This window comes from Lysinibacillus sp. G4S2 (genome assembly GCF_030348505.1).
Lineage (GTDB): Bacteria > Bacillota > Bacilli > Bacillales_A > Planococcaceae > Lysinibacillus.
The window spans coordinates 5,017,179-5,247,864 of sequence record NZ_JAUCFJ010000002.1; the positions used below are offsets into that span (position 1 = coordinate 5,017,179).

The 230,686-nt window shown below is 36.5% G+C and carries 240 protein-coding genes, 1 pseudogene, 2 riboswitches and 3 other annotated features (2 of these 246 only partly in view); of the genes and pseudogenes, 70 read left to right on the forward strand and 171 right to left on the reverse strand.

Features of this window, described 5'->3' with window-relative positions; all coding sequences use genetic code 11:
• Positions 1-176, reverse strand: partial view of a membrane protein insertase YidC gene (gene yidC / locus QUF91_RS25555; RefSeq protein ID WP_285400001.1) — the 5' portion only. 586 nt of this gene lie to the left of the window's left edge; only the first 176 of its 762 coding nucleotides appear in the window; it begins with the start codon at positions 174-176; its stop codon lies off the left edge, out of view.
• Positions 177-521: 345 nt separating this feature from the next.
• The gene (locus QUF91_RS25560; protein WP_285400003.1) at positions 522-1,316 is read right to left on the reverse strand and encodes a helix-turn-helix transcriptional regulator; all 795 of its coding nucleotides are present in this window, start codon (positions 1,314-1,316) and stop codon (positions 522-524) included.
• A 504-nt stretch (positions 1,317-1,820) separates the two neighbouring features.
• Here QUF91_RS25560 and QUF91_RS25565 point away from each other — a divergent pair.
• The 4 genes from QUF91_RS25565 to QUF91_RS25580 all read left to right on the forward strand — a co-directional run bounded on the left by QUF91_RS25565 (position 1,821) and on the right by QUF91_RS25580 (position 6,140).
• Positions 1,821-2,471, forward strand: coding sequence for a LytTR family DNA-binding domain-containing protein (locus QUF91_RS25565; protein ID WP_053593997.1), 651 nt, complete (start codon positions 1,821-1,823; stop codon positions 2,469-2,471).
• A gap of 106 nt (positions 2,472-2,577) precedes the next feature.
• Entirely contained in the window at positions 2,578-3,078 is a 501-nt protein-coding gene (locus QUF91_RS25570) for a hypothetical protein (RefSeq protein ID WP_289419777.1), read from the forward strand.
• A 260-nt stretch (positions 3,079-3,338) separates the two neighbouring features.
• Positions 3,339-4,859: a succinyl-CoA:acetate CoA-transferase ScpC gene (locus tag QUF91_RS25575; protein WP_285400006.1), complete on the forward strand. Its 1,521-nt coding sequence runs from the start codon at positions 3,339-3,341 to the stop codon at positions 4,857-4,859.
• A 147-nt stretch (positions 4,860-5,006) separates the two neighbouring features.
• On the forward strand, positions 5,007-6,140 hold the full coding sequence (locus tag QUF91_RS25580) for an MFS transporter (RefSeq protein ID WP_289419778.1): 1,134 nt from the start codon (positions 5,007-5,009) through the stop codon (positions 6,138-6,140).
• Positions 6,141-6,323: 183 nt separating this feature from the next.
• On the opposite strand, the gene QUF91_RS25585 is transcribed toward QUF91_RS25580, so the two are convergent.
• The 9 genes from QUF91_RS25585 to QUF91_RS25625 form a co-directional block, all read right to left on the reverse strand.
• Positions 6,324-6,638, reverse strand: a complete 315-nt coding sequence (locus QUF91_RS25585; RefSeq protein WP_289419779.1) for a hypothetical protein — start codon at positions 6,636-6,638, stop codon at positions 6,324-6,326.
• Positions 6,639-7,627: 989 nt separating this feature from the next.
• Positions 7,628-7,909: a GNAT family N-acetyltransferase gene (locus QUF91_RS25590; RefSeq protein WP_285398800.1), complete on the reverse strand. Its 282-nt coding sequence runs from the start codon at positions 7,907-7,909 to the stop codon at positions 7,628-7,630.
• 348 nt (positions 7,910-8,257) lie between these two features.
• Positions 8,258-9,172, reverse strand: a complete 915-nt coding sequence (locus QUF91_RS25595) for a DUF1002 domain-containing protein (RefSeq protein ID WP_289419780.1) — start codon at positions 9,170-9,172, stop codon at positions 8,258-8,260.
• 169 nt (positions 9,173-9,341) lie between these two features.
• Positions 9,342-10,199 (reverse strand): CvfB family protein, encoded by an 858-nt coding sequence (locus QUF91_RS25600; protein ID WP_289419781.1) that lies wholly within the window; start codon positions 10,197-10,199, stop codon positions 9,342-9,344.
• A 169-nt stretch (positions 10,200-10,368) separates the two neighbouring features.
• Positions 10,369-10,788, reverse strand: a complete 420-nt coding sequence (gene mntR / locus QUF91_RS25605) for a transcriptional regulator MntR (protein WP_285398806.1) — start codon at positions 10,786-10,788, stop codon at positions 10,369-10,371.
• A 171-nt stretch (positions 10,789-10,959) separates the two neighbouring features.
• Positions 10,960-11,136 carry a hypothetical protein gene (locus tag QUF91_RS25610; protein WP_289419782.1) on the reverse strand — a complete coding sequence of 59 codons (177 nt, stop codon included), beginning with the start codon at positions 11,134-11,136 and terminating at the stop codon, positions 10,960-10,962.
• Positions 11,137-11,607: 471 nt separating this feature from the next.
• On the reverse strand, positions 11,608-11,913 hold the full coding sequence (locus QUF91_RS25615) for a late competence development ComFB family protein (RefSeq protein WP_285398809.1): 306 nt from the start codon (positions 11,911-11,913) through the stop codon (positions 11,608-11,610).
• Positions 11,914-12,086: 173 nt separating this feature from the next.
• A complete protein-coding gene (locus QUF91_RS25620) occupies positions 12,087-14,213 on the reverse strand; it encodes a heavy metal translocating P-type ATPase (protein WP_289419783.1) in 2,127 nt (708 codons plus the stop codon).
• The gene (locus tag QUF91_RS25625) at positions 14,194-14,565 is read right to left on the reverse strand and encodes an ArsR/SmtB family transcription factor (RefSeq protein ID WP_285398810.1); all 372 of its coding nucleotides are present in this window, start codon (positions 14,563-14,565) and stop codon (positions 14,194-14,196) included. The genes QUF91_RS25620 and QUF91_RS25625 overlap by 20 nt, the downstream gene beginning before the upstream one ends.
• 715 nt (positions 14,566-15,280) lie before the next feature.
• On the opposite strand from QUF91_RS25625, the gene QUF91_RS25630 reads away from it, so the two are divergent.
• Positions 15,281-15,499, forward strand: a complete 219-nt coding sequence (locus QUF91_RS25630; RefSeq protein ID WP_289419784.1) for a hypothetical protein — start codon at positions 15,281-15,283, stop codon at positions 15,497-15,499.
• Here the strand turns inward: QUF91_RS25630 and QUF91_RS25635 are convergent.
• From QUF91_RS25635 to QUF91_RS25660, 6 genes are all read right to left on the reverse strand, one after another.
• Entirely contained in the window at positions 15,465-17,828 is a 2,364-nt protein-coding gene (locus QUF91_RS25635; protein WP_289419785.1) for a penicillin acylase family protein, read from the reverse strand. The two genes, QUF91_RS25630 and QUF91_RS25635, sit on opposite strands and share 35 nt — an antisense overlap.
• 157 nt (positions 17,829-17,985) lie before the next feature.
• Positions 17,986-18,168, reverse strand: coding sequence for a hypothetical protein (locus QUF91_RS25640; protein ID WP_289419786.1), 183 nt, complete (start codon positions 18,166-18,168; stop codon positions 17,986-17,988).
• A gap of 94 nt (positions 18,169-18,262) precedes the next feature.
• A complete protein-coding gene (locus QUF91_RS25645; protein ID WP_285398117.1) occupies positions 18,263-19,729 on the reverse strand; it encodes an IS1182 family transposase in 1,467 nt (488 codons plus the stop codon).
• 551 nt (positions 19,730-20,280) lie between these two features.
• Positions 20,281-21,036 (reverse strand): exodeoxyribonuclease III, encoded by a 756-nt coding sequence (locus tag QUF91_RS25650; protein WP_285398815.1) that lies wholly within the window; start codon positions 21,034-21,036, stop codon positions 20,281-20,283.
• A gap of 56 nt (positions 21,037-21,092) precedes the next feature.
• Entirely contained in the window at positions 21,093-22,007 is a 915-nt protein-coding gene (murB, locus tag QUF91_RS25655; protein ID WP_285398816.1) for a UDP-N-acetylmuramate dehydrogenase, read from the reverse strand.
• Between the two features lie 222 nt (positions 22,008-22,229).
• The gene (locus QUF91_RS25660; RefSeq protein WP_285398817.1) at positions 22,230-22,535 is read right to left on the reverse strand and encodes a winged helix-turn-helix transcriptional regulator; all 306 of its coding nucleotides are present in this window, start codon (positions 22,533-22,535) and stop codon (positions 22,230-22,232) included.
• 780 nt (positions 22,536-23,315) lie between these two features.
• Here QUF91_RS25660 and QUF91_RS28230 point away from each other — a divergent pair.
• Entirely contained in the window at positions 23,316-23,465 is a 150-nt protein-coding gene (locus tag QUF91_RS28230) for a YceI family protein (RefSeq protein WP_350224367.1), read from the forward strand.
• Between the two features lie 65 nt (positions 23,466-23,530).
• On the forward strand, positions 23,531-23,899 hold the full coding sequence (locus tag QUF91_RS25665; RefSeq protein WP_285398818.1) for a DUF2500 domain-containing protein: 369 nt from the start codon (positions 23,531-23,533) through the stop codon (positions 23,897-23,899).
• A 30-nt stretch (positions 23,900-23,929) separates the two neighbouring features.
• On the opposite strand, the gene QUF91_RS25670 is transcribed toward QUF91_RS25665, so the two are convergent.
• From QUF91_RS25670 to QUF91_RS25680, 3 genes are all read right to left on the reverse strand, one after another.
• The gene (locus QUF91_RS25670; RefSeq protein WP_285398820.1) at positions 23,930-26,290 is read right to left on the reverse strand and encodes a bifunctional 2',3'-cyclic-nucleotide 2'-phosphodiesterase/3'-nucleotidase; all 2,361 of its coding nucleotides are present in this window, start codon (positions 26,288-26,290) and stop codon (positions 23,930-23,932) included.
• 306 nt (positions 26,291-26,596) lie between these two features.
• Positions 26,597-27,223, reverse strand: coding sequence for an FMN-dependent NADH-azoreductase (locus QUF91_RS25675; protein WP_285398821.1), 627 nt, complete (start codon positions 27,221-27,223; stop codon positions 26,597-26,599).
• Between the two features lie 238 nt (positions 27,224-27,461).
• Positions 27,462-28,169, reverse strand: a complete 708-nt coding sequence (locus QUF91_RS25680; protein WP_289419787.1) for a DsbA family oxidoreductase — start codon at positions 28,167-28,169, stop codon at positions 27,462-27,464.
• A 126-nt stretch (positions 28,170-28,295) separates the two neighbouring features.
• Between QUF91_RS25680 and QUF91_RS25685 the strand changes: the two genes are divergently transcribed.
• Positions 28,296-29,675 (forward strand): FAD-dependent oxidoreductase, encoded by a 1,380-nt coding sequence (locus QUF91_RS25685; RefSeq protein ID WP_285398822.1) that lies wholly within the window; start codon positions 28,296-28,298, stop codon positions 29,673-29,675.
• A gap of 38 nt (positions 29,676-29,713) precedes the next feature.
• On the opposite strand, the gene QUF91_RS25690 is transcribed toward QUF91_RS25685, so the two are convergent.
• The gene (locus tag QUF91_RS25690; RefSeq protein ID WP_289419788.1) at positions 29,714-30,640 is read right to left on the reverse strand and encodes a manganese-dependent inorganic pyrophosphatase; all 927 of its coding nucleotides are present in this window, start codon (positions 30,638-30,640) and stop codon (positions 29,714-29,716) included.
• 683 nt (positions 30,641-31,323) lie between these two features.
• Here QUF91_RS25690 and QUF91_RS25695 point away from each other — a divergent pair.
• Positions 31,324-32,136: a GNAT family N-acetyltransferase gene (locus QUF91_RS25695; RefSeq protein WP_289419789.1), complete on the forward strand. Its 813-nt coding sequence runs from the start codon at positions 31,324-31,326 to the stop codon at positions 32,134-32,136.
• A 107-nt stretch (positions 32,137-32,243) separates the two neighbouring features.
• On the opposite strand, the gene QUF91_RS25700 is transcribed toward QUF91_RS25695, so the two are convergent.
• Positions 32,244-33,110: a MurR/RpiR family transcriptional regulator gene (locus tag QUF91_RS25700; RefSeq protein WP_289419790.1), complete on the reverse strand. Its 867-nt coding sequence runs from the start codon at positions 33,108-33,110 to the stop codon at positions 32,244-32,246.
• 472 nt (positions 33,111-33,582) lie between these two features.
• On the reverse strand, positions 33,583-34,812 hold the full coding sequence (locus QUF91_RS25705) for an MFS transporter (protein ID WP_289419791.1): 1,230 nt from the start codon (positions 34,810-34,812) through the stop codon (positions 33,583-33,585).
• A gap of 205 nt (positions 34,813-35,017) precedes the next feature.
• Between QUF91_RS25705 and thrC the strand changes: the two genes are divergently transcribed.
• From thrC to QUF91_RS25720, 3 genes are read left to right on the forward strand one after another with little or no spacing between them, the layout of a single operon-like run.
• Entirely contained in the window at positions 35,018-36,070 is a 1,053-nt protein-coding gene (gene thrC / locus QUF91_RS25710; RefSeq protein ID WP_285398828.1) for a threonine synthase, read from the forward strand.
• Positions 36,067-36,975, forward strand: a complete 909-nt coding sequence (gene thrB / locus QUF91_RS25715) for a homoserine kinase (protein ID WP_285398830.1) — start codon at positions 36,067-36,069, stop codon at positions 36,973-36,975. Before thrC ends, thrB begins: the two co-directional genes overlap by 4 nt.
• 33 nt (positions 36,976-37,008) lie before the next feature.
• On the forward strand, positions 37,009-37,692 hold the full coding sequence (locus QUF91_RS25720; protein ID WP_285398832.1) for a 2-hydroxy-3-keto-5-methylthiopentenyl-1-phosphate phosphatase: 684 nt from the start codon (positions 37,009-37,011) through the stop codon (positions 37,690-37,692).
• Between the two features lie 49 nt (positions 37,693-37,741).
• Here QUF91_RS25720 and QUF91_RS25725 read toward each other — a convergent pair whose 3' ends face one another.
• The 7 genes from QUF91_RS25725 to QUF91_RS25755 all read right to left on the reverse strand — a co-directional run bounded on the left by QUF91_RS25725 (position 37,742) and on the right by QUF91_RS25755 (position 44,302).
• The gene (locus tag QUF91_RS25725; RefSeq protein ID WP_285398833.1) at positions 37,742-38,353 is read right to left on the reverse strand and encodes a phosphatase PAP2 family protein; all 612 of its coding nucleotides are present in this window, start codon (positions 38,351-38,353) and stop codon (positions 37,742-37,744) included.
• Positions 38,354-38,561: 208 nt separating this feature from the next.
• Entirely contained in the window at positions 38,562-38,690 is a 129-nt protein-coding gene (locus tag QUF91_RS25730; protein WP_285398837.1) for a hypothetical protein, read from the reverse strand.
• Positions 38,691-38,737: 47 nt separating this feature from the next.
• A complete protein-coding gene (locus QUF91_RS25735; protein ID WP_285398834.1) occupies positions 38,738-39,637 on the reverse strand; it encodes a hypothetical protein in 900 nt (299 codons plus the stop codon).
• Between the two features lie 699 nt (positions 39,638-40,336).
• On the reverse strand, positions 40,337-40,951 hold the full coding sequence (locus tag QUF91_RS25740) for a response regulator (protein WP_285397315.1): 615 nt from the start codon (positions 40,949-40,951) through the stop codon (positions 40,337-40,339).
• Entirely contained in the window at positions 40,935-43,193 is a 2,259-nt protein-coding gene (locus tag QUF91_RS25745; RefSeq protein ID WP_289420127.1) for a sensor histidine kinase, read from the reverse strand. Before QUF91_RS25745 ends, QUF91_RS25740 begins: the two co-directional genes overlap by 17 nt.
• A gap of 35 nt (positions 43,194-43,228) precedes the next feature.
• The gene (comX, locus tag QUF91_RS25750) at positions 43,229-43,387 is read right to left on the reverse strand and encodes a competence pheromone ComX (protein ID WP_289419792.1); all 159 of its coding nucleotides are present in this window, start codon (positions 43,385-43,387) and stop codon (positions 43,229-43,231) included.
• Between the two features lie 12 nt (positions 43,388-43,399).
• Complete coding sequence (locus QUF91_RS25755; RefSeq protein WP_289419793.1) at positions 43,400-44,302, reverse strand: polyprenyl synthetase family protein; 903 nt, start codon at positions 44,300-44,302, stop codon at positions 43,400-43,402.
• A gap of 411 nt (positions 44,303-44,713) precedes the next feature.
• Between QUF91_RS25755 and QUF91_RS25760 the strand changes: the two genes are divergently transcribed.
• Positions 44,714-45,355 (forward strand): hypothetical protein, encoded by a 642-nt coding sequence (locus QUF91_RS25760; RefSeq protein WP_285397311.1) that lies wholly within the window; start codon positions 44,714-44,716, stop codon positions 45,353-45,355.
• Positions 45,356-45,469: 114 nt separating this feature from the next.
• On the opposite strand, the gene QUF91_RS25765 is transcribed toward QUF91_RS25760, so the two are convergent.
• From QUF91_RS25765 to QUF91_RS25805, 9 genes are all read right to left on the reverse strand, one after another.
• On the reverse strand, positions 45,470-45,784 hold the full coding sequence (locus QUF91_RS25765; RefSeq protein WP_289419794.1) for an antibiotic biosynthesis monooxygenase family protein: 315 nt from the start codon (positions 45,782-45,784) through the stop codon (positions 45,470-45,472).
• A 1-nt stretch (position 45,785) separates the two neighbouring features.
• Complete coding sequence (locus QUF91_RS25770) at positions 45,786-46,796, reverse strand: siderophore ABC transporter substrate-binding protein (protein WP_289419795.1); 1,011 nt, start codon at positions 46,794-46,796, stop codon at positions 45,786-45,788.
• A 65-nt stretch (positions 46,797-46,861) separates the two neighbouring features.
• Positions 46,862-47,623: an iron ABC transporter ATP-binding protein gene (locus QUF91_RS25775; RefSeq protein WP_285395039.1), complete on the reverse strand. Its 762-nt coding sequence runs from the start codon at positions 47,621-47,623 to the stop codon at positions 46,862-46,864.
• Positions 47,620-48,573: an iron chelate uptake ABC transporter family permease subunit gene (locus QUF91_RS25780; protein WP_289419796.1), complete on the reverse strand. Its 954-nt coding sequence runs from the start codon at positions 48,571-48,573 to the stop codon at positions 47,620-47,622. The genes QUF91_RS25775 and QUF91_RS25780 overlap by 4 nt, the downstream gene beginning before the upstream one ends.
• On the reverse strand, positions 48,566-49,516 hold the full coding sequence (locus tag QUF91_RS25785) for an ABC transporter permease (protein WP_285395049.1): 951 nt from the start codon (positions 49,514-49,516) through the stop codon (positions 48,566-48,568). Before QUF91_RS25785 ends, QUF91_RS25780 begins: the two co-directional genes overlap by 8 nt.
• Before the next feature lie 273 nt (positions 49,517-49,789).
• Complete coding sequence (locus QUF91_RS25790) at positions 49,790-50,842, reverse strand: YkvI family membrane protein (RefSeq protein ID WP_285395042.1); 1,053 nt, start codon at positions 50,840-50,842, stop codon at positions 49,790-49,792.
• Between the two features lie 80 nt (positions 50,843-50,922).
• Positions 50,923-52,029, reverse strand: coding sequence for an o-succinylbenzoate synthase (menC, locus tag QUF91_RS25795; RefSeq protein WP_285395044.1), 1,107 nt, complete (start codon positions 52,027-52,029; stop codon positions 50,923-50,925).
• Between the two features lie 22 nt (positions 52,030-52,051).
• Positions 52,052-52,876 (reverse strand): GNAT family N-acetyltransferase, encoded by an 825-nt coding sequence (locus QUF91_RS25800; protein WP_285395046.1) that lies wholly within the window; start codon positions 52,874-52,876, stop codon positions 52,052-52,054.
• Positions 52,876-54,021: a M20 peptidase aminoacylase family protein gene (locus QUF91_RS25805; RefSeq protein WP_289419797.1), complete on the reverse strand. Its 1,146-nt coding sequence runs from the start codon at positions 54,019-54,021 to the stop codon at positions 52,876-52,878. Before QUF91_RS25805 ends, QUF91_RS25800 begins: the two co-directional genes overlap by 1 nt.
• 231 nt (positions 54,022-54,252) lie before the next feature.
• Here QUF91_RS25805 and QUF91_RS25810 point away from each other — a divergent pair, with 231 nt between their 5' ends.
• Entirely contained in the window at positions 54,253-54,783 is a 531-nt protein-coding gene (locus QUF91_RS25810) for a cell envelope integrity protein TolA (RefSeq protein WP_289419798.1), read from the forward strand.
• The gene (locus QUF91_RS25815) at positions 54,780-55,001 is read left to right on the forward strand and encodes a hypothetical protein (protein ID WP_289419799.1); all 222 of its coding nucleotides are present in this window, start codon (positions 54,780-54,782) and stop codon (positions 54,999-55,001) included. Before QUF91_RS25810 ends, QUF91_RS25815 begins: the two co-directional genes overlap by 4 nt.
• A 26-nt stretch (positions 55,002-55,027) precedes the next feature.
• Here QUF91_RS25815 and QUF91_RS25820 read toward each other — a convergent pair whose 3' ends face one another.
• From QUF91_RS25820 to putP, 4 genes are all read right to left on the reverse strand, one after another.
• Positions 55,028-55,177 (reverse strand): hypothetical protein, encoded by a 150-nt coding sequence (locus QUF91_RS25820; protein WP_289419800.1) that lies wholly within the window; start codon positions 55,175-55,177, stop codon positions 55,028-55,030.
• 87 nt (positions 55,178-55,264) lie between these two features.
• Positions 55,265-56,752, reverse strand: coding sequence for a peptide MFS transporter (locus QUF91_RS25825; protein WP_285399028.1), 1,488 nt, complete (start codon positions 56,750-56,752; stop codon positions 55,265-55,267).
• Between the two features lie 410 nt (positions 56,753-57,162).
• On the reverse strand, positions 57,163-58,449 hold the full coding sequence (gene hflX / locus QUF91_RS25830; protein ID WP_289419801.1) for a GTPase HflX: 1,287 nt from the start codon (positions 58,447-58,449) through the stop codon (positions 57,163-57,165).
• A 135-nt stretch (positions 58,450-58,584) separates the two neighbouring features.
• Positions 58,585-60,072 carry a sodium/proline symporter PutP gene (gene putP / locus QUF91_RS25835; protein WP_285399031.1) on the reverse strand — a complete coding sequence of 496 codons (1,488 nt, stop codon included), beginning with the start codon at positions 60,070-60,072 and terminating at the stop codon, positions 58,585-58,587.
• 178 nt (positions 60,073-60,250) lie between these two features.
• Between putP and QUF91_RS25840 the strand changes: the two genes are divergently transcribed.
• Entirely contained in the window at positions 60,251-61,411 is a 1,161-nt protein-coding gene (locus QUF91_RS25840; protein ID WP_289419802.1) for a class I SAM-dependent methyltransferase, read from the forward strand.
• Between the two features lie 257 nt (positions 61,412-61,668).
• Here QUF91_RS25840 and QUF91_RS25845 read toward each other — a convergent pair whose 3' ends face one another.
• Genes QUF91_RS25845 through QUF91_RS25855 form a run of 3 tightly spaced genes read right to left on the reverse strand, consistent with a single transcriptional unit; the run spans position 61,669 to position 63,894 of the window.
• The gene (locus QUF91_RS25845) at positions 61,669-62,985 is read right to left on the reverse strand and encodes an ABC transporter permease (RefSeq protein ID WP_285399034.1); all 1,317 of its coding nucleotides are present in this window, start codon (positions 62,983-62,985) and stop codon (positions 61,669-61,671) included.
• Between the two features lies 1 nt (position 62,986).
• Positions 62,987-63,673: an ABC transporter ATP-binding protein gene (locus QUF91_RS25850; protein ID WP_289420128.1), complete on the reverse strand. Its 687-nt coding sequence runs from the start codon at positions 63,671-63,673 to the stop codon at positions 62,987-62,989.
• A 2-nt stretch (positions 63,674-63,675) separates the two neighbouring features.
• Positions 63,676-63,894, reverse strand: a complete 219-nt coding sequence (locus QUF91_RS25855) for a hypothetical protein (RefSeq protein ID WP_289419803.1) — start codon at positions 63,892-63,894, stop codon at positions 63,676-63,678.
• A gap of 483 nt (positions 63,895-64,377) precedes the next feature.
• Between QUF91_RS25855 and QUF91_RS25860 the strand changes: the two genes are divergently transcribed.
• The 3 genes from QUF91_RS25860 (at position 64,378) to QUF91_RS25870 (ending at position 68,259) form a co-directional block, all read left to right on the forward strand.
• Positions 64,378-64,998 (forward strand): DUF47 domain-containing protein, encoded by a 621-nt coding sequence (locus QUF91_RS25860; protein WP_285397396.1) that lies wholly within the window; start codon positions 64,378-64,380, stop codon positions 64,996-64,998.
• Positions 64,999-65,018: 20 nt separating this feature from the next.
• Positions 65,019-66,035 carry an inorganic phosphate transporter gene (locus tag QUF91_RS25865; RefSeq protein WP_289419804.1) on the forward strand — a complete coding sequence of 339 codons (1,017 nt, stop codon included), beginning with the start codon at positions 65,019-65,021 and terminating at the stop codon, positions 66,033-66,035.
• Positions 66,036-66,147: 112 nt separating this feature from the next.
• On the forward strand, positions 66,148-68,259 hold the full coding sequence (locus tag QUF91_RS25870) for an MMPL family transporter (RefSeq protein WP_289419805.1): 2,112 nt from the start codon (positions 66,148-66,150) through the stop codon (positions 68,257-68,259).
• A gap of 49 nt (positions 68,260-68,308) precedes the next feature.
• Here the strand turns inward: QUF91_RS25870 and QUF91_RS25875 are convergent, their stop codons facing one another.
• From QUF91_RS25875 to QUF91_RS25905, 7 genes are all read right to left on the reverse strand, one after another.
• Entirely contained in the window at positions 68,309-68,920 is a 612-nt protein-coding gene (locus tag QUF91_RS25875; protein ID WP_285397399.1) for an alpha/beta hydrolase, read from the reverse strand.
• A 231-nt stretch (positions 68,921-69,151) separates the two neighbouring features.
• Positions 69,152-69,616, reverse strand: coding sequence for a hypothetical protein (locus tag QUF91_RS25880; RefSeq protein WP_289419806.1), 465 nt, complete (start codon positions 69,614-69,616; stop codon positions 69,152-69,154).
• Positions 69,617-69,732: 116 nt separating this feature from the next.
• On the reverse strand, positions 69,733-70,356 hold the full coding sequence (locus QUF91_RS25885; protein WP_285397401.1) for an NUDIX hydrolase: 624 nt from the start codon (positions 70,354-70,356) through the stop codon (positions 69,733-69,735).
• A gap of 11 nt (positions 70,357-70,367) precedes the next feature.
• A complete protein-coding gene (locus QUF91_RS25890; protein WP_289419807.1) occupies positions 70,368-71,453 on the reverse strand; it encodes an AI-2E family transporter in 1,086 nt (361 codons plus the stop codon).
• Between the two features lie 216 nt (positions 71,454-71,669).
• Positions 71,670-73,367, reverse strand: coding sequence for a M3 family oligoendopeptidase (locus QUF91_RS25895; RefSeq protein ID WP_289419808.1), 1,698 nt, complete (start codon positions 73,365-73,367; stop codon positions 71,670-71,672).
• A gap of 74 nt (positions 73,368-73,441) precedes the next feature.
• Complete coding sequence (locus QUF91_RS25900; RefSeq protein WP_289419809.1) at positions 73,442-74,017, reverse strand: YdcF family protein; 576 nt, start codon at positions 74,015-74,017, stop codon at positions 73,442-73,444.
• 85 nt (positions 74,018-74,102) lie between these two features.
• Complete coding sequence (locus QUF91_RS25905; RefSeq protein ID WP_289419810.1) at positions 74,103-75,845, reverse strand: methyl-accepting chemotaxis protein; 1,743 nt, start codon at positions 75,843-75,845, stop codon at positions 74,103-74,105.
• A 281-nt stretch (positions 75,846-76,126) separates the two neighbouring features.
• Between QUF91_RS25905 and QUF91_RS25910 the strand changes: the two genes are divergently transcribed.
• On the forward strand, positions 76,127-76,333 hold the full coding sequence (locus QUF91_RS25910) for a hypothetical protein (protein ID WP_289419811.1): 207 nt from the start codon (positions 76,127-76,129) through the stop codon (positions 76,331-76,333).
• A gap of 93 nt (positions 76,334-76,426) precedes the next feature.
• Here the strand turns inward: QUF91_RS25910 and QUF91_RS25915 are convergent, their stop codons facing one another.
• From QUF91_RS25915 to QUF91_RS25965, 11 genes are all read right to left on the reverse strand, one after another.
• Entirely contained in the window at positions 76,427-77,146 is a 720-nt protein-coding gene (locus QUF91_RS25915) for a YebC/PmpR family DNA-binding transcriptional regulator (protein WP_285397406.1), read from the reverse strand.
• 214 nt (positions 77,147-77,360) lie between these two features.
• Complete coding sequence (locus QUF91_RS25920; RefSeq protein WP_285397414.1) at positions 77,361-77,825, reverse strand: low molecular weight protein-tyrosine-phosphatase; 465 nt, start codon at positions 77,823-77,825, stop codon at positions 77,361-77,363.
• A gap of 23 nt (positions 77,826-77,848) precedes the next feature.
• The gene (locus QUF91_RS25925; RefSeq protein ID WP_285397407.1) at positions 77,849-78,229 is read right to left on the reverse strand and encodes a hypothetical protein; all 381 of its coding nucleotides are present in this window, start codon (positions 78,227-78,229) and stop codon (positions 77,849-77,851) included.
• Between the two features lie 70 nt (positions 78,230-78,299).
• A complete protein-coding gene (locus QUF91_RS25930; protein WP_285397408.1) occupies positions 78,300-78,908 on the reverse strand; it encodes a lysophospholipid acyltransferase family protein in 609 nt (202 codons plus the stop codon).
• 152 nt (positions 78,909-79,060) lie between these two features.
• Positions 79,061-79,891 carry a putative RNA methyltransferase gene (locus QUF91_RS25935; RefSeq protein WP_285397409.1) on the reverse strand — a complete coding sequence of 277 codons (831 nt, stop codon included), beginning with the start codon at positions 79,889-79,891 and terminating at the stop codon, positions 79,061-79,063.
• Positions 79,891-81,276, reverse strand: a complete 1,386-nt coding sequence (locus tag QUF91_RS25940) for an MATE family efflux transporter (protein WP_285397410.1) — start codon at positions 81,274-81,276, stop codon at positions 79,891-79,893. Before QUF91_RS25940 ends, QUF91_RS25935 begins: the two co-directional genes overlap by 1 nt.
• A 614-nt stretch (positions 81,277-81,890) precedes the next feature.
• Positions 81,891-82,658 (reverse strand): tyrosine-protein phosphatase, encoded by a 768-nt coding sequence (locus tag QUF91_RS25945; RefSeq protein WP_289419812.1) that lies wholly within the window; start codon positions 82,656-82,658, stop codon positions 81,891-81,893.
• A 195-nt stretch (positions 82,659-82,853) separates the two neighbouring features.
• Positions 82,854-83,810, reverse strand: a complete 957-nt coding sequence (locus tag QUF91_RS25950) for a helical backbone metal receptor (protein WP_289419813.1) — start codon at positions 83,808-83,810, stop codon at positions 82,854-82,856.
• Between the two features lies 1 nt (position 83,811).
• The gene (locus QUF91_RS25955; RefSeq protein WP_289420129.1) at positions 83,812-84,354 is read right to left on the reverse strand and encodes a hypothetical protein; all 543 of its coding nucleotides are present in this window, start codon (positions 84,352-84,354) and stop codon (positions 83,812-83,814) included.
• A gap of 208 nt (positions 84,355-84,562) precedes the next feature.
• Positions 84,563-84,764: riboswitch (cobalamin riboswitch) on the reverse strand.
• A gap of 728 nt (positions 84,765-85,492) precedes the next feature.
• On the reverse strand, positions 85,493-86,038 hold the full coding sequence (locus tag QUF91_RS25960; protein ID WP_289419814.1) for a glutathione peroxidase: 546 nt from the start codon (positions 86,036-86,038) through the stop codon (positions 85,493-85,495).
• 233 nt (positions 86,039-86,271) lie between these two features.
• Positions 86,272-86,820: a hypothetical protein gene (locus QUF91_RS25965; protein ID WP_285398110.1), complete on the reverse strand. Its 549-nt coding sequence runs from the start codon at positions 86,818-86,820 to the stop codon at positions 86,272-86,274.
• Positions 86,821-86,913: 93 nt separating this feature from the next.
• Here QUF91_RS25965 and ytvI point away from each other — a divergent pair, with 93 nt between their 5' ends.
• Positions 86,914-87,972, forward strand: coding sequence for a sporulation integral membrane protein YtvI (ytvI, locus tag QUF91_RS25970; protein ID WP_289419815.1), 1,059 nt, complete (start codon positions 86,914-86,916; stop codon positions 87,970-87,972).
• A 379-nt stretch (positions 87,973-88,351) separates the two neighbouring features.
• Here ytvI and QUF91_RS25975 read toward each other — a convergent pair whose 3' ends face one another.
• The 13 genes from QUF91_RS25975 to hmpA form a co-directional block, all read right to left on the reverse strand.
• Positions 88,352-89,533, reverse strand: a complete 1,182-nt coding sequence (locus QUF91_RS25975) for a C40 family peptidase (protein ID WP_289419816.1) — start codon at positions 89,531-89,533, stop codon at positions 88,352-88,354.
• Positions 89,534-89,879: 346 nt separating this feature from the next.
• Complete coding sequence (locus QUF91_RS25980; RefSeq protein ID WP_289419817.1) at positions 89,880-91,868, reverse strand: ABC1 kinase family protein; 1,989 nt, start codon at positions 91,866-91,868, stop codon at positions 89,880-89,882.
• A gap of 143 nt (positions 91,869-92,011) precedes the next feature.
• The gene (locus tag QUF91_RS25985; protein WP_289419818.1) at positions 92,012-92,176 is read right to left on the reverse strand and encodes a hypothetical protein; all 165 of its coding nucleotides are present in this window, start codon (positions 92,174-92,176) and stop codon (positions 92,012-92,014) included.
• A gap of 297 nt (positions 92,177-92,473) precedes the next feature.
• On the reverse strand, positions 92,474-93,424 hold the full coding sequence (locus tag QUF91_RS25990; RefSeq protein ID WP_285399114.1) for a c-type cytochrome: 951 nt from the start codon (positions 93,422-93,424) through the stop codon (positions 92,474-92,476).
• Positions 93,425-93,753: 329 nt separating this feature from the next.
• Positions 93,754-94,458 (reverse strand): DsbA family oxidoreductase, encoded by a 705-nt coding sequence (locus QUF91_RS25995; RefSeq protein ID WP_285399116.1) that lies wholly within the window; start codon positions 94,456-94,458, stop codon positions 93,754-93,756.
• A gap of 12 nt (positions 94,459-94,470) precedes the next feature.
• A complete protein-coding gene (locus tag QUF91_RS26000; RefSeq protein WP_289419819.1) occupies positions 94,471-95,247 on the reverse strand; it encodes a sulfite exporter TauE/SafE family protein in 777 nt (258 codons plus the stop codon).
• Between the two features lie 55 nt (positions 95,248-95,302).
• Positions 95,303-95,530 (reverse strand): sulfurtransferase TusA family protein, encoded by a 228-nt coding sequence (locus QUF91_RS26005; protein ID WP_285399120.1) that lies wholly within the window; start codon positions 95,528-95,530, stop codon positions 95,303-95,305.
• Positions 95,531-95,618: 88 nt separating this feature from the next.
• Positions 95,619-96,746 carry an MBL fold metallo-hydrolase gene (locus tag QUF91_RS26010; RefSeq protein ID WP_285399121.1) on the reverse strand — a complete coding sequence of 376 codons (1,128 nt, stop codon included), beginning with the start codon at positions 96,744-96,746 and terminating at the stop codon, positions 95,619-95,621.
• A 78-nt stretch (positions 96,747-96,824) separates the two neighbouring features.
• Entirely contained in the window at positions 96,825-97,220 is a 396-nt protein-coding gene (locus QUF91_RS26015) for a DsrE/DsrF/DrsH-like family protein (RefSeq protein ID WP_285399123.1), read from the reverse strand.
• A 97-nt stretch (positions 97,221-97,317) separates the two neighbouring features.
• Positions 97,318-97,614, reverse strand: a complete 297-nt coding sequence (locus tag QUF91_RS26020; protein ID WP_285399125.1) for a rhodanese-like domain-containing protein — start codon at positions 97,612-97,614, stop codon at positions 97,318-97,320.
• A 12-nt stretch (positions 97,615-97,626) separates the two neighbouring features.
• A complete protein-coding gene (locus QUF91_RS26025; protein ID WP_481817480.1) occupies positions 97,627-97,917 on the reverse strand; it encodes a rhodanese-like domain-containing protein in 291 nt (96 codons plus the stop codon).
• A gap of 93 nt (positions 97,918-98,010) precedes the next feature.
• Positions 98,011-98,271, reverse strand: a complete 261-nt coding sequence (locus tag QUF91_RS26030) for a metal-sensitive transcriptional regulator (RefSeq protein ID WP_285399128.1) — start codon at positions 98,269-98,271, stop codon at positions 98,011-98,013.
• 195 nt (positions 98,272-98,466) lie between these two features.
• Complete coding sequence (gene hmpA / locus QUF91_RS26035; RefSeq protein ID WP_289419820.1) at positions 98,467-99,633, reverse strand: NO-inducible flavohemoprotein; 1,167 nt, start codon at positions 99,631-99,633, stop codon at positions 98,467-98,469.
• A 190-nt stretch (positions 99,634-99,823) separates the two neighbouring features.
• Between hmpA and QUF91_RS26040 the strand changes: the two genes are divergently transcribed.
• Positions 99,824-100,261: an Rrf2 family transcriptional regulator gene (locus QUF91_RS26040; protein WP_285399131.1), complete on the forward strand. Its 438-nt coding sequence runs from the start codon at positions 99,824-99,826 to the stop codon at positions 100,259-100,261.
• A 37-nt stretch (positions 100,262-100,298) separates the two neighbouring features.
• Here QUF91_RS26040 and QUF91_RS26045 read toward each other — a convergent pair whose 3' ends face one another.
• From QUF91_RS26045 to QUF91_RS26065, 5 genes are all read right to left on the reverse strand, one after another.
• Positions 100,299-101,282: a GNAT family N-acetyltransferase gene (locus QUF91_RS26045; RefSeq protein WP_285399132.1), complete on the reverse strand. Its 984-nt coding sequence runs from the start codon at positions 101,280-101,282 to the stop codon at positions 100,299-100,301.
• 60 nt (positions 101,283-101,342) lie between these two features.
• Positions 101,343-101,720, reverse strand: coding sequence for a VOC family protein (locus tag QUF91_RS26050; RefSeq protein ID WP_289419821.1), 378 nt, complete (start codon positions 101,718-101,720; stop codon positions 101,343-101,345).
• Positions 101,717-102,154, reverse strand: a complete 438-nt coding sequence (locus QUF91_RS26055; RefSeq protein WP_285399134.1) for a DUF1801 domain-containing protein — start codon at positions 102,152-102,154, stop codon at positions 101,717-101,719. Before QUF91_RS26055 ends, QUF91_RS26050 begins: the two co-directional genes overlap by 4 nt.
• Positions 102,155-102,302: 148 nt before the next feature.
• Positions 102,303-102,959: a YdeI/OmpD-associated family protein gene (locus QUF91_RS26060; RefSeq protein WP_289419822.1), complete on the reverse strand. Its 657-nt coding sequence runs from the start codon at positions 102,957-102,959 to the stop codon at positions 102,303-102,305.
• Positions 102,960-103,066: 107 nt separating this feature from the next.
• Positions 103,067-103,561, reverse strand: a complete 495-nt coding sequence (locus tag QUF91_RS26065) for a DUF1648 domain-containing protein (RefSeq protein ID WP_289419823.1) — start codon at positions 103,559-103,561, stop codon at positions 103,067-103,069.
• A gap of 312 nt (positions 103,562-103,873) precedes the next feature.
• Between QUF91_RS26065 and QUF91_RS26070 the strand changes: the two genes are divergently transcribed.
• Entirely contained in the window at positions 103,874-105,568 is a 1,695-nt protein-coding gene (locus tag QUF91_RS26070; protein WP_289419824.1) for a methyl-accepting chemotaxis protein, read from the forward strand.
• Between the two features lie 347 nt (positions 105,569-105,915).
• Here the strand turns inward: QUF91_RS26070 and QUF91_RS26075 are convergent, their stop codons facing one another.
• The 3 genes from QUF91_RS26075 to QUF91_RS26085 form a co-directional block, all read right to left on the reverse strand.
• On the reverse strand, positions 105,916-109,455 hold the full coding sequence (locus tag QUF91_RS26075; RefSeq protein WP_289419825.1) for an InlB B-repeat-containing protein: 3,540 nt from the start codon (positions 109,453-109,455) through the stop codon (positions 105,916-105,918).
• Between the two features lie 450 nt (positions 109,456-109,905).
• Positions 109,906-110,145, reverse strand: coding sequence for a hypothetical protein (locus tag QUF91_RS26080; RefSeq protein ID WP_289419826.1), 240 nt, complete (start codon positions 110,143-110,145; stop codon positions 109,906-109,908).
• Positions 110,146-110,276: 131 nt separating this feature from the next.
• The gene (locus QUF91_RS26085) at positions 110,277-111,044 is read right to left on the reverse strand and encodes an HAD-IIB family hydrolase (protein WP_289419827.1); all 768 of its coding nucleotides are present in this window, start codon (positions 111,042-111,044) and stop codon (positions 110,277-110,279) included.
• Positions 111,045-111,384: 340 nt separating this feature from the next.
• Positions 111,385-111,622, forward strand: a binding site (T-box leader).
• A gap of 124 nt (positions 111,623-111,746) precedes the next feature.
• On the opposite strand from QUF91_RS26085, the gene QUF91_RS26090 reads away from it, so the two are divergent.
• Positions 111,747-113,318 (forward strand): 2-isopropylmalate synthase, encoded by a 1,572-nt coding sequence (locus QUF91_RS26090; RefSeq protein WP_289419828.1) that lies wholly within the window; start codon positions 111,747-111,749, stop codon positions 113,316-113,318.
• Positions 113,319-113,364: 46 nt separating this feature from the next.
• Here the strand turns inward: QUF91_RS26090 and metG are convergent, their stop codons facing one another.
• The 7 genes from metG to rsgA form a co-directional block, all read right to left on the reverse strand.
• Complete coding sequence (gene metG / locus QUF91_RS26095) at positions 113,365-114,999, reverse strand: methionine--tRNA ligase (protein WP_289419829.1); 1,635 nt, start codon at positions 114,997-114,999, stop codon at positions 113,365-113,367.
• A gap of 168 nt (positions 115,000-115,167) precedes the next feature.
• Positions 115,168-115,561, reverse strand: a binding site (T-box leader).
• A 123-nt stretch (positions 115,562-115,684) separates the two neighbouring features.
• On the reverse strand, positions 115,685-116,332 hold the full coding sequence (locus QUF91_RS26100; RefSeq protein WP_289419830.1) for an HAD hydrolase-like protein: 648 nt from the start codon (positions 116,330-116,332) through the stop codon (positions 115,685-115,687).
• Between the two features lie 116 nt (positions 116,333-116,448).
• Positions 116,449-117,462: a DUF4179 domain-containing protein gene (locus tag QUF91_RS26105; RefSeq protein WP_289419831.1), complete on the reverse strand. Its 1,014-nt coding sequence runs from the start codon at positions 117,460-117,462 to the stop codon at positions 116,449-116,451.
• On the reverse strand, positions 117,455-117,988 hold the full coding sequence (locus QUF91_RS26110; RefSeq protein ID WP_289419832.1) for a sigma-70 family RNA polymerase sigma factor: 534 nt from the start codon (positions 117,986-117,988) through the stop codon (positions 117,455-117,457). The genes QUF91_RS26105 and QUF91_RS26110 overlap by 8 nt, the downstream gene beginning before the upstream one ends.
• A 108-nt stretch (positions 117,989-118,096) precedes the next feature.
• Complete coding sequence (gene fosM / locus QUF91_RS26115; protein ID WP_289419833.1) at positions 118,097-118,519, reverse strand: FosM family fosfomycin resistance protein; 423 nt, start codon at positions 118,517-118,519, stop codon at positions 118,097-118,099.
• Entirely contained in the window at positions 118,500-118,646 is a 147-nt protein-coding gene (locus tag QUF91_RS26120) for a hypothetical protein (protein ID WP_289419834.1), read from the reverse strand. The genes fosM and QUF91_RS26120 overlap by 20 nt, the downstream gene beginning before the upstream one ends.
• Positions 118,647-118,687: 41 nt before the next feature.
• Positions 118,688-119,764, reverse strand: a complete 1,077-nt coding sequence (rsgA, locus tag QUF91_RS26125; RefSeq protein WP_289419835.1) for a ribosome small subunit-dependent GTPase A — start codon at positions 119,762-119,764, stop codon at positions 118,688-118,690.
• Positions 119,765-120,140: 376 nt separating this feature from the next.
• Between rsgA and QUF91_RS26130 the strand changes: the two genes are divergently transcribed.
• Entirely contained in the window at positions 120,141-121,223 is a 1,083-nt protein-coding gene (locus QUF91_RS26130) for a type III polyketide synthase (RefSeq protein ID WP_289419836.1), read from the forward strand.
• Between the two features lies 1 nt (position 121,224).
• On the forward strand, positions 121,225-121,767 hold the full coding sequence (locus QUF91_RS26135; RefSeq protein ID WP_289419837.1) for an isoprenylcysteine carboxyl methyltransferase family protein: 543 nt from the start codon (positions 121,225-121,227) through the stop codon (positions 121,765-121,767).
• A gap of 285 nt (positions 121,768-122,052) precedes the next feature.
• On the opposite strand, the gene QUF91_RS26140 is transcribed toward QUF91_RS26135, so the two are convergent.
• Entirely contained in the window at positions 122,053-123,243 is a 1,191-nt protein-coding gene (locus QUF91_RS26140) for a GTP-binding protein (RefSeq protein WP_289420130.1), read from the reverse strand.
• Between the two features lie 185 nt (positions 123,244-123,428).
• Between QUF91_RS26140 and rpmG the strand changes: the two genes are divergently transcribed.
• Entirely contained in the window at positions 123,429-123,578 is a 150-nt protein-coding gene (rpmG, locus tag QUF91_RS26145; protein WP_285400017.1) for a 50S ribosomal protein L33, read from the forward strand.
• Positions 123,579-123,766: 188 nt separating this feature from the next.
• Here the strand turns inward: rpmG and QUF91_RS26150 are convergent, their stop codons facing one another.
• The 4 genes from QUF91_RS26150 to QUF91_RS26165 form a co-directional block, all read right to left on the reverse strand.
• A complete protein-coding gene (locus tag QUF91_RS26150) occupies positions 123,767-124,585 on the reverse strand; it encodes a hypothetical protein (RefSeq protein WP_289419838.1) in 819 nt (272 codons plus the stop codon).
• 14 nt (positions 124,586-124,599) lie between these two features.
• Positions 124,600-124,896, reverse strand: a complete 297-nt coding sequence (locus tag QUF91_RS26155) for a hypothetical protein (protein WP_289419839.1) — start codon at positions 124,894-124,896, stop codon at positions 124,600-124,602.
• Positions 124,889-125,464 (reverse strand): hypothetical protein, encoded by a 576-nt coding sequence (locus QUF91_RS26160; protein ID WP_289419840.1) that lies wholly within the window; start codon positions 125,462-125,464, stop codon positions 124,889-124,891. The genes QUF91_RS26155 and QUF91_RS26160 overlap by 8 nt, the downstream gene beginning before the upstream one ends.
• 140 nt (positions 125,465-125,604) lie before the next feature.
• Complete coding sequence (locus QUF91_RS26165) at positions 125,605-126,243, reverse strand: BMQ_0737 family morphogenetic spore coat protein (protein ID WP_289419841.1); 639 nt, start codon at positions 126,241-126,243, stop codon at positions 125,605-125,607.
• Between the two features lie 244 nt (positions 126,244-126,487).
• On the opposite strand from QUF91_RS26165, the gene QUF91_RS26170 reads away from it, so the two are divergent.
• Positions 126,488-127,681 (forward strand): hypothetical protein, encoded by a 1,194-nt coding sequence (locus QUF91_RS26170; RefSeq protein WP_289419842.1) that lies wholly within the window; start codon positions 126,488-126,490, stop codon positions 127,679-127,681.
• 252 nt (positions 127,682-127,933) lie between these two features.
• Positions 127,934-128,572 (forward strand): exosporium glycoprotein BclB-related protein, encoded by a 639-nt coding sequence (locus QUF91_RS26175; protein WP_289419843.1) that lies wholly within the window; start codon positions 127,934-127,936, stop codon positions 128,570-128,572.
• A 264-nt stretch (positions 128,573-128,836) separates the two neighbouring features.
• Here the strand turns inward: QUF91_RS26175 and QUF91_RS26180 are convergent, their stop codons facing one another.
• From QUF91_RS26180 to QUF91_RS26240, 13 genes and pseudogenes are all read right to left on the reverse strand, one after another.
• Positions 128,837-129,352, reverse strand: a complete 516-nt coding sequence (locus tag QUF91_RS26180; RefSeq protein ID WP_289419844.1) for a YfiT family bacillithiol transferase — start codon at positions 129,350-129,352, stop codon at positions 128,837-128,839.
• Between the two features lie 137 nt (positions 129,353-129,489).
• Positions 129,490-129,960 (reverse strand): hypothetical protein, encoded by a 471-nt coding sequence (locus QUF91_RS26185; RefSeq protein WP_289419845.1) that lies wholly within the window; start codon positions 129,958-129,960, stop codon positions 129,490-129,492.
• Positions 129,961-130,052: 92 nt separating this feature from the next.
• Positions 130,053-130,675, reverse strand: a pseudogene (locus tag QUF91_RS26190) (hypothetical protein).
• 11 nt (positions 130,676-130,686) lie between these two features.
• On the reverse strand, positions 130,687-130,809 hold the full coding sequence (locus tag QUF91_RS26195; protein ID WP_289419846.1) for a hypothetical protein: 123 nt from the start codon (positions 130,807-130,809) through the stop codon (positions 130,687-130,689).
• Positions 130,810-131,188: 379 nt separating this feature from the next.
• Positions 131,189-131,968: an alpha/beta hydrolase gene (locus tag QUF91_RS26200; RefSeq protein ID WP_483308097.1), complete on the reverse strand. Its 780-nt coding sequence runs from the start codon at positions 131,966-131,968 to the stop codon at positions 131,189-131,191.
• Positions 131,965-132,747 carry an ABC transporter ATP-binding protein gene (locus QUF91_RS26205; protein WP_289419847.1) on the reverse strand — a complete coding sequence of 261 codons (783 nt, stop codon included), beginning with the start codon at positions 132,745-132,747 and terminating at the stop codon, positions 131,965-131,967. The genes QUF91_RS26200 and QUF91_RS26205 overlap by 4 nt, the downstream gene beginning before the upstream one ends.
• A 29-nt stretch (positions 132,748-132,776) precedes the next feature.
• On the reverse strand, positions 132,777-133,808 hold the full coding sequence (locus QUF91_RS26210; protein ID WP_289419848.1) for a FecCD family ABC transporter permease: 1,032 nt from the start codon (positions 133,806-133,808) through the stop codon (positions 132,777-132,779).
• The gene (locus tag QUF91_RS26215) at positions 133,801-134,808 is read right to left on the reverse strand and encodes a FecCD family ABC transporter permease (RefSeq protein WP_483308098.1); all 1,008 of its coding nucleotides are present in this window, start codon (positions 134,806-134,808) and stop codon (positions 133,801-133,803) included. Before QUF91_RS26215 ends, QUF91_RS26210 begins: the two co-directional genes overlap by 8 nt.
• Before the next feature lie 152 nt (positions 134,809-134,960).
• Complete coding sequence (locus QUF91_RS26220) at positions 134,961-135,944, reverse strand: ABC transporter substrate-binding protein (protein WP_289419849.1); 984 nt, start codon at positions 135,942-135,944, stop codon at positions 134,961-134,963.
• Positions 135,945-136,165: 221 nt separating this feature from the next.
• Positions 136,166-136,996 carry a helix-turn-helix domain-containing protein gene (locus QUF91_RS26225; protein ID WP_289419850.1) on the reverse strand — a complete coding sequence of 277 codons (831 nt, stop codon included), beginning with the start codon at positions 136,994-136,996 and terminating at the stop codon, positions 136,166-136,168.
• Complete coding sequence (locus QUF91_RS26230; protein ID WP_289419851.1) at positions 136,978-137,472, reverse strand: DinB family protein; 495 nt, start codon at positions 137,470-137,472, stop codon at positions 136,978-136,980. Before QUF91_RS26230 ends, QUF91_RS26225 begins: the two co-directional genes overlap by 19 nt.
• A gap of 24 nt (positions 137,473-137,496) precedes the next feature.
• Positions 137,497-138,063 (reverse strand): nucleotidyltransferase family protein, encoded by a 567-nt coding sequence (locus tag QUF91_RS26235; RefSeq protein ID WP_289419852.1) that lies wholly within the window; start codon positions 138,061-138,063, stop codon positions 137,497-137,499.
• Between the two features lie 27 nt (positions 138,064-138,090).
• On the reverse strand, positions 138,091-138,903 hold the full coding sequence (locus QUF91_RS26240) for an alpha/beta fold hydrolase (protein WP_289419853.1): 813 nt from the start codon (positions 138,901-138,903) through the stop codon (positions 138,091-138,093).
• Between the two features lie 278 nt (positions 138,904-139,181).
• Here QUF91_RS26240 and QUF91_RS26245 point away from each other — a divergent pair, with 278 nt between their 5' ends.
• Positions 139,182-139,979 carry a sulfite exporter TauE/SafE family protein gene (locus tag QUF91_RS26245; protein WP_483308099.1) on the forward strand — a complete coding sequence of 266 codons (798 nt, stop codon included), beginning with the start codon at positions 139,182-139,184 and terminating at the stop codon, positions 139,977-139,979.
• Here QUF91_RS26245 and QUF91_RS26250 read toward each other — a convergent pair.
• The gene (locus QUF91_RS26250; protein ID WP_289419854.1) at positions 139,976-140,335 is read right to left on the reverse strand and encodes a YybH family protein; all 360 of its coding nucleotides are present in this window, start codon (positions 140,333-140,335) and stop codon (positions 139,976-139,978) included. The genes QUF91_RS26245 and QUF91_RS26250 overlap by 4 nt on opposite strands.
• A gap of 97 nt (positions 140,336-140,432) precedes the next feature.
• On the reverse strand, positions 140,433-141,392 hold the full coding sequence (locus tag QUF91_RS26255) for a proline dehydrogenase family protein (protein ID WP_289419855.1): 960 nt from the start codon (positions 141,390-141,392) through the stop codon (positions 140,433-140,435).
• Between the two features lie 113 nt (positions 141,393-141,505).
• On the opposite strand from QUF91_RS26255, the gene pdxR (QUF91_RS26260) reads away from it, so the two are divergent.
• From pdxR (QUF91_RS26260) to QUF91_RS26275, 4 genes are all read left to right on the forward strand, one after another.
• Positions 141,506-142,906: a MocR-like pyridoxine biosynthesis transcription factor PdxR gene (pdxR, locus tag QUF91_RS26260; protein ID WP_289419856.1), complete on the forward strand. Its 1,401-nt coding sequence runs from the start codon at positions 141,506-141,508 to the stop codon at positions 142,904-142,906.
• A gap of 12 nt (positions 142,907-142,918) precedes the next feature.
• Complete coding sequence (locus tag QUF91_RS26265; RefSeq protein ID WP_289419857.1) at positions 142,919-143,410, forward strand: SRPBCC family protein; 492 nt, start codon at positions 142,919-142,921, stop codon at positions 143,408-143,410.
• 168 nt (positions 143,411-143,578) lie between these two features.
• On the forward strand, positions 143,579-143,860 hold the full coding sequence (locus QUF91_RS26270; RefSeq protein ID WP_289419858.1) for a hypothetical protein: 282 nt from the start codon (positions 143,579-143,581) through the stop codon (positions 143,858-143,860).
• 203 nt (positions 143,861-144,063) lie between these two features.
• Positions 144,064-144,240, forward strand: a complete 177-nt coding sequence (locus QUF91_RS26275) for a hypothetical protein (RefSeq protein WP_289419859.1) — start codon at positions 144,064-144,066, stop codon at positions 144,238-144,240.
• Here QUF91_RS26275 and QUF91_RS26280 read toward each other — a convergent pair.
• The 3 genes from QUF91_RS26280 to QUF91_RS26290 form a co-directional block, all read right to left on the reverse strand.
• Positions 144,237-145,034 (reverse strand): hypothetical protein, encoded by a 798-nt coding sequence (locus tag QUF91_RS26280; RefSeq protein ID WP_289419860.1) that lies wholly within the window; start codon positions 145,032-145,034, stop codon positions 144,237-144,239. The genes QUF91_RS26275 and QUF91_RS26280 overlap by 4 nt on opposite strands.
• Positions 145,035-145,095: 61 nt before the next feature.
• Positions 145,096-146,727, reverse strand: a complete 1,632-nt coding sequence (gene abc-f / locus QUF91_RS26285) for a ribosomal protection-like ABC-F family protein (RefSeq protein ID WP_289419861.1) — start codon at positions 146,725-146,727, stop codon at positions 145,096-145,098.
• A 459-nt stretch (positions 146,728-147,186) separates the two neighbouring features.
• Entirely contained in the window at positions 147,187-147,630 is a 444-nt protein-coding gene (locus QUF91_RS26290) for a hypothetical protein (protein WP_285397187.1), read from the reverse strand.
• A gap of 358 nt (positions 147,631-147,988) precedes the next feature.
• Here QUF91_RS26290 and QUF91_RS26295 point away from each other — a divergent pair, with 358 nt between their 5' ends.
• Positions 147,989-148,849: an endo alpha-1,4 polygalactosaminidase gene (locus QUF91_RS26295; RefSeq protein WP_289419862.1), complete on the forward strand. Its 861-nt coding sequence runs from the start codon at positions 147,989-147,991 to the stop codon at positions 148,847-148,849.
• Between the two features lie 41 nt (positions 148,850-148,890).
• Here QUF91_RS26295 and QUF91_RS26300 read toward each other — a convergent pair whose 3' ends face one another.
• Positions 148,891-149,403 carry a DNA-deoxyinosine glycosylase gene (locus QUF91_RS26300; protein WP_289419863.1) on the reverse strand — a complete coding sequence of 171 codons (513 nt, stop codon included), beginning with the start codon at positions 149,401-149,403 and terminating at the stop codon, positions 148,891-148,893.
• Positions 149,404-149,421: 18 nt separating this feature from the next.
• A complete protein-coding gene (locus tag QUF91_RS26305; RefSeq protein ID WP_289419864.1) occupies positions 149,422-150,216 on the reverse strand; it encodes a DUF2268 domain-containing putative Zn-dependent protease in 795 nt (264 codons plus the stop codon).
• 108 nt (positions 150,217-150,324) lie between these two features.
• On the opposite strand from QUF91_RS26305, the gene QUF91_RS26310 reads away from it, so the two are divergent.
• Positions 150,325-150,612, forward strand: coding sequence for a hypothetical protein (locus tag QUF91_RS26310; RefSeq protein ID WP_289419865.1), 288 nt, complete (start codon positions 150,325-150,327; stop codon positions 150,610-150,612).
• A gap of 106 nt (positions 150,613-150,718) precedes the next feature.
• Here QUF91_RS26310 and QUF91_RS26315 read toward each other — a convergent pair whose 3' ends face one another.
• On the reverse strand, positions 150,719-151,456 hold the full coding sequence (locus tag QUF91_RS26315) for a polysaccharide deacetylase family protein (RefSeq protein WP_285397178.1): 738 nt from the start codon (positions 151,454-151,456) through the stop codon (positions 150,719-150,721).
• Between the two features lie 258 nt (positions 151,457-151,714).
• Between QUF91_RS26315 and QUF91_RS26320 the strand changes: the two genes are divergently transcribed.
• From QUF91_RS26320 to QUF91_RS26340, 5 genes are all read left to right on the forward strand, one after another.
• Positions 151,715-151,837: a hypothetical protein gene (locus tag QUF91_RS26320; RefSeq protein WP_285397177.1), complete on the forward strand. Its 123-nt coding sequence runs from the start codon at positions 151,715-151,717 to the stop codon at positions 151,835-151,837.
• 600 nt (positions 151,838-152,437) lie between these two features.
• Positions 152,438-152,740: a YunC family protein gene (locus QUF91_RS26325; protein WP_285397175.1), complete on the forward strand. Its 303-nt coding sequence runs from the start codon at positions 152,438-152,440 to the stop codon at positions 152,738-152,740.
• A gap of 123 nt (positions 152,741-152,863) precedes the next feature.
• The gene (locus QUF91_RS26330; protein WP_289419866.1) at positions 152,864-153,487 is read left to right on the forward strand and encodes a DUF2238 domain-containing protein; all 624 of its coding nucleotides are present in this window, start codon (positions 152,864-152,866) and stop codon (positions 153,485-153,487) included.
• A gap of 72 nt (positions 153,488-153,559) precedes the next feature.
• On the forward strand, positions 153,560-154,210 hold the full coding sequence (locus QUF91_RS26335) for an SIMPL domain-containing protein (protein WP_289419867.1): 651 nt from the start codon (positions 153,560-153,562) through the stop codon (positions 154,208-154,210).
• A 305-nt stretch (positions 154,211-154,515) separates the two neighbouring features.
• Positions 154,516-154,914 carry a helix-turn-helix domain-containing protein gene (locus QUF91_RS26340; protein ID WP_289419868.1) on the forward strand — a complete coding sequence of 133 codons (399 nt, stop codon included), beginning with the start codon at positions 154,516-154,518 and terminating at the stop codon, positions 154,912-154,914.
• 257 nt (positions 154,915-155,171) lie between these two features.
• On the opposite strand, the gene QUF91_RS26345 is transcribed toward QUF91_RS26340, so the two are convergent.
• The 5 genes from QUF91_RS26345 to QUF91_RS26365 all read right to left on the reverse strand — a co-directional run bounded on the left by QUF91_RS26345 (position 155,172) and on the right by QUF91_RS26365 (position 158,965).
• On the reverse strand, positions 155,172-155,714 hold the full coding sequence (locus QUF91_RS26345) for a histidine phosphatase family protein (protein ID WP_289419869.1): 543 nt from the start codon (positions 155,712-155,714) through the stop codon (positions 155,172-155,174).
• Between the two features lie 9 nt (positions 155,715-155,723).
• Positions 155,724-156,380, reverse strand: coding sequence for a nucleoside/nucleotide kinase family protein (locus QUF91_RS26350; RefSeq protein WP_289419870.1), 657 nt, complete (start codon positions 156,378-156,380; stop codon positions 155,724-155,726).
• A 21-nt stretch (positions 156,381-156,401) separates the two neighbouring features.
• A complete protein-coding gene (locus QUF91_RS26355; RefSeq protein WP_285397169.1) occupies positions 156,402-157,274 on the reverse strand; it encodes a DUF4097 family beta strand repeat-containing protein in 873 nt (290 codons plus the stop codon).
• Between the two features lie 76 nt (positions 157,275-157,350).
• Positions 157,351-158,049 (reverse strand): ABC transporter permease, encoded by a 699-nt coding sequence (locus QUF91_RS26360; protein ID WP_289419871.1) that lies wholly within the window; start codon positions 158,047-158,049, stop codon positions 157,351-157,353.
• The gene (locus QUF91_RS26365; RefSeq protein WP_289419872.1) at positions 158,042-158,965 is read right to left on the reverse strand and encodes an ABC transporter ATP-binding protein; all 924 of its coding nucleotides are present in this window, start codon (positions 158,963-158,965) and stop codon (positions 158,042-158,044) included. The genes QUF91_RS26360 and QUF91_RS26365 overlap by 8 nt, the downstream gene beginning before the upstream one ends.
• Positions 158,966-159,117: 152 nt before the next feature.
• Between QUF91_RS26365 and QUF91_RS26370 the strand changes: the two genes are divergently transcribed.
• The 3 genes from QUF91_RS26370 (at position 159,118) to QUF91_RS26380 (ending at position 161,336) form a co-directional block, all read left to right on the forward strand.
• Positions 159,118-159,840, forward strand: a complete 723-nt coding sequence (locus QUF91_RS26370; RefSeq protein WP_285397166.1) for a response regulator transcription factor — start codon at positions 159,118-159,120, stop codon at positions 159,838-159,840.
• Positions 159,831-160,925: a sensor histidine kinase gene (locus QUF91_RS26375; protein WP_289419873.1), complete on the forward strand. Its 1,095-nt coding sequence runs from the start codon at positions 159,831-159,833 to the stop codon at positions 160,923-160,925. The genes QUF91_RS26370 and QUF91_RS26375 overlap by 10 nt, the downstream gene beginning before the upstream one ends.
• A gap of 165 nt (positions 160,926-161,090) precedes the next feature.
• Positions 161,091-161,336, forward strand: coding sequence for a group-specific protein (locus QUF91_RS26380; protein ID WP_289419874.1), 246 nt, complete (start codon positions 161,091-161,093; stop codon positions 161,334-161,336).
• A 325-nt stretch (positions 161,337-161,661) separates the two neighbouring features.
• Here the strand turns inward: QUF91_RS26380 and QUF91_RS26385 are convergent, their stop codons facing one another.
• The 6 genes from QUF91_RS26385 to QUF91_RS26410 form a co-directional block, all read right to left on the reverse strand.
• Entirely contained in the window at positions 161,662-161,820 is a 159-nt protein-coding gene (locus tag QUF91_RS26385) for a DUF1540 domain-containing protein (RefSeq protein WP_075807207.1), read from the reverse strand.
• A 680-nt stretch (positions 161,821-162,500) separates the two neighbouring features.
• On the reverse strand, positions 162,501-163,238 hold the full coding sequence (locus tag QUF91_RS26390) for an ABC transporter permease (protein WP_285397162.1): 738 nt from the start codon (positions 163,236-163,238) through the stop codon (positions 162,501-162,503).
• Positions 163,238-163,948, reverse strand: coding sequence for an ABC transporter permease (locus QUF91_RS26395; protein ID WP_289419875.1), 711 nt, complete (start codon positions 163,946-163,948; stop codon positions 163,238-163,240). Before QUF91_RS26395 ends, QUF91_RS26390 begins: the two co-directional genes overlap by 1 nt.
• Complete coding sequence (locus tag QUF91_RS26400) at positions 163,945-164,856, reverse strand: ABC transporter ATP-binding protein (RefSeq protein ID WP_285397160.1); 912 nt, start codon at positions 164,854-164,856, stop codon at positions 163,945-163,947. Before QUF91_RS26400 ends, QUF91_RS26395 begins: the two co-directional genes overlap by 4 nt.
• Before the next feature lie 519 nt (positions 164,857-165,375).
• Complete coding sequence (locus QUF91_RS26405; RefSeq protein WP_289419876.1) at positions 165,376-166,728, reverse strand: sensor histidine kinase; 1,353 nt, start codon at positions 166,726-166,728, stop codon at positions 165,376-165,378.
• Positions 166,725-167,393: a response regulator transcription factor gene (locus QUF91_RS26410; RefSeq protein ID WP_285397158.1), complete on the reverse strand. Its 669-nt coding sequence runs from the start codon at positions 167,391-167,393 to the stop codon at positions 166,725-166,727. Before QUF91_RS26410 ends, QUF91_RS26405 begins: the two co-directional genes overlap by 4 nt.
• Before the next feature lie 215 nt (positions 167,394-167,608).
• On the opposite strand from QUF91_RS26410, the gene QUF91_RS26415 reads away from it, so the two are divergent.
• The 4 genes from QUF91_RS26415 (at position 167,609) to QUF91_RS26430 (ending at position 172,589) form a co-directional block, all read left to right on the forward strand.
• Complete coding sequence (locus QUF91_RS26415) at positions 167,609-168,343, forward strand: ABC transporter ATP-binding protein (RefSeq protein ID WP_289419877.1); 735 nt, start codon at positions 167,609-167,611, stop codon at positions 168,341-168,343.
• Positions 168,344-168,373: 30 nt separating this feature from the next.
• Positions 168,374-170,341, forward strand: a complete 1,968-nt coding sequence (locus QUF91_RS26420) for an FtsX-like permease family protein (RefSeq protein ID WP_289419878.1) — start codon at positions 168,374-168,376, stop codon at positions 170,339-170,341.
• 75 nt (positions 170,342-170,416) lie between these two features.
• On the forward strand, positions 170,417-172,006 hold the full coding sequence (locus QUF91_RS26425; protein WP_285397155.1) for an ATP-binding protein: 1,590 nt from the start codon (positions 170,417-170,419) through the stop codon (positions 172,004-172,006).
• Positions 171,975-172,589 carry a response regulator transcription factor gene (locus tag QUF91_RS26430; RefSeq protein ID WP_289419879.1) on the forward strand — a complete coding sequence of 205 codons (615 nt, stop codon included), beginning with the start codon at positions 171,975-171,977 and terminating at the stop codon, positions 172,587-172,589. Before QUF91_RS26425 ends, QUF91_RS26430 begins: the two co-directional genes overlap by 32 nt.
• A gap of 67 nt (positions 172,590-172,656) precedes the next feature.
• Here QUF91_RS26430 and QUF91_RS26435 read toward each other — a convergent pair whose 3' ends face one another.
• Positions 172,657-173,097, reverse strand: coding sequence for a VOC family protein (locus QUF91_RS26435; protein WP_285397153.1), 441 nt, complete (start codon positions 173,095-173,097; stop codon positions 172,657-172,659).
• Between the two features lie 624 nt (positions 173,098-173,721).
• Positions 173,722-174,273: an SMI1/KNR4 family protein gene (locus QUF91_RS26440; RefSeq protein ID WP_285399070.1), complete on the reverse strand. Its 552-nt coding sequence runs from the start codon at positions 174,271-174,273 to the stop codon at positions 173,722-173,724.
• A gap of 158 nt (positions 174,274-174,431) precedes the next feature.
• Between QUF91_RS26440 and QUF91_RS26445 the strand changes: the two genes are divergently transcribed.
• Together QUF91_RS26445 and QUF91_RS26450 are read left to right on the forward strand one after the other, a co-directional pair.
• Positions 174,432-174,848 carry a YuzC family spore coat inner layer protein gene (locus tag QUF91_RS26445; RefSeq protein WP_285399072.1) on the forward strand — a complete coding sequence of 139 codons (417 nt, stop codon included), beginning with the start codon at positions 174,432-174,434 and terminating at the stop codon, positions 174,846-174,848.
• Positions 174,849-175,144: 296 nt separating this feature from the next.
• Positions 175,145-175,248: riboswitch (SAM riboswitch) on the forward strand.
• Positions 175,249-175,365: 117 nt separating this feature from the next.
• On the forward strand, positions 175,366-176,103 hold the full coding sequence (locus tag QUF91_RS26450; RefSeq protein ID WP_289419880.1) for a cyclase family protein: 738 nt from the start codon (positions 175,366-175,368) through the stop codon (positions 176,101-176,103).
• Between the two features lie 52 nt (positions 176,104-176,155).
• On the opposite strand, the gene QUF91_RS26455 is transcribed toward QUF91_RS26450, so the two are convergent.
• Positions 176,156-176,752: a DedA family protein gene (locus QUF91_RS26455; protein ID WP_285399075.1), complete on the reverse strand. Its 597-nt coding sequence runs from the start codon at positions 176,750-176,752 to the stop codon at positions 176,156-176,158.
• A gap of 144 nt (positions 176,753-176,896) precedes the next feature.
• A complete protein-coding gene (locus QUF91_RS26460) occupies positions 176,897-177,673 on the reverse strand; it encodes a Cof-type HAD-IIB family hydrolase (protein ID WP_289419881.1) in 777 nt (258 codons plus the stop codon).
• 782 nt (positions 177,674-178,455) lie between these two features.
• Between QUF91_RS26460 and QUF91_RS26465 the strand changes: the two genes are divergently transcribed.
• The 4 genes from QUF91_RS26465 to QUF91_RS26480 all read left to right on the forward strand — a co-directional run bounded on the left by QUF91_RS26465 (position 178,456) and on the right by QUF91_RS26480 (position 181,595).
• Positions 178,456-179,151, forward strand: a complete 696-nt coding sequence (locus QUF91_RS26465; RefSeq protein WP_285399077.1) for a DUF2225 domain-containing protein — start codon at positions 178,456-178,458, stop codon at positions 179,149-179,151.
• Between the two features lie 23 nt (positions 179,152-179,174).
• Positions 179,175-179,528, forward strand: coding sequence for a hypothetical protein (locus QUF91_RS26470; protein WP_285399079.1), 354 nt, complete (start codon positions 179,175-179,177; stop codon positions 179,526-179,528).
• A gap of 263 nt (positions 179,529-179,791) precedes the next feature.
• Positions 179,792-180,049: a hypothetical protein gene (locus tag QUF91_RS26475; RefSeq protein ID WP_289419882.1), complete on the forward strand. Its 258-nt coding sequence runs from the start codon at positions 179,792-179,794 to the stop codon at positions 180,047-180,049.
• 121 nt (positions 180,050-180,170) lie between these two features.
• Entirely contained in the window at positions 180,171-181,595 is a 1,425-nt protein-coding gene (locus QUF91_RS26480; RefSeq protein ID WP_285399493.1) for an erythromycin esterase family protein, read from the forward strand.
• 53 nt (positions 181,596-181,648) lie between these two features.
• On the opposite strand, the gene QUF91_RS26485 is transcribed toward QUF91_RS26480, so the two are convergent.
• Together QUF91_RS26485 and QUF91_RS26490 are read right to left on the reverse strand one after the other, a co-directional pair.
• Positions 181,649-182,824: a DUF4272 domain-containing protein gene (locus tag QUF91_RS26485; RefSeq protein WP_289419883.1), complete on the reverse strand. Its 1,176-nt coding sequence runs from the start codon at positions 182,822-182,824 to the stop codon at positions 181,649-181,651.
• A 13-nt stretch (positions 182,825-182,837) separates the two neighbouring features.
• Positions 182,838-184,112, reverse strand: coding sequence for an SMI1/KNR4 family protein (locus tag QUF91_RS26490; protein WP_289419884.1), 1,275 nt, complete (start codon positions 184,110-184,112; stop codon positions 182,838-182,840).
• A 246-nt stretch (positions 184,113-184,358) separates the two neighbouring features.
• On the opposite strand from QUF91_RS26490, the gene QUF91_RS26495 reads away from it, so the two are divergent.
• A complete protein-coding gene (locus tag QUF91_RS26495) occupies positions 184,359-184,559 on the forward strand; it encodes a hypothetical protein (RefSeq protein WP_289419885.1) in 201 nt (66 codons plus the stop codon).
• 138 nt (positions 184,560-184,697) lie between these two features.
• Here QUF91_RS26495 and QUF91_RS26500 read toward each other — a convergent pair whose 3' ends face one another.
• Positions 184,698-185,525, reverse strand: a complete 828-nt coding sequence (locus QUF91_RS26500) for a MerR family transcriptional regulator (RefSeq protein ID WP_289419886.1) — start codon at positions 185,523-185,525, stop codon at positions 184,698-184,700.
• Positions 185,526-185,732: 207 nt separating this feature from the next.
• Between QUF91_RS26500 and QUF91_RS26505 the strand changes: the two genes are divergently transcribed.
• Both QUF91_RS26505 and QUF91_RS26510 read left to right on the forward strand, forming a co-directional pair.
• Complete coding sequence (locus QUF91_RS26505) at positions 185,733-186,200, forward strand: GNAT family N-acetyltransferase (protein ID WP_285399500.1); 468 nt, start codon at positions 185,733-185,735, stop codon at positions 186,198-186,200.
• Complete coding sequence (locus tag QUF91_RS26510) at positions 186,187-187,536, forward strand: MATE family efflux transporter (RefSeq protein ID WP_289419887.1); 1,350 nt, start codon at positions 186,187-186,189, stop codon at positions 187,534-187,536. Before QUF91_RS26505 ends, QUF91_RS26510 begins: the two co-directional genes overlap by 14 nt.
• A 66-nt stretch (positions 187,537-187,602) precedes the next feature.
• Here QUF91_RS26510 and QUF91_RS28360 read toward each other — a convergent pair whose 3' ends face one another.
• The 6 genes from QUF91_RS28360 to QUF91_RS26540 all read right to left on the reverse strand — a co-directional run bounded on the left by QUF91_RS28360 (position 187,603) and on the right by QUF91_RS26540 (position 191,080).
• Positions 187,603-187,803 carry an excalibur calcium-binding domain-containing protein gene (locus QUF91_RS28360; protein WP_481817482.1) on the reverse strand — a complete coding sequence of 67 codons (201 nt, stop codon included), beginning with the start codon at positions 187,801-187,803 and terminating at the stop codon, positions 187,603-187,605.
• 117 nt (positions 187,804-187,920) lie between these two features.
• Complete coding sequence (locus QUF91_RS26520; protein WP_289419888.1) at positions 187,921-188,370, reverse strand: GNAT family N-acetyltransferase; 450 nt, start codon at positions 188,368-188,370, stop codon at positions 187,921-187,923.
• A 154-nt stretch (positions 188,371-188,524) separates the two neighbouring features.
• On the reverse strand, positions 188,525-188,650 hold the full coding sequence (locus QUF91_RS26525; RefSeq protein WP_285399503.1) for a hypothetical protein: 126 nt from the start codon (positions 188,648-188,650) through the stop codon (positions 188,525-188,527).
• 157 nt (positions 188,651-188,807) lie between these two features.
• On the reverse strand, positions 188,808-189,347 hold the full coding sequence (locus QUF91_RS26530; RefSeq protein ID WP_289419889.1) for a GNAT family N-acetyltransferase: 540 nt from the start codon (positions 189,345-189,347) through the stop codon (positions 188,808-188,810).
• Between the two features lie 127 nt (positions 189,348-189,474).
• Positions 189,475-189,738, reverse strand: a complete 264-nt coding sequence (locus QUF91_RS26535; protein ID WP_285399505.1) for a CD3324 family protein — start codon at positions 189,736-189,738, stop codon at positions 189,475-189,477.
• A gap of 298 nt (positions 189,739-190,036) precedes the next feature.
• Complete coding sequence (locus tag QUF91_RS26540; protein WP_285399507.1) at positions 190,037-191,080, reverse strand: AI-2E family transporter; 1,044 nt, start codon at positions 191,078-191,080, stop codon at positions 190,037-190,039.
• 428 nt (positions 191,081-191,508) lie between these two features.
• Here QUF91_RS26540 and QUF91_RS26545 point away from each other — a divergent pair, with 428 nt between their 5' ends.
• On the forward strand, positions 191,509-191,898 hold the full coding sequence (locus tag QUF91_RS26545) for a RidA family protein (RefSeq protein ID WP_285399508.1): 390 nt from the start codon (positions 191,509-191,511) through the stop codon (positions 191,896-191,898).
• A gap of 99 nt (positions 191,899-191,997) precedes the next feature.
• Here QUF91_RS26545 and QUF91_RS26550 read toward each other — a convergent pair whose 3' ends face one another.
• The gene (locus QUF91_RS26550) at positions 191,998-193,398 is read right to left on the reverse strand and encodes an amino acid permease (RefSeq protein WP_285399510.1); all 1,401 of its coding nucleotides are present in this window, start codon (positions 193,396-193,398) and stop codon (positions 191,998-192,000) included.
• A gap of 687 nt (positions 193,399-194,085) precedes the next feature.
• Here QUF91_RS26550 and QUF91_RS26555 point away from each other — a divergent pair.
• On the forward strand, positions 194,086-194,838 hold the full coding sequence (locus tag QUF91_RS26555; RefSeq protein ID WP_289419890.1) for an IclR family transcriptional regulator: 753 nt from the start codon (positions 194,086-194,088) through the stop codon (positions 194,836-194,838).
• Between the two features lie 144 nt (positions 194,839-194,982).
• The gene (locus tag QUF91_RS26560; RefSeq protein ID WP_289419891.1) at positions 194,983-195,918 is read left to right on the forward strand and encodes an aldo/keto reductase; all 936 of its coding nucleotides are present in this window, start codon (positions 194,983-194,985) and stop codon (positions 195,916-195,918) included.
• Between the two features lie 37 nt (positions 195,919-195,955).
• On the opposite strand, the gene QUF91_RS26565 is transcribed toward QUF91_RS26560, so the two are convergent.
• The 4 genes from QUF91_RS26565 to QUF91_RS26580 all read right to left on the reverse strand — a co-directional run bounded on the left by QUF91_RS26565 (position 195,956) and on the right by QUF91_RS26580 (position 197,560).
• A complete protein-coding gene (locus tag QUF91_RS26565) occupies positions 195,956-196,321 on the reverse strand; it encodes a YunG family protein (protein WP_289419892.1) in 366 nt (121 codons plus the stop codon).
• A 30-nt stretch (positions 196,322-196,351) separates the two neighbouring features.
• Complete coding sequence (locus QUF91_RS26570) at positions 196,352-196,876, reverse strand: GNAT family N-acetyltransferase (RefSeq protein ID WP_289419893.1); 525 nt, start codon at positions 196,874-196,876, stop codon at positions 196,352-196,354.
• A 37-nt stretch (positions 196,877-196,913) separates the two neighbouring features.
• A complete protein-coding gene (locus QUF91_RS26575) occupies positions 196,914-197,072 on the reverse strand; it encodes a hypothetical protein (protein ID WP_289419894.1) in 159 nt (52 codons plus the stop codon).
• A gap of 119 nt (positions 197,073-197,191) precedes the next feature.
• Positions 197,192-197,560 carry a nuclear transport factor 2 family protein gene (locus tag QUF91_RS26580; RefSeq protein ID WP_285395847.1) on the reverse strand — a complete coding sequence of 123 codons (369 nt, stop codon included), beginning with the start codon at positions 197,558-197,560 and terminating at the stop codon, positions 197,192-197,194.
• Positions 197,561-197,960: 400 nt separating this feature from the next.
• Here QUF91_RS26580 and QUF91_RS26585 point away from each other — a divergent pair, with 400 nt between their 5' ends.
• On the forward strand, positions 197,961-199,430 hold the full coding sequence (locus QUF91_RS26585; RefSeq protein WP_289419895.1) for a serine hydrolase domain-containing protein: 1,470 nt from the start codon (positions 197,961-197,963) through the stop codon (positions 199,428-199,430).
• 25 nt (positions 199,431-199,455) lie between these two features.
• Here QUF91_RS26585 and QUF91_RS26590 read toward each other — a convergent pair whose 3' ends face one another.
• Positions 199,456-200,001, reverse strand: coding sequence for a cupin domain-containing protein (locus tag QUF91_RS26590; RefSeq protein WP_289419896.1), 546 nt, complete (start codon positions 199,999-200,001; stop codon positions 199,456-199,458).
• 466 nt (positions 200,002-200,467) lie between these two features.
• Here QUF91_RS26590 and QUF91_RS26595 point away from each other — a divergent pair, with 466 nt between their 5' ends.
• Both QUF91_RS26595 and QUF91_RS26600 read left to right on the forward strand, forming a co-directional pair.
• Positions 200,468-200,614 (forward strand): hypothetical protein, encoded by a 147-nt coding sequence (locus QUF91_RS26595; RefSeq protein ID WP_289419897.1) that lies wholly within the window; start codon positions 200,468-200,470, stop codon positions 200,612-200,614.
• Positions 200,615-200,780: 166 nt separating this feature from the next.
• Positions 200,781-201,620, forward strand: a complete 840-nt coding sequence (locus tag QUF91_RS26600) for a YitT family protein (protein ID WP_289419898.1) — start codon at positions 200,781-200,783, stop codon at positions 201,618-201,620.
• 143 nt (positions 201,621-201,763) lie between these two features.
• Here the strand turns inward: QUF91_RS26600 and QUF91_RS26605 are convergent, their stop codons facing one another.
• From QUF91_RS26605 to QUF91_RS26615, 3 genes are all read right to left on the reverse strand, one after another.
• On the reverse strand, positions 201,764-202,705 hold the full coding sequence (locus tag QUF91_RS26605) for a D-alanine--D-alanine ligase (protein ID WP_289419899.1): 942 nt from the start codon (positions 202,703-202,705) through the stop codon (positions 201,764-201,766).
• Positions 202,689-204,137, reverse strand: a complete 1,449-nt coding sequence (gene pdxR, locus QUF91_RS26610) for a MocR-like pyridoxine biosynthesis transcription factor PdxR (RefSeq protein ID WP_289419900.1) — start codon at positions 204,135-204,137, stop codon at positions 202,689-202,691. Before pdxR (QUF91_RS26610) ends, QUF91_RS26605 begins: the two co-directional genes overlap by 17 nt.
• A gap of 222 nt (positions 204,138-204,359) precedes the next feature.
• Positions 204,360-205,061, reverse strand: a complete 702-nt coding sequence (locus QUF91_RS26615) for a class I SAM-dependent methyltransferase (RefSeq protein ID WP_289419901.1) — start codon at positions 205,059-205,061, stop codon at positions 204,360-204,362.
• A gap of 137 nt (positions 205,062-205,198) precedes the next feature.
• On the opposite strand from QUF91_RS26615, the gene QUF91_RS26620 reads away from it, so the two are divergent.
• Together QUF91_RS26620 and QUF91_RS26625 are read left to right on the forward strand one after the other, a co-directional pair.
• On the forward strand, positions 205,199-205,975 hold the full coding sequence (locus QUF91_RS26620) for an ABC transporter ATP-binding protein (RefSeq protein WP_289419902.1): 777 nt from the start codon (positions 205,199-205,201) through the stop codon (positions 205,973-205,975).
• Positions 205,976-205,977: 2 nt separating this feature from the next.
• Positions 205,978-207,597, forward strand: coding sequence for a hypothetical protein (locus tag QUF91_RS26625; RefSeq protein WP_289419903.1), 1,620 nt, complete (start codon positions 205,978-205,980; stop codon positions 207,595-207,597).
• Positions 207,598-207,637: 40 nt separating this feature from the next.
• Here the strand turns inward: QUF91_RS26625 and QUF91_RS26630 are convergent, their stop codons facing one another.
• The 6 genes from QUF91_RS26630 to QUF91_RS26655 form a co-directional block, all read right to left on the reverse strand.
• Positions 207,638-208,252 carry an ABC-2 transporter permease gene (locus QUF91_RS26630; RefSeq protein ID WP_285395836.1) on the reverse strand — a complete coding sequence of 205 codons (615 nt, stop codon included), beginning with the start codon at positions 208,250-208,252 and terminating at the stop codon, positions 207,638-207,640.
• A 112-nt stretch (positions 208,253-208,364) separates the two neighbouring features.
• A complete protein-coding gene (locus tag QUF91_RS26635; protein WP_285395835.1) occupies positions 208,365-208,742 on the reverse strand; it encodes a GntR family transcriptional regulator in 378 nt (125 codons plus the stop codon).
• A gap of 387 nt (positions 208,743-209,129) precedes the next feature.
• The gene (locus tag QUF91_RS26640; RefSeq protein WP_289419904.1) at positions 209,130-209,744 is read right to left on the reverse strand and encodes an ABC-2 transporter permease; all 615 of its coding nucleotides are present in this window, start codon (positions 209,742-209,744) and stop codon (positions 209,130-209,132) included.
• 4 nt (positions 209,745-209,748) lie between these two features.
• Positions 209,749-210,606, reverse strand: a complete 858-nt coding sequence (locus QUF91_RS26645; protein WP_289419905.1) for an ABC transporter ATP-binding protein — start codon at positions 210,604-210,606, stop codon at positions 209,749-209,751.
• 204 nt (positions 210,607-210,810) lie between these two features.
• Positions 210,811-211,113 (reverse strand): monooxygenase, encoded by a 303-nt coding sequence (locus QUF91_RS26650; protein WP_285395832.1) that lies wholly within the window; start codon positions 211,111-211,113, stop codon positions 210,811-210,813.
• 30 nt (positions 211,114-211,143) lie between these two features.
• Positions 211,144-212,088 carry a DsbA family protein gene (locus tag QUF91_RS26655; protein ID WP_285395831.1) on the reverse strand — a complete coding sequence of 315 codons (945 nt, stop codon included), beginning with the start codon at positions 212,086-212,088 and terminating at the stop codon, positions 211,144-211,146.
• A 124-nt stretch (positions 212,089-212,212) separates the two neighbouring features.
• Here QUF91_RS26655 and QUF91_RS26660 point away from each other — a divergent pair, with 124 nt between their 5' ends.
• Positions 212,213-212,782: a TetR/AcrR family transcriptional regulator gene (locus QUF91_RS26660; protein ID WP_285395830.1), complete on the forward strand. Its 570-nt coding sequence runs from the start codon at positions 212,213-212,215 to the stop codon at positions 212,780-212,782.
• Positions 212,783-212,896: 114 nt separating this feature from the next.
• Here QUF91_RS26660 and QUF91_RS26665 read toward each other — a convergent pair whose 3' ends face one another.
• From QUF91_RS26665 to QUF91_RS26680, 4 genes are all read right to left on the reverse strand, one after another.
• Positions 212,897-213,400, reverse strand: coding sequence for a GNAT family N-acetyltransferase (locus QUF91_RS26665; RefSeq protein ID WP_285395827.1), 504 nt, complete (start codon positions 213,398-213,400; stop codon positions 212,897-212,899).
• Positions 213,401-213,530: 130 nt separating this feature from the next.
• Positions 213,531-214,103, reverse strand: a complete 573-nt coding sequence (locus tag QUF91_RS26670) for a GNAT family N-acetyltransferase (protein ID WP_289419906.1) — start codon at positions 214,101-214,103, stop codon at positions 213,531-213,533.
• 35 nt (positions 214,104-214,138) lie between these two features.
• A complete protein-coding gene (locus QUF91_RS26675) occupies positions 214,139-214,720 on the reverse strand; it encodes a GNAT family N-acetyltransferase (protein ID WP_285395825.1) in 582 nt (193 codons plus the stop codon).
• Between the two features lie 133 nt (positions 214,721-214,853).
• Entirely contained in the window at positions 214,854-215,135 is a 282-nt protein-coding gene (locus QUF91_RS26680) for a CD3324 family protein (protein ID WP_285395824.1), read from the reverse strand.
• Between the two features lie 450 nt (positions 215,136-215,585).
• Here QUF91_RS26680 and QUF91_RS26685 point away from each other — a divergent pair, with 450 nt between their 5' ends.
• Entirely contained in the window at positions 215,586-217,250 is a 1,665-nt protein-coding gene (locus tag QUF91_RS26685) for a methyl-accepting chemotaxis protein (protein WP_289419907.1), read from the forward strand.
• Between the two features lie 131 nt (positions 217,251-217,381).
• Here QUF91_RS26685 and QUF91_RS26690 read toward each other — a convergent pair whose 3' ends face one another.
• A complete protein-coding gene (locus tag QUF91_RS26690) occupies positions 217,382-217,573 on the reverse strand; it encodes a hypothetical protein (protein WP_289419908.1) in 192 nt (63 codons plus the stop codon).
• Positions 217,574-217,711: 138 nt separating this feature from the next.
• Between QUF91_RS26690 and QUF91_RS26695 the strand changes: the two genes are divergently transcribed.
• The 3 genes from QUF91_RS26695 to tnpC all read left to right on the forward strand — a co-directional run bounded on the left by QUF91_RS26695 (position 217,712) and on the right by tnpC (position 219,890).
• The gene (locus QUF91_RS26695) at positions 217,712-217,906 is read left to right on the forward strand and encodes a hypothetical protein (RefSeq protein ID WP_285395386.1); all 195 of its coding nucleotides are present in this window, start codon (positions 217,712-217,714) and stop codon (positions 217,904-217,906) included.
• Entirely contained in the window at positions 217,903-218,256 is a 354-nt protein-coding gene (tnpB, locus tag QUF91_RS26700) for an IS66 family insertion sequence element accessory protein TnpB (RefSeq protein ID WP_289416857.1), read from the forward strand. The genes QUF91_RS26695 and tnpB overlap by 4 nt, the downstream gene beginning before the upstream one ends.
• Before the next feature lie 62 nt (positions 218,257-218,318).
• Positions 218,319-219,890: an IS66 family transposase gene (gene tnpC / locus QUF91_RS26705; RefSeq protein ID WP_289416858.1), complete on the forward strand. Its 1,572-nt coding sequence runs from the start codon at positions 218,319-218,321 to the stop codon at positions 219,888-219,890.
• 85 nt (positions 219,891-219,975) lie between these two features.
• Here tnpC and tyrS read toward each other — a convergent pair whose 3' ends face one another.
• The 9 genes from tyrS to QUF91_RS26750 form a co-directional block, all read right to left on the reverse strand.
• Positions 219,976-220,956: a tyrosine--tRNA ligase gene (gene tyrS / locus QUF91_RS26710; protein WP_289419909.1), complete on the reverse strand. Its 981-nt coding sequence runs from the start codon at positions 220,954-220,956 to the stop codon at positions 219,976-219,978.
• 135 nt (positions 220,957-221,091) lie between these two features.
• Positions 221,092-221,333 (reverse strand) — a binding site (T-box leader).
• A 226-nt stretch (positions 221,334-221,559) separates the two neighbouring features.
• Positions 221,560-222,096, reverse strand: coding sequence for a DUF7010 family protein (locus tag QUF91_RS26715; RefSeq protein WP_289419910.1), 537 nt, complete (start codon positions 222,094-222,096; stop codon positions 221,560-221,562).
• Positions 222,097-222,408: 312 nt separating this feature from the next.
• On the reverse strand, positions 222,409-222,912 hold the full coding sequence (locus QUF91_RS26720; RefSeq protein WP_285395819.1) for a GNAT family N-acetyltransferase: 504 nt from the start codon (positions 222,910-222,912) through the stop codon (positions 222,409-222,411).
• Between the two features lie 551 nt (positions 222,913-223,463).
• A complete protein-coding gene (locus QUF91_RS26725) occupies positions 223,464-223,559 on the reverse strand; it encodes an S-layer homology domain-containing protein (protein ID WP_289419911.1) in 96 nt (31 codons plus the stop codon).
• A gap of 97 nt (positions 223,560-223,656) precedes the next feature.
• Entirely contained in the window at positions 223,657-225,225 is a 1,569-nt protein-coding gene (locus tag QUF91_RS26730) for a glycoside hydrolase family 10-like protein (RefSeq protein WP_285395818.1), read from the reverse strand.
• Between the two features lie 132 nt (positions 225,226-225,357).
• On the reverse strand, positions 225,358-225,657 hold the full coding sequence (locus tag QUF91_RS26735) for a hypothetical protein (RefSeq protein WP_289419912.1): 300 nt from the start codon (positions 225,655-225,657) through the stop codon (positions 225,358-225,360).
• A gap of 233 nt (positions 225,658-225,890) precedes the next feature.
• On the reverse strand, positions 225,891-226,850 hold the full coding sequence (locus QUF91_RS26740) for a hypothetical protein (RefSeq protein ID WP_289419913.1): 960 nt from the start codon (positions 226,848-226,850) through the stop codon (positions 225,891-225,893).
• Between the two features lie 538 nt (positions 226,851-227,388).
• Positions 227,389-229,371, reverse strand: coding sequence for an Eco57I restriction-modification methylase domain-containing protein (locus QUF91_RS26745; RefSeq protein WP_289419914.1), 1,983 nt, complete (start codon positions 229,369-229,371; stop codon positions 227,389-227,391).
• On the reverse strand, positions 229,368-230,686 hold the 3' portion of the coding sequence (locus QUF91_RS26750; RefSeq protein ID WP_289419915.1) for a hypothetical protein. Its footprint extends 163 nt past the window's final position; the window shows 1,319 of its 1,482 coding nt (coding positions 164-1,482); the start codon falls outside the window, past its right edge; the stop codon is at positions 229,368-229,370. Before QUF91_RS26750 ends, QUF91_RS26745 begins: the two co-directional genes overlap by 4 nt.

Genomic DNA, 230,686 nt, shown 5'->3' on the forward strand with positions numbered 1-230,686 from the left:
ATGATTGCTAAACCATAGTTACCTGAAAAAATGGTTTTACTGAAAAATTCCAGTAAAAATTCCATAGGTTTTACAAAAAGACCATAGAAAAAACCTTCTTTGTCTTGCACAGCTTGACAGCCACTAAGAACAAAAACGACAAGTCCAAGCATTGAAAATAGCTTCAATTTTTTCATTTTTCCACCTACTATTATTTATCAACTAAATTGAAGTATACCTTATAAGGTCTATCTTTATCAAATAGCAAGTGCTACTAATTACATTGTTATGCACATAAAAAAGATGCGAGCTTTAGCATCGCTAATACGTCCGCATCCTATTTATTCATCTTATTTATAACCCATTGTGAATAATACTAAGTATACTTCTTGGCTATCAACTATACTTCGGCATAATTGCGTGTGCTTAGTCCTGCCATGAAGGCCGACACGATTCGGTCACTCAGACGTTTTCACAGGATGTGAAGTTCTTAGCCCGAGTTCCTCTATTTCAGCGGATGTTTGGACACCCGCTGAAATAAGTTAAACGTTTTGAAGCTCAGACTCCGCCATCTCAAAACGATAAAACTCATGATGAAGCTCGTCTCGGAAATGTTTGGGTGTTACCCCAGTATATTTTTTAAAGATACGGGTAAAATAGCTTTGGTTACAGAAATGGAATTGATCTGAAATAGAAGTAATACTTTTATTTGTGTGCCTTAGATAGTATTGAGATTCTTCTACTCGACGAACATTTAAGTATTCAACTAGTGTAATACCAACATGTTCTCTAAAAATACGTGATAAGTGACTAGTACTTATATGGAAATTATGTGCAATACTCTCCACTGTTAAGTCATTTTCCAATTCATCATTGATATACATAATCACTTTATTAACGGTCTGGTGGCGGAAAGTCGGTTGCTTGCGATCTGCAATAAAATAGACAAAGAAATCAATTAGATCATCAGCAAATTGTAAAAATTCTGCGTCTTTCATCTGATTTTCAATCATATCATTACAAGCAATGTTAAAAGCAAACGCTTTCTTCGAAGGTACTTGGTTGTCTAGCAATTTACGAGCAACAATTGACGACAAAACAGAAAAATAACTTCGAACAATTTTAATGACTTGTTTGCCAAAACGTATTGAAAGAATATCAATTAATTCATGCAAAGATTTCTTAGCCTTTGCAGATTCTAAATGGTAAATTTCAAATATTAATTTCGACTCAATATTAAAAAATTCTTCTACTCCGATGTATTGGTTAATGCTATCGATTTCCTGGAAGTATCTTTTTGATATCGTTTCTGACATAGAATGTTGATGTAGTTGCATAATCTTCCCCATCTTTCCTCAGATTGCCCGAATTACTTTCAAAAATTTCGACATCAATCTACTTATACCAAATAAGAAAATAGTTTTCCTTATTGATCATATAAATTGAGTCCTATTTCACAATTATATATCGAATATAACTTAAAAATAACCCAACTAAACCATCTGTTTACAAAAAAAATTGACTATACAGTGAATTTTACCATATTCTGCGATTTTCTTTCAACCACATTTTGTCTTTCTCTCTAGTGCTAATTTATCATATATGCATAGTAGAAACCTCGTAAACTTATTTCTCACAATTAGATTTTACCATATACATATCAAAATAAATTAGTAATCATTTAAAATATATTACAAATTATGCAAGTTGTTTTACGCCTATTTTTTTCATCAATCGACATTTCTCTTTTTTATTCCGAAATCTTCTCTATATAATTTATACGAATATGTAGTAAAATAGATGATAATACTATTTTTAAAAGTTTAGACGAGGTGTTAATAGTGGATCCAAAACAGATAGAAGAAATTATGGAAATTATTAAGGAATTCTTCCCTGAGAATACTTCCATCGCAATTTCCGATACAAACGAATACTTGTATTACCAACCGAGCAAGAAAGTTGATTTAAAAATTAAGCCTGGCGACCCAATTAAAGAAGGTTCAGCAGCTCACAAAGCATTAAGCTATGGGCAAAAGATAAGCTCTTACATTGAACCTGATGTATTTGGTATAGCATATTACGGCATGAGTATTCCTTTAATGGAAGAAGGCGAAACTAAGGGTGCTATTACTGCTATCTTCCCGCAAAAGCCGTCAGCATTTTTAACGAACTACATTACTATTAAAATTGACGATTGCTGGTACCCAATCAAACATGATCAAGTCATTTATCTTGAAACACAGCTCCGAAAAACATTTGTTAAAACAATGAGTCGTGAAGGTTATCACCGTTTAAACCTAAGTGATTTAGAGCTATTTTTAGCACCTGACTCGTTTATACGTTGTCACCGCTCTTATATCGTTAACATTGACTACATTGATGAAATTCAACCAGATTCACATTCAACGTTTTTATTAATCATGAAAGACGGTACTCGTATTCCTGTTAGCCAACGCTACGCAAGTTACTTCCGTCGTTCTTTAGGTTTCTAATTTTTTATAAGTACAGCGAGCATTTTCTTATTCAAATGTTCGCTGTACTTTTTTGCTTACTGAAACGACGAAGGCTAAAGTCATCACGTCCTTTGATAACGCCTTCGTGACCAACATCGTGTGGTTTTTCTGTGCGAAAGCGAAGCGGCAGCAACATGTTTTCGTCTGTGCGAAAGCGAAGCGGCAGCAACATTTTTTTGTCTGTGCGAAAGCGAAGCGGCAGCAACATTTTTTGTCTGTGCGAAAGCGAAGCGGCAGCAACATTTTGTCTGTGCGAAAGCGAAGCGGCAGCAACATTTTTTTGTCTGTGCGAAAGCGAAGCGGCAGCAACATTTTTGTCTGTGCGAAAGCGAAGCGGCAGCAACATTTTTGTCTGTGCGAAAGCGAAGCAGCAGCAACATTTTTGTCTGTGCGAAAGCGAAGCGGCAGCAACATTTTTTGTCTGTGCGAAAGCGAAGCGGCAGCAACATTTTTTGTCTGTGCGAAAGCGAAGCGGCAGCAACATTTTTGTCTGTGCGAAAGCGAAGCGGCAGCAACATTTTTTTGTCTGTGCGAAAGCGAAGCGGCAGCAACAAAGCACCCAGCTACCCCCTCGTTATGTTGTTGAGCCTTTTTAAAGGAAATTCTTTTAAAAAATATTACAGTTCTACATTAAAACGTTTTCTCTGTCGAAAATTCAATTTTATGCTCATTTTTCCTATTTTTACTCATTTTAATGCTTTTTCTAAAGTTTTTGTGACAAATTGGTGATAATATTATTCAAATGGTTGGAGTCATACTACAACCGAATAAACAGAAAATTCTTACAAAACTTTTTCCAGTTTTGTAATCGGTTTCCATCAATATTTTTTAGGGGAGGATTTTTTAATGGATGCAAATGTTCAAAAACGCCTAGGCTTAAAAGAACTTGAAAGTAAAATTGTTACTGCTGAAGAAGCTGCAGCGCTTATCTCTAACGGTGATGTAGTTGGTATGAGTGGATTCACTCGTGCAGGGGACGCAAAAGTGGTTCCTATGGCATTAGTTGAGCGCGCTAAAAACGAAAAATTCAAAATCGATGTATATACAGGGGCTTCTTTAGGACCTGAAGTTGATAAATACTTAGCTGAAGCTGGTGCTATCCGCAAACGTGGACCATTCCAAGGTGACGCTGGTATCCGTAATTTAATTAACTCTGGGGATGTACTATATGTAGATGCTCATCTTTCACATAACGCAGAATTAGTTCGCCAAGGAATTATTGGACCAATTAAATATTTAATCCTTGAAGCTGTCGCTATTACAGAAGATGGATTTATTATCCCAACAAACTCAGTAGGTAACTCACCTATCTTCGCTGAATACGCTGAGAATATTATTGTCGAATTAAATATCTCTCACCCAGAAGCTTTAATAGGAATCCATGATATCTATGTACCAGGTGAGCAAGGTCAACGTGAAGCGATTCCAATGACTGATGCTATGCAACGCATCGGTGACATCGGTATTAAAGTAGATCCTGCTAAAATTAAAGCGATTGTTATTTCTGAAGAGCCAGATGCTCCTTCATTAATCGTACCGCCAGATGAAGAAACACAAACAATGGCGAACATTTTATTAGACTTTTTCCGCGATGAAATTAAAGCTGGTCGTTTAACAAAACAATTGATGCCATTACAATCTGGTGTAGGTTCTGTAGCAAACGCTGTACTTGATGGCTTTGCAGATTCAGAATTTGAAGATTTAGTTGTTGCTTCTGAAGTACTTCAAGATGCAGTATTCAACTTAATCGATGCTGGTAAAGTTAAATTTGCAGCAGCTACTTCAATTACATTAACTGAAGAATTACAGAAAAAAGTATATGGCAATTTAGAAAAATATGCTGATAAAATTTGCTTACGTTCACAAGAAATTTCTAACCACCCAGAGCTTATCCGTCGTTTGGGTCTAATCTCAATCAACACTGCTCTTGAATTAGATATTTATGGTAACGTAAACTCAACACACGTATCAGGTACTCGTATGATGAACGGTATCGGTGGTTCAGGTGACTTTGCACGTAACGCACGTCTAGGTATTTTTGTTACTAAATCATACGCAAAAGGCGGCGCTATCTCTTCAATCGTGCCAATGGTTTCTCACGTTGACCACACTGAGCATGATGTTGATGTAATCGTAACTGAGCAAGGTATTGCTGACTTACGTGGTCTTGCGCCACAAGAGCGTGTACCTTTAATTATTGAAAACTGTGCACACCCAGATTACAAAGAACAACTATGGGATTACTATAACCGTGCTTTAGAAGCAACTGGTAGCCATCAAACACCTCATATTTTAGAGGAAGCACTTTCTTGGCACGTAAATCTTGCTAAAAACAAAACAATGAAAAAAGAAATTGCTAAAGCTTAATAACTCAAGGAACGCTTAATAAGTCAATCTTATTAGGCGTTCTTTTTTGTCGAAAATGGTATAATAAAGTGATAGTTTTAAATTTGGCTTTTTTAGTAGTCAATTATTAGCATGTCACCAAATACGTAATTTTTCGTCGGAGGAACTATGAAGAAATTTATATATTTGATTATATTCTTTTCATTTTTTGACCTATTTACCCAGCTCCCTGTTATGAGTACATATGCTGAATCCTTAGGGGCATCAGCCTTCTTAACTGGCCTAGCAGTAGGTATGTATTCCCTTTCCAATACATTAGGTAATATTATTTCTGGCTTTTTAACAGATCGTAAAGGTCCCTTTGTTATTTTAATCATAGGACTTTTAACGACAGGTCTTTCATTATCACTATATAATTTAGTAGAAGACCCTATTATTCTATTAATAGTTCGTTTTGTACATGGATTAGTTGCTGGCCTAATCGTACCTGCTGCATTCACATTTTTAGCAAATGCAACTGAGCAAGAAAAAAGAGGTAAGGGCAGTGCTATTTCTGGGGCGTTCGTCGGCATTGCTGCCATAATCGGTCCTGCGTTTAGTGGTATTTTAGCAAGTCGTACTAGCGTACCATTTGTATTTAATATAACAGCAAGCTTTATGATTTTGTTAGGTATTCTTTCCTTTTTCTTACTAAAATCAAACCAAGTAAAAAAACAAAAATCTGAACCAAGTACAAACATTCCTATAAGTGTATTTTTTAAAAATACAAGTACTTTAAAGGCATTCTTAGGTGCATTCTTTTTAATGTTTTCCCAAGGGGTTATTGCCTATCTACTTCCTCTAAAAGTGCAATCTTTAGGCTTCGATTCGCGTTTAAGCGGGACATTAATGAGTACATTTGGAATTATTGCTGTACTTGTATTTATTTTGCCCACTAATCGTATTTTCGATAAAGTTGCTCCCATTAAAACATTAGCGCTTGGTATAAGTTTAATGGGGGTAAGTCAAATTTTAATTAGTCAGGCAGATTCAAGTACGTTACTTTATATTGCAATGGCCTGCTACGGTATCGGCTTTGGCTTCTTATTCCCATCAGTAAATTCACTTTTAATCGACTCGACAACTGCTGAAATTCGTGGAAAAGCCTATGGTTATTTTTATGCCTTCTTCTCGCTAGGTGTTGTCTTAGGTTCCTCCTTACTCGGATGGCTCTCACTAGGTGTTGTCAGCGGCTTTATATTTACTGGAGTTGTATTATTAGTATTTGCAATTATTATTATAAGCACAAAACAAATGCGCTAAAGCGCTCGAGAGCCCAAAGCAAAAGTAAGCGCTCCTCCACTTTTGCCCGAGGGATCGAAACGACCTCGAGGATGTAGCGCTTTAGCCTAGACGAAAACGATGCTCCTAGTATCCACAATTAAAATCTATAATTTCCTTATCAACAAAAAACCTTCTCATGTGTGAAATGAGAAGGTTTTTTCATTATTCCTCTTTTACATGAATTTCTTCATGATAGTAATGGATACCCGTATGTCCTCCACCTTCAGCAACCATTTCGTTTGAAGCTATTTTTGTTGGAGATGTTCCAGCTTCTGTCGCTACTTGAGTAGTTATACGCTCTGAAACGTTTTTGTGCATATCCATATTATTCGTTGTATTCAGATAAGATCCCAATTTAGATCTTGCACTATTGAACATACTCAATGCTTTATCACGGTTTTCTTTTTTACTTAAATAAGATACTGCTAATCCAGTTAAACCTGCAATTACAACACCTGTTCCTTTACGTTTTGCCATTATAAATCCCTCCCCGAAATAGTGGCTCGTAATATATCTTTTCCCTATTTTTATAGGACTAAACATAATTTTTATCTACGTTACAGCATTAGGCGTGTTGATTAGGAAAAAATAGGTTTATTATTGATCGATGAAAGGGTTTTTCTTGTTGCTATTTAGTGTCGAGACCCAAAACAGAATCGCTAAAGTTACTTTCGTTCGTTTTATAGGAATACTTTGAAGATTTATCGAAACAAAATCGCTCTTTATCGAAACTTTTTGAGCTTTTATCGAAACAAAATCTCATTTTATCGAAACTATTTGGGCTTTTATCGAAAAACAAGCTCTTTCTATCAAAGAAATCAACCACATGTAATGATGAAGAGCTTATAGCGAGGGCTACTCGACGCTCACTCGCAGGAAGCCTTGCTCTGTGCGAAAGCGAAGCGTCAGCAACAAATTGTTTTATCTGTGCGAAAGCGAAGCGTCAGCGACAAAGCGAGTAGCCCGTAGCGGAAATCAAATCCTTCTAATTTAATTAGGGTGGATAAAAATGGTTAATCAACACACCTGTTACAGCATATATATAAAATGAGAGTCATCTATAACCCATCGCTTCTGTCATATAAACATCTCTGTCATTAATTCATAGTACTTTTTCAGATATATTTAATCATTCTCCTACTAAATTTTATTGCAGCAAATCAACCATACATTCTGAGCCATTTTTTTGTATATCCTATAATTTTGTAACTATTTGATGACTATAAAGGACAAGGTATGGGAATTAATAAATTAATACCAATAATAGGAGATGATTGTTATGAAAGATTTAGACTCAGTATATGATTGGATAGATATGGTGTCATTAGTAGGTGGAGCAAGCCTTTTAACAGGACTAATTTACAGTGTTATTTTACTTTGAGGAGCTTCGTGGATGATTTACAAAAACATTTACTGAAAAAAGTTAAAAGGCAATCCGCTTATTTAACAAGCAGATTGCCTTATTTTTATTGTTTTACATCATCATAAGCATTAGATTTTTCAAATGCTGCAACTACATAAGAACAAACCGCTTCCATTTTATAGCCATTTCCACGGGCGTAAGCCGCTGCATAATCCAATAATTTTTTTGCCACACCTTGACCACGGAGCTTATCTGATACATATGTGTGATCCATTACCATTACTTGACCCTTTTGTTGCCATGTAATTTCCGCTAATCTTTCCCCTTCTTGCTCATAAACAAAAGCAAGTTTATTGTCTGATAACTGCTGTAATTGAAACTCCATTTCTCACCACTCCTTTTTTTCATAGTAACATATCTTTATCAATTATGCCTCGGCATAATTGCGCCCGGAATCGACTTTGTACTTGCACAAAGATCAGGGATGACACTTTGAAGGCTAAAGCATCACGTCCTGTGATAACCCCTTCGTGACCAACATCCTTTTGGCCAAAGCTGCTCATCGGACAACCTAGGAAGACGCCCAATCAGAACGGAAATCAATCCACGTTATAGTGACGGGTCATTAGATAGTAGATAGCACTTCAAAAAGAGCTAAGATGATAAAAATAAAAGAATCTGCTCACTTTCCTCTAGCAATCAAGAGGAAGTGTTGCAGACTCTTTTCTATGAATTAATTAAACCATGATGAAATTGTATCTTTTAAATTAGCAAAGAAATTTTTCACACTTGCCCAAAATCCTTCATCTTCCATCAGCGCGCCAAATTTCTCTTTTATTGTATTGCTAATATCATCTAATTGTTCAGACCATTTACTAAAATCGATGTCTAGCTTACTAATTTTGTCCATCAAATCAACTAGCAATTGACGATCCTGGTCACTTAAATTAATCTCAAGCTTGTTTAATTGCTCTTGCACGATCTTTTCAACATCTTCTCGAGTTGCTGGCTTTGATTCTGCAATTTGTTTTTTAATTTCTGTTAATAATTCTGCAACCTTGGCATCGTCCACCCCTGCTGATTGTGCAAGATTAGTTGCTACAGATAATTCTTCATTTGCAACATCTGTACGATCCATATCAAGCTTTTCACCTGTTGTTTCTTCGTAAGCTTTGTAAATTCCCACAAGCGCTGAATGACCTGTAACTGCTTTTGGCGCAGCCACTTGCACTGTCGCATCTTCAATACCTGCTGTTAGCATTGCGTTTGCATACATTTCAGACGTAACTTGTGTAATATTTGATGGTGTAACAATCTCAATAACTAAGCCTTCTCCTTTATTCTTGCGTGTAATTTTGGCAGAAGAATACATACGAGAGCTTGAATTACTATCTTTAATATATTTAACTAAGTCTTGACCTGATACTGTTATTTCTTCAATTTCAGGATCTTCATTCACTTTTAATGATTTTTTAACAGACTCTTTTTCAGCCTCAGATAAGTTTGCCCCATATACGACGATTGGTACCCCTAGTTTTTCATCAATTGCTTTAGGAGGCGTATTATCAGCTGCAAAACTTGTTGCTGGTGCCATCACACCAAATACTAACATAGTCGCTGTTAGTATTTTCATCCACGTTTTCTTCAAATTGTGTGACCCCTTTCGTTAGAAAACTCTTTTGGCCTGTATAAAATATGCCATTATACAGTAATTAGTACGAAAAAAAGACGAGAAGGTTTCAAAGCTGCTCTCGTCATTTTCTTTAGCTTTATCTGGCAGTCGTTCACCCTATCTTAGAGGACGAATGTTTCCTGCACTAAATTTCTTCTGTCCAACCATCCTGCTGTTTCACTTTACCAGCTTTCATAAGTGTACCTAACGCACGTTTAAATGCACCTTTACTCATGTTAAATATTTCTTGTACTTCATCAGGTGAGGATTTATCGCCGAATGGCATTTTGCCTCCAACCTCTTGTAGATAATTTAATATTTCTAGTGCATCACCTGAAATACGCTCATGCTTACGTGGTAAAAGTGAACCATTCATTGAACCATCATCTTTTACATCAATAATACGAACAACTACGTCTTGTCCAAGACGAGGCTCTGCATTACGCTCTGATTCATGGACAAAAATGCGGTACGGAATTTCTACGCCTAATAAAAATGAGCCTACTGGTAATAAACGATATGGGCGTGCGTTGATGTTTTTATTGTGCATGTCATCAAATGCGCCTTCAAATAATTCCGAAATTTTTTCTTCAGTTGCTAAACGTCCAAATAAATCGCCGTTGCGATCTGTACGTAATGTCATAAATAAATGGTCGCCCGGTGCTGGCCAAAGCTCCGTTATTGCAGGTAAATCTTCCGCTTGCACTAGCACCTCACGTGAAGTACCGATATCTACAAAAGCCCCTTCACGCTCGACTACTTTTAGGACACGAGCCCAACCGTATTCACCTTGTACGAAAGATGGGATAGCTGTCGTAGCCGCTAAATCACCACGACGATCTGCAAATAAAAATACTTCAAGGCGATCACCTATTGCAAGTGGCTCTGTTACCTCCGAAGCATTTAAAGGTAGTTCGTCAACTCCATTTGTTAAGATCCATTTCGATGCTTGTTGCTCTAATACAGTTAACGTAACAACTTCACCTGATTTTAATTCGTTCATAGTGTCTTCCTTTCCTTCATACCATCATTTTCGCAAAAAACTTATCAAATATGCCTCGACATAATTGCGTCCTAAGGCTTTAACTTCTGTAGCTGACGCTTCGCTTTCGCTACTTAAACATTTGTAGCTGTCACTTTGCTTTCACTACTAAAACAAATGCTGAAAGAAGTTAAAAATTATGTTGTGTTCTAGTTGCCTCTAGTTTTTTCGCGATGTCCGGATTTTCTTCCATTACCTGTACAAGATCCGCAATTCGATTGATTGAAGTCCAACTTAAATGATGTTCAATTCCTTCTACATCATCGTAAATACGCTCTTCATCTACACCAATGATTCGCAAAAATTGCTCTAGAAGCTCATGACGCTGTACAAGACGTTTTCCAAGCTTTTCCCCTTTGGGCGTCAATGTAAGGCCACGGTATTTTTCATAAACTAAATAACCATCTTTATCTAATTTTTGAACCATTTTTGTAACAGAAGAAGGAAGAACAGATAATGCTTCAGCAATGTCAGACACACGAGCATACCCTTTATTAGCGATTAATAAATATATTTGTTCGATATGGTCCTCCATACTAGGTGTTGGCATATCCCATTCCCTCTCTTTCCTTTTCTTACTTTCTAGTTTACTACAAGCTTGCCTTAAAAGTTAACTGAAAATACATATGCCAGAAAATCAATACATGCGTAACATAAAAAGAACCAACTTCATATGTTGGCTTCTCTTTAGTTAGAAATTTGTACCGATGAAATTAAGGTGTCAATTTATATAAAGTATGGCTTTACTGCAAAATGAGGGGTTGATTTCCGTTCCGACTGGGCGCTTTGTTGCTGTCGCTTCGCTTTCGCACAGAGCAAAGCTTCCTGGGGGGCGTCCGATGAGCCGCTTCACTCGCGATGCTCGCTCCAGGGTCTCATCTGTGACGCTGATCCCCAAGGAGTCGCCCAGCCTCCACTCCAATCAACTCAATTCATAGCGTGCATCTTCTAGATGACACTATAAATTAAGTGAAGTTTCAGCAAGATGTATTTTGTACGAAAGCAAAGTGCTAATGTAGCGTCGGCAACAAATGTACAATGGCGTTTGTTATAAGACTATTCGATTACTTAAAAATAGCGCTAACGTTCTTTTTTGATATAAAAAAAATTTATTAAAGTTCTACATTATTTTTTGATTGGAGTGGAAGGCTACTCGACTCCCGTGGGAAAGCGAGACAGACGAGACCCTGCACGGAGCGAGTGTTTTCCGTGCGAAAGCGAAGCGTCAGCAACGTAGCGAAGGAAGCGGCTCAACGCTCACACAGAAAAGCGAGTAGCCTGGAACGGAAATCATCCACATTTAGTGAGCCGCAACATATATAAAAATCCCCTTGACCATTCAGTTTTTCAAAAACACGAAGAGCCTACTTCATATAGAAGTGGGCTCCGCTTTATGTCGAGGATACTTATTTACCACATGTAATGCATGAATAATCTCTTTATTGATTTGTTCGATATTTTCAGGAGTATTCATCTCTTTAAACGCTTCATCTCGGGATTCCAAAGATGTAACATACTTACTAGGCAATGCATTCAGTGTAAGTGCCACTGCATCAAGTTCACAGATTTCACATTTACAAAATGTTTGATATTCCGGTCCTCGTAGTAGAAAACTTACTAAACCACACACAATTTCCTCTGTAACATTTACCAAAATAGGATCTGACATATTCAAACCTTCGCCTCGTTTATATTTAATTGTTACATAATTCCTGAAACCATAATAGCGTTAACAAAGATTTTTTTCAAGAATCGGTAGTAGTATCTATCTCAATTAAAATCATTAGCTCCTTGAAAGACTAATTTCCTATATACTGCTACCGGACATCCACCAGAGGCTTTAATTATTCACCATTTTTTAGTTTTGATTAATCGTAATGAATTAATAACAACTAGTAATGTAGCACCCATATCTGCGAAGATTGCAATCCACAATGTTAACCATCCCGGGATAACGAGTAACAGGGCAACTAATTTTAAGGCTAAGGCAAATATTATGTTCTCTTTAATGATGCGTAATGTTTTTCTACTTAAGCCAATCGTATAAGGAAGCTTCGTTAAATCATCACCCATTAATGCGATATCTGCTGTTTCTAGTGCTGCATCAGTGCCAGCACCTCCCATTGCAATACCAACATTGGCTGAGGCAAGTGCAGGCGCATCATTGACGCCATCTCCTACCATCGCCACTGCGCCAAATTGTGCACGTAAATCTTTAATGGCCATTAATTTTTCTGCTGGCAATAAACTTGCCCTCACATCTGTCATATTTAAAGAAGTTGCAATTGCCTGTGCTGTTGGTTCTGCATCGCCTGTCAGCATAACTTTATGCTTTATTTTTAGAGCATTTAATTTATCCAAGACATCTTTACTTTCTTGACGTAATTGATCAGCAATTCCAAGCATCCCAATAAACTGATCATTACTAACAGCTGCTACAACTGTTTTACCCTGTTTTTGAAGGTTTTTAACCTGTTCTTTTACCTTTTCATCAACAGTCGTTAAAGTAGCAATCCATTTTAAGCTACCTACATAGATTGTTTGACCATCAACCGTTGCATAAGCGCCCTTGCCTGTTACGGATTGAAAGTCAGCCGGTATAAGCTCTGTTAAATTTTTAGCATGCAATGCCTGCAAAATAGCTTTTGCTAATGGATGCTGCGATTGTTTTTCAACTGCCGCTACTAGCTGTAAAACATAATCCTCCGACATCTCTTTCGCTGTAAAAATATCCGTTACAGCAGGTTGGCCTTTTGTCAGTGTACCTGTCTTATCAAATGCTATTGCTTCGATATGACCTAGCTGCTCTAAATGAATACCACCCTTAATAAGGACACCCTGTCTAGCAGCATTCCCGATTGCCGTTACAATAGCAACTGGCGTGGAAACGACTAGTGCACATGGACAACCTACAACAAGGACTGCTAATCCTTGATAAATCCAATGTTGCCAATCACCTACGAATAAAGGTGGTATAACCGCTACAAGTAAAGCAAGAATCATAATTGCAGGTGTGTAGTATTTTGCAAAGCGATCCACGAACTGCTGTGAAGGTGCTTTTTCTGCCTGTGCTTCTTCAACAAGATGAATGATTTTGGCAATTGTTGTATCCTCTACTCGCTTTGTCACACGAACTTCCAAGGCACCTTCTTCATTTAAAGTACCTGCAAATACTTCATCATCGACCGTTTTATTAACGGGAATAGATTCGCCCGTAATTGCTGCCTGATTCACTGCTGACAATCCACTAACTACAATTCCGTCCATAGCAATCTTTTGCCCCGGTTTAACGATTAAAATATCGCCAATTTTAATTTCCTCAGTTGGTAGCTCTAGTTCATGGAAATGTTCACCATGCGCGCGCTTTACCGTTGCTGTAGGTGGAGCTATGTCCATTAGCTGACGAATCGATTGACGTGCTTTATCCATTGAATACGCTTCAAGCGCTTCACTTACTGCAAATAAAAAGACTACAACAGCTGCTTCTTTCCATTCTCCTATAATAGCCGCTCCTATTACGGCAATGGTCATCAGTGTCTTCATATCAAATTCAAAGCGCGCTAGATTGAGGAATCCCGTTTTAAAAATCCCGATACCCCCAACTAGAATCGCGATAATAAACATCCCAATAGCTAAGGGATCCTTTTCACTACGTATTGCCCCAAACACATATCCAAGCACTACAAATATCAGGGCAATTCCAGCTAATATATTTTCTGTTTTCCGATAAAAAGGTGTTGATTTTTCAAGTGTTCTTGCTGTTGATTGGGATACTTTTATGCCGTCGAAAGCACCTGCCTCTTCAAGTTGATCAACGCCAACATCACCAATAACTGTTATTTTAGAAGCACCAAAATTAACTTGCGCATCCTGTACCTCTGGAATAGCTTTCACGTTTTTTTCGAACTTTGCTGCACAGCTTGCACAGGACAAGTTTTGCAACCTATATTCTTGTTTAGTTGACGTCGCTCCCATCTGCAATCCCTTCTTTCGTATGTTCATAGGCAACCGTTACAATTTGATACACATGCTCATCAGCTAAAGAGTAATACATTTGCTTTCCTTTACGATACGATTTTGCTAAGTTATTATCTTTTAAATAACGTAAATGATGCGATGCTGTTGCTACTGACGAGCCAATAATGGAGGCAACATCACAAACACATAATTCATCCTCGACCGTTAAGGCATACGCAATTTTAAGTCTTGTTTCATCAGATAATGCCTTTAAAAATTTTGCTACTCCTGATAGATCCGGCATTTGCTGTTGTACCTTAACGACAGCTTCTTCGTGAACTTGTGTTATCTCACATACTTCTTTTGGCATTTCCCCACCTCATTCAAATATTCGTTTGATTGTCATCACTATAACATAATATTCCATCATATTCAAACAGATATTTGAATGTAAATGACTTATATCACAAATTCAAAAAATGTCTTTATATAAATTGCTAACTTATAAAAATAAAAAAGCTATCACTTCAATGTGATAACTTTGCATGTTGTTTTGATAATGAAATTATGGTGACATATTCAACAAGTTGAGATTAATAAGGCACGCTAAGAGGTTGATCTTCGTTCCGACTGAGCGACATAATAAAGTAAAAGGGACTGGGACAATACTGGTCAAAACCTAAAAAGCGTGAGAAATCAATTTAGAAACGTTGATTTCTCGCGCTTTTTTGAAGTTAAATTTAGTGTTTCATGGAGGTAGATGTCGATATTTTTCGAAAGTTTGGTGATATATCGAAAAAGTTGGTCGATAAATCGAAAAAGTTAGTCTATAAAAGTTCTCAAGGCAGTAAATCTCCGGAAATATTCTGCCATTAGCAGAGAAATAGGGTAAAGAAAATAGAATGACTTAGTCAAACAAGAAAAAAGAGAAATCGAACAGCATCGATTTCTCTTTTTTCTTTACTATTAGCTAATTTTGTCCAAGCCTCTTTTTTGCTCTTCGGAAGGTAGATGTCGATAAAATTTAAAAGTTGGGCGATCATTCCTGAAAGTGTTCTGATAAAACTAAAAAGTTGGATGTCATTTTGTTAAAACCTATGGCATGTGAATTAGTTGATTGGAGTGAAGACTGGACACCCCCAGGAAGCTTTGCTCTGTGCGAAAGCGGAGCGGCAGCTACAAATGTTTTCTGTGCGAAAGCAGAGCGTCAGCTACAAAGCGCCCTGCCGGAACGGAAATCAACCCCTCGTTTGCGAATAACCTCTCTTCCTATTGTGCTTTTAATCGTAACGTTTTACCTTTAATATCATCTTTCCTTATATATGTTTTATGATAGTCTCCATTAGCCCAATCCATTACTTGATCTTGATACCAAGCAGATTTTACATGTCCACTCTGTCCAGGACCAACGATATGATAGGCTGAGCTTAAATCACCAACATCAACAACAAAGCGCCATGATGCTCCGTGAGTAACATTCCCAGCTAAATCATTATCAGCAGCCTGAACAGTAACCTTTGAACCTCCAATAGGAATCTTTTTAGCATTAAAATATGCCGCAAGAATTGGCGAAGCGTTGCCTAATGTATGGTCAAAGGTAAGTTGATGAAAGTCTCCCCATTTCCATTTCGATGCATTTTTTCCGAATTGATTTTCTATTTGTGCGACAGTGAGCTCTAGTGCCTTGTAAACGGTTGCATCGACTCCGCCCTGTTCCTCAATCCATATACTCTTCTTACCTGCATAGGCTGTACGTAAAAGCTGGTCTGTAATATTAAATTTCCCGTACATTAAATCATACATATCTTCTGGCATCTGATCCTTAAATAACACTTCTTGTAACTTTTGCATTAATGTATGGAACACTAATGGCGCCCCTGAATCCTTTGCATCTACCATGTCCCAATTCTCTAATAATTGAATGACATCTTTATATTTCCCACCCTGATCTTGGGCTTTTATCGACGTTAATAAAGATGGTAAAAACTCACGCGCATATAGGTTGTGCTGATCCATTTGTAAATTCATCATGTCTTCCACTGTTAAAGAATCATTTGCTTCTAACACTTCCTTAATCCGTTCAAAACGATAAGGCTGTGCCCAGAAATCCGTTATATGATAAGGATACTCTTCCCCAATAACTTCATTATTCGCTGTTGCAATAAAGCCTTCTTCTGGATTTACTACAGTCGGTAGCTCATCCCACGGGATAAAGCCCTCCCACCCATAGTCACTAGAATCACCCGGTACTGGTAATTGCCCGTCCCCTTGCTTTCGAATGGGAATTTGACCATTCGCTTTATAAGCGATCGTGCCATCCTTTGATGCAAAGACGAAATTTTGAGCTGGTGCCTTAAAATCTTCTAACGCTTTTTCAAATTCATTCCAGGACTTTGCCTTATTAAATCCTAGTACTGCACGTAGCTCTGACGTCGATTGAAGTGCCGTCCATTGCATCGAAAATTGTGCGGTTGGCTCTGTATCTTTAAATGCTAAATCCGTCATAATAGGCCCATGACGTGTGACAACGACTTCAAAATCTACCGTTTCTCCGTCCTTTACTTTAATCGATTCATCACGTACCTCCGCTTGTTCCCATTTACCATCGTATCGGAATTGGGTTGGATTATCCGGATTTGGTATTTCAATATATAAATCCTGCACATCTGGTCCAACATTCGTTACTCCCCACGCAATGTCATCGTTGTGACCTAAAATAATGCCTGGAATACCTGCAAAGATTACGCCACTAACATTTTGCTCTGGGGATTGTAGATGCATTTGATACCAAATAGATGGTGTGCTTAATCCTAAATGTGGATCATCTGCTAAAATAGGTGTACCATTTTTCGTCTTACTCCCTGATACAACCCAGTTATTACTACCATTAAATTCATTTGGTAACAGGTCTGCATTAAAATGTCCCACCACCGCTACTGGATTATCTTTATTTGCCGCTATTATGGATGCAGCGTTTTCAGGATATTTTATAAATAATTCTTTTGCCTTTTCTTCGCTAAAGTTTTGTAATGCCCAATGACGGAAGGCGAGCGTGTTCCAGTTACCACCTAAATCATAGGCCATATATTTACCAATAGTAAGAGAGTCTACAACGGACCACTCCTCTGGTTCATATCCTAGTAATGCAAATTCATAACTTAATGTATTATTTTCCTTCGCCTGCGCAATAAAAGCATTGACGCCATCCGTAAACCACTCAAGTGCCTGTCTACTTTCTGCATCATAGCTGGATAATGATTTTTCAGCTGCATCTCGTAAACTAAATGTTCGGAAATATTTATCCGTATTAATCGTTGCCTCACCGATTATTTCTGACAAGCGACCGCTCGCCTGTCTTCGCGCTAAATCCATTTGAAACAGTCGGTCCTGCGCTTGAACATAGCCTTGCGCGCGATACAAGTCTGCATCTGTCTTAGCAAAAATATGCGGGATCCCCTTGTCATCTCTTGTGACAGTTACATCCTGATCCAGCATACTCATCGAAAGCTCCCCATCAATTATTGGTTTTGATTTATTCATAAACCATGTAAAACTGATCAATGCGACAATAGCAACTACCGATAAAAGTCCAGCTATAGCAAGAAGCCATTTTTTCCATGTAAACTTTCTCACACCTCAACCCCCTTTTTGCAATATATTCTGTTACCTTTTAAAGATTCGAAGTTTACTGTTTATTGCGTTTATTGCTTTGCAGTATAAAAAAAAATCGTATTTCCTTTTAAGAAAATACGATTTTTTATGTTGTTGAAAAACTATTGTCTCAATGAGATTAGGTGTTATTAATTAAAATATGGTCTTTCGCAAAACAAGGGGTTGATTTCCGTTCCGACTGAGCGCTTTGTAGCTGTCGCTTCGCTTTCGCACAGAGCAAAGCTTCCTGGGGGCGTCCGATGAGCCGCTTCACTCGCGTTGCTCGCTCCAGGGTCTCATCTGTGACGCTAATCGAGGGCACTGAAAAACTCATCAAAATTAAAATTTTTTAACTCAAAAAAAATATCGGGCGCCATTTCATCCTTTTTTAGGAAGGGGTCGTCCGATTTCTTTCATTATTCTTTGCTTTTTTCGTTCATTAGTTTTAAAATTCTCTTCATATTCACGACAAATAGCGTTGCGGCTGCTTGTATTTGCATACCAAATAGACCCGTGGCGTTTGCTTGATTATACCCGTGTCTGTTTTTTATTTCACTATTCTTTGCTTCGATTTTATAGCGTTCTTTTGCCAATTGTTTAAAGGATTCCGTTTCCTGAAACACTTCTTGTTCTATGTGTTCATTTGACAGAAGAGAAACTGAATAACTTTTTGTTTTCGCTCCTTCTTTATAACACCCTTCTTTTAAAGGACAAACTTTACATTTTTCTATATCAAAGAAATATTTTAATTGTGTATTTTGCGTGGAATTCTTACGCTTTTTAATACTTTTACTCTTTGCTAAATGTCCAGCAGGGCACACATATAAATCGGCATCTTTATTAAACTCAAACTTACTTTCTTGCTTCCGTTGACCGTTCGTAATAACAGGATGTAGCCTTGAAATGAGTTGAATCTCTTTCTTTTTTGTGTATAATAAATTCTCTTTACCAGAATACGCTGTATCTCCAAGAATGGTGTTCACTTCTATGCCTGCTTGCTCACTCTTCTCTACTAGCTCTTGTAAATAATTCCCGTCACTTTTTTCACCTGTTGTTACAACTACTGCTGTTATAAGTCTTTCATCACTCATTGCCAAATGTGTTTTATAACCAAAGAAAGGATTCTCTTTAGATTTATAACCGACACGTGCATCAGGATCAGCTGAGTAATTTATTTTAAGCTCATAATCTTCAATAACTTCTTTGAGGACATTTACTTTTTCTTGTACACTTGGTATTTGAGCAATAGCCTTATTTTCTTCTATTATTTGAATGACTTGGTGACAATAGTCCACTTCTTTTTGGATATCTTGAGAAGTCGGTTTAGTGGGAAATTTTGATTTCATTGTTTCATCGAATTGATACACGGCTTTTCGTACCTGTTTTGATTTCTCTTGTAAAAACTCTTTCGGGGACTTCTGTTGGTAGCGTGCCTTCGTATGTGTTGCGTCTACAATCAATGTTTTACTTTTTAAAACACCCTGTGCAATAGCTAGTTCTACGGTTTTGTGAATGAGTAAATCTAACAATTGGACATCTTGTAAACGTAATCGACGGAATTTTGTTAAAGAACTTGCCTCAATAACACCTTCTTCTGGTGCCATATCTAAAAAATATTTAAAGGACATATCATATTTAGAACGTTCTACTACATCAACATCAGAAATATCATAAATTGCCTTAAGTAATAAATATTTGAACATACGAATAGGTGAAATAGCGTAACGACCATTATCTAGACAATATTTAGTCTCTAATTCCTCTAAAACAAAAGTAAAATCAATTAATTCCTTCATTTGACGAAGCATATTATCTTTTGGCACAACTAAATCATAGATTGCCATATGAGGACTAAGAGCAAGCGTTTCTTGTTTGGAAAGCATAAAAAGCACCACCTAAAATGAACAGTATACTAATAATTATAGATGAAAAAGAAAAGGAAGTAGAGAAAAAATTCGCTACTTCCTTTATCTAACCACTTTTTCAGTGCCCTCGACGCTAATCCCCAAGGAGTCGCTCAGTCTCCACTCCAATCAACCAATTCACTTAGCATGTATTTCTTACCATGTCATTCTAATTTATAGTGACAAAACGGAAACTTTAGCAAAATGTTTTCTCTGTGCGAAGCATAGTACTAATAAAGCGACAGCAATGGCAAGATATACACTCTATTTGGTTTAATTATGATGAGTGACCATATCGTTCACTTTTAAAATGGTTAAAATTCAAAGTTCTACGCTATTGTTGATTGGAGTGGAAAGCTACTCGACTCCCGTGGGAAAGCAAGACAGGCGAGACCCTGCACGGAGCAGAGCGGAGGAAGCAGCTCGGCGCTCGCCCACAGGAAAGCGAGTAGCCTGGAACGGAAATCACCTCATTTAAAGTGCCACAACATTCGCAAAGATTTCCTTGACCATTTTATTTTTCATAAATACTAGTTATTAAGCTGTAGCTCGATTGGACAATGATCGCTGCCCATAATTTGTGAATGAATACTTGCCACGTTAATTTTGCTCTTTAGTCTCTCAGAAACAATAAAGTAATCAATACGCCATCCAATATTACGTTCACGTACTTTGTTCATATAGGACCACCAAGTATAGTGGTCTGTCGTATCTGGATGCATGTAGCGGAATGAATCTACAAAACCACTTGCCAATAGCTCAGTCATTTTTGCACGTTCTTCATATGTAAAACCTGAATTACCAACATTCGACTTTGCATTTTTCAAATCAATTTCCATATGTGCAACATTTAAATCGCCACAGTATACTATAGGTTTCTTGGCATCTAGCTCTTTTAAATAGAGCGCTAATCGATCCTCCCACTCTAAACGAAGAGGTAGTCTAGCTAAATCACGCTGCGAATTCGGAGTATAGACATTCACTAAGTAAAAATCTTCATACTCTAACGTAATAATTCTCCCTTCTTCCTGCGACTCATCCTCACCTACGCCGTAACGTACTGCAAGTGGGGTATGCTTTGTAAAAATAGCTGTACCTGAATAACCTTTCTTCTGTGCATAATTCCAATATTGCTCATATCCCTCAAGTGAAATCTCCACTTGTCCAGCCTGACACTTCGTTTCTTGAATACAGAAAAAATCTGCATCTACCTGATTCAAAAAATCTAAAAACCCTTTACCTAAGCATGCTCGAATTCCATTGACATTCCAAGATATAAATTTCATTTGCTGTTTCACTCCTTAAAAAAACACCCTTCGCCATCAGCGAAGAGCGTAGAGTCCTATAAGTCGTCACCAACGATTTTTACTTCTGTTTCTAAATCGATGCCAAACTTTTCTTTCACCACTCGTTGCACCATTTGAATTGTTGCAATATAGTCAGTAGCCGTTGCATTACCTTTATTAACAATAAAGCCCGCATGCTTCGTTGATACCTCTGCATCACCTACGCCTTTTCCTTGTAAGCCACTATCTTGAATAAGCTTGCCTGCAAAGTGACCTGGTGGGCGCTTAAAAACACTCCCCGCAGATGGGTATTCTAACGGCTGCTTAGATTCTCGCTGAAACGTTAAATCAGCAATTTTTGCATCAATTTCTTCCTGCACACCTTTAGCTAATTGAAATTCGGATGATAGTACATAGTATCCCTTTTTGGCAATGATACTTTGACGATATCCAAGTTCAAGCTCTTCTTTTGATAATATTAAAATGTCGCCTTCTTTTGTTAACACTTTTGATGAAATAATAATATCCTTAATTTCACCACCATATGCACCTGCATTCATTGCCATAGCTCCACCAATCGAGCCTGGAATACCACATGCAAATTCAAAGCCTGTTAAAGATGCTGCTGCTGCCAGCTTTGATACATCCTTTATAAGTGCACCGCTTTGCGCGTAAACATGGTCACCATTAATATGAATTTCATCTAAATGTGAAAATGTAACAACGATCCCTCGATGACCGCCATCACGAACGACCATATTAGATCCATTACCTAACATTAATAATGGTATATTATTCACGGAAGCATAGCGAATAACCGTTGCTGCCTCATCCTCTGTTTCAGCGAGAACGAAAACATCCGCTTTACCACCTAATTTTGTCATAGTATATTGCTGTAATGATTCATCTAACTTAATATTGGCTGGATTAACGCTCTGTGCTAAATCCGCCACCCATTGTTCTTTTGTCATGAAGCTAATTCCTTTCTAACGTCCTTCTTACTCTACACTAGTATGGATTTAGAACCCTAATTTGACAAGTAAAATGAAGGGTATTTTTTATCTCGCCTTAACAGGTAACGAGACTCCCTGTGCAGAAATGAATAATAGGATAAAGAAAACTCATGGTCATTAGTATTACATATGTCCAATGTTTATCAATCCATCTGAAATTTCGAGATAGACTTCACACTTTTAAAGCCAGTTCGTTGCCCATGATTCGATATTGCGGATTGCTCCTTCGAGTGCACGCCCTTTATCTGTCAAAGAATATTCAACACGTACTGGTACCTCTGAATACACTTTTCGTTCAACAAGCCCTTCTTTTTCTAGCTCTTTTAAACGTTCCGATAATAAACGGCCACTTACAGGTAATGCAGATTCAATCTCATTAAAGCGCTGTGGTCCATCTAATAATTGATATAAAATTAGCCCTGTCCAGCGTTTTCCAATTAAATCCATTGCTTTAGCTAAACGAGGACATAAATTTGTCTCATTCATTTTTTTCACCTCTTATGTAATCTATTGTAACGATTATTTTAAGAAAAGTAAATTTGAAGTAACTTATTTACTATTTATTATTTGATTACTAAGTGTAACTATAGTTATTTTTCATTTTCGGTATTTACTTTTGATACAACATCATATAAAAGCCAATGATGGCATAAAAAAATTAGCCATGCCCGCCCCATTAGAGAGTAGTCATGGTAGTCTAATATTTAATAAAAATAGCCACTTACTTCTATATAAATGCACATGATTTTATTATTATGACTACTTCTATTGTTGCATCCCCTTTAAGAAAACGTTATGTTGACTAACCTGACTTTCATTGAAACATTCACAAAATAAACTTTTACCAATGTAATATTCTCTCATTTTTCCCAAAAACCCATTGAATATCTGGATTGTTTAATTTATCATTCGTGTAAGATACGGTTTAAGGGTGCTTTTTCAATGAAAAAATATACGATTGATTTTAGTCATTCACCTATTGGCTTTTTTGGACGACATATGATGATATCAAAATATATGGTTAATTTGAATCGTACAATGCAGAAATAGCTGTGTCAGATTTTGAACAAATGAAGGATGAAAAAATATCATTCACAATCGCTGTTGCTAGGAAAACTTTGATTGTGATGCACATCTTGTATTTCCTGATTTTTTTGACGCTGACATTTATCCAAAAACTTTATTCACGTCTACATATATTGAAAACTAGAAGATAAGAAGTTTGAGATTCATGTAGATTCAACTGTTAAAGACATAACGATCCCTATCGTATTTACAACAGTATATACAGGGAACAGTGTAAATCCATGGGCGCAAGAAGTACATGGATTTCAAGCTAAGGCACAGATTGACCGTCGGGATTTTAATTTAGTTTATAACATTCTCCTAGAAACAGATGGTGTATTAATTTTGTAGTGGATCTTGAAATAAATCCTTTATAACAACTTCAAGCACAATATTTCATAGATTGGAGGCCTTTTATGATCGGGTTTGATGAATTCTCTTTTGCAAATTCTTTTATTTCGATAATGTTTTTTATCGTGTTCGGCATCATTGCATTTACTATTGTTAAAAGCATCGTACAATGGTCGAAAAACAACAATGAACCATTATTAACAGTACCCGCTATAGTCGTAACAAAACGGTCTAATACTAGTGGAGGTTCTGGTAACTCTAGTGCTCATACATCGTACTATGTTACGTTTGAAGTACAAAGTGGCGATCGTCTAGAATTAAGAATGAATGGTCGTGATTACGGACAGCTTGCAGATGGTGACTTTGGCTTATTAACATTTCAAGGAACACGTTATCACTCATTTGAGCGACAAAAAAAGGAGAGCAGCGTTTAAACAACGCGCTCTCCTTTTAACATTTAATCATTATTTAATTAAATATTTACCAAAGCCGCCTTCTGTATCTCCTAAATATTCGATATTGCTGCCTGTAGGAATAACTTTTTGCGCATCTTTAGCTGAGTTGTAAATAACTTTAGTATTTGCTGGGAATGGTACAAACGACCAGTTGTTATCCGCAGCAGGATTAATTGTTTTATTTTCCATAATGTAATCTATAACAGCTTGGCGATTTTCGTACGCATAGTTTGTTACGTTAGAGCCGTCTGCATTTTTGAATGTGGCACCATAAGATCCACCAACACGGTAGTTGTTTGTAATAATGATGAATTCTTGTTTTAGATCAATTGGTTTACCGTTATATTGTACGTTTTTAATACGGTTCGCTTTTTCGTCTACTAACTTACCACTACGATCATATTTAGGTGATGAAGTTACATCAATTTGATATGTTAAACCATCTAATACATCAAAATTGTAAGAACGTCCTTCTGGGTCAATAATATTTTGTTCTTCCGTTTTATTTGGATCGATTGTCGTAAATATACCAGCAGCCATTTCTAACCATTCAATTGCTTCTGCTCCTGTTACTTTAATCGTTGCAACAGTATTGTCAAAGTGATAGATGTCTGCCATATTTTTAATCGCAAGCGGGCCTACAGGAATATTTGTGTAATCTGCAGGGTTGTTACGTGAGCCTGCTTTGAAAGGTGCACCAGCTGAAAGAAGTGGTGTGTTTTCATCTGCAGTACCTTTTAATTCTTTTTCAATAAACCATTTTTGAGCTTGAGTCACAATTTGAATTGAAGAATCGTCTTGAACCATTGAGAAATAGCTATGGATTGGTGCTGTTGTCTCACCCACAGGTTGACGAATATACTTTAACGTACCTTCATGTGCTTCTTTAATTGCATCTAAAACTGTTTTAGATGGTTTTAAGCCTTCCTGTTTAATAGAACGGATAGAACCTTGTCCATCCACTACAGCCCATTTAGAGCCTTGTTGTTCTAGCTTTAAGTCAATAACGCCAAGATAGCTACCATAGCTTCCTGCCATTACAGTAGGTACACCGTTAATCGTACCTTTTTCTTGGTCAACATTTTTAAGATTTTTATAGTCACCTGGGAACGTTAAATGAGAGTGACCTGTAATTAAAGCGTCGACACCTTCAATCTCAGAAATTTGGTATCCAATGTTTTCAGCACCTTTTACATAAGTGTCCTCACCAATACCTGAGTGTGAAAGAACCACAATTACGTCTGCTCCAGCTTTTTGCATTTCTGGTACAACTTCTTTTACCGCTTCAACTGGTTCTTGCATCTCTACTTTACCTGCTAAATGGATAGCATCCCATTCAACAATTTTCGTAGGTACAATACCTGTAACGCCGACTTTAAGTGTGTGTTTTTTACCTGTATTATCTACAACCTCTTTATCAAGAATGACATAAGGTTCATACATATGTTTTTTTGTTTTAGCATCGTAAGTGTTAGCATTTACGACTGGATATTTTGCATCATTTAATACTTCATCTAAAAACTCTAAGCCATAGTTGAACTCGTGGTTTCCTAAAGTTCCACCATCATATTTCAGTGCATTAAGTGCAGCAATAGCTGGATGAACTTCACCTGGCTTTAAAACGTTCTCTAACGCTTTATAAGAGCCTAGTGGCGTTCCTTGAATTAGATCGCCATTATCAAATAATAATGTATTCGGGTTCTTAGCACGAGCTTGTTCAATTAATGTAGCGGTGTTTGCTAAACCTACAGTAGCTGATTCAGCATCTAAGAAATAATTATAATTTGCAAGATTTGTATGAATATCTGTTGTACCTAAAATTTGAAGATCCACTGAAGTTGCAGATGTAGGTAATTTGTATTCAGCTACAAAGCGTTCAACAATGCTTTGCATTTGCTCAGTTGTTACATACTCGCGAGGACGAATTGTGTCATCCTCAAAACCTTGTAATATGTTTGCCGCAACAGCATTTGCTAAATCTTGCTTATGTGTACTAGCAATTTGATCTGCATCCTTAAACTTATCTAATACAGAAAGCGGAGCGTTTTCATTCACTAATCCACGAGCAGAAATAACAAATGCTTGTTGACGCGTCATTTTATCGTTTGGACCAAACAATGTCGGAGTTTTACCTTTAATAAGTTTCAACTCTACTGCTTTTTCTACATACGGGGCTAAATCCTTAGGGACGTCAGTGAAGGTAAGTGTGGAACCATCCCCCAGCTCGACATTTAAGCTTTCTACTAATTCTTTCACGTAATCTCCACGAGTCACGTCGTTTGATGCAGCATTTGCGGAAAATCCAAATGGCAACACCGTGAACAGAACAAGTAACATCGCTAAAAATTTAGTCATTAATTTCTTATTCATGTAACAGCCTCCTTATAAATCTAATATTTTCCTACGATTTCTATTATAGTATACTAATTTATATTTTAACTGAATAAATAGACCTAATTGTATGTACTTTTAAACGAATAGCCAAACACTTTACAGGAAAATGATAGATTAATATTATGTCATAATCATTCATCATAATCTGATGTTATTAAATGTAAATCAATAAAAAGTCCCCAGCACCAATATGTCAGACCTCCTTATCACTACCGTACCTCTATGAAAAAAGTAAAAAAAGTCCTCTCAAATTAGAGAGAACTTTTATCAATAAATAATTTATTATGCATTTACAGTTTGTAAAGATTGAGCTACTTTTTTAACTAACTCTAGGCCATTTGCAATAATCTCTTGAGCTTTATCTGGTGAAGCATTATGACCTTCAATGATAACTTCATCGATAATTTCCATACCGAATATGCCACCAACAACGTTTTTAATGTAATTAACTGACATTTCCATCGGCTGAGCTTCTGGTAATGAATAGTAACCACCACGAGCATTTAAAATGATAGCCTTTTTGTCAGTCATTAAGCTAACTAATTGACCGTTTTCACCATATTTAAATGTATAACCAGCTTGGAATACATAGTCAATGAAAGTTTGTAATGTCGCTGGGATTGTTAAATTCCAAAGTGGGAAAGCAAATACGACTACGTCAGCTGCCGTTAAAGCATCCATAGCTTTTTGTTTAGCCGCTAATAGACGTGATTCGATGTCAGTTAACTCTTCACCGTTTTGTACTTTACCAAAAGCATTGAAAAGATCTTGACCGAAATAAGGCATGTCTTCTGCGAATACGTCAAAAGTCGTTACATTTACACCCTGTACATTTTCCATAAATGTGTCATACATTTTTGTTGAAATACCATCCGGACGGTTGTTAGCTTTTACTACTAATACATTCATTATATAAATTCTCCCTTAAAACTCACAATTTAATATCTCGAATTCAAGATATATAAGTATATTAAAAAATTTCCTATAAAAAGTCAATGCTAGTAGACTCAGACTTTTGGCTGAAATGTTGATATTTCAATTCATAATGTGGAGTAGATTTCCGTTTGATCGGGTCCTCCACTATTCTGATCGGCTTCCTTTCAAAACTGATCAGATCCTATTATTTCTTGACCTTGTTCCAACAGAATTAAAATTTACAGCTATCATCCGTACAAACTCCACCATCTTCAGAGCCTGCCATCTTTAGCCCAGGTTGTAAGCCTTCTTCCTCCGCTACTTTACGCAAAGTTTCTTCAAATACTTCTTGAGGTTGTGCCCCAGAAATACCGTACTTGCGATTTAACACAAAGAACGGTACGCCTCGTACGCCAAGTTGTAGCCCTTCTTGTATATCAGTCTCTACCTCAATTTTAAATTCATCGTTTGAAAGAACCTTTGCAACTTCTTCACGATTCAGACCTACTTGCTCAGCAATATCGATTAAAACGTCATCCTGCCCAATACGCTTTGCTTCGATAAAATAATTGCGTAACAGTGCTTCAACAAGTTCAGTAACATCCCCTTGCTGTTCTGCCCATTTTACAAGGCGATGCGCTTTTAATGTATTTTCCTCCATTAGCTTATCGAAATTATAATCTAACCCAACTTCTTTTGCGCGAGCAGCAACACCTTGCGTCATTTCCTTCGCTTTTTCTAGCGACATTCCATACTTTTTCGCCAATGCTTCATACGTAGACACATTTGTATCCACTGGTGTTGTTGGGTCAAGTTGATAGCTTTTATAAACGAGCTCTATCTGCCCTGCAAAGCCAGTATCCTGAATCGCCTGTTCCAATTGTTTTTTACCAATATAACAAAATGGACATACATAATCTGACCAGATTTCAATTTTCATAGCTTGTCACGCTCCTTTGGCTACATTGTAGCGATAGTAATTATACTAAGGCAATTTTTATGCTTCATTGTTTAAATTCCCACATCAATCTACATACTGAACGTAAAAACAATGTGAGGGTTATGTATGACACAATCTCTTTGGCTCGGAACAATTGATCCCGTCTCACTATCATCTCTTCCTGCATCAACAACTTGTGATGTATGTATAATCGGTGGAGGCTTGACAGGACTATATACAGCCTATGTCTTGGCAAAATCAGGTGTAGATGTGGTCTTGCTTGAGGCAAATTCCCATATCGGTCATGGTACGACCGGTCATTCAACAGGAAAATTAACTGCACAGCATAGCTTAGTTTATGCTGATCTTATTGAAAAACTTACTGTAGATGAGGCACGGCTTTATTATCAGCTCAACCAAATAGCTGTAGAAAAAGCATTACAGTTACTTCCTAAAGAAAGCATTCAACAAGTAGATTCATTGCTTTATTGCCAAACAAAAGAAGGCTATGCCCAATTATTAAAAGAATGGAATGCCTATAAAGTATTAAATATTAAGGCGAATTTAACCTCTGATACAGAGCTTCCCTTTCCGATTACAAAAGCACTTAGCATGTCCCAGCAGGCACAAATACATCCTGTAGAAGTTTGTAATTTCCTTGTAAAAGAAGCATTATCAATGGGCGCAAAAATCTATACCAATACCCGTGTTCAGCAATTAAACATACCACAAAATAGCTTACATACCGCAAATGACATGTCGGTTCAATACAACAAGCTTATTTTGGGCACACACTATCCAATCGAAGCCTTTAGAGGACTACAGCTTTTTAAACTTTCTAACAGCCGCTCCTATATGATTGCTGGCAAAATTACTGATACACTGCAAGGACAATATTTATGCGTAGATAATCCTACTCGCTCTATTCGGACGGCTACCATTAACGACGAGCATTATTTAGTTTTAGGTGGGTCTAATCATATTGCAGGTGAAGTAACCGATACGGAGCCCTTTTATGAGGCTATTCAAAATGAAATGAAGGAGCATTTCGATCAGGAGCCGATCTATCGATGGTCAGCACAGGACATTGAAACACCTGACATGGTACCTTATGTTGGCAGAATTACAAAGTCCTTGCCTAATGTTTTCATCGCAACTGGCTATCGAAAATGGGGAATTTCTAATTCTTTTGTAGCTGGAGATTTACTATCCTCTCTAATAACTGGGGCAAGTAATGAGGATGGTGCCATTGCTCTTTATTCACCATCGCGTACAAAATTCGGGGCTCAGTTCATGCAAATGCTAAAAGTAGGTGGCTTCGTAGCTAAGGAGTTTGTAACAGGCTATGTTAGACATGCCAGTACCCCAACTTGCACGCATTTAGGCTGTAAAACAAAATGGAATGAAGCCGATGAAACTTGGGATTGCCCTTGTCACGGCTCTCGCTTTAATGCTAAAGGTGAAGTACTTGAAGGCCCTGCCGTACATCCATTAAAACTAGATTGAAAAAAGAGGTTGCCTTTTTCAGGACAACCTCTTTTCCATTATTTCAATGCTTCAGTTAAAACTGGAACGATTTGTTTTTTACGAGATACAACACCTGGTAAGATTACTCGATTATTTACAAGTTCTGCACCAAATCCTTTTGCTGCAGCCTCTGCTACTTGTCCAATTGCAACAGCTGTTGAGTCATTGTTTAAAATATCTGTTACAACGAAGAAGAATAAGTCTAAGCCATTTTCAGCTACATTTTTGTTTAACAAAATTTCTAATTCCTCTTGGCGACCAAGCACATCGTTAATATCGACAGCGTTTACCTGAGCTACTACAGATTTATATTCACCGAATTGGAATTCTTTTGCATCCAAAGATAAAAGATCTACTAATGATTTATCTGAAAGGTCAGCACCTGCTTTAAGCATTGCTAATCCGTATTCAGCAACATCAACACCTGCAATTTTAGCTAGTTCCTCACCAGCTTTTACATCTTGCTCTGTGCAAGTTGGAGATTTGAATAACAATGTATCAGAAACGATGGCAGAAAGCATTAATCCAGCGATGTTTGCTGGGATTTCTACGCCATTTTCCTTGAAAATTTTGTTTAAAATCGTTGCAGTACAGCCTACAGGTTCTGCACGGTAGTATAGTGGATCAGCTGTTTGGAAGTTAGCAATACGGTGATGATCAATTACTTCTGTAATTTGTACTTCTTCAATGCCATCAGCTGATTGCTGGAATTCATTGTGATCCACAAGAATTACTTTTTCTGCTTCTCCAACTACTGAAGTAATTAATCGAGGTGCCTCAAAGCCAAATTTGTCTAATGCAAATTTTGTTTCATTATTTACTTCCCCAAGACGCACAGCTTCAGCATCTACTCCGATTTGTTGCTTTAAATATGCATATACAAGTGCAGACGTTATTGTGTCTGTATCTGGATTTTTATGGCCAAAAACTAAAACTTTACTCATTAAATTAATTCCTCCTAAATGGCAATAACATTTGTATTTTATTTTATCATACCTTATGGACTAACATGATATAAAGTGAAACTTTGTCTGAATAGGTTCATAACGTGTGGTTGATTTCTTTGATAGAAAGAGCTTGTTTTTCGATAAAAGCCCAAATAGTTTCGATAAAATGAGATTTTGTTTCGATAAAAGCTCAAATAGTTTCGATAAAGAGCGATTTTGTTTCGATAAATCAAAGTATGATTTCCTTTTCGACTGGAGGCGTCCGATGAGCCGCTTTGGCCTACACGATGTAGGTCACGAAGGCGTTATCACAGGACGTGATGTTTTTAGCCTTCGTTCCTCTGCTTGCCCGCTCCATGGTCTCATCTGTGACACTGATCCCCAAGGAATCGCTCAATCTGCACTCCGAGCAACTTATATACATGACATACGTTTTAACAAATTGTTATCCTCAACCTTTAACAACTAGGTAAAAATTACCTTAAATTACTATTCGTTGATTATTATTTAATTTATTATAATTATATATTTTTACCATCCTGTTTTTAACAATTAATAATAACAATGTGTAGTTAATTAAAAAATTTTACTAAAAATAGATATATAGTTGCGTTTTTATATTTAAGAAACCGTAATTTTATGCTATCATCAGGTAGTCTATATTTTAGGATATACAAGAAATGGGGATTACGATGACAAAGAAGATGGAAAAAAAGTATATTCCTTTAGCAAATTATTTTGAAGTAGCTTTACAACAAGAAATTACTTTATCTTTTAGTGAACTAGAAAATATTATGGGACAAGCCTTACCAAATGCCGCTTACTTGAATAGAAGCTGGTGGAAGAAAACAAAACCCCCTCTCTCTCACTATTTGTCATGGACAAATGCAGGCTACTATGTCATTGATGTGAAGCTCGGCACAAGTGTAACTTTCTCTCGTACACAAATGAAGACTACAAGCAACATTTCTAATAATGACGATAACCAATCTGCCTACATAATTCGTGCAATTGAAGCATCCGACGCTAGATCATTTATTCATTTACAAGAAGAAATTTTCCAACAAACTGATTTCATGTATAACATACAAAACGAATTAGATCTTACAGTTCAACAGCTTCGTAAAGATTTAGTCTATTGGAAACAACTGAAAAACCGTACGATTTTACTTTGTATATTAAATGGGATTTTTGCTGGCTACGCCGTCGTCCATGGATATAAACACTCTAAAGCTAAACATGTTGCATCAATCCGCATAGCTGTTATGGAAAAGTATCAACGACAAGGTATTGGTTCAGCTCTTATGAAGGCAGTTGAAAGTTGGTCTAAACAGCGAGATATTTCACGCTTAGAGTTAACTGTTATGGAACATAATGACAGCGCTTTAAATTTGTTTAAAAAACTAGGGTTTCAACAAGAAGGTATTCGACAAAATGCTATTAAACTAAATGATGCCTTTATTAACGAATATAGCTTAAGTAAAATTTTATAAGCTTCTTTTTCAAGGATGTCTAAATATTATTTGGACATCTTTTTTATGTGTAGCCTTGTAAAATAAAAAACGCATAGATCAGTACATATCTACGCGTTGTAATATATTTAGAAAACTTGCTTTTCTCTTGCTGCATCTAAGAATAATAAATTATTTTCTAATAGCTCATACGATTGCTGATATTTCTCATATTGCGTCTTATCCTGACTGACCATTTCCTCAATTAGCGCATGTAAAAACGAAAACAAAACCGGAATAACGTCCAATGAAGATTGCTTCTTCATACCAAGTGTAAATAACGCACTTGCATATTCCCGAACAGACGATAACGCTGAACTAGTAATGGCAATAATTTTTGCCTTTTTCTTTTTTGCAATTTCTACAATCGTTTGAATATCGTTTGAATGCTTGTCCCATGAAAAAACGATTAACGTCGTATGCTCACCCATACTGTTAATTTGCTGTACAATATCATCTGATTCTGAGCGAAGCTGTTTCACATTTGGACGTAAAGTTTTCAGTGTGGACGATAACCAATTTGCAATGGACGCAGCTTGACGAGTACCTAAAATGTATACATTATCTGCCTCATGCATCCATTTTGAGCTTTTTCGAAGCATGTTATCGCTAATCAAATGAATCGTATCTTGAATGTTTTGAATATCACGTTGCATTATCTTACTAAAATTCGAAGCATTCCCCTTACTTGTAGAATATGTAGGTTGAAAACTCACCTCATCATTTTGCGTCATTAAGTAGCTTCTAATTTCATCTTGAAGCTCTACATAGCCCGATAAATCCATCGCATAACAAAAACGTATAACTGTCGATTCACTAACATTAGCTTGTCTACCAACTTCCGCTGCGCCGTTCCCAATTACAACTGAAGGATTATTCATAACAAATTGTGCAACTTTACGCTGCCCCTTCGACAGTCTAACAAACCTTCTTTTTATTTCTTCATTAATACTCATTTCTAACAACCTTTCTTTCAATAAAATTTCAAGAATGGAGATTGTTCCTTACTGACTGTAAATTCGATTAAAAATACAGTATCACGATTGCAATCTGAATACAATGACTTTTCAGAAAAATCTTTAACGCTTTAACTTGCTAATATGATGGTTCGTGGGAAATATCATTACAGCAATATTATTCATAGTATCTTTATCAACTTAATCTAAACAGTTTAATTTTGTATTGATTTGGATCATCACCATAACGTAGGGTTAATTACCGTTCCGACTGGGTGCTTTCCTCAGAGCGCCCGATGAGCCATTGATTTATAATTCTAACAGATTAATCAAAATATTTGTATAAAAATTAATAACAACTCATTTTTATGTATTTAAAAAGCAAAATAATTGCGCTTTAATTATTGTATCGGCACCAAAAACATATAAAAATGTCTTGGACTATTGTTAATCCAAGACATGATTCATTCTGCTATTCTAATTCGATTTGTTTCGTTTCTTTACCTAAGAACACTACCCCAACAACACCAATAATAATCGCTCCGCAGAAAATTGCAAAGATGAAGCCGATATCATAACCTGCTGTTAATAAAACTCCTACTAACAGAGGACCAAAAATACCACCAATACGCCCAGCAGCTGCTGCCATTCCTGCACCAGTACCACGAATAATTGCAGGATACTGCTCTGGTGTGTAGGCATAAAGTGCACCCCATGCCCCTAAGTTAAAGAACGATAACAACATTCCTGATGTTAATAGTACCGCCATTGTTTCAGCATTACCAAAAATGAAAGCACTTACAGCTGTACCAATTAAATAGGAAACGAGTACAAACTTCCGTCCAAACTTTTCTATAAACCATGCAGCTGTAAAATAACCTGGTAGCTGTGCAAGCGTCATAATGAGAACATATTTAAAGCTCGTAATCATATCGAAGCCTTTACCAACCATTACACTTGGTAGCCACAAAAACATACCGTAATACGAGAATACAACCGTAAACCATAACACCCATAACATCAGTGTTGAGCGTGCATATTTTTTCGACCAAACATCTCGCATGTTTTGCCCAATGCTTCGCTTTTTAGACTCTGCCTTCACTGTAAATTGTGAGGAGTCTGGTAAGTGCCAGCGAAGATAAATGGCATAGAATGCCGGAATTGCCGTTAGCACTAAAGCAACTCGCCATCCCCATGTAGGAATAACGAAATACGAGATTAGTGCAGCGATTAACCAACCAACCGCCCAGAAGCTTTCCAGTAAAACAACCACTCGCCCACGCTCTTTAGCTTCTACACTCTCTGAAACTAGCGTTGATGCGACTGGTAATTCTCCTCCTAGCCCCATGCCTACAAAAAAACGTAGTGCCATAAAAGCTGCTAAAGTAGTTGTAAATGCAGACAAGCCACTTGCAACAGAAAATAATACAAGCGTCCACATAAAAATTTGCTTACGTCCCACTTTATCAGCAAATACTCCGAAAACCAGCGCTCCTACAGCCATCCCAATTGAGTTAATGCTACCTATCCAGCCCGATTGACTTGGTGTTAATCCCCACTCAGCTGCTAATGCTGCAATAACGAATGATAATATTCCTACATCCATTGCATCGAAAAGCCAACCTACACCTGCTACTCCCAAAAGTTTATTGCGAGAAATTGATTGTTGAGACTTATTCGTTGCTACTGTATTTGTTGTCATCTTAATCACCTGTCTTTACACTTGACTTTACATCATTAAGTTTACTATACAGTTGTTTCAAGAAAGTGACAAGCAAAATTCAAATTACCGAATTGTTTCGACAATTTCCCAAATGCTATTGAAAACATAGGGCAATTTGCGTTAAAATGTCTTTTATACAAAAACAACTGTTCTTTCTATAAGAACAAAAGGAGATCGTAACGTTATGTGGAAAGGCCTTATTGAAGAATATAAACAATTTTTACCCGTAACAGAAAACACACCTGCTTTAACTTTAAACGAAGGCAATACGCCTCTTATACATTTAGTAAATTTATCTAAAAAACTTGGCATTGAGCTTTATGGAAAAATCGAAGGCGCAAATCCAACAGGTTCATTCAAAGACCGTGGTATGGTATTTGCCGTTGCAAAAGCAATTGAAGAAGGTAGCAAATGTGTTATTTGTGCTTCAACTGGTAACACATCAGCCGCTGCAGCAGCTTATGCAGCACGTGCTGGAATCCAATCTATAGTTGTTATCCCTAAAGGAAAAGTGGCACTTGGTAAGCTAGCCCAAGCGACAATGTATGGGGCAAAGATTATTGAGATTGACGGTAATTTCGATGATGCATTAAATATTGTTCGTCAAGTAAGCGAAACTACTCCGGTGGCACTTGTAAACTCTGTAAATCCATTCCGCATCGAGGGGCAAAAAACAGCATCTTTTGAAATAGTAGATGCTTTAGGGGCAGCTCCAGATTACCTTTGCATCCCTGTTGGTAACGCAGGTAACATTACTGCTTACTGGAAGGGCTTTAAAGAATATAACGAAGCAAAAGGCTCTGGTCTACCAAAGATGTTTGGCTTTGAAGCTGAAGGTGCAGCGGCAATTGTAAAAGGTGAACCAATCGCTAATCCTGAAACAGTGGCAACAGCCATTCGTATTGGTAATCCTGCAAGCTGGAAATTTGCTGAAGCAGCTCGTGATGAGTCTGGTGGAATTATTGATTCAGTTACAGACGAAGAAATTTTGGCTGCTTACAAATTAATTGCTGGTACTGAAGGGATTTTCGTTGAACCAGGCTCAGCTGCATCATTGGCAGGTGTTATTAAATCAGTTGAAAATGGCAAAATTGCGAAAGGCTCTAAAGTTGTTACAATCTTCACGGGTAATGGTTTGAAAGATCCTGATACTGCAATGAATGTCTCTACTGTAGATGTTGTCTCACTTAAAAACGATGAGGAAGAAATTCGAAAATATATCGAGGGCGTACTATGAGTGACATGTGGCAAATCTCAGTTCCTGGAAGCACAGCCAATCTAGGCCCTGGCTTTGATTCAATAGGACTTGGCTTGTCTCTTTACTTGAAACTAACTGTGTCTTTACAGGATAGATGGGAAATTATTCACCTTGATGATAATGGTCCTAAAGAGTTTGAGCTGGAAGAGCACTTACTATACGTGATTGCCAAAAAAATTGCTGATCAATACGGTAAGCAGCTACCTGCCTGCCGTGTCGAAATGGCAAGTGATCTTCCATTAGCTCGTGGTTTAGGGAGCAGCGCAGCGGTCATCGTTGCTGGAATTGAACTTGCTAACCAAGTCTGTGAGCTGAACTTAACTGTGCAGGATAAACTCAATTTATCCTCACAAATCGAAGGACACCCAGACAATGCAACTGCTTCCGTATTAGGAGGATTAACAATTTCTTCAATGGATGAGAATGGCATTGTGGATACATTCCATGTCAATGATATCGATGTTTCCTTTGTAGTATACGTGCCCGATGTCGAACTAAAAACAAGCGAATCTCGTTCTGTTTTACCAGAACAATTTGATCGAGCATATGCGGTGCATGCTTCTGCAAATGCTAATATGTTAGCCGCTTCATTAATGGCTCGTGATTTTGAACGTGCAGGGCACTATATGGAAAAAGACTTATTTCATGAGCCTTTCCGTGCCAAACTAATTCCACGATTTTCAGAAATTCATGAAGCTGCGAAGGCTAACGGTGCATTTGGAACAGCTTTAAGTGGTGCAGGGCCAACACTGATTTCCATTATCCCTACTGCTATTGCACATGATTTCGTAAATGCCATGAAAAATCAATTTCTAGAGCATCAAATTATCTTAACAAAAGCCGATGAATATGGTGTACAGGTGAAATTTGGACGTCTACTGTAAAGGTAGACGTTTCTTTTTGAAGGAGGAAGTAGCGTGAAACCAATTATATTCTGTGACTTTGATGGCACTATAACAGAAACTGATAATATCGTCTCACTTATGACTCAATTCGTACCAGAGGAATCTGAGAAAATTGCTAAGGCAATGATGGAACAAAAATTAACCTTTAAAGATGGCGTGTCAGCAATGTTCGAGCTATTATCAACTAAACAAAAGGATACTGTTATTAAATATTTATTGGATACGGCCATTATACGTGAGGGCTTTGACGATTTCGTTCGTTTTGCACAAGAGAAACATATTCCGTTTTACATTGTTAGTGGAGGTGTCGATTTTTTCATTGAGCCACTACTAAAAAAATACGGTCCATTTTCTGGTATATATTGCAATAGCGCTGATTTTTCAGAACAACAAATTAAACTCGTCTTTCCCAATAGCTGTGATGAAGAATGTGAGAAATTTGAGACACAGGGCTGTGGATGTTGCAAACCAAGCGTCATGCGAAAAGTAGCACAGCGTGATCATTTTAAAATCGTGATTGGAGATTCCCTTTCTGATTTTGAGGCTGCAAAACAGGCAGATTTAGTACTTGCTAGGGATCATCTTATTAAACGCTGTGAAGACCTTCACCTTCCATATAAGCGCTTTGAGACATTCTATGACTGCTTAGAGGCTGTAAAGGAGCTTATGGATGCAGAAAAGGCTGTAAAAATGTAAACATAACAAAGGGAGCCATTCTTCAATTAAGATGGCTCCCTTTCCACGTTCAAGATTCCTTATTCATTTTAAAATGTCTTTTGCGACGTTCATACCAAATGACACAGATTATGAACCAAGTATAACCCATACTCCATCCAGCCAATACATCTGAAGCAAAATGACGAGCTCCTGCAACTCGAGACAAACCAATAAGCACTGTTAATATAATTGCCCCAAGCCAAAGTAGCGTTTTTCTCCCCTTGCTATTATTCTCTGAAAATATATAAGCGATTGTAAATAAATACAAGATACCTGTCATAGAATGCCCTGATGGAAAGCTAAAGGATGTTAATTGATCTTCAATTTCAGGTCTTGGTCGCTGTACCCATTTTTTTAATAATTGGTTAAGAATATTTCCGCCTGCAAATGTTAACAAAACAAATAATATAGCTCGGTAATTTTTTACCTTCCATGCTAAATACACTACGAGAACGATAGCCACAGACACTACAAATGCCGGTTCTCCTATGTAATGGAAAAATTCGATAAAACGATTACCGAAAAAGAGATTTGCCATTTTTGTATCAAAATTATTGATAAACTCACTTTGATAAGTAACTCGTAACACAAAAAAGGTAATCAGCGTTACTATCGCCAAAGGATATGCCCATTTTTTCATTTCATACTTCACCTCAAAACTAAATCATGTCATGCTGTTTTATTTTTCACATCATAACATATTTAAGTAAGTTAGAGGTAAATTTGCTTTTTATCACGCAGTAACGTGCAGTATTTTATCTATACTGAAAGCGAACAATGCCCGATTGGTAAAGACTAATAATCAGCGGGGATGAAGAACCCTCACTGATTATTAGTCTTCACTCGATTTAACCTAACGTACTCCCTCTGTCCAGGGTAATGACAAATGTTTTTTTGTCAGGTTTATTAAAATAATTTGAAAGTACCAACGCAACGATAAATAAGATTGCAACGATAGATATGATCTTTCTAAACAAAATAAACACTTCCTCATCCCTTAATATCATGTTCAGTTTGAATTATTTTATTTTAATAATACAGGATCAAATAGCCAATCCATTGGTCCAAAGTTCGTATCCTTCTCGCCTTTTACCTCACGAGATATATTGTTTTTAATAACCAATTCTCTGAACCTTCTACTAAACAAAGTTTTTCTATATAAATATCTTCCATCATGGCTCCATTCTGCAGACAGGAATATATCACCTGTTACGTTTGTTAAATCTTCACGCTTATAACTATCAGGTCCATTGATAACCCCACTTAATCCGCAGCGACACGGAGGTTGCTCTGTCGCAAAATACAACTTAACTCTTTCAGTGCTACATTCTGGCAATACTTGTGTCGGTATAATTTGAAAAGCTTTTTGCTTCCCTTCTTCTGGTCCTTGATGAATAACCTCTAAAAGTTCATAGCCTCTAATATTCTCTTGTTTCATTAATGTCACTAATTCCTGTGAAGCTACCCAATATCCGCTCACATGAACTAGATGGCGATCTTTCATTTCTGTTGTATCTATCACTAATGGTGAAAGTTGCTCTTTCTCCATTAGTCCACAATGCTGGCAATAGGTGCTTATAGAAAATAAAGTTCCTTTATCATCTATAAACATATCAGGTGAGTTACCTGTTGAGTTTAATGTAAACAATGGTGCTTGCTCATATTCACTCTCTGAAAAATCAAAGTAAAAACGTTCTCCAATTGAAACAATCCCTAATTCGCGTTCCAATGATTTATATAACGCTGCTACATGCTCATATGTTACATCTTCATTTAATGTAAAAATAGGATTAAATGATGCCTTTAAATTTCTTTTTCTTATTTCAGTGGCACCAATACAAATCCCATAGCGGTTATACACTTTAATAACTTGATCTTGACTAGATTCATCTATAGAAAATAAATTTTCAAGTTCTACTTTCAAAATACACGCCTACCTTTATATAAAGTTTTATGGTGAAGTATGTTGACTAGCTAGTATCTTAAAAAATCTACAATCTCTACTTTATTCATAGATAGTCAGGCTGCTTATTTTAAACGAAATCTTTTATATATTATTACAGGTGTGTTGATTAACCATTTTTATACATTCGAAGAGGCTGATTTCCGCTACGGGCTACTCGCTTTCCTGCGGGCGAGCGCCGAGCCGCTTCCTCCGCTTCGCTCCGTACAGGGTCTCGTCTGTCTCGCTTTCCCGCAGGAGTCGAGTAGCCCTACGCTACAATCAGTTAAAATGGAAATATATCAGCAAAATAGTAACAAAAAAATCCATTTACCGCGCAATATTAAACCTATTTTTTCCTAATCAACACGCCTGATATTATTACTCACTATAACAAATCTACTTACCACGATTATATTAAGCGTACCAGTACTAACACCGATATTTCAACGGTGGGTTTACGCCAATTTTCTGGCGGTCTGCGACTCGATTTTTGGCGTGATTTGGCGGACATATAAAAACACCGCCAAAAATTGGCGGTGTTACACGGAAATTATAGGTATTTAGCATTATAATTAAAGATTAATTTACTAAGTTAATATATGGTATTTCAAAACTATCCAAACTATCCCTTTTTATTGAAAAAAATACCAATATCGATGAGTATAACATATAGATAAACTATAGTAAATTCATTCTTTCTGCAAGATTTACAGCATCGGTACGCGAATCTACATTCAACAAAGAAAACAACTGTGTTAAATATCTTTCTGTTGTTCGCTGAGGGATATTTAACTCTAAAGCAATGGCTTTGTTCGTATGTCCTTTAGCAATCAATCTTAAAATCTTCTTTTCTTTTTCATTTAAGTGGATATCAAGCTTAGCATCCTGCAATTTAAATCGATTATCGAGAAAATCCAAGAAATTTTGTGGTAAAACAATTTCACCATTTGCAATAGCCCTTACAGTCCTTAATATTTGTTCTTTGGATGCTGTTTTAGCTAAGATGCCTTCTATTTTTCGTTCCAAAATAAGTGGATAATAATCTGTAATATCGTCACCTGTATAAAGGATAATTGAAGCATTTGACTGGATAGCTTTTATGTTACGGGCTAAGTTAATACCATTTTCTAACGGCATATTTACATCAATTAAGTAGATATCATACGGCTTGTTTTTAATTCTCCGTATAACATGAGTTGCATCACTTTCTGTATCAACTATAATATCTTCATTTTCTTGAAATAAATTTTTCGTTCCCTCTAACACAATAGGGTGGTCATCCACTATAAGCATCGTAATCAAGTGTGTCACTTCCTTCTCTTACTGTTATTCGGATAAATATCCCTTCATTAACTTGCGAATCTATATAAAAATGCCCATTAAACGCCTTTACACGCTCTTGCATACCTCGAATCCCCATCGATTCTGTGACAATAATATTTTCAACATTACAGCCCACACCATCATCCTTGTAGATAATTTCAAATCCATCATTTGCTTCTTGGAGATGAATCTCAACTGTTGTTGCATAAGAATGTTTCAAAGCATTGTTAAGTAATTCCTGAAATAATCGATAGATCATTAAATTCATACGCTCATCCTCTAAGTAAAGACGATCTATCGAATAAATTAATTCAAAACTAGCTCTTTCTGTCACTTTTCGAATTAACTTCTCCAAAGCTGCATTTAACCCTAATGTATCTAATAATGGGGGCTTTAAATTTTCACAATAAGCTCTTAATTCATGTAAAGACGTAACCATCTGCTTATGAACCTTCACAAGCTTTTGTTGGATATCTGTTGGATCCTTCGCATTGACTAGAACATCAACCTCTCGAGCAATATGTAGCTGTTCTTGCAAATTTGTGTCATGTAATTCTTGAGCTAATTGATATTTCTCCTCTTCAAATCTTAACCATAATAGCTTATTTAACCATGGTAATTGACTATCATCAGCTTGCCTCATATGCTTTAGTTCATCTAACAGCTCTTCCACCATCTTTGTATTTTCAATAAAATTATTTACATACAATAAGAGCAATTCAAGCCATAGAAGCTCTTCATCTTTTAAATGAATCGAATTGTTATGAACTAATACTAAGGCTCTTTTGCAGCGAGCATCTTGATGGAGGAAGGCTAGGTAGACCTTGTCAATTTTCCGTATTTCTCCTAATTTCAAATCTTCCATTACCGTGGGATTAATCAGAAGCCTTCCCTCAACCGTTGAAGTAAATTGTTTTGTGTTAAAGTCATAAGTTAATACAAATACATGCTCTAGCTCAAGATGTAATGAAACCTCTTGTACAAACTTCTCTAGAAGCGCATTTAATGTAATCGTCTTACCAATTCTATCCACAGCAGTATATAGCTGATGTATATAATCCCCTTTTGTCGAAAATAAAATTTTTCGTTTTCGATAATCGACCCTCTCTTTTATGTAAAAAAGAACAACTAACGATGTAAAAGTAAAGAATGAAATACATGTTATTACGGATATAGTTAAATATTTCTGCGCAATCCAATACAAACCTACTGTAAACCACAAAGTAAATACCAGTGAAAAAATTACATAATAACGGAGTCTTGTAATATGGTATTCAATATCAAATAATCTTTCCGGTAGTTGTGTAAAAATAAAACTAAATGGAATTAATAATAAAAATAAAGCACTAATTTCAGCTGAAAGTATATACTTTTCAAATAGAATTTCAGGGAGTGTATATAAAAAAAGAAATGGCATAAACGGTATTAATATACTATTCAATAAAATTGTCAACTGCGGTGATCTATATTTGATAAAGCTTACCAATAAAACACTAAGGATAATGATAAGGAGAATGAAGAAAAGAACTAATACTACATCAGAAAGAAAATCATAAGAAGCAGGATAGAAAGTACTAATACAGCCCAGTAAAAAAGCTATTACGGGGAATAGATAAAAAAATTTGATATTGTTTATCAATACCCATTTTGTTTTTACAAATGAAAAATAATCTCTTAAAAAATGTAATAATACAGCTAAACATAACACCATACTACTTCGATTTACTATAATCCCAATTCCATTTAATCTACCAGATACCCCACTACTAACATAAGCCAATGAAACTGTTAGCATAAAAAGAATAAGTAAGTTAGTAAGATTTGTATTTTTTTGTTTAAAATGTAGAAAGATAGTAATAAATAAAGTTAATAAATAATAACAAGCTGGAATGATGAATATATAGTAAAATTGATGAGGGATATCTAAATGTTTGATATGTATATCTTTTATATCTCCATTTGGCTTCATAATTGTTATTTTATGAGCAGCTACTATTTTAGATTTATATTTCAGCTGATTTAGATCATCCATTGGCACATCATCTACTCTTAAAATCACGTCATCTGGTGAAATATTTTTCCATCCTGTCCAATCTTTATCGTAAGGTTGCGTTACTCCCCACTGGCCATCCTCTTTTTCTACCTTAATTTCTGATAAGGGCACGCTATAATTCACATAATTCAGATAAAGACCAATTACTAAATAGATCATTATAGCGGGCCAAAACAACTTACTACTCAATGATTTTATTTCCAAATTTCACTTTCTAAATCTATTACACCATTAAATGCATCTAAAATTGCTTTTTGCTCTACAGACGAAATTCCAATCAACGAGGCTTTTTGGTCTTTTACTAGTGCAACTAGGCTTGGGTTTTGTTCTAGGTACTGAATGACATGCATCATACAAATCTGTCCTCATTTCATTAGTTTTTTTAGGTAGTCTTTACCTAATTCGCTTATAGCCACATCTTCAAGTTTATTTAATGCTTTAAACTTATAGACATTTTTAACAGTAATTGCATATCGTATTGCACCACCATTTGTCAACATGTTTTCAGTAGCATTATTATCCAAAAAGTCAGCTTTGTCATTATTATAATAGTTTGTGACTGCATTTGAAACATCATTTTTCTGTGCTAAAAGATAAATTATAGGCAATGAGTATCTTTTGTTTAGCAAGTCATTTTTAGGTCCCCAAGTTTTTAAACTTTGAATATCGTTTTTAATTTGTTGGATAATCCCTATATATTTCCCATACTCCTCAACTTCATGAGATATTTCCCCTTTTGCAAGCACTTCCCCAATTAAGCAACTCATTGCTGTTAAAGAGCCAGATTTTTGGTCAATCATTTGTATATAGGATTGATCATCTCTACAAATATTGAGTAAATCTAGCTGCTGTCCGTTTATACTCCGTAACGCATAATCCTCTAATATTTGAACAGCAATGTTTTTGTGTTCAAAGGAGGTCTCACGTATAGTTCTAGAAGCCATTACTAGCATAGCTAAAGCAACATTAAATGATAATTCAGGTGTTGTACTCCAACTGTAATCTGAATCCTTATCCTGCAGGTCATCGATAATATCAAAGGACAAAATTAAAAGTTCAATAGCCGCGGCTACTTTATAAATGTCCTCGTCCAAACAATCTGTAAATGCTTCATAATGACAGTAACAAAGCTTGCCAAATGAATAACCTAAAACGCTTTTTTCTTCCTTAAAGCTTTTCAGCATTGATCGTAGTTCATGACCTATCAATGCTTCGTTTTCAATAAGAATGTCCAATGATTCATTAATTCGTTCGTCCAACCCCTTCAATAGTCCTCTCACCCCTTAAATATATTAATAGATATTATACATATTAATGGGAAATAATACTACGCTCCCGAAATAATATAGTAATATTTACCATACAGATACACTTACCGTCATTTATATAAACGCTAATACCGCCAAAAAGTGGCGGTATTTGTGGAAAGCACGCCATATTTTTGTGAAGAAATTGTAAATAACTGGCGGTATAACATTAATGACCGCCAGTTTTTTGGCGTAAACTCAGCATTGAAATGGCGTCATTACTGATGTTACGCTTAAATTGAACTAAGATAAATTAAAAAGTATTGTATATAACACAATCTTTGTCTTTCAAAGTTATAAATATGATGAGAGTACAAGATAAAGATTCTAATCTAATTAGAAGGAAATTCGCCAACACTGGGAGTGATTGAAATGACAAATGAAGTAAATGAAAACGTTTTAATACTTACAGCTACTTTTTCCTGTACAATTTGTGTCTCTGAAGATGAAATCACCATTAAAAAGCCTTCAAATGAACAGCAATGCATTGAACAAATAATTATTCATGCCGAGCAACAAGCGTATAAAGAAACGTTAGCAGAATATCAAAACAAGTCTACATTTTCGAATTTCATTTGCGATACCCCTGGATTTGAGGATACTTTTCAGCAAAAGCTGGACACTTTTATTGAACCCTATGGAATTTTAAGAGTGTCTGAAGAAAGTCTATCTATATTGTCTTTAGTAAGTCCATTTACCTCCGGATTGAACATACATGCACCTATAATCTATACGTCTCCAAGCTATAGTATTATAAATGCGAGAGGCAATTGCTTTTGCACTTCACCTGTTGTTGCTATAGACGAAACAGACGACTTACCTGTTTTTCAGAGTAACTCAGAATTAGAAAATGATATGTCTTCTTCAGGTAAATTCACTGCTGTGAAGGAAGCAAATTGGGTACCCAAACAATCGACTGCCAATTTTATTGGGGTTTCCATTAGTGAAAGTGACATTTCTTTTAATATTACTACGGCATTTAATCCGTGGAATCGAGCGTCCATTAAACATTAGGTTATAAATAATGGGGATGGCACAATTACAGATCTGACGTGCTATCCTTCACTTTTGTCCATTTCAGTATCAAAAAAGAGGTGCCTCAAATGAATTTTGAGACACCTCTAATTTTCAACCTTTTACATAATAAACTTCTTGACCGCTTTCGATAACGTAATCGGGTTTCGGTATACCTGCACTTGCTTTATGACCAGCAATATGCTCAGGGCTCTTCTCCCAATTTTCCCATGCCTCTTCTGATTCCCAACGAACCACAATTAGCACTTCCTCATCACCACGGCGTACTTTTTTTACAAGTACTTGCTTATCAATAAAACCTGGTTGTTGTTCAAGCAATGTTGGACCATCTTCCGTTGCTCCAAAGCGCTCAACAATCTTATCCGAATGCTCTTCCGTAACGACAATACGTTTAATTTGTACAAACATATTAGTTAAACGCCTTTAAAACGTCATCAATTTTTTGAGTTTCAGAAATTAAACCGCCACCAGATAAATACCAAACTTGTGAATCTAAATAGAAGATTTTATTGTTTTTCGCAGCATTAGTAGCCCCAACGATTTCATTTTCAATCGCAGCTTTCGTACCAGACTCACCTTTTGGATTTACAGCAGAGTCACGGTCAACAACAAATAAAATATCTGGGTTTGTCTCACGGACATATTCGAAGCTTACATCGTCGCCATGTGTTTCAGCTTTAATGTTTTCATCAGCAGCTTTTACACCAAAGACATCATGAATTACACCAAAACGTGAACCAGAACCATATGCAGATAATGAACCTTCAGATCCTAAAACGATTAAAGCTTTATCCTTAGATGAAGCTGTTTTAGCTTTAACTTCTTCTACTTTTGCTTCGTATGCAGCAAATGCATCAGCAGCTTCTTTTTCTTTACCAAAAATTTTACCAGCTAATTCCGTGTTAGCTTTGAATGATTCCATGAAATTAGCGTTATCTACACCAACGTATACAGTAGGCGCAATTTTAGATAATTCTTCATAAGCAGGTGCTTGACGACCAGAAATGAAAATAATATCTGGTTTCATAGAAGATAATGCTTCAAAATCAGGCTCTTTTAAAGCACCAACATTGACATAAGTTGTATCAGTATATTTGCTTAAATAGTTTGGAACATTTTTTTGAGGAAGACCTGCAACTTTAACGCCTAAAGCATCTAAAGTATCAAGGAAACCAAAGTCAAATACTACTACGTTTTCTGGTTTTTTCTTAAGAGTTACTTCTTTAAATGTATCTTCACCATTAGTGCTACCTGGAATTGTGATTGGGTAAGCTGAAGCTTCTTCCTTTTGCTCTTCAGCAGGCTTACTATCAGTTTTAGAACTTGTATCCTCTTTTTTTGCATCGTCCTTTGAGCCGCAAGCAGCTAATACTAATAGCATCATTGCCATTAATACAGTAAGTAATTTCCAATTTTTCATTGTATAATTGCTCCTTTATAATTATTATTTATAGTTCAGATGGATATAATCATCCATTATCACTTCTATGAGTTAAAATACACACAAATACGACAACCATTCTGTTCTTGAACAGGGATATCCATATCATAGATTTCCTTAAGCGCATCAGAGTTAATAATGTCATTTGTTGGACCATCTTTGACAATACGTCCATTTTTTAATGCGACAATATGATCAGAGTATACGGAAGCAAAGTTAATATCGTGTAATACGATGACAACCGTTTTCCCTAGCTCATCAACCAGCTTACGCAAAATTTTCATGATCTGCACAGAGTGCTTCATGTCCAAATTGTTGAGTGGCTCATCAAGCAAAATATAGTCTGTGTCCTGTGCAATAACCATTGCAATAAATGCGCGTTGACGTTGACCGCCTGATAATTCATCCAAATAATTGTGCTGAAGATCATCTAAATTCATATATTGAAGTGCCTCATCTACCTTTTGCTCATCCTCTGGCTTTAAATGCCCTTTTGAATAAGGAAAACGACCAAATGAAACAAGTTCACGAATTGTTAGGCGTACATTCATATAGTTTGACTGTTTTAAAATCGATACACGCTTCGCAAAATCATCCGATTTCCAACGACGTACATCCGATTTATCGAGTAATACTTCTCCAGTGTCTGCATTAAGTAAACGGCTTACCATTGAAAGCAATGTTGATTTACCTGCGCCATTCGGTCCAATAAAAGACGTAATTTTCCCTGGTGCAACGTCGACACTGACATTTTGAATGACCGGTTTTTTTCCAAAATACTTGGATATTTCTTTTACTTGGATCATCCTGCTGACCTACTTTCCTTCAATAATAAGTAGATGAAGTACACGCCACCTACGAAGTTTATAATAACGCTTAGTGTTGTATCGAAGTTAAAAACACGTTCGACCATCCACTGTCCACCGACTAAAGCAACAACACTCATCACACAAGAACCTGTGATTAACACAGAGTGCTTGTACGTCTTAAAAAATTGATATGATAGATTTGCCACAATTAAGCCAAAGAACGTAATAGGCCCAACAAGAGCTGTAGAAACGGCGATTAACACCGACGATACTATGAGCATACGCTGTACAAGCTTATCATATGGTACCCCTAGGTTAATGGCTGTATCACGACCAAGAGACATTACGTCTAATTGGTTCATGTGACGCCAACCATAAATGAAGGTAATGATGATAACAACAGCCGCAAGCCACACTAAATCCGAATTCACATTGTTGAAGCTTGCAAACATTTTACTTTGTAAGCTTAAAAATTCATTCGGGTCTATTAACACTTGGAGGAACGTTGATACGCTTCCTAAAAATGTTCCGACAATCATACCGACCAGCAGCAAGAAATAAATCGGTCGTTTTCCTCCCTTGAACAATACAAGATAAAAAATTAACGCAAAGACAATCATAGCTAAAACAGCTAGTAAGAAATTGTATTTGGCATTAATGACGAATATCGACATAGAGCCAAAGAAGTAATAGGTGAACGTTTGAACCAACATATATAATGCATCAAGTCCCATTACACTTGGCGTTAAAATATGGTTATGTGTAATCGTTTGGAAGACCACTGTTGAATAAGCAATCGCAATCCCCGTTAACGACATCGCAACCACTTTAATAAGGCGACGAGGGAACGCATAATGGTAGTTACCATTAAGTTCATAAAATACATACAGTAAAATAGAAGCTACAGCTAGCCCTAGTAATATCAACATTTTTGTACGGTTACGCATAAGCTTTCCCCCTAAACAACATAATTAGGAAGATCGCACTTCCGATGACGCCGACCGTCATACTAATCGGAATTTCATAAGGGAAAATCAGCACACGCCCTATAATGTCACATATTAATAAGAACAACATACCGAGTAATGCTGTATGAGGCAATGTCTTAGCGAGATTATCCCCTCTGAACAAGGAAACTATATTTGGAATGATTAAACCAAGAAATGGAATTACACCAACAGTAAGCACCACTGTCGTTGTAATAAGTGCTACTAACACTAAACCTAAATTCACAACGAATTTATAGGAGAGTCCAAGGTTCTTTGCAAAATCCTCCCCCATTCCAGCCACTGTGAAGCGATTCGCATAAATGTAAGCTATAATCAGCACGGGTACGCTTATGTATAAAAGCTCGTAACGACCTTTCATCATTAATGAGAAATTCCCCTGTAACCATGCAGAAATGTTTTGGATAATATCCGCTTTATACGCAAAGAACGTTGTAATCGACGAAAGGATATTCCCAAACATTAAGCCAATAAGCGGTATAAAGATCGCGTCTTTAAACTTTATTCGATTTAATATTTGCATAAACAATAGTGTGCTGGCAAAAGCAAATATGAAGGCGAAGGAAATTTTTTGAAAATACGTGACGTTTGTGAAAAACATCATCGAAATTAGCACACCCAACTCAGTAGCATCTAGAGTACCTGCTGTCGTTGGTGACACGAACTTATTCCTACTTAAGCTTTGCATAATTAAACCAGCAATACTCATACCTGCACCTGCTAACAAAATTGCTACAAGTCTCGGTATACGACTAATCAAGAATAGTCTAGTTTCTTCTGATTCGAAGTCTAAAAGGTCACTAGGTTTAATATCTACTACACCGATAAATAGTGACACAATTGACAACACTACAGTTGCTATTAAAAGATATCTTATTTTCATTGTAATCCCCGGTAGATTCATTTTTGCTCGTAACTGATCCTCAAGTCCTCTAATGAAAATGATTATCATTACTTACGATTCTCATTATAAGCATCTTTCCATTCTCAGTCAACCTACAATTGAGAATTATTCTCGTTTTATATAAAATCACAATCCAATAAAGGTATATCCGGGATTTCTATCATTTTCGGAGCTGAATATTTCTACATTTTTTATTCAAATAAAAAGGTAATTGAGAATAAAATACTAATTCCTTCTCAATTACCTTATCAATTATGCCATTTGTCGAACCCCTCTTAGCCATGCAACAACAATAAAAACTACTAATATAAAACCAACATACCCCATGACAGCATATAACTTTGCTACAAGCGTCGTAAAGCCGGCAAGACTTGCTAAAAAGCCCAAACCACCGATAAAGACGGCAGCTACCTTAAAACTAGGCTTACTTGGTTTTAAAAATCTTACCATAAATGAATAGAACATCCCCACCGCTGTATTATAAATCATCCCTAATAGAGAAATTGACATTAGTAGACCGACTAGAGGATGAATCTCATTTGCTAAGACTAACATCGGTATATCTATACCAACGATTACATTCATTTTTGCAAGAAGGGAAAGGTTAATAAGCAGAATTAAAGCTCCTAGCAAAATTCCACCAATAACGCCTCCCATCCCCGCCACCTTTTCATTGCGAATAGATCCACACATAACAGTTAAAAGCGAAAAACATACACCGATATTAAAAGACATATACAATAATGCCGTAACCCACCAACTTTTAGAGCTTACCTGTGCTTGCCGCGCTATAACAGCTTGTTCTACAAAAGTTAAATCCATCGTAGCCAATGAATAGACCGCAATTATCGATACAATTGTTAGCAAATACGGTGTGGCAATAGCAATAATATTGATAATGCTTTTCACATTCATCATAACTGTCGCTATAGTAAGTACAATCATACAAATACTCCCCAGCCAAACTGGCAGTCCAAACATTTGTTGAAACGTAGCACCCGCTCCTGCAAACATAATTACTGCTACACCGAATAAGAAGAGCGACAGTAAACAATCCATCACAAAGCCTACAGTATTACCTGAAATTTGATAAATCAAATCCTTATGTGATGTCGTACGCAGCCTTGAGCTAATTTGTGCAATACACATTCCTACTAAAGCAAATCCAATTGTAGCAATTAGTGCGCCATAAATTCCATGAAAGCCATAGCTCGTAAAATATAGTACGATTTCCTGTCCTGATGCAAATCCCGCACCGACGATAATTCCTACATAGGCACCACCGATTTGCAAACTTTTTTTCAATCACTTCTCTCCTCGTTTATCCCGTATTCAACTACTATCCAGAGGGGTTGTGGTCCCCCCCTCTGGATAGTAGTTTCATTTTATTGATAAACCTTCTTGTTGAATGTTAACTTATCAATAACCTGCATATTAGGTGTATATCCAATTCCAATCGTTTGTGGTACATGAATATAACCATCCTCTACAAACACTTCAGGTGAAATGATATCCTCATACCAATAATGACTAGATCCTGCAGTATCCCCAGGTAGAATAAAATTAGCTAGTGATGTTAATGCAATATTGTGCGCTCGTCCGATTCCCGCCTCTAACATACCACCACACCAAACAGGAATATTATTTTCTTTACATAAATCATGAATTCTCTTAGCTTCCGTTAAACCGCCAACACGTCCTATTTTGATATTGATTACACCACAACTACCAAGCTCTATCGCTTTTCGAGCATCTTCGTAGGAGGTGATGCTTTCATCTAAGCAAATAGGCGTTTTTAACTTTCGCTGAAGCTTAGCATGGTCGACAATATCATCTACAGCTAACGGCTGCTCAATCATTAATAAATTAAAAGCATCAAGTTGCTGCAATACATTCATATCGTTCAATGTATAAGCGGAATTTGCATCTACCATTAATGGCAAATCTGGCATCTCAGCTCGAATAGCACGAATAACTTCCACATCGTGACCAGGCTTAATTTTCACTTTGACTCGTTTATAACCTTTATTTACATGACCTTTTAATAACTCAATTAATGCTTCTGTAGAAGATTGAATACCTACACTAACGCCTACCTCTATTCGCTCCTTATCTCCGCCTAACGCTTGTGCAAGTGATTGTTCTGTTTGTTGAGCATAGATATCCCACATAGCCCCTTCAATAGAAGCCTTCGCCATGCAATTACGACGAATAGAGGAAAATAACGTACTGACTTCATCTGGATGCCCAATCTCTTTATGTAACAAGATGGGTATCAAAAAGTCTTCAAGCATATGCCATGTTGTTTTTAATGTCTCCTCCGTATACCAAGGCGCTACAAAGGCAACAGCTTCTCCCCATCCTACAGTTCCTGATTGATCTATCGCTTCTATAAGTAAAAACTCTTTTTCATCGATTGTTCCGAAACTCGTTGAAAATGGCGCTTTCATAGGCATTTTTATATGTCTCACTGTAATCTGTTCTAGTTTCACAAAATTTCACTCCTTATCCTTATTATAAAGCTAGTAAGGAGCGTCTGACTAACAGATAGCTATGCACATATTCATTGTGCTTTTTCATCCGAACAATCGCATAATTTTGTTCAAATAATGTCGTTAAAATAGTACGAACTTTATAACGCCAGTCCCCTGCAAGCTTAGGGCTCTCTACTTTCATCTTTTGTAAAAGTTGAGGGATAGGTAATAAATAGGCGTCCTTATAAAATGATTGATCTCGTTGAAATTCACCTTCAATATCGAGCACAGGTAAGCCGTCCACCGTCAAAGACCAAGGCACAATTTCTTCAGCTTCTTCTTCCAATTCATCCAAGGAATCCTCCACTTGATTACGTTCAATCCACCACTCTACCACAATACGATCTGAAGGTAGCCCCTCGTTAAAATCATCCTGAAGCGGGCCATAATAATCATTTTCATATTGATAACTAAAAGCATTTAGCTTCAAAAATGATAAATTAGCCATACGTGCTTCTAGCGGATCAAATAACCAACGCACAAGCTGAAACCCGTGTTCTCTTGCATATTCCTGCTGGGCATGCTTTAATAATTCAGCTACACCTTGTTCACGATATGTTTTCTCCACACCAATCATGTGTGAGTGCAAATACATCATCCCTTCACGACAACCAACAAAACAATAATTAAAGCCAATCAGCTTTTCACCCAAATATGCTCCAAGCACTAGTCCACCATTTTGTACAGCTGCTAACAATTGATGCAATGGAATAGCCTGACTCCCCCAAATTTTCACGTTCAAGATTTGTACCTCTGCAATCTCTGTAGGTGTCATTATTTTTTGAATACGCACTCTTTCTAACATTATGCTGATTCCTCCTTTGTATTCCCTGACCCCAATGCTAACAATACCGCTCTTGTAAGGATTTCAACTCCCGTTACTAGCCTTGCCTGCTTAAATTTCATCTTTGGATGATGTAGTCCTGGTGTTAACCCACAACCTAAACCTAACATTGTAGATTTTAAATGCGGTCGTTGAACAGCATAATGATGAAAATCTTCTCCTCCCGGTGTACGCACTGGCTTTCGTAGTTTCGACAGTCCCACCGCTTGGACAATTGCCTGTTCCATAATATATTGAGCAGTTGGGTCTACCTCAGCTGCCACTACATTTGCTACAGTACGTAATTCAATCTGCACCTTATGCAAAAGCTTAGAGGAGTCAATTACTCGCTTTACTCCTTGTGCAAGTGCACCCATTACATCATTTTGCTGAGCTCGTATATCAATGGTGAACGATGCATTCCCAGGAATTATATTGCCAGATTCCCCTCCTGCTTGGAATTTTGTCATCTTAATAGATACAGGAACCATTGGATCTGTATGAATCGTTCTTAAATCTTCGATAATAGTTGCCCCTACCTCAATGGCATTCACACCGAGATGCGGTCTTGCAGCATGGGCATCTTCTCCAATAATTTCTCCTTCAAGCATCCGAGAGGCCCCGTGGTACAATGCAGCACAATATGTACCGTCTTCAAGCTCATGCACAGGTCTTACATGGACACCAAATAAAAAGTCTAAATCATCAATGATTCCTTCTTTTAAAACAGATAAAGCACCTGTTCCTTTTTCTTCAGCCGGTTGAAAAATGACACGAATTGTACCGTTGAATGATTGACCAAGCTCTTTCAAAAGTAATAGAGCACCGATTGCCATCGTCATATGTCCGTCATGCCCACAGGAGTGATTCGCACGAAACTCACCATCTACCTCTTGCCATAATGCGTCCATGTCCGTACGCAAACCAACTTTAGGATCACCATTTCCCACATCAACATAAAGCCCTGGAATGTTTTTAAAGCGGATTGGCGAAAAACCTTCACGTGTTAGTAAATCAAAAATATAATTTGTTGTTTCTACCTCATGCCAGCTTATTTCTGGATTCGCATGTAAATACGTGAAAATCTCCATTAATCTTGGCCTCAAACGATTTAAAGCTTCCTTCATAGCGAACAACCCCTCTATTTTTCATACTATTGAGATTATTATAACGAAAATAAAATCTTTTCTACAAACTTATACCCACATTCAGCAAATCTACTACATGGCAAAATCAATCTCTTCCAGGCTGTAAATAAATGGAGCGCACTCATAACTCAGGATTCCTTTCGTTCCGACTCGGCGCTATCTTTAGGTGTTCGATGAGCTGATTGGAGCAACATGGGTTTTTGTGTGTAAGTGGAGCGGCAAGCGAAGCGGCAAGCGAAGCGGCAAGCGAAGCGGCAAGCGAAGCGGCAAGCGAAGCGGCAAGCGAAGCGGCAAGCGAAGCGGCAAGCGAAGCGGCAAGCGAAGCGGCAAGCGAAGCGGCAAGCGAAGCGGCAAGCGAAGCGGCAAGCGAAGCGGCAAGCGAAGCGGCAAGCGAAGCGGCAAGCGAAGCGGCAAGCGAAGCGGCAAGCGAAGCGGCAAGCGAAGCGGCAAGCGAAGCGGCAAGCGAAGCGGCAAGCGAAGCGGCAAGCGAAGCGGCAAGCGAAGCGGCAAGCGAAGCGGCAAGCGAAGCGGCAAGCGAAGCGGCGAGCGGCAAGCGAAGCGGCAAGCGAAGCGGCAAGCGAAGCGGCAAGCGAAGCGGCAAGCGAAGCGGCAAGCGAAGCGGCAAGCGGAGCGGCAAGCGGAGCGGCGAAAGCGGAGCGGCGAAAGCGGAGCGGCGAAAGCGGAGCGGCTGCAACAATATGTTGGTCACGAGGGCATTTTAAAGGACGTGATGCTTTATGATGCTCTATTTAATGGTTCTTTCCGTCGATCCATTGGTTCTTTCCGTCGTTCTGACTCTTCTTTCCGTCGCCTCGTTGGCTATCCGTCGCTCAGCCTCTTCTTTCCGTCGATTCCTTGATTCTATCCGTCACTTAACCTCTTCTTTCCGTCGATTCGGTAGTCCTATCCGTCGCCAGCTCTTCTTTCCGTCGATTCCTTGGTTCTATCCGTCGCTTTGACTCTTCTTTCCGTCGATTCGGTAGTCCTATCCGTCGCCAGTTCTTCTTTCCGTCGCTCCATTGGTTCTATCCGTCACTTCATCTCTTCTTTCCGTCACTTCGTTGGCTTTCCGTCGTTTTGGCTCTTCATCCGTCGTTCGGCTTCTTCTATCCTTCGCTCTAATGGTTCTTTCCATCACTTCAGCTCTTCTAATTTTTTATGCCCCATAATACAAAAAAGATGCAAGTACAGCTATTTTAATAACTGTACTCACATCTTTTTATTAGTTAATACCTCGCATTGCTTTTGAAATAATCGGCGAAAGTATTAATATTATAATCCCTAAAACAATAGATAAGAAACCTAAGAAGCCAAAGTACGTGAATTCACTTACCGCTTCATAAACCTTAACAAGTTGTGCGTTAATAGCTTGCGCTGCGGCACTTGTTAAAAACCAAAGTGACATTGTTTGTGCAGCAAAAGCCTTTGGAGCCAATTTTGTAGTAGCTGACAATCCTACTGGAGATAATAATAGCTCCCCAATTACAACTAAGAAGAATGACAGTACTAACCACCAAGGACTTACCAATGTTTCTCCACCTGATAAATATGCTGGAATCATCATAACTAAGAATGATAATCCTGCGAAGAATAACGCAAATGCAAATTTACGTGGTGTAGATGGTTGTTTATCACCCAATTTTAACCATAACGTTGCAAATAACGGCGCCATCGTAATGACGAATAACGGGTTTAATGATTGGAACCATGAAGATTGAAGCTGGAAGCCACCAATATTCAACTGCGTACGTGAATCAGCATACGTAGCTAAAATTGTAGCGCCTTGCTCCTGGATTGCCCAAAACATCACTGCTGATAAAAACAACGGAATATATGCAAGTAGACGAGACTTCTCATCTTTTGTTGTTTTTTCACTACGATACATGACAAAAAAGAACACTGTTGGAATGATAACCCCAAGAGCCGTAATGATTAAACTAAAAACATCCACTGTCAATACACCAGTTTTAATGCCAATACCACCTGCTATGATGATAAGTAAGGCCGCAATTCCAAACTGTGTAAAGACTTTTTTACGCTCTTCAGGCTTTAATGGATTATTTACTTGTAAGCCTGCTACGCCTAGATATTTTTTCTCTGTTAATTTATAAACAATTAAACCAATTAACATCCCTAACCCTGCTACACCGAAGCCAAGGTGGAAACTATACTTTTGTCCAATTGTTCCGACAATAAATGGTGCAATGAATGCCCCCATGTTAATACCCATATAGAAAATTGAAAAACCTGCATCACGACGATTATCAGCTTCAGCATAAATATCTCCAACAACGCTAGAAACGTTCGGTTTTAATAAGCCTGTCCCGATAACAATAAAGGCCATTGAAGCAAATAACATGCCCACACCGCCAGGTAATGCTAGCAGTAAATGACCAATCATAATAAACACGCCACCATAAAAAATAGTTCTACGTGTACCTAACAGTCGATCGGCAATCCAGCCACCAATTATCCCAGACATATAGACAAGTGAGCCGTAGATGGCCATAATGGAGTTCGCTGTTCCACGATCTAGACCTAGACCGCCTTCATTCAATTCATAGTACATAAAGAAAATCAGAATTGCTCGCATACCGTAGTATGAGAATCGTTCCCAAAATTCTGTGAAAAATAATGTAAAGAGCCCTTTAGGGTGTCCGACAAAGCCATTTTGAGGGACGGATTTAACAATTTCATCTTTAGTAGACATAAAAATACCCTCTCCCAATTTCATTATTCAATAAAAATATTATTACCCATTAATAAGGATAAATAACTATGTTTCATCATACTAAAGCGTTTTAAAAACTTTTTCAAGAGTTTTAAAAAATGTTGGAAATTTATCATTTTTCTATAAATTAAGAATATTTTTTCTGCTTTTATATCAAAACCCTTGATATCCCTAAGTTCCCTCACTTTTCGAAACCACCTAAATTACAAATTAACAAAAAATTATTCTAAAATATTTTATAATCAGATTATTTTTTCTTTTAACGAACAAGCTAGGATTAACCTAAATTTCATGTAATGCGATATAAATCTGCTATCTTCATTATGCTTTTTTCAAAAAAAAATATGCAAGAAGTGAAGTGCTTCTTGCATACTTTTAAACGTCATTGATTATTTAATTACATATTGCTGATATTTCGCATAATCCGCTTCTTTTACCTCTAGTGTTAACAGCGTACCATTTTCTTCATACGCTGTTTCATAGACAGATGCATATTCATTTAAATAAGATACGATATTTCCTTGTTCATACGGAATGAGCATTTTACATGTTACATAATCCGAGAAAATATGGTGACGGATCATTTGGAGTAATTCCTCTAATCCAATCGCTTGCTTCGCTGAAATCCAAATATTATCACCGCTGACAACAGGGTATGGGACGTTTGCTATATCCGCTTTATTATAAACATAAATTGTCGGAATTCCCTCAACACCAACTGCTTTAAGCGTTTCATTTGTTACTTCCATCATAAAGCCATGCTCAGCATTTGAAACATCTACAACATGTAGCAATAAGTCGGCATCGCGAGCTTCTTCCAATGTTGAGCGGAATGCTTTCACTAAATGATGTGGTAATTTGCTAACGAAGCCAACTGTATCTGTTAATAAGAATGTCTTATTATCGTTCAATTCTATTTGACGGACAGATGTTTCAAGTGTGGCAAAAAGCATATCCTTTTCAAACACTTGTTTATGATCTTCCTGCCCTATTTTCGTAAGTAACTGATTCATAATGGTTGACTTACCAGCATTCGTATAGCCAACAATCGAAACGACAGGGACAGCATTTTTGCGTCGTTGTTTACGCTGCGTCTCTCGTTGCTCCTTTACATGTTCTAGCTCCTTCTTTATTTTCGAAATCTGATCCTCAATTTTTCGACGGTCTAGCTCTAGCTTTGTCTCACCAGCACCACGGTTTTTAAATCCGCCTCCTGTGCCACCACCTTGACGGCTGAGAGACGCATGTAAGCCGACTAAACGCGGTAGCATATATTGCAATTGTGCTAATTCAACTTGCATCTGTGCTTCACGTGTTTTAGCGCGACGTCCAAAAATATCTAAAATCAACATCGTTCTATCAATAACCTTCGTCTCTAAATCACGCTCTAAATTGCGGATTTGTGAAGGTGATAATTCATCATTAAAAATTACTAAATTTGCTTGTGCTTCATCATAAAAGTTTTTTATTTCTTCAATTTTACCAGTACCAACATAATGAGAAGGCGTAATGCGCTCTAAATTTTGTGTGACTATGCCGACAACTTCTACATTTAAAGCCTCAGCTAAATTTTTAAGCTCCTCCATTGAATAATCAAAATGCTCATCATTCCGTAAATTTACGCCAACTAAAATAGCCTTTTCCAATAAAATATCTACTTCCTTAATTCTATCCATCCACGAACCTCCCCCAATGCCCTGACACTACTACGACAAATTTTCTCCATCTTACCATATAATGCCCTATTTCGTGTCGTTTAACATGTATATCGAAAAAATGCGCCTTCTTTGCAAAAGGCGCACTTCATTCATTTACTTCCGTTCTTCTTTTAGTAAAACTACAGTACGATTGAATTCATCTTCAATATCTTTATTCGGTTTATACGTCAAAATGCTGACAACAACCGCCACGAGTAAGCATACTAAGAAGCCTGGAACAATCTCATACAATGTCTCAGATAAGAACTTTATTTTCCCCCAAATAAAGGCTGTTGCGGCACCTGCAACCATTCCACTGAGGGCCCCGTAATTCGTTAATTTTCTCCAATATAGGGACAGCAGTATAATTGGACCGAATGCTGCACCAAAGCCAGCCCAAGCAAAGCCCACTAAGCTCAAAACAGAACTGTCTGGATTCCATGCTAAAATCGCTGCGATAATAGCTACAACTAACACAGCGACACGGCCAACAAAGACATAATGCTTATCGTCTGCCGTTTTATTAAACAAAGCTTTGTAAATGTCTTCTACAAGCGCTGATGAAGTAACAATTAATTGCGATGAAATTGTACTCATAACAGCAGCTAAAATGGCAGCTAGCATGATTCCTGCAATAAATGGATGGAATAAGATTTGGCCAAGTACAATAAATACTGTCTCAGCGTCCTTTAACTCACCTGCATTTTGCTCATAATAAGCCACACCTACCAAAGCTGTTGCAATCGCTCCGAATAAACTTAACATCATCCAACCAATACCGATACGACGCGCTTGCTTTGTTTCTTTTACTGAACTAATAGCCATAAAGCGCACGATAATATGTGGTTGTCCAAAATAACCTAGTCCCCATGCAACTGAAGAAATAATTAATGCTGCAGTTGCAGTCGTAGGTAATAAGCTCAGATGTTCAGGTTTTACAGCTTTAATAGATGCAATAGTGTCTCCAATTCCACCTGTTAAAGACAATCCAAATAGCGGTACAGTAATAAGCGCTAAAAACATAATGAGACCTTGTAAAAAGTCTGTATAACTAACCGCTAAAAACCCACCAAACAATGTGTATGCCACAACAACTGCAGATACAATTAATAAGCCAGTATGGTATTCATAGCCAAATGAACTATCAAAAAATTTGCCTCCTGCAACCATTCCTGAGGATACATAAAATGTAAAAAATATTAAAATAATAATACCTGACGCAATTCTTATTAACTTTGTGTTGTCACGTAAACGATTATCTAAATAACTCGGAATAGTAATTGAGTCATTAGAAACTTGTGTATATACACGTAGTCTTGGTGCTACCAATAGCCAATTCAAATACGCTCCGATTGTTAAACCAATGGCAATCCAGGCCTCCACAATTCCAGATAAATAGATTGCACCTGGTAAACCCATTAACAGCCAGCCAGACATATCTGCTGCACCTGCGCTCAGCGCCGTGACAGCAGGCCCTAGTGAACGCCCACCAAGCATGTAATCCGTTAAATTCGATGTTCTAACAAATGCATACCAACCGATTCCTAACATAGCAACCATATAAATAATAATCGCAAGTAATTGATACATGTTTGCCGACATATTGCTCCCCCTCTTTCCCTGTTAATTTTCTTTAAGAACTCTTTAATAAAAATACCACAAATATACAAATTAACCTATAATCATTCAGAAAACTAATTCCACATTGTAAAGTAACATTGTACTATGAAAAATGTGTTAAACTAGTGCCATCTATTAAACGGTAAAGAAGGCGAAATATATGTCATTTGAAGAAATGAAAGCTCAGCTTATGGAGCGAATATTACAACAGCAGCTCGTTACTGCTACAATCAGTCAACCCCGTTTGAAATCAAACGAAGTAAAACGCATCAAACTAAAGCCTTTATTGCTAAAGGATGTTTACCATATACAAATTGAATACCAATTTGAACGTATTTTAAAACACGAAAACATTTTATTAGAAAAATTCCCCGCTAAGCTAGAAGCATTTTTTAACGATTTCCGTCAAGCACATGTTGATTTTATGGATGAAAAAGTACAAGTTCAGTTATCAAAAAAGAACAAAGTACTATGGAAATCTGATAAATCTTCGACTCCAAAGCAAGTAGATTTAGCGCATAATCGCAAGAAAAACTATTTACTGGCAGAGGATAAGCCATATCCTTTTTTAATTCGTCTTGGGGTGCAAACAGAAGAAGGCAAAATAAAAAAACAAAAATACGATAAATTTAAACAAATTAACCGCTTCATCGAATTTATTGATGATGCATTAACATATTTGCCAAAGGATCGTCAGGTTCGTATTTTAGATTTTGGTTCAGGCAAATCCTATTTAACGTTCGCCCTATACCATTATTTAAAAATTGAAAAAGGCTTAGATATTCGTGTCACTGGTTTAGATTTAAAGAAAGAAGTCATTGAAGAATGCTCACAAATTGCACAAGATTTAGGCTATGAGCAACTCGAATTTCTAGTAGGAGATATTAATGATTATAACGATGAGTCAGCTGTGGACATGGTGGTGACGCTTCACGCCTGTGATGTTGCCACAGATATGGCATTAGCCCGCGCTGTAAAATGGGGAGCGAGCGTAATTTTAAGTGTTCCTTGTTGCCAGCACGAGCTAAATCGCCAGCTTCACACACCGTCACTTGATATCATGCTTCAGCACGGTCTTGTACGAGAACGTTTCGCAGCACTCGCAACCGACTCAATCCGAGCAGAAATTTTATCACTCGTTGGCTACGAGGCCAAATTGCTGGAGTTCATCGATATGGAAAATACACCGAAAAACATTCTAATTCGAGCATATAAGACCGGTAAAAAGCCAAGTTCCGAACAGCGTGCTAACTATGATGCGTTTTTAAAATTGCTAAATGCCAAGCCGTTTTTAGCAAATGAGTTAAAGGCTTACTTGTAAAATATCGCGGTATTTGTGGGTAGGCGCGGGTATTCACGCTCCTTCCGCGAGTATTTCATGGGGACGCGCGGGTATTTACCCTCCTTCCGCGGGTATTTCATGATGACGCGCAGGTATTCGCCCTCCTCCCGCGGGTATTTCATGGACGCGCGGGTATTCGCTCTCCTTCCGCGGGTATTTCATGGCGACGCGCGGGTATTTCTAAATTTGCTCTATCAAAAAGGCGGTCCAAAAACATTTGGATCGCCTTTTCATTATTATAGTTCTTGTCTTAAAGCTTGAATAACGTCAATTTTTGTGGCTTTGCGTGCTGGACGATAGCCTGAAATCATCGCTACACCGATACTAATTGCTGATGCAATGATAACAAGCTGCCAAGGAATAAGAGAAAATGTAATTTCATTTCTACTAAATGCATCTTCACCTGTTGCTGCTTCTAAAATTAAAGGCAATGCGGCATTGGCCACAAAGCTAATAACATATGAAATTACTACAGCTAACAAAGTACCTACAATACCGATGAATGTACTTTCCATTAAGAATAATCGCTTAATAAGCTTTGGACTTGCTCCGATCGCCTTTAAAACACCAATTTCACGAGTACGCTCTGTAACTGCCATTGTCATTGTATTGAAAATACCAATTGATGCGATTAATACTGCAATTGTTCCTACAAATATTAAACCAATTTTTAATACTAGGAAAAATACATTCATTTGATCCAATTCTTCAGTAACCGAGTATACGCTATAACCTTTGTCTTTTAGCTTGTCTAATATTGGCTTTACATTTTCCATACTATCAGCAAAAATATTAAACTCAGAATTAAACATTTCATCCTCTTTAACATCACCAGCTACTAAATTTGCAGCTAGCACCGGCTTTTGCTCTGCGTCCATATAAATTGAGTTATTGATCATCCAATCATAAGAAGGCTTCTTCATGACACCGACAATCGTATATTTCATTTTCGCCATCTCTTTTGTCGCATTATCATGAGGTACTAATGACAATTCAATCTCTTTGCCAATTAATGAGTCCTTATAACCTTCCTCACTTCCATCATAATACGTGCCTTCTGCTTCAGCTTTTTTATTTTTCTCTTCAATAATATTACGTTCGGCATCATTTACTAACGTTTGAGCAAAATGATAACCTACAATGATTTCATTTGGCTTTGATGGATACTTTCCTTCTGCAAGCTTGCCATTTACTTGCTCAAAATCTTTCATATTAGCAACGAATACTTCAGAATTCGTATCACGTCCCTCAAAAAATGAGTGAGCAGATGCATTGACAGTAATCGTTTCGAGCACAGTTTCCACATGCTCTATATCTTTTATTTCATGTATTTGATCATCTGTAAATTGTTTATCGCCAAACACTTGAATTTTCGTAACTTTTTCATTCGATAATATTTCATTGCGTAATGAATCCTGAAGCCCAAATCCGACTGAGGCGAGGACAATTAAAAATGCACAGCCCATTGTTGCCGCTAGCACTGTCATAAAAACACGTAGTTTATTTTTCTTTATATGCTGTGTAACAAAATCTAATTGGTCTTTAAATAACATGTTATGCTTCCTCCTTTACAAGCTCACCATCGTACATGCGGAAACGTCGATGTGCTATAGTCGCTACTTCCTCGTCGTGAGTAATGATGACAAATGTTAAACCAAGCTCAAGGTTTAAACTTTGAATAAGTAACAATATATCTTGCTCCGTTTCCGAATCAAGACTTCCTGTCGGCTCATCCGCCAACAAGACAGGTGGATTTGTAATCAGGGCTCTCGCAATACTTACACGCTGCTGCTGACCACCAGATAATTCATTTGGATAATGGTCTGCCACTTCCGTTAGACCAACCTTGTCCATTAATCTCTCTACCTTTTCTTTACGCGCAGCTTTTTTAGTACCTTGTAATTTTAAAGGTAGTTCAATATTTTCAAACGCTGTTAAGCCAGGCATCAGTTGAAAGTTTTGAAAGATAAATCCAAACTGTTGCAAGCGAAAAGCGGCACTCTCTGTTTCCGTGAGTTTAGCTGTTTCTTTTCCGTTTACCTTAATAGACCCTTGTTCAGATTTCATAAAACCAGCTAAAGTTTGTAATAAGGTTGATTTTCCAGAGCCACTTTTGCCAACAATTGCGACAATCTCTCCTTTTTTCACCTCAAAGTTGACACCTTTTAATACTGGAACCTGTTTTTCCTTGCCCTTTTTTCCGATTAAAAATGTATGTTGTAAATTCTCGACTTGAATCATTTTCAAATAAACGCCCCTTCTTCATTCTTTAGATTCATCACCAAAACGTGTGGTTGATTTCCGTTCCGACTGGGCGCTTTGTTGCTGACGCTACGCTTTCGCACAGATAAAAGATTTGCCGCTGACTCTTTCGCGCAGAGCAGAGCTTCCTGGGGGCGTCCGATGAGCCGCTTCACTCGCGTTGCTCGCTCCAGGGTCTCATCTGTGACGCTGATCCCCAAGGAGTCGCCCAGTCTCCACTACAATCAACAAATATACAGCCCATATATTTTTTAAAAATGTCATCCCGAACTTTGGGTGATGAGCCCTTCATCCTTTATTGTAGTCAAGAATTCTTAATAAAGTTGAAGGATAAAAATGAAGATATTCTTAAGAAAATGGAAAACTATGAGCAAAACGATTCCTTTACATTTCCTTTACAATTCAGACATATAATTTATTCAAAATTCTATGTCTCCATAGTATTCTTTTGTATTAAACAGAAAGTAGAGATCTTTATAAACCCTATTTCCAAAGCGTTTCTCTGTATCAATAAAAACAAATACAGGGATACCTTTATTATTTTGTGAACAATTTGTATATTACAGGAATGTAAAGTTTTATGTAGATTAGATGAATTTTATGTAGATAAATTAAAGATTTTGTTATGATAGTAAAGTTTAGAGGTCGTTTAATTTATTTATATCCAGGAGGATTCGATTTACATGCTTAACTCAAAAAAACAAGACCCTTTCTTTATAGCTTTGCATAAAATTGCTGAGAATATGAGAGAGGCCGTACATTACGCAAATGATTTTCGTATTAACAGTGTAGCTGACCTAAAAGAGATTAGTATTACTATGAAAAATTACGAAACAGCTGGTGATAAGCTCATTCATGAACTGATTGTGATGCTAAACAAATCATTTATGACGCCTATCGAACGCGAAGACATTCTAGAATTTGCCATTCGCATGGACGACGTATTAGATGGTACGGAGCATTGTATCGCTCATTTTGAAATGTTTTCCCTAACAGAAGTTGATGAATCAATGCGTATTTTCTTAGGCTATATTTCAAAAAGTGCTGACGAAATTGTTAAAGCAACAGAAGAGTTAAAGAAAAAGAATCTTATTGGCATGCGTCCACACGCAATTCTTATTAAAGACTATGAGCGTGAATGTGATGAAGTACAACGCTCATCTATTAAAAAATTATTTGTAAATGAAAAAGATCCGATTCGACTTATTAAATTTAAAGATATATATGAACAACTTGAAGATATCGCTGATCATTGTCAAAACGTTGCAAATACAATGGAAACAATTATCATGCGTAACGCGTAATTAGGAGATGGGCACTTACAATGAACACAATCATTATACTAACCGTACTAATCGTAATCTTTGCCCTAACATTTGACTTTATCAATGGTTTCCATGATACAGCAAATGCTATCGCAACGTCGGTTTCCACTAGAGCATTGAAACCACGTGTAGCTATTCTGTTGGCAGCGACGATGAACTTTATTGGAGCTATTACCTTCGTCGGTGTTGCAAAAGCTATAACAAAAGATATTGTAGATCCATTCGCTTTAAATGCCTTTCCAGGAGACACAACAGGCTCAGTCGTTATTTTAGCAGCATTAATTTCAGCTATTATTTGGAACTTACTAACATGGTATTTTGGTATTCCATCAAGTTCTTCACATACTCTGATTGGGTCCATTGCTGGTGCAGCTGTTGCATCTGCTGGCTTCGGAGTTCTAAACTATAGCGGTTTTACTAAAATCATTATAGCACTAGTGCTATCACCAATCCTTGCGATTTGCGCTGGCTTTATTATGATGACACTATTTAAATTATTGTTTAAAAACTTAAATCTATATCGTACGAATAAAGGTTTCCGTACGATGCAAATTTTCACTGCCGCCATTCAATCTTTTACACATGGTACAAACGATGCGCAAAAGGCAATGGGGATTATAACGATGGCGTTAATCGCTGCTGGTTTGCACACAGGGGATGATATTCCTTTTTGGGTACGAGCTTCAGCAGCAGCTGCAATGGGGCTTGGTACTTCTATCGGTGGCTATAAAATCATTAAAACAGTCGGCGGTAAAATTATGAAAATTCGTCCTGTAAATGGAGTAGCAGCAGATTTAGCTTCTGCATCCGTTATCTTCGGTGCTACATTAATTCACTTACCAGTATCCACAACACACGTTATTTCTTCCTCTATTATGGGTGTTGGCTCTGCACAACGTGTACGTGGTGTAAACTGGGGAATGGCACGAAAAATCGTAACTACTTGGATTATTACAATGCCAATTTCAGCCGTTATGGCAGCTGTTATTTACTTTTTGTTATCTTTATTTATTTAATTTGATTACACACTAAGACTCCTGTTCCTTGTCCGACAGGAGTCTTTACATTGTCACACGACAAAATGTGATGCATCCTTTACACTATTTATAAGGAGGATAGTACACTACTATGAAAACTTTTTCAGCCTTTATAACAGCTCACGCTAAAGCAATCGTAGCTATTTGGTTCGTTCTTTTTATCACCTTGGCTTTATTTGCAATACAACTTCCAAGCAAGCTTCATGGTGATGGTTTTTTTGTTGAAGGAGATCACACCTACGTAACAAATGAGCTCGCAGAAACATTTGATTTGCCTTCCGATACAATTTTAGTCGTCTTTGATCCGGCTGAGGATAAGAAAATTCAAGATACTTTAAAAAAGTTGGAAAAAATAAAAGAAATTCATTCAATCCAGTCACCGCTTGAAGATCCCACTTTACAAAAGAATGGTATAGCCTATGCCATGGTTCATTTTAAAAATGATGTTGATAATCTACCTGATGTTGTGAAGGACATCCGTTCGTTAATAGAGGAAGATGGTGTGAGCATTACAGGTGGGCCTGTTATTTCAGAAGATATCAATACAGCAAGTCAAAAGGATTTAGCGTCAGCGGAAGCAATAGGCTTACCAATCGCTATCATAGTGCTATTACTCGCTTTCGGTACTGTTGTAGCCTCAATCTTACCGATTGTTATTGGCGTTGTTACAGTTGTCACTGCGTTTGGTATTTTGACATTACTTAGTAATGATGTTAATTTATCGATTTTTGTGTTAAATATAGTACCAATGCTTGGACTAGCTTTAAGCATCGATTTTGCCTTGTTGTTCATTAATCGATATCGCGAAGAACGTGGCCATACATCTGTTGTACAGGCTATCCAAACAGCTATACAGACAGCTGGCCGTTCTATCATCTTTTCTGCTGTTTGTGTCATGATCGGTTTAGGTGCCATGGTTGTCATTGATGTCGAAATATTTCACAATATCGCTTTAGGAGGCACAATTGTTGTATTACTTGCCGTACTTTCTGGCTTAACCTTGCTACCTGCTACAATGATGCTACTAGGGGATCGTCTCAATAAATGGCGGTTATTACGTATAAAGCCTGGTGGAGCAAATCGCTGGCGTGGCTTTGCAGGTTTTGTTATGAAACATCCGGTTACCATCGTTATTTCGGCATTATTATTACTAGGTATTGGCATGATTCCATTGAAGGATCTTGAACTTACAATTCCTCAGGTGGATTCATTACCGACAAAATATGAGGCACGTGCAGCATATGATAAATTAGACGAAACGTTCGGACTTGGTGATACCTCAACTTTATATTTACTAGCAGAACGTAAAGAAGGCTGGGAAGATAGTGAAGGACGAGAGCTAATTTACAATATCCAAGAAAAGCTACTTGATGATCCACTGGTGAAAAATGTATCAACCGTTTATACGACCGCAAACATTAAGTCACCTAAGGAACTGACTGCTTCTTTGGAAATCCCACAAATGGCAGAACAATTAAAACCAGTTTTAAATACTTTTTCAAAGGACACACAACTCTTTATCCCAATTACATTAGATGCAGCTGGTTCATCAACTACCGCTCAAAAATTCGCTCGAACATGGAAAGATAAAGATCTAGGCGTCGATTTTGCACTCGGCGGTCCTGCGAAATTCAACCAAGAAATTTTCGATGAAATTGCTAGTAAAATTTTCTTGGCCGTATCCATTATTATCGTATCAACGTTCTTTATTTTAATGCTCGCTTTCCGTTCTATTTTAATTCCACTAAAAGCGATTATAATGAATATCATTGGACTTTCATCGGCGTTTGGTATTCTCGTCTATATTTTCCAATACGGACATTTAGGAATTGAAGCAGGTACAATCGTGCTTATAATTCCAGTAATCGTATTTTGCCTTGTATTCGGCTTAAGTATGGACTATGAAGTCTTTTTAATATCACGTATTCAAGAGGAATATCAAAAAGGGGCAGATAATACACGGGCTACAATTGACGGTCTAACCTCTACAAGTCGAATCATTACATCAGCAGCGCTTATTATGATTGTCATAACAGGGGCATTCGCCTTCACAGATGTGCTGCCAGTGAAGCAAATTGGTGTTGGTATAGCTATTGCAGTCGCCATTGATGCAACTATTATTCGTCTTTTGCTCGTTCCAAGTCTTATGAAGCTCCTTGGGGATTGGAATTGGTGGCTACCCTTCGCGAAGAAACAGAAATAAAAATAGAACTAAAAAATCCGCTTCCTCACACAAAGGTTGCGGATTTTTCTTATTTCAAATAACTACGGTCATACCATTCTTTTGCTGCTCCTACCTCAGGTATAGTTAGCTGATGACCATAATCAAACCATTTCGTCGTCACCTTTGCCCCTGCGGACGTTAAAAGCGCCTCTAAGTCTTCCGATTCCTGCGCAGAACACATTAGATCATTCGTTCCAGCACCGATAAAGACAGGGATTGAAGAAAGTGCAGGCAATTCAATACCGCGTCTAGGTACCATTGGGTGATGCAGTATTGCGCCTGCTAGAGCATTCTCAAAATGGAATAATAGGCTAGCAGCAATGTTTGCGCCATTTGAATAGCCAATTGCAACAACTCGATTACGATCAAAGCTATACTGCTGCGCCGCCTCTAATAAAAAGTCATTTAATTCCTTCGTCCGGAAAATTAAATCCTCTAGATCAAAAACACCTTCCGCTAATCGACGGAAAAAGCGTGGCATACCATTTTCAAGTACATTTCCGCGGACACTTAAAATACTTGCTGTATCATCAATTTCCTTTGCAAGACCCATTAAGCTTTGTTCATTTCCACCTGTACCATGTAACAGTAAAAAAGTTGGTTTTGTTTTATCTGTTCCTTTATGAAAAACGTGATGCATTGACAATCCACCTCTCAATTACCTCGAATTCGAGATAATTGTAGCCTGTGGCAAAATTAAATTCAAGCTCTTTGACTTATTAATTTCTCGATTTTCGCGATTTGGCTGTTCCACATTGTTTTTATAAAAGTTTTTAATCGAAAATACCGAAATTAAACATACAGCTATAACAGAAACAATAACTATTCCCACTATTTTTTTCCCATTCATTGTTATGCTCCCCCGAGTTACTTATTTCTTTTTACGAAAGCCCTCTTCTAGTAAATATTCTTTCGCAGCATCATGTGTACCAAAGGCTTCCTCTAAATTTTCACCATGATAAACATTCCAAGAACGTTGCTCAAAGGCTAGCTTTAATTGAGTACCTTCACGACTTTGCCATATCTCTTCAATTGGCTCTTGCTCTTCTACTTCTTCCGATAAATATTGAATGGAATCTTCAATAATTTCACGAAGCTGTTGTTCATTATAGTCACGAATATTTACTAGACCTTTATCATTTGCTTCTTCCTCATAGCGCAATAAATCACCAACAAAGACAAAGCCGTTGCCATTTGGGTGTAGCTTTTCTACAACGATGGTCTTTTCATAAAGGCTCTCCATCAAGTGATAATTTAAGCGTTTTAATGAAACTTCCTTCTTTGTAAGTTCAGAGAATGACTCGATGATGGTTTGTTTTTGTTCAAATGTTAGCATATAAAAATGCTCCTTTTCTATTCAATCTACCTTACAGTATAACTTATTTTTCCTGTTATATCGAAGTAAAATAGGACAAGCCTTATAAAAAGCTTGTCCTACATTTTATCAATTACTCATGACGTTTTATTAAACATTTTATCTTTTACAAACTGTATAACATGTGCAACGTAAAGTTCCCGATAAGGGACGAATTGTGCAGCACTTACTGGACGCACAATTTTCGCACGTATACCATCAGGGAAGTATTCATAGCCTTCAATATTAAGCGTAGCAGTTTCTCCTAAAAAGAATGCCTCTGCCTCATCAAGCTTTGCTCTAACGACCCCTGATACTTCCTCATATTGTAGCTCAAATGAATCCCAATCATGTTTGAATGGATATGTGAAAACATGACAAAATTCATTGTCGATCATATTTTTCGAAACGATACTACAAGACGTCATGCCCATTTTAACAATTTCGTGAACGTGAATATCAAGTCCTAGCTCTTCCTTCACTTCACGTATTCCTGATTCTACTGTCTCGGTGGCTAACAGATGCCCTGCTGCTGTAATATCAAGTAAACCAGGGTAGTCCTTTTTTTGTGCACTACGGATTTGGAAATAAATATAGTCCTCATTGACTAGCCAACAGTGGAATGTTTCATGCCACAGCCCTTTTTCATGCACTTCTGCTCTCGTTGCTGTCCCGATCTGTTCATGCTGCTCATTAAAAACTTTCACAATTTCCTGTTCCATTTTTTCGACTCCTATACTGACTTCGTAGCCTTATCCTTAATCGCGTTACGCTTATCGTAAATATTAGATACGATAACTTTTATTACAGCATAAAATGGTACAGCAATCATAATGCCGATGAAGCCTGCAATTTTACCCGCTGCTAAAATAATCGTAATAACTGTTAACGGATGTATATCGAGTGTTTTACCCATTACATTAGGTGTTATAAAGTTACTATCAATTTGCTGTGCCACGAGTGTGACAACAGATACCCATATTACTAGAACTGGATCTTGAATAACTGCTACAACTACTGCTGGCGCAAAGGCAATCCAAGGTCCAATAAATGGAATCATATTCATAAAGAACGCGAATATGACAAGTAGCAACGAATACTCTAGACCCATCACTAAATACCCGACATACATCATGAGCGCTAGTAAAAAACTAATTTGTAGCTGCCCTTGAATATAGCTACGTAGTACACCATCAATTTCACTTAACGTCTTTTTCACCCATTCACGGCGTTCACCACTGAAATATTTATAAATCGATGGTGCAAATTTTTCATGATCCTTTAACATAAAGATAAAGAAGAATGGAATTAAAATAGCTAATAAAGAGGCAGATACAACTGATTGTAAAAACGAAACTAGCCCCTTACTTGCCACAATGGCAATATCTTGTACAGAATTCGCGATACTATCGATCATCTCTTTTAACTGCGGTGGGAAGTTCTCCCTGTTTCTCAACACATAATCAGTTGCATCTTGAATACCCGCACTAATCATTGGTGCATTTTTCACTAGCTTATTTAACTGTTCTGCAATCGGATTACCAACAACCCAACCAAAGCCAACAGCGATTGCCATAAGTCCAATGACTATTGTCAATATACTTGACCATCTCGGCCAGTTTTGTTTTTCTAAAAACCTTTGAATTGGCTCTGTTACATAGTACAAAACACCACCAAGTAACAAAGGGACAAAAATAGTTTTTAAAATAATGACAAGCGGTGAAAAGATCCAATGAATCTCTACAAAATATTTAATGATTAATAGAACAAGTAAAATCCCTACACATACTTGAAACCAAACTTTCCTCGTCACTTTCATTCACTTCCTTTTATCACATATACTGAAATACTACTTATATATTTACCATTTCGCAAGTATCCTATTATTTATTATCAAATAAAATAGGTTTTGAAACAAAAAAATCGCTACCCTCCCACGGACGTTCCGCCAGCCTCTCTATCTAAAAGGGCTTGCATAACTTGTTTTCCCGTAGGAGTATCGCGAATCTTCACTTCTGTTGCGTAACTTAACTGTTTATAATTTTGTATCGTCTACTGAATTTAAGTAATTTTCAATATCACCGATTACGGATTCAACACAGCCGTCCTCAAATGGCGAAATTAAGCCTGCTTCTTTTACAAGCTTTGTAAAGGACATAGAGCCCCCTAAACCACATAAATGAATATAATCCTTCCAAGCAGCTTCAAATTCTTCACGTGAACGTTTCCAGAATTGGAATGCACAAATTTGCGCTAACGTGTAATCAATGTAATAGAACGGACTTGCATAAATATGTGCCTGACGTTGCCATATACCGCCTGCCTCTAGATAACTATTATGATCATAGTCACGGTGTGGTAAATATGTCTCCTCAATTTTTTTCCACGCAGCTTTACGTTCAGCTGGTGTCATATTCGGATTTTCATAAATCACATGTTGGAACTCATCAACTGCAACACCGTAAGGAAGGAATAATAAGCCGCTACTTAAGTGTGTAAACTTATATTTTTCCGTGTCTTCCTTAAAGAATAGCTCCATCCATGGCCATGTGAAAAATTCCATACTCATCGAATGAATTTCACAAGATTCATATGTCGGCCATAAATATTCCGGGATTCCGATGTCACGGCTTGAATAAACTTGGAAAGCATGCCCAGCTTCATGTGTTAACACATCGATATCACCCGAAGTACCATTAAAGTTCGAGAAGATAAATGGTGAGTGATAGTTTTCGATAAATGTACAATAACCGCCACTCTCTTTTCCTTTCTTCGCCACTAAGTCCATTAAATCATGGTCAATCATGAAGTTGAAGAATTCACCAGTTTCAGGTGATAGCTCTTCATACATTTTTTTACCGTTTGCAACAATCCACTCTGGATCACCTTTTGGCGTAGCATTTCCTGATAAAAAGTTTAATGCTTCATCATAGAACTTAAGGTCTGAAATACCAATGCGTTTCGCCTGACGTTCGTATAATTTTGTTGCAAGCGGTACGATTAAATCTCGAACTTGGTCACGGAATTTCTTTACCATTTCTGCGTTATAATCAATGCGATTCATTCGAATATAGCCTAGCTCGACATAGTTTTTATATCCTAATTTAACAGCAATTTCATGACGCACCTTGACCAGTTCATCATATAATCGATCAAATTCCTCTTCATGCCCCGCAAAAAAGCCAAAGCGTGCATCTGTTGCCGCCTTACGCATTGTACGATCAGTAGACTCCGCATATGGGCCAAGCTGTGCAAGTGTTAATGTTTCACCATTAAAATCAATTTGCGCAGATGCAACTAGTTTATTGTATTCTGAAACAAGCTTATTCTCCTTTTGCATTAAATCAATGACTGTTGGTGAAAAGCCTTTAATTTGATAAGTTGCTAGATCGAATAATTGCTGTCCCCATTTTCCTTCTAACTGCTCACGGAATGGTGAAACGATTAGTGCTTTATAATATTCTGTTGTTACCTCTTCTAGCTCAGGGCCAACCTCGTCGAAATAATCGCGTTCTGCATGATAAAATTCATCATTTGTATCAATCGAAGCACGAATATACACTAAGTTCGCCATTGTAGCATAATCATTACTTATTGCGTTTAACTTTCCGATTATCCCACTTTGTTCGTCCATCGTTTGAGCATTTTTAAATTGCTCAATTAAAGATAATTGTTGCTCTTTCATTACCTCAATATTTGGACGGCTGTATTCATAGTCTTTAAACGTTTTCATAGAATTCCCCTCTTTCTGTCATATACCCCGTTATCTTTCTATTATATGCCAAATCTATCTTATTAAGAAACAATTTAGTAGCCAATTATATATGTTTTTAATAGCGCTGCTCTTTCACGTATCTTTAGCTTTGCTTCCACTGATTTTGGTGTTTTTGCCGCAACGACATCTACTTCAAAATCTAAAGACTCAGCTAAATACTTTGCACGCTTTAAATGAAAATCATTAGAGACAATCGTGATTCGCTTTGTTCCTTTAGGCAATAGTTCTTTAGAAAATAATAAGTTCTCGTAAGTTGATGTAGATTGGTCTTCCACTAATATTCTGTTAGCATCAATACCATTATCCTGTAAGTACTTAAGCATTACAGAAGCCTCTGTTCGATCTTCATCTGCTCCTTGCCCACCCGAAACAATTACTTTTACATGAGGATACTTTTTTAAATATTTTACAGCCTCTTCTAATCTATTTTTCAAAGACAGCGATGGAACTCCCCCCGGTTTTACCTTCGCCCCTAGTACAATCAAATATTCAGCTGTGCCGTTCGCAACCGGCTGGACACCTTGTTTCATCTCTTCGCCGAGCCAAATAAAAACAATACCACCCACAGCGAGTAGTAAAATACCCACTCTCAACACCCATTTTTTCACAACTTACCCCTCCCTTACCTTTTATTAACGATAAGAGAAGAAAAAGGATGCTGTACGAGCAATTCTGTACAAACATCCTGATTAATTATCTTATTATAAAGCGCTTAATAGAGTCCTGTAATGCCGTTATTTCATCTGTTAAATCATTGGAAGATTCACTTACAATCTGAATGGCGTGCTGTTGTTCATCAACGGATGCCGTTACTTCCTCTGAAGCAGCAGCATTTTTCTCACTAATCATCGCAATACTTTCGATAGATTGTATAATGTTATCCTTTGAGCTGTTCAAATATTCTACCCCCGTAGTCATTTCCCCAATAACAGCAATGATTTTTTCTACAGCCAATTCGATTTCCGTAAAGGATGACTCTGTTATAGCAACCGAATCATTTTGCTGACGAACAATGACGTTTGTTTTCTTCATCTCATCGTTCACTAAATTAGTTTCACTTTCAATTCCCTTTATCGTTGTACGCACTAGCTCAGTTGCTACAGATGTTTGATCCGCAAGCTTACGTACTTCCTCAGCAACAACCGCAAATCCCTTGCCGTGCTCACCCGCTCTAGCCGCTTCTATTGATGCGTTTAATGCAAGTAGATTCGTCTGATTAGAAATCTCGGTAATGGTACCAACAATGCCTTCGATTTCTCTGACTTTCACAATTAAGCTATTAAAGACAGACTGAACGTTATTAATCAATTCGGAGGACTCATGTGATTTCTCTTTTAAGCTGTTTAAATTAACGAGACCTTCTTGATTTGATTGCTTCATATGTTGAGATGCATCAAGCATTACTCCATTTTTGTCATGCAATAATTCAATCTGCTGAGCAAATTCAATGGCAATTCTATTCGTATCCTCAGCATCTGATGCTTGCTTTACTGCACCGCTTGAAACCTCATTAATCGCTTTTACTATTTCATCTCCATAAGCGTTCGTTTCCTCTGCCACAGATGTTAAATTTGACGATGTCGATTGAATTTCTACAATAGCTTCCTCTACATCTGTAATTAATGTTTTCAGTTGATCAACCATTTCATTAAAGCCTTCATTTAGCTGACCAATTTCATCAGAGCGTTGTAGATCCTCAATTTCTACTGTTAAATTCCCTTTGGCTACCTCACGTACGCGTTTAGATAATTTTTGAACTGGTAAAGCCAAATGTCTAGAAACCATTATGACAACTGCTGTACCAATAATGATAGCACCTATTAATGTAATACCGATCACGAGTAATAATGAATTAGCTCCTTTATTGAAGTCTTGCATATATGTACCTGATGCTATAATCCATCCCCAGTGAGGATCTTTTGCAGAATAAATTATTTTATCAGCTATTTCATCTTGACCCGGTAACTCAAATTCATATTGTGTAAAACCTCCGCCAGCAAGTGCTTTGTCGGTTACTTCCCGAATAAAATAGTTGCCGCTACTATCTTGATCATTCCATAGGTTGTCCCCTTCTCGAGTCGGATGAGTTGTTAATGTCCCTTTATCATCTAAGACGTAAATATATCCGTACTCTCCCAAATCTCCAGGATAATTGATCGGCCTCTTTCCGTCACTATCCTTCGGTCCAAGTATTGCCTCCCTCACTCGCTCCTGTGCGACTTCTAAAGGAATATCACCCTTTTCAACACTTTCATTTGCAAGCTCGATTAATTGCAGAGTAGATTCAACACTATTCTTAATTACTTGTTCCCCAATATTCTCCATACCATTTTTAGCTTTACTATAACTAACTAAACCAATAATCAAGCTTGGTATGATTAATAATGCTAATGAAATAATAATTAATTTCCCCTGTATCGAACGTAAAAACCTCATGCTTTAGCCCCCTTTTTTTCTTCATTCACCAAGACTATTAATCTATATTATGTTATGGTTTGAATTTTTTCACAATGGGTAAATTGCAATGTAAGGACGAATTATTTGCTTTTTTAGACAAATATGCTACTACAAATATTTTTCTGGTTAAGAAAAAAACTATCTTTCTGCAGAGGTATACCCTATGGAAAAATAGTTTTTTGATTTTTATCCTAGTTTAAATGTAGTTATAGCATCAGTGACAGACTGTCTAATCGATTGATAAAAGAGTCTTCCCTAACATGAAAGTGATTTTACGTTCAAGGCTACATGATTTCCCACATAAAGCGAGACAGATGAGACCCTGCACGACGGAGCGGATGTTTTCTGTGCGAAAGCGAAGCGGCAGCGACAAACAAAAGGGTTTTCTGTGCGAAAGCGAAGCGTCAGCGACAAAGCGAGTAGCCCGTAGCGGAAATCAGCCTCTTCGAATTAATTTAAATGTATAAAAATGGTTAATCAACACACCTGTTAATTTACAATAGTTTTTCATAATACAAAACCAGTAGCTTTAAACGCTACTGGTTCTATTAATTATTTTCTTATTCGCCTAAATCTGCATTATGGTAAACATTTTGTACGTCTTCTAAATCTTCTAATGCATCAATTAGTTTTTCAAATTTCGCTACATCGTCACCAGTTAATGCTACTTCTGTTTGTGGAAGCATAGAAAGCTCTGCTACTGTAAATTCTTGAACACCAGCTGCTTTTAATGCTTCTTGTGCAGCAAAGAATTGGTCCGGCTCCGCATAAATAATGACAGCCTCATCTTCTTCCAGAATATCACGAGCATCAACATCTGCTTCCATTAAAATTTCAAGAACTTCATCTGCAGATTTACCTTCTAAACCGATAACCGCTGTTGAATCAAACATGTAGGCAACAGATCCACTGACACCCATATTCCCATTGTTTTTACCAAATGCTGCACGTACATCAGAAGCTGTACGGTTAACATTATTTGTTAAAGCATCAACGATTAACATAGTGCCAGCTGGTCCGAAGCCTTCATAGCGTAATTCGTCGAAGTTTTCATCGCCGCCACCTTTTGCTTTATCAATTGCTTTTTCAATAATATGCTTAGGAACACTGTATGTTTTTGCTCGTTCAAGGACAACTTTAAGGGCACGGTTTGATTCAGGATCTGGCTCGCCTGATTTAGCTGCCACATAAATTTCACGTCCGAATTTTGCGTTGATTCGGCTTGTGCTTTGGTCTTTAGACGCTTTCTTTTCTTTAATATTGTTCCACTTACGACCCATTGTTTCCACTCTCTTTCAATGTTTAAGTTTATAAAAATCATAGATGGGTAGATGCCATCTGTAAATAGTGAATCAATTATGCATCGGCATAATTGCGTCCGGAATTACTCTGCAAATAATAACACAAATGATGCTTACAAAGCTAGATATGCCAATGTTTAAAGTGATTTTCTGAAGAATAAATTTGTAAAAAACTGCTTCACCTAGATTCACTTTACAATTGGCTTTCTACTTTGATTTTTTCTAATAATGCATGACAGCCTTCTAAAACCAGATTATAAGTTTCTTGAAAATCTCCTGTATAATATGGATCTGGCACGTCTTTTTGATGGTCAGTTAAATCTAAAAAACGGAAAATCTTTGGAGAATTAGGATTGCCCAGCATCGTTTGTATATTGCGTATATTACTTTCATCCATGCCAATAAGGTAATCGAAATTTTCAAAGTCTGCCTTTTGTAACTGTCGCCCTTGCATCCCTTTCGTTGAGATGCCGTATTCTTTCAGCTTATCTTGTGTTCCTCTGTGCGGAGGTTCACCAATATGCCAGGAGCTTGTTGCAGCCGAATCTACTTCGATTTTCTGACTCAAATGCTCTTTCTCTACTAAATCACGCATGACCGCTTCAGCCATTGGTGAGCGACAAATATTTCCCAAACATACAAAAAGTACTCGAATCATTTTTACTCCTCCTACAATCCATTTCACCTTGCTGTAATTGTTGCTGCCGCTTCGCTTTCGCACAGAAAACCCTTTTGTTGCTGTCGCTTCGCTTTCGCACAGAAAACATTTTGTTGCTGTCGCTTCGCTTTCGCACAGAAAACATTTTGTTGCTGTCGCTTCGCTTTCGCACAGAAAACATTTTGTTGCTGTCGCTTCGCTTTCGCACAGAAAACATTTTGTTGCTGTCGCTTCGCTTTCGCACAGAAAACATTTTGTTGCTGTCGCTTCGCTTTCGCACAGAAAACATTTTGTTGCTGCCGCTTCGCTTTCGCACAGACGAAACCCTTTTGTTGCTGTCGCTTCGCTTTCGCACAGAAAACATCTGTTGTTGCTGCCGCTACGTTTGCACTACGCTTTCGCACAGAAAACATCTGCTGAATGAAGATAAAGCACCCAAAATCAAACTTGATTTTGAGTGCCTTCTATTCTGATTTAATTTTTTTCTGTTGCAATGCGCTTTTCTAATTCCTCTGTTAAAGCTAACAGTTCATGCTCAAGACGATGTGTAAATTCCTCACGCCCGTCTTTACCCTTGCCTGTTACATAAAATGGCTCGCCATAAATTAGATAGCCCTTTCCACGTTTAAAAATATCACCAGCATTACGCGCACCAACATAAGCGGCTGGTAAAATTTGCGCTTTTGACAATTGTGCTATTGTAATAGCACCTTGCTTTAAATCCGTACCTTCAGCATTTCGCGTACCGGATGGGAAAATCCCAACAATTTTACCCTCCTTCAATAACTGTGAAGGAATTTTAATAACGCTTGGACCTGGATTGTCACGGTCAACCGGAAAGGCATTTAAACGCTCTATAAGCCAACCAAGACCCTTTATATCAAACAATTGCTTTTTAGCCATAAAGTGGATTTCCCGAGGGAATACTGCAACACCAAGATTTAAAATATCAACATAACCCGTGTGTGTACATGCAATAATAAAACCACCTTCCTTCGGTAAGTTTTGCTCTTCATATACACGCGCTTTTGAGCCCGATAATTTTAATATCACTTTTACAACATTCGCTATAAATTTATACACTGTTCCATTCCTACCTTATTCAATAGTTACTCCCATTGTAATCGAAAATGCCTGTGTACTGCAATTGCATGTGAAATAAATCCGTGACATCCGCCGGAGACTTTCACTTCTGTCGCTACACTTTCGGTACAAAAAACACTAACTGAAAGTAGTTAAACCTTTCCCACTAATACATCAACATCAATCGTAATTTCATTTAAATGGATAGTTGCCCCCTCTTTTTTATGCCAGCCCATTGGTGTCATTTCAAGCAGTGCTGGTACAAGCTCTAGAGCTAACGGTACCGTATAAGTAATACGCTCTACACTAACATCGGCAAAGCTTTCTTTAAAACGAGCAACTATTTGTTCATTCGAATACGACTCTTTAGTAGAATCCGCATACAATTGTGCTCGAAGCTCATGTAAGTACCCGCTTTGAGGTACAACCTTCACAACACAACCATTCCTAGTTAATAGACGTTTAAATTCTTCATAATTTGCAGGAGATAAAATGTTTAAGATGGCATCGAAGCTTGATCTTGCAAATGGACTTTTCGCTAAATCACCAACACACCAAATTTGTTCTGGATAATGTCGAGATGCAGCAAGTATGCCTTCTTTCGCTATATCAATACCAATGCCAATCCCATGTTTCTTCGCCATAATACGGGCTAAATGTGAACCTTCACCACACCCTGTATCAAGCACGGTTTCTGCATTCGCAATGAGCTCTCCAATTTTATCTTCTACTAAATCGTAGATACCACTATCAATAACCGCTTTTCGAGATTCAAAGAGGTCTTTACTGTACTTAGAAATAGCACCATGTGTCAGCATATTGACATAGCCCTGCTTGGCAATATCAAAAGAATGATTTGAGGAGCATACTAGTCTACCCTGCTCAAAAACACTCATTGACTCCTGACAAATCGGACAAGCAAAAAGCGTTATATTTTTATCCATTAAGGCTGCCCCTGCAGCTCTTTTAGAAAGTGCCCCCATTAATTTGCCTCCTTCTGTTCTGTAGATGGAACAAGTGCGAAACGCTCCCACTTACGACTTCTCCATCTAAAGTATACAATAATGGCTCGCATCCATTCATCTGCCGAAATCGCCAGCCAAATACCGACTAAGCCCCAATCTAAAACGAAAACGAACAAGTAACCGAGTGGAAGGCTCATACAAACCATCGATAAAAAACCAATTTTCACTGGAAACCTCGCATCCCCTGAGGCACGCAAAGAGTTAATAACCACGATATTCATCGTACGACCTGTCTCAAGCAGAATACTTAATGCTAGCACAGATGCTCCGATGGCTATTACCTCTGGATCATCAGTAAAAACGTGCATAAGCTGCTTCCGGAATATAGTCACAACTACAACCATCGTTATCGTAAAGACAAAAGCTGCACGTACACTTGACCACAGCTGATGATAAGCCTCATCCTTTTTACCAGCACCGACATAACGCCCAATAATAATAGCTGTCCCTGTACCGATTGCAATCGCAAACAAATACGTAAACATCGAAATATTCATGGCATATTGTCTTGCTGCAAGCGTTTCTGATCCTAAATACGTTGCATAATATAAGAAGACAATCTGACAAAACTGATAAAGCACCTGCTCAAACGCTGACGGCAAGCCTATGTTTAATATTTTTCGAACATATTCCTTAGAATACTCGAAATAATATTGTAGCTTCAATCTTACTTCCATGACTTGATACAACAACCAGAAAAACACAAGAACTGCTAATCCACGACTTATAACTGAGGAAATAGCCGCTCCTTTTACACCTAGCTCTGGCAATCCTAAGTTACCAAAAATCAAACCGTAATTTAATACAACATGTAGAACATTCATACCTAGCGATACATACATCGTTTGCTTTGTCCTACCATGTACACGGATAATCGCCGCTAACGCATTGATAATTGCCTGTAAAAAAATAAAACTCCCGATAATGACTAAATAGCTTTGCGCGTATTGAAGCACATCACCCTGCAAGTTCATCATCGTCATTAAATGACTAGAACAGAAGAAAAATAAGATACTCATCATTAGTCCAACGACCAAATTCATCGTTATGGCTAAAGCAGAAATCTTCGCAGCTTCAAAAATACGCCTTGAGCCTAAATATTGTGACACAACAATAGAAGCACCATTACCTATTACTTCAAGTATTAAAATTGCAATATGAATATATTGATTGGCAGCACCAACCCCTGATACAGCATTATCTGATAAAGCACTGAGCATAAAAGTATCAGCTAATCCCATCAACATAAATAAAAATACTTCTAAAAATATCGGCCACGTTAAATGGAATAAACTTAACTTATTCGGCTCTCTTATATCACTTTCTCTTAATGTATCTGCCAATACTTTTCACTTCTCCTATACATTTATAAAAATACAAGTGTGTTGATTAATCATTTTTAAATTCAAATTAATTCAAAGAGGCTCTTCACCAAAACGTGTGGTTGATTTCCATTCCGACTGGGCGCTTTGTTGCTGACGCTACGCTTTCGCACAGATAAAACATTTGCCGCTGACGCTTCGCTTTCGCGCAGAGCAGAGCTTCCTGGGGGCGTCCGATGAGCCGCTTAGGCCTACACGATGTAGGTCACGAAGGCGTTATCACAGGATGTGATGTTTTTAGCCTTCGTTCCTCTACCTGCTCGCTCCAGGGTCTCATCTGTGACGCTGATCCCCAAGGAGTCGCCCAGCCTCCACTCCAATCAACTAAAATACAGCGTATATATTTTAAAAAATGTCATCCACAACTTTTAGTGATGAGCCAACAAAAAATCCTTTTATCACTCAATACTAAACCTATTTTTTCCTTATCAACACGTCTGATAAAAATATATAGTATCTTATCATAGTTTTTTAGACTGTAAAGAGTTTTATAATGAATCATCAAAAAGATTATGCAAAGCTAGTATATTACCATAAAAAATCCCTCTCACAATTCTATGTGAAAGGGTTTCCTATCATGTTAAGCAATGTGTTTGTAATTGCTCGCGCTTTTCTTTTGTTAGACCAAACTCTTGCTCTAAAAATGCGGTCTTAGAACCATATTTGTTATCCATTGCATCAAATGCTGCTTGTAAATAATCCTCACGGGCAGACATTAATGCATAAAATTGCTGTAATTCTCGATCGCTATAGTCTTGCTGAATTGCTTGGGCCATCTTTTCTACCAAGGGACGTAAATGTATATTTGTATTTAAATAGTCCGCCATGATTGTTTCCTCAGGTACATCTAAAGCGAGTAAAATAAGTGCACCGCCGATACCTGTTCGATCCTTCCCTACTGCACAATGATGTACAAGCCCTAAATTTTCAGGGTTTTGAATCGTTACCATTAACTCCTTAAACGAAGCATTATTAAAAGGCATTTGAGCATAAAATTCTCGGAACATCTCTGGACTTACAACCTTATAAAAATCTTTTCCTCCGGCATTTGTAGGCATCTCGAAAGCGTGATTGCCCTTTGCCGGTATTTGAATATATTTAGCATGTGGGAATACCGGATTAGGATTGTTTTGCGCTTCATGGTTATCACGATAATCAAAAATTGTTTGGACACCTAGCGTTTCAAAAAGCTTCTTGTCTGCTATCGTCATTTTGCCAAGCGCCGCTGAACGATAAAACAAGCCATCCTTTACAGAACGCCCATCTCTTGACTTATATCCACCCATATCACGAAAATTATGAACAGCCTCAAACGGAATAATCTTCATATCAAATTGTTTCATTCACTGCCACCTCCCTCTGTTAGCAAGCTTCCTTATCTTTATTCTATAGAACAATTCGATATAATACCAATTTTCACACTAGGAAATGTAGTCACTCCCCCTTTTTATCAGTTACTTTGATGGTTATATCCGTCAGTTTGGATACAATCAAAAAAAGCTGCCCTTGATGAAGGACAGCTCTAAAATCAATATAAATTATTTAAAAAGCTCAGGATATACCGCTTTTGCTATTAGCTCAACAGCTTCACCAATACGTGGACCTGGACGGTTTGAGATATCAGGATCTATAAAATAAACCGCTTTATTTTGAATCGCTGTAATTGAATTCCATCCACCACGTGCAAGAATTTCTGCTGCTGAGTTTTCCGTATTCACTGTTGTTAAAATCACTTCTGGATTTTTCGCAATGACATCTTCCTCAGATACCTTTTGCCAGCTTTCGAGATCAGCAAATACATTTTTCACGTTTGCAGCATTTAAAATCTCTTGTTGGAATGTACCAGAACCAGTTGTATATATATCTGGCTTTGGACTAATTTCTAAATAAATATTTTTTGCTTTTACATCTTTTACTTTTGCTTGGACTTCAGCAATTTTAGCTTTAATATCTTCATTTAACTTTTCACCTTTGTCTTCTATCCCCATAACAGATGCAACTTGTTGGATATCACCGTAAACATCATCAAATGAAGTAGCCGATTTAATGGCAAAAACTTTAATTCCTGCATCTTCAAGAACTTTTAGAGCATTTAAGTTTTCATCATCACTACCAGTTGTATAAGCAATAACTACATCTGGCTTTAACGCTAAAATACGCTCACTATTGAATGTTGTAGAACTTGACACACGCTCAATTTTTTTTGCTTCTTCTGGATACGTATCAAACTCAGTTGCACCAACGATTTTGTCGCCAACGCCTAGTGCAAATAATATTTCTGTATTACTTGGTTGTAATGAAACAATAGTTTTAGGCACTGCATTAAACTCTACTTCTACACCACGATCATCCTTAACTTTATAACTTGTTTTCTCAACTTGTTGATCTTCTTTAGAAACAGTCTCTTTATTAGTATCTTCTTTCGCGCCACAGCCAACTAATACGAAGGCCAGCATCAGCACAGAAAGCCATTGTAGCTTAAACATTTTCTTCATTTCATTGATTCTCCTTTTTCTTTTTCATCGGGTATGACTTACTTATAAACGGTATTTCAGCAATACCAGCGTGTTGATTCGTATAGACGGCCATTACAAAAAATACATTGGCTAGCAACCCTAAATAATCAAAGAGAATAGCTGGTACTTCCCGTTCTTCAGACACTTTGTGCAAAATGCGATATGACTTTTTCGCCTCGCTACGGCATAAATGTAATGCTGCAGCAGCCTCTGTTCCTTGAGGTAATACAAAACTTTGTATTTCCCCCTTTACATGACTAACATAGAAATCATAACGATTACTTAGCCAAGTCAAATCATCTTCAGTTACCGCTAATTTACCTCGTACTGAGCCATTTACATGGTAAGCCAATGGCAAAATAGCTAGCAAATCATCGGCTACTACCTCTACCGTCTCTTTTTTCACCGCTACTAAAGCGGCCCCAATATGTGTTGTAAGGCTATCCGTTCGAATTTCAAAATCTACTGTCGATGCCTTTTCACGCATAAATGGATAGCAAGAATAACGTGCATCTTTTTTCAAGTCTAAGTCCCCGCTTTCCTTCATGAAAAATTCTTACTTTATAAATACCTTCCAATGCTTGTCCTATAATTTCATCAGGTAAATTATAAGTGTACATAAAAAAACGCCGTTCCTTCTATGGAAACGACGAAAATAACAGAGATAGTGTCGCATAGACACGACATAGCCTATGGATTTGCCGCATATTCCCCTAGCTTCCGAAGAGTATTTATACGTTCAAATAAAGGTCGGTCTCCTGGCTTGTACAGTTTAACTCCATTCGATCATGGTACGAATCATAAAACCTTCCCATCTAATATTTAGACAGTGGTATATATTTATGATACCTGTACTTACAGTTGCGGAAACAGCTTCGGTTTTTCACCGAATTCCCGATTATGCTTGTTAACACCTTTATTTCGCAAGAATAATTCACTTGTAAAGCAGTTTAACATATATTGATAGGAAAAAATAGCTTTGAGATAAACGGAAAACAAAGGAATTCGAACAATAGTAAGCCATTTTTCTACATAGCTATACAAAATCTCAGGCGTGTTGATTAGGAAAAAATAGGTTTATTATTGATCGATGAAAGGGTTTTTCTTGTTGCTATTTAGTGTCGAGACCCAAAACAGAATCGCTAAAGCTACTTTCGTTCGTTTTATAGGCATACTTTGAAGATTTATCGAAACAAAATCGCTCATTATCGAAACTTTTTGAGCTTTTATCGAAACAAAATCTCATTTTATCGAAACTATTTGGGCTTTTATCGAAAAACAAGCTCTTTCTATCAAAGAAATCAACCACATGTTATTATGAAGAGCTTGTAGCGTAGGGCTACTCGATGCTCGTTCGCAGAAAGCCTTACTCTGTGCGAAAGCGAAGCGTCAGCGACAAAGCGAGTAGCCCGTAGCGGAAATCAGATCCTTCTAATTTAATTAGGGTGGATAAAAATGGTTAATCAACACACCTGACAAAATCATTCTCTATTCTGAATTCACGAGATTTAAAAATGAAGATCTTTACAAAAATATGTACTTGATTGCACATTCCGCTGCGGAAGGACGTGTAAACGTAGTCTGATTCTCCCTCTACTCATATGCTTTCATCAACCAACTTTTTAATCAAAAACGGATTTTAGTATTGATTCAAGGTTATTTTATAGGATTTTTTCAATCGCTTGTTCAATATCAAGCTGTGAATCTGTAGGTTCAAAGCGGGCAACTGTTTTACCATTTGTATCTATTAAAAATTTCGTAAAGTTCCAGCGAATATTACGACCATCTAAAAAACTAGGCGCAATTTGGATAATTGCTTCTGCTAACATTTTTTCCTGCATACTTGCCTTGCCAAATTCGCGATAATCTATCTCGTGCTTTAAATAATTGAATAATGGGTGTGTTGCATCTCCATTTACCTGCACCAATTCAAAAATTGGGAATGTTACACCATAGTTGATTTTACAAAGGTGTGTAGTTTGTTCGCCATCTTCAGGATTTTGATTATCAAATTGATCACAAGGAAAACCTAATACGACGAAATTATCTTTCCCATATTTGTCATACATTTTTTGTAAGTCTTCGAATTGATATGTAAAACGACACTTGTTTGCTGTATTAACAATTAACAGCGTTTTCCCTCGATAAGTTTCCATTGATAATATTTCACCATTTGGCTTCTTTACTAAATAATTATAAATGCTCATTGTTTAACTCCTTTTATTTTTTCATATATTATGAGGTGTGTTGATTAATCATGTTAGAAGACAATATTTTCCGCTAAGGGCATCGACATACATTAGCAAAATTTTAACAAAAAAAAATCCTATTACCGGTCAAGAATAAACCTATTTTTCCCTGCCCAACACGCCTGGATATATTATAAACTATTTCTCTATTAATGAAAGAATTTTCACAAAAAATAGCCATTCCACGAATTTTAATGGATGGCTTTCCTATATCTTCTTTTGCATTTAACATCTTGTTCTTCCTCAATTAAACGCTCCGCAATTTTTAGTAGCTTCGGGTCTTTCGTCTCATCAAATAGCTTTTTAAAAGATAAAATAATATCATAGCGCATTAATTTCGGATTCTTTTCGTCTAAGCATGTTTGGAATCTTTTTGCCAAATATGAAACGACTAAATCTCTTTGTACCTGCCCTGCTACACCTATTTTCCAAATTGCCTGCAAAGTATGTCTCGCAGTTTCTGTTTTTTCATCATATGTCACTGCCCAAATCTTCAAGAAGTCTTCTAATACTCTCTCTTCCGGATCACTTTTCGCTGCTAATGCGCATAAAAATTGTGCAGCGCTTGCACGAATATGTCCATTTTTGTATGTAAGAGCTTTAACAAGCTGTTCCCAAACTGCATATGTCCAATCAACTGGTTCCTCCATTATTTTCATCAATTCTTCGTAAGATTCATATTGAATATCGCGATCACGCTCTGTTAAATTACTAAAAAGTTGCATAATCTCTTTTTCCATGATTCCATCCCTACCTTTATTGTTTCAGACCGTAATAATATTATAATTTTTTATGGTACACTTAACTTACTTTGCGTAAAAGAAGGTGAGTTTATGAATAAAATTAATACTAGGAAACTAATTTTTAGAATGATTATGATTATTTCTTTAATCGTAGCCGCATATTTTATTGTCCCGGTTTCCGTTCCCATAATATTAGCTGGTGTTACCGCATTTTTTTTAGAGCCAATTGTTATGTTCTTTAAACGGCGATGGAAAATGTCTCGGAAAATTGCAGTTGCCTTTATTTATATAGTGAGCGTTATTTTAATTTCTATTATTTGTTACTTTACTATTACACAACTTATGTCGCAAATAATTTTAATTTCAAAGCAAGCTCCCTATTATATTTCAAAACTATCAGAAATGTGGCTCAACATGCAAGAAAACATTTCTAAATACACAGAAGACTTTCCTCCCGAAGTAAGTACCTCGCTTCAAAATACAACAATGGATTTCATAAAGAAAATGGAAGAATCTTTTTTAAACTTCTTTAATTATACTAAAGTTACAGCCTTCTTCGCTGAAATCCCAAGCCTATTTATCAGTCTTCTCGTTTATATGATTGCTCTATTTCTATTTATGCTAGATTTGCCCAAGTTAAAACAGATTACTTATAAATATTTAAAGCCTAGTACTGCAAATAAATTGAAAATCGTCTTGAATCGTTTAAAGGGTGCTATTTTCGGCTATATGAAGGCACATCTACTCGTTAGCTTTGTTATTGGAGGCGTCACACTTATTGGCCTCCTACTAATCCAACCAAAATATGCAATAACGATGACCATCATTATATGGCTAATTGATATTATTCCTTTCCTCGGCTCTATTATTATTTTAGCGCCATGGGGGCTTTATCACCTATTGGTAGGAAATATATCTATTGCTGTAAAATTATTCATCCTAGCTGCTATTTTACTCATTATTCGTCGAGTAGTCGAGCCTAAATTAATGGGTGACCATATCGGTTTATCAACTTTACCTACATTAATTGCAATGTTTATTGGTCTTCAGTTATTTGGTGTGATCGGTTTACTCGCAGGTCCTTTTGTCATTATTTTCTTTATTGCATTAAAAGAAACAGGTATTATCAAGCTGAATTTTAAAATATAGCATCAGGCGTGTTGATTAGGAAAAAAATAGGTTTATTATTGAGTGGTAAAAGGATTTTTTCGTTACCACTTTGCCAATATTTTTCCATTTTAACTGATTGTAGCGTAGGGCTACTCGACTCCCGCGGGAAAGCGAGACAGACGAGACCCTACACGGAGCAGAGCGGAGGAAGCGGCTCGACGCTCGCCCGCAGGAAAGCGAGTAGCCCGTAGCGGAAATCAGCCTCTTTGAATGTATAAAAATGGTTAATCAACACGCCTGATATAGCATTTTAAATAAACACCCATTCAATCATCCCCAAACAAAAAAGGTCATCTTTGTATTTTTTCATTACAAAGATAACCTTTTTGCTATTTAAATCGTCTATATAATGTAAGGCTTATTGAATACGTCCGAAGCCTACTAAATATTGATTCCACCAATCAAGTGATTCAATGACAACACCTTTATTTTGTGCATCAATCATCGTGTTATTACCTAAGTAAATACCTACATGCGCTACGCCTGAACCATAGCTGAAGAATACTAAGTCACCTACACGTGCTTCACTTGCTGAAATACGTTGTGTTGCTAAATATTGTTGTGATGCTGTACGAGGTAAAGATACACCTGCTTGCGCGTAAGACCATTGTACAAGACCAGAGCAGTCAAATCCTGTCGATGGGCTACTACCGCCCCAAACATAGCTGCTACCTAAGAATTGCTTCGCAGTTGAAATAGCATCACCTGAAGATGCAGTTCCTGCGCCAGACCCAACAACAACTTTTTGTGCATTACCTTTGTTACCATTATTACTATTGCTACTATCCTTGTCAGAGCCACTATCGTTACCATTGCCATTTGTTGCTTGTACAACTGGAGTAGCTGATTGAAGTGCACGTAAACGAGCTGCTTCTTCCTCTGCTTTTTTACGTTCTGCTTCTAAACGTTCTTCTTCTTTTTTCGTTGCGATTTCTGCCTTTAATGCTAAAGATTTTGCTTCGTTCTCAGCTTTTTTTACTTCCATTTCGCTTTCCTTTTGTTGAAGCTCTTGGAATTGCTTTTGAAGCTCTTTTTGTTTTTCATCTAATGTTGCTTTTTGTTTCTCTAAATTAGCCTTATCTGCTTCTTGTTGATCTACTAATTCTTGGTCAGCATCCATTAATGTTTTTACCGCTACGACACGGTCCATTAAATCTGCAAAGCTTTTTGATTCAAGAACAACGTTTAAGTAAACACCCACAGTGTCATCTTGTGCTTGATACGCAGCCATACGTTCACTTAAAATTTTTGAACGTTGCTCAATACGCTTTTCAGTTTCTTTAATATCTGTATCAACTGCTTTAATATCTGCTTGTACTTTGTTAAATACTTTTACTTTTTCATCGATCTCTTGTTGTAGTTTTGTTAATTCTTCTTGAAGCTTTTTAACTTCTGCATCTATTTTAGCTTTCTTATCAATCATTTGTTGAGATGTTTCTTCTGCGTGTACTTCTGTTGGTTGAACTGTGTTAAATAATAAGCCACCAGCTAGTGCTAATGCTAGTACCACCGACTTACGCCATTTATTGCGCTTACCCACTTAACTTCTTTCCCTTCATTAGTCAATTTCGCTCTTGTAGTTTTAATGTAATCAATTGAACGATTTTTTTTGTAATTTCTTATATTTATATTAGCCTTTTAAAGTTTAGCATTATTAGCATAACTTTTATACTATTTCACACCTTTTTAATCGTTTAGTAAAACTCGAAATATATTTGTAACATTCACGTAAATTCTGAAAAATTCTCTAAAATAGCTTTTTTTTCTACAAAATAAGCCTTTTAACTCTTTTTCTATTAGACACACCCGATAATTTGTAATCTTTTTGTAATATTTCACGAGAACATTATGAATATAAAAAAAAGGTAAGGGAACATCTCCCCTACCTATTGCTTCATAGAGCGTAACGCTTGAATAGAAAGCCGAACTAAAAGAATAGCACACAAAAATAAACCTATGTATGCAGCTGTATTTAAGTAAACGGCATATGAAGCGTGAATAAATTGTGCGATTGCTAAAAGTGCTACAGAAATAATGCCAAAGGTAATACCAACAAGAAGCAGGACCAACTGGGAAAACAGATTTGTAATAAAACGAGCATTATGCTCATCCGAAAAAACATCGTGATGTAAAATAATTTTCCCGCTCTCCACCCGTTGAATAAGCTGGTCAACTCGTCTTGGCATTTTGCGTAATGTCGGAATAAGCATGGATAGTTCTTCTTGCAAGCGTTCCTTTGTTGCCATCGGTTCTTTAAATGGCTTCAGGAAAGATGCCCGCATATACGCGGATGAAAAATCTTTTGCTTCCGTAAAAATATCAAAACTCGAATCAATTACCCGCAATGTCCCATCCAATGTTACTAGTGACCTTAGCGCTAAACCTACCGCAGGATAGAAAGCAAGACCGAAATCACGAACAACCGTAAATAACGCATGTATTAATTCTTCTGTTGGAATTCGATCCACGTAAGAAATTTTCAACAAGATTTGATCAATTGCTTGTTCCATCTTTGCACGTTCTGCATGATCAGCATTTTCAATCAATAGTGTTAAGCCATCATATAAAATACTTGAATCATTTAGCTGAATCCCCATTAAAAATAGCTTTAAGCCCTCTTGTTGTGTAGCTCCCAAACGACCAACAGCACCAAAATCAAGCAGGATTGGTGTGCCATCTATCTCATCAATATGGATATTTCCTGGATGTGGATCTGCATGAAAAATACCCGAAAAGAGCATCTGCTCAAAGAAGGAATATAAAACAGTACGCGCAAACTGCATACGATCAATTTTTAAACTATTAAATACAGCCGTACCATCCGCAACACTTTTCCCACGTACATATTCCATAACAATAATATTTTCATTACAATATTCTGTATAGATTTTTGGAATCCGTACCTTATAATCGCTTTTAGCAAGGGCATTTGTCACCTGCAATGTATTCCGAACCTCAATATCTAAATGAATTTCCTCGCGTAATCCATCTGCAAATCCTCTAGCAAGTTCCCGAAAGCCCAGTGACTCAGCCCATGAAGACTTGCTTGTTAGCCAATTGGAAAATTCCTCTAAAATATCGAGATCATCTCGCATGATCCCCTTTATTTCTGGACGCAATAGCTTCACCACGACTTCATCATAATTCTTTAATCGTGCCTTATGTACTTGTCCAATAGATGCCGCAGCAATAGGCTCCATTTGAAAATTTGCAAAGATGTCATTCACCGGCTTAGGAAGTGTTCCTTCTAAAATTTGAGTTATCTGCTCTGGCGGTAAAGGCTTCACACGATGCTGTAGCCTCTCCAACTCATCAATAAAGATGGGCGAAAACAGTTCTTTACGTGTAGAAAGCACCTGACCAAATTTAATAAATATCCCACCGCATTGCTCTAAAGTAGCCCTTAAAGCAATTGCAAGCTCCTTTTCATTTTCTCGTTGTCTTGCGTATTTAATCGTTTGAACAACACCATTTGTCACTGCTATTTTTAACACATGTCGCAAGCGCTTTTGTTGTCGCCAGTAGCTACGAAGGCGCAACAATAGATTTTTTTGACCATTACGACGATCTCCAGCTGCAATACCACTTGGGTCAAAAAGCTCAAAAACAAGGTAGAGCAGCATAGAAATTAGCAGCATGCTACCAATCCAAATAAGTGTACTGACCTCTGTTACCGTTTGCATCACCGTTTCGGATAAAAAATCTGTATGGCGCAAATAAGAATACCAGTAAACAAAGGACGTCAAGATCACACTAATGACTACAGAAAGAACCCTACGAACAAAATTGATATTTGAACCAATTAATCGACCACTTACAAAATAAATAATCCCTGATACAACAATGATTTGGATTAAAAATTTCAAAAAAATCAACAGCGTAACCTCCGATGCTACTTCTTAATACCGCAAGTATAACAAATTACGACCTTTTAATTAAAACGAATCCATTGCGCGAAAGGATTCTTTCGAAATGGATTCCCTTTCTAGTAAATACAGATGCTTTGACATTAGTTGTTTTAATATGGCTCATCATCATAACGTGTGGTTGATTTCCGTTCCGACTGGGCGCTTTGTTGCTGACGCTTCGCTTTCGCACAGAGCAAAGCTTCCTGGGGGCGTCCGATGAGCCGCTTCACTCGCGATGCTCGCTCCAGGGCCTCATCTGTGACGCTAATCCCCAAGGAGTCGCCCAGTCGGAACGAAGATCAACTTAAATACATGACATAACGTTGTAATAAATGCCATCCACAACTTTCAATGATGATTCTAAATATATCAATTTAAGGATAAGACGCCCATAAAACCTCAGACGTAGATTTAGTAAGCAATAAAAAATACCTTTAGACAAAGATCATCTAAAGGTAAAAAGCATTGAAAGGTTTAAGCGGTCACTAGCACTGTGCCGTTAATCTTTGTATTCATTTCTTTAATTTTCGATGTTGCTCGTAAAAAATGCTGTCAATTCGTAGCATCCTCTTTTATTTTGCAGAAAGCACTTGCTCCCAATCTATTGTGCCATTTTTAATTTGGTCCCGCTTTTCTTTATTCATAATATCATTTGGACGTCCACCTTTTGGCCAATCTTTATCATGATTTGCCCATTCAGGTCGATCCTGCGATAAAATATAGGCTGCTAAATCAGCGGCATCTTGATCTGTCAAAGTTCCAGCTGCACCGATTGGCATATTAGTTTTAATGTAGCCAGCCATTTTTGACATACGTGCCATACCCGCTCCATCATTAAATGATTTTTCACCCCATAATGCCGGACCTGTATTAGCGCCAGTACCAGAACCATCAACCGCGTGGCAAGTGATACAAGACTGGGCATATAACTCTTCACCGTTCGTTACGTCTGGTATAGGCACGTTTTTCATAGTACTTGTACCTGCCCATTCACGCTCTGCCCCAATAGGTACGCCCTCTGAAATATAGGTGAAGTACGAGACCATAGCTTCTAACTCTTCGCTGTTCATGTCAAACTTTTTACCGTTCATACTACGAACCATACAACCATTAATACGCTCTTCAATCGTTACAACATCACCTGAACGTGCAATATATTGCGGATAATTCGCCGTAACACCAACTAATGACGCAGCTTGCTCATCGATGCCAGCCCCCGCATGACAGCTTGTGCAAGATAATTGATTCCCAACATACTCTTCTGCGGCAACATGTGTATTATTAACTAGTTCATAGCCGTATAATATCGTTTCTTTCATAGGTCCATCCGGTACTTCTTCCATACTCGGCGGTGCATAGACAACTGACTGAGCAGCTCCTGTTGTTGGTATTTTTGTCTGTTCTGCGGCTTCTTTGCTTTCTCCGTTAGCATCTCCTAAAATTTTGTCACTAATGACTGCCCCCACAAAAAGTGTACCTGCTAATAATACTGTCCCCGCTACTCCCGCTACTATAGTTTTCATCTACAATACCCCCCTTTGTATATTCACCTATATTTTAGCAAAACAGCATATTTTTCGATGTGATTTTCCTCACACCTCACGCAAATAGAACCCTTTTGAGGATAAAATTTCAAATTTTATTGTTCTATAACACAACAATCCAGACTTAATACCTCTTGTAGTATGTTTAGTTATCTGATATTCTCTTTCACCCTAGCGTAATTATCGCTGTCTTACGGTAACGCTTCGCTTTCGCACATAAAAAATTTATTGCTGTCTCATCGGTATAATAAATTCTCAACACTCTAAAATGCCGAGTACAGCATTGTACCCGGCATTTTAGAGTTCCCTTATAATTTACATTCACCATCAACACAAGTAGCTTCACCCTTGCCTACCATCTTTAACACCGGCTGAATACCTGCTATCTCTGCCGCTTGATGTAAAGTTCGTACGAAAACCTCATTCGGCTCTGCACCTTTAATACCGTAACGATTTTCAAAAACAAAGAATGGTACACTTTGTACACCTAGCTGCTTTGCATCATATCGATCTTTATCCAAATCTTCACTGAAGTCCTTTGATGCAAGAACACTCTTCGCCGTTTCAACATCTAAGTCTAAATCTTTAATGACTTTTAATAAAAATGTATCCTCGTTTAAGTCTTTTCCTTCTGTAAAATAGCCACTCATAAGTGCCTCTGTATAGGCTTCCTCTTTCTCAAACTGCTTTGTCCATTTTGCCAATCGATGAGCTTTTTCAGTATGGGCTGTTTTCATATCTTCAAAATTGTAATGTAATCCAACCTCTTCGGCCCGCATTGCTATGCCCTTAGTTATTTCCTTTACTTCCTCTATCGTTGAATCATATTTTACAGCCATACTCTCATATAAAGTTGGTGCATTTTCCTTAGGCGTATCTGAACCAATTTGATATGCTTTGTATTCAATTTCCACCTGCCCTGAATAGCCTGCCAAATCAATGGCATGTTCCAATTCTCGTTTGCCAATGTAGCAGAACGGACATGTAAAATCTGAAAAAATCTCAATTCTCATTTACTAAGCCTCCTACAATATATCCACCCAAATTTTAATGGCAGTTGCTAAAATGAGCACCGCTAAACTACCTTGCAAAACTTTCGTATCTAATTTTTTCCCTGTTCTTGCACCTAGTGGAGCTGCTATTAAACTAGCTACAATCATAATGAATGCAGGATAATAATCAACTTGTCCCGTCATCAATTTTCCCATTGTCCCACCTATCGAGGATATAAGGGTAATAGCAAGGCTTGTAGCGATTGTCATACGTGTTGGTATACCTAATACTACTAGCATTATAGGGACTAACAAGAAGCCACCAGCTGCCCCGACAATCCCCGATCCAATACCAACAATAAACGCTAATATGGCCGCTATCGGTTTATTGAACGTCACTTCATCCAACAGCTTGTCGTCCATTTGCTTTTTCGGAATAAACATCATAACTGCAGCAATCAACGCCAGTACACCATATACGACGTTCACTCCAGCTTCAGATAAAAATCGGGAGCCATAACTACCAATGAAGCTCCCTACTAATATGGCACCACCCATATAAATAATCAGTGATTTATTTAAATAGCCACCTTTTCGATATGCCCATACCCCAGCGATAGAGGCAAAAAATACTTCTACCGCACTAATACCTGATACCTCATGTGCTGAAAATGCAGCAAAACCAAATAAAGGCGGGATATATAATAACATTGGATATTTTATAATCGCCCCGCCAATCCCTAACATTCCCGATACAAACGAGCCCACAAAGCCAATCAAAAATATTGTAACGACCCATGCTAAATCCAACTTTTCTCCTTCCTTCAAAGAAGGGTTGTTCTAAACCTCGAAAACCCTCATAACCTTAAGCTTTCTGAATAAAGAATGTCATGACACCAGCATCTTCAGATTTGTCTAAGATTGTATGACCGCCAGCTTTCGCCCAAGCAGGGATATCCGCTAGAGCTCCTTTATCCGTTATTTGAACCTCTAAAATTTCACCCGAAGCTAATGTATCAATAGATTTTTTTATTTTCACTATAGGCATTGGACAAGATAATCCTTTTGCATCTAATTGTAAGTTTGATTTCATGTTTTTTCTCCTTTGGAACGGCAAACTTGTAAGCAATTTTGCCGGTTCTGATTTTTTTCATGACTTTACGAAAACGGGATATTACAAACTATCGAACTGCACAGCGATTCGGACCAATCTCCATCTCTGTTTGCTCATCTTGTGCCGGGGTAATCTTCCCCATATTCACTTGGCGAATTTCTTGATATGCATTCGGCTGCGGAGGCAAATTATCAGTTACAACGCTACGGAATTTAACTTCATCCTGAATATTTAAGCCGTGATTTTCTGCAAATAATTGTCCAAGTCGTTTTGCAACAGTTCCATCTTCATTTAATTCATCAATAATCATAAAATGAGCTGGCAAAACAATTAGTTCGTCTGATAATTTTCTATATCTCTCGTAAAGTGTTGCGCGCAAATCACCTACCCAATCTTCTGCAAGACCCGCTAAATCCGGACGTCCAATTGAATCAATAAACAAAATATCTCCAGTTAATAAATACTTGTTGTCCACAACAAATGACGTTGAACCAATTGTATGTCCAGGTGAATAAATCGCTCCAACATCTATTTTGGAGGCGCCGATTTGTACAGTTGTTCCATCAATTAAAGGTGTATAGTCAAACACAACCTCTTCTGCATCTTTCGGTGGTAAATAGTACGTTGCGCCAGTTACAGCTGCGATATGACGCCCACCAGAAATATGATCAGCGTGCAAATGTGTATCAAATACATATTTAATTTTTACATTTTTAACATCCGCAAAGCTCGTGAATGCATCTGTAAAACGTACAGCATCAATAATAGCTGCCTCTCCTTCTGAGATGACCATATAAGAAAGACAGCCCTTCCCTAAACGTACAAATTGATAAAGCTCACCACCACCTGTTAAATCGCCCACTTTAATCGGTTCTAAATATTCACTCCACGTTTTCATTCCGCCTTCTAAATAAGCCACTGTACGTCCCGCTTCCGATAACATCTCAGCTACCATCATCGACGATCCTTCTTTCGCACAAACGACTAACACCTCTTTGTTAGCTGGAATCTTCGATAAAATATCCTCGACACCATCTAACAGCTCAAAATACGGAATATTAAGGTATTCAAATTTACGCCCATCAATTTTCCAATCTGCGAATGCATCTGTATTTCGAACATCTAAAATAAATAATTCTTCATTATTAATTACTTTTTTCGCTACTTGTGCTGCGCTCCATTTCAGAACTGACACTCCACTTACCCCCCGCAGTATAATTCTATCGATTTTTTTAGCGGAAAGAAGCCACCTCCGCCTGTATAGCTAGTTAAATTAGAATGTTAATGACGGCGCTGCATCTTTTGCAAACTCTAAGAACGTCACAGCTCCCCCAACCTCGATACCATCAATAAAATCATCTGTCGTTAAACTCATTACATCCATCGTCATTTGACATGCGATAAATTTCACACCTAATTCCTGCGCCATTTCCACTAATTGTGGAATCGCCGGCACATTGGCCTTAGCAAAGCCTTCTTCATAACGCTCTGCTCCAGCAGGCATAGGTAATGCTTGCATCCCTTGTTTATGAATTAAATTCAACCCTTCGAATGTGAAGAAGATGGCTACTTCCTTCTCAGAAGCCGCCGCTGCTGTTGCAATGTTGAACACCTTATACGCATCGAAAAGACCACCGTTACTTGCAATGATCGCTACTTTATTTGACATAAATTAATTCCTCCTAAATGTTTTTTCAATAAATACCTAATCGGGTATTATTTTTACTAAAAAAATATAGCAAACGCTACAGTTCCCCTACATTCCCTTACCGTACTTCCCCTTCCCATGCAAGCATACCGTCAACCATATTTGTTACATCAAAACCTTGGCTTTCTAAAAATTGAGTAGCATTGCCACTGCGACCACCCGATCGACAGACTATAACATACGGTTCATTTTTATTTAGCTCATGCATACGAAATTCAAGTAAGCCTAGTGGAATATGAATGATACCCGGAATATGTCCCGACTCCACTTCGTCTATTTCACGTACATCGATTAAATTTAATGCCTGACCTTGCTCTAAAGCCTGTTGTACTTCCTTTGCTGAAATTGCCTTCATACTATTCTCCTCCTAATATGCACTCATGCCACCACGGACATTTGTTACACGCTCAAAACCCTGTTTTTTCATTTGCTTACACGCCTTACTACTGCGCATACCGCTTTGGCAAATGACAACGATTTCTTTATCCTTCGGTAGTTTATCAAAGCTAGAACCAAGCGGAATATTTTTGAATTGCGGGATATTACGTCCCTTATACTCTGCTGGTGTACGCACATCGATAAATACTTTATTTTTGTCATTCAATATATTTTTCAATTGTGTCGCTGAAATTGTCTGCACACCTTTCGCTGGCTTCATTCGCCAGACCAAAAACGCAATAACGATAGCAAGTATCACCCATGTTTCCAAATAGTATCGCCTCCTTTTTATACTATTAAGGGTATACTGAATTTACCTGCTCTTCACGACTAAATCCATCGCTTCCTGGATGACCGAATTCATTTTTTCGGCATCCCCTTCAGCAGTCGATACACATTCCAGTAAATTTTCACTAACGATCACTCCAATAGTCCGATCAACCGCAGAACGCACGGCAGATAGCTGTGTAATCACATCTTTACAGTTTTTTTCTTCTTCCATCATGCGTAAGACACCACGCAATTGACCTTCTATACGCTTCACTCGATTAACCGTTTTAGATCCATAAGCCATACTGTTCACACCCCTTTCAAAACGATCGATTGAACTCGCTTACGAGATTTATAATATACCCCATTAGGTATATTGTCAACATGAATGGCTTTGATTTTTTTGGAGCACTCACTCTGGAGAGCATTGTCCTATCCGTCAATAAAAAAAATCCCTGCTATGAGCCGTTACTCATAACAGGGAAATCCATCATCATTATTATTTTGCTAGTTGCATTGCTGGACCAAAGAATTCATAATGAATTTTTTCGTCTTTCACGCCAATTTCATGTAAATTTTTAATAACTGCTTCCATAAATCCGACAGGTCCACATACGTAAACTTCTGCATTATCGGCTACTTTTTCAGCTAATAATTCTTTTGTAAGTAACTTGTCTTCATCCGAATATAACGCTGTGTAAGTAGCATTTGGAAGTGCATTCACTTTCTCTTGAATAGCATCACTAAATGCAACAACTTTTTCATTGCGCGCACATTGGATAAAGCTCACTTCATTTGCCGCATCATCACCTATTGATTGCAACATACTATTTAACGGTGTTACACCAATACCACCGCTTAAAAAAGTAATTGGAGCAGAAGTTTCTTCTAAAACAAATAGTCCAGCAGGAGCACTTACATCTACTAAATCTCCAACTTGTAACACGTCGTGAATAAAGTTTGATACTTTTCCATTCGGCGTATGGTCACTTTCACGTTTCACAGAAATGCGATAGCCATCTTTAGCACTCGCTTGCGAAAGCGTATACTGACGGTTCATTAAATACTCTTCGCCCAGTACTTTCACACGAATACTGATATATTGACCTGGCTCATAAGCTGGTAGAGGGGAACCATCTTCATTTTCAAAGTAAATAGATGTTACAAGATCACTTTCTACTACTTTTTTCGCCACTTTCAATGGTTTAAATAAACGCCATCCACCATTACCCTCAGCTTTTTGATATAGCTCTTCTTCTACTTGAATGAAGATATCTGCAATGACACCATATGCTTCAGCCCAAGCATTAATAATGTCATCCGTCGCCGCATCACCAAGCACTTCTTTAATTGCTTTTAATAAGTTTTCTCCAACAATTGGATAGTGCTCAGGTAAAATACCTAGGCTACGGTGTTTATGAGCGATTAACATAACCGCTGGTAAAATAGCTTCTAAATTTTCAATATGAACTGCAGCAGCATAAACCGTGTTTGCTAACGCTGTTTGCTGACGACCTTTTTCTTGGTTTGTATGGTTAAAAATATTCAATAATTCTGGATGAGCTTGAAACATATTTCTGTAAAACGTCTTCGTAATTTCTACACCATGAACTTCTAATACAGGAACTGTTGCTTTAATAATTTGTACTGTTTCTTGTTTTAACATATCGCTTACCATCCTTTCGTGATTACAATATAACGCTATCAATCCCTTAAAGCAATATATAAAATACATCTTTAACAAAATGGACATAATTAATGTATTTTAAATACATCTTTAAAAAAGTATTGAATTTTTAATACTTCAATGTAAAAATGCTATAATTATTTTGAACTATAGAAAGTAGGGTGTTCTTATGCGCTTAACTTTATACACAGATTATTCTCTTCGAACACTCATATATTTGGGTGCGAAGGAAGAAGGCCAATTATCAACGATCCAAGAAATTTCAGATGCCTATAATATTTCGAAAAACCATTTAATGAAGGTAACCCATCAACTCGGGCTCCTTGGCTACATTGAAACGATTCGCGGACGAGGTGGAGGAATTCGCCTAGCAATTGATCCAACAACGATAACAATTGGCGAAATAGTACGTCATACTGAAGAGGATTTTCATCTTGTCGAATGCTTTGATAAAGAAAATAATCTATGCAAAATCGCTCCAGAATGTCAGCTAAAAGGCGTGTTGTACGAAGCACTACAAGCCTATTTAGCCGTCCTAGATCGCTATACGCTTGATGATTTTTTACATTCGAAAGAAAAGTTGATGGCACTGTTACTCGGCAAATAAAAATACCCGCACAACTCAAAGTTGGACGGGTATTTCATTATTTTAATGCCTTAGAAAAGAAAATCATATCTAGTGCACGTATTCCATTTTCATAGATTGGCTCTGGGTAATTGCTGAAAAAATCTTTTTCAATGGCTTCCATACGAAAACCTGCTTTTTGATAAAATGCAATATTATCAATACTAGAATTTGCCGTTCCAACTATGATCGTTTTATATCCTTGAGATTGACAAATTGTTGTGATTTGTCGCAGTACTTCCTTCCCTAGCCCTTTCCCCTGATACTTCGGTACAATCGCTATATTTTTCAACTCTACTGTCGTATCAGACTGCGCAAGAAGTAACACTACACCTGCTAATTGCTCACCACATTTAATTTCGAATAATTCACCGTCATTTAAATATTCTCGAACAGCAGCTTCACTTTCATCAGCTAATAATAATTGTGGTAAGTAGTCTTCCCTCTCGCCTTCCACTTTCTTTAATGCTGTACGATATCGGACAAAATCATTGCGTTCAAAAACATTTAACACACATGGTTGCTTTTCTTTAATCTCTAACCATGAATGCTCCTGAGGGTAATCATTTTCTACTCCTAATCGAATAAAAGGCAACTTCTCTTGTGCCTTTTGTGAGCGAATATTAACCTTCCTAGCTCCTGCAAAAACATGCTCTAGCCCTAACTCAAAAAATGCTATATCTAAAATGGCAACTTTTGATTCAAGATTATAGCCTTTCCCCCAAAATTCATAGCCTAGCCATGAGCCAATGTGACAACTCTTTTTATTGTGATCAATAAACATTAAAGCCGTCACACCAATAAGTTGTCCTTCCTCATCTAAGACAACACGAGGAACTGTCTTTCCAGCCTCTTCATCCACACATTCCCGTTTAATAAAGTTAATCGTATCTTCAACTTTGCCAACAGGTAACCCTAGTGCATCTCGAACCTGTGGCATGGAAGACAACGCATGCATTGCTTCAGCATATTTTATATCGTGTCTCACTAAAGTTACTGTCATTATTCCATTCTCCTTTTACATATTTTGGACTCTTTACCAAAACGTGTGATTGATTCAACTTCAATTATACGTTAGCTGCCAGGATACACCAAAGCGATCTTGAATCCAGGCAAATTGCTTAGAAAATCCATAATTATCAAGTGGCATTAACGCCTGTCCACCTTCTAAAATTTGAGTAACCAGACTACCGATTTCCTCCGCAGAATCACATTCCACATAAATAGAAGTTGACGGTGTAAATGTAAAGTCATGCTGGATTACACTATCATTCATCATAATTTTTAGACCCTTTAAATGAAGGATAGCCATTGCAACCTGTTGTGAATTTTCCATATAAGTTAAACTTTCGATCTGTAAATCGGAAAACCATTGTTGATATTGCTGGATAGCTTCATTCGCCTGCCCTTGAAACATTAGAAATGTAGTGGCACTTTTCATTTATTTATCTCTCCCTCGTATTTTGTAATCCATTGTGCTGGTGTCATTTTCGAAACAAGCTCTCCAATTAATTCATACGGAATATTTTTAGTGTTTGTAAAACGAATACAGCTTTTCCCCATATTAAGCTTTGTCGATACTCGTTTCGCATATTCCTCTTGGAACCACGAGAGTAACGCTTGATCTGCATAAATGCCCATATGATAAACCGCAATATGACGTTTTTGTGCAGCAAGACTTATAAAGGGTAAAGGAGTATTCGGTGTACAATGGTAGCCCTTCGGATAAGTAGATAACGGGACAACATAGCTTATCATGTCATAATACATATTTTCTTCAAAACCCTCTGGTAAGTTACTTTCAACCACATCCACAAGTTTGGCAAACCCCTCTCGCCACTTTTCATCCACTTGTTCAATATATGTGTTTTTCATATTCTGCCCTCTCTTCAATATAGTATTATTGCTATCTAATGAATCCTACTTATTTCACATCATGGCTAATTATAAGATGACCAATTTACAATGAATATAGCATCATCCATATGACATCTTAAAATGATCAATGAAGCGTCTTTGTCATTTATGCTTTACCCTCTGCCTTTGCCTTTCGATATAATTCCTTTGTTTTGTAGCCTAATCCAATAATTTCACGCATCTCCTCTAAACGTGCAACCTGCGTCTCTTCCTTTTTCGCACTATAGATATAACGAGCCCAATCCTTTTGATAACCCGATGTTAATCCATCATAAAATGCTAAATCATCTGGATGTTCTGCAAGAGCATCACGCAATTGAGGAATCATCCCTTCATAGTCACTTACACATTGACTACTCGCTGTCTTCTTCTTGCCGCGTCCTTTGCCATCTCTCTTAATACTTAATATAGAAAATGTCTCATCTAAAGACATAAGACTTGCAAATTTATAATCACTGCCAACAATATATTTTTCCTCGTCCACTTGAATAGCTGGAAAAATCTCATCACGATGGATAAACTGTTCATACTTCTTATTACCCTTTTTCGGATAAACAAAAAATAAATAGCCCTGTTCTTCGAGAGTGTTTAACTTTTGTGCATTTTGTAAATACGTTACCATTTCATCAAGATTAAACACAAAGGCAATAATACGATCATAAGGTGCATCTCCTGATTGGGAAATCCCTTCTAGAATCAAATCCTCTGGTTGATGATGAATGGCAATGGATAATCCATCCTTAAGTTTAAATTTCTTTTGCATAGCTTTAACACCTCTTCTAATTATTCCTCTTGGTTTTGATAGTATAGCTGATTTAGTGAAATTTTCGTACAAAAAAACGCTCGAACATTTTCTCGGGCGTTTGAGGTTTACTTTATTTTTCTAGTGGCCACTATTCCTTTAATAATCGGAATGGCTGTTCCAATTAGCACTATTGGTAGGAACCACCACCCAAGAGACTCTTCCTCTCCAAGGGCAATACGTACCATTTGGAATGATATCGCTGCAAATAAAATTAGACAGAGGTTTTTCACTTCATTTAAAGTTTTTCGGCTATTTAAATAAAATGCCTCTACATTACTTTCGTTCAAACGTGCTGGGTAATTATGCATATGCGGAGCTTTTTCAAGTACTCCTAGCAAACACCATAGAAATATTCCGATAAACGGAAGAATGAATAATTCCATTTTTGAACCCCAACGATCCACTTCCCCTGCACCATTAAAATGGCCAGGAATCTCCTCAGATAGTTTGCCCCACATTACAAAAATATAAAGAATGGATAGCACGAATAACCCGCCACCAATACAGTCCCATATCTTTTCATATTTCGTTTTTGGCAATTTCAAAATAGGTCTATACATCTTCTCACACCTTCACTTATTCCTTTATTTATTCTACGCTACTCCAACTCATTAAGTTTCAAATTTGAGAAAATTGTCATAATTGTTAATGTTATATCGGTAACTATCCGCTTCCGCGAACAGTGAAATAGCAATTTATTCTACTTTTTTTATCACTCTATCTATAATTCACTTCTTTCTTAACACTATTAACAAATGTAAAAATACTCATAATACTTTGTAAAATTCGTATTATCTGATATAAATGGTATATACATATTTCATTTTTTTGTAACATTTCTACTAAATTACCGAGAAAGGAAACTAAATTCTATGCGATTTACGATCTACAAGAAATTAATACTCGCTTTTTTTATTGTTATTTTAGTGTTAGTTGGCACAATCGGGTTAAATATTAAACAGCTTAATTCCGTAAACGAGACGTATCGTGTGTTACTCGAAGAACAAACAACTAAATCTCTTAGTATTCAAAAGCTACAAGTGATTGCTAAACAAGAAATTGTAAGTATGAGAGGTTATCTATTACTTGGGGATAAAAAGAATTTTCAAAGTAATACCGATTCGCGTGAAGAATTTAAAAAGAAATACGATGAATTAATGGCATCATTCGATTCTAAAAAATCTATTGAACTATTAGAGGCTATCCAAAAAAGTGAGCAAGATGTCCAACAGTTCGCAGATCGCATGTTTTCATTAAAGTCCGCTGGAGAAACAGAACAGTATGAAAAGCTTGATAGCACACAAGGCCGCCTTATTATTAAACAGTTTGATGACCGCGTAGAAAACCTTGCCAACTACCAAGAGGAGTATATCGCAGGAGAAATCGCCGCTACATCCAAAGAGATAGAAGCTATTAAATTCCAAATGATTATTCTTGGAGTGTTGGCTGTTGTCATTAGTCTGATAATTGCTTTTGTCATAGGAAGACTTATTTCCCGTCCTATTAAAGGTATGGCAAAGGCTGCGAAAAAGATTGCTGAGGGCGATTTAACAGCAGAACAAATTCACATAAAAAATCGTGATGAAGTCGGGGATTTAGCACTAGCCTTTAATCAAATGGCGCTAAATTTAAAGGATCTTATTACAAATGTACGTCATAACACTGTGCAGGTAAGTAGCTCTGCTGCTGAGTTAACGGCAAGTGCTGAGCAAACAATTCAAGCAACAGAACAAATTACTTCCTCCATACAAGAAGTAGCAAGTGGCTCCGAAGCTCAAGGTAAAAATGCTACTGAAAGCTCAGAGGCTATGAAAAACATGACAAAAGGCATTCAACAATTAGCTACAACCACGGCTGCCGTTTCCGAGCTTGCTATAGAAACCAATACAGAAGCTAACAAAGGGAATGAATCATTACAACGTGTTATTGCTCAAATGGACACAATTAATTCAGCCGTTTTAGAATCTGCTAGCGTTGTGAAAAATTTAGGAAATCATTCCGTTGAAATCGGAAATATTATTGGCCTCATTACGGCTATCGCAGAGCAAACCAATTTACTAGCACTGAATGCCGCAATTGAAGCAGCTCGTGCAGGGGATCAGGGCCGTGGCTTTGCTGTAGTTGCCGAAGAAGTAAAGAAGTTAGCTGATCAATCCAAGCAATCTGCTGAACAAATTGCAAGTCTGATTTCAGAAATACAACGAGAGACAAATCGTGCAGTTACAGTAATGGATACTGGTACACAAGAGGTTCAAATAGGTATGCAAGTTGTAAGAATAGCTGAGGAAGGATTCTCAAAAATCGTCGAACTGATTGAACATGTATCCAATCAAATTCAAGAAGCAACGACAGTTTCTGAGGAAATGTCATCAAGTGCTGAACAGATTTACGCTTCCTTCGATGAAATTGCAACAATTGCAAAAATGTCTTCTTCCAACTTACAAAATGTAGCTTCAGCATCTGAGGAACAGCTAGCGACTATTGAAGAAGTTGCCGCTTCTGCTGCCACATTATCAAACATGGCTGAAGAATTACAAACACAGGTTTCGCGTTTTAAAGTGGAGTAAAAATGTATAAGAGTAGGCGCGGCTCTCTCTTCAGCAATGATTAACATTACGACTCTTAAGATTTATTAACAAAAAAAGCGTGAATTTCAAAACTGTTAAAATCAATATTTTCAGGTATTCAAGCATATTTTGATAATTCAAATGACCCCTAAGAAACTTGACTAATCTATCTTGTTTTTCCAAAAATAGAAAGAGTCTGGGACATAAGTATTTTTTTAAAACAAAATTACAATATTTCACATCAGAAAAGCGCAAGAAATCAATGTTTCTAAAATTGATTTCTCGCGCTTTTTAAGGTCTTGATCAGTTATGCCCCAGCCTTTTCAGTATTAACGCAACGATTCATGTTATAACCCGAGTGCTCTGTACATAAACGCCGAAAACTGTGCACGAGTTAAGTTTTCGTTTGGTCTAAAATTACCGTCTTCATCGCCTAGCGCAATGTTGTGGTCTGCTAGAGCGGAAATATACGCACTTGCCCAGTGCGATGGCTCGACATCCTTGAATGTACTATTACCTCCTGGCGATAAACCAAATGCAAGCACCATTATTTTTGCCATTTGTGCACGTGTGATATAAGCATTTGGATGGAAAGCTCCGTTTGAACCGTCTATAATGCCTGCTTGTTGGAGTAGTGTGATTTGTTGATAGTAAGGATGACTATGTGGGACATCCAAAAATGGTACAGCTTCTCGGAGTGGTGTTAGAGGTAAGGCGCGTTCAATCATAATAACCACATGCTGACGTTGAATCATATCATTTGGTCGGAAAGTGCCATCTGGGTAGCCTTTAATAATGCATAGTTTGGCAATTTCTTCAATCATATCTTGTGCCCAGTTATTATCAATATCCTTGAACGTAGTTTGACATCCAATACTTTCTTTCGTCCATTTCGCATACAATGTTAGGTTTTCTGTCACTTCATCTTTCGCGAAATCCCACACCGTTGTCAGCTCCGCATCCTTATACCAGCCAGTAAATGTGTAGCCTTCCTTCACTGGTGTAGATGGGAATTGTACCAACGCTCTATATGCCACTGTTTGTGATGGGATTTTACTGCCTCCGTTTGAATCAAAAGTGACGCTATAGCTTACTTTCGTCCATTTCGCATACAATGTTATGTCTGATATTACTTCATCTTTCGCGAAATCCCATGCCTTTGTTAGCTCCGCATCCTTATACCAGCCAGCGAATGTGTAGCCTTCCTTCACCGGTGTGGATGGAGATTGTACCAATTCCCTATAAGCTACTGTTTGTGACGGGATTTTACTACCTCTGTTTGAATCAAAAGTGATGTTATAGTTTAGCCAACTTCCGCCAGACCCTCCTGATCCACCAGATCCCCCTTCAGAAGTATTGTCCTTTGTCCATTTCGCATACAGTGTAACGTTTTTTGTCACTATATCTTTTGCAAAATCCCATGCTTTTGTAAGCTCTACATCCTTATACCAGCCAGCAAATGTGTACTCTTCCTTCACTGGCGTAGGTGGGGCTTTCAGCAATTCCCCTTCTTTCGCTTCTTCTGACGGTACTTTATTTCCTCCATTCGAATCGAAAGTGACGATATAGCTTAGTTCTGGATTGTCGTTCTTCGTCCATTTTGCATATAACGTTAGGGCTTCTGTTACTACATCATGGTCGAAATCCCATGTCGTTGTGAGATCCACATCCTTATACCAACCAGCAAATTCATAACCTTTCTTCACTGGCATAGGCGGGGCTTCCAGCAATTCACCTGCTACAACTTTTTGAGCTGATACTTCACTTCCTCCATTTGAATCAAAAGTGACGATATAGCTTGATTCTGGATTGTCGTCCTTCGCCCATTTTGCATACAATGTGAGCGGTTCCGTTATTACATCATGGTCGAAATCCCATACTGTTGTGAGCTCTGTATCCTTATACCACCCCACAAATATATAGCCTTCCTTCACTGGAGGAGGCGGGGCTTTCAACAATTCGCCATCTTTCACTTCTTCTGACGTTACTTTACTTCCTCCATTTGAATCAAAAGTGACTTTGTAACTTGGCTCTAAAGGAGCATCCTTTGTCCATTTTGCATACAATGTGAGAGGTTCTGTTACTACATCATGGTCGAAATCCCATGCTGTTGTGAACTCCGCATCCTTATACCAACCGGCAAATTCATACCCTTCTTTCACCGGAGGGGGCGGGGCTTCCACTATTTCTTGATATTCCACTGTTTGAGATGAAACGTCACTTCCCTCGTTCGAATCAAAAGTGACAATATAACGTACTTTCGTCCATTTTGCATACAATGTGAATGGTTCTGTTACCACATCATGTTCGAAATTCCATGTCGTTGTGAACTCAGTATCCTTATACCAGCCAGCAAATTCATACCCTTCTTTCACTGGCATAGGTGGGGCTTCCAACAGTTCACCTACCACTACTTCTTGAACTGGTACTTCACTTCCTCCGTTCGAATCGAAAGTGACATTATAACGTGCTTTCGTCCATTTCGCATACAATGTGAGGTCTTTTGTTACTTCATCACGATCGAAATCCCATGCTGATGTAAGATCTGCATCCTTGTACCAGCCCGCCAATTCATACCCTTCCTTCACTGGCATAGATGGAGCTGGGAGTAATTTACCTGCCAAAACGTCTTTTATAGTTGGTACCTTACTTCCTCCGTTTGATTCAAAAGTGACAGTATAGTTGCACTGATCCCACTTTGCATAAATGGTCATTGGCTGTAATACCGATTTATTCCATTCATTAGTACAGCCCTTACCTTCATACCATCCATAAAACGTTTTACCTTCCTTGTATTGCCCATCGAATGGCGTATCTTTATACCATCGGAAATTAGGCTCTCCATGAAATGTTACAAAACCTAGTTGGTTATTGTAGAAAGCACTGGCCTCGATGCTCTTAACACTAGCTGGAATTTGTACACCTTCTAATTGATTATCTTTAAATGCACCCCATTCTATCTTTGTCACACTTGACGGAATCTCCACGCTTCTTAATTGGTTTTTAGCAAATGCTCGCATCTCTATCATTGTTATACCTGAAGATAGCTTGACACTTGTTAATCGATTATTTTCAAATGCAGCCCTTCCTATCTTAACGACACTTGAAGGGATCTCTACGCTTTTTAATTGATTATTAGAAAATGCAAATGCCTCTATCATTTCGATACCTGGGGATAGCTTGACACTTGTTAATTTATTATCTCTAAATGCGTCTGTTCCTATCGTTGTTACACTCGTTGGAATCTCTACAGTTGTTAATTGATTATCAGCAAATGCATAGCTCTTTATCGTTGTTATATGCGGGGATAACTTGACACTTGTTAAATGATTATATCTAAATACTCCGCTTTCTATCGTTGTTACACTCGCTGGAATCTCTACAGTTTTTAATTGATTATTAGCAAATGCACTGTATCCTATTGTCGTTACACCTAATGGGATTTCTACGCTTTCTAACCGATTAACATCAAATGCACTGGGGCCTATTGTTGTTACACTTGAGGGAATCTTTACACTTACTAACCCCTTAAAAGCAAATGCCATGCCATCTATTCTTAAAACTGGTCGACCATTAATCTCACTAGGAATAACAATATTTGTTGAGAAACCCGTATAGCCTGTAATTGCAACCCCACCGTCAATATTACGTGTATTGAAATCATTAATATTACTTGGCACAATATTTTCATCTTTGCTATCGCTCAGCTGTACGATTTCTCTATTATCATTATCACTTAGTAGCAGACTATCATCATTACTATTACTCTTTGTAATAAAATCTTCCTCGCTTTCACTATTGCTTGTTGCATAAACAGAGATGCTATTTAATGCTAATTGAGAAAATATCAAAAGTATGGAAACTAATAGTAAAAAGACTTTTTTCATTTAGTAATCTCCTTTCAACACTTTAAAGCAAACAAATACCCATTAAATGGATACCCTTTATTAAGTAGTTATAAACTTTATTAATATATTAAAATCTATCTTTAGAGTATTTGTTGACTATCGAATTTATCCGAGTTCAACCACGTCGACCGAAGTGAAATTACGACACATCACCTCCTAGTGACATATCAGATTCTTCCAATTCATTTTTTAAAAAAACAATGTTAATTCCTTTTCGGCAACAGAAACATAACATTAATTTTAAAATTAACAAAATCAATATTTGTTCATTCTCGAACATATTTTGATAATCTACATCGTTGACAAATTATCTTTTCCATAAAAAAAGCCTTCCGAATTGTATTTGTTCATTAAATACAATTCGGAAGGCCCTTCGAATCTAGTAATATGTCATTCAATTATTTCATTTATCTCCTTTGTCCTCACTTCCTAGGATTTTCTTTTTAAAAACCAAAATAGTATAGCTACTATGAAAAGAACTATTGGTGTTAGTCCAATGTATTTAAAAGCATTTACTGCTCCTAAAAAATAATATGCTATAGGCAAAAATGTAATTGTACTTATCAGCATAAAAACCCAAGACTTTTTAAAAATACCTACTATTAATGTGACTCCAGAAATGAAAAATGAGAGCTGCCAAAGGAACAAAATTGTGTTAGAGTCTGCCATATCATCTTCTCCTTTTTAACATCTTCCTATATGAAAATTGGACTCTGATTATCCCTAGATGGTATCTATCGATGACATTCATTTATATGTACAGGATTCTTCGATTTGCGAAAGATTCCCAGCACAGGAATCTAATCAATTAAAGCCTCTTCCTTGTACTTTTCATTTAACACACTTAACATCTTAATAACTGCTGTTTCCTCACTTGGTACTTGTAAAGATGCAAGCTCACGTACTTTATGCTCACCTACACAAACACTTTCTTTTGCCTTTACAAACATTGACGCATCATTCGCGTCATTACCAAATGCTATAAAATCACCTTCAGCGATACCTAGCTTCGTTAAACCATTCCATTTATCTATGCCATTTGGGCTCATATCCACAATATTTTCGGAAGCATGTTCATACAACGAGATTGGTAGTTTTTTTAGTGCTGCTAATATTTCATTAAGATGCTCTCCCGGAAATAATACAATTTTCACTATATCCTTAAGGTCCTGTAATGCTACTTTTTTCGCAAGCTTTAATGGATCTAAATTTTGATAGATTGGATGTGCTTCGCTACCTGTATACGCATAATCCCAATCACCGTCTACTAAATACGGTAGCTGAAAATTAGCAATAATGTTTTGAACCTCTTCTACTATTTCTGCTGCAAATGCTGTTACCTCAATAGTTTCCCCGTTCTGTGCGACAAATGCACCATTTCCCCCTACCATTGAAAATTTGCGCATTGTTTCAGGTAATACAGGCAATAAATCACGAATCGGACGGGCTGATGCAAAAATGATTTCATGCCCATTCTCTATACAAGCTTCTAAAGCATTAGTAATTCCCTCACTTAATGGTTGACCCTTAAAGCAAATCGTACCGTCTAAATCAAATACAAATTTCATTGTCATGCCCTCTTTCTAAACTAGTAATTACCCATTTATTATCTCATAAATATTTACATTCATTGCGAAAATAATGATTATTATCATAATTTGGGGCTGATTTCCGTTTCTGCTGATGCTTCGCTTTCGCACAGAGCAAAGCTTCCTGGGGATGTCCGATGAGCCGCAAGGAGTCGCCTAGCGTCTACTTCAATCAACTTTGATGAACCAAAATTAAAGGGGCTTTTCATGGGTTGATTTCATAATAAATTGTCGCTCCCTATAAGACAGAAAAAAAATAATTTTTAGAATATTATTGACAATCAGACAATATCGAAGTATTATTGCTTTCAACAACACATTGTAGGCCAAGATTGGAAATAGTAGAAATGCATGTGTACTTGTAGAGAGTCGGTGGTTGGTGCAAACCGATAGGCACACATTTTGAACTCGTCCATGAGCTACTCCCTGAACTTTGAGTAAGGGATGTCGGTTTCCTCCGTTAACAGGATAGACAGTGATAGCTGTCAATAAGGGGACTTTTTCTGAAAAGAGAAGGTCAATTAGAGTGGTACCGCGAGCATAAACTCGTCTCTATATTTTTATAGAGACGAGTTTTTTATTTTTGCAAAAATTTATTGGCCTAGGTGTAGATTTCGTCTCTACTATGCAAGGCAGAGACTATCAATATAATGACAACTACTACAAAAGGAGTGTTTGAAAATGGGAAGAAAAATTTGGGTGTTTGATACAACTTTACGTGATGGCGAGCAAGTTCCAGGTGCAAAACTGAATTTATACGAAAAAGTAGAGATTGCACAGCAACTCAAAAAATTAGGCGTCGATATTATCGAAGCTGGTTTCCCTGCTTCATCACAAGGTGATTTTGATGCAGTTAAAGCTGTCGCACGGAAAGTTGGTAATACAAGTGACATTATGATCACTGCTTTAGCACGTGCTGTACAGGCAGATATTGACGCTGTTTATAACGCTGTAAAATACGCTGAAAATCCTATGATTCATATGGTGCTTGGTACTTCTGATATTCATGTTGAGAAAAAATTTAGCAAATCAAAAGATCAAATTCTACAAATTGGTGTTGATGCAGTAAAATATGCGAAAACGCTTCTACCACAAGTCCAATATTCAACAGAAGATGCATCTCGTTCTGATTTCGAGTATCTTTGGAAAACGATTGAAGCCGTCATGAAGGCTGGTGCAACAATGATTAATGTACCTGACACAGTCGGCTTTGCAGAGCCAGAAGAATTTGGGGCAATGATTTATAAACTAAATGAGCGCATGAAAAACTTAAACGATAGCGTTTTACTAAGTGTTCATTGTCACAATGATCTTGGTATGGCAACTGCTAACACGCTTGCTGCAATTAAAAACGGGGCTGATAAAGTAGAATGTACCATTAACGGAATTGGGGAACGCGCAGGTAATGCTGCATTAGAAGAAGTCGTCATGGCGCTGAAAACACGTAGCTCTGTATATAATGCTGAGACACGCATCAACACAAAAGAAATTATGAATACGTCTCGTCTTGTTTCAAGCTTTATGGGCTTAGACGTACAAGTAAACAAAGCGATTACTGGGGATAATGCTTTTGCCCATTCATCTGGTATCCATCAAGATGGCCTTCTTAAATCTCGTGATGCTTATGAAATTGTGCATCCAGAAGATGTAGGTCTTGATGATATGGAGCTAGTTCTTACAGCTCGCTCTGGGCGTCATGCGGTGAAAAATGCCCTTGAAAAACTTGGTTTCTCAAACCTTTCTACAGATGAATTTGAAGGAATCTTCGAAGGCTTCTTAAAACTGGCTGATGCAAAGAAAGAAGTTTACGATCACGATTTATACGTTATTGTGGAAAGCTACTATGAAAAACATGACGCAAACAATGCGAATGCCACTCATTATAGTGATCAGTTCTTTGACTTCGATGATTTACAAGTCGTCAGCAACACAAGTTTCCCTTCAGCGAGTGTAAAAGTTCGTAAAGGTGGCGAGGTATTTAAAGCAAGTGCAGTTGGCTCAGGTCCAATTGATGCCCTTTATTCAGCTATCGCAGAAATTACAAACATTGATGTAAAACTTGTGGAATATAATATTAATAGCGTTTCGCGCGGTAAAGAAGCGCTTGGTAAAGTAAAAATTACAATCGAACATGAAGGCGAAAAATATATAGCAAAAGCTGCAGATACAGATATTTTAAAGGCAAGTGCGCTAGCTTATATTAATGCTATCAATAGTATTGTGGTCGCTAAATTAACGCCTGTTATGAATTAAATGGTCAAAAGCAGTATGACAAAATTGAGTCATACTGCTTTTTTTCCTACCGACTGCCTTCCACTAACTTTTGATATTCCTCTTCAATCAATTCAACAGCAAGACGTTCAAACAGTGGTGCCACTTCGTTAATGCTCTCTGGTAAGTCCACTTGCTCACGCCACACCACTTCATCTATTCCTAGCATTTTTCTCACCTTCTCAGCTGAAAACGGTAAAAATGGATGGAGCAATTGGCCAAAATTAGCAATAATATATACACAAGTAGCTAGCGTTTGATTTCCAGCTTCCACATTTTCTTTCACCTGTAGCCATGGCTGTTGCTCGTCAAAATAGCGATTAGCCGCACGAATATATTCAAATATAGCCTCTAAAGCTTGTTTGAAATGACCCGCTTCAATATGAATCCCAACCTCATTAAAGAGCTGAATCGTATGTTTTTGAATAGTGCCATCTACCTTAGCATGAGGCACTTGACTATCAAAGGATTTCTCTAAAAACTTCAATGTACGATTGACGAAATTTCCATAAGCGCCAAGTAACTCACCGTTATGACTATAAATAAATTCTCGCCAAGAAAAATCAGTATCACGGTTTTCTGGTGCATTCATTGTTAAAAAATAACGAATAGAATCTGCATCATAGCGGCTCAAAATATATGGCACCCAAACCGCCCAGTTTTGGCTCGTTGATAATTTTCGTTTTTCTAATGTCAAATATTCGTTTGATACAATATGTGTAGGTAATGCCTTTGCTCCTATCCCCATAAGAATGGCTGGCCATATAACGGTATGGAACGGAATATTATCCTTACCATGCACATAATACGAAATCGTTTCTTCATTCCATAAATCTTCAATAGCTATTTGATGCTGCTTCGCCCATTCGATACTTGCTGTGAAGTAACCTGCTACCGCTTCAATCCACACATATATCTTTTTGCCCTCAAAACCTGGTACGGGCACATCTATACCATTCGGTAAATCCCTCGTTACAGCACGGTCTGGAACCCCTTCTGCCAAGTAACGTTCAGTTAAACCTATAGCATTGTCTCGCCAGCGATTTTCTGTCTTTGCCTCTGCTAAATAAGTCTCCAGCCTCCCTTGAAACTGACTAAACGCAAAATAAAAATGCTCTGTCCCCTTGATAATTGGCTCAGTCCCACAAATTTTGCAGCGCTTATCAATTAAATCGAGTGGGTCTAAAATCGTTGAGCAATTATCGCATTGGTCACCTCGTGCCTTCGCACCACAGTTCGGACAAATCCCCTCTACAAACCGATCTGGCAAAAACTGCTTATCTGTTTCACAGTATGCTTGTTCGATTCTCTTTTTATATAAAAAATTATTCGCTAGTAGTTGTAAAAAAATCCTCTGAACAGAATCATGATGGTGCTTAGCGTCTGTTCTCGTATACAAATCATACGTAAATCCTAAATCGTTGAAACATCTTGTAAACTCCTCATGATAATGATTAGCAATAGCCTCCGTTGTCGTGTTTTCCTGTGCAGCTCGAATCGAAATCGGTGTGCCATTACAGTCACTACCTGAAACATATAAAACCTTCTCACCCTTTTGTCGGTAATATCTAGCCAAAATATCACCTGGTAATAATGCGGCAACATGCCCTAAATGCAATGAACCATTTGCATATGGCCACGCCCCTCCAATAACAATCGTCATCCTAAGTTGCTCCCCTCGAAAAAAGTGTAGATCAATTACGCCTCGGCATAATTGCGTCTGGATTTTGATTGCGCTAGCACAATCAAAATCCGTGACATCCACCCGAGGCTTTATCTTCATTCAGGCAAGTCCTGAATGAAGATAAAAAAAAACGCCCTAATCAAAATTGATTAGGACGAGTTTACCCGTGTTACCACCTATATTTACAAATAGCTCACACTATTTGCCTCCATCAGTGCGTCTCATTTCATTTTATCAATTATGCCTCGGCATAATTGCGTCCGGAATCGGTTTTGTGCTCGCACAAAGAACTCCTTTCCGATTCTGTGACATCCGCCGGAGGCTTACTTCTTTGGGCGGGTGTTTAAACACCTGCTCAAAGAAATGAGAGATACTGCCGCTGTTGTAACGAGTGCCCATCTCGTCGTAATCTACTCGCAAACTTGCTTTCGGTACGAAGCTCAAAGGTCATTTTCAAAAGGGGACATTTACCTCATTTCCACCAACAGAGGCTCTCTATATAATGCTTATCCAATTTACTTTTCCTTATCAATGCTTTTACTATAGATTGGCATCATTTTACTCTTTTTCCTTGTGAATTGCAATGCATGTCGATAAATGACTGAAAGTTCTCGATAAAATGAAAAAGTTGGTGGATAAAATAAAAAATGTAGTCGATAAAATTCTATCCTAGCTTCAAATAGAGTAATTCATTTAAATTATCAATAACAATATCTGCATTTTGTAGTTCAATTTCCTGCGCAAAGTCGAAACGAACTCCAACCGAGAGCAGTTGATTGTCACGAGCCGCTTGAATATCAGAAGAACGATCCCCCACAACTGCTCCGCCTAGAATATCATTTTCCTCGATGACCTTTTTCACTAAATCAGATTTATGACCACTCGAAACGGACTGAATACTATATGTACCTTTGATAAAACGTTGCAATTGATAGGTTTCTACTATTGCTTGTAAATACTCAACTTGTCCATTACTTGCTATGAATAAATGATAGTTTTCTGCCAAAGTAGCAAGTGTTTGCTCTGCATTTGGATACAATGCACCCTGACGATTACGAATTTGTTCAATAAGCTTAACATGGAATAATGCATTGCTCTCTTCACGTATCTCTACCGTATGCATTGGACATAACGTTTCCCAAACAACAGGTAATGGAACACCCATAATTTCTCGGTATGTCTCTATTGGTGTATCTCCCTGCCACAAGCCCTTTGCACGCAACACATCAAACGTTGCCGATAATGCAGGCTCTAAAATTAGATTTGTTTGAAATAAAGTACCATCCATATCAAAAATAATTACTTTTTTCATAAAATCACCCCTTCTAATGTTATGAACGTTTTCAACTCTTTATTGTTGCTCTTTAATGTCATTTAAAATAATATGACCCCCCTCTAGTTCCTAAAACTAAAGGAGGTTCATATTTTTTAAGGCTCTAAGGGTACTACCATTTCTAATTCCTTTATTTCCTCCCGATAACCTTGCTCATTCCTCTTACCTGGTTTAAGCGTCAGAGACTTCGGTATTTTTTCCATAGGAGGGAGTGCTAGTATAATATGGTGTCCATAATCCTTGGTCGCTCCCATTTGTATATTAGCCCCATCGTATAACGCCCCTTCACTATCAGTCACCTCATACTCAAAAAATGTCCATTTATCATTTTTGTCTAACTCTCTTGGATAATCTACTAGGACATCTATTCGTGTCGATAGTGGTGTGAATGATACCTGTGCAACGTTTAACTTATATAACCCATCATTAGTACTAGATTTTACATTTGGATGGAAGGTAATAACTTCTTCCTTTAATTTTTTAAGAGTAAAATCCACATGCCAATTACCTTTGTAGCCAAATAAATCTCTTCCATCTAACGCAACTTCAATTTTATCCCCGTATATATCTGTATTTGATAAAGTGAATTCATGATGTTCAATAATTGTGTTTTTATCAATATCATCCTGACCTACAGAACCTATCGCAACATCGATTGGCTCCCCATTGATTGTTAGCTCACTCATACCTGCAACCTCTTCTTCTAAAGAAACACCATTCTGCCCTGTATAAGCAACCGTAACTAATAATCTATTACCATCATATACCGCTTCTTCAACAGCCATTGTAAGACCTGCATGTGTATCCTTCTTTCCTATTTTTGTCATCAAATGGTTTTGTTCAATTTTTTTAGCTGCAATATCCCCAAATTCAGCATAAATGGCTCCAATATAAGGTACATTGGCTAGTGCAGTCGCTATTGCAGGGGAGAAAAATCCCGAACCTAGTAGTGCTATGCATAATCCACAGGCAACAAGAAGAGTTTTTATAATTCTAATGTTCAGCTTCTTCCTTTTTGCTGCACTTATTGCCGCCTGCTCTCTCATCATCAATTGTTGAAGTGGAATATCGATCCGATCAATAGGTTGATTATTATTTTCCTTACTCATACAAGTAGCCCTCCCTTAAGATTGGTTTTAACTCTTTCTTAGCTCTATTAATATAGGATTTCACCGTTCCCTCAGGACATCCCAGCATTTTTGCAATTTCTTTGACAGAGAAATCATGATAAAAGCGTAACCACATAATCGTTTTATACTTGGCATCTAATGTTTCAATAGCCTCTTTTAAATCCAATGAACAATTAACATTGTCCATATTTTGATTTCCAGCTAACTCTGCAAAAAACTCCTCATCTCCTGAAGTAAATTTTCTTGAATCTTTTCTAATAAAATCAATTGATTTATAAACAACAATCTTAATAATCCACCCTGGAAAACTGCTTGGATTCTTTAATGTTTTCAATGTTGTATAGGCTTTATAAATAGATTCTTGATAAATATCAAGCGCATCTTGCTCATTTCGAACGTACGAGTAGGCAGTACGATATAATTTTTCACGCATTAAAGCAATCAACTGCTCAAATGCTTCATCATCCCCCCTTTTTGCGCTTTTAACCAACTTTTGTATATCCACCAAATCTCCTCCTTCTGGCTACACTTTAAAGTCGTTTGAGAAAAGGAAAACGTTGCAAAAAAAAAATAGATGTCCCCTCTTACAAATAGAGGCATCCATTTTTTAATATTATTCAAAAAACTCCATATGCGTTTTTTCTTTCTTATAGTAATCCAATCGATCCTGTAAAGTCCCTGTATGGAATTCGAATTTATGACCGTCTGGATCCGTGAAATAAATCGATTTTTTATCACTTATATCTCTTTGTCTGCCTTCTAGTATGTTGACATTATGTTGGACTAGCTTTTCATACATTTTGTCAAAATCATCCTCATGGATTGAAAATGCTATATGAGTATAGGATTGATGGATTTCATTGCGTGGAATATCCTGTTCTACATTAAGAGCAAGCCACAGCCCATTTACATCAAAATAGGCTGTACTTCTCCCCTTCACTAGTAACTTTGCGTCTAAAACTTTTTCATAAAATGCGATGGATTCCTCTAGATTTGATACTGAAAATAATAAATGATTAATGTTCTGGATTGTCATGTGTGTGTGCCCCTAACTTTGAAATCGCTGATAGAAGTAGGTTTATCGCTGATAGACAGGCTAAAATCGCTGATAAATCCCTCCATATCGCTGATAAAATGCCGATTTGCGCTGATAAAGCTTCCAATTCCGCTGATAGCTCGCTCTCTCACTCTTATCAAGATTCATTTATTTTGATTTTTTACCTTTCTTTAAACCTTTCGCGACTTGCTTCCATTTGCGTTGCTCAGTTAGTCTTGCCTGTTCATTTGTTTTTCGTTCGATAAAAGCAAGCTCTTTTTGTAGCTTAAAATAGCTTTGGAGACGTGATTGTTCAAGCACGCCATCTGTAATCGCTTGCTTTACAGCACAATGTGGCTCCTTTTTATGTGTACAATCCCGATAATGACAGGCTGCCGAAAGTTCCTCGATATCCTTAAAGCTAGAGGATAAACTATCCCCCTGATCCCATAATTGTAGCTCTCGCATTCCAGGTGTATCGATTAAACAACCGCCACTCGGCAGTATCACTAACTCACGATGTGTTGTTGTATGGCGCCCCTTTGCGTCATCTTCACGAATATCCGAAACCTTCATATAGTCCTCACCACTAAGAACATTCGTCAATGTGGATTTCCCTGCACCAGAAGAACCGAGCAAGGCTCCTGTTACGCCTTCCGTAAATAGCGAACGAATATCTACTAAGCCTTCACCTGACAGAGCGCTAGTCACAAAAACATCTACACCGAACGCTACAGATTCAACCTCACTGATCATACTAGAAATATCTTCACATAAATCAGCCTTCGTCAATACAACAACCGGCTTCGCACCTGAATCCCACGCAGCTACTAAATAACGTTCTAGACGACGAATATTAAAGTCTGCATTCAAGCTCATAACTAAAAGCACGATATCAACATTCGACGCTACAATCTGCTCTTGTATTTCCGCCCCCGCAGCCTTACGTGAAAAGACTGATTTTCGTGTAAACAATTTATGAATAATCGCCTTTTCCTCACCAGGCATTTTCTCAACTAGCACCCAATCCCCAACTGCTGGGAAATCCTCACGTGCTAATGACGTATACGCGTAATGTCCAGCAATCGTTGCTAGCCACTCTCCTTCTTCAGCCAATACACGATAGGAATGCTTATGCTCTAAAGTAACCCTAGCCGGTACACAGTTCGCCAGCTTAGCCTCCTGTTTAAATCCAGTCATTTGCTCTTCAAAATATGTTGAAAATCCTAAAGTTGTTAAATTCAATTTGTTTTCCTCCTAAATGTGCATATCATTTGTACTCGATTGATAAAAACATAAAAAAACCTTGTCTCTGCGCAATTCGGCAGTTACAAGGTTTCACAGGCACATTTAAGAGAATATACAAATCACCACAATTGTGCAGTCATCTCACTACAATGCGTGGTCAAATTATATATTTTAGGCGTGTGAAATTGAACAAACCGAATTGCAGTTCGTTAAAAACGGCTCTATTCATCATGTCACATCACCTACTTCCGATATTAGTTGCTTTTAATATAGCGGAATTTTCCGAAAATGTCAATTACAATCTTACAAGCATGTATCCCCTCCCTCCCCGCATACAATAAACAAGACCGCTATCGGCGAAGGAGATGTTGAATTGTCAAAAATCATTTCGATCAGCACATACAAACCACCGTACACATTACAACAGACAAACGCAGAGGAACTAACGAAGGAGCTGTTTCATGCAAAAATCCCCAAATTAGAACGCTACTTAAAAGTTTTTGAGAATGGTGGTATTGAAACGCGTAATTTTTGTGTACCACCAGAATGGCAGCGTATGGATCATTCCTTTGAAGAACGTAACGATTTATATATTGAGCTAGCTACACAATATAGTGTTGAGGTCATTCAAGCCTGTTTACAAAATGAAGCGTTTTTAGAAGCACCGATTTCGCCTAAAGATATTGATGCCATTATTTTCGTGAGTAGCTCAGGTATTTCAACACCAAGTATTGATGCACGAGTTATGAATAAACTTCCATTTTCAGACAGACTTAAGCGTATTCCACTTTGGGGACTTGGCTGTGCTGGTGGTGCTGCTGGTGTTAGTAGAGCTTATGATTTTTGTCGTGCTCATCCAGAAGCAAAAGTTCTTGTCATTTGTGTCGAGCTTTGTAGTCTAACTTTTCAACCCAATGATTTTTCGAAAAGTAATTTAATTGGTGCCTCTCTTTTTGCAGATGGTGCAGCATGCGCACTTATCTGTGGAGATGAAGTGAATATCGCAGTAAAAAAATCAACACCTACTATCATAGGTTCTGGCTCTAAATGGATGCCAAATTCAGAAAATGTTATGGGCTGGAATATAAAAAACAATGGCCTCCATGTCGTTTTTCAGAAAAGTATTCCTGCTATAATTACTACTTGGCTCGGCCCATTCATTGAACAATTTTTATTGGAACATAAGCTATTCAGTGAACAGCTTAACCACTTTATTGCACATCCAGGCGGTAAAAAAGTATTAAAAGCCTATGAAGATACTCTTTATCTAGCTCCCTCAAAAACCGACATTTCTCGGGAAATATTAAAACATCATGGAAATATGTCATCTCCTACAGTGCTATATGTGTTGGAGCAATTTATGTTAAACGAAGGACAAGTGGAGGATACTGGCTTGCTCGTCGCTCTTGGGCCTGGCTTTTGCGCTGAAGCTGTATTACTCAAATGGAGGGAGTAGCATGATTTTTTACATTATCTTGATTCTCGTCATTCTACAAAGATTGATAGAAGTTTTCATTGCAAAACGCAATGAAAAATGGATGCTCTCACAAGGAGCCTATGAAGTTGGTGCTTCTCATTATCCATATATGGTTACAATGCACATCAGTTTTTTCCTCTTTTTAATTGTTGAAGTAGTTACTAATAATAATAGTTTATCGCCTTTATTTCCGTTATTGTTCTTATTATTTATTGCCGTGCAAGCATTACGTATTTGGTGCATTCGTTCATTGGGGAATTTTTGGAATACAAAAATATTAATTTTGCCAGGTGCAGAAGTTGTACGGAAAGGTCCTTACACATTTATGCGCCACCCAAATTACACGGTCGTTTGCTTAGAAATTCTTCTTTTGCCTTTAATGTTTCAAGCATATTTTACAGCGTTTTGCTTTACACTTTTAAATATGACAATATTATCAATACGCATTCCCATCGAAGAAAAAGCTTTACGCGACGCTACGAATTATAATCATGTATTTCAAAAGAAGATTTCGGAATCCTAGCCGAAATCTTCTTTATTTATTCTTTAATGGCTCATCACCATAACGTGTGGTTGATTTCCGTTCCGGCTGGGCGCTTTGTTGCTGCCGCTACGTTAGCACTTCGCTTTCGCACAGAGCAAAGCTTCCTGGGGGCGTCCGATGAGCCGCTTCACTCGCGTTGCTCGCTCCAGGGTCTCATCTGTGACGCTGATCCCCAAGGAGTCGCCCAGTCTCCACTCCAATCAACTAATGTACATGGCATATATTTTTAAAAATGTCATCCACAGTTTTTGATGATGAGCCTCTTTAATGCCATTCCCAATTGAACGGATCTTGTAAACTTTCCCATGGGTTATTAAACTCATCTTCCGTTAATAAACACTTGTCCAATTCTTTTATAATCGCCTCTTTATCTAATTCAACGCCAATTATAACGAGCTGTGTCATGCGATCTCCAAATTCCTCATCCCAATCCTCTAGTACCTCAGGGCTTTGCAAGAAAACATCCTGCTGCTGTTCCTTTGGCAAAGCGGCTACCCAATAAGAGACTGGTTCTATTTTTGCCGATGAGCCAGCCTGTGATAGTAATAATGCAACATCCTGATGTTTCGCACTCCAAATAATACCCTTTGCTCTAACAATCGATTCTGGCATATGATCACACCATTCTACAAAACGCATTGAATGAAATGGTCTTCTACGCTTATAGGTGAAAGAAGAAATGCCGTACTCCTCTGTTTCAGGAGTATGATTTTCATGACCAAGCTCTAATTCCTTTAACCAACCAGCAGATTCGGATACCCTTTCAAAGTCAAAGCGTCCAGTATTTAATATCTCAGCTGGCTCTATTACACCATTAACTGTACGAATTAGCTTAGCTTCAGGTTGTAAAGCGCGCAAAATTCGCTCTAATCTTTCAAGCTCTTCAACTGATACTAAATCACATTTGTTTAAAACAAGGACATCACAAAACTCGATTTGATCAATGAGTAAGTCCGCAACATCCCGTTCGTCTAACTCACCGACTGCCTCCTTACGCTCCAAAAGACTTTCACCTGACTGAAAATCATGCCAAAAACGATTTGCATCTACTACAGTCACCATCGTATCAAGCTGGCAAAACTTTGTTAAATCAATACCTAGCTCCTCGTCTAAATAGCTAAACGTTTGGGCAACAGGTATTGGCTCACTAATCCCTGTCGATTCAATTAAAATGTAATCAATAGTACCAAGCTTCGCGAGACGTTCCACTTCCTGCAATAAATCTTCACGCAGCGTGCAGCAAATACAACCATTCGATAACTCCACAAATTTTTCCTCTGTTCGTGAAATTCCGCTTCCATTTGCGATTAGCTCCGCATCAATATTAATTTCACTCATATCATTGACGATTACAGCCACACGCATATCCTTTTCATTTTGTAGAACGTGATTCATCATCGTAGTCTTACCAGAACCTAAATAACCACTTAAAACTGTAACAGGAATTTTCTTCACCATTTTTACAACTCCTCAAATCGTAATCATTACTATTTATAGTTTGTAATTAAAACATAGAATCCTACAAAATGCAACACTCGCTGAAAGAAGTTAAAAACTTAATAAAAATACATTGTTGACATATTTCATTAAAAATAATAATGTGCAAAGCGTAACGATTACGATTTAAAAGGAGGCATTTTATGCGTGTACAAGTAACATTAGCCTGTACAGAAACCGGTGATAAAAACTATATCACAACGAAAAATAAACGAAATAATCCTGAAAGACTGGAGCTTAAGAAATATTCCCCTCGTTTAAAAAGAATTACATTGCACAGAGAAACGAAATAACATAAAAATGACTGTTTCAAAAGTGACTTTGCTTACTTTTGAAACAGCCTATCTATTACGGGATAAAAAAATGCTATGTTCCCCTTTCCATAACGTGTGGTTGATTTCCATTCCAACTGGGGGCGTCCGATGAGCTGCTCCACTCGCTCCAAGGTCTCATCTGTGACTCCACTCAACCTATTACATGGTTAAAAAATGTCATCCACAACTTTTGGTGATGAGATTTCCTTATTATTTATTTCTATAGCTAGCTCGTTTAATTTCTGCTCCATGTCATCCAAAATACGTAATTTATGATCCAACTGCCCTTCAAAATCTACTGATTGGGCCAATACTTTATTTACTTGAGCATCTAATTGCGTAAGAACTTCTGGGTTAATCATCGTTTTTCCACTCCAGGAAGAGATTTGTTTTTTTTCATCCGCTAATTGTTGCGATAATTTTTCTATCTCACTGCTTTTTTCCTCTATTTCTTTAGTTAAATACTTATGGAGATTGTCTGAATCGGCTTGTTCTAAACGTGATTTCTCAATTACTTCAACCATTGTCTCCATTCGTTGGCTTATTTCTTTTGTAAAATCGCTCAGCTTGTTTTCAAGGCCAGCAATGTCCGTCTTATAATTAAAATCCGTATTCACTGAAAGTAATTCAACTTTAGTGTCTTTTAATAGTTTATTTTCTGCACGCAGCTCTTCTATTTCTTTTAATAATGTCTCTATCGAAGAAAGTTGTTTTTTTTTGTGAATTTCTCTTGTTTGAATATCATCATTGTAGGCTTGTGTATCTTTTTCATAGTCTCTCTTCAGCTTTAAAAGCTCCATTGAGAGCGCCTTCTTTTGATTGGTTAATTGGACGTTTTCTCGTTCTAGTCTTAGTACAAATGAATAATAATCACTATCTCTGAGCCTTTTAACTTCATTTTTATATTTCGCTAATTCAGCTCTTAAAAAAATGATCATCTGTTGTAGCTGAATAGGATCATTGTTTTTAACAATATCATTATCCATACTTGCACCTCCTATCACGAAAGCTTTTTAAGCAAATCAATCACTTCTTCAAATTGCTCCTTACTCTCCTCTAACATCTCGTCAAGCTGCTTCAGCATCTTCATTTCTCTTTCCTCATCACCTATTTCATCAACTTTTCTTTTTTCTCCTGATAGTAAATGGGTAATAAGCAGATTCAATGTGCCCTTTTCGAGATAAGCAAAGCTATTATTTTCTTCATTACTATAGTTAGATAGATTATCAAGCCGTTCCTTCATAAGTTGATGGACAACACTATCTTTTTTTTGATTCATATTTTCACGCTTACTCATTTTCACCCTCCTGTGTATAACTCATTCCATTTAGATTAATAGGATTCAAAACAACGGTACCACCTTCTAACTGATCACAATATGTAAATCCCATGATACTTCCTGAATAAGATGAATTCTGACCCCATTTGATCTGAAAGTTAGGAAATGATAGTATCTCGTTTGGCTCTAGCGTTGTTTTTCCTATAGGTCTAAGCCAGAACTCCTCCTTGCTTGATTTATCATTAATTCGCTCCCAGCTACTGTTTCCTTTTAAATTTGGTGCGAAATGTTCATAGACATATCTTCCTGAAAAGGAGAATGGGGAATCTTCAGGTAGCTTTATGCATAGATAAGGGTTCGTTATAGGCTGATTACCTATATTACGAATATGATAAGAGCCCAAGCATAGGCTTTCCTCATTGGGATTATAAGAAATATTGATTGAGGATGTGAAATAACTAATAACGTTAATACTTTCCGGAACAATAAACTCCTCAATCGTTTTTTTTATTTCATGAACATAAAAATCCGTTTGTTTTTTTATTTCATTTATTTTTTCTTCTACACGATTGATGCGAGTAAGCATAATCAGTACCCCCTTGCTAATAGTAATGAATTAATCAAAGCAAATTCAAACTTCTTTATATGTCAGTTACATCCTTTCATAAAAAAAAGAGAGGATTATCCTCTCTTTACAATATGATTTTCTTCTATGTGTTAGTACCATTAACCATGTGGTGGGAATACAGCAGGGCATTGCGCTGGGCGAACTACACCCGGACATGCGAACGGTAATTCTGCTCTTGGCTCGCAGAAAGTCGCTAAGAATTCCACTGTAACTGGGAATGTAGATTGAATACTTTGGCAAACTGATATAGTAACATGTAAATCGGTAAACGTAATTGTGTTTGTTCCAGCTTGTGGAGTTCCTACTGAACACACGAAACAATCTAGATCTGTGAATAAAATTTCTACATCTGTCCCTTGCGGCGCACATAATGTAACTTGTTCACAACGTGAAACTGTAATCGGAAGGCTTGTAAACCTTTGACCATTTAGTGCAGTAACAACTAACGTAAGAGTGAAGGTCTTCTGAATAGTCAGGTTTTGAAGACATACCGTAGCACTATCAATAGTGAATTGACGATTCTCACGGTGCAAAATCTTAACAGGACTAGTTGCACTTGGAACTACACTACATGTAACCACAGCGTTGACTAAGTCAGTAGTTGCTGTTACTCCTGGAAAAGAAATTGGGCCAGTAGGGGAAAACTCAAACGAAGCTTCTTTTACAATCCAGTCAAACACCTTATCGACGTTTATACAAATTGGTTCTTGCAATTGGGATGGCATATTATCTTGCATCCTTTTGACACCTCCATAATTTTTTACCTTTCGTTTGTATCTTATGTTTTCTGACTAAAAGTGCATGGGCTAAAAAGTAATTCGTTTTGGTTTTTATTAAAATACTTATGTAACAGTATGTATCGTTTTTGCTTACTTCTCCACTTCTTAAGTAGAAACAAAAATGTTTGAAGGATCGGTATATTTGTAACAAAAAGTAAGTATTTTTAATAAAATATTAATGGACTGAAAGGGGTGAAATGCAATGGAAGATTCGAAATTGTACGCCACTCAAGACATTGGAAAATTGAAGCAAAAAATAGAAGCCTACAAGGACACGTTAACTTCATTAAAAACGGGAACTTCAATTGAAGATTATTTATTTATGAAAAGGGATTTTGATGGGATTAAAACGCAAATGGCACTTTTAGAAGGGCTAACTGAAACAATAGATGATAAGCAAAACTCACAAATCGAAGGCAATGAGGAGCAGATAAAACTTCTATCAGCACAAATTGAGTCTCTGAATCAAACGATTGAGGAAATGAACCAAGAAACACTAAAGGTTTTAAACAAATTACTCACTAGTGAAAATACTGAAGCTCCAGCCACTACACCTAAAACTGAAAACACATCTAAATTTATTGCTAACGGTGCTCAAAGGGATTCGAACATTACACAGACAACAAACCAATTGGCGATTGCATTAAAACAGCCATCTTATAAAATGCTACAAAGTCTGGCAGGTAAAGCAAAAAATGCGCAATTAGATGTAAATAATGATATACCTTCTGCTCACAACGGAAATCAAGGAAGTATACCTGAAGAACGCCATTTTAATCAACAATATTTTCAATCAATAAATACTCATCCAAGCCAACTATATAATGGTTTATATAGAAATACCACATCCAAAACTACCTTCCTTTTTAAAAACGCTACCAATGCACAGGAAATTCCAATTAGTGTTTATGAATCTAATACTTTACCGCATACCGAAATCCATAATTCCACTGACAATGATCTTAATGCGAAAGATTTCGTTAATTACGGAGAACTCGAAAAAATTAATAACACTGTCATTATAGATGATATGAGCTCTGTAATAACAAATGAGCCTGTCACTTCTGAAGCAGCTGAAGTAATTAATAAACCTGTCATTCTTGAAGCTTCTAAAGTAGTTCTTGAACAGGACATTCCTAAAGCTTCTGAAGTAATTCTTGAACAGGACATTCCTAAAGCTTCTGAAGTAGTTAAGCAAGTTTACACAAATACATTCACCACTTCAAAAAGTGACGTATTTGAAGTCTTTGAAGATACGCCAGAGGAAAAATATGAAACCCAAATACAATTTGAAGAGGTAAGCAAACAATCTGAGTTAAAAGAAGAAGCAACTGAAGAAGGGCATAAAAAAGAAAAGAACTCTTTGTTTTTCAATTTCTTTCGAAAATGGAGTTAGTTTAAAATTAGGATGTACAATGTTTAACAAACTGGAGAAGTATACGATGAATAAGTCCAATAAGTATGAAAATACATATTGGACTTTTTTATGGTCAATTGAAAAAGTAATTCCTATTAGTAAGTATTCACAAAATGCCAAAGCTTCTCAAAAGAAGCCTCAAAATTTCCACAAATAAAACTACGATACAGATAATTGCCCTCCCCCCCCCCTTATACACTGAATAGAATAATGAAGAAAGGGGGTGTTAAAATGTGTATAAATAATTCTATGTGCGGCTGCTCATCTAATAATGTTTGTGAAAATTTTGGACCATTCTTAGCTGTTGACGCTGCATGTATTACTCCATCAGTTAATAAGGGATCGATTATTCCATTTTCTTCCGGTGTTACTACTGTTACATTAGCTACAATTGCAAATGGAGTAATTGGTGTACCTAGCCTTATTGGTTTCGGTAGTGCCGTTCCAGGTGTAACTATTGTAAATAATACTCTTAACTTATCGAATATCATAACTGAAGCATTTGTTGTACCACGTGCAGGTAATATAACAGCTATTTCTGCATCTTTCTCTGCCTTAGCAACTGTAGCTATTCCTCCTGCTACTACCCCTGTTCCTCTTGCTGGAACAACAACACTAAGAGCTCAAGTGTATCTTGCACCCGCAGGAAGTAACGTATATACTGCTACGAGTGTATTTGTAAACTTAGCTCCAGCATTCTCAGGACTTTTAATCGGTAATGAGATTGCCTTTAATTCTGCTAATGTCATTCCATTCCCAGTTGCAGTAGGTGACAAACTGTTAATGGTATTTTCAATCGCTGCAACAACAGGTGTTACTATTGCTCAAGCAATTACAGGAACAGCAAGTGCTGGTATTACAATTGAATAAGAATGCTATATCCTTTCATAAAAAAATAACTTGAATGTATTAAATTTAAGCCCTTTTCACAATACAAAGGCTTTTATTTCCTAAATATTGTGACTGGCGAAGCTTAACTTGATCGATAGTAACCCTCTATGATATGGAATTATAAGCTGTTGATATAAGCTCCCAGTTATCACCTTTATAACTTTACAAAATGAAGCGACTTCTTGGTTTAGAAACAAGAAGTCGCCTTTTTTTCTGTATGAATGATCTTAGTCATTTACAGTTTTATAATTTCACCAAAGCATTCTTAATATGAGCAAGATGATGCTTCCCATGCCAAGCGTACAAGGCTAAGGCTTTTTCAAGTGTCATTAACCCTGAATCAGGATGATGAAACGCTCGCTGTAATTGCTCTTCTGATAAGCTTTTTAGTAAATAAAACCAGCGTTCATGTAAACCCTCAATCATTTTATAAGATGTCGATGCAGGCATTTCTGAATCCGGAAGCTGTGCCCAATCCACTTCGTTATAAGGTTTAATTGTTGGAACATCCTCTGTCAAAGCTAGCTTAAAACGAATATAGCTATTCATATGACTATCCGCAATATGGTGGACAAGCTGCGTAACCGTCCAGCCGTTTTCTCGGTAGGATTTTGCTAATGATTGTTCACTTGCATCATTAAGTGCCTCGGCTAGTTGTTCGGGTAATAGACGAATATCCTCCATCCACCCCTTTACTTGCTGCGCTGTAACGACTTCAGGAAATTGAAATTGCCCAATTGGATATCGTAAATCGGTCATGTAGCTTTCCTCCGTTTCTATTTTCTTACTTTTCATATTACCAATTTAATATTTTTCACGCCACTATGTATAAAACCATCATTTTGTAAGAATTATAGCTTACAAAACAAGGGTCATTGTTTGAACAATTAACTTTTCTATTCATTGATATCATAAATTAACGTATCAAAATAGCTCCCATTGGTATACACTAACATCGCCCTTTCACCAGGTTTTGGGATTTTCACACTTGAAGGTGTATGAGCATCTGCACCATTAACAGGTCCACCAAGTCCTATAGTCCAACCATCTACTAAAATAGGATGAATCGTTTTAGAATCTTTATGATACCCAACAATTGTTAACTTGGAATTACGACTTTCTTCAATCCCCCACCATTTTTGACTGCTTAAGCTTGGCATATTGGCACCCATAACGCCTGATTTATTGGCATTACCGATGATCCCTCTATCCCCAAACTCTACTGCCTTGTTGTCCCAATCAATCGATTTAAAATCACTTTCTTGTACAAAATCAGGTAAATCATCTGGCAGAGCAACAGCTTTCTCATTCATTGTACAGCCAACTAAAAATAACAACACTGTAAAGAAAACTATACACCGCTTCATTACATCGCTCCCTATATAGTCATGATATCTACTATGAAACGAATTATGCAAACTGATTGTTACAGAGTATTCAGAAAAATAAGCGTGACCTGTTATTCTATAGATCTCATCACAAATTTAACTAACGTCTTTAACGGATGAGTAATCGTTAACGCTGACTCTTTTTCAAATTGCTGTGCTGCTTCAACCATTGAAAGCTGTGCAACTGAAATCTGCCGCTGCTCCCTCGCTACATGCTGAAGGGTTTGTCTAATAGCAGTATTATACGTTTCCTTTTTTCCCTGCATAATTAGCTCAAAAGCATCGTCGATAACTTTTGCTACAACATCTATCGATTTTTCATGCTGCTCAGCGTACCTTCTACAGTTTCAGGATTTGTAAAAAGAATCGTTTGAGGCTGCTTTTCTTCACATACGGTTTCAAAATAGGGCTCATCTATTTTAATAATTGGAATAGAGAGGTCCAGCTGTTCTTCCTCTAACAATGCAATATAATTCGTACACGTTATTAAAATAGCATCAATACTACAGCTCGCCATCCATTCAAGCTGCTCTTTAACTTTAACAGCTAACCCATTAGTCCCCTTTGGAACTTGCTGTATAAGACCAGGATCCGCAAAATGAACTAGCTCCACGTTGTCGATGTTTTGAAATGTATGTTCTATATACTCAATATTTGAATGGTGTGCATGCAAGCATCCGAGCTTCTTCCTCAAGTGTAATCCCCCTAATTAATAAGCTGTTTTTCCATTGTTGCGATATCAAGAGAAATGCCATTACGATTTTCTCCCATAACGTTATGAATTACTGATGCATCATTTGCTTGCGCTAAAATAATGTTCATCTTCAATCACCCCTCAATGAATTAATATACATTATAACGTATCCCAGACAAAACGAAGAGGCTGGGACAAAACCTCATTTTTCTGCAATGACAGCGACAAAAATCTTTAATGAGCTGCAGTTTTGAGATTTATCGAGAACTTTTGATTGTTTATCGACCAACTTTATCGATTTATCAACCAACTTTTTTAATTTATCAACCAACTTTTGAAAAATATCGACATCTACCTACTATCTGACCACACTGATAATTTGCATCGCTTATGACATAAGCCTATTTTTTACGCAAAATTCAACATCAAAAAAGCGCGAGAAATCAACGTTTCTAAATTGATTTCTCGCGCTTTTTAAGGTTTTGACCAGTTTTGTCCCAGCCACTATCGACATTAATATTTATTCACAAAACGTATTGCTCTACTCATAACAGTTGGGACAACTGATGCATGATTTTCCTCCAACGCTTCATAAAACGCAATGTCCATAATTTTTCCTAAATCGCTGGCAATTTGTTGTGCATCATCAACCATAAAGGTTTCCAGTTCCCCTACACCTATAAATAATTTTTCATATGCATATGGACGCTCTTTTATAAATTTTGAAACATAATTTACTAGTTCATGCTCATTCCACCAAATAGAAGGGCTTATCGCTATATAACGTTGGAAGCTTGATTGATGATGGAATAATTGCCAAAGCACAAAGTAACCCGCCAATGAATGGCCGAACAGTGCTTGCTGCTGTACATTTACAGGGAATTGCGCCTGAATACTTGGCTTTAATTCCTCCTCTAAAAATCGACTAAAGTTCTCTGCTCCTCCATGCTTCTCATAGCCCTTACCTTTAAATCTTGCAGGATAAGTGTACGTTTGGGCTTGTCCTGTAAAATCATAAAATCGTCGTTCATGCATATCGGCTCCATGCCCGATACCAACTACAATAGCTGGCAAAATACTTGTTTTAGGCGCATTGCGGCTTTGCAGGCGGACTGCTTCCTTCACAAGGTGAAAGTATGACGATCCGTCCAATACATATAAAACGGGAAACCCTCCTGCTGGTACTTCTCCATTCGGTACATAAATATTTATCGTATAAGTATAATTAGTAAACTTCGATATAATTTGCTGCGTCACATAATCAAGTGTATTCACGATTTTCTCCTCAATCATTTGCCGGCCTCCCTCAAAACATCATAACCATAGCATACTGGTGTTTTCGTAACAGGATCCTCCATAATACGTGCATGAATATTGAATACATTTCGCATAACATCTTCACATAAAATTTCGCTTGGTGTTCCAGTTTTCATCACAACACCCTGCCGCATTGCGATTATATGATCAGAATATCGTGCTGCGTGATTAATGTCGTGTAATACCATAACAATCGTACATCTATGCTGCTCGTTCAAGTTTTTCACAATTTCTAGCACTTCTAACTGATGTGCCATATCTAGATAAGTCGTCGGTTCGTCTAATAACAAAATATTTGTTTCTTGCGCTAAGGCCATTGCAAGCCATACACGCTGGCGCTGACCCCCAGAAAGCTGTGCAAGCTCGCGATTGCGATACTCATTTGTATTTGTGACAGTTAAGGCCCACTCAATCATTTCCTCGTCCTTTTTTGTTAAGCGGTTCACATTATTTCGATGCGGATAACGACCATAGGCAATAAGTTCCTCGACCTTTAACTGACCAGGTGCATTAGGCGTCTGAGATAAAATAGCTAGCTTTTTCGCGATTTCCTTTGTCGATAAATTTTGCATATTTTGATCTTGTAAATAAACCGTGCCCTGCAGCTTCTTTAATATACGACCGATTGTTTTTAATAATGTTGATTTCCCACACCCATTGGGTCCTATAATGGTCGTAACCTTCCCCTCTTCAATTGTTAAATTTAAGCCTTCAAACACACGAACTTGCTCATAGCCGGAAGATAAATTTTCCATTCTAAATGCAGTTTGTATACGATTTCCCCCTATGCCTTTGATTTCACTAGTAAATATAAGAAATACGGAATCCCAATAATCGAGACAACAATACCAACCGCTAACTCAGACGGCGCAAATACTGTTTTTCCTATAAAGTCAGCTAAAATAAGTAATCCCGCACCAATCAACGCACTTACTGCCATGACATAACGATGTTGTATACCGACAAGCTGTTTAGCAATATGTGGCGCCATTAGTCCAATAAAGCCGATACTGCCTGATACTGATACACAGGCACTGACTAAGCCAACACTTGCCAATAATAGCTTCATTTTCTCTTTTTCCACCGCTATCCCTAAGCTTGTAATACTATCCTCTTCTAATTGAAAATAATCGAGCAAATATGATTTCCGATAAACGTAAATGCCTAATAAAATAAGCCATGGCAACATAGTCACTACAAAAATCCAGTTTGCATTATAAATAGAGCCCGCCATCCAAACTGCGGCAGCTTCATAATCTTGAGCATTCATTTTCAATGATAAAAACAGTGACAGTGCCGCAAAGCCACTATTAATCGCAATTCCTGTTAAAATAAGTCGCTGCATATCTAAATGACCATTTTTCCAGGCAAACGAAAAAATAAGTAGAGCAGCCAAAGCACCGCCCACAAATCCAAACATCGGCATCATCAAAACAGATAACCAGCTACTCATATCTGCAGACACGACACGGAATTGAAAGAAAAACATGAAGATAACCACTGCTGCACCAGCACCCGCATTAATCCCTAAAATTCCTGGGTCTGCTAAGCCATTACGTGTAATCCCCTGTAGCACAACCCCTGCCATGCCTAGACCAACACCAACAAGTGCTGCGATGACAATACGTGGTAAACGGAATTCAAAAATGACAAGATCAAATTTTGGATTTGGCTCAATACGTAGCAATGTTCTTAAAACATCCATCACCGACATATCAAAAACACCATTTGTAATATGAAGATAGCTGGCACCTAAAATAAATACAATGAGTATTGCAACAGTCATAACGAATACACTTGAGGTTTTTTTACGCACGTTTTTCACCTCCGTGTTTGCGAACTAAATATAAGAAGAATGGGACACCAACCAATGCCGTTAATACGCCGATTGGAGTTTCAAACGGATAATTAACAAAGCGACTGAGTACATCACAAAGTGCTAAGAAAAACGCACCGATTACAGCTGCACATGGAATGATAAAGCGATAATCTACACCAACAAGAAAACGTGTAATATGAGGAATTACTAACCCTACAAAGGAGATTTTTCCTACAAGTGCTACTGCGGTACCTGTTAAACATACAACAGCAAGCATGCTAATGATTTTCACCGCTTTCGTTTTTTGTCCAAGTCCAATAGCGATATCTTCGCCTAGTGAAGTGATCGTAATAGCTTTAGCTGATACTAATGCAAGAACTAAACCAATCAATCCAAATGGAATAGATAGCATGAGCATATCCATGTCCACCATATGTACCTTTGTGTTATACCAAACACTTACTGTTTGTGATACTTGGAAATACATCGCAATAGCTGTGGCAATACTGCTTAAAAATGTACCAATGACCGTCCCAATAATGGCAAGTCTTACTGGTGATAAACCATTTCGAATTAAAGAGCCAAAACCAAATACAATTCCTGCCCCTAATGCTGAACCGAGCATAGAAAGTAGGATCATTTGGTAATTCGGAAGCCCTGGGAAAAATACTATTGCTAACGTAATAACAAATGCTGAACCATCATTAACGCCCATTAGTGATGGAGACGCTAAATAATTTCGTGTAATACCCTGCATAACAGCGCCGGCTACTGCTAAAAATGCCCCCACTAGTAAAACTGCGGTAATTCTAGGGATACGCCCTGTTCGCACAATTTGGTGGTCCACATTTGAAGGGTCAAACGCAGTAATCGCCTGCCACGCCGTTATTGCGCTAATGTCTTTTGTACCGTACATAACGGACACTAATGCCACAATCGCAATTAGGAATGGAGAAGCTGCTAGTATTGAAAATGCCGCAATGTTTGTTTTTTTCAACTTCCACACCTTTTTCTATATCAATTTCACCTTGGCGTAGTTCCGGCTGTCACTTTGCTTTCGCACAGATTAACAATGCGTCCGGAATCTTTATCTTATAAAAGGCTGGTAATAGACTGGTGATACCACCAAATCTACTACCAGCCTATCTACTATTTAAGTAATTTTTCAGCTGTGATATCTAAGAATTTCACCTTAGACCATGCAGTACCACCTTGCGCTAAAGGTTCAATCGCATTGACGAAAATCTGATTATTTTGTGATGCCTTCAAGCTCGCAAAAATCGGATTCTTTTGTAGTTCTTCTAACGCTTTCGGTGCATCGGCATTTTCTGATTCCTCAAACTGAAGGAAAATAGTATCTGGATTTACCTCTGCTAATGTTTCAAGAGATATTTCAGCTTGAGCCTTTGTAGTTTTTAAAATTTCTGGTATTGGAGCACCTAAATCTTCATATAGCACAGGATTTAAGTAAACTCCCGCAGGATAGATATACATTACACCACCGCGTACTCGAATAACTAGAATGTCCTTGCCCGCTAGTTGCTCTTTAGATTTAGCTTGAGCATCAGCAACCTTTGCATCATAATCTGCAATGATTTTTTTAGCATCGTCTTCTTTATCTGAAAGCTGCGCAAGTAATGTTAAGTTCTCTTTCCAATTTGTAGAGACATGCGAATACGGAATCATCGTTTGAATTTTATTAAGCTTTTCAGCAGTTTCCTCAGGGAATTTTGAGGTACCTAAAATAACATCTGGATCGAGTTTTAGAATGGCCTCTGCATTCGGCTCCATTTTATTTCCTACAAGCTCAGCACCTTCTAATTCTGTAGCAAGATATGAAGGGATTTTCCCACCAACATCAAGCACGCCAACAGGCTTAATACCGAGCATTGCCGCATCTTCCATAGATTCTAAGCTAGCCGCTACAATGTTTTTCACTTCTGCTGGAATTTCATATTTTTCGCCTAAATATGTAATCGTCTGTGTTTTCGCTTTATCCGTTTGTGTTTCTGTTGCACTTGTTTCTGCTGCATTATTTGTAGATGTAGTAGACTCTTCTGCTTTCTCCGTCCCACATGCAACCAAGGATAGAGCTAATAGAGCAGGTGCACACATTTTAAAATATTTATTCATCATTATTCTCTCCTAACAAATCGGAATCATATTGATAATGATAATCGTTTTCATTTACAAGTCAATAGGATTCATCGATTTAATTGATATTCATTATCATTTACGGATATTATCCTAACAAAGAGAGAAACGGTTGTGAATGGACGATTTCATAAATCGCATGGACTTTTGCCGATTTTTGATTACAAAAAGAGCTGCTTCTTTTTTCAAGAAACAACTTTTTATAAGTATTTAGCTTCCTTAAGCATTGTTTTTCGATATGCTGTCGGGGACATTCCAGTACATTTTTTAAATACTCGACTAAAATAAAAGCAATCGGTATAACCTACACATTCTGCTATTTCTGCTACAGGAGAATCATCATATTTCAGTAACTCCTTCGACCGTCGTATGCGATACTCTGTTAAGTAAGCGCTGGGATTCATTCCAGTATGCTGTTCAAACAAATAGGCAAATCTACGACGCTCGACACCAAATTCTGCAGCAATTTTTGAAACAGAAAGTGGTTTAGCATAATTCTCATGTATATACTGTAAAGCTTGCTCCATCTTGTCGCTTGCTGTATCGAGAATCTTCACTTTTGCCGATACAAGAATCGCTTCCAAAAGATTCATAAATAGAGTCTTTGCTTTGAAAATAGACATATTCCCCGGCATTGATTGGCTTTCTAGTAACTGCTGTATATAGTCAATAATTTTTGTATGATAGCCTGTTTTGATTAAAAAGTGCTGAACTGATAATGGATATAAAGTTGCTTCTTCGGGAGGAAGTTGATAATGGATAACCGCATACTCCCATTCATTATCATCGGTAACTTTAATCTCGATTGGCATTTGTGGCCCAGCATGTACGACCACACCTGGCTCCATTACATAAGGGATACCATTAAAACTAAAGATGGCACTACCAGCAAGTGGTACAACTAACCCGCACTTCCCAGGAGCTGTTGTTCGTCCTGTATCTACTTGCCCCGGCTCCATTTTATTTGTAAAAACATCCGTAAAACTTACAGACGCATGTGCATAGTAATCGATTAAATGCTTGATATCCACTTTATTGCCTCTTCATTCTTTAAAACTTTCTGGATTTGTGAAAAATGATGCAAATCATGATCTACTAAACTAGCAAAATAACCATGAAGTGTTAATTCAGTTGTACCTATTTTAAAAGGCTGTTGCCATCGCTTATCATCTATTGGATGAAGTGCGTTCATTAGCTGATGTCTCTGATTTATAAAATTGGCTACCGTCTCTTCTTTACTTTGTACACGACTATTCCTTGCTGCACTAGCATTCATTTCTTCTACAGGTGGACCTTTTGGGAGACTCTCTTCTATAAAGAGAAACGGAAGACGTTGATTTAACACGAATTCATCCCATGGTGTAAGATGCCCAATTACCTCTGCAACCGTCCATTTCCCAGGTTCTATAGGTGTACGCCATTGTTCCTCAGTTATAATTGCCAAACTTTCTACAAATGCTATGGATTTTTCATAATGCGAGATTATTTGATTTTTATCGTGATGCAAATTCTTCAGCTCCTTCACTTCTTTTTAATAGATAATCTGTAGCTTCGGCCAAATTGACTTCCACTGCTTGCTTTGAATCCTCTTCTCATAAATCTCATGCATTTGAGAACCTTTTTGAAAATATGGTGTAGGAGCGACAATCCCAGACATTAAGTGCTCGATATCATGAGGTGCAGCTAATTCAAGTATTCCATTAGCCAGCCTTACACCAATAGCTGTCGGTATTTCAGGAAAATTAGCCATTCCATCAATAGATGATTGATATGGTTCACTATTATTTATTACATGCATTCTTGCTTGATTTTTCACAGACCAAGGTTCATTCGGTAAATATTTTTTCAAGTCTTGTTCATACTGCTTCTCAAAATTCTCTAAAGAGTTTACTTTGTCGAAATATATCACATCAATATCTGCTAATGGCGTTCTGTATTCTTTTTCATGCAGAACATCCCACACCTTCGAACGAATAAACCCAGCACATATCCATGAATCAGGTAATTGTAGCTTTTCTACAGTTGTTAAAATGTCCATCATCCAGTCATCTGCCTCAATTAATTTCTTTAACTCTCCCTCTGTTTTTATAGGTTGCATTCAATCACCTCTTTACGCTGCGTCCCATTATTGATTCTCAAGCCAAGCTCTTATTTTTTCAGCAACATCCTTAGGTGCTTCACGAAAAATATCATGACCTGCATCCTCGATTGGCTCAATGTCCACGTTTTTCATTCTAGCTTGCAAAGTTTGAATACTCTTCCTTCTAGTAGATTCTAGTTCAACTGGTTTCGTTGCACGTATTAGAAGAGTCGGACAATGCACCTGTTCAACTATATCGGTGACTAGTTCCATATAAATACCTTTTATCATGGATTGTGCAGTAAACGTAGAAATCGTTAGTCTTATTTCTCCATCCTGTTCCTTAACTTGAGCCCTTGATGCCTCTTCAAGCTCTTCTGACCATCGTGAAAGCTCTTCTTTTTCCGATTCAAAAAATACGTCCCAAGATGGGAACCTCACTTCATTACAGAAATTTTCTATGTTTTGTAATTCATTTTCTAATGTCATGCCTAAATCTTGTGATGACAAGTAACCTCCATCTAACAAGATCATACCCTTTATCTGTTTAGGATATTTAGCAGCATAATGCAAGGCTAAATCAGCTCCTAAAGAATGACCAACCAAATAATGGGATTTACCACCTAACTGTCGGTTTATTATATTTTCTATCTCAACAATCAAATTGGAAGGACAATAAGCATTCTCTTCTTCCAAAGCTTTTGCATAACCATGTCCAGGTAAATCAAAGGATACAATATGATACTCTGTTAAATACTTTGCTAGTTCTCCAAATGCTAAACCCGTACTCCCTAGTCCATGTAAAAAGATTAAAGTTGGATTTTGTGAGTTGCCCCATTGATATATACTTTGCTTCATTTCTACCATCCCCTTTGGTGAATAATAACTTCCATTAATTACAATAATAACTATTTTCAAATCTATTTCAAAGGGGCTAAACGAATGAAAATAAGCATGGCTAATTAGAAGAGGTCGGAGCTTTAAGGGGGACTGTACATATAGTGGAAGAGAAAAATCAATTGTACTTTGTACCGATTATATGCATAAATCTCATTTATACAAAATCGAAAATAATATATTAGATTTATAAATGTTCTAGCAATACCCTTTAACTAACAACGTTAAAGGAGACGCTTATGAAAAAATCATCTTTTATTTTAATCGTAATGCTTGTCATTTTAATTGGACTTTTTTATACGAAACTGTCACTGAAACTCGTTATTATAGGAACTATTGCCGCTTTTATCGGTACGCTAGCTGGCGGTGGTGGGCTTATTACAATCCCCGCTATGATGCTTGTTGGCATACCTATTCAAACAAGCATTGCTACGAATAAGTTTTCATCAGGCATTGCAGCTTTGTCGAGCATCTTTTATCTTCTTTATCATAAGGAGCTTCGACTAGCATCTATTATGAAATATGTCGCTGTAGCCATTGCTGGAGGTATTTGTGGAGCACTTCTAACAGTATCCATCTCCGAAAAAACAATGAATGTTATCGCATGTATTTTACTTATTTTCGCCCTGTTTGTAACGTTAAAAAATAAAGAGTGGACTGTTACCTCGAAAGAAAATGACACGAAACACGACAATAAATTATGGCAGCCATTTTTAATTGCGGTTTATGACGGAGGTTTTGGACCTGGCTCTTCAACCTTCAGCATACTACATTATTTACGCTACCATTACTCCTACATAAAGGCAGTACAGCTCACACGTGTGCTTATATTCGGGAGCTGTACTGGCGCATTTTTAGTATTTTATCAAACCGGCTTTATTCAATGGCAATATGCGATTGCGATGGCAGTAGGGTCTATTATCGGCTCTCAAATCGGACTTTTAGTTCTACCGAAAATTCCGATAAAAGTAGCTAAAATACTACTAACAATTATTATTTCATTGCTACTTATTCAAGTAACAATAAAAATAATTTAACGGCTTAAATGTTCATGAATTAGCTTCCATTCATTATTCTCTATTACAAAAACATTCGTTGCTCTACCGCTACCTGATACAAATTTCCCGTTATGATAGCCTTCATAATGGTATGTATAAATACAGGTAGCAGATTTTTCATCAACCGTAAGCCACTGAATATCAGTAGCTGAATAAACTTCTTCCTTTATCAAGTTCCATGCATTATTAAAATAGGTCCCTATTTCTTCCAAAGTTGTGCATGTTTTATCGGTAAACCAATACACTGCTTGCGGATGCAAGCTCTCCTTTACATTATTAAAATCATGGGAATTTGTCGCTGTAATATAACGCTCTAAAGCTTTTTGATACATCAAGAAACCCTCCTTTTTCAACAATATTAGCTGAAATCCCATTATATAGGAATATCATTATGGCTAATTACCAGTAGTACATGCTAGCAATATTGCTTGTTCAATAATTTTCACTTCTAGTTAACATAGATGGATTAATGATGTCTGCTACAGCCAAATATAGATTCTCCGGATATTCAGCTAAACGATGGCATAAGTATAAATACCAATCCGTTCCATACGTAAGATAAATCTTACAGCGGTACTCCTTCTCTTTTAATTGACGTATCAAATCTGGCTGTATACCATAAAGCATTTCTATCTCTACATTTGGATGATTAAAATATTGTCTTTGTTCCATTTCTTGAATCAATAGTTCATCATGCGTAGCTATCGAGATTGGATGATTGGCATTAATCAACTGCTCTACATAATGAAGATAACGTTCATTCAGTGCTTCTGATCTTTTCTGCGCAACGTCGATCGGCTCCTGGAAAGCACCTTTAACAAGCCTTATTTTCCCTGGGTATTGAATAAGCTGCTGTAAATCCTTCTCTGTACGATAGAGATGAACTTGTAGCGTAATCCCGACATTGGAATATTGGTTAGCTATTTTTTTATAAATATCGAGGATATCGCTCGTCTTTGATGACTCCTCCATACTAATCATCAATGTAATTCTGAACTGATATGCTTTTTTAGCTAGCTCAATTAAGTGTTTATACGCCAGTTCCGTATTAACAGAAAGTCCAATATGCGACAAATCTAACGACACAGTTTGTCCTATCGCCAATGCACCCATGCCCTCAATAAGTTGCAAATATTCATCTTTAGCCTTTCGACATTCCATCAAATCAGTTGTATTTTCCCCTATAAACTCTAGTGATATTTGGTAATCCTTGGCGATGAATTCTCGAGCAATTGGAATAGCATCCTTTCTCTCCTCACCCGTAACATACCGATTCGCTGCCTTCCATAATAACGGATAGAGTTCTGTTGACTGTTGAACGTCATGTTTCATTTGAGCATTCCTCGCTGCAGATTTTAATGCTTGAATCACTATTTCTTCTGTCTTTTTCATTTTTATTCCTCCTCTTATCTATTTCCCAGTACTTTAACATGATAAAATTGGTAAGAGTAGAACCACTTTATATAATTTTTCAAGGTACCAATTTTAAGTAGGAGGAGAGAAAGTTGTTATGGATACCAATCGATCATTCTTCAGATATACCTCTAAACCGGCAAGTTTATCAGCAAATTCGGGAAAAAATATTAAATGGCCATCTTCAAGCAGGTGAAAGACTAGCATCTACACGTGAGCTTTCTGTCGAGCTAAAGGTCTCAAGAAATGTCATTTTGGAAGCTTACGATCAATTGTTAGCAGAGGGGTTTTTAATTGCCCGAAGAGGTTCAGGTACATTTGTTGCAGAGGGAGCCTTTTTAACACAGCATGAGACACCATTTTTATATGAAGTCGATGAAAAAAAGGTGAAAAATCATATTATTAATTTCCGTTCAGGTATTCCAGCATTGGACTTATTTCCCCGTAAAACATGGGCAAAGCTATCACATCAACTGTGGAATGATATTGAATCAACTAATTTTGGATATGACTTTCCTGAAGGTCGTTTAGAATTAAGACAAACGCTGGCACACTACTTATTAAGAACTAGAGGTGTTAACTGTCATCCAGAACAAATTATCATTACATCAGGCGCTACACAAGCATTGACACTGGTTTCTCGATTGCTTTTATCACCTAATGATATAGCCATTATAGAAGATCCTATTACGAATGATATTCAAACGATTTTTAAATCTTCAGGTGCCTCTCTTTATCCAATACCTGTAGATGAATATGGGATGAAGACAGCGTTAATACCAGAAAATTTGCATCCTAAATTTGTCTTCCTGACTCCATCACATCAATTCCCACTGGGGGGTACGCTTCCAATACAGCGCAGAATTCAATTAATCAATTTCGCAAGAAGAAATAATTGTTTTTTAGTTGAGGATGACTATGATAGTGAGTTTCGCTATGAAGGTCCACCTGTCAGCTCTTTACAGGGTTTAGATCTAGAACGTGTACTCTATATAGGCTCTTTTAGCAAGATTCTCTCTCCAGCTTTGAGAATAGGTTACATCGTTCTCCCAACTCATCTAATCGAGAAATGTCGGCAGCTGAAATGGTTTACTGACTTACACACACAATCATTGGATCAGCTTATTCTTGCTCGCTTTATTAAAGAAGGCTATTTAGAAAGACATATTGCAAAGATGAAGAAGTTCTATAAAAACCAGCGAGATTTTCTTATCCAATGTTTGCAAACAACCTTTTCAAATAAGGTGAAGATTTTAGGTTACACTACCGGTATGCATTTAATTGTTGAATTAGAGGATATTCATTTTTCTAAAGAGGTATTGTTTAAAATCGAACAACTTGGTGTAAAAGTATACCCTGTAGAGGATCATTCGATAGAGAAAGGGAGACACAATAATCGGATTATTTTTGGGTATGGACATTTAAAGAAGAATGAAATAGAAGAAGGCGTGACAATACTATTTCAAGCAGTCTATGATGAGGTAAAGTACTAAGGGGGATTTCCAATGCTCGCTACTATTCAGAAACAACAAAATAACTATGTCGTAAAATTTAACCGTCCATTATCACATTCAGTTGAAGCTGTGTGGGCCGTATTAACGGAAAATGGAAAGCTTCAAAAATGGATGAACAATTTAGAAATCATCGATCTTCGAAAAAACGGTAAAATCCATTTTAATATGAATGATGGAACAGATACTTATATGGAAATAACAATTACAGACTACGTTGAGAAGGAAGTGCTCGAATTTGACTGGGGCAAAGATACAGTCAGATTTGAACTCTCCCCCACTAGCAGCGGTTCCAAATTAGTATTACTTGAATCGATTGGTGAGCTAACTGAGCATACACCAAAGGATTTAGCTGGCTGGCATATATGCTTAGACCTGCTTTCAGACTTATTAAATGGAACTTTACATGAAAAATTTCCAATGGAAGAATGGAAAAAATGGTTTGTGGAGTATAAGCAGCTTGTGGATGATGTAGAGAAGATTTAAGCCATTCTAAATAGAACTCCTAAGGTGTGAAGTTCTTTTATTAAAAGTTAAGAGTTAAAGTAATACACTTAATAGGTCAGTCAGACATTTTTATAGAATAATAAAATTGAAACTATTTCAAATTTCAATCGTATAAAATAAGGAAGATTTCTAGGAGGTGTTTGTAATATGACGTTTATTGAATTGGCTATTCTAACTTTTTTAACTGTATGTTACCTGCCTTTCTTTATCTGGCTTTCTGCTAGTTATCTAAGTAACGGTGATAAATCAAAAAGGGAAAATATCTTTTGCTTATCATTGATGTCAGTTGCATTATTAAATGCTTTGAATTCTTTCTTGTTTAAGATACAAGATACATATGCTTTAGCAGTAATGGTTATCATCTTTTTATTATTTAACCTATACATGTTTTTAATTGTTCGGAAAGATAAAAGAAAAGTATCATTTTAAACGTAGTGACACAATAAATAATCCCCTTGAAGTAGACAATGTAAAATTCCATGTCGAAATTCAAGGGGATATTTTAAAAGACAACGAAAAATTGGTGTAGAACTAGTTTTTGGATTCTTGAAGGCTAAGCATTTCACTCGATTTTCTTTAAAATAGAGTGAACATGGTTAGACTAGGCGACTCCTTAGGGATCAGCGTCACAGATGAGACCATGGAGCGTAGCGGATGTTTTCTGTAGCGAAAGCAAAGCGGCAGCAACAAATGTTTTCTGTGCGAAAGCGAAGCGTCAGCAACAAAGCGCCCAGTCGGAACGGAAATCACCCCCTCGTTTTGCCGAAGAGCCGTACTTTATCAATTTGGCACCTTTCAATATTATTTAATGATAAAAAGCTGTAGCAATTTCAAGTGCTTTTAGCGGATCCTTAATTGAATCCAGCGTATAGACAAGCTTGTCTTCCTGCCAAACAATTAAATTTCCTGATTCATATACATCTAACTGTGCAGAACCGTGTTGCTTTGGAATTGGAAGCATATGCGATTCTAAAAATTGTACTGCCTGCTTAGCAAGCTTTACACCAGCTTCCGGATTGTCTGTTCTTGTATGGGTTGCTACTGCCCATCTTCCCTCATTCCAACCAGTCCATAAAGAGCCAGCACCTGCATCTTGATAGCCTTTAATGTTGGAACCAAGATCAACTTCTTGACCGCCCTTTTGACTAAAGTTCTCAAAAGCAATTTGCTCACTTGCTTCGTCTGCATTTTCATATTGCTTCACTAAGAGCCGAGCAATAACGGTCGCTCTATCTGGTTGTTTTAGTTTAATATCGTTGATTGGCAAATACTCTTTGCTTTCAAAAAATACTATTTCAACTTCGTTAGTTTCCGCCTTCGTCGTTGCTGTTAAAAATGTACCTTCTGTGATCGGTAGCCCTTTTGGTAAAGTTATCGGTAAATTTGTGTTAAGCTGGTCCTTAACATTTTTCAGTGCTCCAGCCTGTGTAATGGATGCTACCGTGTTTTCCTTATTTGGTTTAGACGATTCTTGTTGATTTTCATGCGATTGTTGCTCTTCTTCTTGTGGCTTATTTGGCACATTAGGTTTTTCTTCTTCATCAGAGCATGCACTAATTATACTGAGACTTAAAAGCATTAAGGCAAAAAGTGACTTTTTCATCATGTAGGCCCCCTTATTTTTCTTTATTTTTTCCCTACCCATTATGAACTTAAACTTTTAGTTACTTAAGCTCATTAATTCGCTTCGTCAGCTCGTTAAACTTTTGATCAAGCATAGCATAATCTTTATTCTTTACCGTAAGAAAACTAAGCTTGCCAAGTATCTCTTGTCTTTCATTTTCAAGCTTTAAACGAAGAGCAGCTATGTCATCGACTTGAGAAGGAGCGCCATTTCTCCATTTTTTCTCAATACGTTTATTTCGAACTTCCCACACACTATCAGTTACCTTCTCAAGAAAATATCTATCATGCGAGACAACAAGTAATGTTCCCTTAAATTGCGCAAGTGTTTTCTCTAATTGCTCCCGAGAAGGTAGATCAAGGTGATTCGTCGGTTCATCTAAAATAAGCACATTTTTATCCTCTAAAATGTAAGCCATTAGTTTACACTTTACCCGCTCCCCCATACTCATCTTGCCTATTGGTGCAGTCCAGTGCGCTGGTGTAAAGCCTAAATGCTTCATTAAATTCCGAACTTTCCCTTGCTCTTCAAAGGTTTCGTTATAAAAATATTGCTCAGGTGTTTGATCTAGTGGTAAATCAAATACTTCCTGCGTTAAATAGCCGATAGTCGCAGCAGGAGATATCCAAATCTCCCCTTCAGCCTTTATCTGTCCTAAAAGTATTTTTAATAATGTTGTTTTGCCACTGCCATTTGATCCAGTAATGGCAATCTTTTCTCCAAATTTTGCAATTAAATTTACATCCTTAAATAAAACACGCTGCTCAAAACACTTCATCAAATGCTTTGTCTCTAAAAAACGCTTCCCCACCCGTTGATCTGTGTCTATGGAAAAACGAATCTCTTCTTCAGGTTCTACAGCTTCAACCTTTGCCTTTGCAAGCTCCTTCTCTAATCTCTTTTTCTTAGATTTAACTTGCGAATCCATACGCTTTGCTTTTACACGATAAAATTCCTTAAAGCCCTCCTTCTTTGTAGACTGTGCATGTGCCTTTTGTGACCAGGATGTTAGCTGCTGCATCTGTGCTTCAATACATTCAATGTACTTTTGCTGTTTATCATAGGCGCGTTGTTGTGTTAGTCTTCGCTGTTCTCTAGCGGCCATATAGCTAGTATAATTACCGCTATGCTCAATAAGTCCCCCTTCTTCTAGAGACCAAATTTTAGTGGCAATCTCGTCTAAAAAATAGCGATCATGTGAGACAACAATGATTGCACCATCGTAACTTTTTACTTGTTCGATGAGTAATGCAGTACTTTGCTCATCTAAATGATTCGTCGGTTCATCTAATAAAAGTAATTGGGCATTTTGTGCAAAACCATCTGCGAGACGCATTTTAAGCTTCTCTCCGCCACTTAAGGCTGAAAATAACACATCTGGCACCTGCCATTTAGCAAGTAAATTCGCCTCGTTTGCAGATACTTCTAGCGAATCAAAGTGTGCGCTCTCCTGTTCTACATAAGCAACTTTAGCAGACTGCAACCAGCGTAACTGTCCCGCAGTCGGCACTATCAAGCCGGCAATTAGTTGCAATAGCGTCGATTTACCAGCTCCATTTCTACCAATAATGCCGATGACCTCGCTTACCTTTACCGATGCTGTTACATGTTCAAAAATTTTCGTATCCTTTATTTCATAATGCACGTCTTGTAATTTTAAAAGTTCCTTCATAACATCCATTCCTCTCCAGTCGGAGGGACAAAAAAATCCCTCCAATTATTTTGGAAGGATTAGTCGAAAAAATATCATCCACAAATAAGCTCTTACACATAGCTTGTTTGTGATCCATTACTAAAATGCTACTTCTCATCTGTTTCTAGAAAAAGACGTTCAGATGGATCATCAAGCACTTTAATTATAGCCAACTGTAAATCAGCAAAGCTTTGCCGATATAAGTTGTGTTTTATGGAAAATGGGCAGACTAATCCTATTTTTGATTCTGAAATATAAAATTTCGCAAAAAATAAGATTAGTTAATCATTAGCCACCCATCGTCCCTTCATTTGTAATTACAATAATTGTAACATCATTGCCTTTAAAACAACAATGATAAAGCTGTAAAATAATTCTTTAAAAGCAGCACCCTACCAATAACAGAATTCTTATTGGTTCATAGTGTCATACTCTTAATTACCATCTCGAGCAATCATACGAGCGAATATCTCTTCTTGCAATGGTTTGGAAGCGCCAACCACTTCTGCTACTCCATCGGAACCCAGCAATAAACTCTCTTCCTACAGCAGTTAGGAAGAACCAAAAGCTTCTTCCATTAAACATCCATATATACGTATTTCTAAATAAGCATGATTGAATACCACTCGTACCTATTCCGAATGGTGGAAATGATGGCGCAAAGCTAGGTGGTGGGCCAAGAGGCATTTGACCTGCTGGTGGTGGGCCAAAGCTAGGTGGTCCAAATGATGGTGGTGGGCCAAAACCAGGCGGTCCAAACGATGGTGGTGGTCTAAATCCAGGCGGTCCAAACGATGGCGGTGGGCCAATTCCAGGCAGTCCGAATGATGGCTCGAAACCGGGTTCTGGAAGTGGCATAATTTCTTCATATGGATTGTTCATGATAAACCCCTCCTTTTACATAATTCAATATATGTAAAAGGGCTAACAACCGTTGAGCAATTGCCTATCTATAGTGGAGCTTTGAAGACTACATTCAAACAAATACCCAGTTGGATAATATTGCATAATAAAAGATATTTGGCTCATCACCAAAAGTTGTGGATGACATTTGTTAAAACGTATTCCAAGAATATAACTTAATCTTCGTTCCGGCTAGAAGACTCCTTGAGGATTAACGTCACAGATGAGACCTTGGAGCGAGCATCACGAGTGAAGCGGCTCATCGGACGCCCCAGTCAGAATGGAAATCAACCATACGTTATGGAGATATGCCGATATTTCCAAGAAAGGAGCTCTTATGCGAAAATTACTTTTAACTATTACTACTATAATTGCGTCATTAGGCATTTGGTTACTAATTTCTTCGAATCAAGCCGCCAAATCAACGACAAGCATCCAAGCTAAGCTAGCTGACGTAAAGGATTACAAATATTATTTAGATGCAGGAAACGATAAGATTGGTAAGGAAATGGCTAAAATAGATTTGGTCATTGTGGAACCTATTGAAATGCAGCAGAAGTATATCGACTATGCTCAAAAAAATGGAACATTAATTTATGGCTATATTAACGCAATGGAAGCAGACAAGTGGAATTCAGAGCTCTATAGCCAATTAAAAGAAGAAGATTTTTATAAAGACGAGCATGGAGAAAAGATGTATTTTTCTGAGTGGGATTCGTATTTAATGGATATGACCTCTCAACACTATCAAGAGCTTTTACTAGAAGAAATTCAGAAGCAAATTGTTCAAAAAGGCTTAGATGGTGTGTTTTTAGATACTGTGGGCAATATTAATTCTTATTTACCTGAAAATGAACAAGAAGCACAAAATAAAGCAATGTTATCCTTCATCAAAGCAATAAAACAACAATATAACGGCTTGTCTGTTGCTCAAAATTGGGGCTTTCAAACATTAGCTGATTATACAGCACCATATGTTGACTTTATTATGTGGGAAAACTTCTCGTATGATGTAGTTGGAGAAGATGAATGGTCATTGGATATGATGGAGCAATTAGTTCAAATACGAGAAAAATCCGGTACACAGATCATGACGATTGGCTTTGAGGATGAAGAAAAAAGTCGTACCTTAGCAGAAAAATATCAATTTAAATTTTTCTACAGCCCCGCCGGATCTTACTACAACACCTGGCAATAAAACTATAATACCCTCTGAAACACTAGTCAGAGGGTATTTAGTTATAGAGATAAATAAGGGTTCATCACTCGCCAATCCTCGAGCTTTTCCTCAAAGGATTTAATATTTTTACCTGGTATTGGACTAGTCGAAGGCATTTTTTGATAGGCTCGATCAGCTAAAACCTCAAAGCCAATATGTTTTTTAAAAACTTCGAATGCCTTTCCCCCATTAAAAAGGACTAACTCAATATTTGGATACTGTTCAAAAAGCGTTTTAAAATCATTCGGTTTTTCATTACGAATGGCTGCATCTAAGCTTCCTTTACGCTCGCAGGATTGTATTGTATCCCAAAGACCAATATGATTGCTCTTTAACAATTTTAATCTTCGCTCATAGTCACCTGGTATATTTTCTTCTAATATTCCCCCTATAATCGGCCAAAAGTGATTGCGTGGGTTACCATAATATTGCTGTTTCTCTAATGATTGCTTCCCTGGCATTGAGCCGACAATGAGCACTTTTGTTGACGAATCTATAACTGGTGGTAAGACATTTTTCAGTTCATTTGACACAACAACAACTCCTTCCCATTATTGTAACGGAAAATCAGAGCCAACTAGTATTTCCTTCGAACTTTTTATATGAAGTTTATTTGACGAATGATTTTTTATATAGGTCCTTACTATTTCATAACCAATGCAATACCCTATCCATTGAGGGAGCTTTCCACCATATAAAAATTCAACATGATTGTCTAATCCTTGAATATTGATTTGAGGCAAAAAATGCTCCTTCCATATTTTTCGCATCTTATCTAATGAGTAGTAACTCAGCCAAGGGGCTACCCATTTATCTCCGTAAAACTCTTCAACTGCACATTCTGCTAAGCCTTCTAAAATTAAAGAATCTAATAAGGTCACTTCGTTTAGAGACTTATTTAAATATTGTAAGCGACAAACATGATTGTACTCATGTGCAAATAACGCTTTAAGTTCCTCTTTTTCAAGCTCTCCTATAAATAAAAATAAAGCATTTGGATAAGCGACACCATTTTTATTGGTCATTGTTTGTTCTTGTGTTATCGGAAAAATATAGATTGGTATATTTGGACCGCTCCATCTCTTTTTTAAATAAATAAATTCCTCTCGTACAATTTTCCATGCATTTTGATTTTGTAACTTCTTAATATCTATTTTTTCATGTGGCTGAAAAAGCCCCTGTTGCTGTAGTTCAAATTGTATTTCTTCTGGAGATCCACCATTAAAAACCTCTACTAAACGATTACAAAGAATAGAGCATTGTAAGTCTTCGAACTTTCTATTGTAATTAAACTTTTGACTAGCCAGAAATTCATTCAACCATTCATCAGTTGGCATTACTGACATACGTTCACCCCCTTGTATAGCTTATGTCTCCAATAGACAATCGGCTATTGATGAGTGTACGGAACGGCATATATTAACTTGTAAGGAAGTCGAAAGGGGGGATATTTTATGAATCCAAATGATGCTTATAATCTTTGCTGTAGTTATCATGGTAAACGTGTAAGAATAACAGATAGATCTGGCAGAATACATGTCGGAGAAATAACGATGGTAGATAGAAAAAATGTGTGGATTCTACCTGATAGACGATATAGAGGATATGGTTTAGGCTTCGGGGGCGGCTTCGGAGGCGGCTTTGGAAGACCTGGTTTTGGCTTTAGAAGATCCGGTTTTGGCATTGGGATCGCAATTGGAACTATTATAGGAATTGCAATAGCGCCACTAATATTTTTCTAAAAGTGAAATACTATTTGATGAATTCTCGATGCGATATAACAGGCTGTTTGTTTTTATGGAAAAAAATAAGCCATTTCAATCTGTTACTGAGATGGCTTATTTTTTCTTATTGCACTTGCTCTTTCTGTTGTTTGCTTTCAATCAACTCGGATATTGTGACAAATGTATAACCTTGTTTTTTAAGTTCTGGTAATATTTCTTCCAGCGCCTTAATGGTTTGCGTGCGATCGCCGCCTCCATCATGGAATAAAATAACATCTCCAGGCTTCGATCCCTTCAGTACCTTTTGTGTAATTTTTTTCACACCAGGCTGTTTCCAATCTTGAGTATCCTGATGCCAAGACCACATAACTACTTTGTACCCATCCTTTACAGCAGCATTTATCATTTGATCATTATAGTTACCACCTACAGGACGGAACAAAACTGGAGCAAATCCAGTAATACTATAAATTATTCCCTTTGTTTGACGAAGTTCCTTTCGCAATTCTGCTACGGAAACATTAAACGGATGTGAATACGTATGGTTGGCCAACTCATGCCCTTCAGAATAAGACCTTAAAACTAGCTCTGGATATTTTTCTGCATTTTTTCCAAGAATAAAAAAGGTAGCCTTTGCATCATACTTTGCCAATACATCTAAAATAGCTGCCGTATATTTGGGATGAGGTCCATCGTCAAAAGTTAGAGCAATTATTTTGTCTTCTGTGTTAATATCCCATACAACTTCCCCTGTCTCCTCATAATAAGGTCGACCTTTATCCGCATAGATTGTCAGCTTTGTAAAAAATACCGATATGATTAAAAAACAAAGGGTTAAAAACAATACATACTTACGTGTCATAGCATCACCTCCCAAGTTCAAATTCACATAACTCCGTCAACTTACTATTTACGAATTACAATGAAATATACTCGTGAAGGATTGGAGGTTTTCTCCTAAAACATTATCTTTAACACTGTTAAATTTTGAACGAATTGTGAAAACACTCACATAGCACTTTATTTTTTTATGAATTGATGTACAATAAGATGTACAAACTGATATATAACAATTACAGAAAATATAAAATGTTATAGTACAACTAAAGGAGATTTTATTATGTGGATTATTACAGTTTTTGAACAAAATACTTATCGTATGTTCGAGTACGACAATAAAAACGAGGCAACGGTTGCATTAAAAAAATTCAATCAAACAGCTATGCTTTCTTATACAAAATAAAATGGGACAAACCTTATTTTTCTGCGACGAAAGTGGAGCGGAGCGGTAGCGTAACGACAGTGACAAAGCGCGGATGAGAGATTTATCGGAATAAATTTGTGTTTTATCGGAACAATTTCGCGATTTATCGGAACAATTTCAGATTTTATCGGAACATATTGAAAAATACAGTATCTCTGTTCGCATTGAGAGTTTATCGAAACAGTTTTCAGATTTATCGAGAACTTTTCATTGTTTATCAACCAACTTTTGAAAAATATCGACATCTACCTTCAAGCAACACTACTGGCCGCACTGATGGTTTGCGTCGCTTCATTTGATCAAAGGAATTTTTCTAAAGTCATTTACTTTCCGCTTTTCAGTAGCATACCTGGTGGGAAGCTCATTTTTCTGTCGCGAAAGTGGAGCGAAGCGCAACGGCAGCAACAAAGCGCTCAGCCAGAACGGAAATCAACTACACGTTTATGGTGATGAACCATAAAAATACATTTTCACCGTTTGTTTTAGGTATCAAATTAACTTTACAATATTTTTTAGTGAAAATATCGAACACCTTTTTATCTATCGCCATATGGTATATAGAGAAAAGGAGTGATTTTGATGGTGACAATTGAGCCTATTATGATTCAAGGGCATTTTTTCACTGCTGTAATGGTCCAATTACCAAAAACAACCCTACTGACAATTTCGAATGAAACGGGTTACATCATGTGTGGGGCTTTAGATGTTGGCTTATTAAATGATCGCTTAGCAGACCGAAAAATCATTGCAGGTCGAGCAGTTGGCGTTAAAACCATTGATGAGTTATTGACGGCTCCATTAGAGTCCGTTACTTATGAAGCTCAGCAGCTTGGTATTACTGAAGGAATGTCTGGTGTAGAGGCATTATTAAAAATGATATAACAGCTATCTTTTGCATATTAAAAGCGTCAGTGCTATTACTAGACGCTTTTTTAGTTGATGTAAAGTAAAGATTGTATAAGTTATTCACTCTTTCCCGATACTTTGGGCAAAGGAGTGTTCGTTTTGGATAAAGATAAACATTGGAAAATACATGTATTTTTATTATTAACCGTAATTATCATTTTTGTCTGGTCTGTAATAAAACCTGCATCCTATTTAGATTGGCTCGCAGAAGTTAGCCCTGCAGTAGTTGCTATTATTATTGTAGTCGCTATCTACAACAAGTTTCGCTTCACAACTTTTTCTTATTTTATTATCGCCCTTTTGTCCATCCTAACATTTATTGGCGGGCACTATACTTATTCAGAGGTCCCACTTTTTAATTGGATAAAAGAAGAATTTCACTTACAGCGGAATGACTACGATCGCTTTGGACATTTTCTTAAAGGTTTGATGGCCATTGTCATAAGAGAAATATTAATACGGAAGACACCTCTAACGACAGGTGCTTGGTTAACAGGTATTACAATAAGTATTTTGCTAGCAATTGCTGCCCTCTATGAAATCATTGAATGGCTAAGTACAAAAATTTCAAAAGGAAGTAACACTGCTAAAGATTTTGTAGGGATGCAGGGAGATCCATGGGATGCACAATGGGACATGTTTTCAGCCTTCATTGGAACCGTTTTAGCTTTACTGTTATTTACAAAATTCCACGATAAATTATTGAAAAGACAGGAAAAGTAAATGATGATAAACAAATTTTCTCTGGAGCAAGCATAGCATATCTAATATGAACCATTCGAAAGGTGGTATTCTATGTACTATGCAAATGTTGGTCAGCAATCGCCCCATACATCTCGCGTGATTGAGGTCACCGGAAATGGAAAAGTAATGGCTACTCCAAACTATGTTCAAATTCAACTAGAAGTCCAGACAAGAGGGAAAAATGTACAAGAGGCACAGCAGGAAAATGCAATAATTATGAATCGTGTCATCCAATCTCTTTTAGCTCTCCATATCCCAAGAGAAAATATTCAAACAGCTTTCTATACTATTTCACCACTTTATGATTATGAGAACGGCAAACAGATTTTTAATGGCTACGAAGTAACAAATGCTATTACCGTTAAAGTAACAGATACGAGCCAAATTGGTAAAATTATTGATACAGCTGTAGAAAATGGCGCAAATCGGATTTCCTCTATCCAATTCAACATCGACAATGTAGATGCCTATTATCAACAAGCTCTCAGTTTAGCCCTTCATAATGCTCAAATGAAGGCTAAAACAATTGCAGAGACGATGCATTTGCCTTTACAACCACAACCAATTGAAATAGTTGAGGAACATGAAAGTGCACCTGTCCTGTATAGATCAATGGCGATGGCTGATTCCAAAATTTCTACACCTATTGAACAAGGTCAAATAGCCATTAATGCGACTGTTCGAGTGAAATTTCAATATTAAGTTGTATAATTCTAAAGCGAAAACTCCTCTCTTAATTTGTCTCGACAACAATTACGATACGTGAGTTTTCGCTTTTCTTTTTTTAATTGAATGTAAGATTATTGAATTTATAGAAAAGTAACCATAAGTTTTGATGAAGAACCTAAAAAAAAACATTTTTTCGAGAGGATTTAAAACAATGGCACTCTCATTCCATATTTAATTTAATGGCAACATAGCGTTGCGGACTTGATACTATTGGTTTCGTTTGCAACAGCAGTAAATTTGGTATGGTGATGATATCAAATATGAAAGGAATGATAAAAATGCAAATTAGCAAATCGATTTTAGATTATCGGAAAAGTAATAATTTAAGCCAAGAACAATTGGCTAATAAAATCGGTGTTACTAGACAAGCCATTTCAAAATGGGAGCAAAAAAAAGGTGCTCCAGATATTGAAAATTTAATTTTATTAAGCGATGAAATGAATATTAGTTTAGATAATTTGATTAAAGGTAATAGCAATATAAAAAAGCAAATCGTGAATAATGAAAAAGCAGTAAAGTTTCATTTTCTAGTAATCTTATTTTTAGTTGCTATTGTAATTTATATAGCGTATTTTGCATTTGTACACGATATTTTTATGATTGGATTTTTAATTGCAACGCTCTTTATGCTAGGTATTGAACTTTATGTTTATATGAGGAAATATTCGATTAGTTAAATTTAACCTAACAAAATCCCAAGGAAAAGTGACCTACCTACTTTCCCTTGGGATTCATCCACACAAGCCTATACATATGGAAATCAAGAACAGTCCGCTTACATGACTATGAATTATTCAGGATCAAATGTACTTTTTTCTAAACATACATTGAATATAAGTTGATCTTCGTTCCGAATGGGCGACTCCTTGGGTATCAGCGTCACAGATGATACCCTGGTTCGTAGCTAAGGCTATTTATAGCAAAATAAATTTTATCATTCCCATATATGCTCTAGACTCACTTCATAATCCTTAACACTTAGCTGAAAAACATCTGGGTTACTTAGGTGTGTCCAAACTTGAAAATCAACATCACTATTATAATTTTTCAACAGTAAGGTTATTATATTTCCATGACTAACGATAATTGTATGTTCGGTGTCACTTTTTAAAGTTTCCTCAACTACGTGAACGATCCGTTTCATTGCTTCGTTACTCGACTCTCCGCCTCCGAATTTCAGCTCCATATTGGTAAAAGTTGCTTGAAGTTTTTCATACCAATCAGGTAACTCTGTAGTGCTTAAAATTCGTTCTGAAAGGCGTTCATCGATTTCAATATTTATATTTTTCCTATTACTCAGCGGTTCAATAGTTTGAATTGCACGTGAGAAAGGACTGGCAATGATTCGATCAATTTTTTTGTCAGCGAAAAAATCAGCTAAACCTTCTGCCTGATGAAAACCTTCTTCTGTTAAAGAAGCAGCTGACGATTGTCCTTGAGCTTCACAATGTCTGATTATATAAATACACTTAACCATTTAAACCTCCTAGAGAAAATATGGAGAACCAACATCATTGTTATTAACTACAATATCTGCATTTTCTTGAGGGTTATGCTCATTTAAATAAAGACTTGAGGCAGCGTGATATCTGTTCAAAAACATTACCTCTGCTTTTTCATAGCTTCCGAATGCAATCGTTTCCCGTTTTGCTCCCCTTTTTCTGGCTAGCTCAAAATCTGTCTGTACGAAAATTTTATAATCGAATAAATGTATTAGTTCTTTTTTCAATAAAAATGTTCCATCAACAATGAAAATCGTATCGTCTGTTGCAAGCTGTTGTTCAGGGTTTACATATTCATCTTTTTCTAAATCTAATGAAACGATCTGATACTGACGATTTCCATTTTCCCCTAAAGGAATTAGCAGTTTTTCTTTAAATGCTTGATAATCGTGTGCATCTTCATAATACCCGATTGCTGAATCCTTTCCTTGTCGATAGCGAATCGCTCTTGGATTATGAAAATTGTCAATGCTTGTTCGTACTACTTCCTTTTTTCTTCGACGAAGCTCTTCAGCAAGTTCATTGGCAAGAGTTGTTTTCCCTGAAGCTGTTATTCCACTAATTGCTACTCTAATGGGATGTTGAAGTTGTAAATCTATAATATTATTGGCTACTTCTGAAATAAGTTCTTGTCTTAACATTTCTCATTGACCTCATAGATTTTAGTTTACGATTATTATACCTTCTTTACTAATTAGTTCCAATTTATTCAACGCGTCACCAATCTTGCCTTTCTTTAATTGCTCCGTATGTTCTTCTTCCTGATAACCTTCTAAATCAACGTTTATGTCAGATGATTCACTGCTCGCCATAAGCTCTAATGAGTTCGGTGCCTCTTTGTATGATATTGTAATATCTCCTGAAGCAGTCTCTACAAATAATACTTTTCCTGCGATGATTTCTTTCATAAAAACTTCACCGCTAGTCGAAGTAATTTTCGTTTTCGGACTGTTGACTCTAGTCATATAGCTATCACCATTCGTAGCGGCAATCGTTAACTCATTCACGGTGCTATCCATCATTTTCAATTCCCCATCCTTCGATGTAATTTCACCTTTATCAGCCGATAATCCCTTAATGATTTTAGAGCCAGAATCCGTTGAAATCGACAGTTCTTCTGTTTCAATGTTGTTAATTTTGATATCACCATAGCTGTTTTTTATGGCAATCTTATTCGCAGCATTTTTAGGAACAGAAATGTGAATAGTACCTTTTTTTCCAAAGCTAAAGTTTTTCATAACGCCTTCATCAGTGTCTTGTTGATCTACTACAATTTTATTTCCGTCTTTCTTAATTTCAACAGGATTGCTTTCCTGCTTTTCTTGTAGCTTACCTTCAATTTCAACTGTTAATTTTTCAGATTCTGTATTTTCTAATGCTATATCCCAAGACTCACTGGTTATTTCTAGTTCTTCAATTTGCTGAGCATCAAAGGACTGTTGTTCATTAATGCCCTTTTCTTCATTTGTTTTAAAGGTGAATATAATGCCCCCTATCGCAATAACGAATACCAGAGCTATGATTGCTTTTTTCACTTTACATCCTCATTTCTTATCTCAATTATGCCTCGGTATCATTGCGTTCGGAGGCTTTAACTTCTTTCAGCTTCTTCTAAATTAAATCTACTTTATCGACCTTATAATAAGACAGATAGCCAATAATAAGCCCTAATAGACACATAATCATTGGAACACCAATAAATTGAAATAAACTGGTAGATGTATCCCCATTTGAAACCGTTGCATTAATCAAAAATCCAATTAAGACAGCTGACGTAATTGTCGCAGCAGTTGATTTTTTGCGCATCCCAAAGTACAAAGGAATTAGGCTTACCCCAGCAATCATAAAACCATTGATAAAAGTAGAAGGAATTGTAGCTACCATCTCCTGCATCTCAACAGGCGTTTCAAACAAGTTCATCATTGGATTTAAGAAATAAACAGTGATATTGATCATAAAGGTTGCAATGATAATGCTAAAGAAACAAAATCCGAAAACTAGCGACAGCTTAGCAAGAATAATCTTTTTCCTTTTTAATGGATACGTAAATAGTAATTGGACCGTCTTATTTTTATATTCGTCAATGACTAAACGAGATAAAATGACACTCGAAAAAATGATAAAAACAATTCGAATCAAAATATTTGTTAAAGACATAAAATCTGTATAATCCTGAAACATTTTTTCATCTCCAGAACCCAAGGCCATCAGTGCAACTGCCGCAAAAATTCCAACAATGCAAATGATTAAGCTTTTAAAATAGCTAGCTATACAATTCTTTTTCCATTCAAGCCTTAATAGTTTAAGCAATTTGATTCCCTCCATTAATAAGATTTAAGAAATACTCTTCTAAATGCTGTTGCTGTTTTTCAATTCCATTGACAACAATGTCATTTAAAATAAGTTCTTTATTAATTTGAGATTGAGAAATGTCATGTTCAAAAATTCGAATACAATGCTGATTCACAATTTCATATTTTCGAATACCTAATTTGTTCTCTAGCACATGAACCGTTTTTTTCAAATCGTCTATTTTAATCTCCAAGTACGCCATGTTTTCTTTTCGAATATCCTCCATTCTTACTTCCTTTAATAATTTTCCATGATGGAGGATGCCAATTGTATCTGCTATTGATTCAATTTCTGCCACGATATGACTTGATATTAAAATAGTGATTCCATGCTCTTCTTTTAAAAGCATTAAAAGCTCGCGTATATCTTTAATGCCTATAGGATCAAGACCATTAATCGGCTCATCAAGAATCAGAATCTCTGGTTTCGTAACAATTGCACGTGCAATGCCTAATCTTTGCTTCATTCCTAGCGAAAATTCATGTATTTTTTTATTTTCTACTCCACTCAGACCCACAATATCTAGTGCCTCTTTAACAGCTCCTTTTTCATAAACACCAACATACTCACAGTGAAGCTCTAAATTCTCCTTTGCTGTCAGCCTTTCATAAAACTCTGGATACTCAATAATGCTGCCTATTTTGTTTAAATATTGATAGGAAGTTTTAGCGATTGGATGATTAAAAATCTTTATTTCACCTGAAGTTGGTTTTACCAAGTTTAAAATCATCTTCATAATCGTCGTTTTGCCAGCCCCATTCGGACCTAAAAATCCATAAATCTCTCCCTTCTTAACGTTCATATTGACATGCGAGACAGTTTCGACACCTTTAAAGCTCTTACTTAATTGCTGTATTTGAATAACGGTTTCCATGTTATTAACTCCTAACTTTAATTCGTTACACTAAGCTTAATAAACGAAAGTAAAAACAAAGTAAACTCGATGGAAAATGACAGTAATTTTTCAGGAGAGTAAAGATATATAACATAGAAGCTGTTATGATGAAATTGAAAAGAGGGATAAAAATGGAATCTGCAAAAATCCTAATCGTAGATGATGAAATTGGTATTCTAAAATTATTAGAAATTACACTTAGAAAAGAACACTTCACTAATATTGAAACTGCTTCTTCAGGTAAGGATACATTACAGCTTGTGAAATCCAATGCATACGATATTATTTTGCTCGATATCATGCTACCTGATATAAGTGGCTTTGAGCTCTGTACGGAAATACGAAAGCATACGAATACACCTATCATTTTTGTTAGTGCACGTTCTACAGACTTTGATAAATTAACGGGATTAGGAATTGGTGGAGATGATTATATTACAAAACCTTTCAACCCTTTAGAGGTTGTCGCTCGAATAAAAGTCATGCTCCGCCGTCAAAAAATGTATGAGAGTTCTCAGCAACAGCAAAGTACAAAGTTCGAATTCGGATATTTTACTCTTAATCCTGAATCTGCAACATTGATTGTTAACAATCAGCTCGTCGAATGTACAGCTAAGGAGCTAGAGCTACTACACTTCTTTTGTAAAAATCCTAATCGTATTTTCACAACTACACAGCTCTACGAATTTGTTTGGGGAAATGACGTTTATGGTGAGGAGAAAACCGTTACGATCCATATTTCGAAGCTCAGGAAGAAGCTTGGAGATGATACGCGTAACCCTAAAATCATTGTAAACTTACGTGGAATCGGTTATAAATTCATTCCACCAAAAGAGGATTCACTATGCGAATAAGTACTCGATTTATGTTTCACCTCGCACTGGGGATTATTTTGTGGATACTTGCATCAGGTTTTTGCATTTTGATTGGTTTAGAAGGAATACTTCCCCTAATTAATAAATCTCTTAATGAAGATTCTGAGAATATTATTGTACTTTGGATTTTCGGGTTCAGTACTATCGCTTGTATCGGAGCATTTGGATGGTATTTCGGGGGTCCTCTTGGATTTATCATGACATGGATTCATCAGCTTTCACAAGAGAATTACGAAAAGCCTAAGGGATTCTCTAAAATTTATACTCGAAAAGGCAAGCTTCGTATGCGCTATCTTTTATATCAAGAGGTACTTCAACATTTACAAAGCTTATCTTTCAAATTACAAGCAGCGGAAATAGAACGAGAAAAAGTAGAACAAGCCAAACAAGAATGGATTGCGGGCATTTCGCATGATTTAAAAACACCCTTAACCTATGTTACAGGCTACACTACTCTTTTATTGAACAATCAATACGAATGGTCTAAAGACGAAGCTCATTCCTTCATTCAGGAAATTGCAGATAAAGGCAAGCATATGGAAGAACTTATTCAAGATTTAAGTCTCGTTATTCAGCTAAATCGCGCTGATGGCTACTTACCTTTACATAAAGAAAATCTAGATATAGTTGAATTTACTAAACGAGTTGTTGCCAATATTAGCAATAACCCACAAGCTAATGACTATAGGCTTCATTTTGAGACGGATATTTCGTTACTAAACGTTGAATTTGATGTTAAATTCATGCAACGGATTTTACAAAACATTCTTATGAATTCAATTATCCACAATCCACCTAACACAGATATTTATACACAGATTTTCGGTAGAGCCGAGCATGTAGAAATCCACATTGTGGATAACGGTGTGGGTATGTCTCAACACATGGTAGAAAATATATTCCTACAATATTATCGTGGAACTACAACAGATTCATCTTCTGAGGGTACTGGGCTGGGCATGGCAATCGTTTATAAACTCGTTCACGCTCATAAAGGTACTATCTCTATTGAAAGCGAGCTGACTAAAGGAACTACATTTACTATTACATTACCTAAAAAATAGAAACCCCACCTCTTAAACGCTAACATCTAAGATAATTGCTCATGCCCACAGCAATTCTAATAACTACTTTTAATTGGAACAAAGACTGGAGCAATAATCATTCATGAAAATTATGTGCAAGACATATATTTAGACATCATAAATTGGTTCAATAAGGAGGATTCCATGCAATCTGAAAAATTGCGACTAAGAAAGATTCAACATCTTGCCTACGAAATCATGGATGAGATGAACAGAGGTAATGAGGGCACACAAGTGGAAGCATTAATCCCTATTATTGATAATTTATCTCGTGCAATTGGTGATTTAACGGATTCCTATGGGGAATTTTCGTTAGATTATGTAGAGGAAAAAGTGAAAAATGCTCATGCGCTTTTATTTAACAAAGAAAAAGTGGATGTCTATTTATAAAGATATGGGAAAGTTTCCCGCAGCGGAGCGCAACGGCAGCGACAAAATCTCTAATGAGCTGCAGTTTTGAGATTTGTCGAGAACTTTTGATTGTTTATCGACCAACTTTATCGATTTATCAACCAACTTTCATAAAATATCGACATCTACCTTCATGCAACACTCTCTGACCGCACTGATAATTTACGTCGCGATGACTTAAGCATATTTTTTTACGCAAAATTTAAAAACTCAACATCAAAAAGCGCGAGAAATCAACGTTTCTAAATTGATTTCTCACGCTTTTTAAAGTTTTGACCAGTTTTGTCCCAGCCACTTAAAAAATTTAATGCGTTTCAGGATTAAATGTTTTACAATCTGTTTCTTCACTATTAGAAGCTTGCTGTCCCTTTTGACTTACAACATAAATTTTTTCTGCAGTACATTTGTTTCCAGAGTCCCAAAATGTACAGTTATTGACTTCACAAAGAATTTCTTGTGCCATCGTTTTCACACCTCCTCTTTTGTTATCATTAACAAAATCGAGGTAATCAATACTTCTTAATAGCAGGTTAATCCGTAAATGGGTTCTATTGTAATTAAACGGATCATCTCCATAACGCTTGGTTGATTTCGCCTTGGCCTAATTGCGTCCGGAGGATCTATCTTCATTCAGTCGGTGTTCGGACACCCATTGAATAAGTATATTTTCAAAGCAAAATTAAAAATTTCACATCAGAAAAGCCCGAGAAATCAACGTTTCTAAAATTGATTTTTCGCGCTTTTTTAGGTTTTGATCGGTTCTTTTGATTGCTTCAACAAAACCACCTCCTTTTTATAATTACTTCACACTTTTTAAAATTGCACTATTCAGAATTTTTGTGATGTGATAGTTTTAAAGAAAGAGGTGAGTTTATGGTTTCGTATTTCCCTATTTTCCTCACTATTATTTTTGTTATTTTTCAAAGTTATTTTTGTAAGTATGGGAAGTTCATGTACACTATAGTTTTAGCTATTTCTTTTACGGTTCTGATAAGAGTTTTCTTTTTGGAATATAGTCTTTTGGTTTTTTTGTTGCTGGGGAATTTCTTTTTTTACTTAATGGTGGTTGTAACGTATTTTACAAAAATAAAGTACTAATAATCAGTGGAGATGAAGAAAACCCCCACTGATTAAAATTACACTTTATACAGCTTTTCGTTGGAAATATAAATATCCTCCGAGGAAAAACAGTAAGAACCCTCCTCCTACAACTGTTAATAATTGATCCCAAGGCACAAAGAATACCTCACCTGCCTCGCCTCCTACATTCATCATTAAGAAGGGCTGACCCCATGGATAGTAAGGCCCAAAACGTTCAGAATTGACTGCTAAGATAGAAGGTAAAGTAAAAATAACGTTTACTGCAAATGGAGCAGCAAAGCTTTTAAACATAACTGACGTCCACAGCTGCAACGCGACTAATGGCCATGTTGCTACCCACCCTCCAAAAATACTTTTCCATACAATTTCCATCGGGAAAGGATCTGTGTAGCCCTTTATAAGACCTACTGCATATATAGAACATAAATATAGTATCTGCATCGCCATCACAAGGAGTATAATTAATACATACTTTGCAACAAATACTTTCCCTCTTGTAACAGGTAATGCTAAAAGTTGTTTCCAGCCACCAGATTGATGTTCATATCTACAAATAACACTCGCAAATACTCCTGAAATTAAAGGCAGGAATAATAATGCATATGTTAAATTCATGGAAATTAAAGAGACGTACCATTCATTAATTTCAGAACCTACTAAATTATTATTAGTGTTTGATGCTAATCCTATAAAAAGTCCAATTATAGGTCCTGTCAAAATTAATGGCACCATTTTAGATTTTCGCAATTTAAACCATTCAGCGCTCAGTATAGATCCCATTACTTTACATCCCTTCTAGCAAAATCGATCGTTCCGATAATATACAGTACAATACCAACGCCTATTCCAAGCATGGCATTAATAACCGGCTCATCCCATTGATTCATTAACGATGGCCATTTCCAAATCATCCAATCAGGTAAAAAATATGATGAGTAGGCAAAAATCACGCCAAAAATACCTACTGTTATTGGTATCCCCTGATTATGACAAACACTTGCAATCCAAAGTTGAAGTGCCAATATTGGCAACGCAGCAAAATATGGATAATAACTAAATTTAGCAATTTCCCCAAATGGTATGCTATCACCTAAATCTAAAAACACTCCATAAGCCATCGTAACTAACATTAACAACGTGGAAGACAAAAACAATAAAATGGCTAGCACTGTGAATTTCGATAAATACACCGTTAATTTTGAGACAGGTAGTGCAATTAATTGCTTCCACGCATTCGTTTCATTTTCAATGCTCGCCATAAACGAAGTTAAAATGGCGATCCCTAGGACAATCGCAAGCGGTGTAAATGAATGAACGTTTAATAAAAAGTAGCCCCAATCGTCTTCACTTTGCTCTAACAAATAGTCCTTCCTTACACCGTAATTCACCATTTGCATTGCAACAACGCCTAAGGGTCCTAAAGCTGTTAAAAACCATAATCCTTTGCGTTTAATTTTCAAAAAGTCAGAAGTTAACAGTTTTCCTATCATAGCGCTTGCTCTCCTGCTGTCATTTGAAGGAAAATCTCTTCTAATGATCGTTTCTCTTCCTCTACTCGGTATACCGAAATGCCTTCTTGTACGAGGATTTGTACTATATGTGCTACTTTTTCATCTGAGCATTCATCTAATAAAATGAACCCATCTTTATGTTCGGCTTTGATGCCATTTGCTACTAGTGATCGCCAACCCTTTTCATCATTGCTCACCTTAATTAATACCTTTGGCTGAGCAAATCTACGCATTGCCTCAATTGAATCTTGGAAAATCATTTTACCCTTCGTAACGATACCCACTTGTGTAGCCATTTGATCGATTTCTGATAGTAGATGACTTGAAATAATAATCGTCATTCCATATTCCGAAGGCAGTCGCTTAATTAAATTACGGATTTCAATAATCCCTGATGGATCAAGACCATTCGTTGGTTCATCTAAAATAAGTAATTCAGGGTTGTGTAATAAGGATGCAGCAATACCTAAACGCTGCTTCATCCCAAGAGAAAAGCCCTTTACTTTTTTATTTGCAACATCCTTTAAACGAACAATTTCTAATACTTCATCGATGCGTGATTTCGGTACACCTAAAATTTTTCTTAACGCTTCTAAATTTTCATAGGCTGTTAAATGTGGATAATAGGAAGGGTTCTCTACCAATGATCCAACCTTTGCTAAAATATTAATTCGTTCCTTCGTTATATCTTTTTGGAAGATTTTAATTGTCCCAGAAGATGGCTTCATTAACCCAAGAAGCATACGAATAGTCGTCGTTTTCCCCGCTCCATTCGGTCCTAAAAATCCATATATTTCACCTTTACGTATTTTTAAATTTATATTGGATACAGCTTGCTCTTTACCAAAACTCTTTGATAAATTTTCTGTTTGTACGATATATTCCATTGTCCTCACCTCTGTCATTATCATAAGTAATGAAGGTTAAAAGCAGGTAAGGTTCAAGTTTAAGTTTTGTTTAAAAAAGACTATGTCTGTCTCATCATCAAAAGTTAGGGATGACATTTGTTAAAACTTACGCCATGTAAAAAAGCTGATCTTCGTTATGTGTAGGTGTCTGTGCGGATTATCACCTTGAACAAAAAAATAGCATGCCATTAGCTTTGCTGGCATACTATTTTGGACGATCACTCCAAGTACGAAAAGTGGCTGGGACAACACTGGTCAAAGCTTTAAAAGCACGATAAATCAATTTAAAAAATATGCTTATGTCATAAGCGACGTAAATTGTGCGGTCAAAGAGTGTTGCATGAAGGTAAATGTCGATATTTTTCAAAAGTTGGTTGATAAATTAAAAAAGTTGGTCGATAAACACTCAAAAGTTCTCGACAAATCTCAAAACTGCAGCTCATGAAAGATTTCTGTCGCTGCAGAAAAATGAGGTTTTGTCCCAGCCTCCGGAATATTCTATTTGTAGTGTTTAATGATAATTTTTGTACCGAATTCGTTTGACTCAATTTCCCAGTCTAAATCCATGCCCTTTACCATGATATCAACTATGGATAAGCCGATGCCCGCACCTTTAGCATTGGATTCATTTTTCATGCCGTTTCCGTGATCCTTAATGATCAATGCATCATAGTGCTCCGTCGATTTGGTTTCCACGCCAATATATTTCCCGCTATTCGCATGGCGTAATACATTTTGAAATAAATTATCAAATATACGCCCTAGCCAAATCGGATCAACTTGCCATTCATTTTTCACAAATGGATGTACCTCAATATCGATTTCAAAGCCTTCCTTTTCGAATACCGGATACCACGTGGTCATTTGCTCACGTACAAATCGTATAACGTTGATTTCTTTTTGCTCAAATTTATATTTACTAGCCATTAGTAAAGTATAGGACATTAAATTTTCTATTAAAGCATCGATATTTACAATCGATATTTCCATTGCTTTAATGGCCTGTTGCCCCTCTTCTGATAATTCCTCTTTGCTAATTGAATAAGATTGCGCTCTAATTTTCGTTAACGGAGTACGGAGGTCATGTGATAGATTAGCAATCAACTCTCGGCGTAGCTGTTCTTCCTTCTGCTCACGATTTTTACTCTCCCTAAGCTCACACACCATTCGGTTAAAGCTTTGTTCTAGCTGACCGATCTCGTCCTTCTTTTTGACCTTCGTTTCAATAGGTAAAGCGTCTACATCACGGATTTCCATCGCTTCTTGAAGGTGCAATAGTCTTTTCCGAATCCCTCTGAAAAATAAAAAGGAAACTACAATGAAAAATAAAATAATGGCAATAACACCCAATAATATAATGGCACCATATTTTTCATAAACATTCACAAGTGGTGGTTTAAATAATTCTTTTGGCATTTCAAAAACAATAAATCCATTGGACTCGTCATCTCCTAAAAAAGCAATAACTGTAAACGGATCACCACCATAACGCTCTTTAATAAATTTTGTAGTATACGCTGGTGTCCATTTTGATGGAATCTGTTCCTCCACATTCACTTTTGTGAGTAAAGTTCCATCCTCACTTACCCAAAACATAGAAGCTTTTGGATATTGCTTCTGCCAATCCTCAAAACGTTGAGTAATTGTTTCCTCTGTAATGATTTTTATACTTTTAGCTTCCGCATGCCATTTTTCCTCTATTTCGCTTTCCCTGAGAACTTCACTTGAAAAATCAGTTTTTCCTATTCCAAACACAAAAGCAGCAATAGCAAAGTATGATAATTGAACAATAGAGATGGCTAAAAAAATAATCAACATATACTTAGCTAATAATGATCGGAAAAATTTCATAGTTTCACCCTATATCCAATACCACGAATGGTTTCAATAATTGTCGGCTTCGCTGGATCTATTTCTATTTTTTCTCTTAAGTATCGAATATGCACCATTAATGTCTTATCGCCTTCTATGTAGCTTTCACCCCAGACACCCTCATAAAGCTGTTCCTTTGTAAGGATTTGATTTAAATGGCGAATAAAATATTGAAATAAATAGAACTGCTTGCCTGTTAATTGAACCTCTTCATCTGTCTGTGTGTTCATGATTCGCATTTCTTTCGTATAAATTTTAAGGTGTTGAAGATCCAGTACATCGTCATTCTTTTGATATCTTCTTAGCAATACTTCAACGCGCGCTACAAGTTCATCGGGATGAAATGGCTTTGTTAAATAGTCATCAGCGAAATTAAGCCCCTCTATTTTATCCTCTACAGCAGTACGTGCTGACAACATTAAAATAGGGATGTCTTTATTTTCTCGCTTAATTCTTTTGCCAATTGAAAAGCCATCTAATCCAGGCAGCATCACATCCAATATAGCGATATCCTTAAAAGCTATGTGTTGGTCGACCTCTTCACCAGATTCTAGCCATGTAACCTCATAGCCTCTTTCTGTTAAATCCTTCGTCACCCATTGGCCAATATCTTTTTCGTCTTCTATGTACAATATACGATACAATGTTACTCCCCCTAATCTATGTATTCATATAGCCCTAAAAATAACGTTATACTAAAAAACCATATTTTGCATTATTTAGTTGCAAAAATTTATGTAACAGTTCTTCTGACCATCTCTCCCATCTCATTGCCAATAAGTTTGCGTTTTTTACTCATGTGCTCTTTCAGATTGAATAATAAACTTGACGTACTGATGGAATGAAAGGAGCAAAAAAGATGAATACATTAGTATCCGCAAAAAATGTAACGAAAATTTATAACAAAAATCAATTACCTGGACTCAATAAAGTATCTTTTGACATTCAAACTGGTGAATTTGTTGGCATTATGGGGGCATCCGGATCAGGAAAAACGACATTATTAAATATTCTATCAACGATTGATACGCCTACAGATGGTGAAATTTTAATTGATGGTGTTGATATAAAAACACTCAATGATAACCAATCTGCTGATTTTAGAAAGGATCATTTAGGCTTTATTTTTCAGGAGTATTTTTTGCTCGATAGTTTATCCGTAAAGGAAAATATTGCAGTACCCCTTACTTTATTGCACAAATCTCCAGAAGAAATAGATTCAACGATAAACAATTTAGCAAAGCGTTTTGGGATATTCGAACAATTATCAAAGTACCCTAGTCAGCTGTCTGGAGGGCAAAAGCAAAGGGTTGCCGCAGCCAGAGCAATTGCGAAACAGCCAAGTATTTTATTTGCTGATGAACCAACAGGCGCATTAGATTCACACTCTGCAACTGAGTTACTTCAAAAGTTAAGAGAAGTAAATGAGGAACTTCATACGACTATTTTAATGGTAACTCATGATGCTTATGCAGCAAGTTTTTCAAGTAGAATTCTGCTATTTAAAGACGGAAATATACTAAAGGAATTAAAAAGAAACAATCAAACTAGAAAACAATTTTTTGAAGAAATATTAAAGGAAATCTCTAAATAAAGACTAATAGGGTGAAAGGAATGCATCATGGTGGGATTATTAACAATTGCAAAAAAGAATCTGAAGAATAATTTTTCCTTCTATTCGTTCTATTTCGTTTCTGTAGCCTTTGTGCTGACGGTGTTCTTCTCTTTTATTTCATTTTCCATGAACAGTATTGTTTTGGAGAAGATTTCGTCAGACGGAAGAGTAGAAACAATGTCAAGAGTAGTAGCAATGTTTGTTATGGCATTTGTATTATTCTATATGTCCTATTCTAATACCTTCTTTATGAAAAAAAGAACAAAAGAGCTTGGGATTTATTCGCTCCTAGGGTATCGGAAGTCAACGATGGTAAAACTATTAACGCTCGAAAATATTTTAATTTGTTTCGCTGCTTTAATTGTTGGGATCGTTCTCGGTGCTGTTGCTCATAAAGGCATCGTCGGAGCGATTGTCAAATTATTAAAATTACAAATTGAAACTTCCGATATTCCATTCATAAATATAAAAGCTGTTGTATTTACATTTATTTTTATATTCGCTATTTTAACCGTCTTATTTTTATCAAACTGGATAATCCTTCAGAAAAGTTCATTACTGATGTTAGTACGAATGGATAAAAAGGAAGAAAAACAAATAAAAATTAATACAGCCTTCTCGTTTATTGGGCTACTTCTTATTTTGTTCGGTTATTTTTTAGCTCTTGATATTACAAGAGGAACTCAATCGTTGTGGAAAACAATAGGTTTTTCACCTATTGCACTTGTAACACTAGTAAGTGTGATACTAGGTACTATTTTCTTTATTCATTCTTTTTTACCATTCGCTATTCAAAAATTAAAGAAGAGGAAAAGTTGGTTTTATAACGAATCAAACATTATTACCATTCCAAACTTTATTTTTAAAATCCGTTCGATGGCAAAGACTTTAATTTTGTTAACTTTATTAGTTTCTGGAACTTTGGCTCTATTCTGCTCTACTGTCCTGACACTTTACCATCCAGTTGTTGCCACAGAACGTATTATTCCATCCGCAATAGAATTCCCAGTGGAGGACAAACAACTGGCTACTGAGGCCATCAAAATTGCAGAGGATACTGCTGGCGAAGAAAATGTGAAACACAAAGAGACAACCGTTATCCAAATAACATCATCTTCTACTAATTTACCGCAAGAATACAGTATTAAGGAAGAGCCAGGATTTGATCTCATCTCCGAATCAGATTATAAGGAACTAATACGTAATCAGGAAAAAAATGTAGAATTCGAAAATTTAAATGACAATGAAAGTATTTTAGTAAAATATCGACCTGATAAAAAGAAGCTAGATATAGGAAATATTTACACCTTAAACGTAACGCCTATAAATAGCGTAGATATAAAAGTCATTGATACGACCTTACTTAATCCAATAGGATTTGCCAATAGTGTCGGAACGCTTATTATCTCGGACAAACTTTACAAGGAAGTAAAATCCTTCGGGCTACCAGAAAAGACGATGCTGAGCATTAATGGGACTAATATGAGGGAAAATCAAGAAGTTTACGATAACTTAGCTCCTTTATTTAAAAATAACAACTATTTTTCAAGTAGCTACCAAAAAGTAGACTTCCTTATCCAACAAAATAGTTCAACATTCTTACTTATTAGCTTCGTTACAATTATCTTTTTTATTGCAACAGGTAGCATTTTATATTTCCAAAATATCTCAAATGCTATGTCAAAAAAAGATGAGTTTACTATTCTCCAAAGAATGGGCTATAGCAAGAAAAAAGTAAAAAAAATAATTAGTAAAGAAGTTTTTGCGCTATTTAGCATCCCCTATGTACTAGGGTTAGCACACAGTATTTTTGCAGTGATCACATACAAAACCGCTTTAATGGACGACTTATTAGGAAAAAACAGCGCTTTTATATTGCCTGTTCTATTCGCTATCGTAGTTTTCACTCTTGTATATATCATTTATTATTTGTTAACAAAACGAGCATGTAATAAAATTGTTTTTAACGATAAATAGTAAAAAAATACAAATAAAGCTGATGTACATGCATCAGCTTTATCTGTCTGTAATCTAGTAAAGGTATGTGAACGGATGAAAAAGTACTATAAACACAAACAACTTTTTATTTTAGTACATCAACTTTTTTTAATCATTTTTTTATGCCATGAGTTTTTGCAGGAAAATATTATAGGAACAGCAAAGTTACTACCATTAATACTTATAACGATCATGGTTATCTACGGAGCATATATCAGTTTTATAAATATTAAAGAAAATAAAACACTATCGCAATTTTCTAATTTGCTACTCCTTACAGCATGGCAATTTTTACTTTCGCTTAATGGAAACCCCTTTTTTTATACACTAAGCACAGCACTTAGTGTAGTCATTCTATATAGGACTGTACAATTTTTACTCTTATTCTTTTTCCAAGATTCAATCTATATTTATAAAAAAGAAAAAGATTTGATTTTAAAGATTATATGCGTATTAACATTCGTTTCGAAATTGATAAATGATACATTGTTTGCTCTTCTATTTTCATTTCAAATAATTGTAAGTTTCAGTTGCATTATCTTTCTATTTTTGAAGCATCGAAAACGAATTACATTTGTTTTAAAAAATGAAAAAAAGCATTTACTTCAATCCGTTACGATTCTTATTGTTCCCTTTATTGGGTACGCTACGTTGTTTGCAAAAAGCCCTGAACACTTAAGTAATTTAGGATGGTATACAGTCGTTCTTTTACCTTTATTTAGTATTCACGCGATTGCTTTTAAAAACCATAAATTTATGAGGAAATATTTTCTTTTAAAAGAAAATAAAATGGGGCTTATGTTGTTATGTTGCCTTGTTTTCGTTTGTTCACTTGGCGTATTGTTTCAATTCAATATGATTGCTTATTTTATTATACTTCATACGATTTTTTGGTTTGTCTTGCTTTATTTCACCTTGTTATTTCATGACATCAAAACTACAATGCTACATTTTGGTACAGAACAATCTAAAGCATTGCCTGAAAGTTCTTACGTACAGCATCTTGTACAGATCGTTAAAGAAGAAGAGTTGAAAACCTCCTTTTCAAATTATTTACACGATGAAATATTACAGGATATATTAGCCGTTAAAAATATGATGAATAAATCTAATAAAGAAGAGATCCGTGAAATAATCGTAAATACGCTAGATGACTTAAACCTGTCTATACGTGAACAGATGCAAGAGTATCACCCAACCATCTTAAAAACGCTCACATTAAAAGAAAATTATAGTCATTTAATCGAAATGGTTCAGCAGAAATATGGAAATAAAAATATAGCAATCTCATTTAATTGCCATGATGATTTCTTTTTAGTTGAGCCTTATCATTTAGTTATATATCGAATAGTAAAAGAACTAGTAACCAATGCGTTCAAACATTCTAAATGTACGAATCTGTTTATACAACTTGCACAAGAAAATGACTTAATAGAGCTTATAGTAAAGGATAATGGAATTGGTCAGGTAGGTAATGAAAATTATGATGCTAATGATCATAGAGGATGGGCTTCTATCAAAGAGCAGTTATTTTTACTAAATGGCAACATGTCAATTTCAAAATGCTCTCCTTCTGGCCTATGTATTACTATTGTTATTCCTATGAAAGGAGATGAATCCTATCAATATTTTATTAATAGATGACCACGCTCTGTTTGCTAAAAGTCTTGAGATCGTCTTAGCAGATTTCCCTGAAATAGATCAATTTCATTCATTACAACATATTGAAAATGTTATTTCAGTTATCAATGAGTTTAAACCTGCGATTACGTTAGTAGATATAAATTTAAGTAACATCAGTAGTGAGGACGGACTTAGATTAGCAAAGAGCATTATAGATCATAAATGTTCTACAAAAATAGTCATATTAACAGGTTATGATTTGCCTGTTTATCGGTATGAAGCACAAAAAATTGGCGTCAGCGGGTTTATTAATAAAAACATTATGCCAGAAAAGTTACTGCAAACTTTAATGGAAATTAATGAGGGTACTTACTATTTCCCATTACCAACAGACTATATCGAGGAATTGACCGGCAGTGAAAAACAAATATTACAATTGCTCTGCGACGGATATAAACGTAAGGAGATTGCATCTAAGTTATTTGCGAGTGAACGTACAATTTCAAACCATATTCAGCATATATTTAATAAGTTAGAGGTGTCTTCCTCGTTAGAAGCTGTAACAAAAGGAATAAAATTAGGCTATATTCAGCCAAATTATTAACAAATGTAAAACAGAGCGTGACCATCACAATGATGAAGTCATGCTCTGAAATGTCACATATATAATTTTACGTAATAATCAACATATCATTATCATCAAACTGCCACATGTCTCCATAGGCAACTTCCCAATAATAGCCGTTTGGATCTTGGAAATAGCCACTATAGCCTCCCCAGAATACGGTTTCGGGTTCCTTCACGATTGTTGCTCCTGCTTCTTTAGCCAAATCAAATACTTGATCGACTTCTTCTTTAGATTTACCGTTATAAGCAAGTGTAATGCCGTTAAATCCATTGCCAATCGCTGGTGGATTTGCTTCGTTAATATCTTTTACTAAACGGTCAATCGGAAACAAGGAAATTTTTGTTCCTCCATTGTTAAAGAAAATAACATCAGGATTTGTTTCTTCCCCATAAACAATCACTTCAAATCCCAGACCCTCTCGATAAAATCTAAGTGACTCGACCATATCTTTTACACCCAATGTGATTAAATTTAAACGGTTCATCTATCCATCTCCTTTTTAAACGTGTCGATTTTTAATTCTATTTCTAACGTTCAAAACCCTTTGTTTTTATGCAAAACCGTAAGATTATTTCAGATCAAGGAAAGTGGCTGGGACAAAACTGGTCAAAACCTTAAAAAGCACGATAAATCAATTTGGGAAACGTTGATTTCTTGCGTTTTTTGATGTTAAGTTTTTAAATTTTGCGTAAAAAAATATGCTTATGTCATAAGCGACGTAAATTATCAGTGCGGTCAGAGAGTGTTGCATGAAGGTAGATGTCGATATTTTTCAAAAGTTGGGTGATAAATTAAAAAAGTTGGGTGATAAATCGATAAAGTTGGTCGATAAACGATCAAAAGTTCTCGATAAATCTGAAAACTGTTTCGATAAACTCTCAATGCGAACAGAGATACTGTATTTTTTAACATGTTCCGATAAATAGATGAAACATTCCGATAAAATCTGAAATTGTTCCGATAAATCGCGAAATTGTTCCGATAAATCTCTCATCCGCGGTTTGTCGCTACCGCTCCACTTTCGTCGCAGAGAACTTGTCGCTGTCGTTGTGCTCCGCTCCACTTTCGCTGCAGAAAAATGAGGTTTTGTCCCGCCTCTTCCTTTTTGCTATTTATTATATTCAAGGAAAGTAGCGTCAAAATATGCCTTAAAATTTGGATACAGATAGTCTAATGACGCTTTAATATCGGCATCATCATCAAATAAAATTTCATGTTCAATTTCATATATTGCACAATTTTCTTCATCTGCAATGTCATTTAAATCAATGCAAATTATTTTGCCGTACTCTTCATCCCATGAAAATGGGAGATATCCCGAACTACATAACGATGGATTATACATATCTCTAACGTTATTTAAAGGCTCTTCAATACTTTGTTCGGGTATGACATCAAAATAATGATGATACGTTGAAATAAAGGCTTTATACCATTCAGGAAATTTAAGTCCAAACTCTTTTTCTAAAGCTTGAATATCATCTTCGCTTACTATAGAAGGGACCATCTTCCATCTTGACCATTCTTCATCAGTATCCGCTAATTTCATCTCATCAGGAACATCTGGACGCATCCATCTGCAAAATCCATCTTCCGAAATCTGATTATAGCGCTCGTAGTAAACTTCAAAACCATTTTTTATGTATTCACGAACATCCATCTTGATAACTCCTTCTGTGAATAAATTGGACGAACTAATGGCTTCCGATTGGGTCATCGCACCACTTGCTCCCCTTTTGCCAAGCATCAACCATTAACACCGAAAGTCTTTGTTGTACATAAGATAAGGTATCAACTATAGGATAGGAGGAATTTTAGTTGTATTACAATCCTTATCCGTATTTTGTCTATCCTAATTATTATCCAACATGGGCATGGGCAATGGCAAATCAACCAGCCACACTCCAACCTTCTAGACATTTAGTGATGCCTACAAACTCAACAAATCGTAGCCCATTTCCAACCATCAATATAACTAAATTAAAGTCTTCTGCGAAACGGATCAAAGCTATTATGCAGCAAGCACAATTACTGACGGATAAAATTGATGAATCAGAGCAATTTGCACATGATCTTATGGACGCGGCACAGTTGTCAAATAAAACAGAGGTTGAAAAATTAATTGCATCAACAGGCATTACCATAAAATTCGAAACTAACTATACACCAGATGGAATTCGAATAATATTTACTGATAGCGACTGTTGTAAGCTAACCGTAAATTTGAGTTGGTGAAATTCAACTAATGAGTGGGATCTATGTATTGTCTATTTAAACCTAGCGATTGAGATTCAACAACGAGGCTTTTCTCATATGTGAAACGGGATTTTAATCTAAATACAAAGGCTACCCCTATGTTTACGTATGTAATCGTATTATCTATTTAAATATAGGCAAACAATATTTGCAGCAATAGCAAAATTATTAATTCTGGAAAATCTTTTAACCATGCATCCCTATTGAACTTGTAAACTATAAATAAATATGCTAAAGTATTCGTAATATATTTCTGAAAATTCTTATATTATCTTTTCTTATCAAGAGAGACGGAGGGATTGGCCCTATGATGTCTCAGCAACCAGCCTATAGGTATGGTGCTAATTCCAATTGGCGAAATCGGCCTTGAAGATGAGAAGACTTACTAAGTTGCTTTGCACAAGAGTCCTCTTCTACAAGGAGGGCTCTTTTTTATTGCCGCTAGTAAGTAAAGTCTAAGCACCCAAAAATAATTAAAAGAAAGCAGGAAAATATTATGGCAAATGAACTTTTACAAGCAATTCAACTATTAAAATCTAAAGAATGGGTTGATTTAACACATACATTTGGTCCTAATTCGCCTCATTTCTTTATGTTTGATGATGCAAAATTTGAAACATTATTTTCCCATGATGATGGCTTCTTTGCGCAGCAATTCTCTTTCCCTGGGCAATATGGAACACATATCGATCCACCTATCCATTTTGTGCGAGATACACGCTATTTAGATGAATTGGCGTTAAAAGAACTAGTCCTACCACTAATCGTTATTGATAAATCTAAGGAAGCCGAATTGAATAACGACTACACATTAAGTATCCAAGATATTCTTGACTTTGAGGCTGAATATGGAGAAATTGAAGCAGGTACCTTTGTTGCGCTTCGTACCGATTGGAGTAAGCGTTGGCCAGATAAGGAGGCTTTCAGCAACAAAGATGCTGATGGTCATAATCATATTCCTGGCTGGGGTTTAGAGGCGTTACAATTTTTATTCAACGAACGAAAAATAAGTGCTATTGGTCACGAAACTTTTGATACGGATTCAGCAGCTGATTTTCGCAAAAACAGTAAGCTAGACGGCGAATATTTTGTACTTGAACAAGATACTTACCAAATTGAGCTTATGACAAATTTGGATAAGCTACCTCCAAAAGGTGCTGCTATATTCAATATTGTACCAAAGCCTGAAAAAGCCTCTGGATTCCCTGTGCGTTCATTTGCAATATTGCCTTAAATATAACAAAAGGTCTGAATCAAACCATGATAGGTATTGAATCAGACCCTTTTTATTTAGGCGAATTCCTTTTTTTGAAAATAAAATAAACAATCAAAATTATTATGATGAACAATGCTATAAGATACATACTGTAGCGGGATAAATATAACCCAACGTAGCGCCATTTCTCCCCAAGTACTTCTCCTAAAGTAATAAAAGTAAATGTCCATATAACCGCTCCCGTATAAGCAAAGAAAGCAAATTTTTTATAAGGATAATTATTGATAGCCGCAATATATGCTGTTAGATGACGTACACCAGGAATAAAATATCCGATTAATAATAATACTGGTCCTATTTTTGCAAATAATTTTTTAGTAACGTCAATTTTTTGTTCAGTAATATGGATTTTCGGACCGTATTTTTGCAATAAGGGTAGCCCGAATCTATAGCCTATATAGTAGCTCAAGGTAATTCCCCCTGCCGCACCTACCACAGCGCTTATTAGAGCTGGAATATGCGAGAGAGTTTCTCTATAAACGCTATATCCTACATATGTTAAAAATATCTCATCAGGAAGTGGCAGCCCGACAATCCCTCCAACTAGGATAAGAATAATGCCAAAATACCCATAATGTTCAATAAGAGATTGCACGTGATGCGCCATAAATCCATCCCACCTAAAGCATAATGATTTCTTTTAAATGTTAGCTTTATAATAACTCAAAGTAGGCAACATTATGAGTATTATAACTTTCATACAGTTTTCTCTAATGTATAGAGGTTGGTGCATACTATAAATATAGCTCTCTTAAACTATTATTTGTAGCTCACGTAGAGCATAATCAATACCACCATCTGTTGATTTCTTCGTTATAAAATCAGCGACATTTTTTAATGCTTCACTACCATTGCCCATTGCAATTCCGAAGCCAACCTGTTCCAGCATATCGATGTCATTATCCCCATCGCCAAAAGCCAGTGCTTCCTTAGGACTCAAATTAAAATAATCTAGTACAGCTTGAACAGCAATCGATTTGGAAACATCATGTTGCAAAACATTTGTAATGTACGGATGCCATCTTTTAAATAATAAATGAGGAAATTGTGAGGCATATCTATTCTCTATATTTTTATCTCCATACAAACACATTAAGTAAACCTCTTGCGTTAAAATATCCTCATTAATAACGGGAAACTCCAGCAAAGATAATGTCTCTTGCATAGCTTTTAATGTCTCTTGTTCTTGGACGTTATTCATCGATAATTGTTCTGTAAAAAACGAGAGACTTTGTTTATTTTCATCAGCAAAAGCCTTAACGGTTTGGACAATTTCTTGTGCAATAGGTATTTTATGGACTACTTGATCTTGATGCTTAACATACGCACCATTAGCTGTAATAAACGTCTCTATTCCTATGCTTCTTAACTGTTGGCACATTGATAAAGGTCTTCCTGTCGCAGCAACAATACGAATTCCTTTGTTTATTAATTGTTGTACAGCTTTCCTGGTGCTTTCTTCAATACAGCCATCTTCATAATTAACAAGCGTTCCATCTACATCAAAGAATACAATTTTATAATCCATCGTTTGCTCCTTATCGTTTTATACAATTTTACCAAATATAAGTTCTTTACCATAACGTGTGGTTAATTTCCTTGATAGAAAGAGCTTTTTTTTCGATAAAAGCCCAAATAGTTTCGATAAAATGAGGTTTTGTTTCGATAAAAGCTCAAATAGTTTCGATAAAATGAGGTTTTGTTTCGATAAAAGCCCAAATAGTTTCGATAAAGAGCGATTCTGTTTTGGGGCTCGACACTAAAACATTCACGAAGATTACCTTGATCATTTTGTTTTTCAATACTAAGAAAAGAGTTGTCTCTTGCGCTGAGACAAATTCCTTCTTTTGGTTCTTCAGCAAAAAACGAGAGGGTGATTCCCATTCTGACTAGGGCGTCAGATGAGCCGCTTCGCATTCGAAATCCTTTTTTAGCCAAAAAATTTTACATTAAAAATTGCAAAGAATTCATTCCATCACATATAGTTAATTTTCCCTATATAAGCATTGTAAAACATAAAAACTAACAAGCCATTTAGTTAAACATTTGTACGTAATTTGACAAACTAAAATAAATGTGTAATTTATCTCAACTGCACCGATAAATACTATTACGAATACGGTTCAAAATTTCAAATGACTAAAAAAGTAATAATCATTTTTAATTTTTATAATTCTAAAGGAGTATACCAAAGAACACATAATTGTTAAAATAGTAGATAGTTAATTAAACATATTGAACGATACAACTATCGTATACATAGAACAAAAGAAATAAAAACCTAATTGGATGTAAAGGAGCTGATTCTTAGTGGCATTCAACATTTACTACTATGAAAGTAGTGTGGACTGCAAGTTTTGCAAAAAGCATTTCACCACTTATAAAGTACGTCCTAATCGTTATAAAGTAGTCGAGGAGCAAACAGACTTCATGTCAGTCTATGAAGGTTTAAATCCATTGTTATATGAAGTTGCTGTTTGTCCGCATTGTGGCTATGCCTACCACAAATCTATGACAAGAACTTATGGGCCTTTCATGCTTCTTATTGATGAGCTGTACATTAAGGAACTTCAAAAACCTATGGATATATGTAAGGAACGTACAATCGATGATGCCATTATAAGCTTTAAATTAGCTTATCTTGTATCCAGAGCATCAATGGAAGAATCTCTTCTTATGGCCAATTTCGCACTGAAAATAGCTTGGCTCTATCGCTTAAAAAACGATTATGAATCGGAAATGCGCTACCTCTTTGCGGCTAGAGACTTTTACAGTAAATCTTTTGCCTCCAATCAAGAGGGCGGAGAACGAATTCAATTTTTACATGCTGAATTAAGCCTCCGACTCGGTGATATTACTGAAGCGAAAAAAGGATTCTCTCGATTAATAGCGGACCGAAATGTTTCCAATAAATATCGAAAATTAGCACGTAATCGTTGGGAAAACTATAAATATGACGAGCAGCCTATTAACGTTAATGAAGGTGTAAGCGAAATCATCAATTGAAGTAAACAAGGAGAAGAATAGATATGCAGCTATTTACAAAAAGAATTGATGTGAGAGAAGAAGATATTTTTTCTGATTTACATCATTTTCTACTAAGAAAAAATAATCGCTATTTAACGAACGATGAGGTAGTTGCATTAACAGGTGTTTCATCCGAGCTACTTTATAAATGGGTAAAAGCAGGAAAATTAAAAAAGTCGATCTTTCCTAACTTAGGCGCACCTTGCGAACGATGTGGACAGATTACTCAAGCAAAAATCTGCATTAGCTGCTCATCAACCATCGTTAATACATTAAAGCAAGAGGAAAAAGATCGTGCATGGTTCAACCAAATACAACGAAACAATGTAAGAGCTAGCACATATCACTATAAATAAATAGTAAACATCTCCACAGTGGACTAATTTTGAGTTACGCTTTGGAGATTTTTTTATTTTCATAAAAGGCTCATCACCAAAAGTTGTGGATGACATTTGTTAAAACGTATGCCATGTATATAGGTTGATTGGAGTGGAGGCTGGGCGACTCCTTAGGGATTAGTGTCACAGATGAGACCCTGGAGCGAGCAGCGCGAGTGAAGCGGCTCATCGGACGCCCCTAGGAAGCTTTGCTCTGTGCGAAAGCGTAGCGACAGCAACAAATGTTTTCTGTAGCGAAAGCGAAGCGTCAGCTACAAATGTTTTATCTGCGCGAAAGCGAAGCGTCAGCTACAAATGTTTTCTGTAGCGAAAGCGAAGCGTCAGCTACAAATGTTTTATCTGCGCGAAAGCGAAGCGTCAGCTACAAATGTTTTATCTGCGCGAAAGCGAAGCGTCAGCGGCAAATGTTTTATCTGTGCGAAAGCGTAGCGTCAGCAACAAAGCGCCCAGCCGGAACGGAAATCAACCACACGTTTTAGGTGAAGAGCCTCATAAAATACAAACAAACCAAATTTAAACAAAATTTAAACAAAGCCCCCCTTTACTTTAAACTTAACTACTTATAATTGGTCTTAACATAAAGAGAAGGACTGATGGAGAGTGACGAAAGGGAAAAAGCGTAAGGTTTTATTATCATTAAGTATTGCGCTAACAAGTTTTGTAGCGTTTAACGGAGTATCATATGCATCAGCAGCAGTTCCAGCTATAGAAGAGCGTGTAGCATTAGAGAACAATTCGGAAGCAAAGCAAGCCCGCACATCCAATGAAACATTGCAAGATTGGAAAAAGTGGACAAACGACCATGCTTACAGCCTGACATCTATTCAACCTGAAACAGTTGGTCAACAAAATATCCCTTCTAGTAACTTTGAAGATTTAGAAATGCTTAAACCTTTATTACAAGATAAACGTATCGTTTTTTTAGGGGAAAGTTCACATGGCACGGCAGAATTTAGCCTAGCAAAAACACGTATCATTCAATTTTTACACCAAGAAATGGGCTACAATGTCCTAGCCTTTGAAAGTGGTATGGGGAACGCCATGAATGCTCAAGGACAAATTGATAAACAATCAGCACAACAAACGATGAAGAATGCTATTTATCCTGTATGGTGGTCAAAAGAAACACTGCCGTTATTTGAATATGCTAAAAAAACACAGAAAACAGATAAATCATTAAAATTGGCAGGCTTTGATGTTCTACAGCAAAATGCATTTACGAACGGTGACTGGCTACAAAATAGTCAACTGGCGAAACAGTTCAGTGAAGTGGAGGAGCAACTTGCAGACTGGAGCTTCGGTAAGGATTTAAAGGGCTATCAAAAGGTAAAACCAAGCATTATTAATGTATATAAGCAAGTAAAGTCACAAGTACAGCTTAAAGAAAAAGAGTTAAAAGCAGCTTATCCGAGCGAACCACATATTGTAAAGCTTATGGAACGTACTTTAGCTGACCGTATCCGCTTTGCCGACGAATATGTAGAATTATCCATTCAATCAAATATTGATTCCGAACAACATAACTATGCGTCTTTTTATAAGACAATGGAATGGCGTGACCAAGCAATGATGGAAAACTTACTTTGGTTAGCAGAGGAAGTTTATCCAACTGAAAAATTTATCGTCTGGGCGCATAATGACCATATTCGTAAAGCACAATCCGAAGTAATGGGGTCTCCTTATCCGATAAAATTAATGGGTGAGCGTCTACCAGATATTTACAAGAAATATAGCTATGTGCTTGGCCTTTATATGGCTGGTGGCGAAACAGCAAACAATTTAGGCGAACCTATGGCCGTTTTACCGCCTAAAAAAGGATCTATCGAGGATATTCTTTCATCGTCAAATAAACCTTACACATTTATCGACTTACGTAACCGTCAAAATGAACGAGGGAACTCATGGATGTTTGAACCTCGCTTATCATATAGCTGGGGAACGATGGAGGAAAGTCTAGTTCCACGCGACCAATATGATGGCATTCTTCTGATTGATAAAGTAAGTAAACCAAATTATATAAAGTAAGATTATAAAAATAGCAAACTAGCTCATTCTTCTAGTTTGCTATTTTTTAAAATTTAAGTATCCATCGAAATTGTATCCCATTCTTCATTTCGATGCCCTATCATCCAGAACAACCCTCTGCGTCTTTCCATGACGATGCTTTCATTCATATTAGCAGGAGCTGTTTGTTCTTGTATCCGACTATCTACACAAGCCCAATGGTATCTGTAAATCTTGTCCGCTTCATCCAATATCTCTTCCTGACTACGCATGGCAGTTTGAAGATAAAATTGTTCAAACGTTTCACAGTTAGAAACAACTTGAATGGCATGCTCGCAATCACATACTTCATCAGGAAAATCAAGCTCTTCAACAAATCCAAGTGCCCAAATAAGCGTCCAATAAGCCTCATATTGCCATGAAATATTAATGGCTTCTTGCACATCTGGTTCTGAAGCTTGTAAAAAGTCTCTTTCATTGCTAGTTAGAAAGTCTTCCACTTTATATGTGCGTAACATATTGATGAAAAAGTCTCGCGATTCTTCCACATTTCCACCTTGCGCCACATCACAGGCAAATTGAATGACAATTAACAGGGCTACAGCTCTTCTAGCGATGTCTTCTTGGTTTTTAAACTGACAAGCCTCTATTGTTGGGAGCTGAGGAAGGGAAGCTGTATATGGAATAGCTTTTTCTTTTAAATACGCTATCGTTTTATTTTTTCTTTGTTCGCCTTCTTCTGATGACACCTCTTGTCCCGTTACCTTTCGTGTACAAGCGTGGGGTCTAAAGTCAGATGGTCCTGATTGCCCATCAGGATAAACAATAACTGCCCCTTCATCGTCTAATAAAGTGCCATTCGGTAAAAAGCCAATGCCACCTATACTTGATAGTAAGTTCGTAAATAACTGTATCTGTTCTTCGTTTATCTCTTTTTCTGATTCGATCGCAATCACTGTATTTAAAACAGATATTTGAGTCAATACTAATTCTTTTAAATTGTTATCTTCAAAAGGAATGTTATCGTAATAACCCATCATCCCAGGAATATTATTAGCGAAGTAATCTGGGTTCGTATCTTCACATATGACTCTAATTATAAATTTATGTTTTTTAAACAATGCTTTGGATTTTATCGAATACTCATTTTCATTTTTTACGATTGCAAAACCCTTTGCAAAAGCATTTGAAATTTTTAACTCGATATCATCAATGTCATTTTTAGAAGCAAATATTGTGAAATGGTTCAATCTTCTCTCTCCTTTACCATGAACTATCTAGGCCTTCGAGAGCTTGGCTAAATAGCTGTTTATTTTTTCTTAGTACTTCATTTTCTTCCCAAAACGCAAGCAATTGTCGCCACTTCTCTTTATCTACGAGAGTCGTAGGCTTAATTCCTTGCTGCATCATTTGGCATGCTGCATGAATAGCAGTTTGTCGCTCTACTTCACTGCCGTTCAGCCATTCAAATAGCAACTCTGCACTTGGCTGTGATTCTGATAAAAGCGTGTCCCACCCATCTATAGGAAATGCAACATGATGCTTCATCCACGTTATAATTTTTGGATTATGGAAATGGCGTAGTCGATGTAAAGCTGTATAGGAATCAATTGTCTGTTTCTCGATATCTTGAAGAACAAGAGATAAACCTTCTTCCGCTGGCAGACAATATGCTGTTAAATAATCACGAAGCGAATTAGGCATTTCATTTTCTTTATTCCACAACGTTCTAACCCATTCTCTGGCCTCAATTGCACACACCTGTACTAACACTTCACACCATGCCTTTTTGTCTGCTGCTGACAGTGATTGTTCAATTTTATTTCGAAGTGTATGATAGACCTCACTAGAATCAAACTGTGCAAACGCTTCCTGTGCTTTAGAATCTTTTACTCCATGCATCGATACATACATTAATAAGGATTCCATGTTAGACATTGCTTGCTTTAGAGTTAGTGTTAAATATTGTTCAAACCACTTCAGCCATATTTGAGAGCTAGTTAGGCTCAAATCCAATCCATCCTCACTACAAAACTGTCGATGCTGTCCGCAATCTGCACCTAGACAACCTAATGCCGTAACTCGCTCTACATAATCGTTAAAACTCCCTGCGAGCAGATCAAACTCATCCTCCTCATGACTCCAATACCAAACAGAACCATCATCAATCCTAATAAGGAGTGCATCGCCATTACCAGCCGTATGAAACTGTAAATAAAGTTGTTCTTCTGAATCTTCATCATCACCGCCAAAATAAGGGAAATCTAGCCCTTCCAAGCTCCAACCAAAGTCACCAGAAGGTATATCATCCAGTTCAATAGGAAGCAAAGCCTCGTCTGGCAATGACCAATACACCCCCACTTGTTGAGAGCAATGTCGTAATAAATCACGGAACTCAGAAGGAATTCGAACACCAAGCCGCTCTTCTACTATTATTAGCTCTTGCTCTGTAGCTACAGGGTTTATCTCAAGCGGATGTACCCAGGCCCCTTGCTGTTCAAGCTGTTTTAATAAATGATGCCAACGTTCAACCCACATCTTATTTCCTCCCCTACGTTAAGAAAGATACTCTTATTTGTCCCATCACCAAAAGTTGTGGATGACATTTGTTAAAACGTATGTAATGTATATTGGTTGATTGGAGTGGAGGCTGGGCGACTCCTTGGGGATTAGCGTCACAGATGAGACCCTGGAGCGAGCAACGCGAGTGAAGCGGCTCATCGGACGCCCCCAGGAAGCTCTGCTCTGCGCGAAAGCGAAGCGTCAGCGGCAAATGTTTTAGCTGTGCGAAAGCGAAGCGTCAGCGGCAAATGTTTTAGCTGTGCGAAAGCGAAGCGGCAGCAACAAAGCGCCCAGTCGGAACGGAAATCAACCACACGTTATGGTATGAGCCTCTTATTTAAGTTTGCACCAAGTATTATTAATATTTATAGACTTTCTACTATATCGTCAGGAAATCATTTACTTATTAGGACTAGACTTTAATTCGCTTTAAAACACTAAGATTTTACTTTCATTAAAGCTCCATATACATGCTAAATTGCTTACCTTTACTAGTTCTTTTTTAATTGTTTGGAGTGACTCTTCCTAATAGTGTGTTATTAATAAGCAAAAACCTTATCATCAACCTTTTTTAATTTCCACCATAATTTTCGTTACATATTCCTCCTCACGATTTTTAATAACGGCGTCATAAATATATTCCTCATATACGTACTGCCCTAATTCGTAGCCCTTTTCACGCATGACTTTAAATAATCGCTCGTATGTTTCACCAAGTGTAGTAGCCAGTCCTACATGATAGCCAACGATAAAATCTCCTTCAATCGCTTCAAAATATGGATGACCTTCCCTCGGCTGTGGCTGCTCTATATATAAATAACTATAGTTATCATAGTTTCCTGCTAATACTTGCTCTCTTCTTGTCATACCCCCAATCGGATAACCCGTGTCTAATTGAGAGCGGTCTAATTCATCTATAAAGTCTGAAACAGCCTTCGTAAACTGTTCCTCCTTCGAATCCTCGATATTTTTACTTAAATACAATGTTGCTTCTGGCAGATGCTCAATCGTAATGCTATCAAAATCAAGATGTAAGGCTTCCTCTGTTAAATCGATTTTTACATCAATAATGTTTTCAATCATCTCAAGCTCTCGACGTTTTTTCGCTACAATGTCCTTTTGCTGTTGCATTAAGTCTAAGAAATTTTCAGGTGATTTTTCTGCCATATATTTTTGAATATCTTTTAAAGACATGCCAACCGCCTTTAATAGCTCGATCACACTAAAAAAATCATATTGCGCAATGGAATAATAACGGTAGTCCTTACTATCCTTCATAATTGGAGATAATAAACCGATTTGATCGTAGTAAATGAGCGTTTGTTTATTCACCTTACAAATTTTAGCGAATTCACCAGTTGTAAAATATTTTACATTTTTATTAAACATTCTTAAGTTTCTCTCCTTGACTATATAGTTACTATATACATTAAATTGTAGCTATTCACAATCAATTATGCCACTGCATAATTACGTCCGGAATCGGCTTTGTGCTTAAGCCTGCAGATGTTTTTAGGCTAACATCCTATAAAAACTTCTTTCCGATTTCCGTGACATCCACTGAAAGAAATTAAAAAATAGAAGGGTTTTGACATTATGTTCACGGAAATTCGTGACATTACAGCTTTAAACAATGCGGAGATTTTAGCATTACGCATTGCAGACAATCAGCAAGATTTTATAGAGAGTACCATGCAATGCTTAGCGGAGGCAGAAACTGATAAACGCTATATTCCAGCTGGATTGTATAGAGAGGACATTGCAGTCGGCTTCGCTATGTATGGTGCGTTCCCATATAAGAACAATACGCAACGCGTTTGGTTAGATCGCTACTTCATCGATGAGCGCTATCAGCACCAAGGATTGGGAAAATATTTTTTACAGCAGCTTATTAAATATTTAGTAGCTAAATACAGCTGTCAAAAAATATATTTAAGCGTTTATGACAACAATACAGTAGCCATTCAGCTCTATAAAAAATTCGGGTTCGTTTTTAACGGTGAACTAGATGAAAACGGTGAAAAGGTAATGGTATTGGAGGTACATGCTCATGACAACCATTAATCCTATTGAAACAAGACCACTAAAGCCATTATTTTTATCATACTTATTCCCAGCGATGATTGGCATGTTGTTGATGTCAGTAAATATTTTAGTGGATGGTATTTTCGTTAGTCACGGAGTTGGGCCAACCGCTCTAGCAGGAGTAAATATCGCCGTACCAATTTTCTCTATTTTGCTATCCATTTCTCTTTGGATTGGTATGGGTGGAGCTACACTATTTTCAATTTCTCTCGGTGAGGGCAATAAAAAACGAGCGCACCAGCTCTTTACATTAGCATTTACAACAATGATCGTTGTCGTTATGACACTGATTCTAATACTTTTATTAAATTTAAAGGAAATTTCCTATATATTCGGGGCAAGTGATGCTACTTATCCTTATGTCCAAGAGTACCTACATGTTATTTTGATTTTCGGTGTGTTTTACACAATTGAAAACTTACTAAGTATTTTTATTCGAAATGATGGCAATCCAAAGCTTGCCATGATGGGCTTAATCACTACATCTGTTTTAAACATTATCTTAAACTACCTCTTTATTTTCGTGTTCAATTACGGCGTAACAGGCTGTGCCCTAGCTACAGCACTCTCCACAATTATCGGTATGTCGGTGCTATGCTTACATTTCTTCCGCAAGCAATCCGAATTAAAATTTGTACGTGAATTTTTCAGCATATCTGATTTAAAGAAAATATTCGCTATTGGGCTACCAAGTTTTATTGTTGAAGCCTCTGTCGCTGTAATGGTCATTTTATATAATGTGACATTTTTACACTATTTGGGCTCAAATGGAGTTACCGCCTATGCGATGGTTAACTATATTCATACGGTGCTGTTAACGGTATTCCTTGGCATCGGCATGGCTCTACAGCCTCTAGTTAGTTATCATCATGGTGCAAGATTAATAGAGAGATTAACAGCATTATTGAAAATCGGCATTGCCACCGCACTTATTCTCGGTTTAACTACTGTAATCATTGCTAAGTTATTCCCTGCTCAGCTAATAGCGTTATTTGGTGACAGTACGTTTGAAATTCGCAACATGGCAACACAAGGCTTTGTACACTTTGCAATTGGCTATGCATTCCTTGGCGTGAATATGGTATTTGCGGAATTCTTCCAATCGATTGAAAAAATTCGACTCGCAACAACTATTATGTTATTACGTAGTATTATATTATTTGTCCCTGCCCTCATACTATTGCCTAAATTACTTGGCCCTCAGGCTATTTGGTGGACCTTCCCAGTAGCAGAAGGTATTACCGCATTGCTCATTTTTATCTTTATGAAGAGAAAATCACATACGATTTTCTCAGAGGCAAGCAGCTTAAGTTAGAGCTATAACCGAAGAAGAAAACCCCTTTCGATTATTGTTTCGAAAGGGGTTTAAATTGTTTAATTTCTATTTTTCACAAGCCCAACCATCTTTATCTCTGTCAAGCTTATCTTGATAGGCAGAATGACCTTTTTTCACACCTTTAGGGTATTTTTTGTTTAATTCTTTACAGTTTTTAAATGTCTCTTTCGCTTGTACATCAGCATTAAATGATGTGACTGAGAATACTAAAGTTGCTGTTAATAAAGTTATAAGTAGTTTTTTCACTATAACACCTCCTAATGGATAATATTACAGAATATAGAATCAATAAACAATACTAAAGTAATAGACTTACTGAAAAAAAATACAAAAGGGACCTTAAATAGGCCCCTTTTCGCATTATTATAAATATTTGATGACAGCCATTTCTTTACCAAAGCGATCACCATGATCTTTGAATCCCAAGCTTGAGTATAAATAATGTGCACCTTTATTCTCAGGATGATAACCTACTATAACTTTTTGCGCATTTGGTAATTTAGTTATTTCTGCAATCATTAGCTTAGTAGCTTCTTTCCCTATACCCTTACCTTGAAAATGCTTATCTATCATAATTCGATAAATCCAATAGCCATCAAGTTCTTCTATTACAGAATTGAACATTAAAAAACCTACTACTTTCTCTTCAAAATAAATAGCATATGGTTTTAATGTTGGCTCAAACTTTGATTGTGCTATTGAAATAGCGTTTGGTTCAATATAATTTCTTTGTTCTTTTGATATTTCTAATAGACAACACTCATACCAATTTTCTGCATTGACTTCTACAATTTTTACAGTATTCTTACTCATACATTTTTCCCCTTCCGAATTCAGGGAAACGCTTTTTTATGTTAGTTAGGCGTTATCCCCCAGTATTTAAAGATAAAAACAGTTTTGTTTGTCATAATGACCGCCCCCTTTAAAGTATTTACAATAATACTATATCATATTTTTCCATTTATTATTAAAACTCTTCACCATAATATGGGGTTGATTTCCGTTCCGACTGGGCGCTTTCCTGGGGGCGTCCGATGAGCCGCTTCACTCGCGTTGCTCGCTCCAGGGTCTCATCTGTGACGCTGATCCCCAAGGAGTCGCCCAGTCTCCACTACAATCAACTAATATACAGCGCATATATTTTAAAAAATGTCATCCACAACTTTTGGTGATGATCCCATTTATCGCAATCTATCATACAAAAAAAATCCAGCACTACTAAATTCAGCGCTGGCAACGATCTATATTTTCTAATGGCTCTTTTTTAATTCCATATATTCATCACGAAGAATACTCATAATAATTTCATCAGAATATTTATCGTTCATAAATAAGGACTGTCTTAATACGCCTTCCTTTTTGAAGCCTACTTTCTCGTAGGATTTCATTCCACGGATATTATGAGAGTAAACCTGTAATTCTAAACGATTAAGCTGTAGCTCCTCGAACACAAATTTTTGTACAAGTCGAACCGCTTCAGCCCCATATCCCTTACCGCAATTTTCTATACTGTGTAAAGCTATACGGAACATTGCCTTTTTATTGTCTAAGTCTATTTCCATAATGGCTAAATCACCAATAATTTGGCTGTTTTCTAGTAAACAAATTGCAAAATCATGGCGTGTAGAATCTTCGCTAAATCGATTTAAAGCCTCTCTAATCTGATCCTCTGTTAAAATATTACGCGTACCCGTCATATACATAATTTCTTCATCTTGAAAACACTCGTAGATACTATCTACATCTTTTTCAGTAATTGGTCTTAAAAAGACATCTTGCCCTATAATCATTAAAAGCCCCTCCCTTTAACTATATTAAAAGGGAATTTCATTAGTAAGAATATGCCTAGTTCAATTAGGAACTGTTTTAGACATACGAAAAGCACCAACATATTAGCTGCCATTGCTCGTTAATAAGTTACCTTGTATATACAATTTTTTTAATCGTTTCTACTGCTAAATGATACTCAGTAGATAATTGTTCAATGGAAGCTCCATTCGTAAACGCTTCTTTTATCGACTTATTTCTATCCTCAATATATTTCTTTGTGCCTGAACGTGCACCCCACTCTAAATAAGTGTTTTCTATTTTTGGAATATAAATCATTTCACCTTGAACATATTTTTGGATTTCTAATAAAAGTTCTTTCGGTAAGATAACTGAAGCCTTCTTATAAGCCATTTATGCCAACCCCTCATTTTTTTTGAAAATAATAAAATAAGGTAGCAAAGCTAATTTTATAAGAAATACTTCAAGGCAAATATTAAAATTCACCCCATGCAAAGTATTGCCATATTAAAATTAGGCTTTGCATGGGCTGCTTCCGTATCTAGGAACTTACTATATTTATTCACTTCTATCCCCCCTAACGTATCAATCTATTCAAAGTTTATCTTAGCATATATATTTTTTCCAATTAACAAAAACAAAAAGGAATCATACACATTTGATTCCTTTTTGAACGAAAACTTTATTCAATTTACTTTTCCCCTTGTACTGCAGTGGGATGTTGCTCTTCACCCTCAGAGGACGTAACTCCCAAAATATCAAGTAAGAACATGAATAGTGGGATACCGATAATTAATCCCCATACACCAAAGAAATGCTCTGAGAAGAGAATGACGATGAATGTATAGAAAATCGGTAAATCTGTCTTCGCCGACATAAGCTTTGGATTTAAGAAGTATGCCTCTATTGCATGTAAGACCATAACAATAACCAAGATATAGACAATGTACACGAAACCACCGATACTATACGCAATTATACTTAGAGGAATCAAAGACATAATGACCCCTGCTACTGGAATTAATCCTAGTATAAAGAGCATAATTCCTAGTGCAATCAAATGTGGGAAGCCCATAATGTATAAGGCAATAACAGATAAAACACAATTGACAGCTGCAATTATAAATTGTGCCTCAATCACTTTACCAAAAGAACGAATGAATATTTTTGAGAAGTATTGTAATTCATAGTAAAGGTGACTTACTTTACTATCTTTAAATTTCGCTGTAAATTCCGTAATACGTTTCTTCTCAAGCAAAATAAACAAGCTTAAAATTAGGGAAATGAACACATGCAAGATGATTTTACCAATATTCGTAATATTTTTAAGAGTTAGGTCCACACCCTGCTCTAAATATTTACCAAGCTCAATTTTCTCAAAGGTTGGAGCTAAATACCTTGTAATCTCGTTTTCATCAGGGTCGAGACTAAAGCTAGCGATAAGATCAAAAAGCTGTGTAACTTGTTGGGTTACGACCGGCAAATACTTGTAAATAACAGCCACAATCCCTGCAAGAAGTAAAAGATAGAGGGTAACTGTCACTGCTTTCTCGTTCATTGGTACATATTTTCTAATCTCTTTTGTTGTCTTCGTGGTAAGTTGATTCATCAAGTAAGTAATAATGAACGTGAGTAGAACAAGATTAATCATACTTCGCATCAAATATAGTGCAACAGCGATCCCGACTAGAATTATAAATCGTTTAAATCCATTACTTCGAAAGAAATTACTCATGTATTCACTCCTTTTACAAAACGGCTTTGCTGCCTTGGTTTCGCTATCAAATGAACAAAAGCAAGTAAAAAATTGATGTAAAACATTACGTATCATCCTTATGTAAATTCCCTCCTTCATTGGATTATTATTTCCATCATCACTTAAAATAAGACTTAAATGCATGCGCTTTATAAGTCTCAAAAGAAATAAATTCATCCAAGGAGCGAAAAGAATTGAATGTCTTATCAAATTAGAAATTAATGACACTACTTGTGTACTTTATTGAAAGCTGTATCAGCGTTATAAGCCTTGATTCTATTATTCTATTATAACCTTTTAAACCATCATATCCAATGTAAGTTCTTCTATGATGGCTGTAAAATTAGAATTAGTTTCAGTATGATGTAATTATTACATTTTTCGCCATAAAAGAAAGGATTGATTATATGAAAGTTGCAAGAAACCCGAAGGACATTCATCTACCAGTTGCTCCTTATGTACATCAGATTGAAGTGATAGGACCACAGAGATGGTTAACATTATCTGGACAAATAGGAATGGAGAAAGACGGGACTGTACCTGAAGAGCCATTAGCTCAAATGAAGTTAGCATTAGAAAATATCCGAAAGAATCTTGAAAGTGCAAATATGGAAATTCAAGATTTAACGAAGCTAGTCTTTTATTGCGTTGGGGAAATGAATGCGGATCAAAGAAAACAAATAATAAGTGATTTTCTTGGTGATCACCTTCCATGTACGACATTGATGTACGTAGTAGCACTTGCTGCTCCTGCCCTAAAGGTCGAGATCGATGCCTGGGCATGTAAGGAAGTTTAAACATATAATATGTTGGCATGAACAAGAATGTGCGACCTGCTCTGTATGTAAGTTAGTTTTAAAAACACCCCTTTAGAGCCAAAGGGGTGTTTGTCACATTTATAGATTTTCATTTTTAGCGTTTATTTTAGCATGTTTGTATCCATAGGCAAAATAAATAACTAAACCTATTGCTAACCAAATCATAAAGCGTATTATAGTAAATGGTGGCAGACTAAATATTAATACAAGACATCCTCCAACCCCTACAATTGCTACAAGCCATAACGCAGGGACTTTGAATACACGTGGTTGATCTGGTCGTGTATAACGAAGAACAACGACACTAACTGTTGTTAAAGCAAAGGCAGTTAAACCTCCGATGTTAGCAAATTCCGCTAATTCTCCGATTGATAAAAATCCTGATAAGAGAATACCTGTTCCAACCACAATTAAAGTTGATAATACAGGGACTCCTGTTTTTTTATTTGTTTGTGCAATACGGTCTGGTAGAAGCCCATCACGGCTCATTGCAAACAGCACACGCGTCGCACTAGTTGTATTGGCAATCATCGTAGCAAGCAATCCAAAAATAACTGATACTGCTATGATAGCACCTCCCCACTGAATACCAACAGATTGTAGTGCATATACAGTAGGATTGGGAACATCCAACTCAGGGGATGGTACAATACCTGTTAATACTAGTGCAACAAGTGCATAAATAAGCGTTAATACACTTAGACCACCAATTAAAGCTTTTGGTATTGTTTTTTGCGGATTTTTCACTTCCTCCAAGACAGTTGTTACACCATCAAATCCAGTAAAGGCAAAGAACACTAATGCTGCTCCCGCCATTACACCTGACCAGCCAAACGGTGTAAATGGCGTCCAGTTTATAGGGTTAACATGAAAAGCCCCAATAGCAAGGAATAAAATAATCGCGCCAACCTTTGCAGCTGTAAATAACATATTTGATCGACCAACATTTTTAATTCCGCTCAGTGCAATCCAAGCGACAATAAGCCAACCAACCACAGCAGGTAGATTCACAACCCCACCATGAGCAATATCTTTTGTTAAAACTTCTGGCAAGTGAATACCGACAGATTGTAAAAATGAATTGACGTAACCACTCCAGCCAACTGCGACCGTACTAGAAATAACGATAAATTCTAATAATAAATCCCAACCGATTATCCAAGCAATAATTTCACCTAATGCAATATAAGAATAGGTGTACGCGCTCCCTGCAACTGGTACCATTGCCGCAAATTCGACATAAGCAAGTCCAACTGCAATTGTTACAAGGCCCCCAATTAAGAAAGAAACAACGACACCAGGACCTGCATGTAAAGCAGCTGTAGTTCCTGGCAGTACAAAAATTCCCGCTCCTATTGTGGCTCCTAGTACATATAGCAATAATTGCAACGGTCCCAGTTCACGTTTTAGTTTATAGCGTTCGACTTCAGTTATTTTATTGGCTTGCTCGATTGACTTCCTTCGTAAAAATTTCGCCATAATAACCACTCCATTTTCAATAAAGATAGTAAATATACTAGTTTGTACATTCTTTTAAAATAATTATTATATTATCTATCTTTTAGAATTGAGTCAATAATAAGATTATTGACTCAATTCATACCTCGCTAAAAACCGAACTACTCGACACATTCTTTTATATGGTCATCACTATAACGTGTGGTTGATTTCTTTGATAGAAAGAGCTTGTTTTTCGATAAAAGCCCAAATAGTTTCGATAAAATGAGATTTTGTTTCGATAAAAGCTCAAATAGTTTCGATAAAGAGCGATTTTGTTTCGATAAATCTTCAAAGTATTCCTATAAAACGAAAGGAGCTTTAGCGATTCTGTTTTGGAAATATTATGTTTTCAATACTAAGAAAAGAGTTGCCTCTTGCGCTGAGACAAACTCCTTTTTTGGCTCTAACAGTTGCTGCCGCTACGTTAGCACTTCGCTTTCGCACTGAGCAAAGCTTCCTGGAGGCGTCCGATGAGCCGCTAATCCCCAAGGAGTCGCCCAGCCGGAACGAAGATTAACTAATACATGGCATATGTTTTAACAAATGTCATCCACAACTTTTGGTGATGAGCCATTTGTTTATGCTTAAAAATTGAGAAGTTATAAAGGTTATAATAGTATTTCACAGGTACAGATTAAGTTATTTTAGAAGTTAGGAGCGGGCAAAATGGATTCCTATGAAGTATCGACATTAAAAAAAGGCATTTTAATTTTGGATGTATTACGTCAAAAACATTCTCTTACATTAACTGAAATTATGGAAGAATTATCAATGAACAAGACATCCGTTTTTCGCATGCTTTATACACTAGAAAAAATGAACTATGTGATTAAATATAATAAGTATTATCAATTAAATCCGCATATTTTTAGGGACGAGCATTTATATTGGCATAAAGAAATTCAGTGGACGTCTCTCGTAGCGCCCTATCAATTAGCTCGGCAAGAAGAAATAACTACTTATATTGGTATTTTGGAAGATTGTGAGATCGTGATAAAAAATGTGATTAGGGAGCCTTTTGAACAGCCTGCTTTTCACGCAATCGATACGCGAACACCCATGCATTCAAGCGCACTTGGAAAAGTAGTATTAGCTCATCTATCACCTAAAAAACAACGTGAAATATTAAATAGTATTGAACTGAATACATTTACAGCAAAAACCTTCTATGATTATGGTCTTTTGATTCCTCACTTACAGGTCATTAAAGCACAAGGATATGCTGTTGATAATGAAGAAACGAATCTAGGTAAATGTTGTATTGCCGTCCCGATTTATGTGAATGAAGAAGTCATCGGTGCCATTGCTTTGCATGGTTCAACAGAACAAATTAAGAAAACTGCCATTCGTTCGTTCGTAAAAAAATTAGTGGAGGCAAGTCAGCAATTGACAGAAGAAATCCATTATCTTTTAGCATAATGTTAATTTCTTTGGAAAGTTCTAATCCGTTCTCTATTTGCAATTAAAACGCTTTTGTTTCTATATATGAAACTACAACTATGTATGTTGGTAAAATAATTTTTTTACTCTATTCTGATTACAGAAAATCGAGGAGGTTGGAATATGAAATTTCATACATTAAAAAAATCTACTATCAACATTTCAGAAATTGGTCTTGGGACGAATGCTGTAGGTGGACATAACTTATACGAAAACTTAAATGAACAAGATGGGAAGGAACTAGTTTCCGCTGCACTTGACCTAGGGATAACTTTTTTTGATACAGCAGACATTTATGGAACAGGGCGTTCAGAAGAGCTCGTCGGCGAAGTATTAAAGAAATATCCAAGGGAAGATTTCGTTTTAGCGACAAAGGGAGGTAGACATTGGTTTGAGGATGGTTCAGTAAAAACAAATAATGATCCACAATATTTAAGAAGTGCACTCGAAAATAGCTTGCACCGACTACAGATGGATTATGTAGACCTTTACTATTTACACTTCCCAGATAACGAAACTCCTCTTGCTGAGGCGATTGGTGAATTATCACGCTTGAAAGAAGAAGGAAAAATCCGAGCAATAGGCATTTCAAACGTAACATTAGCTCAACTGAAAGAAGCGAATGCGCATAATGATATTGCTGTCTTACAATCTCCATACAATATGTTGAATCGTTCAGCCGAACAAGATTTATTGCCATACTGTATAAAAAATGATATTTCATTTATTCCGTATGGTCCACTTGCATATGGCTTACTTGGTGGCAAATATACAAAAGACTTCAAGTTAGGTACAGGAGACTGGCGAATTTCGGATCCTTTATTCCAAGGTGAATTATTTGAGCGAACGTTAGTAAAAATAGATGCATTAAAGAAAATTGCAGAGGAAAAGCAAACAACATTACCAAATCTAGCACTTGCTTGGTTATTAGCACAAGAGGGCATTGATGCAGTAATTCCAGGCGGAAAACATAAAAAACAAGTTGCTAACAATGTGAAAGCAACCGATGTCCTTTTAACAAAAGAAGATCTAGTGAATATAGAAGAAGTTTTATTATAACGTAATGTTAAATGGTAAAAATCCGTGTCGCAGGAGTCTACGGATTTTTACCTTTACTACAATTTAAGAGTAGACTCCTATAAACCTGTGTTTTAAGATAGCTATATTGAGCATCATTGGTATCTTGAAAAGCCTCTTCTCTGCTTGAACAAAGGTCTTGATATTCGAGGTTGTACGAAAACTGCTCTTCCGTAAAATCTCTTCTTTCCCCTTCGAGCATATTATAGAAATGCCAGCCTTCATCAAGCCATGTTTTATAAATTTCGCCTCCAAGAATATCATTTACAACTATTGCAGTAACTCCGCATTGTCCTCTCGCTGGATTATCTATATTCCATTTTGAACTTGATTGACTTGACCAGGATTTTTTTAAAGCTCTTAGCAAATCTTTTTCCGCATACATTCCACAACACCCTTTTTCAACCTGAAATTTTTAATATGGTACATCATCCATTTTTATAGGCGTTGTTCTACCTAACATCCAATCATCTTTGATTGCACCATATAGGATACTATCTGTCACAGTACCATCTGCGTTCTCCCAAGCATTTCTTAAATGACCTTCTTTCACAAAACCAGCATTCGTAAAGCATTTTCTCATGCCGATATTATCGACTCTCGTATAACCTTCAATGCGAATTTTACCTTTTTCTCCAAACAGGTAATTTTGTAACCAGAGGAGTGTCTTTACTCCGTATCCTTTTCCCCTGTAACGTGCATCTAAACGGATATCGAATAATGGGATTGTGTCGTTTATGTCATGAATTATGATAATCCCAACCTTTTCTTCATTATCAATGATCCAATGCGTTTCGCAATCGTTGTGATAGTTACCTTCTGCATACGCCTTTCGAACGGATTCCTCATTTACATTTTGGTCGGTATGATACATCCACTTGTTTTGAGTTAATAATTCCACTAAATTTTCAATTTCATCTACTAAAAGTTTATATTCCATTCATATAATCCTCCAATGCATAAAATTGGGCTCTTCTCTATAACGTGGAGTTGATTTCTGTTCTGGCTGGGCGCTTTGTAGCTGTCGCTACAGAAAACATTTGTTGTTGTTGCTGTCGCACAGATAAAACAATTGCTGTCGCTTCGCTTTCGCACAGAGCAAAGCTTCCTGGGGGGCGTCCGATGAGCCGCTTCACTCGCGAGGCTCGCTCCAATCTACAGGACATACGTTTTAATAAATGTCATCCCAAAGCAAAAGGGAATAGAAAAGTAAAAGTGGCTATAAACTGAATATCCACTTCTTATATACTTAAAATTACTTTGGAACAGAACTACAATGGCCTGACACAATAATTAGACGCTCACCATTTGATTTCCAAACACGTGAATAACACATTTCATCTTCAATTGGCTCTGTGCCGAATGTTCCTTTTAGTGTAGCCCTTGTCACTGTCACGGCCGAATTTTCTAACAGAATTATTTTTTGATCTAAAAAATCGATAGTTGTAAAACTCAGTATCCCAGAACGATACGCATCAATATCCGCTTCCTTCGTTAAGATTTGTCCGAAGTGATTTACAAAGATAAGGTTATCATCGATAAGTTCTTCCAGAGCTTTGATATCTCCATTTAGCATCGCTTGTCGCAGGCGTTCTTCATATTCGATAATGAATTCTCTTTTCATGTTTAAACCACCCTTTCAAACTATTAATTATATTTCCATTATTATAAACTTTTATTTCACAATTCCCAATACAAAACCATTTAAGAGAATTTATTTTATATTTAAATCATCCTATTAAGAGCCTCATCTTCCATCCTATGATTAAGGATATCCAATTTGATTCGTTAGGCTATGTTGATTGCCGACCGCTTTGGATTAAGTAGTGTAAAAGGGTAAATCATTATGTATTAAGTATTGTATGTTACTTTTACATTCTATTTTCTCTCCCGAATAGTTTTCACAACAAATATCATATACTTTAAAGAAGTGTATATTTTTGTTAAATTTATTTCATGGATTAAAGGTCATGGCTATGAAGTTATGACGGAAAAATTTTCGGAGGAAATAGGAGAAAACAACAATGAAAAAAATCTCAATATATAAAACTATATTAGTATGTTTATTATTAATTCCATTCAATCTATTTCTACCAGTCTCACAAATCTCCGCCGCAGAACAAGATATTAAGAGTACTATAGACAATTATGTTGAAAACTTTTTGGAAGAACAGCGAATTCCTGGGGCATCTATTGCCATTGTTCATAATAACGATATTTTTTACTCCAATTCGTGGGGCGTAACGGGAGAATCTGCAGAAAAAGTAACTACGGATACTCCATTTGTAATTGGCTCTATTAGTAAATCATTAACAGGCTTAGCCATAGTGAAATTAATCGAAGAGGGTACCATTCAATTAGATGATCCAGTTCAAAAATATATTCCTTGGTTTACCCTTAAAGATAAACAAGCCGCTTCGCAAATAACCATTAAACATTTACTTACGCACACAAGTGGGATAAGCACTTATTCTGGCTTATCAATATCCGACTTAGAATCTAAAGATTTGAATGCTATAAATGAAAATGTAGAAAGTTTATCGAATGTTAAGCTGACTGCCGCACCTGGGGAAAAGCACCAGTACAGTAATGCTAACTACTCTATTCTTGCTGCTCTCATCGAAGAAGTTACTAATCAAACATATTCTGACTATATGGAGGAACATGTTTTTTCACCATTAGGAATGAAAAATGCAGCCGCTAATGAAAGCATGGCCTATGAAAAAGGATATTTATCTGGCTATCAGTCATGGTTTGGTCTCCCTAGAAAAAGCTCAGTAACATATGATAATGGAGGGGCACCATATGGATACGTCACAGCTAGTACAACGGATTTGGTCCAGTTCATTAGACTTCTTAGTCAACATGACAGTAATAACTTTTTAAGCAAAAATGCTATGGACCTTTATGTATCCCCTCTCGTTCAAACTAGTAAAAATCGCTATTATGGCTTTGGTGTACGAGTTTCAAACCCAAATTCTAAAGAAGAAATGATATGGCATTCTGGTTCAACTCCTGATGCGCGGTCTGAAGTATTTTTTATACCAGAAACAGGTTGGGGCGGTGTGATTCTTACTAATAAAAGTCATATATTAGAAGAAGAGGGGCTCCTCTATCTGAAACAAGGGATTATCAATATTTTAAATGGAGAAGAACCAGTTGAAATACCTAAATATAAACCTACGATTCAACTCATAACAATTGCTCTATTATGTTTACTTTTCGCGATGTTTATTTACCTACTAATAAAGGCTAAATCAAAAATATCGAAAAAAAGACGGAAGTGGCGTATTCTCGGTATTCTACTTTTAGTTTTGGTCATTATCTCAGTTCCATTATTAAGTTATAGCTTAGGTTCACCTTGGAACAGTATTAAAGTTTTTGCTCCTGATATTGCATTTTTGACTATATTAACGGTTACTCTTTTAGCATTGAATGGCTTATTATCTATTTATATTTCATTTAAACGACATCAAAAAAGACAACTTCTCTAAGTAGGAGTTGTCTTTTTATTTTACCTTAATCACCTGAAGCCATCGCATCCGCTTTCGTAACATGTACAGTGCCAAATGGGTGGTTTGGAGGAGCATATATCGTATAAAGCTTTAATGGTATATTCCCTGTATTCGTTACGTTATGCCATGTGCCAGCAGGGACCATTATTGCAAAACCATCACTGACATTTCTTTGGAAGTTTAAATTGTCTTTGCTAGGGCCCATCTGAGCGACTCCATTGCCTTGTTCAATACGTAAAAATTGATCAACATGAGGGTGCATTTCTAAACCAATATCTTCTCCAACATTAAGACTCATAACTGTAACCTGTAAATTCGGTCCCGTCCATAGCGCAGTACGGTAATTATTGTTCTGCTTAGTAGCTTCTTCAATGTTAACGACAAAGGGCTTTGGTCCATAGTCCTTTAGCTGGGGATTGTTGTTGTCATTGTTGACATAATAGAAGGAATTCGGTCTGTTATTGTATGCTACGTTGTTAGGATAAGCCCAGTACATCGGTTGATAACCATAATTATACAGCTGGGTATTTCCATAATAAGGATAGTACATTTATTTCAATCCTCTCATACATATTATCAATTTCGCCTTGGCGCAAATTGCGTCCGGATTTTAAATTGTGCCTGCACAATTCATTCCTTTCGAAATCCGTGACATCCGCCGGAGGCTTTATCTTCATTCAGTAGATTCTTGGATACCCCTGAAAAGGAACCACATCCTGATTCATGCCAGCTCCTTTAGAGGTGAGAGTCTTCTACTGAATGTAGATAAAGGTATCGTATGCAAAGAGCTGAAGAAATGTACATACCTCAGATAAGATTACCCCTTTTTAATAAAGTATTACGTCCTATAAAAACGGCTCGGTCGCGCCAATCTCTGTGATACCAATTTATGGCTCGCAACCAAAAGTTGTGGGTGACATTTTTAAAAATATTATTTGCATTGTTGATTGGAGTGGAGGCTGGGCGACTCCTAGGGGATTATCGTCACAGATGAGACCCTGGAGCGAGCAACGCGAGTGAAGCGGCTCATCGGACGCCCCCTGGAAGCTCTGTTCTGTGCGAAAGCGAAGCGACAGCAACAAAGCGCCCAGTCGGAACGGAAATCAACCACACGTTTTGGTGATGAACCCAATTTATTCAAAGTATTTCGACGTCACCATTAGCCATTTCTTCTATTCTCATATAATTTTCAATTTTCTCACTAACAAAGGGCATACTAAGAAATATAGATTTATCGCAAACGAACATTCCAAAAAGTATATAAAATGAATAGAACTTGATATAGTATTGTACTTAGGAAAAAATTCAATTTTTTATGGTGGTGTGTGTATGAAAAAATACATTATGGATATTTTAGTAATTATGCTTGGATCGCTGCTTTTTGCGCTGGCTGTAAACTTATTTGTTATTCCTAATGATTTAGGTGAAGGTGGCGTAACAGGGATTACCATCATCGCGTATTATCTGTTTGGATGGTCGCCAAGTATTGTGAGCTTTGTGCTAAATGCAGCTTTATTAGTGATTGGCAATAGATTTTTAAGTAGGCAAACGACTATTTATACGATTATTGCCGTATCCTTCCATTCACTCTTTTTACATTTGACAGAGTCATGGTCTATTTCTTCAAATGAAATAATTGTGAATACTATTTTTGGAGGGGTTTTTGCTGGAGTTGGTATAGGCTTAATTATAAGAGTTGGCGGAACAACAGCAGGTTCAACGATCTTAGCTAGAATGACAAACAAATATCTAGGCTGGAGTATTAGTTACGGCTTATTATTCTTTGATTTAATTGTGGCTTTTTCATCTTATTTTATTATCGGGGCAGAAGCATTAATGCTGACTATTATTATGCTATATGTCGGGACGAAGGTAATGGAATTTGTGATTGAAGGTGTAAATCCTAAAAAAGCAGTTACGATTATTTCGAAAAAGCCCGAAGAGATTGCCAGTCAAGTGAATGGTTTTATGAATCGAGGCGTCACAGTCCTATCAGGCCATGGCTATTATACAAAAGAACAAAAAGAAATTCTTTATATTGTCATTAGCAAACAAGAAGTTGTAAAGCTAAAGAAAATCGTCAAAGAAATAGACAAGGATGCCTTTATCGCAATTCACGATGTACGAGATGTCTTTGGACATGGATTTATTGAATTATCAAAAGCTTAATTAGACAACTGAGAAAACACCTTTTGTTGAAAATTGGGATTATCCCTTTAAAAATCAACAAAGAGGTGTTTTTTCTATTGAATTTTTAGCTACTCATACTGGATTATCACCATAACGTGGGGTTGGTTTACGTTCTACAAATGTCACCTTTCAATATCCCCATTTCCCCTAACCTGTAGGGAAATTTCAATAATCCTATCTAAAAGTTTTGTATAAGTTATTCCAGCCGCAAGTGCACTTTTAGGTAGCAAGCTATTTTGGGTCATCCCTGGCAATGTATTGACCTCCATGACATATGGGATTCCATCCTTCACCATCATGTCAATTCTGGCATAAACACCGCATTTTAATGCGTCATAGCAGGCTTTTGCAGCTTTTGCAACACGTTCATGAGTTGCAGGTGGTAATTCAACAACCTCTTCAATTGTTGCTGCATCATCATACTTCGCCTTATAGTCAAAAAACGCTGCAGTATGTCTGATTGAGATGATAGGTAAAAGTTTACCATCCATAATAGCGCATGTTATTTCATCGCCCTTAATATACTTTTCAATAATCATTTCAGAGTCCCATTTGAATACTTCAGCAACAGTGGCTAGTAAAGATTCACTATCATGTACTATTTGTACGCCTACGCTAGAGCCACCCGAATTTGGTTTTACGACTAGCGGATAGCCCATTTTTTCTATTTCATCTAACTGAAGCTCTTCTATATTTGAAAAATGAAGCCAGTCTGGTGTTTCAACGCCCTCATAACGTAAAATTTTCTTCGATATATTTTTATCCATACAAATACTGCTTGATAGTATTCCACTTCCGGTATATGGAACACCCATCGTTTCTAGCACACCTTGAATCGTTCCATCTTCTCCAAATTTCCCGTGAAGCGCTAACAAGGCTATATCGAGGTTTTTCACCTTTTCTATAAGCTCTTTTTTATCATGTAGTTCAATTGCTACAACTTCATATTTACTCTTATCTAAATGAGCAATCATTTCTTGCCCTGTCATAATTGAGACTTGTTTTTCCGAGGATACCCCTCCCATAATAACGCCAACTCTCACTGTTTCAACTCCCCATATCATTTTTTAAAGTATCGCCTATGATTTGAATACCACGGACAATATCCTCGTCCTGTAACCGAGAAAATCCTAATCGAAATGTATTGCTTCCCCCACCATTCGTGTAAAAAACATCCCCAGGATAAAAAACAACTCCCTTTTTATAGCACTTTTCTAATAAGATTCGAGCGTTTATTCCTTCCTCCAGCTCAATAAAGAGATGAAGACCACCATCTCCAGTCATTCTTTTAAAAGGAATATATTGCTTGCAAGCTTGACGGGCTAGCTCATATTTTTTCTTATAGACCGATCTGGCTTTTTTTAAGTACTTTTCAAAATAGCCGTCCTGTAAATATTGATAAAGGACAGCCTGATCTAGTGTTGATGTATGAATAGTACGCGCCCTTTTCATACTTTCCAAACAGTGGATGAGTTGCTTATCTGCTAAAATCCAACCAACACGTAAGCCTGGAAATAAAATTTTTGAAAAGCTACTAATATAAATAACGTTGTTACCCGCTCCGATAAAGGTCATTAACGGTGCGAAATGGGAGCCTGAATAACGTAATTCCTCATTAAAACCATCCTCCACAATAGGAATTTCATGTTTCGAAAAAAGGTTAATAATTTCATTCCTTTTTTCAGAGGAGGTAACAATCCCAGTCGGATTATGATAGGACGGGATGAGATAAGCAAAATCAAATTCCTTTTCCGATAAGCTTTTCTCAACTTGGCAAATATCGATACCATCATCCCTCATGTCAATCCCGTGTATTTCAAGTCCATGTAAGCGAAAAAGCTTTAATGCCGCATGGTGTGTAGGATTTTCACAAATCACACGCCCAGATCTTTTAGCTAAGGAGGATAATAAAATATCCAGTCCCTCTGTAAAGCCATTCGTAATCAAAATATCTTTATTGGAAATATCGACGCCCTTCATTTCCATATAGTGCAGAAGGTACTCGATTAAAGGTTTATAGCCCTTTGCATATCCATAATTCAACACGATATCCCCTTCAAGGGACATCCGAGTCAGAAAAGCTCTTTTGAAATTTTCAACATCAAAAAGCTTTTCTTCAGGGGCAACACTATTAAATGAAATCATGCCTTTTTCCCAGTGAATATCTTGCCGCATTAAATCAATTTCATCCGCTAACAAGGTAGCTTTATTGAGTCTTCCCTTCCAGTTAAGTTCAATAGATGTTGTTTTTAATGTTGCAACCTTTCCTACAAAGTTCCCTTTTCCCTTCATCGCATAGATGATACCCTCTTGCTCTAAATCTGCATATGCATACAGTACCGTATTTCTGCTGACTGATAATAATTTACTTAGTTCACGGGTAGACGGAAGCTTCTGATGCTCCAGCAGATGTCCCTTTACAATCATTTCCTTTAAATAATCCTTTAACTGCACATATACCGGACGATCATCTATAAGCTTAAAATCATTAAACACTCCCTTGACCCCCTTGCTTCATTTTTGCATAACTACATTTAACCTAAAAGGTCCACGCCATCAGGAATTTTCTTTCGAAGTGGTTGCTCAAAGAAACAATATATATTGTAAGCGTTGTGTTTATAATAAAAGAAAAGCTCCCATTTTGAAAAAAATAAATCAAAATGGGAGTTAAAACATACTTGGACAATTGAACTTTAATTTACTATATCAACTGACCACCTAATCAATTTTCTTAAATAAACCTACTAAAAATCCTTCCAAACCGAAATATTCGTCTTCATCGGACATGGCTATCATTTTTCGTATCTCAATTGCTTCTAATGACTGAAAGATTTCTCTTAGCTGATTTTTGGTATACCCTAATCCGCCTGCTAAGCTACGTTTTATATAAACTTCTTCATCAGAGATGGCAGAACCGCCATATGCACCATGTTCCTCGAACGAACATAAAGCGAAGTATCCATTAGGTTTTAATAATTTGTGAACCAATTCAATATACGTCACACGCCGATGAGGGGCTATGTGGTGAAAACAGCCTGAATCATAAATAAAATCAAAACTCTCTTCTTGTAAATCCAGCTCAAAAATATTGGCACACATTAAATCTACATTCACGTTTGCTTCATCAACCCTCTTTTGCGCCCATTGCAATGCTTTATCCGATATATCAACACCAACAACTGAACAACCTTGCTTAGCTAAGTAAATGGCATTTCGTCCTGGACCACAACCTAACTCTAGAACTTCTCTTGGCTGAATGATCTTATTTTCAAAATAGCTTACTAGATTTTCATCAGGTTTATTTACAAAGAAAGGTATCTTTTTAAATGTTTGATCATAAAATTCATTCCAAAAATTTTGTGGTTCACGCAATACATTATCCAATAAAACAAGCAATTGTTCATTCGAATTAATTAACATTTCACGCCCCCGTTCTGACTTTTTTACAGAAAACGAAATATTCTTTCTTTTTATTATACTATATTTATGGATATTCTCCCCAAATCGATTACACTAAACATAAGATAAACATATGATAAACAGAAAGGAGCTGCAACATGGAAGAAATCTTGACGATTACGAATTTGACGAAGAATTATGGTAACAAGGAAATATTGAAAGGAATCGACTTGCACGTCTCAAGAGGAGAAATAATTGGTTATATCGGTCCGAACGGCGCTGGTAAAAGTACAACTGTCAAAATCATTTTAGGGATTGAAGGCGATTACGGTGGAGAAATTAAGCTTTTCGGAGAGAATATTGGGCAAGATTGCATTGAATATAAACGAAGAATAGGCTATGTACCAGAAATAGCAGATGTTTATGATAACTTAACTGGTTATGAGTATTTAACCTTTATTGGCCAGCTTTATGGTCTTGAATTAGAGGCTGTTGCTGATAAATCTAAATCCTTAATGGAATTGTTTGGAGTCGGAGAAGCGTATCATGCAAGAATATCTTCTTATTCTAAAGGAATGCGGCAGAAACTGCTGATTATCGCCAGCCTGATACATAATCCAGATCTTTTGTTCTTGGATGAACCAATTAATGGGCTAGATGCGAATAGTGTGATGATCTTCAAAGAAATTTTGACTCAACTGGCTGCCCAAGGAAAAACAATATTCTACTCCTCGCACATTATGGATGTTGTAGAAAAAATCAGTAGTCGTATCATCTTGTTGAATGATGGAAAAATCGCTGCCGATGGGACATTTACCCAACTACAAGCAGACAATACCGAAGGGACTCTGGAAAAGATTTTCAATCAATTAACAGGCTTCCATGAGCATAAGGAAATTGGTGAGAAATTCGTTTCTATAGTACAAGAGGTATGATCATGAACGATTTCAAAACCCTACAACTGCTTGATAAAATTCAATTTATTTTTGTAAAAATGGGCATTGATTACGAAACCATGAGAAAGATTCTCCATATTAAGTTAACGATGGATGAACGCAAAGTACCGACATTATTTAACCAATCCAACAAAAAGGACAATCAAAAATATGGCTATATTAAATCTTTATGGATCTATACTTTATTCGGACTGGTGCTAATTCCGTTTATGGGCTTTGGTCAAAACTTTCTTTTCCAAATGAGTATTTCATATTCAATGATTATTTTTTTAATAATGACATCTTTGATTTCTGATTTTTCTTCCGTTCTGTTGGATGTTAGGGATAGAAGCATTCTTTCTACTAAGCCTATCTCTGCTAGAACGATTAATGCGGCAAAGTTCATGCACATTTTTATCTATTTGACGTATTTAACCATTGCATTAACAGCAATTCCACTTTTAGTCGGCTTGTTCAATCAAGGAATTGCATTCTTTATTTTAACGGTGTTTGAGCTAATCTTCATCAATCTATTTATTGTTGCTCTTACCGCCATTTTATATATTGCTATTTTACGATTCTTTGATGGAGAAAAATTGAAGGATGTTATTAATTATGTGCAAATCGGCTTATCATTAATGCTGATGATTGGCTATCAAGTTCTTATTAGGTCCTTTGAATTCGTCAATTTTGATATGGTGGTAGCATTTCATTGGTGGAGCATTTTCCTTATCCCAATGTGGTTTGCCGCTCCTTATGAGCTTTTGCTAAATGGCGACACCTCTTTATTTACAGTGGTCTACTGCATTTTTGCTATCGTCATACCCATACTATCGATTTGGCTTTATGTAAAACTGACTCCGACCTTTGAACGTAATTTACAAAAACTATTAAGCACAAGCAAATCGAAAAAAGAAAAGAACAATCGACTTAAGACGCTTTTGTTAAAAATCATTTGTAGAACGAATGAAGAAAGAGCGTTCTACCGCTTCGCCTCCCTTATGATGAAACAAGAGCGAGAGTTTAAACTGAAAGTATATCCATCTTTAGGCTTTTCTTTTATCATTCCATTTATTTTTATGTTTACTCTTTCAAGGAATGAAGATGTTGATTATTCCGTTAGTATGGGCTATTTAAATATTTATTTCAGCATGCTCATTATTCCGTCAGCTGTGCTAATGCTTAGACATTCAGAAAAGTATAAAGCAGCTTGGATCTATAAAGTCTTGCCACTCAAAGATTATACAGACTTAAAAAAAGGTAGCTTAAAAGCTTTTCTGATTAAGTTGTATATTCCATTGTATATTTTTCTAAGTATCATTTTCTGCTTCATTTACGGTACGAGAATTATCCCAGATTTACTGATTGTATTAGTGACTAGCTGTATGTACACCGTCATTTGCTACATCAGCACCGGAAGCGAGATTCCTTTCACAAAGCCTTATAATGAAATTGGTGATGCTCAGGGCTGGAAAACGCTTTTGTTGGTCATTCCATTGGGTGCTCTAGCAGGACTGCATTACTTCATGGTAGCTCGTATTTCCTATGGTGCAATAATTTACTTAATCGCGCTTGTCATCACGAATTTCGTTCTATGGAAACTTGTGTTTAGGCGTACGTAAAACGGCTTGAGCCTAGATTACTGGGCTCAAGCCGTTTACTTTAAAAAGCTTTTCTCTCATATATACGAATAGATAGTAGCCACGATCCAATATATAAAATAACAGTTGTTAGGATAGCTACGAAATACATTTGCGTTTCTTGTAAAGTCATAAACTTTTGAATCAATTCTCTTAATTGATCATTAAAATTAGGAATCAAAAATTTAATTGTTACTAGATAGATACCAAATAAAACGCCTGCAGCAATCAGTGAATATTTCGTTTTAAATTTATAAGAGATTGGAAGCATGAATGACATGGCGACCATAACAAGACCGATAATTAGCAATATATCTTTCCATAAAAACAATACCTCTCTCCCATTTAAGAGGAAATCGCCTAGAGATGTAATGATTATAAATAAAACTGTAAATATTAATACACCTACATATTTTGAACTGACAATTTCCTTTCTCGTATATGGAAGCGAATTAAGCAAAGTATTTACGTTATCTTTTTCATCGTAAGAAAAAGCATTCATGATAAATACTACACTATATATAGAAACTATATGCACTAGGGACGTATCTATCCATAGATAAAGTATGATAGTTGCAATGTAAAATAGAATCAATTTCTTTTGTATTAAAATATCCTTAAGTATAAGATTAACCATACAATTTCCATCCTTTTTTTCGTATACTACATAATATCTACAAGCGTTGGTTTTTCCACAATAACAGAATCTCCAAATATGTTTACCACACGATTTTTATCAGCTGTTTCCATCACTCATCCTCCGAATACAATAATGTGAGCATTTCCTTGAGCTCTGCTAAGCCAATGTTCATTTCTTTAGCGTTTTGAATGGCAATCAACAGATTTTCTTCGATTACCTTTATTTTTCTTTCTCTCATCATTTCCTTATTTTGTTCGGAGATGAACGAACCTTTTCCAACGATAGAATAAATAAATCCGTTTTTTTCAAGCTCTTCGTAAGCGCGTTTTGTTGTAATAACGCTAATTTCTAAATCCTTTGCAAGCTGGCGCATAGACGGCAATGACTGCCCCTCTTGTAATTCACCTGTTAAAATAAGTTTTTTGATTTGAGCATAAATCTGCTCATAAATCGGCTCTTTTGAACTGTTTGAAATAATAATTTGCATGCAAATACCTCTTCTTTATTTTTATGTGATCAGCACAGAAGACGTTGGTTATTCCATTAGCATGTGCCATGTAAATTTTTATTTCTACATGCTAATTATTTCGTCAGCTGTACTTATGCTTGGACATTAGGGAAATATAAAACAAATTGGATTTATAATGTCTTTCCACTTAGAGATTACATTGTATATTGTTTTGAGTATAATTTTCTGCTTCACAAAAATTATCCCAGCTTTATAACAACAGACAGCTTGTACACCATCATATGTTACATCAGCATCGGAAGAAATTATAATGAAATCGACGATGCCCGGATTTCGTTATAAGATAGCTTTTAAAACGCACGTAAACAGCTTGAGCCTACATCACTAGGCTCAAGCTGTTTTATTTTAAAAAACCTTTCTCTCATATATACGAATAGATAGTAGCCATGATCCCACATATAAAATAATGATTGTAAGGAAAGCTACAAAATACATTTGAATTTCTTGTAAAGTCATGAACTTTTGTATCAGGTCTTTTAATGTATCCTTAAGAGTAGGAGATAAATAATTAATGATTACCATGTACATACCAAATAAAGCACCTACAGCAATCATTAAAGATTGTGTTTTAAATTTATAACAGATTGGAAGTATGAATGAAATAGCTACCATAACAAGACCGATAATTAGCAATATATCTTTCCATAAAAACAATACCTCTTTTCCGTTTAAGAGGAAATTACCTAAATAAGTAATGAATATAATTAGTGATGTATATATCAATGAACCTATATATTTCGAGCTAACAATTTCCTTTCTCGTATATGGAAGCGAATTAAGCAGAATATTAGCGTTATCTTTTTCATCATAAGAAAAGGACATAGTGATAAAAGCCATGCTATATAAGAATCCTATATTCACTAGGGGAATATCTATTAATAAATAAAGTATAATAGTAGCAATGTAAAATAAAATCACTTTCTTTTGTATTAAAACATCCTTAAGTATTAGATTAACCATCCCATTACCATCCTTTTTTCGTATAGTACATAATATCTTCAAGCGTTGGTTTTTCCATAATTACAGAATCCCCAAATATGTTTGCCACACGATTTTTATTCGCTGTTAATGCCTCAAAGCCTGTGTTCGATTTTCGGATTGCAATAAACTCTCGTTCCGTTTCCTGATCCAATAAATTCAATGTCCCTTTGACAATGGCATATTCCTCTTCAATCTTATAAAATTCCTTCGTGAATATATGTTCGCCATTATGAACAAAGGTAATATAATCAGCAATACGATCTAAATCTGTTGTAATATGTGTCGAAAAGAAAATCGTTTTATCTTCATCTTGCATTAATTCATGTAGAATATTTAGTAACTCTCTACGAAATATCGGATCTAGGCCGGCAGTTGGCTCATCCATAATAATTAATTCTGCATGATGAGCTAGAGCTATGGCTAACGAAGCTTTCATCTTCATCCCCTTTGAAAAGGTCTTCATATTTTTGTTCAATGGTAGTTCGAACTGATCAACATAACGTTGAAAGGCGTTATCATCCCAGTTTTTATAGGCTGGTTTAATAATCCTTTTCATATCCTTTAACGTTATATTTTCATAAAAGACATTTTCATCATAGACAAAGCCAATACGTTCCTTTATTTCTTTTTCATGCTTCTTATAATCCATCCCAAACACTGAAACAGTACCACTCTCCTGTTTTAGTAGGTTCATAATTAATTTTATTGTTGTAGATTTCCCTGCACCATTTCCCCCGATAAATCCAGTGACAAAGCCCTTTTTTACGTTAATAGAAAAATCCTTTATCTGAAATCCTTTAAAAGATTTATGAACATGCTGTAATTCAATGACATTTTCCATCATCCATCCTCCGTATGCAATAATGTAAGCATTTCCTTGAGCTCCTTAAGGCAAATACTCTTTTTAATAATGTATATATACTTTATATACAATATATACACATTAAACTTATTTTGCAAGTAAAATTATTATTGAACACAAAAAACATGAGATTGTTAAATCACAAATCTCATGCTCTAGTTGACACTATTTCTAAATATAGCCCTAAATCGGCGCATTATTAATTGTTGATAATACTTCATTCACTTCGAAGATTTTCCCACGGATATTTGCAATACCGAAACTTGTTAATCGCTCTGAATGCATAATTAAATATTTCTCAGCTTCTGCTTTGGTTTCAAATAAATATATCCCACCAGCTTCTTTGGTCGCGGCATTCTCAGTCCAAACCTTCCAAATCATACCCGTCTCTTCGTTAATACTTTTCGCTAAATCAGCGAATGCCTCAGACATTTCTTCACCGAATGGTCCATCCATTGCAAAATCAACTTGTAATAAATATTTCACGATAACACTCCCATTTAGTTTGTTCTACAATTATTTATTTACAAAATAGGTTTCACCAAGCAATTCTTTCGTATCAAAAGCAGTTGATGAAAGCTCTTTTTCAACAAATATGTTGATATCCTTTTGCTCAATATCATACATTTCTTCAATCTCTTTCGAAAATAGTAGCTTTTCTTTCTCAAGTAAACTAAAGAGTGTTGGCTGTTGTTTTGGTTGGAGTTCATCTACATTAAGAACTTGTTTTAACCCAGCAACATAGGACTCTAACGTTCGGCTGCCAACAATTTTTACACCTTTATTTTCTCCGTTTAACATGATAATGCTTGGAAATCCTCTAACGCCTAGTTGTGAAGCTAGCTCAAAATCTTCGTTTAATAATTGCTGTCCAATTGGTAGTTCAGCTTCTTTTACAACTTTTTCTCCATCAAGTCCAAGATTATTGACGATTTCAATCAAAACAGATTCCTCTGCAATATTTTGATTAAATACAAAAACGGCTTCTCTTGCACGGCGTAAAAATACATTTGCTAATGCCCCACTTTGTTTTTGAATCACTTTAAAGACTCTAGAAGGAGGATAGGATGATTGAATGGGATTTTCAAACCACAGCGTACCATCAATTGGCATACGACTATGCTCGCCAACCTCTCTCCAGTGTCCTGCAACATCTGATGGACTTGATATGCCGTTAGATACATCGGCAAAGCCAGCCCACTTTTCTAGCAAACCTCCCATTACCGTATGGAAATTGACATAATGACCATATTGCACGACAAAGCGACGAAGGACTGGCTCTAATGCCCAACAATGAGAGCAAATTGGGTCTGTCACATAATATAAATCAATCGAGTTCCTTTTTTGATTGAAATCAATCACCTGCATCTCATCATTTTCTGTAACACCACAGACGCCTGTTTCTAAATCACAGATTAAATTATTATTGTTCGTCACTATATTCACCACTTTCCGACTCATATTTGCTTTATAAGCATAGTTTAGTAAATAATGAAGATAAACAATACCAATAGTTCATTAGATTTGTCGTTTATACAACACATTGCAGGAATTGTTTAAAAAGTGGGAGGAGTGACACAACAATATGACTCAACCAAAGACTGACCTTCGTGTTCTTCGTACTCGCAAATTAATCATGGATTCTTTCATTGAACTTTCAGGTAAAAAAGAATTTAAGAGTATTACTGTGAAAGATATTACAACAGAGGCTATGATTAATCGCGCAACATTCTATTATCACTTTGAGGATGTCTATGACTTATTGGAAAAGGTATTATCCGAGGTATTATTAATTAATTTAAATTGTAGTAGCTTTGAGAAAAACGAACTAAATGAAGAATCTATTATTCGTATTTTTACAGCCATAACGAACTTTCAAACATCTTTATCTAACCGTTGTCATAGAGGATACGAAGATACTATCTCCCGAATTATTAGGGAGCATCTCGAAATCATTTTTTACAAGATGTTATTAAAACAAAAAAAGATACAAGAGGATGCAGCTCTAAAAACTACTGCTGTCATTCTAAGTTGGGGAATTTACGGTGCTTCTGTGGAATGGAGAAAAAATAGTATGAATACATCCCCAGAAGAATTTATTAAATTATCAGTTCCTTATATACTATCTGGGATTACTTTTGATTCTAAAAACTAGGAAAATGTTCTATCACATAAAAGCAGAGCATGTTTTGAACACTCCTTTCAAAACATGCTCTTTATAGTACATGAAGATTCTACTTAAATTAACGATTTAAAAACAGGTGAGCTTTTAGCGTTCCAAAATATAATCGATGAACTGCAGCTTTTCACCATTCATCTCGAACTCATCATCACTTACACACACTTGTTTAAAACCGTTTTTTTCAAGAATCTTTTGAGATGCAATATTATTTGTTGTTGTTTTTGCTTTAATCTTCTTCACACTAATCTCTGTTTCTAATAGTAGCTTTAAGGCTTTAGCCCCTATCCCCTTGCCACCATATTCTTTACCTACTCTGTAACCAACTTCTGCTATATCATTCGTTTTATCTATATCTACTAAATTTATTCTTCCAATAATATCGCCTGAGTTATCCCTTATTAAGTAGAATTTTGATTTTTCTTCTTGTTGTTCAGCTAAAAGATCTCTATGTTTTACTTTAAACGTTTCAAACTTATAATAATCTTCCCCACGACTAGGTACCATTTGTTCAAAAAATAATCTATTATTCTTTTCAAACTGATACAATTCTTCAGCATCACGTTCTTGTAAACTATTAATTGATATGTCCAAACGAACTCATCCCCTTACTTAAATTTTCTATAGCTATTATATACATAGCGCAATCCACATTTGGAAAAAAGAGAAAATAAAACTTTTACGATATCATATCGAAGAGTTTATTTTAAATTGGAATCATTGTTTAAGCTTGTATATTGCTTTTCCATTTGTCTTTATGGAGAATATAATGGTAATGTTGCACTCCTTCAATTTCTACATTTCCATTAAAACAAAAACCACATTTTTGAATTACTTTAATGGAGCTTACATTATGAGGAAGAACAACAGCATTAAGTAGTTCCACATCTGTATTTTCAAATAAAAAGCGTATTAATCCTCTTACAGCTTCTGTTGTGTATCCATGATTTCTGTAATGTTTTGAAATAGCATAGGCGATTTCACGATTTGGTTCACGCAGCTCTTCTTTCATACATGTATTGCAAAAGCCAATAAATTCGCCTGTTTCCTTTAATACTATTCCTAACTTTAAACAATTTACCCCGTCGATGTTCGGAACCGCAGCCAAAAATTCCTTATTATCTGGAGCCTCATAATTTGTAACCCAGTTTAATCGTTGTTCTTTCGTTGAACGCCAATCTGGCAAATACTCATAGACTTCAGGCTGCGAGGTAAGCTCATAAATCGCATCCACATCTTCAATTCTAAATTCTCTTAGTAATATTTCACCACAGTCAATTGTAAATAAATTGTTCATACCCACCCCTAGTCCTTGTGATATATGTATCTAGATCAATACTCGTCATTCTTCTGCAAAAACTCTGTATGCAACAAACTATAGATCAACATATCTTTACATTCTCCCGTAACACTATGGCATTCAAATTGTCTTAAGCAGCCTTCTTCCTTAAAGTTGAATTTCGTCAATAACTTCTTAGAAGCTATATTTTCTTCCGTAACAATTGCCTGTATTCTTACTAAACCTAACTGATTAAATCCTATTGATAATACTTCTTTAATAACTTCCGACATAATACCACGATGCCAATACTCTTCAGATAATTCATAGCCAATTTCAGCTCGTTTGCCTGCAAATTCACTCAAGAAAATAGTACCAATAATTTCATCAGTTACTTTGTTTGCAATAGCAAAACGAATAATCCAACCTTCATCATAGCCTTCGTTCCAAGCGTTAATTACTTCATAACTTCTTTCTAAAGTTTCTGGTCCATTCCAATCGAGATATCGATATACATTTTCATTTGAATAATAATTGAATAACGTAGGAGCATCCTCCGACTTCAACTTTCTTAATTTAATTCGTTCAGTTTGTACTGTTGGGAAAGTGCTTCCTAATAATTTGGAAAAGTTCATTTCTTTCTCTCCTATTTTTTGAATGAAAATCAAAAGAATCTGATTAGATTATAGCTGACCTCTATTCCTGGAAAAAACCTCATACATATTTCATAAAAGAAAATAAGCCAATGCAGTTAAAAACCACACTGGCTTATTCTATTCTTCTTCTTTTCTCTTCTAGTACAATTCTTTGAATACTCTTTGAGGACAAATAGTATTTTTCACCTAAAGTAGCCGTGTCCACTCCCGATAGATAATCGTTATAAATAGTAGAATTTCTTACTTCCAAATCTTTTCTTGTTGCAGTACTAGATCCCCAAGTCTTTTTATGTTCTGCTCTTCGCGGTATATAAATATATTCACCATCAACATATTCTTGTATTAACTCAAGTAACTCAGCTGGTAGAATATGCTTTGCTTTTTTATAGCTCATATTGCACTCCTAAATGAAATTTTTTTAGGAAGAGCAAAAGCTATTTATCTTATATTGCAATAGCCTTTGCTATGCAGAAATAGTATACCTTCTCATCAAACAATCCCCCTTGTATCTCAGTAAGTCTAACCCATATTATACCATATAGTTTGAAGCATAGTCTCATCACCATAACGTGTGGTTGATTTTCGTTTTACCAACTTACTATTCATTTTCTAAAACAGAGATTTTTAACCTATTCAAAACATCAAAATTCATCAATCAATAAAAGGACTTTTACACCCTACTTTCTCATTCATTAAGTAATAAGTCTTATATAAACCATTATTGACAATTCGTTTTTTTTGCATAATACTATAGTTGGAAATCAAGAATTTATTGAGTTTTTATAGGCATAAAGAACCTCAATAACTCAATTTACATATTCATTATTTTAAAAGGGGAGACTATATGAAAAGTAAAAGTATTAAGCGTCGATTATTGTTATTTACATTAGGTTTACTATTATTGTCATCTGTAGTCAATTCTGTATTCGGAGTATGGTTTGTTGGAAAAAATAGCAAAGAAGTATTAATTGAAAAAGCCAACGAACAAGTCTTTGAAATGGCAAAACAAGCGGAAACCATCTTAAATTCAGAGAGTGACCCCATTCCATCTTTACAAAATTTTGTGGAAACAAAATCAAAACAAGATAATGTGACTTATGCAGTTGTCATTGATACAAACGTTCAAGCGGTGGCACATAGTGATAAAAATAAATTAGGAAAAGTGTATGAGGATGATTACACGATTGATGGGGCTAAAAACGGGAAAAATCAGTTCACAAGATGGTACGCTGAAGTTCAAGGTATTTGGACATATGACATAATGGAGCCTATCTATAAGGATGGCAAACTTTATGGCGTGCTCGACGTTGGGGTGCCTGAAAGCGGCATTCAATCAATTACAAACTCTGTTCTAAGCTATCAGATTATTACCGGTGTAGTAAGCTTTTTAATTATAGGTGCTTTAATGTGGTGGATTATTGGTCGCATTGTGGCTGCCATTAAAAATCTTGAAAAGGCCATTCATCAAACAGCAAGCTTAGACTTTACAGAAAATCCAGAATTAGAGAAGTTATTAAATCATCAAGATGAAATTGGTCTCATGGCAAAAGGCATCTCTGGCATGCGATCAGCATTAAAGGATGTTACCGTCAACATACATAAAACAAGTTCCGATTTATCAGATTCCTCAAAGATTCTGATGCAAATATCAGAAGATACGGTACGTACAACTGATGAAATTAGCTCAGCCATTAATGAAATAGCAAAAGCTACAGAAGAGCAGGCTCATGACACAGAACAAAGTGCTGAACAATTAAATCAACTTTCTGTAAACATTGATCGCGTTATGGCGCAAACAGAGAAGATCGCTTCCATGACAGAGGATATTGATCACTTAAGTAATCAAGGTGTGGAAACCGTCAACCAACTCTCTATTTGGTCAGAGAAGAATCGTGTGTCTTCACAACAGGTAAGTAATATCGTTCAGGAAGTAGACAAAACTTCATCTGATATATCAAGTATTGTCAATACAATTACAGATATCGCGACTCAAACGAATTTATTGGCACTGAATGCATCCATTGAATCAGCTCGCGTAGGCGAAGCAGGAAAAGGTTTCGCAGTAGTTGCTGATGAAATTCGAAAATTATCAGAACAGACATCTATAGCAACTGAAGATATTAAGAACAAAATCACCGCCATTCAGGATATTTCTAAAAATGCTGTACAGGAAATTGGTACAAGCCTTAGCATTGTTGAACAAAATGCAAAAGCTACAGAAAATACGAGTGAGATATTTAATACAATAAAGGCAGCTCTAGACCAAACGAGTGAAGTAGCACAAGAGGTGAAACATTTATCTCACGAGATGAATGAGCGCAAAGAGCAAATCATTGGTGTGGTTCAAAACATCTCTGCTTCTGCAGTCGAAACCTCTGCAGGAACAGAACAAGTTTCCGCTTCCGCAAATGAACAAATGAAAAGCATCGAGACCGTTTCTGAAAAAGCTAAGGAACTAGATGCTATTGCTGATGCTCTAAGAGATGAAATGAAAAAATTCACTATTTAATTATATTGATTTCTATAGTAAAAAAGCTGATTCTCTGAATCAGCTTTTTTTAGCAACTGGTTAGTTTGATTACAAACACTTCGTAAAGGAATCCTTATGACTATTCCACTAAAAAAGTACAACTTGGTCCCTTATTTTATAAACCGAATAAATCGTTTCTTCCCAATTTGTAAAACCTCCTCATTCATTAAAACTCGGTCAGTGTCATCTACTGTAATTTTTTCACCATTTAAAGAAACACCATTTTGTTTAATTAATCGTATAAATTCACTTTTACTTTTTATATAGTTTTTAGCCATTAATGCTGGAATTATATCTAGCACAGATTCTTTCCCTATTTCAATTAGCACTTACGGTATATTATCAGGGATTTGTTTGTAAGCCCGTAATCAAATAACGCATATAAACAACCTGGCACCTCCGGTACGATAGATGTATCTATCTAAGGAGGTGCTTTCCTTATGTCAACTAACAAATTAACCATTGTACCAGTTAAACTGGATCCCATACCAACTGAAACAACCTCGACTAATTCTTTCCAACAGACAGCTGGGCCAAGCTGTCTGATTAAAACTGCTGCGGGCGAAATCTCCTTCTTCAATGGCGTAGATGAGCACATCATTCAAGCTGTGATGAAGGAGCTGGTTCAAAAATGAAGCATGATTTTACGCGCGTGCAAAATATTTATATTGTCTGCGGGAAAACTGACATGCGTAAAGGGATTGACGGTCTAGCGACCCTCGTTCAGGACTCGTTTGAACTGGACCCTTATAGTGACTCGATTTTTTTATTTTCAGGTATAAGTAAGGACCGCTATAAATGTCTTTATTTTGACGGTGACGGCTTTGCACTACTTTATAAACGTCTAGACAATGGCAGGCTACAATGGCCCAAAAATGAAAAGGAAGTACGAAATCTATCTCAACAAGAATTGCGTTGGTTATTGGAAGGTTTATCTCTTCAACAACCGAGGGCAATACAGAAATCTGCAAAAGGTGTCTTTTAATCACTACTTTCTAAATGGTATAATTAACCGCAGATAATTTGAACGGAAATGTGGTGAACAAGATGAGTATGGAAACAACAGAAAAATTAATTCACTTATTAGAAGAGCAACTCGCTGTTATGAAGCAACAAAACGAAGAGCTTTCTAAAAAGTTAGACGTGTCACTCGCCCAAAATAAATACTTGTCTGAACAAGTTCGCCAGTTAACCAAAATGATTTATGGTTCGCGCTCGGAGAAGTCAAAATACCAACCACCAGATGGACAATGTTCGTTATTCGATAATGATCCGTCTTTTAATGGGTCTGAGCAAACAGAAGAACAAAGCACGGAAACTGTGACGTATACAGTGACCCGTTTAAATAAAAAGAAAAAGCGTAACGATTCATTCGTAGAAGGTGTGGAAGTGGAAGAAATTCACCATCATCCAGTAAATCTCCAATGTGACTGTTGCCAAAGTCAGTTACATGAAATCGGCTCCACAATTACCCGTGAAGAAGCAGCGTTTATTCCGGCCAAGTTGGTGCGTGTGCAGCATATTGAGCATGCCTATGAGTGTAAGCAATGTAAAAAAGATCGTGAACAAAATCAGTTTATTCAACGTGGGAAAGCGCCGATGGCAGTGATTCCTCGTAGCATCGCAGGGCCAACGGTGTTGGCGAAAGTCATCTATGATAAATTCTCACTCTACCTACCACTTTATCGCCAAGTAAAAGAATGGGCACGTACGGGTTTAATCACCAATGATAAAAATCTTTCGAATTGGGTGATTCGTGTTGCAGAAGAGTGGCTATTACCAATTTATGAAGAGATGAAAAATGTCCTTTCAGTCAAAACGCTACTTCATATTGATGAAACTGTTGCCCAAGTATTGAATCGTTCTGATGGAAAGCGAGCACAATCAAACGCGTATAACTGGGTATTCCGAACAGTCCCAACTGAGGGGCCAGTAATCATTCTATTTGAACATGCGTTAACGCGAAGTCGAACGGTATTGGAGGAATATTTGGCCAATTTTGAGGGCACCATTATTTGTGATGGCTACTCTGCCTATGATAAGTTACCCAACATCACATTCGCCAACTGTTGGGCGCACGTTCGACGTTATTGGTTAAAAGTCGATAGCAAGAACGGACGTATTGGTTTGGCCTACTGTAATCAGCTCTACGCTTTAGAGCAAAAATTCAAAGGGCTGCCGCCGAAGCAACGTCGAAAAATGAGATGGCGCTACGCAAGACGGGTCATTCGGAAGTTTTTTAACTGGCTCGAAAAGTCTCAATTCTTTGGCAAAAACGCATTAGCCACAGCAACAGAGTATACGTTGAACAGAAGAAATGAACTAAAAGCATTTTTGTATAATGGGCAAATCGAAATCGATAATAATCCAGCCGAAAATGCGATCCGTCCAACCGTGATAGGAAGGAAGAACTGGCTCTTTTCTGTCAGTGAGGCGGGCGCAAAAGCCAATGCAATCTGCTTAAGTCTAGCGGAAACAGCAAAAGCGAATGGTGTAGATTTCTATAAATACCTCGTCAAGCTTTTGACGGATTTACCCAATCTCGCAATTCATCAACAACCAGAATTATTACAAGAATACATGCCTTGGTCCGAGTCGATTCAAGCTACATGTGCATAATAAAGCCAGCTATCTGAAAAAACATCAGAAAGCTGGCCATTTGTCGTGCGTGCCGTGAGGTGCGCATATTTTTTTGAATTCGGGCTTACATTTGTTTCTTTTGAAATGCTGTTTCAAAATATTGTTTCGCTCCCTTCGTTGCTTCTTCACCATAATATAAAGTAGTAATAATCTCTGCTAATTCTAGTTTTATATCTCGAGGATTTTCACCTTTTGATAATCGATTTTTCACTTCCTCAATCACTTTAGGATGCTCATCTGTTGCTAGCTCAAAGTATTTAATAATTAATGCATCAGGTACTTCCATTACTTTTTTGAACATTACTTCTGGTGCTTCATTTACTCCAATATAATTCCCTAAGCTTTTGCTCATTTTTTCAACACCATCTAAGCCTTCTAATAACGGCATGAAGATAGCAATTTGTTTTTCGTATCCTAAATGCTTTTGTAAAGTACGCCCCATTAAAATATTAAACGTTTGATCGGTACCCCCTAATTCAATATCAGCAGAAATTTCGACTGAATCATACGCTTGCATCAAAGGATAGAAGAATTCATGAATACCAATTGGCACTTGACTGTTATAGCGTTTTTGGAAATCATCACGTTCTAAAATACGCGCTACAGAAGTGGTCGCAGCTAATTTAATGACTTCTTCAAATGTTAATTTTGATAACCACTCACTATTAAAACGTACAGTCGTTTTTTCATTATCTAAAATTTTAAAAATTTGCTCACAATATGTTTTAGCATTTTCCTTTACAATGTCATCACTTAGTGCGACGCGCCCTTTTGCCTTTCCCGTTGGATCCCCTATACGGCCTGTAAAATCGCCGATAATAATTACAACACGATGACCTAAATCTTGCATTTGTTTAATTTTTCGTAGAACAACAGCATGCCCTAAATGAATGTCTGGTGCAGAAGGATCTAAACCGAGCTTAATCGTTAAAGGCTTTTGTTCTTTAAAAGAATGCTCCAATTTTGCTAATAACTCTTCTGCATTAACAATCTTATCTACACCTTTTTGAATAATTTCTAATTGTTCCTCTGGTTTTAAAAACATACAATACAACTCCTTAAATTTTGAATTAATATTGCAAGAGCAAAAATCCGTGACATCTGCCTGAGGCTTTATCTTCATTTCAGCAGATGCTCTTCTGCTGAATGAAGATAAAAAAAACGCCCTTTAGGAATTAACCTAAAGGACGTGTATGAAAGTGTTACCACCTTAATTTAAGAGTCATTCACATAACTCTCCTCAATAGGTACGGCTAAATTGCGATACCTTTGCATTGATTACGGATGCAAACCCGTCGTAGCCTACTAAAGTTCGGTACGCAGCTCCAAGATGTATTCATTTTAACTTTCCTTGTGCCTCTCATCAACCGGCTACTTTCTGTAAGTTCCATTAAAATTACTCGTTCTCTTCAACGCTTTACTCTTATACTCCAAATTGTTTTCAACAATTCTTCGTTATGCAATCTTGTTGATTATTATAGTATTATTATTCAAATTGTCAATAAATTAATTTTCTGCCTAATTTTTAAACTACCGCAGATTGATTTCCATACCGACTTGGTGCTTTCCTGGTGGCATCTAGTTTGAACAAAGATCAAAATGCGTTGCTTAAATTTTTTTCCCAATTATTGTTGGGACTATAGCTATCCTACTGTTTAACATTTTTCATTTCGAAATATAACCATATTGAAAATACAATCTCCAAAAAGATCATAACAAGAGCCAATATTGTTGGACTAAAATTAACTCCTATAATCAAAGACGTTAAAGAAACGATTATAGCCATTACATAATATGCATTAGATTTATATAACCATCCAAAAGGTAATAAGTGCGCTCCAAATATTATAGCTAATATCATAACTAATTTTTCAGGAACTGCTTGATAAATCCATATAGCAATCAAAATATATAAAATTTGATTACAGGAAAATATTATACCTAAGTTATTTAATGGGTTATCTTTGGTTGAAAATTCTGCCTTAACTAATTTCGAAATTAGAAAAGCCAATGGTAAAAGTACTGCAGTAAAACAAAATGTTAATAAATTTCTAGTTGATATATCATTTATCGGAAGCAACCATATTATAAAAATTGAACTCCAAATAATTATTGATGCAAGGATAAAATGTAAACCTCGCTTCCCTCGCAGTGCTATATCATCTCTCGATGTATTTAATTCCAAAAAACTCAGCTCCTATTAATATGTTTCCAATATAATATATAACATTTTTTAGAATAATTTTCTATTACTTTTTTTAATTTTTACCATTCAAAGATATTTCATCCATCTAGATGGTTATACCGTTGATTAAATCTCATTTTTACTTCTTTAATTTAAGAGATATAGTATCGTGGCTCATCACCATAACGTGTGGTTAATTTCCGTTCCGACTGGGTGCTTACCTAGTGGTGTCTAACCTTTACTCCAATCAACTTATATACAAGTTGTATATTTTTAGAAATACAATAATTTAACATAGCCCCCTAAGTAAAACTACAGATACAATTTATACTGTATAAGAGGTGTTTCCTTGTTTAAATAAAATTCGCTCCCGTTTCTACTAATTTCTTTAAAACCTAACTTGTCCATCATTTTTCTTGAACGATAATTAGTTTCATGTGTTTCACTATAAAATTTTGTAATACTAAACTTCTCGAACGCATAATTAATAAACATTCGGGTTACGGTAGTTCCTATACCCTTTCCCCACAACTGACTTTCACCAATAGCAATACCTATTTCTGCACGGCTATTTTGAATCTCTGCTAAATCTACATAACCAATTAATCTTTTCTCATATTCAATTCCTAAGCGAATAAAATCCTTACGATCCATATTCACACAGCATTGCCACCAATTATATAATTCTTCTTCATCCCGATTTTTTTCCCACCCATTAGCTTCACAAAACTTTTCGTCCATACTCCAATGAAGAACAAATTTATAATCATCACTTTTTAAAGGCCTAAAAACTATTTTTTTAGCATCCTCAAACATATTTGATTTTAACTCCTGTCCTTTTCTTTTTTCGAAATACTCATATTTTTAATTATGCAAAAGATGGTGCGAAAATCATCTAAAGTTGCTGGTGTTTCTTTGAAATAAATTTTTTGATTAAAACCACCTCATAAACATGTTCGATAAATAAAAGAATCCATTTTGAAAAAAGATTGATCAAAATGGATTCTTCTCTAGCAAATTTAAGTTTGGTTTTTATAAAAAAGTTTGATCATTTCTATGATATTTCCTCCATTAAAGCGCCCTTTAATGGAGGAACATGGCCAGAGGGTGTCAAACAAAGCACTAAGGCTTATATAAGACTCGTTGGCCTTCCCTATTCCCAGCTGGTGGGATACCAAATGCGAGTTCAAGTATTTCCTCCATTCGTGCACGTGTTAGCGATTCATCTGGACTGAATGCCCCGTTTGAACCGTTTACAATACCTGCCTATTGTAAACTTGTAATTGCCTCATAGTATGGATGATCCGTTGATACATCACTAAATGATACGTCCTTTCGTATAAGTGTTAGCTCTAAAGTCCGTGCAATCATGCAATATGCTTACGTTTAATTGGTTCATTCGGTCGAAACGTGCAGTCTGGATAGCCTGTGATAATACCACGAGCTGCGATGTCTTCAATCATGTCCTTAGCCCAGTTTTCGTGGAGATATCATTGAATGTAATATTAGGCTTTGGATCTACAGGTTTTTCTGGTTGCTCTGGCCCTTCAGGTGTTGGCTCTATTGCTGCTGGTAAGGCTTTCCGTCTTTTAGAACAAAAGCAGTTTTACTTTCCACACCTGTAGCAGATATAGACTTTATACCATATGTGTATACTTTACTTTTATTTGCAATAGTATCTACATAAATAGTATTACCTTGTGTGTTATAAACCACGTCTACTATATTTTTAACGTCTTCATATGATCCTTCTTTTGTTCCATCAAATCGGTATATTACATATTTCCTTGGTTGAGTACTATTTTCATCTGTAATAGTAAGCTTCATGCCGAAAGACTCTTTACTCAATTTAACATCAGTTGGACATAAAGGTATTGCAGAGTCTTTCCAATAAATTGTAGGTGTTAAAGCTTTATAATTGTATAGTTGCTGATTTAGATAAGAAGCATATCCAAGAGCGTTATTGTTAATACTTCTTAGAGAAAAATGCATTTGTCCTTGAGCATTTTTATTTGCTCTGTTGGCGATTACTTGGCTGATAAGTTCCGTCTTATTATTCCATGCAGTATCAGAATCATTTCCAACTTTATGATTAGCCATGCCAATATATAGATTAACAGGATGGACTTTTGCGTACGTTTGAACTTCTCTTCCCCACCAATCTAATAAAACAGAGTAATTTGCTGCTTTATGATTTCTGGACCAATAGATTTGAGGAGCAATATAATCGATACTTCCATCTTTAATCCACTGTCTTGTATCAGCATAAAGATCATCGTAGTTACTCATTCCATTCGTGTTACTACCAGTAGAATCTTGCCCTTTGTTTCGCCAAATTCCAAACGGAGATATTCCATATTGAACATGAGGTTTAATTGCCTTAATGCTTGCATAAACCTTTTTTACTAATTGATTAACATTATTTCTGCGCCAGTCTTCAATATTCTTGAATGAGCCACCATACTTTTTAAAAGTTTGTTGATCTTGAAAAGTCTCTCCTTTTATTTTATAAGGATAGAAGTAATCATCCATATGTACAGCGTCGATATCATAGTTGCTTACTAATTCTTCTATGGTTGATAATAAGTAATTTTGAACTTCCGGCAAACCAGGATCTAAATAGTATTGTTTACCGTATTTCACTACCCAATTAGGATTTTTACGGGCTACATTATCGGCAGCAAGATTAGACAAAGATTGCGAAGGCATAGTGACCCTATATGGGTTTACCCAAGCATGAAGTTCTAATCCTCGCTTATGTGCTTCGTCCAGCATTATTTGCAATGGATCAAAACCCGGATTGGTCCCTTGTTTATTGCCTGTTATATACGATGACCATGGAGCAAGCTTAGACGGGTACAGTGCATCATTTAATGGCTTAACTTGAAAAATAACTGTATTAAAGTTATCAGCTTTTAATTTGTCTAAGGTACTTTGAACCCATTGAGTATATTGGGTTTTACTCATACCTGCCTTCATATCAATATTAGATACTGTTGCAATCCATGCTGCACGCATTTCATTTTGAGGTAGTGAATTAGCTGTAGCCTTTTGATTTGTAAAAACAGGGATAAGTAAAAGTAAAACAAAAAAAGTTACTATGCACTTTCCAAAAAAATTTTTAAACATAATTAATGAAATCTCTCCTTTTAATTCTCAGCTATTAAAACCTAGCTGTTACTATAACCTAAGTAAATACCATATCAGCCTATTCTATAAAAGTAGGAACTGATTTATCCTTCCAAAAAGGTCTTACAGTAATTAGGTCTGTATCATTTTGTCAGTAGGACCCTCTATTGGTAATTTCGATTGTTTGCGAAGCTCGTTGGAAAATTTTATTCTTGTTTCTTCGCTCACTATATAATACCACAAATCCCCAATTATTCTCCCTTCACCGGTAATTTCCATTTGTTTAATATTCTTGACGCCAATTTTATGAGAGCGTTGAATAGCAATCATTTGGTCAATTGTTAAGTTCGTTTGATAAAAGTGGACCATACGGTGGAAGGATTGGAAGAAATTCTTCACAAGATAAACATCAGTTTTAACATAAATGTCCAATAAAAAAATCATCTCAAAGGATAACTAACGAGATGATTTTTACCAAACTTTATTACAAATTATCAATCTTTTTTATAAACGATCAATCTTTTTTACAAAGCTACATTGGTGTTTAATTTCGAGGCATCGACCTTGTATGCAACCCTATCGTACCGAGGCGCTTGTTTTTTTTTGCAAAGACCAAATTTTTCGTTTCACAGGAAATTCTATCGGGATCTTAAATCTACAAAGACCTAATTTAGCAGTTTGAAAGATTTATTAATATTCAAATCACCGTACAGTTGGTCAAATAGCTTGCCGTCTTTCGACTGTGGAGCAAACGGATTGGACTGCGGTACCGTGTACACATACACCATGCCATTGGCTTTCGTAATGACGCTCCCTACAGGTGGGCCTTCTTCACTGGAGAGGCGACTCCAATCATTTTTGGAAAATACGGAGATCATCAGCAGCATCTCAGTATCTTTTCCATTTTTTGCAGTATAATCGAACTGCACTACATGCTTAGCCGATGGCATGATTTGATTTGCATTTTTGCCTGAATATTGGCTTGTTTTGTAATGTCCATTCCATGAAACAGGCAATTTAAAAATGAAGTTTGCCTGAGAATTCGTGTATAGTTCTTGGTTATCCGCCAAAACATTTTTGAGTTTTTTTCCTTCCCAAGTTAAGATCAGATGATCCACGTATCCACCATTTCCTCCTTGAGGAGCCGTTACGATAATATCGTTCACTTTGTTGCCCGTATAGTCACTAATAATCAATTTTGGTTCTCGGGCGGATTCCCCATAAAATTTTCCATCCGTCCCTTTGGACATCCAATCATACTTTATATATTTTTTAGTTTTTCCCTCCTGCACGATGATGGATAAATCATTCGCATACGCATCCAGTTTGCCATCAATCTTTTCTTTTGTACCCACCAATATCACATTGTCTTTAACTGAATTACCGTCAATATCGGACACCTTGCAGTCGAGTACATACGTATTTTCCTTAAGTTTAAGTTCGGGTACGCTAAATTTTTGACCAATCTCTACTTTTGGCAACGTTTTTTCGGATTGCTGAGCCACCACTTTTGAATCTGAAGCTGCCTGTTTTGCCAACGAAACTTGTGGCGCCCCGATTCCAACTGCACAAATTAAACCTGCCATTGCTAAATAAGGAATTTTCTTTATGTATTGCTTCTTCATTTTCTAAACCTCCATTTATTCATTTTGTCTCTACAAAAGTAAGACGTATGAGGTCCTCTAAAAAGTTTGTTTTTGGATTGGAGGAGAAAGAAATCTTTTTTTATAAGTAGTACCTAAAAGGGGTAACCTCAGGTAAATGCGGATTTACAACGATAAGGAAAGCCAAATATAAAAAAGCCTAATTTCTCGGTGATGTAAGTGAGAAATTAGGCTTTAGTTACCTCATAAAAGCGTCCTTTTGTTGAATAGAATGACTCGCATTTTATTTAACAACTTTATTATTTTTTAAACGACATTAGTGTGAATTAAACAACCTATTTGTCATTTAACATATCTTTGTTGGTTTTGAATAAAGTTTGATTAAAAGTTGGCTGCAAACGTTAATTTTATTATAGAAGAAACCCACTCAGTTTGAAAAAAGATTGATCAAAATGAGTAGGCTTGAGTTTGGATTGATTTTAGTTTTTATAAAAAAGTTTGATTAAAATTTATCAAGTGTTATCCATTCCCATAAAAATGCCCTTTATATAAATTATATTCAATCACAAAATTCTTCAATTAAACTTCTATCTTTAGAATGAACTTTATACATTTTGTATACAAGGTCATTCAATTTTTTCTCTAATTCTATTTGATTATCATCAAATTTTAATAAATCATTTACTATACTAACTAGCTCATTATAAAATTTGGAGTTTTTTTGAAAAACTATAGGATATTTCTTCATGGTAGAAGCTTGATATCTATATTTATTAGATTGTAAGTGTGTAGAGTTCAAATTTCTATGAACGAAATTTAACAGTTTACTATTTAATATTCCTAAAAGGTATTTATAATCATTTAAATCATATCTATCTTTCAAAGTTATTCCATAAATAGTGCCATTATAAAAATATCCTTCTGTATCTAATGAAAAACAATTATATGAAGAAATTTCTGGAGTTAAGATTTTTATATCTTTAAAAAGACTAAATGAACGTTGATTCCAATGTTCAAACCATTTTTTATTAGGATGATTAATAAAATAACTTCTTGAACTTAACTCCTCATAATACCTTAATAAATATTGTTCAACCTTTGGGTATTTATCAAGAGATATCACTACAGAATGTCCATTCTCATCTAGATATGGATATAAAACATAAGATTTGGACCACTTATATCTCCATTTATCCAAATCTCTTCCTCTTAAAACAGATTTAATAAATTTAATTTCGACATTATCATTAGAAATAAATTCCTTATTAATGTCTTTTATAAACGCTTTATCAAATGTAGTTTGTAAACCTATTGATATCTTATCAATCATATCATTTAACAATAAATTTGAATTTCTTTGAATTTTAACAAGTATATGTTCTCTACTTGAATTTCCATATCTCCACTTGTCTTCATAAATTAATTGGCCTAAAAATTCTTTTTTTATCACGTTCAAATTTTCACTCACAGTGAAACACTGAGTTAAGTTATCACCATTAATTTTAAGTGATTTATCAAAAAAATAAATTGCCGATAAAACCGCTGCTTTGAATGGAAATATGGAACTTAAATTATATACTGTTGTTAAATGCGCATTTTCTTCTATGAATTTCCTTATACCGAGCCCATACTGAGCCTCCATAAATTTATCTGAACATAATATAATAACTTTTCCCTTTGGTCTAGCAAGTTTTAAACTCTTTTCGATAAAAAGAGTGTATAAATCAAATCTCCCAGAAGCTGAAAAATAATTAATTTTTAATTGCTTACGTATCTCTACATCGATTAATTGATATCTTAAAAATGGAGGGTTAGTAATTACTAAATCGTATTGATTATCTTCTAAATACTCATTTACAGTCAGTAGACTATCCAATCTATAAACAGGCAAAGTAATATCGGGATTTATTTCTTTTTGATGGAAAACTATTTCCATTAGAAATCTTAACTTAGTAATTAAGCACGGAATCTCTTGTACATCTACTCCTATAAGAAAATTACTACTTGCTAATCTATTAATTAAGGTATTATTTTCATTATAATTACCTTCTCTTAAAAAATTACTTAAGATTCTTACAAGAAAATTCCCTGATCCACATGCCGGGTCAATAATTTTACTTTCTTTAGAAATAGCTGTTCCAACCTCATCAATAATAAATTCTACTAAAGTATTTTTTGTATAATGTTCTCCCATCTTTTTTCTATGTTCTTTTACTGAAAGTTTCATATAAATATTTCCAAGAATATCTTCAGTAGTATATGATGGGATATTTTTTTTTAGCCATTTATAATATTCAAATAGATTTGGATCTTCCAAATCTATTTTTTCAAATACTCTTTTATTTAAAAAATTTATTGATTCAACCTTTAATTGCTTAAAACAAATTTCTGTACTTGATTTTTCCCATTCATTTAATTTTATGTATTTGGAACAAAATGAAATACAATATAATAAATAAAAATTTTCTAAGCTTTTTAAGTTAAAGGTATTTATTTTTTTCAAAAAACCCACAGTTTCTTCTATATATCTTTCATCTTTCATATGCAAATCCTATTTATTGCACTAATTATTTTTGTTTCTAGCAAGTCGATTTCTGTGCTAGAACATAAAATGCATAATTTTTCAATCAAATCCTCTTCCTCGCCCCATTGCACTACACTTTCTTCAATATCTTGTTCTCCTTTGTCAAAATAAGCAACAGCTATAAAGCCCGAAAAAATATTTGCATATTTAGTAGATATCTTTTCTGTTATATCTTTTCTTACTGTTGAGAATTCCGCAGCATTTCTTTTTGCTTCTACAGCTATAATGTATTCAGATTTTTTCTGAACGTCTTTTACCCTCAACAATAAATCTATATCCCGAGAACTTTTAATAGGTTTCCCCGTCCTAATAAGATCAAATTGGTAGTCAGTTACTATTTCAATTATTTCTATACCGTTTTCAGTACTATTAATTTTTTCTTTTACACTCTTAAATATAGATTCTACATACTCTTGATGCCAATATGCTCTAACATAATGCAATAAATGTTCAGGGGGGGCATAGATACTTTCAACAGTACTTAATTCTTGAATTCTTTCAGGATCTGATTTATCTCTTTCCTTAAATACTACCCCTAAATTAGTATCAATCCATAGGTTATGTTCTCCAAGATTGTTTTTTAAAATCCTATTATACTTTTGTAAAAACCTTGTAATACCGTTAAGTGAGGTTATCTCAGCATAATTCTCTTCATTTAAATATCCTTTATCTAATAAACATTTTAGCAATAACCTTATTTTCCCATCTCCGTCATTGGCTTTACTCATTGTAAGGAAAGACTTCATTAAATTATTTTGGCAGATATGTTTCTTATGTTCTCTATAGCCTTGAGAAACCTCTCTTTCGAACAATAACTTCCAATTAATATTATCTTCCCATTCAATTTCATCAAATAAAGAGCTCATTTCTTCTGTTAAATATTTCAACAAATCAAAATTAAAAACTTTAATTGTCACTTTTAGAGTTTTTCTAAATTTCATGTAGCCAATAAAGGCAATTCCTAGATCTAAAGTTTTCAAAGTAAAAATAGCTATATTTTCGCAACGAATATTATGTAATAAAGGCGTTTTTGAATAATTCTCTTCATTATAATCAACTTTCTTGATTAGATTAATTTCATTATCATATTCCTCTATTTCACTATCCAAAATCCTCGCCAAATATGATATAAATTCATCTTCATCAATTATTGGGCTCTTAATTTCTAAGTCAAATAAAATTTCATTTACCTGTTCAACTTCTAATTCTACTAACCCTTCGTCTGTATCTGAAAGGTACTTATTAATTTCCTCCGTGAGCTTCTGTTTTGTCT

Bases quoted from the DNA above. Each gene is read 5' to 3' on its own strand.
- hmpA (WP_289419820.1), bottom strand. From the start codon at position 99,633: ATGTTAAAACAAGAAACAGTACAAATTATTAAAGCAACAGTTCCTGTA.
- QUF91_RS26430 (WP_289419879.1), top strand. From the start codon at position 171,975: ATGAATCCTATCAATATTTTATTAATAGATGACCACGCTCTGTTTGCT.
- QUF91_RS25775 (WP_285395039.1), bottom strand. From the start codon at position 47,623: ATGATCCAAGTAAAAGAAATATCCAAGTATTTTGGAAAAAAACCGGTC.
- QUF91_RS25660 (WP_285398817.1), bottom strand. From the start codon at position 22,535: ATGAATGAGACAAATTTATGTCCTCGTTTAGCTAAAGCAATGGATTTA.
- QUF91_RS26245 (WP_483308099.1), top strand. From the start codon at position 139,182: ATGAAAAAATCATCTTTTATTTTAATCGTAATGCTTGTCATTTTAATT.
- QUF91_RS26520 (WP_289419888.1), bottom strand. From the start codon at position 188,370: ATGAGTAAGAATACTGTAAAAATTGTAGAAGTCAATGCAGAAAATTGG.
- QUF91_RS25705 (WP_289419791.1), bottom strand. From the start codon at position 34,812: ATGACAACAAATACAGTAGCAACGAATAAGTCTCAACAATCAATTTCT.
- ytvI (WP_289419815.1), top strand. From the start codon at position 86,914: ATGAATAAAATTAATACTAGGAAACTAATTTTTAGAATGATTATGATT.
- QUF91_RS26565 (WP_289419892.1), bottom strand. From the start codon at position 196,321: ATGTATGCGGAAAAAGATTTGCTAAGAGCTTTAAAAAAATCCTGGTCA.
- QUF91_RS26075 (WP_289419825.1), bottom strand. From the start codon at position 109,455: ATGAAAAAAGTCTTTTTACTATTAGTTTCCATACTTTTGATATTTTCT.
- QUF91_RS25990 (WP_285399114.1), bottom strand. From the start codon at position 93,424: ATGAAAACTATAGTAGCGGGAGTAGCGGGGACAGTATTATTAGCAGGT.
- QUF91_RS26580 (WP_285395847.1), bottom strand. From the start codon at position 197,560: ATGAAAAGAGAATTCATTATCGAATATGAAGAACGCCTGCGACAAGCG.
- QUF91_RS26435 (WP_285397153.1), bottom strand. From the start codon at position 173,097: ATGAACCGTTTAAATTTAATCACATTGGGTGTAAAAGATATGGTCGAG.
- QUF91_RS26380 (WP_289419874.1), top strand. From the start codon at position 161,091: ATGCAATCTGAAAAATTGCGACTAAGAAAGATTCAACATCTTGCCTAC.
- QUF91_RS26310 (WP_289419865.1), top strand. From the start codon at position 150,325: ATGAATCCAAATGATGCTTATAATCTTTGCTGTAGTTATCATGGTAAA.
- QUF91_RS26655 (WP_285395831.1), bottom strand. From the start codon at position 212,088: ATGAGTCGGAAAGTGGTGAATATAGTGACGAACAATAATAATTTAATC.
- putP (WP_285399031.1), bottom strand. From the start codon at position 60,072: ATGTCGGCAAACATGTATCAATTACTTGCGATTATTATTTATATGGTT.
- QUF91_RS26280 (WP_289419860.1), bottom strand. From the start codon at position 145,034: ATGAAAAAGTCACTTTTTGCCTTAATGCTTTTAAGTCTCAGTATAATT.
- QUF91_RS26385 (WP_075807207.1), bottom strand. From the start codon at position 161,820: ATGGCACAAGAAATTCTTTGTGAAGTCAATAACTGTACATTTTGGGAC.
- QUF91_RS26590 (WP_289419896.1), bottom strand. From the start codon at position 200,001: ATGTACTATCCTTATTATGGAAATACCCAGCTGTATAATTATGGTTAT.
- QUF91_RS25910 (WP_289419811.1), top strand. From the start codon at position 76,127: ATGAAAGTGATTTTACGTTCAAGGCTACATGATTTCCCACATAAAGCG.
- tnpC (WP_289416858.1), top strand. From the start codon at position 218,319: ATGAGTATGGAAACAACAGAAAAATTAATTCACTTATTAGAAGAGCAA.
- QUF91_RS26730 (WP_285395818.1), bottom strand. From the start codon at position 225,225: ATGTTTAAAAATTTTTTTGGAAAGTGCATAGTAACTTTTTTTGTTTTA.
- QUF91_RS25560 (WP_285400003.1), bottom strand. From the start codon at position 1,316: ATGCAACTACATCAACATTCTATGTCAGAAACGATATCAAAAAGATAC.
- QUF91_RS26340 (WP_289419868.1), top strand. From the start codon at position 154,516: ATGCAAATTAGCAAATCGATTTTAGATTATCGGAAAAGTAATAATTTA.
- QUF91_RS26345 (WP_289419869.1), bottom strand. From the start codon at position 155,714: ATGGTTAAGTGTATTTATATAATCAGACATTGTGAAGCTCAAGGACAA.
- QUF91_RS25685 (WP_285398822.1), top strand. From the start codon at position 28,296: ATGACACAATCTCTTTGGCTCGGAACAATTGATCCCGTCTCACTATCA.
- QUF91_RS26335 (WP_289419867.1), top strand. From the start codon at position 153,560: ATGTACTATGCAAATGTTGGTCAGCAATCGCCCCATACATCTCGCGTG.
- QUF91_RS26475 (WP_289419882.1), top strand. From the start codon at position 179,792: ATGTTTTCTGTAGCGAAAGCGAAGCGTCAGCTACAAATGTTTTATCTG.
- QUF91_RS25815 (WP_289419799.1), top strand. From the start codon at position 54,780: ATGATGCTCTATTTAATGGTTCTTTCCGTCGATCCATTGGTTCTTTCC.
- QUF91_RS26570 (WP_289419893.1), bottom strand. From the start codon at position 196,876: ATGGAATATAAACTTTTAGTAGATGAAATTGAAAATTTAGTGGAATTA.
- murB (WP_285398816.1), bottom strand. From the start codon at position 22,007: ATGACAAAAGAACAATGGGTGGCGGATTTAGCACAGAGCGTTAATCCA.
- QUF91_RS25670 (WP_285398820.1), bottom strand. From the start codon at position 26,290: ATGAATAAGAAATTAATGACTAAATTTTTAGCGATGTTACTTGTTCTG.
- QUF91_RS25825 (WP_285399028.1), bottom strand. From the start codon at position 56,752: ATGTCTACTAAAGATGAAATTGTTAAATCCGTCCCTCAAAATGGCTTT.
- QUF91_RS26425 (WP_285397155.1), top strand. From the start codon at position 170,417: ATGAAAAAGTACTATAAACACAAACAACTTTTTATTTTAGTACATCAA.
- QUF91_RS26090 (WP_289419828.1), top strand. From the start codon at position 111,747: ATGGGAAGAAAAATTTGGGTGTTTGATACAACTTTACGTGATGGCGAG.
- QUF91_RS25780 (WP_289419796.1), bottom strand. From the start codon at position 48,573: ATGCGTAACCGTACAAAAATGTTGATATTACTAGGGCTAGCTGTAGCT.
- QUF91_RS26555 (WP_289419890.1), top strand. From the start codon at position 194,086: ATGGATTCCTATGAAGTATCGACATTAAAAAAAGGCATTTTAATTTTG.
- abc-f (WP_289419861.1), bottom strand. From the start codon at position 146,727: ATGAAGGAACTTTTAAAATTACAAGACGTGCATTATGAAATAAAGGAT.
- QUF91_RS25905 (WP_289419810.1), bottom strand. From the start codon at position 75,845: ATGAGGTTTTTACGTTCGATACAGGGGAAATTAATTATTATTTCATTA.
- QUF91_RS26170 (WP_289419842.1), top strand. From the start codon at position 126,488: ATGGAAGATTCGAAATTGTACGCCACTCAAGACATTGGAAAATTGAAG.
- QUF91_RS25820 (WP_289419800.1), bottom strand. From the start codon at position 55,177: ATGGAAAGAACCATTAGAGCGAAGGATAGAAGAAGCCGAACGACGGAT.
- QUF91_RS25805 (WP_289419797.1), bottom strand. From the start codon at position 54,021: ATGAAGGAAGCTTTAAATCGTTTGAGGCCAAGATTAATGGAGATTTTC.
- QUF91_RS26620 (WP_289419902.1), top strand. From the start codon at position 205,199: ATGGAAGAAATCTTGACGATTACGAATTTGACGAAGAATTATGGTAAC.
- QUF91_RS26470 (WP_285399079.1), top strand. From the start codon at position 179,175: ATGCAGCTATTTACAAAAAGAATTGATGTGAGAGAAGAAGATATTTTT.
- QUF91_RS26745 (WP_289419914.1), bottom strand. From the start codon at position 229,371: ATGAAAGATGAAAGATATATAGAAGAAACTGTGGGTTTTTTGAAAAAA.
- QUF91_RS25590 (WP_285398800.1), bottom strand. From the start codon at position 7,909: ATGGAGTTTCAATTACAGCAGTTATCAGACAATAAACTTGCTTTTGTT.
- QUF91_RS25695 (WP_289419789.1), top strand. From the start codon at position 31,324: ATGGGGATTACGATGACAAAGAAGATGGAAAAAAAGTATATTCCTTTA.
- QUF91_RS25765 (WP_289419794.1), bottom strand. From the start codon at position 45,784: ATGTTTGTACAAATTAAACGTATTGTCGTTACGGAAGAGCATTCGGAT.
- QUF91_RS26395 (WP_289419875.1), bottom strand. From the start codon at position 163,948: ATGATAGGAAAACTGTTAACTTCTGACTTTTTGAAAATTAAACGCAAA.
- tyrS (WP_289419909.1), bottom strand. From the start codon at position 220,956: ATGTTTTTAAAACCAGAGGAACAATTAGAAATTATTCAAAAAGGTGTA.
- QUF91_RS26375 (WP_289419873.1), top strand. From the start codon at position 159,831: ATGCGAATAAGTACTCGATTTATGTTTCACCTCGCACTGGGGATTATT.
- QUF91_RS25575 (WP_285400006.1), top strand. From the start codon at position 3,339: ATGGATGCAAATGTTCAAAAACGCCTAGGCTTAAAAGAACTTGAAAGT.
- QUF91_RS26015 (WP_285399123.1), bottom strand. From the start codon at position 97,220: ATGTCAAATAAAGTAGCGATCATTGCAAGTAACGGTGGTCTTTTCGAT.
- QUF91_RS26220 (WP_289419849.1), bottom strand. From the start codon at position 135,944: ATGAATAAATATTTTAAAATGTGTGCACCTGCTCTATTAGCTCTATCC.
- QUF91_RS26325 (WP_285397175.1), top strand. From the start codon at position 152,438: ATGGTGACAATTGAGCCTATTATGATTCAAGGGCATTTTTTCACTGCT.
- QUF91_RS26055 (WP_285399134.1), bottom strand. From the start codon at position 102,154: ATGAAAAACACATATATTGAACAAGTGGATGAAAAGTGGCGAGAGGGG.
- QUF91_RS26030 (WP_285399128.1), bottom strand. From the start codon at position 98,271: ATGGCTTATGGATCTAAAACGGTTAATCGAGTGAAGCGTATAGAAGGT.
- thrC (WP_285398828.1), top strand. From the start codon at position 35,018: ATGTGGAAAGGCCTTATTGAAGAATATAAACAATTTTTACCCGTAACA.
- QUF91_RS26390 (WP_285397162.1), bottom strand. From the start codon at position 163,238: ATGGGATCTATACTGAGCGCTGAATGGTTTAAATTGCGAAAATCTAAA.
- QUF91_RS26255 (WP_289419855.1), bottom strand. From the start codon at position 141,392: ATGAAAAAGACAGAAGAAATAGTGATTCAAGCATTAAAATCTGCAGCG.
- QUF91_RS26085 (WP_289419827.1), bottom strand. From the start codon at position 111,044: ATGAAATTTGTATTTGATTTAGACGGTACGATTTGCTTTAAGGGTCAA.
- QUF91_RS26660 (WP_285395830.1), top strand. From the start codon at position 212,213: ATGACTCAACCAAAGACTGACCTTCGTGTTCTTCGTACTCGCAAATTA.
- QUF91_RS25965 (WP_285398110.1), bottom strand. From the start codon at position 86,820: ATGGAAAAAGAGATTATGCAACTTTTTAGTAATTTAACAGAGCGTGAT.
- QUF91_RS26370 (WP_285397166.1), top strand. From the start codon at position 159,118: ATGGAATCTGCAAAAATCCTAATCGTAGATGATGAAATTGGTATTCTA.
- QUF91_RS26675 (WP_285395825.1), bottom strand. From the start codon at position 214,720: ATGAACTTTTCCAAATTATTAGGAAGCACTTTCCCAACAGTACAAACT.
- QUF91_RS26450 (WP_289419880.1), top strand. From the start codon at position 175,366: ATGGCAAATGAACTTTTACAAGCAATTCAACTATTAAAATCTAAAGAA.
- QUF91_RS25895 (WP_289419808.1), bottom strand. From the start codon at position 73,367: ATGAAAACGTTTAAAGACTATGAATACAGCCGTCCAAATATTGAGGTA.
- QUF91_RS25770 (WP_289419795.1), bottom strand. From the start codon at position 46,796: ATGAAAAATTGGAAATTACTTACTGTATTAATGGCAATGATGCTATTA.
- thrB (WP_285398830.1), top strand. From the start codon at position 36,067: ATGAGTGACATGTGGCAAATCTCAGTTCCTGGAAGCACAGCCAATCTA.
- QUF91_RS26550 (WP_285399510.1), bottom strand. From the start codon at position 193,398: ATGGCGAAATTTTTACGAAGGAAGTCAATCGAGCAAGCCAATAAAATA.
- QUF91_RS25995 (WP_285399116.1), bottom strand. From the start codon at position 94,458: ATGAGAATTGAGATTTTTTCAGATTTTACATGTCCGTTCTGCTACATT.
- QUF91_RS26060 (WP_289419822.1), bottom strand. From the start codon at position 102,959: ATGCAAAAGAAATTTAAACTTAAGGATGGATTATCCATTGCCATTCAT.
- QUF91_RS26365 (WP_289419872.1), bottom strand. From the start codon at position 158,965: ATGGAAACCGTTATTCAAATACAGCAATTAAGTAAGAGCTTTAAAGGT.
- QUF91_RS26490 (WP_289419884.1), bottom strand. From the start codon at position 184,112: ATGTGGGTTGAACGTTGGCATCATTTATTAAAACAGCTTGAACAGCAA.
- QUF91_RS26265 (WP_289419857.1), top strand. From the start codon at position 142,919: ATGCTCGCTACTATTCAGAAACAACAAAATAACTATGTCGTAAAATTT.
- QUF91_RS26615 (WP_289419901.1), bottom strand. From the start codon at position 205,061: ATGTTAATTAATTCGAATGAACAATTGCTTGTTTTATTGGATAATGTA.
- QUF91_RS26275 (WP_289419859.1), top strand. From the start codon at position 144,064: ATGAGACCATGGAGCGTAGCGGATGTTTTCTGTAGCGAAAGCAAAGCG.
- QUF91_RS25745 (WP_289420127.1), bottom strand. From the start codon at position 43,193: ATGATCTATTTAGTAATTGGTCTTTATCTGAATTATGTGAATTATAGC.
- QUF91_RS26315 (WP_285397178.1), bottom strand. From the start codon at position 151,456: ATGACACGTAAGTATGTATTGTTTTTAACCCTTTGTTTTTTAATCATA.
- tnpB (WP_289416857.1), top strand. From the start codon at position 217,903: ATGAAGCATGATTTTACGCGCGTGCAAAATATTTATATTGTCTGCGGG.
- QUF91_RS26155 (WP_289419839.1), bottom strand. From the start codon at position 124,896: ATGAGTAAGCGTGAAAATATGAATCAAAAAAAAGATAGTGTTGTCCAT.
- QUF91_RS26080 (WP_289419826.1), bottom strand. From the start codon at position 110,145: ATGGCAGACTCTAACACAATTTTGTTCCTTTGGCAGCTCTCATTTTTC.
- QUF91_RS26625 (WP_289419903.1), top strand. From the start codon at position 205,978: ATGAACGATTTCAAAACCCTACAACTGCTTGATAAAATTCAATTTATT.
- QUF91_RS26645 (WP_289419905.1), bottom strand. From the start codon at position 210,606: ATGGAAAATGTCATTGAATTACAGCATGTTCATAAATCTTTTAAAGGA.
- QUF91_RS26065 (WP_289419823.1), bottom strand. From the start codon at position 103,561: ATGTATAGACCTATTTTGAAATTGCCAAAAACGAAATATGAAAAGATA.
- QUF91_RS25960 (WP_289419814.1), bottom strand. From the start codon at position 86,038: ATGAGCATTTATAATTATTTAGTAAAGAAGCCAAATGGTGAAATATTA.
- QUF91_RS25585 (WP_289419779.1), bottom strand. From the start codon at position 6,638: ATGGCAAAACGTAAAGGAACAGGTGTTGTAATTGCAGGTTTAACTGGA.
- QUF91_RS25950 (WP_289419813.1), bottom strand. From the start codon at position 83,810: ATGAAGAAAATGTTTAAGCTACAATGGCTTTCTGTGCTGATGCTGGCC.
- QUF91_RS26460 (WP_289419881.1), bottom strand. From the start codon at position 177,673: ATGGATTATAAAATTGTATTCTTTGATGTAGATGGAACGCTTGTTAAT.
- QUF91_RS25800 (WP_285395046.1), bottom strand. From the start codon at position 52,876: ATGTTAGAAAGAGTGCGTATTCAAAAAATAATGACACCTACAGAGATT.
- QUF91_RS26535 (WP_285399505.1), bottom strand. From the start codon at position 189,738: ATGGCTTATAAGAAGGCTTCAGTTATCTTACCGAAAGAACTTTTATTA.
- QUF91_RS26235 (WP_289419852.1), bottom strand. From the start codon at position 138,063: ATGCAACCTATAAAAACAGAGGGAGAGTTAAAGAAATTAATTGAGGCA.
- QUF91_RS25680 (WP_289419787.1), bottom strand. From the start codon at position 28,169: ATGAAAATTGAAATCTGGTCAGATTATGTATGTCCATTTTGTTATATT.
- QUF91_RS25870 (WP_289419805.1), top strand. From the start codon at position 66,148: ATGAAAACTTTTTCAGCCTTTATAACAGCTCACGCTAAAGCAATCGTA.
- QUF91_RS26540 (WP_285399507.1), bottom strand. From the start codon at position 191,080: ATGAGTAATTTCTTTCGAAGTAATGGATTTAAACGATTTATAATTCTA.
- QUF91_RS25620 (WP_289419783.1), bottom strand. From the start codon at position 14,213: ATGGGAGCGACGTCAACTAAACAAGAATATAGGTTGCAAAACTTGTCC.
- QUF91_RS26005 (WP_285399120.1), bottom strand. From the start codon at position 95,530: ATGAAATCAAACTTACAATTAGATGCAAAAGGATTATCTTGTCCAATG.
- QUF91_RS26350 (WP_289419870.1), bottom strand. From the start codon at position 156,380: ATGTTAAGACAAGAACTTATTTCAGAAGTAGCCAATAATATTATAGAT.
- QUF91_RS25880 (WP_289419806.1), bottom strand. From the start codon at position 69,616: ATGCTAACATTTGAACAAAAACAAACCATCATCGAGTCATTCTCTGAA.
- QUF91_RS25945 (WP_289419812.1), bottom strand. From the start codon at position 82,658: ATGAAACAATTTGATATGAAGATTATTCCGTTTGAGGCTGTTCATAAT.
- QUF91_RS26600 (WP_289419898.1), top strand. From the start codon at position 200,781: ATGAAAAAATACATTATGGATATTTTAGTAATTATGCTTGGATCGCTG.
- QUF91_RS26635 (WP_285395835.1), bottom strand. From the start codon at position 208,742: ATGCAAATTATTATTTCAAACAGTTCAAAAGAGCCGATTTATGAGCAG.
- QUF91_RS26530 (WP_289419889.1), bottom strand. From the start codon at position 189,347: ATGATTATAGGGCAAGATGTCTTTTTAAGACCAATTACTGAAAAAGAT.
- QUF91_RS26740 (WP_289419913.1), bottom strand. From the start codon at position 226,850: ATGAAGAAGCAATACATAAAGAAAATTCCTTATTTAGCAATGGCAGGT.
- QUF91_RS26305 (WP_289419864.1), bottom strand. From the start codon at position 150,216: ATGTCAGTAATGCCAACTGATGAATGGTTGAATGAATTTCTGGCTAGT.
- QUF91_RS26640 (WP_289419904.1), bottom strand. From the start codon at position 209,744: ATGGTTAATCTAATACTTAAGGATGTTTTAATACAAAAGAAAGTGATT.
- QUF91_RS25890 (WP_289419807.1), bottom strand. From the start codon at position 71,453: ATGAAAGTGACGAGGAAAGTTTGGTTTCAAGTATGTGTAGGGATTTTA.
- QUF91_RS26205 (WP_289419847.1), bottom strand. From the start codon at position 132,747: ATGGAAAATTTATCTTCCGGCTATGAGCAAGTTCGTGTGTTTGAAGGC.
- QUF91_RS26295 (WP_289419862.1), top strand. From the start codon at position 147,989: ATGCGAAAATTACTTTTAACTATTACTACTATAATTGCGTCATTAGGC.
- QUF91_RS26720 (WP_285395819.1), bottom strand. From the start codon at position 222,912: ATGTTTGAGGATGCTAAAAAAATAGTTTTTAGGCCTTTAAAAAGTGAT.
- rpmG (WP_285400017.1), top strand. From the start codon at position 123,429: ATGCGTGTACAAGTAACATTAGCCTGTACAGAAACCGGTGATAAAAAC.
- QUF91_RS26585 (WP_289419895.1), top strand. From the start codon at position 197,961: ATGAAAAAAATCTCAATATATAAAACTATATTAGTATGTTTATTATTA.
- QUF91_RS26440 (WP_285399070.1), bottom strand. From the start codon at position 174,273: ATGGATGTTCGTGAATACATAAAAAATGGTTTTGAAGTTTACTACGAG.
- QUF91_RS26670 (WP_289419906.1), bottom strand. From the start codon at position 214,103: ATGAACAATTTATTTACAATTGACTGTGGTGAAATATTACTAAGAGAA.
- QUF91_RS25625 (WP_285398810.1), bottom strand. From the start codon at position 14,565: ATGCCAAAAGAAGTATGTGAGATAACACAAGTTCACGAAGAAGCTGTC.
- QUF91_RS26500 (WP_289419886.1), bottom strand. From the start codon at position 185,525: ATGTTTAATAAAAATGTAAAATATTTTACAACTGGTGAATTCGCTAAA.
- QUF91_RS26200 (WP_483308097.1), bottom strand. From the start codon at position 131,968: ATGATTGAGGAGAAAATCGTGAATACACTTGATTATGTGACGCAGCAA.
- QUF91_RS26290 (WP_285397187.1), bottom strand. From the start codon at position 147,630: ATGAACAATCCATATGAAGAAATTATGCCACTTCCAGAACCCGGTTTC.
- metG (WP_289419829.1), bottom strand. From the start codon at position 114,999: ATGACGATTGTTATTGGAGGGGCGTGGCCATATGCAAATGGTTCATTG.
- QUF91_RS25725 (WP_285398833.1), bottom strand. From the start codon at position 38,353: ATGAAAAAATGGGCATATCCTTTGGCGATAGTAACGCTGATTACCTTT.
- QUF91_RS26025 (WP_481817480.1), bottom strand. From the start codon at position 97,917: ATGAAGCCAGCGAAAGGTGTGCAGACAATTTCAGCGACACAATTGAAA.
- QUF91_RS26175 (WP_289419843.1), top strand. From the start codon at position 127,934: ATGTGTATAAATAATTCTATGTGCGGCTGCTCATCTAATAATGTTTGT.
- QUF91_RS25740 (WP_285397315.1), bottom strand. From the start codon at position 40,951: ATGCTTATAGTGGATGACCACCCTATTGTGTTAGAGGGAACGAAAAAT.
- QUF91_RS26630 (WP_285395836.1), bottom strand. From the start codon at position 208,252: ATGGTTAATCTTATACTTAAGGATATTTTAATACAAAAGAAATTGATT.
- hflX (WP_289419801.1), bottom strand. From the start codon at position 58,449: ATGGATAGAATTAAGGAAGTAGATATTTTATTGGAAAAGGCTATTTTA.
- QUF91_RS26150 (WP_289419838.1), bottom strand. From the start codon at position 124,585: ATGGATAATGATATTGTTAAAAACAATGATCCTATTCAGCTACAACAG.
- QUF91_RS26160 (WP_289419840.1), bottom strand. From the start codon at position 125,464: ATGCTTACTCGCATCAATCGTGTAGAAGAAAAAATAAATGAAATAAAA.
- QUF91_RS26240 (WP_289419853.1), bottom strand. From the start codon at position 138,903: ATGAAGCAAAGTATATATCAATGGGGCAACTCACAAAATCCAACTTTA.
- QUF91_RS25850 (WP_289420128.1), bottom strand. From the start codon at position 63,673: ATGATTCAAGTCGAGAATTTACAACATACATTTTTAATCGGAAAAAAG.
- QUF91_RS26185 (WP_289419845.1), bottom strand. From the start codon at position 129,960: ATGAAGCGGTGTATAGTTTTCTTTACAGTGTTGTTATTTTTAGTTGGC.
- QUF91_RS26560 (WP_289419891.1), top strand. From the start codon at position 194,983: ATGAAATTTCATACATTAAAAAAATCTACTATCAACATTTCAGAAATT.
- QUF91_RS25760 (WP_285397311.1), top strand. From the start codon at position 44,714: ATGACAAATGAAGTAAATGAAAACGTTTTAATACTTACAGCTACTTTT.
- mntR (WP_285398806.1), bottom strand. From the start codon at position 10,788: ATGCCAACACCTAGTATGGAGGACCATATCGAACAAATATATTTATTA.
- QUF91_RS26070 (WP_289419824.1), top strand. From the start codon at position 103,874: ATGCGATTTACGATCTACAAGAAATTAATACTCGCTTTTTTTATTGTT.
- QUF91_RS26165 (WP_289419841.1), bottom strand. From the start codon at position 126,243: ATGCAAGATAATATGCCATCCCAATTGCAAGAACCAATTTGTATAAAC.
- QUF91_RS25875 (WP_285397399.1), bottom strand. From the start codon at position 68,920: ATGCATCACGTTTTTCATAAAGGAACAGATAAAACAAAACCAACTTTT.
- QUF91_RS26455 (WP_285399075.1), bottom strand. From the start codon at position 176,752: ATGGCGCATCACGTGCAATCTCTTATTGAACATTATGGGTATTTTGGC.
- QUF91_RS25650 (WP_285398815.1), bottom strand. From the start codon at position 21,036: ATGAAATTTATATCTTGGAATGTCAATGGAATTCGAGCATGCTTAGGT.
- QUF91_RS25885 (WP_285397401.1), bottom strand. From the start codon at position 70,356: ATGGAACAGGAAATTGTGAAAGTTTTTAATGAGCAGCATGAACAGATC.
- QUF91_RS26050 (WP_289419821.1), bottom strand. From the start codon at position 101,720: ATGAAAAGTGCCACTACATTTCTAATGTTTCAAGGGCAGGCGAATGAA.
- QUF91_RS26725 (WP_289419911.1), bottom strand. From the start codon at position 223,559: ATGATTGAAGACATCGCAGCTCGTGGTATTATCACAGGCTATCCAGAC.
- QUF91_RS26405 (WP_289419876.1), bottom strand. From the start codon at position 166,728: ATGAAATTTTTCCGATCATTATTAGCTAAGTATATGTTGATTATTTTT.
- QUF91_RS25845 (WP_285399034.1), bottom strand. From the start codon at position 62,985: ATGTTATTTAAAGACCAATTAGATTTTGTTACACAGCATATAAAGAAA.
- QUF91_RS25600 (WP_289419781.1), bottom strand. From the start codon at position 10,199: ATGAACGAATTAAAATCAGGTGAAGTTGTTACGTTAACTGTATTAGAG.
- QUF91_RS26400 (WP_285397160.1), bottom strand. From the start codon at position 164,856: ATGGAATATATCGTACAAACAGAAAATTTATCAAAGAGTTTTGGTAAA.
- QUF91_RS25645 (WP_285398117.1), bottom strand. From the start codon at position 19,729: ATGCTTTCCAAACAAGAAACGCTTGCTCTTAGTCCTCATATGGCAATC.
- QUF91_RS26105 (WP_289419831.1), bottom strand. From the start codon at position 117,462: ATGAGTAAGGAAAATAATAATCAACCTATTGATCGGATCGATATTCCA.
- QUF91_RS26100 (WP_289419830.1), bottom strand. From the start codon at position 116,332: ATGAAAAAAGTAATTATTTTTGATATGGATGGTACTTTATTTCAAACA.
- comX (WP_289419792.1), bottom strand. From the start codon at position 43,387: ATGATGCATGTCATTCAGTACCTAGAACAAAACCCAAGCCTAGTTGCA.
- QUF91_RS25580 (WP_289419778.1), top strand. From the start codon at position 5,007: ATGAAGAAATTTATATATTTGATTATATTCTTTTCATTTTTTGACCTA.
- QUF91_RS25865 (WP_289419804.1), top strand. From the start codon at position 65,019: ATGAACACAATCATTATACTAACCGTACTAATCGTAATCTTTGCCCTA.
- QUF91_RS25785 (WP_285395049.1), bottom strand. From the start codon at position 49,516: ATGAAAATAAGATATCTTTTAATAGCAACTGTAGTGTTGTCAATTGTG.
- QUF91_RS26695 (WP_285395386.1), top strand. From the start codon at position 217,712: ATGTCAACTAACAAATTAACCATTGTACCAGTTAAACTGGATCCCATA.
- QUF91_RS26510 (WP_289419887.1), top strand. From the start codon at position 186,187: ATGACAACCATTAATCCTATTGAAACAAGACCACTAAAGCCATTATTT.
- QUF91_RS25840 (WP_289419802.1), top strand. From the start codon at position 60,251: ATGTCATTTGAAGAAATGAAAGCTCAGCTTATGGAGCGAATATTACAA.
- QUF91_RS25920 (WP_285397414.1), bottom strand. From the start codon at position 77,825: ATGATTCGAGTACTTTTTGTATGTTTGGGAAATATTTGTCGCTCACCA.
- QUF91_RS25915 (WP_285397406.1), bottom strand. From the start codon at position 77,146: ATGGGTCGTAAGTGGAACAATATTAAAGAAAAGAAAGCGTCTAAAGAC.
- QUF91_RS26605 (WP_289419899.1), bottom strand. From the start codon at position 202,705: ATGATATGGGGAGTTGAAACAGTGAGAGTTGGCGTTATTATGGGAGGG.
- QUF91_RS26545 (WP_285399508.1), top strand. From the start codon at position 191,509: ATGAAAGTTGCAAGAAACCCGAAGGACATTCATCTACCAGTTGCTCCT.
- QUF91_RS26680 (WP_285395824.1), bottom strand. From the start codon at position 215,135: ATGAGCTATAAAAAAGCAAAGCATATTCTACCAGCTGAGTTACTTGAG.
- QUF91_RS25675 (WP_285398821.1), bottom strand. From the start codon at position 27,223: ATGAATGTATTAGTAGTAAAAGCTAACAACCGTCCGGATGGTATTTCA.
- QUF91_RS25665 (WP_285398818.1), top strand. From the start codon at position 23,531: ATGATCGGGTTTGATGAATTCTCTTTTGCAAATTCTTTTATTTCGATA.
- QUF91_RS26320 (WP_285397177.1), top strand. From the start codon at position 151,715: ATGTGGATTATTACAGTTTTTGAACAAAATACTTATCGTATGTTCGAG.
- QUF91_RS26045 (WP_285399132.1), bottom strand. From the start codon at position 101,282: ATGACAGTAACTTTAGTGAGACACGATATAAAATATGCTGAAGCAATG.
- QUF91_RS26685 (WP_289419907.1), top strand. From the start codon at position 215,586: ATGAAAAGTAAAAGTATTAAGCGTCGATTATTGTTATTTACATTAGGT.
- QUF91_RS26270 (WP_289419858.1), top strand. From the start codon at position 143,579: ATGACGTTTATTGAATTGGCTATTCTAACTTTTTTAACTGTATGTTAC.
- QUF91_RS26505 (WP_285399500.1), top strand. From the start codon at position 185,733: ATGTTCACGGAAATTCGTGACATTACAGCTTTAAACAATGCGGAGATT.
- QUF91_RS26180 (WP_289419844.1), bottom strand. From the start codon at position 129,352: ATGACCGATTTACGATATCCAATTGGGCAATTTCAATTTCCTGAAGTC.
- QUF91_RS26020 (WP_285399125.1), bottom strand. From the start codon at position 97,614: ATGAAGGCAATTTCAGCAAAGGAAGTACAACAGGCTTTAGAGCAAGGT.
- QUF91_RS25935 (WP_285397409.1), bottom strand. From the start codon at position 79,891: ATGGGGGCACTTTCTAAAAGAGCTGCAGGGGCAGCCTTAATGGATAAA.
- QUF91_RS26040 (WP_285399131.1), top strand. From the start codon at position 99,824: ATGCGCTTAACTTTATACACAGATTATTCTCTTCGAACACTCATATAT.
- QUF91_RS25860 (WP_285397396.1), top strand. From the start codon at position 64,378: ATGCTTAACTCAAAAAAACAAGACCCTTTCTTTATAGCTTTGCATAAA.
- QUF91_RS25690 (WP_289419788.1), bottom strand. From the start codon at position 30,640: ATGAGTAAAGTTTTAGTTTTTGGCCATAAAAATCCAGATACAGACACA.
- fosM (WP_289419833.1), bottom strand. From the start codon at position 118,519: ATGACAATCCAGAACATTAATCATTTATTATTTTCAGTATCAAATCTA.
- QUF91_RS26415 (WP_289419877.1), top strand. From the start codon at position 167,609: ATGAATACATTAGTATCCGCAAAAAATGTAACGAAAATTTATAACAAA.
- QUF91_RS26135 (WP_289419837.1), top strand. From the start codon at position 121,225: ATGATTTTTTACATTATCTTGATTCTCGTCATTCTACAAAGATTGATA.
- QUF91_RS25700 (WP_289419790.1), bottom strand. From the start codon at position 33,110: ATGAGTATTAATGAAGAAATAAAAAGAAGGTTTGTTAGACTGTCGAAG.